The organism is Prauserella endophytica, from assembly GCF_005146945.1.
In the GTDB taxonomy this organism is placed as follows: domain Bacteria; phylum Actinomycetota; class Actinomycetes; order Mycobacteriales; family Pseudonocardiaceae; genus Prauserella_A; species Prauserella_A endophytica.
On record NZ_SWMS01000004.1, the window covers coordinates 1 to 178,271 of the forward strand.

The following is a 178,271-nucleotide window of genomic DNA, read 5'->3' on the forward strand; positions in this document are numbered from 1 at the left end:
TGCCCGTACCCATCCCGCCGGATTTCACCCCGGCGTGTCGGGCCAGAAACACCGCTCACGACACAGTCCCCGCCCAGCACCGCGCCATCCGTGAGCTGCGCCGACACCTGACAGGCCACACCGAGTAGGCAGTAGATCGGCGCGTGGTCCGCAGCCAGCGGGGGTGGCTGAAGGTGATCGTCGTGCCCGGTGTCCCGGCTAGTTGCTGCGGTAGGGCTTGTAGGGCAGGACGCGTGGTTCGCGGGGCGGGGAGACGAGGTTGTCGCCTGGCCAGAAGGGTCCTTCCGCGGCGAACCGCCGTACGTGACCGGTCAGCTCGTCCAGGTGCTGTTGCCGCTCGACCGGGCCTGTCTGGGAGCGGGAGCCGTCCGGTTGGTACAGCTCGTGCACGGTGTTCGGGCCACCACCCACCAGAACAGCCGCGACCTGCGGCAGACCCATCGGCATCGCGTCGCAGCCCTGGTGGCGGGCGATGTGCACCACCGCATCGACGACCCGTTCCCAGTCGGCGACCAGCGGCCACAACTGTCCGCCGTCCAGCTCGAAGGTCAACGTGGACAGCGGCACCACCTCGCCCGGTGTGCGGCCGGGGAACTCGGTCAGGCACCGGTACATCCGCCCGCCATCCGGCTGCGGCACCGCCGGGTGCAGCAAGGTCAGGGCGTGCACGATCGTGGCGTTGATCGGCACCGGATGCTGCGGGGACTGGTACGGCTCGTGCAGGGCGAGCAGATACACGTCCTGGATCGTCACATGGTCCCTTTCCGTCGCGGCTGAGGTTGGGCGGACCATCAGGCGTACGGCTCGACGGAGATGCTGTAGACATGCCCGCGCCAGGACCGATCCACCGGCAAGGCACGGACGGCGTACTGGTAGGTGGGCAGGCCCAGCTTGTCGGCGCGGGCGATCAGCGCGCGGATATCGCCCAAGGTCAGCACATGTGCCGACAGTCGACGGCCCCAACGGCGCCATTCCACCTCGGGGCCGGTGGGCTTCTGTGTGACGCTCGTGTGTTTCTCCGCGTCGCTGCGGTCGGCTCCGTGTGCGTTCGCAGGTGGTGACGCTGGCGGACCGTCGCTGTCGGTGTCGCGGGCGTCTTCGACCACGGTCTCCAGGCGTTTCACCTTGCCGTCCCAGCCGGCGAAGCACCGGACGGGCGTCGCGTCGGGGAAGTTCAACGCCGTGGCGCTGTCCACGAACTCGCGCAGCTCATGGAAGTGGAAGATGGTCCGGTCAGGGCGCCTGGCCTGCGTCACGTTGTGCGTCACGACCACCACGATAGGCATTCGCCCCGACACGGCACGTGGCCCCTCTGTGGATCACCCGACTGGCCGAGCGGGGGGTGCCGACAAAGGACACGTAGGTGGCCAAGCTCGATTGGTGATGCACGCTGTGGCGGTCTGCCAGCGCGGTGCCCTGCTGGGGTTGCCGGGGCAGGATAGGGCCATGAGTGGCGAGGTCTTGCGTGACGGTTGGTGCGGCGAGCCTATTGCGTGGGCAAGAGTCGGTGATCCCGTTATCGGGCGGGAGTGGACTGAGCATGGCTGGGTGGCCGTGACTGACCGGTTGTCTCCGGCTGAGGCGGTTCGTAAGTACGGTCCCATCACTGAGTTGGTGGTTGGCCGCCACGGCGGTTTTGAGTCCGTCACCTACGGTGAGACCCAATTCGTCTCTCGGTTCGTGGACCCGCGCGGCACGGGTTTGTATGACGACACCGTTGTCGTCGTGCACGACCCTGCCCGGGACGATTACGAGTGCCCGGTCTGCCAGGCCGCGCCCGGCGAGCAGTGTGTGAACGAGAAGCAGCAGCCGTGCGGAACGCACGGCAAGCGGTCTCAGGGGCGCTCGCGTTGGGAGATCGAGCGGGCTGATGCGGCGGCCCGAAAGGCGCGCGAGGAAGCGGAGGCTGCGCAACAGTGGCAGCGCGAGATGGCCACGCCGCCGGCTCTCGGCGCGGTGCTGGAAGTCAAGCGTTGGATGCCTGCTGATGACACGGCGTCCGATGGTGTCGACCGCTACATCGTCGAGCGCACCTACGCCAACCGGACGGTCCAGGCCAGTGCGGACAGCGGGGAACGGGTGTTCCTGGCCCGCAACGAGTACACCGGCGGTTGGCAGGTCATCTGTGGGCAGCCGACGTCGATGTGCCTGCCATGCCGGGGCGGCGGTGTCGGCGTGCTGTGCAGGGTGCGACACAAGCCAGGGTTGCACTTGCGCGAGGACTCGTCGTGGACCTGACGCGACAAAGGTTTGCCAGCCGAGTTGGTGCCTCCACTCCGTCCGATCTCGCCCGTGAATGCGCTGGTCAGCGACTCGCGGACTGTCTGGGCCGTGATCGGTGAGTCACGTCGGGTCACACCACAACCCTCTCCGAGGCGGCGTAGGCCGGCTCCCGCCGCGCGGGTCGCTCGCCACGCGGACCGCCGAGGGCGGGCGGCAGGTGCCCGGACTGCCGCCACCTGCGCAGCACCTTGCGGCCGTAGTTGTTCGTGCCCGCGATCCGGTCCAGCTCCGCGCCGGTCGGCGTGCGGCCCTTGGTCCGCTCGGTCACGTAGTACGCGCACATGCGCTGCTCGGCGGACGGCTCGGCCGGCGGGCGAGCCCCGTTCGGGACCACCGCGAGACGCACCGTCGCCCCCGCAGGTCTGATTTCGGGGCGAACGGGCAGGAGACGCGGCTCGTTGCTGGTCACGTGGGGCGTAGGCTGGGTGTTACCGAAGGCGAAGCAGTACCCACGGTTTGTCGGTGCCGCCTTGGGCGCACGAACGATCCCTGGCTCCTGTGATGGGGCTGGAGGCGGGAGCGCCGAGATGATGATCTCGGGTCAGCTGAATCCCACGACCACTTCCGATGACCGTCAACAACAGTCGCCGCTGCCGCCTGTGGTGCGGTTGCGGATGAAGCCGGACGGCGCCGCGCGTGGTCATGTCGATGGCGGTTGGTGGCCGCGGTCGAGGGATCTGGCGGCGGAGTTGCCGTCGCTGGTGTCCGCACTCGGGGTGTGGCTGGGGCAGGTCGCCCGCGTGTCCTACCACCTGGACAGGTGGGGCCTGGTCGCCCGCAAGGTCCTCGTCGAGGGCCGGGTCGTGCGGGCGGAGGGTTTCCGCTCGACGGACCGGCACACGATCATGGTGATCGGTTCGGATTCGCGGCGGGTGAGCCTGCTGGTCGTGCCGCCGGGTGTTCCCGGCGGTGTGGCCCGCGCGGTGCTTCGCTCGGCCGCCGGCAGCGACTCGACCGCCAGCGTGGCCGACATCCTGGCCAGCAACGGTGTCCACCCGGACCGGGACAGCAACCCGCACGTGGCCGTGCCTGGCCCGCGGGCAGCCGGCCCGTCCGCGGCGGAGCCGGAGGAGGAGCGGTGGGAAGCTGAGGGCGGCCGTGCCCTGCCCGCCTGAGCAGGCCGCGCGTTCCGTGGGTGCTCCCGGCGGCACGGGGTAGGTGGTCGGGGTGGTGGGTCATCGGAACCCGGCCAACCAGCGCCGGTATGACCAGCGGACGACCGGTGAGCGGCTGGCCGATCAGGTCACCGCCCGGTTCGGGTCCTGGGCGTTCATCTGCGCGCAGAGCGCGGTCGTGGTGGCGTGGATCGCGGTGAACCTCGCCGCGTTCCTCTACCGGTGGGACCCGTATCCGTTCATCCTGCTCAACCTGCTGTTCTCCACCCAGGCCGCCTACGCCGCGCCGTTGCTGCTGCTCTCGCAGAACCGGCAGGCCGAACGCGACCGGATCAAGGCCGAACACGACTACCGGATCAACCAGCTCGCGCTGCAATTCCTCATCGCCTGGCACCGCGACGCGCATCCACCCGGCTGCGACTGCGTCCGCGAACTCGGCCCGGCCGCCGATGACGCGCTGGCCGCGCTGGCCCGTGACCTGGACCCACTGGTGTCGCCGCCGGTCGCGGTGGCTCAACCGGCCGCGACACCCGATCGCGGCTAGACTGGGAACCAGGTTCCGGCCCCCTTTCTGGCCGTGATCAACGCAATCAGGCGCGTTCTGTCCGCCGAGATCCGAGGTCTTCCCTCACCGTGACCACCACCGATGTTCGTCCGCGCCCGAAACCGATCCTGTCCGGACGCCGTTCCCCGCTGGAGCACCTGACCGTCAAGGTGTTCCTGCTCGTGCCGTTCCTCGCGTTGCTCGCCGCCGTGCCGCTGGCGTGGGGCTGGGGCCTGGGCTGGACCGACCTCGGGATCGCGGCCGGCTTCTACGTGGTGTCCTGCCTGGGCGTGACCGTGGGGTATCACCGCTACTTCACCCACCGCGCGTTCAAGGCCCGCCGCGCGCTGCGGGTCGGGCTGGCCATCGCGGGCAGCCTGGCCGCCCAGGGACCGGTCATCGACTGGGTCGCCGACCATCGCCGCCACCACGCCTACTCCGACCGCCCCGGCGACCCGCACTCCCCGTGGCTGTACGGCACCAGCCCGATCGCCCTGGCCAAGGGGTTCTGGCACGCCCACATGGGGTGGCTGTTCGGCCGGGACCGCACCAACGCCGAACGTTTCGCCCCCGACCTGCTCGCCGACCGCGACATCCGCGCCGTCGACCGGCTGTTCTGGCTGTGGACCACCCTCACCCTGCTCGCCCCGGCCGCTTTGGGCGGGGTCATCACGCTGTCCTGGTGGGGCGCGCTGACCGGGTTCTTCTGGGCCGGGCTGGTGCGGATCTCGTTCCTGCACCACGTCACCTGGTCGGTCAACTCGATCTGCCACATGATCGGCACCCGCCCGTTCACCGCGCGCGACAAGTCCGCCAATTTCTGGCCGCTGGCGATCCTGTCGATGGGCGAGTCCTGGCACAACTCCCACCACGCCGACCCCACCTGCGCCCGCCACGGCGTGCTCCCCGGCCAGATCGACATCTCCGCCCGCGTCATCTGGATCTTCCAGCGACTCGGCTGGGCCTACCAGGTCCGCTGGCCCGCCCCGCAGCGACTCGCCCACAGCCGCGCCGACCACTGACCACCCGCGACGCCACGCCGCACGGGGTACCCGGCCGAACCAGCAGAGAATCACGCGCCAGCACGGCGGCGCACCCGTGTTCGGCGTAGCGTGGACCTTAAGCCCCTCAATCTGAGAGAGGGGGCACACCCATGACCGATACGTCGGCCACCAGGCCCGTACCGTCAACCACCCCACCGACTGACTCCGCCGGCCCACCCGCCCCGGCAGCCACCCCCGACACCCCACCCGCAGCGCCGCCAGCCCGTAATCCGTTGCGGCGCACCCGGACCGGTGTCACCTGGGTCGGCGTCATCGTCTTCGCCGCCGTGCTGGTCCTCCTGCTGATCTTCATCCTGCAGAACACCCAGGCGGTGCAGATCTCCTACCTCGGCGCCAGCGGGCACGTCTCGCTGGTCGTGGCGATGCTGCTGGCCGCGGTAGCCGGCGTGCTGCTGACCGCGATCGCCGGATCGCTGCGGATCTGGCAACTCCGCCGCCACCTCCGCCGATCAACCCGCCGAGGAACGTGACACCTCCGCCAATCTGGCTTTGCCCGCGCTAACGGCCCCGAGTTGGAGTTGGCCCCCCCTGGCCGGAAAGCCCTAACGCAAAGCCTGATCAAGCGGCGACACGACCAAGCCCGCGCCGCCGACACTCGCCAGGCTGCTGTCGGCGACCCGCCCGGCGTTCTTCCATCGCCGCAGCACCCGGCGGCCGTAGTTGTTGGTCCCCGCGATCCGGTCCAGCTCCGCGCCGGTCGGCGTGCGGCCCTTGGTCCGCTCGGTCACGTAGTACGCCCACATGCGCTGCTCGGCGGTCGGTTCGGCCGGCGGGCGAGCCTCGTTCGGGGCCACCGCGAGACGCACCACCGGGGCCGTCTCGGCGCCGGTGGTGCCCGTCTCGGCGGTCTCGGTGCCGGTCTCGTTCGCGGTCTCGGCGCGGTGCCGCTTGAGCGCGCGGTTGAGCAACTCGACCGCCAGCAGCAGCGCCAGCGGCGGGCACGCCGCCACCGCCACGGCGAACACGCTCAGCTCCGGGGCCGCCGCCACGTTCGCGCACAGCGACAGCACGATGCCGAACACGAAGGCCAGCCACGCCGCCCACCGGCCACCGGCACGGCGGCCGTGGCCGGTGGTCTTCCACAACTCGACCGTCGCAGTGGTCAGGATGCCGTCCACGATCAACGGCCAGATCGCCGCCGTGGCCTCGTCGGCACCGAACCGCAAGGCGAACTCGCGGCCGTGTCGGTAGGAGGCGTAGGCCGCACCCAGCGCCACCAGCGCGGTGCAGGCGCACTGGACCCACAGCGCCCGGTCCCGCCGAGTCGGGGGTGCCGTGGCGCTCACCGCAGCACACCTCCCGACACGCGCCGCGCGTCGTCCGGGCAGCAGCCGACGCAGGCGAACACCTGCGAGCCAGTCACCGACCGGCCCACCGGAAGATGCGGAACCCGGACGCGAAGGTAGTCCGCTCCGCACACCACGCAGGCCAACCCGTCGGCCTGCAACGCCGTCGGTCCGGCGATGATCGTGTCGTGGTTCATCGGGCGCCACCTGCCGACAGGCAACGAGTACCGACCGGGCGGATCGTGATTTCAGGACCTTCGACCAAGATCGTTTGGTTCGTATGCTGAAGCGTTAGGCCCACATTTCGGAAGGCTCGTGGATCTGGATGTAATGCCAGGTCAGCGGGCCTTTTTCGTCGCGCCGTAAATTCGTCCATTGTGGATCACCCTTCAGTTACTGTTCAGTAGGTGGAGCAAAGCTGGAGCAGTGTGGGGCCGGGCGCGAAGTCGGGGCACGGATTCTGTTCCAGGTATGTCGCCCGTGCGGGTGGATGTGTGGAGTGATGTGGGCGCGCTTCGCCGATGCGTTGGGGGTGGCTCAGGCGGTATCGCGCCAGGTTGTGTTGGTGGGGTCGGTGGTGTTGTCGGCGATGGCTTTGTCCCAGCGGGCTTGGAGTCCGTCGAGGAGGCGTTGTTCGACGGCGGCGGCAACGTGGGAGTAGGTCTGCTCGACTTTGTCGGCGAGGACGTGGCCGAGGCGGAGGGCTTGGGCGATTTCGGGGACGCCGTCGTCGATGAGCCAGGTTTTGTGGCTGTGGAGTAGGGCTTCGGTGATCTCTACCCGTGGTGGCTCTGGGGCGCGGGTGGCTGGGGTGGCGCTCTCACGGCCACGCAGTGGGTCACGCAGCGGACGGCCAAGCGGCGCATCGACAACCAGCCCGAACTCTAACCTTCTCCTCGGCCGGAAGAAGGGTCGCGGATCTTACGGTCTGCTGCCGCTTCACCCGTGCCAGCGGCACCGGCAACGTCGGTCAGGAGATCGTTGAAGCTATTCACCGACTGCTCGCTGGAGACCGTCGCCGACTGATACCGGCGGCGGCGTCCGCGGCGGCGGTCGCCGGCCAGGCCCGACCGGTGGCCGACGATACCCGCCTCCGCGATGTCTCCACCGAAGAATCTTCGCCGGTGGGGGCGGCGGCAATGATCGCGGCGAGCAGCTCGGCGGAGGTGGTCAGGTCATCGATGCGGGCGAGCATGCGTGCGCGTGCTGCGGAGAGCTGCGTGACCATTTCCGCACACGTCGGGGTGGGGACGTGACCGGCGCCGTCGTCGTCGAAGCAGTGCAGGACCTGTGCGATGAGCTCGGTGTTCAGTCCGGCCGAGATGAGGGTCTGGATGCGCGCAACAACGGCGACGTCGTTAGCGGTGAACTCGCGATAGCCGCTGGGGCGGCGTTGTGGTTGCAGCAGCCCTTGTTCGTCGTAGTAGCGCAGTGCCCGCACGCTCACGCCCGTACGCCGCGACAACTCGCCGATTTTCACCGCGTTCCGTCCTTCGCCGTTGACTCTCACGCAGACGTCAGAGTTTAGCGTGACCGACGCGGCGTCTGCGGACGCGTTGTCGTTGCGATGGTGGGGAGATGTCGGTGCACGGAACATCTGGGCGACGTGCCGGTCGGCGGGAATGGCTGGCGTTAGGCGTGCTGGCCTTGCCGACGATGGTCCTGTCCATGGACTTGACCGTGTTGCATCTCGCAGTACCGAGATTGAGCGCGGACTTGGCGCCCTCTGGTGCTCAGCTGCTGTGGATCCTCGACATCTACGGCTTCATGGTGGCGGGGTTTCTGTTGCTGATGGGCGCGCTCGGTGACCGGGTGGGTCGGCGACGACTGCTGATGATCGGCGCGTGCTGCTTCGCCGTGGTCTCCGTGCTCGCCGCGTTCGCGCCTACCGCGGAAACGCTCATCATCGCGCGTGCGCTGCTCGGTGTCGCGGGCGCCACGCTGATGCCCTCGACGCTGGCTGTGCTGACGGAGCTGTTCCAGGTTCCCGCGCAGCGGACGTTCGCCGTCGCGGTGTGGATGACGGCGTTCATCGCCGGCGAGGCGATCGGCCCGCTCGTCGGTGGCGTCGTGCTGGAGTTTTTCTGGTGGGGCGCCGTGTTCCTGATCGGCGTTCCGGTGATGGCGTTGCTGGTTCTGGCAGGTCCGGTGGTGCTTCCCGAGACCACGGAGCGGTTGGCCGGGCGCGTCGATCTGACCAGCGCCGCGATGCTCCTTGGCGCCGTGCTGCCGTTGGTCTTCGGGATCAAGAGCCTTGCCATGGAAGGCTTCGGTGGACAGACGGTGGTGTGGGTTGTCTCCGGCGTCCTGCTCGGTGTCCTCTTTGTCCGGCGCCAGCTCCGCCTCGACGACCCTCTGATGGATCCGCGGTTGCTCCGGCGCCCGGCGTTCCGCGCCGGTCTCGGCACCCAGATACTCGCCGTGGCGGCGATGGCGGGCAGTCAACTACTGGTCCTCCAGTACGTGCAGACCGTGCTCGGGCTCACCCCCCTGCAGGCTGGCCTGGCCACGCTACCGTCGGTCGTCTTGGGCATCGGTGCGAACCTTCTCGCGCCGACGGTGACCCGGCACGTGAATGCAGCCCACGCCATTGCGGCCGCGCTGTGCGTCGCGGCAGTGGGTGCCGGCATCCTGGCCGCCGTCACCCCACTGGAGAGCTTGGTCTGGACGATGACCGGGTTCACCGTGCTCTACATCGGGGTGACCCCGACGCTCGCCTTGCTCACCGACCTGATCGTCAGCTCGGCGCCGAGCAAACGCGCGGGCATGGCATCCGGAGTCGCGGAAAGCGGCGCGGAGTTCGGCCTCGCGGCGGGGATGGCGTTCATCGGAACCGCGGCGATGGCGACCTACGCCTCGCGGCTGGTCGACATGGCACCACCCGGTATCGATCACGCCGACCTGCGCGATGCGGCCGAAACCGTCGGCAACGGGCTCGCCATCGCGGCAGGGCTGCCTCACGAGACCGGCGGGCCGCTGCTCGAGGCGATCAGCTCCGCATTCACGTCGGGTCTGCAAGTCGCGGCGATCGTGAGCGCCGTCGTGCTGATCGTCGCGGCGGCGCTGACGCTGCGGTTTCCACGAGCGAGCCCAACCACGACTGAACCCACGGGACTGCGCTGACATGACACCGTTGCCTTGCCCGGCCAGAGGCGAAGGAGCCGATTCGCATGCGCCGGCTGCACTCGATCCGAACAGCGACAACGCGCCTGGCGGCTCACGCGCCCAGCCGCGATGTGAGCCCGGCCTGGGCTCGTACCCACCTCAAGACGCGTCCTTGTAGACGCAGGGTGTGGGCCGATGGCATGCGATCGGCGGCGGGTTGAGCCAGCGCTCCTCCCCGCCCGTGCACGTGGAACAGGACGTCGCGAACACCGTCAACGGGACATCGGTTCCGAGCCCCGGGCAACCGTCTGGAGGACCTCCAGGTTGCGATCGAGATTCTCTCGGAAGTGTTGCGTCGGCGCAGAGACCGCCGCAACGAGAGGAGCGCTGCTGGCGTCGAGTGGAATGGCGACACAGGACAGGCCGACGGCGAACTCTTCTTCGTCGAGACTGAAACCTTGGCGCTTGATCTGTTCGAACTCGGCCGTGAGGTCTTCGACGGATGTCTTCGTATGAGGCGTGCAGGGATCGAGATCGTGGGTCCGGAAGTACTCCTCACGCAACTCGGGCCGCGCCACGGCCAACAGCAGTTTTCCCGAGGCACGGGCGTGGGCATGCCCGACGTATCCAAGTGGCGTTTCTGCGGCGCGAACCGGTCCTGTTCCACTGGCGACGGCCAGCACATGAACCTCACCGTTGCGCCAACCCGCAGCGTATGCGGTCTCACCGGTCATGGACGCGATCTTGCGAACCAGCGGATCGAGGTGCTCACTCGGCGACAGCTGGCGCTCGAGACCTCGGGCGATCGTCACCATGCCGAGGCCGAGGACGATGCGGTTCGCGCTCGTCCGGGTCAGCGCACCGCTCGCGGTCAAAGTGTGCAACAGGTGATACAGGGCCTGGCGACCGATACCGAGCTGGTCGCTGAGCTCTCGCGTCGTCAGCCCGTTCTCGCTCTCGGCCACCGCGGTGAGTATGCGGATCACCCGAGAAGCTGTCTGCACGCGAGGCCGAGCCCGGGAGTCAGTATGTGCGTCATCTGTCACATAGTCATGGTAGTTCATGCTCTCGGGCCATGCTCCCGGCTGGTCCATCTGTTGACAGGCCAACAGGGGCACCTTAAGGTCGCATCACATTACGCCAACTCTATCAGATAGTGATACTTATGACGGCTTCTGGGGCTCCACTCGAACGCAAGCTCACCTGGCGCGACTCGTTCGCACTCTCCCTGCTCGTTCCCGTCTCGATCTTCGCCGCGATCGCGCCATCGATGGGCGCGGTCGGGACTTGGACCCTGATGCTGTTGTTCGCCGTCGTGTGCACGGTCGGCATCCTCCAAGGCTTCATCTACACCGAGCTCGCCGCGATGTTCCCGGACAAGTCGGGCGGAGTTGCGGTCTACGCCCACGAAGGCTGGCGCAAGTACTGCACGCCCCTTGGCGCGATCGTCGCGTTCGGCTACTGGGCGGGATGGTCCTTCGGCGTGGCCGTGATGGCACTCGGCTTCGGCTCCGTGCTGCACGCGGAGTTCTTCCCCAGCGTCACATGGTCGATCGACCTCGGCGCGGTGGACGCGACTCTTACGCACGTCCTGGCGGTGTTCGCACTCGTCCTGGTGTCGTGGCTCAACCTGCGCGGCATTGAGGTGACGGCCATGCTGGCGAAGATCCTCGGTGTCTTCGCCGTCGCCCTCATCCTGCTGTTCGCCGTGGGCCCGATCGTCACGGGGAACTTCGACCTATCAGGCCTGACCTGGCAGCTGCCCGGCGGCTGGGAAGGGTGGCACACGGCCCTTGCCTTCCTCTTTCTCCTGGCCTGGTCCTCCTATGCCTTGGAGATGTGCGCGATCTTCACGCCGGAGTACAAAGACCCTTTGCGAGACACTCGCATCTCCCTGCGCGCGGCCGGTCTCGTGACATTAGCCGCCTCGGTCCTGGCTCCGATGGGGATCGCCGGCGTCCTCGGCGACGAGACCGTCGCCGCCGATCCGGACAACGTCTACGCCGCCGCGTTCGGCGAGCTGGTAGGGCAGGCTTCGTCGTTCGTCGCGGCCATGCTGGCGCTGTCGTTTCTCCTGGTGATGAATGGTGCGACCGCGGACTCCGGACGTGCCCTCTACGGGGTGGCCCGCGCGGGGATGACCCTGCGGCAGCTCGAGGGTCTCAACTCTGGCAAAGAACCCGCGCCGGCGATCCTGGTCGCCATGGTTGCCAACATCGCGCTCGTGCTCTTCGTCGGCAACCCCCTCGGCATCATCTTCGCCGGCAACGTGGGCTACATCCTCACCCACCTGCTGGCCATCGCGGCGTTCCTTCTCCTGAGGCGTGATCGCCCTGAGTTGCCCCGACCAGTGCGGCTCGGCCGCGTATGGGTGCTCGTGGCCTGGCTGCTCATCGCCTTCAACGCGACGATTCTCGTCGTCGGCGTCCTCTCTCCGGGCGCCACGGGCTACGGCGGGACCGCGGAACAGCTCATCGGCGCGGGAATCTTGCTGGTCGGCCTGCTCTTCCTCGGCGTACGGCGCAGGCAAGACGCCCGACAACGGCTGCCCTCAGCAACGACTATCCACGAACCGGAATCGACTCGATAGGAAAGTGAGCATGACGACTGGACGACGCGCATTGATCACGGGAGCCGCCTCCGGCATCGGACTGGAAACGGCACGAAGACTGTCGACCGACGGCGCTACCGTGGTCGGCTTGGACCTGCCCTCAGCCGATGGTTCCGCGTTCTCAGCCATCGGCGGGACGATCCTGAGGGGAGACATCAGAGACACGGCCGAGACCAGGGCGCTCGTGGACGAAGCGGCCCGGCTCATGGGCGGGATCGACACCGTGGTGCTCAGCGCGGGCATCATCAACATCGCCGCGCTGGCCGACGTCGACATCGAGACCTGGAACAACGTGCTCGCGGTGAACCTCACCGGAGCCTTCTTCTGCATCCAGAGCGCCGCGCCGCACCTGATCGAATCGCGGCGCGGGCGGGTGGTCGCGATCAGCTCGGATGTCGCCGCCCGTGGGACGCCCCTCCTCCATGCGTACACCGCTTCGAAGGCAGGCCTTGACGGCGTCGTGCAATCGCTCGCCGGCGAGCTGGCACCCTATGTCACCGTCAACGCGGTGCGGCCGGTGAGCACGCCTGGAACGGGAATGGGCCGACTCGTCACGCAGTGGAAGGCGAACGCCACTCGGCGCCCGGAGCACGAGGTGTTGCGGGACATAGCGGAGACCTACCCGCTCGGCCGCGTCGGAACCCCGGACGACATCGCCGGCGCCGTGGCGTTCCTGTGCTCCGACGACGCCGCGTTCATCACCGGCGTGTCCATCGACGTCGACGGCGGCGCCGCTCTCAACACGATGCCGGGGTCCGGATCATGACAGTGCCTTTCGCCGATAGCCATGTACATTTCTTCGACCTCACGCACCCCGAGCTCGCGTACACGTGGTTGCGGCGGGGCGGCGATCCCGACGAGACCGCGATCGTGGGTGAATACGGGGCCATCCGTTCCGAGCGGTACCACGCGTATGACTTCCAGGGAGAGACTCGATTCGCCGACGTCCGATACGTGGTGCACGTCCAGGCCGCGCTGGGGACGGCCGACCCCGTGGCTGAGACGGCGTGGCTCGATCAGCAGCACCACGAGACGGGACTTCCCCACGCTATGGTCGCGGCGGCCGACCTGGCCTCAGACCAGCTTGTGGACACGCTCGACCGCCACGGGCGCTGGAACCGGTTCGCCGGTATCCGCGACCTGCGTGAGGACGACTATCTTTATCAGGACGCGTGGCTCGAGGGTCTGCGTGAGCTCGAGCGCCGCGCGCTCGTGTGCTGCGACGCGCCCCGCATCGATGATGTCCGGCAACTGCTGAAAGTCCTGGCCGAAGTGCCGGATCTCACGTATTGCTTGGACCACGCGCTGATGCCTGATGGCAGCGACGAGGGGTTCCCGACGTGGCGTCAGGCGATCGGCGCCTTGGCCGAGGCACCGGGAACGATCCTGAAGATCTCCGGCCTGGGAATGATGGATCACCGGTGGACGCCAGAATCACTCCGCCGATGGGTTCATACGGGGATCGAGGTCTTCGGCCCGGATCGCGTGATCTTCGGGACGAACTGGCCCTTGGACCGCCTCTACAGCTCATACGGAGACGTCGTCGACTTCTATCGCACGGCCACGGCGTCATTCGGACCCGACGCGCAGCGCCGACTGCTCTTCGACAACACGGTGCGAATCTTCGGAGGTGGCAGCTGATGCGGGCGACATCGCAGCGATGGCATATTCGTGCCGGACTCGAGCAGGAGTACATGACTCGCCACGCCTCGGTCTGGCCTGAGCTCGAACGGCTCTTCCACGAGCTGGGGGTGACCGAGTATCGGCTCTATCGATTCGGGAGAGACGTCTTCGCGCACATGCGTGTGGACGACTACGACCACTTCATCAGGGGTTACGCCGAATCCGAGGTGGCGCAACGCTGGGAGGACGAGTTCGCCTCGCTCATCGAGCTTCCCAATGCTGACCCGGAGACCGGGTGGCCCGAGAGCGGGGAGTTGGTCTGGGCGCTGCCAGCGCCGCATCCCCGATGACGTCAACGTCGTCGCGCGCACGCGAGCGGGTTGTGTCCGGCAGAGTGGTGTACCAGCTCCGCCAGCGATCGGCTGAGCATGTCGTAGCCGGTTAGAGGGTGGTCACCGCGTGATCCTTCAAGACGACCAAGCCTTTGAAGGAGATCTCATGCGGTGACCAGTGTTCAGCGTATCGGCCCGGGCAAGCCGTTCACCGATCAACTCGTCGCAGCCGGTCCGGATCTGCTGCGCGAGATGCTCGCCTCGTTCGTCCAGACGATCATGGGAGCCAAGGCCGATGCGAGCTGCGGCGCGGGCTATGGCGAGCGCAGTGCCGAGCGCGTCAACTCCCGCAACGGCTACCGGCACCGCGACTTCGACACCCGGGTCGGCACCATCGACCTGGCGATCCCGAAGCTGCGGTCGGGCAGCTACCTCCCGGACTGGCTGCTCGAGCGCCGCAGACGCGCTGAACGGGCGCTGACCAGCGTGGTAGCGACCACTTATCTGCTCGGCGTGTCCGCACGGCGGATGGAGAAACTGACCGAGTCCCTTGGGATCACCAGCCTGTCCAAGTCGCAGGTGTCGATGATGGCGAGCGATCTGGACGCTCAGGTCGAAGCGTTCCGCACCCGGCCACCGGACCAAAGCCCGTACGCGTTCGTCGCCGCCGACGCGCTGGTTTTGAAGGTGCGCGAGAACGGTCGCGTGATCGACGTGCACTGTCTTGTGGCGACCGGTGTCAATGCCGACGGGTACCGCGAGATCCTCGGCGTCCAGGTCACCTCCGGCGAGGACGGCGCCGGCTGGCTGGCCTTCTTCCAAGACCTGACCTTCCGCGGGCTCTCGGGGCGTGCAGCTGGTCACCAGCGACGCACACGCCGGGCTGGTGGCCGCGATCGGCGCCATCCTGCCCGCAGCGCTGCCGAACCCCCTACACCGTGAACCTGATGTCGGTATGCCCCAAACACCCTGGCCCTGGGTGCGGACCCTGCTGCACTCGCTCTTCGACCAAGCCGACGCCGAATCCGTTGCCATGCAATATGATCGCATGCTCGACACGCTAGGCAAGAAACTGCCTACAGTGGCCGAACACCTCGATCAAGCGCGGATCTGCTGGCATTCACCGCCTTCCCCCGCAGGTTTGGAGCAACAACCCCAGCAACGGCTGAACAAGGAGATCCGGCGCCGAACCGATGTGGCCGACATGTTCCCCGACCGCGGCTCCATCGTCCGCCTGGTCGGCGCCGCGCTCGCCGAGCAACACGTCTAATGGATCGAGGAGGACACCACCCCGCAGCACTCACCGCCTGACCCGAACCGGATCAGCGGTGACCGGCCTCACTTACACCACCAGGACTTGACCCGCGAGCGGCCACCAACCACCGCGCGGGCACCTCATGCTCGCACGGCGTTCAGGTCGAAGGCGATCGTCGAGGTCATGCCTCCGTCCACGGTGAGGAACGTCCCAGACACGCCGCCCGCGGCATCACTGGCCAGGAATTCGATACACGCGGCGACTTCGTCCGCGCTGATCAGCTTTCCCGTCGGCGTGGCCGACTCGATGTCGGCGACGCCCGCTGCCAAATCTCCGGTGCTCTCTAGGTGCTGACGCAGCAAGGGTGTGTCGACGGCCCCTGGACAGACCCCGTTGATGCGCACCCCTTGATGGGCATGCTCCAATGCCGCAGCGCGAACGAGCTGGACCAGGCCTCCCTTGGAGACGCAGTAGGCGCCCATCTGTGGCTCGACCAACGTGGCATCGACGCTCGCCACGACCACGATGCTGCCACCACCGCGGCGCACCATCCGGGGGATGCAGAGCTGTATTCCTCGGAGTACGCCGACGACGTTGACGTCGAACAGCTCGCGGAGGTCGTCAGCAGTGGTGTCGAGAATCGGCTTGACCTTGATCTGCCCCGCTGCCCCGACCAGTGCGTCGACCGGGGAGTCACCCAGGACTCGAGCCACCTCGTCCCACGTAGCCGCGTTCGCGACATCGCCCCGGACCGCTACGACCCCCTCGATCGACACCTCCTGGAGATCCACCCCCACGACATTCCAGCCGCGCGCAACGTATCTCCGAGTGACCGCCTCACCCACACCCGAGGCGCAGCCGGTCACCAGTGCGGTTCCAGGCCCGGTCGTCGTCATTGTCGTTCCCTTCTCTCGCTGGTCCAAAATCCGGGCTCGTCAAACCCCACCGCTGACAAGGAGAGGCATCAGCGCCCGGTCCTCTGACTCTCGCTGATTCCTGGCGGACTGGGCTATGGGATCCCGAGGGCGGCGGACTCGCTCGCCGACAGGGCGGCTTCCATGTACTGGTCGAAGTTCCTGTCGAACCTGTCGCTCGGGGCCGAGACCGTGAGCGCCGCGACGACCACCGACTGTGAACGGATCGGGACAGCGAGGCAACTCACCCCTGGTGCGAACTCCTCGCGGTCGACGGCGAATCCCTGCTGGAGGATGCGTTCGAACTCCGCCTCGAGCTCGATGCGTGCGGTCGTCGTGTGCTCGGTCAACGGCGCGAAGGGATCCGCGCCAAGGACCTCGTCCCTGATCTCCGATCGAGCATGCGCCAGCAGCAGCTTTCCGGTGGCCCGGGCGTGCTCGTTGCCTACGGCCCCGGCGGCGAGCCCGACTACCGAGACGGCCTGAGATCCTTCCACGATGGCCAGGATCTGCACCTTCGAACGCCGCCATGCGCTGAGGTACGCGGTCTCCGACGTCTGGGCTGCCAGGCGTTGCAACGGGCCCTTGTAGTAGTCGGGGATCGCTAGGTTGCGGTTCACGGCATCGGCGATGAACTCGGCTGCAGGGCCCAGCACGTACCGTCGACCGGAGTCCTTGTAAAGCAGTCCTTCTGTCGCCAAGGTAGTGAGGAGGTGATAGGTCGTCGGCAGGGACAAATCCATCGCCTGCGCGACTTCGCTCGCCGTGAGGCCGTCGTCCTGGGCGGCGACCCGAGCCAGGATCTGACTCGCGCGCGCGACGGACTGGATGATCGTCGGGTGGGACGACCGCGAGGATGCGCCGTTACTCATGGGGACATTCTTCCTGCGCCTCCGGCACTACCCAGGAGGCGCCAACCTGCCACGACATCCAGGCCGTGTCACCCGGGCGTAGTCGGGAAGTCTTCGAGCCGGGCTCGCGCACGATGCCACTGGCGCCGTCTGGCAGGGTCACCTTCGTACGACGGGTGGGCCCGAGCGACTCTACGTTCTCGATCCTGACCTCGAGGACGTTCGTGCTCCGGAGTGGTTTGTCCTCGCTGAGCTCGATCTGCTCGGGGCGCAGCAGCAATGTGCCCGATCCGGTGACGTCGTGACCGTCGACGGGGACCCGCGTGTCCCGGTAGTGGAAGATCGACTGCCCGCCCACGGCGTGCACCGTCCCACGCAACATCGTCGACTCGCCGAGGAAGGTGGCGACAAATGTGGTCCTGGGCCGGCTGTACAGCTCGTGCGGCGTGCCGACCTGCTCGACTCGGCCGCCGTTCATCACGGCGATCCGATCCGACATCACCATCGCCTCCTCTTGGTCGTGCGTGACGAACACGACCGTGCTGCCGACCTCCTCGTGCAGTTGCCTCAGCTCGGACTGCATCTCGTCCCTGAGCCGCTTGTCCAGCGCCCCGAGCGGTTCGTCCATGAGGAGGATCTGCGGTCGGAACACGATCGCTCGGGCCACGGCGACGCGCTGCTGCTGGCCGCCCGAGAGCTGGCTCGGCCGTCGATCGGCGAATCCGTGCAGGTCGACCATCGCCAGTGCCGCGCGGACGAGGGCTGCCCGATCCGACTTGGACATCTTTCGGCGCTTGAGCGGGTACGCGATGTTGTCGGCGATCGTCATATGTGGGAAGAGGGCGTAGTTCTGGTAGACCATGCCCATGTCTCTCCGGTTCGGGGGGAGGTGGTCGATCTGCGCACCGTTCACGCGCACCTCTCCCGCGTTGGCCCGGGCGAAGCCTCCCATGAGATTGAGCAGCGTCGACTTTCCCGAGCCCGACGGACCGAGAAGGGTCATGAACTCGCCGCCCTTGATTCGCAGGTCGATGTCGCGGAGGACGGCTGTGTCACCGTATGACAGGTGCACGCCATCGAGATCGATCGAGGCCCCTCGCTGGGCTAGATCCTGCATGCGTTCAGTCCTTCCTGGTGAGGTGACGTCGACGCCACGACATGGCGGCGAGGGCGAAGGCTGCCGTGATGACGGTGAGAGCCGCGACGAACGTGGCGGCCGCGGCGACGGTGGGGTCAGTGCTTCGGGTCATGCTGGAGTACATCTCGATGGGCAGTGTCCGAAGGTACGGCGAGCCGAGAAAACCGGCTATCACCACCTCGTTGAACGACACGACAAACGCGAACAGCGCGCCAGCGATGACGCCCGGCGCCACGAGGGGCAAGACGATGAGCCGCATTGTGGTCACGGGTCCCGCGCCCAACCCACGGGAGGCCTGCTCCAGGTTGTCGTCCAGTGCGTCGAGGCTGGCGGACACTGTGATGAACGCGAGAGGCAGCCCTAGGAGCGCATGGGCGAGGACGAAACCCGCCGTCGTTCCCACCAGTTGGGTGCGGATCAACATCGCGTAGAGACCCACGGCGAGCACCACGAGCGGGATGAGCAGGGGCAGCGTGACCAAGGCGCGGGCCACCACGCGGTGGGTCCGCCGTACTCGTCGCAGGCCGAGCGCCGCCATGGTGCCCGCGACGGTCGCCACCAATGCCGCGAGGAGGGCGATCCGCAGTGAGCTGACCAACGAGTCCAGCCATACGGGGTTCGTCAGCAGCTCTCGATACCAGCGCGGCGACCACGACTCCGGGGAGCTGATGGCAAAGGACGACGTCGGGGTGAAGCTTACGGGGATCACGGCGAGAATCGGCAGCACGATCGTCACGGCGAGAAGGACGGCGAACACCGGGAGAACGTGGCGTCGGTGCGGCATCATGACCTTCCTCCGCGTCGGTTCGCACCGACGATCCTGACGACGCCAGTGAGCAGCGCGAAGACCGCGGCTGTCCCGAGGATGAGGACGACGGCCAGCGCGCCGGCGCGTCCCCACGCGAGGAGGTCGTTGACCTGCGTGTGGATGGTCTGCCCGATCAGCGCTTGGCGTGGCGATCCGAGAAGTTGCGGCAGGACGTAGAAGCCGAGGCTGAAGACGAAGACGAACACCACCCCGCTGGCGATGCCGGGAATGGTCAGCGGTACGAAGACCGTCCAAAAGGCTCTCGTGCGGGTGGCGCCCAGACCCATGGCGGCCGGAACGAGCTTCGGGTCGACCGACCTCATCGTCGTGTACAACGGGAGGATCATGTAGGGGATGAGGATATGGGTTAGCCCGAGGACCACGGCAGGGAGCGTTCCGAGCAGGCCGTCGCCCAACCCGAGCGGAAATAGCTTGGATGCCAAGCCGCCGGGCTGGAGGATCACCAGCCACGCGAACGCGATGACAAGGACGCTGATCATCAAGGGCAGGACCACACAGCCGAGCAGGAAGACTCGCATCTTCGGACCGGCCGTGAGCATCGCGTACGCGTACGGATAGCCCAGGGCGAGGCAGACCAGTGCGGTCAATGCCGCCGTCGAGAATGTCCTCAACGTGATCTCGAGGTACACCGGATTCGAGAAGAGCCATACGTATCCGTTGACCCCGCCGGTTGTATCGACCACCGACAGCCAGACGCTGAGCCCCAGTGGAATGGCGAGGCCAACGGCAAGAAGCAGCGCTGCGGGTGCCAGGAGCGCCAGCTCGCCCTGGATGCGCCGAGGCCGTCGGCGCTGCGCACCGCTGAGAACGGCGCTACCCATTGGTCCAGTCGATCCAGCGGTCGGTCAGCGTGCCGAGGTTCGCCGCCCAGAAGTCCTCGTCGATCCAGACCTGGTCGGAGTAGTCGCTCGACGTGACTTGGACGTCGCGGGCGAAGGCATCGAGGTCGGGATCGGCGTTGCGGTTCCCGGTCTCGTACGACGTGAGCTCCGCATACTCCGCCCCTTGCTCGGCGCCGAGCCAGTAGTTGATCAGCGCCATCGCCGCGGCCGGGTCACGTGCTCCTTTCGGCACGACGAACCACGATGTCGCATTGATGGGCTGGGTCTTGACAGTCCCCCAATCGCTCCCCGCTTTGTTGCTGAACCCGACCCGACCGCTCCAGAAGATCCCCATGGCGGCCTGCCCGCTGCCCATGATCTGCTCTTGTTCCGCTCCCGAGGACCAGAACACCAGGTCGTCGCGGATCGTGTCGAGCTTGTCGAGTGCGCGCTCGACATCCAGCGGATACAGGTCGTCTGGCTTGACTCCGTCGGCCAAGAGCGCCGCCTCCAGGGTTCCGGTGGGATTCGTCGCGCTCACTGCCCTCTTGCCCGGGAACGCCTGCGTATCGAAGAAGTCGGCCCAACGCGTCGGCGCTTCCGCGAAGGCCCCGCGGTCGAAGGCGAGCACGTTCCCGTAGATGTCTGCCGGGACGCCGCAGTCGCCGAGGGTGAGCCCATCCGTGAACTCCGAACCGTCGATGATCGACTCGTCTGGCGCTAGTAGCAGGTCGCAGTGGCCGGCCGCCCATACCGAGTCGACCGTGACGACGTCCCACGTGACTTGGTTGTTCTCGACCTGTGCCTGCAGCTTGGCGTAATTGGTCGGACCGTCCTCGACGATCGTCGCGCCCGACGCCTCCGTGAAGCCCTCGAGCACCTTCATCTGGGCCTGTTGCGACTCGCCGCCCCAACTCGTGAACGTCAAGGTGACTCCGTCGAGCGCCCCAGGCTTCACCGAGCCTGCCCTGGCGGTGTCTCCGAGCTTGCTCGCGGAGTCTTGTCCGGCGCCCGGACCAGGTGGGCTGCAGGCGCCCAACAATATGGGAAGTACGAACGCGCACACGGTCAGCGCGACTGATGTCCTCATGCCGATCCCCCGAGGTGTCGATCACTTCTCGCGGGCTCTTGGAACAGCTCGACGGTGATTCCGTCGGGATCGCGGAGGTAGACGATCTTGCCTCCTGCGTTCGGCCCCCACGTCACGTCAACCGGAGTTTTCGACCTGAACTCCGCGATCGCGGAGAGGCGCTCGAACTCGGCGTCGAGATCGTCCACGGTCAGGCACAGGTGCGCGTTCCCGACCGTAAACGTCTCCATCGAGACCGTCGTGGGCTCGGGGTGTAGATACTGGAGAAGTTCCAGGTGTATCCCGCCGGGGAGCTCGAAGAGCGCGCAGTCCAACCTGCAATCGTCGTAGCCGACCACGTCCGAGAGGTATCGAGCGTCCCAGATTCTCCGCCAGAGGGGTTCCCTCCGCAGCAGCACGCTGTACCACTCCACCGAGCGATCGAGGTCTGCGACCGAGAAGCCCATGTGGTCGACGCGTTGACGCGGAGTCCGGCCATCCGCGTCGTCGCGTTCGACCGCCCACGATGACGGATGAATGAGAGCGTCGGTGTCGTCGCGGCGCATCATCGGACCACCGCCTCACCAGCGCCACGGGCGGACCGCGCGCCAGTGATGTCCGGCGACAGCAGGCCTCGACAAGTCTCGACGAGCTGGCGCACACCCGGCAGCACGGCCTTCTGCAGCGACGGCGCGGCCGGCACGCGAATGTCAGGCGCCGCGACTCTCTCGACCGGGGCGGCGAGCGAAGCGAAATGTTCCGCCTGGACTCGCGCCACGATCTCGGCGCCGAAACCACCGGTCAGGTTCGCCTCGTGCGCAACGACCACCCTGCCGCCGGCGGCTCGCACGGCGCTGTGAAGCGCCTCTTCATCCAGCGGTCGCAACCACCGCAGGTCCAGGACGGACACCTCGATCCCGGCCTCGGACAACTGGTCCGCTGCCTGGAGAGCCGGAGCGACCATCGTCCCCCACGTGACGATGAGTGCGTCCCTTCCTTGTCTGCGAAGGACCGCGCCGCGCCCGAGAGCTGGATTCGCGGCGATGTCGACCTCACCCTTCACCTGGTACAGCGACCGTGCTTCGATGACGATGCAAGGATCGTCGTCGGCGATGGCCGCGCGCAGCATCGTGTAGGCGTCCTGTGGCGTGGCAGGCAGACAGACCTTCAAGCCCGGCACGTGAGCCAGCAATGCCTCGAGGCTCTGTGAGTGCTGTGCGCACGACCCGGGAGTCGCGCCCTGCTGGGTCCGTACGACGAGCGGGACGCTGAGGTCTCCTCGCGTGACGTAGTGGGCATTGGCGGCCTGATTCACCAGCTGGTCGAGGGCCACGAGCAGGAAGTCCGCCCACATGATCTCGACGACCGGTCGCATCCCGCGCATGGCCGCGCCCACCGCGGAGCCCAGGATGGCGCTCTCCGCGATCGGCGTGTCGAAGACGGAATCCCTTCCATGCTTCTTCTGGAGGCGCCGAGTCACGCCGAAGATTCCGCCGGCATTGCCGACGTCCTCGCCATAGACGAGAAGCTCTGGCCGTGCGCTGAGTTCAATGTCGAGGGCCCGATTCAGCGCCATCTGAAAGGTCAGCTCGGTCGGCGCGGCGGCTTCGACTTCGATGGGCGTTGGGGTGCTGCGGTGATTGAACGCATGCCCGCTCGACCGGCTAGGGTCCGCGTCAGGCATGTCCGCGACGAGCTCGGCCGCATACCTTACCTCCTCGTTGACCTCGGCATGAATCTGCTCCAGCAGCGCATCGGCGACTCCTTCGTCACGTAGCCGTGCGGCGAGGCGGACGAGTGGATCACCGGCGCGGGCGGTCTCCTTGTCGTCTGCCGACCGGTAGTGCTCGATGTCCCGGTTGTAGTGCCCACGGAGTCGGACCGTCTGGCAGTCGAGAAAGATCGGTCCGGCCCCGGCGCGCGCGGTCGCCAGGGCGTCTTCGACCGCTCGCTCCACTGTTTCGGGATCCCCTCCGTCGACGGTCAGGGCGCGGATCCCGTAGCCGCTGACACGATCGACGAGAGATCCCCGAATCATCTGCGATGTCGGCGTCATCTCCGACCACCCGTTGTTCTCACAGATCACGACCAAGGGAAGGCTCTCGGCTGCTGCGAACACGAGGCCCTCGTGGAGAGCACCCTGACTGAGAGCGCCGTCCCCGACCGACACGACGGTGACCCCGCCGTCGGCTCGGCGAGTCGAGGCGACGGCAGAGCCGGCACCAATCGGAACCCCGGCGCCGACGATGGAGTTCTCCCCCAGGAAATGGTGCTCGGGCGAGCTCAGGAGCGCGGACCCGGCGCGTCCACCGTTGAGTCCGCCCTCCTTGTGGCAGATCTCCGCCAGAACTCCCACGATCGGCGCACCCTTGACGATCGCCCAGCCGTGGCCCCTATACGTCGCGACCACCCAGTCGTCTGGTCGCAGTGCGCGAGCGGCTCCGACCGGGATGGCCTCCTGACCCTCACATACGTGGATAGAGCCCTTGATGATCCCGGCGGCGGACAGTTCGAGGCACTTCTCCTCGAACGCTCGGATGCGCGCCATGGACCGGTACGACTCAACAAGCGACATGTCAGAGCCACCGCACTTTCATCATTTGTAAGTTGATTTACTCATCTGCAAGTTAATCCGCCGACCGCACGGCGTGTCAAGGCCGCAACGGGAACGACACGGCACACAATCGCGGCATGGAGTTCTTGGTCCGATTGACAATCGATGTGCCGCGAGATCTCTCGCACGACGAGTTTCGCGATCTGATGGCGAGCGAGCAGAAACGTGGCGAGGAACTGATCTCGCAAGGCCTCCTGCGGTCGATCTGGCGCGTCCCCGGAGCCAGGGCGAACATCTCGCTCTATGACGTCAAGGACGCCACGGCGCTGCACGAGACGTTGACGTCGCTGCCAATGTGGCCGTGGATGACCGCGGAAGTCCAACCCCTGGCCACACACCCGTTGACCGTCGAGACGAGTGACCGGCCAGCGTGACTCCCCGATTCGGGACTGACACGCGCACTTCGCCGTGAGGCGTGCACATCCCCAGGCTGGTAGCGGTTTCTCGGGGTGCTCGCAACACCTGATGGCCTATGTGGTTGTCAGTAGATCACGCAGGCACTCGGCTGGATTTTCCAGCCGAGTGTTTTGCGTGGTCGGCCGCTGGGTTGCTGGGCGACGTGCTGGAGCTCGGCAGCGCTGTGCACGGACAGGTCGGTCCCCTTGGGCGCCTCTGTGTTTGTCAAGTCGCTAATTCTGGCGTTGCAGGCTTGGTCTCGGCGGACCTGGGAAGTGACTTCTCCGAAGAGCTGGCGGTAGGGGTTGAGTCAGCCGCGCTGGATGTCAGAGTCGCCCCTGGTGCCCTCCCAGGCTCGCTGTTCACGTGCGGCGCCGTTCGTCGGCGATCATTGTTCGCCAGACGTGGTCGGCGAGGCGGCGTTCCAAGCAGCGTTGCGCTTCACGAGGTGTTTTGCCCTTGTCGACGACGCTCGAAAACGAGGCCGTAGCGACGGTCGAAAACGAGGCCACCCAGACAGATTGGATGGGTGATCTCGGTGGAGGGCTGGGCGTTGATCCGGCCCCTCTCCGACCGCCAACCGGTCGATGACGTGGTCCGCGGCGCCCAGCCTGCCGTGGCGATTGCCATATGTACCAACAGTGTCGGCGGTGCTTCCGATCAGGTAGCACGCGGTGTCTGTGACCGCCTGTATGAGGCTCGTCTCGCGGACATGGCGCGTTGTTGGCTGGGCCGGATGCCGTATTCGCGCCTGAACGCTGTGCTGAGGGCGTAGGCGTTGGTGTATCCCACCTGCCGGGCGATCGAGTCGACGGTGTCGTCGCTGCGCTGCAGCAGGTCGGCCGCCAGGCACAGGCGCCATTTGGTGAGGTAAGTGATGGGCGGCTCATCCATCAGGTCGGTGAATCTGCGGGCGAACGTCGCCCGCGACACCTTCGCCTGGCGCGCCAGGGTCTCGATGGTCCAGGGCCGAGCTGGTTGGTCGTGGATCGCTCTGAGGGCGGCGCCTACGATCGGGTCCGCCGTGGCCCGATACCACTGGGGTGCGCACACTTCGGGGAGGGCGAACCAGTCACGCAGGGTTCCGATCAGCATGAGGTCCAGGAGTCGGTCGAGGACGGCCTGCTGTCCTGGCTCGTCCCGCGTGATCTCGGCCTCGAGAAGTTCGAGCGGCACCGACTGCTGCCGCTGGCGGGGAACCACAAGGACACGAGGCAGGGCGTTCAGGAGACGGTCGGCGATCCGGCCTGCAGTGGTGTAGGAGCCGGTGAGCAGCGCGTGCTCGGCATCGAGGTGCGTGCCGCAGGTTCGTACGCCTAGGGAGATGCTTTCCTCGGAAATGACGTTACCCGCCGCGTCGGTGCAGGTGCCGGCTTCGGTGAGGACGTAGAAGGGTTCAGACCCCGCATCGGGGTCGCTGGTGACGCTGAACGGCGTCGGCCCGGTGACGATGGCGAGGTCGCGGTTCCGCAGGCGGACAGGCGAGGTGTCGTCGGGAACGATCCACCCCTCTCCGCGCAGCATGGTCACGAGGGTCATCGAGGCGCGGTCGGTGAAGCTGATCGACCAAGGCGGGGTGATCAGATTCTGGCCGAGCAACGCTCCCGCAGAACGGATGTGGTCGAGCACGTCGGTGAGGGTGTCCACGCCGCGAGCTTAGACGATCAGGTATCGAATTGAGATTCTTAGCGATTCTGCGTCTCACTGTCCGGGGCTGGAATGGAAGCAGGACCGCGCCCGCTGGCCTTCACGGCGCTTGGTGCCACCCGTGCCATGACGGCGATCTCGAACTACGCCCCAGAAGGTGACGCATGACCATCACCCACCCGCCAAAGCCTGGCAATGCCCTGTGGATCTACGCACACCCACGCCGTGGATCGCTCAACGACCACCTTTTTCAGGCAGGGACCGAGGCGCTGTCGCAACGATATGAAGTTGCGACCTCGGATCTGTACGCCCAGAGTTTCGACCCAGTGCTGACCGAGCGTGACCTGGGGGATCTAGCCAGACGGCCGGGGAACCTCGTCGAGTTGACCGGCGAAGCCTACGCCCGTGGGGACATCCCCTCCGATGTACGCCACGAGCAGGCCAAGCTCGCAGCGGCGGAGCTGCTCGTCCTACAGTTCCCGCTCTGGTGGTACGGCCCGCCGGCAATCCTCAAGGGCTGGTTCGACCGGGTGCTGATGAACGGATTCGCCCACGGTGACCTCGACCCCGAGCTCGGCGTACCTCGCCGCTATGGTGACGGCGGTTTGGGCGGACGCAAGGCCCTGATTGTCGTGACCGCTGGTGAAGACGAGCGCTCCATCGGGCCACGCGGGATCAGTGGCGATATTGATTCCCTGCTCTTCCCCCTCACCCACGGCACCCTGTGGTACGTCGGGATCGAGGTGCTGGATCTGCAGGTGATTCATGACGCCGACGCGTTGGACACCGCAGGCGCCGATCGCCAGACCAAACGCCTGCTGGACAGACTGAACAACATCGACACCGAGCCCGCCCGACGGTTCCGACGCCTGCGCGACGGCGACTACTGCGGCACACGCGCGCTGCGGGAAGACCTGCTGCCTGGCCGCACAGACCTGGGTATCCATCTCGCTCATGACGGCTGAACCAGCGACTCGAAGGGGAACCGACAGCGCGGGAGCTTGCCGCTCTGATCACCCCGAACAGACCGACACGCCTGCGCCGGCGCGATCCATAATCCACTGTGGACCAACTGGTGGCAGACACCAGTGCCGGTGACAAGCTGCCAAAGGCGGTCGAGACAGCCGCGGGAGACGATCTCGATTGTGATCAACGCCAGGACGAGGATAGTCCCTCATCAGAAGGCCCGACCTCCTTGCCCCGGCGATCGCCGTACTGGCGATGGGGCCGCTCGTGATGATCTGTATGCGACCGGCGACCTGTGACTATGCGGACACCCGCCGTCGATGCGACGAGGCGAACGAGGGCATCAACGCCGCCGTGGTCGGGTTCGTCCAAGGTATGCCGGTGGTCCGCACCTTCGACGACGGCACGACCTCGTTTCCGTCGCTTCGCCGAACGGGTGCAGGAGTTCACGGCCGCGACCTCTGCGTGGCAGGACAGCAGCCGCGGGGCGATGATCCTGTCCCGGCTGGCTATGGGTCCGATGCCGACACTTGTGCTCGTGCTGGCTGCCGGGACCTGGCTCACGGCGGCGGGTGCCATGTCCCCGGCGCAGCTGCTCGGTGCACTGATCCTGGGCACGCTCCCGGTCGAACGATCCTGCCGCTGATGCATTTGTCGCACCACATCAACGAGTCCAAGGCGGGCGCCGCGCGGATCGTCGAGCTACTGGACATCCCGGCGCTCACCGAACTGGTGCGCCCGGGCGGCCACGCGACGGCGGGTCTGGTTGAGCCGGGACACGCCGCATCAGCGTGTCCCGGCTACCAGTGGGGCCCACACACCTCCGACTGTCTACAATGGACGAACGTCACATCGTGCTGTACGGTGGGTGCTGGCAACTTTGCTGGTGGAACGTTCCCAGGCGCGAGTGCGGGCGTCGGTTGTCGGATATTGGCCCTACTTGAACGCGTCGGGGTAAAGACGGGCCGCGATGGTTTCCACGGCGTCGATGTTTCCGAGCGTTCCGGGGTACAGGTCGCTTTGCGGCACGGCGATGAGGAGGTCGTTCTTCACCGCTGGGATGTCGGGAAACGTGGTGCGCAGGTAGGTGCGGGTTTGTTCTTCCTGCTGGGGGCTCGCGGTGCCGAACACGATGGCTTCTGGGTTGCGGCTGATGATCTCCTCAGGGTTGATCTCGGCCGCGAAGAAGTCGGCGAATTCGGGGGCGTTCGGGTCGAATACGTTCTCCCCGCCGGCCTTGCTGATGATGTCCGCTTCGACGCCGGCTCCGATGGCGCCGAGGGAGTTTCCCTCGACGTAGACCTGTGCGACGGTCAGGCGTGGGTGGTCGGCGATTGCGGTCTCCACGGCCGCAAGCCGATCTTGGGCGTCTCGTGCGAGGTCTGCGGCGGCGTCGGGGACGCGGAGAATGTCGCCGAGGTTGGTGACGTCGGTGAGGACGTCGGTGACCTCGGCGGTGTTGCGCCGGTCAGCGCAGCCACCGGTGGCGACATACGCTTGAGCACCGTTCTGGGCCAGTTGGTCCATGCTTGCGAAGCCCTGCTCGGCGGTGAACTCGTACTCCGTGGGCGAGACCACGAGGTCGGGCTCGGCGGCGAGCAGGGCTTCGCGTGCTGGTGGCGCGTCGGTGCTGAGCACGGGGATGTCGGCTGCCTGCCCCGCGACATCGTCGGGAAGGGGCGAGGTGTCGGTCTGGGCTTGCCCGACGAGGGAATCCTGGACACCGAGGCGCAGGAGCAGCTCGGTCTGTGACGGCATCATGCCCACGACACGGGCCGGTGCGGTGTCGAAGGACAGCTCCCGTCCGCAGTTCGTGATCGTCACCGTCTCGCCTGAGCCGCCGGTGGAGGCGGTGTCGCTGGTGACACCGGTTCCGCACGCAGTCAGGGCCAGTGGCGCCACGGCGAGCAGCGAGAGTGTCGTCGTCAGCGTCCGGCGGCGCGAACGCCGCGACGAGGGGGGCCGGTGAGTGGTCATCGGGTAGTTGTCCCTTCCTGAACGGAGTCCAATGGGTGGACCTGGGCGCGCCCGGCGGGCTGCGGGCTGCGGGAGTCGAAGAGGAAATGCGGCTGCCGGGTGTCCGGATGACTGACGACGGTGGATTCGACCCGGAAGACCGAGCGGATGAGGTCGGTGTCGAGGATGTGCTCGGGCGTGCCGTGGGCGACGAGGTGTCCGTCGTGGAGCACGCCGATGGCGTCGCAGGAGCGTGCCGCGAGGTTCAGATCGTGCAGGGCGATCAGCACGGTACGGTCGGAAGCCCGGATCAGGTCGAGCAGTTCGAGCTGGTGGGCGATGTCGAGATGGTTCGTTGGTTCGTCGAGGACAAGTACCGGCGTGTCCTGGGCGAGTGCCCTGGCGAAGAGCACGCGCTGGCGTTCCCCGCCCGACAGCGCGGAGAAGGACCGGTTGACCAGGTGGCCGGCGCCGACACGGGCGAGGGCGTCGCAGGCGAGGGCGATGTCGGACTCGGAGTCCCGGCCGAAGCCTCGCCCGTGCGGGATGCGTCCGAGGAGCACGAGTTCGAGAACGGGGATCTCGAATTCCTCGCTGTGTTCTTGCGCCATCACCGCGACACGTTGCGCGAGCTGCCGACGGGTGAGGGCGGTCATGGGGGTCTCGTCGTAGCGGACCGTTCCTGCGGAGGGCGCGTCGATGCCCGAGACGGCACGAAGCAGCGTGGACTTGCCGCTGCCGTTGGGGCCGAGCAGCCCGAGGACGGTACCGGAGGGCACCGCGATGCTCACGTCGGTGACGATGCGGCGCCCGCCGCGGTGGGCATCGAGGTTCTCGATGGTGACTCTCATCGGCCCACCCCCACGCTGTCGGCGCGGTCACGCCGCAGCAGCCACAGGAAGAAGGGGGCACCGACCAGTGCGGTGAGTACCCCGAGCGGGATCTCGGAAGGGGCGGAGAGGGTGCGGGCAAGCAGGTCGCAGGTGGTCAGGAAGACCGCCCCGGCGAGGAGGGCGACGGGCAGCATCTTGCGGTGATCGGAACCGACGATGATGCGCGCGATGTGCGGGATGATGAGCCCGACGAATCCGATGCCGCCGGACACGGCGACCACGGAGCCGGTCAGCAGCGCAGCGGCGACGAGGATGCCGCTGCGCAGCCGCTTGACGTTGATACCCAGCGAGCTGGCGGCCTCATCGCCGACCAGGAGCGCGTTGAGCGCCCTGGCGCGCAGCGCGGTGAAGAGCCCCACGGCGAACAGGGCGATGGCGGGCAGGATCAGGTGGTGCATCGTCGCCGCCGAGACCGATCCCAGCAGGAAGAACATGATGCTGTAGACGTTCTGCGCATCGGTCGAGATGGTCAGGTAGCTGGTGATCGCGCTGAACAGAGAGCCGAGGGCGACACCGGCAAGGATCAACCGTTGCGGTGCGATCCGACCGCCTTTGCGCGCCAGGACGTAGACGGCCGCGGTGGCGATCACCGCGCCGATGAACGCCGATGCCCCGATCCCCAGTGAGCTGAGCCCGATTCCGAGCACGATGAAGGACACGGCTCCGACTCCGGCTCCCGCGGAGACGCCGAGGATGTAGGGCTCGGCCAGCGAGTTGTGGACCACCGCCTGCATTAGGGCGCCCGCCAGCGCCAGCGCGGCCCCGGTCAGCGCGGCGAGCACGCTGCGCGGTAGCCGGAACTGCCACACCGCATTGTCCTGCACGCTGCTCAGTGAGCCATCGGACATCCACGGCATACCGGGAACGAGATGCCCGACGATGATCTTGAGACTGTCGACGAGCGGCACGCCGATGGTGCCGATGCTCGCCGAGACCACGATCACGGCCAGGAGCGACAACGTCAGCGTGGGTACGAGGATCCGCACGGCGAGGGCTCCACGGCGACGCAGCCGCCGCGGCGGTTCGGGCGGGTTCGGGCCCGTCTCGGCGGGGTTCCCTTCGGTGCCTGGTCGGGAACGCGTCGGGTCCGGCCGGAGAGAGCCCGGGTCCGGGCTCCGGTGGTTGACCGATGTCATGTGCGGTGTGCTCTCTCTTCGGTCGGCGACGTCGTCGGCCGTGCTGGCCCGGTGGTGATGGCGGCGAAGCTGAGCACCGTCGCGCCGAGGCGATGGAGGCTGTCGAGATGGTTGCTGCCGTGGCCGGTTCGGTCGGCACGCCACACGGCGGCGTCGCCGCCCCTGTCCCGCAGGGCGTCGACGACCGCTTGGGTGGCATCGGCGTTGACGCGGGAGTCGTCCGCGAGCACTACGCCGAGGAATCTCGGAAGCCGGATCCCGGCAGGCAGAGTTTGGGCGCGGTGCAACGGTGAGATGCGGCGCAGTTCGTCGATGCCTCCGGGGCTGTCCGGATCGCCGAACTCGTTGATCCAGTGGTGCCCGAGCGGATGGGCGTCGAGGTTGAGCAGGTCGAGCGGTGCCGCGGTGCTGACGACCCCGGCGCACAGGTCCGGGAAGCCGAGTGCGCAACTGGATACCAGCACTCCGCCGTGGGAAGCGCCGACCAGTACGAGCTGGTCGGGGCGGGTGTAGCCGGCCTCGACGAGGCCGCGGGCGACGCAGGCAAGGTCGTCGATACCGCGGTGTTTGTTCCTCCCGCGGCCGGCATCGCGCCAGGCCCTGCCGCGCTCGCCGCCGCCCCGAACGTGTGCGATGGCGTACCGGCCACCGTGTTCGATCCAGGCGGGGATGGTCGGTTCGAACACCGGGAGGCTCGGCACCCCGAATCCGCCGTAGCAGGTCAGGATCAGCGGAGTCGGCCCGTCGATGTCGACGGGAGAGGTGATCGCCACCGATATGTTCTCGCCGTCGTCGGCGGTGACCGTGTGCCATTGGGTGCGGGCGACCGTGGCGTTCTCGCGGCTGCTGGTCTCGGCGGTGTCCGCGAGCAGCTCGAGGGCTGGGACGACGCGTGGGGGCAGGGCCGGCGCTTCGATGAGAACGTGAACCCGGCCGTCGTCGGCACTCACCCCGCTCGCCACGGCCGGAGCTCCTCGGTAGCTGACGAGGCGCTCGTCGATGACGTGTCCGTCGGCGAGCCGGAAGAGGACGCTGTGGCCGTCCCGGACGGCGCCAATGTGCACGTGCCGGCCTGCGACCGCGAGGGACGTGATCTGCAGGGCAGGATCCTGCCAGGACCATTTCTCGGTCCCGCCGCGAGGGTCGAGGACATGAAGCGTGGTGCCGTCGTCGATGAGGACGTCGTCGCCGATGCCGACGACCCGGACGACTGCCGGGAACGAGGCGAAGTGTCTGCCGGTGGCACGGTCGACCATGCGGGTGGGTGTGCCCGGTCGGCTTTCGCAGAGGAGCCCGCGCGGGCCTGCCGGGAACAACCGCACGCGCGCCTCAGCGGTCAGTTCCGTGGTCGTGACCCGCTGGGCGGTCACATCGACGCTGACGAGGCGTTGGGGTTCTCGGGCGACGAGGTCGACCGTGCGCGAGTGCGCGTCCCACACCATGGGCTCGTAGCGACAGCGGATACCCGGATACGGGTGGACCTGACCGGATGCGACGTCCACGATCGCCAGGTCCGCGTTCTCGTCGGCGTGCTCGGCGAGCTGGATCGCGATGTGGCGGCGATCCGGGGCCGCGGCCATGCGCAGAATGTGCCCGTCCGGTTCGATGACGGCCTCACCGGTGTCGGCGCGATAGATGCCGCGACGCTGCCGCCCGGGTAGGCGGCTGAGTGTGAAACCGCTGTCGGGCAGGCCAGGCCGGCCGTGCCGCTCCCAGCGGGACAAGGCGGCATCCAGCGCAGGGTCGATCGGGACGATCACCTCAGTCACGGTTCATCGACCGACCGGGTCGACGGCGCCGCCGTGCCAGTACAGGTGCCCGCCCTCGTCGAGTGGTGTGGGCACGCTGAGGGTGTCGATTCCGTCGTCGCCGATCAGGTGCAGCTGACTGTCTCCGCCGCGGGTGACGGCCACCATCGAACCGGTGGGGTCGAGGGCGATCGCCCTGCGCTGGGCCGGGGAGTCGCCGACCGGATCCCACGGGAGGTGTCCGGCGGCCGGTGGACGGGACAGTGCTGGCAGTGAAACCGTGCGGAGGCGGTGCAGATCCGTGCCGGAGCGGTCGACGATCGTCACTTCGTCGCCGTCGGGATGGATCGTGGCCACCGCTGCCCGCCCTCCGCCGAGCGCGAACCGGAACGCCAGCCCCGGGGGGAGTTCCGTACTGCGCGTGTGGCCGGTGGAGAGATCGACGTCCACGAGATGGTTCGTCCAGGCGGTCCACTGACCAGGGGAGGTGGGACCGCCGCGGACGACGCCGACCGCTCGGCCCGTGGCTGGATCGAAGCGCAGGTAGAACGCTCGCCCCGGAACCGGCCACGGGGTGCGGCCGATCATGCGGGGCACACCCTGATCGATGACGAACCGTTCCAGGCCTCGGCTGGTTGCCGTCGCCGCGATCCCCGTCCGGTGATCGACGGCATCACCATGCCCGTCAGCGGCGAGGTCCGTTGTGGCCCGCCCACTCAGTTCTGGCACGTGCGAACCTACGCCGAGGCCGTCGCGGAGCGGGATCGCTTCGATGGCTCCGGGTTCTCGGTGCCGTAGCACGATCGCCGGTTCGCCGTCGCGCTGGTCGGGCACGACAAGGACGCCGGGTTCGCCGACACGGGTACGAAAGCGCACCGACTCGTCCTGATCGACATCGACGATGGTGACGACATCGCTCCACACGTCCGCGTTCGCGCCCATCCCTGTCGTGATCACGACGTACCGGCCGGTGACATCGCAGGCGAGATGTTCGCCGGGGATCGCGACCGGGATCCGCCTGCGCTCGTCGCCCGTGTGCACCACGAGCGCGCCGCCGCGGTCGTCGACGAAAGCCCACCCGCGAGACCGGCCCGCCCGTTCGGGCAACGACAACACACCCGCGTGTTCGGCCAGCACGCCGCAGCCGAGCGGGTTCACGGCAGCGCCGCGAACGGCGTACACGCGCCCTGCCCGGTAGTCGGCGACCACGAGCCGCGGAGTATCCATGCTCCCAAACCTATTAGATATGAAAATCGTTATCAACTAGGGTCGACGGTGTTCGCCTCGCGAACTCGTGTCGGCCTTCCCGCCGGCACGGCCCATCCATCGAGAGGAGTCCGCAATGGACACGCAGATCGTTGCTGAGATCGAGGAGCCCGAGCAGCTGGCGCACCTGTCGGCCACGCACTCGAACGCTCTCGTCGAGAACCCGTTCGACTGACCACGTCGCCAGCGAGTACACACTCCCGGTCGGGCAGCCCTTCGGGGTTGCCCGACCGGGCCCTTCGAAAGGCCGCCGATGCCCACCGAATCTCGTGTCGCTCACGTGCCCGCCACCGGCGCGCACGTGCTGATCGACTCCGACGGCGCCGCGATGGTGCGCACGTCCGCGGGCCGGTTCCTGCGCCTGCAGGCGCCGCCGCCGGGGCTGTGGGACGTCCTCGCCGGGGACTCGGCCGGTGACGAGGCGACCGCGGCCTACCTCGCCGCGCTCCAGGAGGAGATGGCCTCACGTGAAGCCGCCGACGCTCAGCACCGGTGGCCGGCCTCCAAGCGCACGGTGGGACTGCTCGGATCCGGTGCCGTCATCGACGAGTTGGCCCAGGCACTGGGTGAATGGGAGGTGAGCACACAGCGGTACGCCACGAGCGCGCAATTGCTGGCGACTGGGCACCCGGGGCCGGACGGTGAACCGGTGAACGGTGGGGGCGGGCCCGTAGCGTGCGATCTGGTGATCGCCTATGCGGACTCTGGTGCGGAGCGGGCCGACTGGGGCCGGCTGGATGTCCTGCCGGGCGAGGGGGTGGCGTGGCTGCGCGCCTATCGGGAAGGCGAGAACTGTTTCGTCGATCCGATCGGCGTGACCGCTGAGGACCCGGGAAGCGAGCAGGTGCGGCGCCGGCGTTTGGCGGCCAGCCTCGTGCCCGGACAGTTGGCCGCCTGGCAGCGGGCGGCCCCCGCCGACGGCAGGCCGATACCGTCCAGCGCGCGCACCTTCCTGGTCGGCCGCATCCTCGCCGTTGCCTTGGCGTGGGCGCAGGAGACCGCGCTGCTGGAGGAGTACCGGCAGACGCTGTGGACGTTCGTACCGGCGACCGGCACGGTCAGCGAACACCCTGTCCTGGGCTACGCCCCGCCGTATGTGCCCGATGAGCCGGTGATCCGACGGTGATGACACCCGTGCAGCCACGCGAGCATGTGTGCCGCATGCGCGACGGCACCGAGCTTCGAGGGCAGTTCTGGGAGTGCACGGCCCCGGCCGGCTTGGTCGTGATCCGAACCCCCTACGACGCGCGGCAGCACGCGGCGACGGCGAGATCCTGGTCGGCGCGCGGCTACCACTGCCTGATCCAGGACGTCCGCGGACGGTACCGGTCCGGCGGCGACTGGGCCCCCTACCAGCACGAGGAGGACGATGGGGGCCAGGTGCTCGCCCAGCTGGGCCGCGAGCACCCTCGACTGCCGATCGTGCTGTTCGGCGCGTCCTATGCCGCGCACGCGGCCCTGGAAGCCGCTCGCGGCGCGGCACACGCCGGCAGCGGCACCGTCGCGGCGGTGATCGTGCTCGTCCCGGCGCTGGGACTCGCCGAGACCGCGTGGGACAGCTCAGGTACTCCGCAGATCTGGCATCGAATCGGATGGTGGCACGAACACGGCCGCACCCGCTACGCCCAGAACCCGCTGTCCACGGCCGAACTCGCCAGGCGCACAGCGCAAGCCGGCAACGCCGGTGTTGTCGATGCCGCGAAGAACTGGGGCTGGACACCACACGCGCTAGCACAATGGCAGCGGCTTTGGCAGGCCGAACGGATCGACCTGGCCGCACGCTACCCCCTCGATGTCCCGCTGCTGGTGATCAGCGGCGAGGACGACTTCTTCGACAACGACGCCCGTCGCCTAGCGCGCACCTGGACCGCGGCGAGTCACTTCGTCACCGGGCCCTGGGGACACGGGCTGGCCGGAGACATCGCCGACCCCGAGCTGCGGAGCCGTTTCCGCGCCGCCGGCGGCCTGGGCGGCATCATCGAGGCGTGGCTGGCGGCCCACGACCTGCCCGGCACCGCGGCGGCGTGGACCGAGCCCCTGCGGTGCGTGCCTCACTCTCGCTCGACGCTCGATCCCGCCGAGATGGCGTGGCGTCACGAAAGGACCGCACCATGACCCCCGTCGACATCGGCCGACCGCGTGAGCACGCCGCGGGTGAGTTCCCGACGCCAGCACCGCACCGCCAGCGCGTGCTGCCCGTCGAGGCGCTGGTAGACCCGGTGTGCGGCGTCATCCGCTCTGTCCGCCAGGTGCCACACCCCGCCGGTGCGCCCACCGCCTACCTCGCCTTGACCGCGGCCGTCTCGGACGCCCGCCGGCTGGGCGAATGGCCGGCTGACCGCGTGTCCTTGGGCACCTCCTTCGGCGACGTGGAACAGGCCCGCATCGCGGCAGTCGCCGAAGGCGTCGAACGGTACTGCGGCAACTGGCTCCCCGCCGAGCTTCCCGCCGGGGAACTACGCATCGCGACCAGGGCCCAGCTGCTCGACGATGCGCTCACTCCCATCCCACTGAGTGCGCTGCCGGTGTTCGCCCCGTGGCAATACGACCGGGAGAACTTCCCCTACGAGCGACTCACCGAGCACACGCCCACACTGTGGGCCCGCTGCACCGACGAGCACGACGCAGACGTGTGGGTCCCTGCCTCACTGGTCTACCTGAACTGGCGGCAATCCCGATTCCGGCAGCTGCCCCGCATCCATCACCTCAACTACGCGGGCATCGCCACCGGACAAGGCACGCAGGACGCCCGCGACCGCGGCGTACTGGAGATCATCGAACGCGACGCGCTCGAAGTGTGGTGGCACCTCGATGGACCCACGATCGGCATCGACCCCGCCAGTGTGCCCGGCCTCGCGGACGATCTCGACGGCAGCAGCCTGACCGTGTCGCTGGTGGCCATGCCCTCGGAGTTCGCTCCCGCCGTAGCCGCTCTCGTGCACGATCGGGACCGTGGCTTGTACGCGGCGGGATTCTCCGCCGCCCTCGACCCGGCACAAGCCGCCCGCAAAGCCGTCCTGGAAGCCGTGCACACCTGGATCTACACCCAAGGCTGCACGAGCGCCGACGGGTGGGTGTTCCGTGCCGTCGAACAGGGTCTGCTGGCCCGGGGCCTGTACCTCGATTTCCGCGAGGACGCACGTTATCTCGACGCCGCGGGTCAGCACTGCGAGCACATCATCGACCTCGGCGCGCATGTCCAACTCTGGCTCGATCCCCGCGTCCACGCCGAGGCGCGCCGGTTTGCCGCTCCGGCCGGCGGGATACGCCCGATCACCGACCTGCCGGCGGTGACCATGGACGAGGTCTACCAACGTCTGCGCGCACGCGGACATGGCATCCTCACCCGAGACCTGACCACCAGCGACATCCGCCGCACCTCGTTGCGCGTCGTCCGGACCATCATCACCGGTCTTGTCCCCAACGCGCCGGCAGCCTTCGCCTACCTCGGCATGTCCCGCTTCGAGCAGGCCGCCCTCGACCGGGGATGGCGCACCTCATGGGATGGCAGCCCGGCAGACCTCACCTTCATTCCGCCCCCGCATATGTAGGCCCCGCCAATGACCCCCGTGACCACAGGCACCCCCACAGACAGCACCCAGCGGCATGCGGCACCGGCGATGTGGAGTCTCCCGGCGCCCCTGGCACGCGCCCTCACTCCGGAGAGTCCCGGGCCACCGGTGGCACCCGGACCCCGGGTCAACCCATGGCAGGGGGCCGGAGCGGTGCCCGTCGCCATCCCTGAGCGTCTGCGGAGCCTGTTCGATGGTTTGTGGCGCAGCCCCGGTTACCACCACCTGCCCGACGGTACCGTCACCAGCATCCGGCAACGGCCGGTGCCGTCGGCCGGAGCCGCCTACCCGGTGCACACCCATCTCGTCGTCGGCAGCGCGGGCCTCGACGGTCTGGACCCAGGCCGCTACCTCTACGACCACGAGAACGGGCATCTCCTGCGCCGGGTCGCGGCCCGCGAACCTGCCACCGGATGGGACATCGAGCGCGCCCGGCCCGCCACCGCGCAGACCACACTGGTGCTGACCGTACAGCCCGGCCGCAGTTTCGGACGGTATCGCCACCGCGCGTGGCCGCTCTGGATCGCCGATGTCGCCTATGCGCAGACGGCGGTGGAGTTTCTCATCACCCAGCACCTGAAGACCTCGACCGGTCCTGGGCCGCTGCTGCGGGCACTGCTCGGTGTTCCGCGCGCGGCCTGCGCTCAGCCGTGGCTGAGCCGAGGGCTCGTTCCCGAGATCCCGCTGGCGGCGGTCGAACTTCCTCCATCGTGGACAGTCGACGCCGACCGCAGCCATGCGTTGGCCACCCGGCGCTCTCCGGCGCTCAGCGAGTTCGAACAGGCCACCGGCCGTCGCCCTGAGCCGCGTGCCGTGGAGGTCGCGCGCCTGTCCGGGCAGGGCTGGGTTCTCGGGGCGGACCGGGTCGAGACGTGGTCGGTGCCCGCGCAGGCCCCGGCTCAGGACATCGCCGGGGCCGTGTGGCAGGCGCATCGTCGCGCCGCGTCACTGTGCTACGACGGAACGCTGTCGGGCCGGTGGCGGAGCCGGCCGATCTCCGGAATCGCCGCCGGCCATGGGCGCTGGATCACACATGCCCTCGCGATGCTGCCGGCGTCCGGGCACCGTCACACGAACGATGCCCAGGAGGCCTGCGCATGATGATCGTGCGCGAGCTGTGGCGCGAAGCGGCCCGGTTCCCTGCCGCACTGGCGTGGAGCATCGCCCTACTGGTGCTCGTCTTCGCCACCCATGTCGGCCAGGCTGTGGCGATCGCGTGGTCCATGTCGGCGGTCCTGGACGGGCAGGCGCAGGACGTGCTCGTGGCGCTGGGAGCCATCGTCGGGATCGCGCTGGCCCGCCTGGTGCTCTCGCTGGTTCAAACCTCGGCGGCGGCGCGGCTGGGCGGACAGGTGCGGAAAACGATCCGCCGCCGGGCGATGCGGGCCGCGCTGGTTCCCGACCGCCTGCACGACACGACCGTCCGGGACGGATCGATGCGGGCAAGCCTCGGCGATGGGATCGATGGCACCGACGCGTACGTATCGAAGTACATCCCGGTCATCGCTCAGCTCTTCGTCACCTGTCCACTGGTGATCATCGCCGTGATGGTGCTGTCACCATGGGCGGGCCTGTGCGTGGCTGCCGGGGTCGTGCTCGCCCTGGCCGGGCCGATGGCGTGGAAGCGGATGATGGCCCGGCGCGGACTCGATCATTGGGGCAGCTACGAAGCTGTCAGCGCCGACCTGCTCGAATCCCTGCGGGGCATGTCCACACTACGCACGCTTGGGGACGTCTCCGGCACCCGACGGCGCTTGCACGCACGCTCCGAAGCATTGCGACGAGCCACCGAACGAGTCATGCGGGTGTCGCTGGCCGAGACGGGGGTGACGGACTTCGCGATCCAAGCCGGAGTCGTCGCCGCAGCGGGCGCCGCGATCGTCCACGCCGTCACCGGGCAACCGCCTGCCGTCGAGGTCTACCTGATCTTGTTGCTCGTCTCCGAAGCGTTCCGTCCGATCCGGGAGCTCTCCCGCCACTGGCATGCGGGGTTCCTCGGGCTGACCGCGATCCCCGGCCTGGCCAGGATCGGTGCCTTCGCCGGGGCGGCAGACACGGCACAGCCCACCCCGGCGGCGGGTGCGGGCGGCGCGGTCTCACCCGAGCAGGCCAGGCAGTTGCGGGTGAGGGCGCTGAGCTTCCGTTACGCCGACTCGGACGGCCCGGTACTCGACGGTCTCGATCTGACCGCGCGCAGGGGCACGCTGAGCGCCATCGTCGGCCCCTCGGGGGCAGGTAAATCGACCCTGTTCGACCTCCTACTCGGGTTTCTCACCCCGGATGCCGGAACGATCGACCTGGACGGGCGGCCACTGCGGGGCGATGACATCGCGGTGGTTTCCCAACGGCCGGTGCTCTTCGCCGGGACCATCCGCGACAACCTCGCCGTCACCGGGACCGTAGCGGAATCCGAGCTCATCGCTGCCTGCCGTGCCGCCGGCATCCTCGAGGAGATCCAGGCGTTTCCCCGCGGCTTCGACACCGAGGTCACCGAAGCAGGGTCGAGCCTGTCCGGCGGGCAACGCCAACGACTCGCCCTGGCCCGCGCGCTGCTGGCGCACCGGCCGGTTTTGCTCGTGGACGAACCGACGAGCGCCCTGGATCCCGTCCGCGCCGCCGACGTGATCGAGACACTGCACCGGGTCGCCGCCGAGCGCATCGTGATCATGATCAGCCACCGACCCGAAACACTCACCGGGGTGGACAACGTGCTGCGGCTGAACTCCGGTCAGCTGGACAGGAGCACCCGGTGACCACGATCCCTTCACCGCGCACCTTCCGTGCGCTGCTGCCGGTGCTCCGCCCCGAATGGCGGGGCATGCTCGGGAGCTATCTCATCGGCACCGCCAGTGCCATGGCGCTGGCGGCCTTGTCGGTCCTGACCGCGTGGGCCGTAGGTCACGCGGTCGTCGAGCGCGCCCTGCCCGGGTTGGGATGGTGGATCGTACTGACCGGCCTCGTCGTGGTGCGGACAGTGCTGACCTGGCGGGAAATGGATGTCTCCCACGCCCTGGCCTACCGCGTGCTGGCACGACTGCGGATGGCGCTCTTCGACGCCTACGCACGCAGTGTCCCAGGCCGGCGCCGTGAGCATTCCGGACATGCCGCGAGTGTGGCGATGGACGACATCGAGAAGCTGGAGTTCTTCTACGCCCACACGATCGCCCAACTCGGGGCCTCCATCACCGTGTTCCTCACCTGCCTGGCCACCGCGTTCGCACTACTGCCCGAAGCGGGCATCGTCCTGCTCGCGGGTAGCGTCCTCGTCGCCACCAGCGCGTTCTACGGAGCCGGAGCCATCCGGCGGCTGGGCGCGGCCGAACAACACGAACGCTCCTCATTGTCAGTACGGATCGTCGACGCGCTCGGCGCCCTGCGTGAAGTTCTGGCCTACGGTCTCACCTCGCGCATCATCGCCGACACCATCGACGCCACCACCCGGATCACCACGATCGCCCGGCGACGCGAACTGCTGACGCAACTGGTCACCGCCATTCGCGAGTTCATCGTCACCGCTGTCGTCATCGGCGTGATCGCTACCAGCGCTTTCGCCGCCGGGGTGCTCTCCGGCACTGCCGAGCCGCGACTGTCCCCGGCGCTGCTGCCAGCCCTGGTCGCGCTCGCCCTCGCGGGAGTCCTCGCCACCACCGACGCGACGACCACCCTCACCCAGCTGCACCCACTGGTGGCCAGTGCCCAGCGTGTCGCTGACGGCATCAACCGGCCCCCGGTCGTCACCGCGCCGACCTCGCCGCGGCCGCTCCCCGACGGGCCGCTGGGCCTGCGGTTCCGTGACGTGTCCTTCTCCTACGACGACCGGCCACCAACACTGTCGTCCTGGTCAGCGGACATCGCTGCCGGCGAGCACGTGGGCTTGACCGGACCCTCGGGTTCCGGCAAGAGCACCCTCATCGCCCTCGCCGCACGACTGTGGGACCCGTCGTCGGGCAGCATCGAACTCGTCGACCGCGACGGCGCGACCCTGCCGATCAACCAGATCGACGACACAGCCCTCCGAGGGGCGGTCGCCCTGGTTGATCAGGACGCAACCTTGTTCCACGGCACCGTCCGCGACAATCTCCTCCGCGGCACCACGCCGTTACCCGACGACGAGCTGACAGTGATACTCCGCCGGGTAGGTACCGCCGAGTCGATAGGTCTCGACGACGACCTCGGCCAAAGCGGGCTCCGGCTCTCCGGCGGACAGCAAGCCCGCCTCTGCCTCGCCCGCGCCCTCGTCCGCCAGCCCCGGATCCTGCTCGTGGACGAGGTCACTGCCAGCCTCGACCCCGACACCGAACACGCGATCTCAAACGTCATCGCCGACTTCACCGGCACCGCCCTCATCGCCTCGCACCGTGCCGAGACCCTCAGCAGACTCGACCGCAGCATCGACATCGGCGCCGGACACACCCACCACGCCACCACTGATGCCGCAGCCACCAGGGACCATGACCCACCGGATCCCAAGAAGCCAGGACCCGAAAGGTCCCCGGGGCCGTCACCGTCGGCCATGCCGCACTGAGTGGGTCGATGGCCGCGGGCCGCGCGGCCGTTGCCCGGCTACGGTGCCCTCATCGTGTTGGTGAGTTCCGGCATGTCGGCGGTCTTCTCCGGACAACGACGCGAGGACGGCTTCTTGCGCCGTCTCCGGCAGCGTATGGAGCAGCTGCATGACGCGGTCCAGTCGTCTGCGGCCACCAGCACGGTCGGGCAGGCCCGGAGTGGGTCGCATCTGTGGTGGTACACCGGTGACCTCCTCGACACCACCCGAGCCGTGACCGGCTTCGAACAGCGCCTTCTCGGCGGCCAGGGTCGCACTGTCCTTTTCCTCGGACATGCCGATCGGCCCGTCCATCCGTCCGTTGAGGAACTGCCTCACCACCGGCTCCTCGGATGTCAGGAGCAGTTCCCTCGGCCCGAACATGACCAGCTCCTTGCGGAAGAGCATGCCGATGTTGTCCGGCACCGTCCGGGCGAGGTTGATGTTGTGCGTGACGATCAGGAAGGTCGCGTCGATCTGTGCGTTCACGTCGAGGAACAGTTGTGAGATGTAGGTGGTGCGTACCGGGTCGAGGCCGGAGTCGGGCTCGTCCACGAGAATGATCTGCGGGTCGAGCACCAGCGCGCGCGCCAGGCCGGCGCGCTTGCGCATCCCACCGGAGATCTCGCCGGGCAGCTTGCGGTCCGCGCCGGTGAGGCCGGTCATGTCCAGCTTCTCCAGCACAATCCGCCGTATCTCGGTCTCGGACTTGCGAGTGTGTTCACGCAGAGGAAAGGCCACGTTGTCGAACAGGTTCATGGAACCGAACAGCGCGCCGTCCTGGAACAGCACACCGAACAGCTTGCGCGCCTCGTACAGCTGGCGTTCCGAGCAGGTCACGATGTCGACGCCGTTGACGATGCATCGGCCTCGCTCTGGTTTGAGCAGCCCGATCATCGACTTGAGGAACACGGACTTGCCCGTGCCGGATGGCCCGAGCAGGGCCGACACCTCGCCGGCGGGCAAGGTCAGCGTCACATCACGCCAGATGTTCTGGTTTCCGAAGGACTTCGTCAGTCCTTCGACGACCACTTCGGCTCCCACACGAATCTCCTGATGTGCTCGGCAATGGGCGGCTGGGTGACTGCCGGGCCTCGGCCTGCCCGGCTGCTTGCTGTCGTGGGCGGGGCGCTACAACGGGGCGAGCTCCGCGATCAGCCAACGGCCGTCTACGTCGCGCATCTCGACGCGCGCGACCGCGCTGGTGATGACCGGGGTTTCCTGCCCGGCTTGCTCGCTCTCCTGCGCGAGTAGCACGAGCACGACCACCGCGTCCTGGTCGCCCTCCATGACAGACGCGCTCGTGACGGTCGTGGTCACGCTGGCTCGTTTGTCACGCACCACCGAGCCGAGCACGTCGTCCATCAGTGCGTCGAAGTCGTCGGCGAAGCTCCCGGTCACCAGCGCCGCCGCCTCCCGGCGATCGGCGTCAAGGCTGCGATGGTCGTACGACAGCACATCCGCGACCGCCGCCTTGGCGGCCTGCCGCGCCTGTGTCCGGCTTTCGTCGAGCGCGGCCAGGGAGTTAGTTCGCGACGCCAGAACGCCGCCTGCCACGGTGAGCCCGGTTGCCAGCAGGACAAGGACGGCGACGGCGACGCGCTTCCAGCTCAGCGTGGTTCGCTGGACGAGTCCGGCCATCGAGCCGAGCAGTTTCGGTGTGATCACGGCACGAACTCCAACCCTCGCACCAACCACCGTCCATCGTGCTGGGTCATACCGAATCGGAGCCGGTACTGGCGACGGTCCTCCTGTTCGGACGCGTTGTTGTTCACCGACGCCTCGGCTATCACGACGACGGTGGCGCCGCCCTCGCTGCGCTCCTCGATGCCGGCGGCGAGGACCCGGCCCCGCGATTCGACTCGGTGGGTGGTCAGTGTCGTGGCGAAAGCACCGGACTGGTCGTCGATCTGCTGCCGGAACTCCCCGGTGGCGAGGTCGCGCAGGCGGGCCAGGCTCTCCTCGTGCCGACGGTAACTCAGCCCCGTCAATGCCGTTGCCGCCTCGCTCGCCGCCGCGATCGCGTCACGGGCCGACGACTCGCGGCCGGCGGCGGCACGCTCCTCCGACCACAGCCGGCCGGCGACCGCCGCGGCCGCGATGGTCACGAGGACCAGCAGGATCAGTGCCGCGTATCGCACGGCCGAGGGGAGTCCCCGCGCGGGGCGCGGCGACTCCGCTTCCGGCTCGGTGGGATCGGTGCTGTCAGCCGTGGGTTCAGCGGCAACGGCGGCGTCGGACACCGCCTTCTCGTCCGCATCGGGTAGGGCCACGTTGCCCCTTCCTGGTGTCGTTCGGCTTTCGCCAGGATCACTGACGCAGAGGCATCAGCGGTACGACATTCGGACCGCCGCGTCGAGCCGGATGCATTCGGCGTTGAGATAGCCGTTGCCGATGATGCTGTGCACGAGGTCGGCGAACTCCTCCGGCCGCCCGAGCCGTCTCGGCTCGGGGATCTCGGCTGTCAAGCCGTCCCGCACAGCCTTGGGCAGACTGGCCGACATCGGCGTGTCGAACAGACCGGGCGCGATGGTGTTGATCCGGATGCCCTTACCGGCGACCTCTCTCGCCACCGGCAGAGCGAGCCCGATCAACCCGGCTTTGCTCGCGCTGTAGGCGGCCTGCCCCGGTTGCCCCTCGAACGCGGCACCCGACGAGGTGTTGATCACCACGCCGCGCTCGCCGTTCTCCGGCTCGTTGCGCAGCATCGCGGCGATCGCGACACGCATGACGTTGAAGGTGCCGCACAGGTTGATGTCGACGACACGCTGGAATTCCTCCAGGGAGGCGGGTTTGCCTTTCGAGACCACCTTGGCGGCATCGACGACACCAGCGGTGTTGACGTTGATGTGCACCGCGCCGAACTCCGCGCACACCCGTTCGACGGCCTCCTCCACCGCCGTCGCGTCGGTGATGTCGGCTGGGACGGCCAGACCGCGGGGCAGGGCCTCCGCGACCGCCCGGACTCCGGGCTCGTCGCGGTCCATGACGGCGACCATCGCGCCGGCTTTGGCCAGGTCGGCGCACACCGCGCGGCCCAGACCTGACGCGGCCCCCGCGACGAGGGCGACCTTGTTCGTAAGCTCCACGTTGGTGCCTTTCGATAGCTTTTGACAGCTTTGACGCTGGTGAGCAGACGGGCCGGGTCACCGCAGGAAACTGGGCTCTCGCCGTTCGCTGAAGGCACGCAGGCCCTCGGAGAAGTCGGGACAGCGGGCGGCGTAGTCGCGGCAGGCGTCGAGCTCCAGCTGCAATGCCGCAGCCATGGGCAGATCGGCCCCGTGCTCCATGACCCGCTTCATTTCCGCGAGGCCCTGGCCGCTGTGCCTGCCGATCCGCTCGGTGAGCGCGGCGACCGCCGGTTCCAGTTGGCCGGTGGGCACGACCTGGTTGACGAGCCCGGCTTCCCGAAGCTTCTCTGCGGACCACGGCTCGGCGGTGAACAGCAACTGCTTGGCGCGATTCATGCCGATCTTGCGGACGAGCCGGACCGCGCCACCGGCGGCGGGGAACAGGCCGTACCGTGCATGGCCGTCGCAGAATGTCGCGTCCTCGGTGGCCACCACGAGGTCACAGGCCTGTACCAGCTCGAACCCGCCGGCGATCACACCGCCCTGGACAGCGGCGATGACGGGCTTCGGGTGCCGTGCGATCTCCATGCACACTTCGCCGACCGAGACGAGGAAAGCACTGAGCGCTCCGTCCTCGTCCAGCCGGCCGAGCACCATCTTCAGGTCCGCGCCGGCGCACAACATCGGGCCCTCGCCCGCGAGCACGACCGACCGCGCCGCGGGATCGTGCTCGGCCCGTGCGAGCGATTCCCGTAACCCTTCGACGACCTCGGTCGACAGCGCGTTGCGGGCCTCGGGCCGGTTCAGCACGATCCATGCTGCGGACTCGCGCAGCTCGTAGCGAACGACGTGGTGCCCGTCTCCGGCATGGGACATCGAGGTGCTCTCGCTTTCTGCTGAATCGAATGGCCTGGCGGCCGCGTTGGTCACGACGACTCGCCGCTGGGCCGCACACCGGGCGACCGGACCGCTCGGCTGCGGACCTCCTCGCGGACCATGGGGATGCCGGCGGGGTCGACGAGACCGCCGTGCAGCTCACGGTTGTGCGAGTGCGCGAGGTGATGAAGCCCGAACGCCGCCTCCACGGCCGAGCGCTGCCCTTGGAGGTCGAGCGCGTAGTTCACCGCACGCTTGGCCAACCGGATCCCGAAAGTGGGCCGTTCGGCGATCCGTTCGGCCAGCGAGAGCGTCTCCACTGCGAGTTCCTCGCGCGGGACGACCCGGTTGACCATGCCGAGGGCATGCGCGTCGAGGGCATCGATGGATTCGCCGGTGAACAGCATCTCCTTGGCACGCCGGTGCCCCATTTCCCACGGCTGCACGAAGTATTCGCCGATCCCGCAACCGAAGGCGCTCACCGGGTCGGTGAAGATGGTGTCGTCGGCGGCCACCACCAGATCGCACGGCCACATCAACAGCAGGCCGCCGCCCACAACCCGGCCGTGTACCTGCGCGATCGTCGGCCGGGGAATGTCACGCCACCGCAAGCACAAACCGAGGAAGAGCTCTTCTTCGGTCGCGTACCAGCCCTCCGCGCCCGTGCGGCAAGCCGTATCCGCCGTACAGGGTCAGCATCGTGGACGAGTACGACCAGCCCGTTCCCCCAGGGGTCACCGGGGAGATCGTGGTGTCGGCCGACGAGCCGTGGTCGACGTTCTCCGGGTACTGGAACCAGCCGGAGATGTCGTTGGAGGTCATGCGCAACTTCCGATTCCACACCGGCGACGCCGGGTACTTCGACGAGGACGGCTATCTGTGGTTCTCCGACCGGATCAAGGACATGATCCGGCGCCGTGGCGAGAACGTCGCGGCACAGACCGTGGAGGACGTCGTCAACGCCATCGACGAGGTGGCGGAATCGGCGGCCTATCCGGTGCCGTCCGAGTTCGGGGACGACGAGATCGCCATCTCGGTGGTCCTTCGGGCGGGCCGCGAGATCTCGGCCGCGGCCATCGTCGCCCACTGCAGGGAGCAACTACCCCGGTTCGCGGTGCCTCGCTATGTCCGGATCGCCGAGTCCCTGCCCAAGACGGAGACAGGAAAGATCCAGAAGTACAAGCTCAAGAAACTCGGTACCAACGGCGCCGACGATTTCCCGGAGGAACGCCGATGAAGTTCATGGTCCGGCAGAAGCTCGGTCCGGATGAGGACGTCACCGAGGGGCACCTCCAGCCACTGGCTCGCCTCGTCGCCGACTCGATGCTGGACGAGCCGAAGGGGCCGGTGGTCTGGCTCGGTGGCTGCGGCACGGTGGACACCAAGCAGTACTACATGCTCTTCGAGGCGCCCGACTACGCAACTCTCGAGGCGGTCGTCAAGGTGCTGCCCGGCCTGCAGAGCGTCGAGCGGGTCATGGCGGTGGACAAGCACACGCTCGCGCGTGGCCTGCTGCTCGGCATGGCCAAGGACTACGACGAGCGAATCAAGGACGCGTAGCACCCGGACGACGGAGGCGCGAGCCTGCTTGTCCGGTGCTCGTCGACTCGTGCCTCGGCAACTGAGTTCGCGATCGTCCTTGGTCAGGGCGTCGTCGACGGACCCGTCGACGGCGCCCTGGCATTGTCGCCCGGCTTCTCACCAGTTTCGGTGGAGCAAACTGGAGCACGGGTGCGTGTCCGACTGCGTCAAACGGCGACCTGGACACTTTGTACGGTAGCGCTTGTCTAGCGGTTCTCTGTTTCCGCAGGTACAGGCATTGCCGGGTTGTCACTGGCAGTGAGGGGGACAGGGGTTCGAGTCCCCTTGGCTCCGACGTCGCCGCCGTCGAACAACGACTTCCTCGGAAACGTCGGGAGTAGGTCTGCTGGACACGGAGCCGGCCGCGACAATGACTCGTCGCGGTCAGCGTTGATTGGAGCCGACTCATTCTGCGGGTCAACCGTCGTGACGTGCTGACTGCCAGCTGACAAGCCGGAGTCCCCTGTTTTCGTCCGTTGCCAGACGCTGGTGAATCGGCTGGGGACGGCTCTGCGTACGAAGCCGATCTGTGCGTCCATGTCGATGTGGCCGGTCATGAAGCCTATGTCGTCGAATAGCCGGACCAGGATGTCCTCGCGAGTCGCGATCGCGCGAGGCGTGGAACCACAGGAGATCCGCGGAGAAAAGGGTTTCCATCGCCGGGACGTCCGAGCTGATCATGGCTGAGACGCGCGCGGCATCCGCGCGTAGGACGTCGTCACGGTCAGGGCATGGGGCATCAGTGCGTCTCCTGCTTGATCGGTGGCAGCACCTCGGCGGCGCCGTTGGCGCAACAAGACCACAGAACCGCCGTGCTCATGGCCGTGCCAGTACCTTTCCGGGGTTGAGCAGGTAGTGCGGGTCGAACGCCTCTTTGACGCGGCGTTGCAGTTCCGCCGCGACGGGGTCGAGCTCCTGTTCCAGCAGGCCCACCTTGAGCAGCCCGACACCGTGCTCGCCGGTCACCGTGCCGCCGAGGCCGAGCGCGTGGGTGGCGATCTCCTCGAAGGCGTGGTGGGCCGAGGCGAGCGTGGTGGGGTCGTTCGGGTCGACGATGACCGTGGGGTGCAGGTTCCCGTCACCGGCGTGTCCGACGACGCCGATGGTCAGGCCGCGCGCGGCCGCGACCGACTCGACGTGGTCGATCACCCGCGCCAGCGCGGACAGGGGCACGGCTACGTCGTCGACCAGTGGGGAGCCGAGCGCTTCGAGCGCGGGGTAGGCCAGCCGCCGGGCCTGCACGAGCTGCTCGGACTCGGCCTCGTCTTCGGCGGCGACGACGTCGATCGCTCCGGCCGCGTGGCACGCGCCGGCGATCGTCCGGAGTTCGGCCGTGGCGTGCGGGCCCGTGTCGGACTGGGCGATCAGCAGGGCACCGGCGTCGCCGAGACCCATGCGCGCGTGCTTGTCGATGGCCCGCAGTACCGTGCGGTCGAGTAGCTCGAACAGGCTCGGCACGACTCCTGCCGCCCGCACGGCGGTGACGGCACGGCCCGCGGACGCGGCGTCGGGGAACGTCGCGGCCAGGGTGAGTGGGGTGTCGGTCTCCGGCTCCAGCGCGACCGTGGCCTCGGTGATCACCCCGAGGGTTCCCTCCGAGCCGATGAACAGCTCGGCGAGGCTCAGCCCGGCCACCCCCTTGATCGTCTTCCGGCCGACGGCGGCGGCCCGGCCGTCGGCCAGCACCACCCGCAGTGCGCGGACGAAGCGGCGGGTCACGCCGTACTTCACGCAGCACAGCCCGCCGGCGTCGGTAGCGATGTTGCCACCGATGGTGGAGGACTCCCAGCTCGACGGGTCGGGCCGGTAGGTAAGCCCGTACTCGGCCGCGGCCAGGCGCAGCTCCTGGTTCGTGACCCCGGGCTGGACGACGGCGAGGCGGTCGGTGGGCTCAATCGAGAGCACCCGGTTCATCCGCCGGGTGTTGACCACGATGCCGCCCGCCACCGCGTTCGCCGCCCCGGAAAGCCCGGTGAGCGCTCCCTGTGGCACGAGCGGCACCCGGTGCTCGGCCGCGATCCGGACCGTGGTCCGCACCTGGTCCTCGTCGACGGGCAGGACGGCCGCGAGCGGGAGGTGTGACTCGCACAGCGCGGCGGAGTCGCGGCGGTAGCCCGCCAGCAGGTCCGGATCGGTGACCACTGCATTGGGAGGCAACGCACGGGAAAGGGCGTCGATGATCGGGACGGTCACGACCTGCCGACCCCCTCGTGGGAGCGCTCGTGGGCCGTCACCGTGCGGCCGGCGCGGCGGCGCAGGTAGACCAGGCTGCCCAGCGTCAGCGCCGAGCCGAGCGACAGGTACAGCGACACGCTCCAGTACGCACCACCGGATGCCTCCATCAGCAGGCTCGCGACGAACGGAGCCAACCCGCCGCCCAGCACGGCACCGAGCGAGTAGCCGAGGGAGACACCGCTGTAGGCGACCTTGGTCGGGAACAGCTCGGCGAGGAACGCGGCCATCGGGCCGAACAGGGCCGACGCTCCGGCGAAACCGACGACCATCGCGACGGTGACGGTGGTCGGGTCGCGAGTGTCCAGCAGCGCGAACAACGGGAACGGGTAGAGCACACAGAACGCGGCGCCCGCGAGCATCACCGGCAGCCTGCCGAGGGAGTCGGACAGCCGGGCGAAGACGAGGATCCCGAGGATCATCGCGCCGGAGCCGAGCAGCGTGCTGGTGAGCATCACCTGACGGTCGAGCCCCAGGTATCGAGTGCCGTAGGAGAGGCTGTAGGTCAGCAGCACCCAGATGAAGGCGTTGAAGCCGAGGTTGACGCCGACCGCGGACAGCACGAGGCGCCAGTTCTCGCGGAGCACATCCGCCATGGGCGAGCGCGACTTCTCGCCGGTGTCCTTGAGCTTCTGGAACTCGGGGGACTCCGCGACCGTGCTGCGGATGACCATGCCGATGCCCAGCAAGACAAAGCTGATGAGGAATGGGATGCGCCAGCCCCAGTCCAGGAACGAGTCGCCGGTCAGGGCCATCGTGGCGGAAAGGGCACCGGCGGCCAGGAGCGCGCCCCCCGGGCTGCCCAGGAAGGCCCACGAGCCGTACCAGCCCCTGCGGTTCGGCGGTGCGTGCTCGACGGCCATCAGGACCGCGCCGCCCTGCTCACCGCCGTGGAAGAGACCCTGCAGCAGCCGCAGCAGCACCAGCAGCACCGGCGCCCAGATCCCGGCCGAGGCGTGGGAGGGTAGCGCGCCGATCAGCGTCGTGCAGCCGCCCGCGCCCATCAGTGCGATGACGAGCAGCTTCTTACGGCCAAGCTTGTCGCCGAAGTGGCCGAATACGATCGCGCCGAGGGGGCGGGCCAGGAATCCGACGGCGAGGGTGGCGAACGAGAAGACCGTGCCGAGCGACGCGGGCACCCCGGCGAAGAACACGCTGCTGAAGACCAGCGCGGAGGCGACGCCGTAGATCTGGAAGTCGTAGGCCTCGACGGTCGTGCCGACCGCGCTTCCCAAGGCGGCCTTGCGGACCATGCGCCGGGTGCCCGGCGCGGGGTCGTGCGCGAGAGTCATGAGAACACCTTTGTTCGTCGGGCTGAGGGTAGGTCAGGCTCCGGTGGGGGAGTGGGTCATGAGGGGTTTGGCGAGTACGGCCTCGATGCCGCCGTACTCGGCGATCCGGCGCCGCTGGTCGGCGCGGACCTCGGCGTCGACGGCGACGGGGTCGCAGATGGCGAGCAGTTCCTTGCGGCCCCGCTCCAGCGCGTCCGCGGCGGCCGGGTCGGCGGCGCGGTCGTGCAGCTCGTCGGGGTCGGCGGCGAGGTCGAAGAGCCGCTCGGGGAACCCGACGTGGTACTCGTACTTCCAGCTCCCGTAACGGACCATGAAACCGCCGCTCGCGGAGTTGGCCGAGTGGAACTCGGAGAACACGGTCCGCCTGGGGTCGGTGCCGCGGCGGGCGAGTTCGAGCAGGGAGCGCCCGGGCAGGTCGGCGTCGGCCTTGGCGGAGGCGATACCGAGGGCGTCGAGCACGGTGGGGAAGACGTCCACAAGGGACACCGGTGTCCCGCACCGCTCGCCCTCGGCCACGCCGGGGCCGGCGAGGATCATCGGGATCCGGACGGACCGCTCGTTCATCGTGCCCTTGAACCACGTCCCGTCGGTGCCCATCAGCTCGCCGTGGTCGGAGACATAGAGCACGATCGTGTTCTCCGCCTGGCCGGTCGCCACCAGCGCACGGAGCACCATGCCGAGCTGGGCGTCCATGAAGCTCACCAGCCCGAAGTAGTGCCGCAGCGAGCGCCGGGTCTCCTCGGCCGTGAGCGGGAGGTCGAGCCCGCAGCTGCGCCGGTAGAAGTCGACCGCGGGATGCCGGTCCCAGTCTGCCGGGTCGCTGCGGAGCGGCTCTGGCGGCTCGATGTCGGCGTAGAGGTCGAGGTACTCGCCGGGCACCGTGAACGGGTAGTGCGGGGTGACCAGCGAGACCTTCGCCGCCCACGCGCGGTCGCGGGGGGCCTCGTCGGTCAGCCACGCCACGGCGGCCTCGGCCACGGAGCGGTCCTGGCGGGTGTAGTCGGACTCGCCGCGCGCGGTCCCCACGACGGCGCCGCGAAGTTGCGGGGCAGGCGGTTGCGCGTCGCGCAGGCAATGGAAGAGGTCGCCGGTGCCGCCACGGACGTGTAGCGGCAGCCGCTGGTCGGAGAACCCGGTGTCGTCGGCGACGCCGCGGTAGTGCAGCTTGCCGATCGTGACGAGCGGGATCCCGGCCGCCTCGACGCGATGCCCCCAGCTCGCGGCCTCGGTACCGGTGTACGGGGAGGCGTTGTCGTAGTTGCCGGTCTGGTGTACGTACCGTCCGGTCGCCATCGCGGCACGGGACGGCACACAGATCGGCGAGTTGCAGTAGGCCGCGTCGAAGGTCGTCCCACGGGCCGCGAGCGAGTCGAGCGTCGGCGTGCGCACCACCGTGTCGCCGTAGGCACCGGAGGCGTGCGGGACGTGCTGGTCCGACATCACTATCAGCAGGTTCGGCTTCACCACGCAGCGAACGGTACGAACGCGGACCCATAGAGTCCAATTGTTCGTTTCTGTCGAACCCATAGCTTTTGTCGATGTTCGCTGCTTACCATCATTGCCGTGGAGAGACGGCAGCTCGAGTACTTCCTCGCGGTCGTGGAGCACGGCGGCGCGACCCGGGCTTCGGCCCACCTCCACGTCTCGCAGCCGACGATCTCGGCGGCCCTGCGCAAGCTGGAGAAGGAGCTGGGCGGGGCATTGTTCGAACGGGCCGCGGGCGGGCTGGTGCTCACTGGCGCCGGAAAGGCACTGCTGGAACCGGCGGGACAGGTGATCCGCGACTTCGCGGTCGCGGCCGACAGCGTCCGCGACGTCCTGGGGTTGCAGGGAGGCTCGCTGGACCTCGTCGCGGTCCCGGCGGTCAGCGCGGGATGGCTGCCGCCCGTGGTGGCGGCTTTCCGCAGGGCTCATCCGAAGGTGGCGATCACCGTGCGTTCCGAACTGGACAACACCCGGATCGCCGACGACGTCCGGCGCGGCCGGTTCGACCTCGGCCTCGCAGTCTCCGCGGTCGCGGACCCGGGACTGGTCACACACGAGGTGGGCCACCAGGACCTGCAGGCGATCTTCCCGCCCGGCGCCGGGGGAGCGGGCGAGCCCGTTGGGCTCGACGAGCTGCTCACCTTCGACATGGTCACCGTGCCGCCGGAGCGGTCCGCCGCCCGCCAGTGGTTCGAGGCCGAGCTCCGCAGGCGTGGGCGCAGGACGCCGAGACCGGTCGAGGTCGCCTCGATCGACGGTGTCCTGCCGATGGTCCGCGAGGGTGTCGGCTACGCGCTCTGGTGGTCGCCGATCTCCCCGTCGCTGGTCGGCCCCTGCGTTCTGCGGCCGGTCCGGCCGAGGTACCGCAGGCCAATCCTGGTCGTGTTGCGCGGCGGCCCCCTGCCACCCGCGACGCAGGCGTTCGTGCGCGCGGCCGGCCTCGAGCAGGCGCGGGCGTAGCGTCAGGCACGCTCCCCGGCGGGCGGGTCGGCGTCATCGTCTTCGCCGCGGTGCTGGTGCTCCTGCTGATCGTCATCCTGCAGAACACCCAAACGGTGCAGATCTCCTACTTCGGTGCAAGCGGAAACGTCTCGCTCGCCGTGGCGGTGCTGCTGGCCGCAGTGGCCGGCGTGCTGCTGACCGCGATCGCGGGATCGCTGCGGATCTGGCAACTTCGCCGCCACCTACACCGATCAGCCCGCCGAACGTAGTACTTCAGCCGAGCCAGCACCGTTCTACCGCGGCACAACAGCTTGGTCAGCTCAGCTCACCGATTACCGGGCCACGGCGGCAAAACTCGGCTCCGGCGCGCAGCTCCAAAGGGGCGCGCGTCTACTGGGAATCGAACTGTGGGCGTACGTCCAGCGGTGGCAAGGCGGAGTCGATGCCGCGAAGGCCTTCCCATCGGACATGGTCCGGTGGGAAGGCCTTCGCGCACAGGAGAAGAACGTCGTTCGGTCTCCGAGTTTCCCGGTCAGTCCGCCTTGAAGGCGGGGGCAATCTGGGCAGAGGCGGCCGCCCGGTCGAGATCGGCCGACCGGAGGAGGAAGACCTGTAGTGCGAGATTGAAGTATTTGCCGGTCTCGCCGACCCACTGCATGCCGTTGCGGCGGACGGTGGCGGCGGCGCGCGTGTTTCCGGCCGGACCACGGCGAAGATCTCGTCGACGTCGTGCCGGAAGGCCCAGTCGGCCAAGGCATAGGTGGTCTCGCACGCGTAGCCCTGACCCCAGGTGTCCGGGTGGAGCTGCCAGCCGATCTCGAGATCCTCCCGACCCGGCGGCAGGGGCAGCAGAATCGCTCCGCCGATGACCCGCCCGTCGCTACGTTGCTGAATCGCCCAGCGCCCCCGGGCAACGCCGACCGGGCGGTCGGCGATCCATTGCTGCAACAGCAACCGCATGGCCGCCAGATCGGGCACGGTGTCCATGGCCGGGGTCAGCCAGCGGGCCACGGCTGCGTGCCCGTAGACGGCCAGGGCCGCTGACGCGTCCTCGATCTGCCAGCCCAGCAGGATCAGTCGCGTGGTGACCAAGGGAGGGCGCGGTGTCGTCGTGATGGATTCGCTAGTGGTCATCGCCAGACCTCTTCCGGTCGTGGTGATCATCCCGAGGTCCAAACCCCGCCCGGCGCAGTCAAGGGAGTCGGCTGCCCCCGTCGTTCTCCCAGCTTTCGGTGGCCGCAGGCATGGGCTCCGGCACGGCAGCATCCGCGCCGAGGTCAAGAGCGTGAAGCACGTCGGTGCTGTCGACGTTGTCTCGCCGCGACGCCGTCATGAGGGCGTGGTGCCCGGCCGACGGGGTGGCTTCGGGTGGCACCACGAGCAGGGTCAGGCGCCGCCTGCCCCTGCCGGCCACGGTCACGGTGCCGGGATGCTGCGAACGGAAGCCCTCCAACCGGACCACCCGGCCGTCCACCGTCAGTCGGCGGGTGCCCGGCTGCCACCTGGTCAGGTTGTACGTCACCCGTTCGATCGAGCCCTGCCGAGCCGCGAGCACGGCGAGCAGCTCCGGCAGCTCGGTGGCCAGGTCCCAGGATCGTGGCCACCACGCGCCGTCGACGTACCCCGAGGCCGACCCGTCCGGCTTCATGCGCAAGCGCAACGAGCGCCGAGATGGTGCGACGACCATCGGCATCGTGGAAGTGGCAACAAGTGTTTGTGAGCTCGACGTCACGTCGGCGCTCCCGCCTCGGCCGCGACAGCGGCCGGCGTTGGCTATCGTCGAGGACGACGCAGGCTTGGCCGCTCACGTACGAGATGCTCCCGACACCTCCAATACTACGCCTCGCGCAGCCATGCAGCGCCGGCGATCTCCCTACCTGGTCGGCCAGGCGTCGATGGCCTGCCGCAGCGTGGAGGCCACCTGCCGGAACGGCTCACCGCTGTCGTACTGCTCCACGAGGGTTTCCGCGATTCCGGCCAGCGCTCGCGTTCCTCGTTCGGATGCCTTGACCAGGGCCACGGCGACGTTGCCGGGCAGCTGGGCCGACGCCTGGGTTCCCGATGTGGCCGATTGCGTGGCCTGCCAAGCCACGTCAACCCGGTCGAGGGCCGCCAGGAGGTCCCTCCACACGGCAAGCTGACTGGTGCTCTTCTCCGGTGTGTCGCTGGGCATGCAGTCGTCCTCCAGCGGGAGTGGGTGGGGTTGTCGCGCGGCGGGAGCACGGGCTCCACAGCGCCGATTCCGTTGCCGTTTCAGGCTAGGACAGATCGCCCACGGCCGCTGATGGGCGCCGTCGACGCACCCTAGATGTACCGGGCGAGCTCGTTGGCGAGCTGATCGCGGGCGGCCGTGGTCGGGAAGTCCGGTCTCCGGGCGGCGGTTCGGCGACCCGCGAGCACGTCCGTGACAAAGCGGGCGACGACGGCCGGGTCGGGGGCTACCTGGTCACTGGCCAGATAGCCGACCACGGTGGTCGGCTCGCCGGGTTCCGTCTCGACCGCCAGCGCCCAGCCGTGTCGCTCGTTCCATACCAGCATCAGGTCGTGCCGCGGCCGCTGGCCCCACCTTCGGGACAGACCGAGGTAGGCGGACACCGTGTCGCTGATCTCGAACGACGTTGCCTCGGCAGGCACCGCCAGCGCATCGGCCACCGCGCGCAGGTAACCCGCGAGGCCCCGGCGTAGCGACGCCGTCGTGGCGTCATCACTCATGCGCACAGCGTACGTGGCGGGAGGCCTCATTGTCGTCGGCACGCCGGTCACCGGCGGCCCCCTCGCGCCTTCGGCCGCGTCGTCACCAGTGTTACCGCACCTTCTCCGGGATCGTGTCAAGAGTGTGCAGCAGTTGGACCGCGATCTCGCGGCATTCCGCGTCGGTCAGCTTCGTGTGTTGCTTCAACACCTCCTGCGCGCGCGTCACGCGGCGGTCGTAGCGGGAGATGAAAGCCGTGCTCGAGGTCATCGTTGTCTCCTGGTTCGTGCGCATAAGGACCCGCCTTGCCGGGATCGGCGGCGGATTGGAGCGATCCGGTGTCTCTCAGCGTGGCCGGGCCGCGCCCGCACCGGTGCGGGCGACCGGCACTGTCACCTCGGCGAAGCCGGAATCGGCCCCACTGCGGAACAGGATCTGCGTGGCCTGTTCAGTGTTTCCCGGGTCGGCCGCCCGTTCCAACGCTGCCGCGGCAGCACGTTCGCTCGTCTCCGGTGGAATCACCAGCAACACCATGCGATGCCAGCCGTGCCCCGAAACCAGCACGGTGTGCTCGTCCAGCGAGCGGAAGCCCTCCAGCTCGACCGGCTGTCCGTCGACGACCAGGCGACGCGGCGCCTCGGCCCAGGCGTCCGCGTTGAACGCGATCCTCGCCGCACGTCCGAGCCGCCACTCGATGCCCGCGATCATCGCGGGAAACTCGGCCACCGGTTCCCATGATCGGGGCCACCAGGCGCCGTCGACCATTCCCATCGCCGCGGCCCTCGGTTTCAGGGCCAACCGCAAAGGCTGCCGTCCGGCACCGGCCCCGCCGGTTCGGCGTGCGCGGTGATCGTGCGAGCCCAACGGCATGTCGGCGCTCCCGTCTCCAGCCGGCGAACCGGCCGACGCTGTTGTCACCGGCAACGGCATCGACGAAGCTGACGATGCGCGAGAAACTCCCGGCGCCACCAACACTACGCCGTTCCACCGGCATGAGCCGATCTTCGGCGTCGCGCCGGCCGCGAACACGGTCCGAACGCCCTTCGGTCCGAGCTCGTCTGGGGGCCGGACCGATCGCGGGCCGGTCCTGTTGTTCACCCGGGACCAGCGTCCGGGGCCGGACCGGATGCCGCACCGACCGGTGGCAGCGCCAGAAAGTCCACAAGCCACAGTCGGCTCAACCGAAGCCACCCGGACTGGTCCCTGTCGCGACCGGCGTGACTAACCCGCGGAAGGCGTCCGTGGTTCGTTCGCGGCGCCGCCGACGCAGACGCATCCCCGGCTCAGCCCCTGCTCAGCTGTCGCGGAACAGAACCTGAGTCCGATCGCATCGTGCGCGTCCCATCGGTGCGAGCACGCCGCACAAGTGACACCGGCAACCGGTTCGGTCATGATGACATTCGCCTCTGTCGTCGGCATGGACGTTGACTCCTTCTCCTGCGCCGGTCGTTGCGTGACTGGGGCGCGCTCGTAGCTTCGACGGCACCGCGGGCAGACCAGGCGACGACTCGACCAACACTACGCTCCGCGGCAACGATGCCCGCGCACCGCACGGCACCAGCTACCCAATGTGGACTGTTTCGCTCCCCGCCAAGGACGTGCTGGACGAACTCGGGTCGCTCAGCGGGGGACAGTCCCTTCAGCGGACGTCCCGCGGCCTGCGCCTGGCCAAAGGCGCTGTCGAGGTCGGCGCTGGCCGGCGGGATCCAGCCGTAGCTGCCCTGGCCGTCCTCAGGGCGATGGTGCGGCACTCACCCCGGATACGCTGCGAGGCGGGCAGACCGGTTTCTGACCGGCCTTGTCACCTGTTTCGCCACGCATGACGGCATCCCCGGGGTGGCGGGCGTCGTCCGGCGCCGGTAGGTGCTGGGCGGCACACCGACCAGTTCCGTGAAGCGAGTGCTGAACGTGCCCAGCGACGAGCAGCCGACCGCGAAGCAGACCTCGGTTGCGCTGAGATCACCACGGCGGAGCAGCGCCGCCGCCCGCTCGGCACGCCGGGTCAGCAGATAGGCGTACGGAGACTCCCCGTAGGCGAGCCGGAACTGGCGGCTGAGCTGCCCGGCCGACAGGTGTTCACCGCGGGCCAGCGCCTCGACATCCAGTGGCTGCGCGTATTCCCGGTCGATCCGGTCCCGGACGCGGCGCAGGCGCGTGAGGTCGCTCAGGCGCCGCGCCGCGGTGAGTGCGTGCGCCAACGAGGGGTGACACATCCGAGGCTCCTGTGGTCGATGTCCGCGGGCACGTGGCTCTGCTGTCCGTCTTCGTCGGCTGTGGACAGCAACTCAGGACAGGGATGCCATGGAGGCTGGTTCCCACGCGAAGCCGTCCGGGTCGGTGAACGGCTCGGCCGCGCCGCCGACCGCGATCCGGTGCGACCCGGTGCCCTCGGGGTCGACGCCGGCGTCCTTGGCGAGGGCGCGGCGGCGGTAGAGTCCCAGCTTCACGGAGCCGGACCCGGCGGCGAACTCGACGTACATGCGGCCGAAGCTCTTGGCCACGGTGAAGCCCCGGTCCCGGTAGAACCGCTTGCTCGCGGCGACGTCGGCGACTCCCAGCAGGAGCACGATGTCGTCGATCCGCCGGGTGGCCGGGCCGGTGTCCTTCTTCGCCGGGGTGGCGATCTTCCAGATCGTCCCGTCCGGGGCTTGTACCACTCCGCCGTATCCCCACATCGATTTCGCGGCGGGCTTGAGCGTCGTGGCACCGGCGTCGAGCGCGGCACCGATCAGGACGTCGACATCGGCGGGCTGGGAAACGATCAGGGAAAGCGTGAACCCGCGGAAGCCGGTTGTCGGCTCCTGAGCGGCCCGCAGGTTCAGGCGGTGGCCCAGCCCGAACGCGGCGGCGTAGAAACGTTCGGCGGCCGCGACGTCGGCCACCTCGAGGGTGATGGTGTCGATGGAAGTCATGCCGGTAACGCTAGGCGCGGCCCGGTCACCGGGCTTCTTGATTCCTGACCACTCCCGACGTGCCCGCCGCGCACGGGTCGGGGGCCGCCACCGTGCGGTGACGGCCCCGGACCGGCGACGACGCGGTTATCGCTGTTCGACGACCTGGAAGTCGAGGACGTCGGTGAACTGGCGGCCGTAGGAGTCGGTGGCGGTGACCACGGCGCGGTGCGCGCCCGGCGCGAGGTCCGTGGGCAGCTGGAACCGCCACAGGTGCATGGTGCGGTCTGCCAGGCTGCCGCCGTTGACGAGTTGCTGTGCGGCAGCGTGCGGGTCCGACCACTCGGGGCCGACGAGCTGGTCTTCACCTCGGAGTTGCTGGGTGCGGACCGCGTGCTGGGCACGGGCTCCGTCGATGCTGACCTTGACCGTGGAGCCGGTCGAGCCCATCCAGAAGTTCGTGGTGATCCAGGTCCGCCCGTTCAGGTCGGCCCGGGTCACCACGTGGGGGTCTGCCAGTTGCGGCGCGGCCCCGTCGCGGGTGCGGTTCCAGGCCTGCCGTGCGACGTACCACTCGCGGTAGGTCGGGCTGTTGATGCCCAGCTGTGTCTGGACCTGGTCGCTCTGACCGGTGACCGTGTAGCGCTCCTTGAAGGAGTTGCCCTTGATGTCGAGCGTGAGCACCCCGGGCCGGCCACCGTCGCGGCCGACGGCGACGGGATAGCCGTCTTCCGTGAGCGAGCCGGAGTACCAGTCACCGGAGATCGCACCCGCCGTGATGTGAGGGAATGGGAGGCCCTTGATGCCGAAGAGATCGCGCCAGCCTTTGACGAGATCGCCGGTCTTCATGTTCTCGATCGAATGGCTGTGCCCGGCGACCGCGACGGCCTTGCGGCCCTTCACCAGTTCGTGCACTTCACGGACCTGGTCGACCTGGTGGATCGGGCTTCCTTCGTCCGCGAAGTTGAGCAGGCCGACGTGACTGGCGATGACCACGAGCTTGTTGTCGTCGACCTTGGCGAGATCGCGCTCCAGCCAGGCGAGCTGGTTCTCGTCGAGGCGGCCGTTGTACCGCGGCTGGTTCACCGGATCGTCGCAGGTGGGGCGCAGGCCGTCGGCGTTGTCGAGATCAGGCGTGCAGGGGTAGCGAACCGTGTTGAGTGCCACGACGTGCACGTTGCCGATGTCGTAGGAGTAGTACGCGGGCGCGAGCTGGGCTCGGAAGGTGTCGAACGAGTGCTCAGGCGTGGTGGCGTCGAAGTCGAGATCGTGGTTGCCGGGCAGGAACCGCGCCGGTCCGTTGGTCAGGCTGGTGAGCTCCTTCACGTCGGGGTAGAGCGAAAGGTCGTCGCCGACCACGTCGCCGATGAACAGGGTGCCGCAGCCCTGGTAGTCGGTGCGCCCGGCGAGGTCGTTGATCGCTCCCTTGCGGGCGTAGCCGACCTCCTCCTTGTCGTAGGTCTGCAGGTCGCCCGCGATCACGCAGTGCTGCTCCTGAGACTGCGTGAGCCGGCTCTTCACCACCGGGAAGTTCACCTCGGCGGGGAGGGGGCCGGTAGGCGCGATGCCGCCATAGCGCAGGTCCGGCGAACCCTCTGGCAGGTGGTTGTAGTGGAACTGCGCGACGTTGGACTCGTCCACCGGCACCTGGTAGCCCGACGGCTGGGTGATGAACACCGTCATGTTGTCGAAGGCGGGCAGCCGGTAGCGCCCGTGGGAGTCGGTGGTCACGACGTCTCGGCCGTTGGACACCAGTACCCCGCCAAGGCCGCGTTCCTGTGGATCGCTGACGCTGTCGCGGTTGCGGTCCACGAAGACCTTGCCGGTCAGTACGGAACGATCGGCCTGGCGACCCTTGTCTCGGATCACCTCGACGTGGCCGCGGTAGGCGGTCTCATTCCACGTGGCCGGCTTCGGGGCAGCCGCGAGCGCGCCGGGAGCGACGACGATCGCGGCAGTGGACCCCGCGACCGCGACGGTCGCGACGGCTGCCACGGCGATGCGGAGCATGCTGCGCTCTCGTGATGGGGACCTCAACTCTGCTGACCTCCGGTGAGTTTGCCGGGGAGATGCCGGCCTCGGTGGCCGGCAGGAAGCGACTTTTCCGGACAAACCTGAACAAAGAGAGGCCCCGAAGGAGAACGGTGGGCGTCCGTGATCCGGACCGCGGGTGACTCCCATCGAGTGCGGCGACCAGCCGCCACCATCCAGAGGCGTAGGCCGCGCGCGGCCGCTCGGTGAAGGACCAGCACGGCCATCAACCGGCGCGCCGTGAGCGGCCGGGGCACTAGATCGCCAGCACCCCGGCCAACACCGCGAGCGCGCCGACCGCGGGCCCCCAGTACTGCATCGGCACGAAGAACAACTTGTGCCGGCCGCCCAGCATCACCCGTTCACCCGTCCGCTCGTCGAAACCCGGTTTGGGACGGTTCAGCCGCCGGCCAACGAACCAGATCGCCACCGCGGCCGCGGCGAGTCCCAATGCCGTACCGAAGTTGGTGGGCTCCGCGACGACACCGACGGCCAATCCGGCGAGAGTGCCCACCATCGCGCCGAGCATGGCGAACACCAGCGCAAGGATTCCCCATCCAGACCAGACGATCACCGCTTCGATTCCTCCTGCAGTCCCGTTCACCGGAGAGCCTTCGCCGAACGCGAAGGCAACCTGAAGTTCGAGTGACGATTCGCGGACGGCCCCGACCGCCGGCACCACAGCCGGCGCAGGGGCCGGACATCGTCCCTCGGGGGATCAGCATTGCCGAGAGGGCTTGCCGGCAGCGGCGTCGTCCCGGCCGAGCTGACGGCGCTGAACCGGCAGCTCAGGGGCACCGTCGGTCGACGAGCTCCCCAGTACTACTGTTCTCGTACTGTGCTCCGGCGAGGCGGGCGCAACGGCTCGGCACCACCGGATGGAAGGCACTGCCGCTGACGGGGCCGGGTGGTCAGGGGAGCGGCGCGTGAGAAACCGGCGCGTAGGCGTAGGGGCCCAGACCGTCCACGATGGCCTGTGCTTCGACCTCGCACTCCTTGACGCCGACCTCGTCGCCGATCTCGCGTAGTGCCGCCGCCAGCGTCGCCAGCGCCTCCAGCAGGAACGCGGTGCAGTTCTCCTGGCGGTAGATCGCGCACGCTCTCCGCAGCACCGCGATCGCCTCGTCGTGCTCGCCCGCGCTCAGCAACGCCTGGCCGAATCCGCCCAACGTCTGCGCGACGCCGACCGGATCGGCCGAGCAGTCGCGTCCCAGCGCGAGGGTCGCCCGGTACGTCCCGATCGCCTCCTCGTGCATGCCCGCCAGGGCCTGCGCGTGCGCCAGGTTGTTGAGCAGCCAGGCCTCGTTGTAGACGTCACCGACCTTGCGCGCCAGTGGCAGCACCTCACGCATGTGCCGGATGGCCCGGTGGAGGTCACCGGACATGGCCACCGCGACAGCGAGGTTCAGCAACGGGCCCAGCCGCCGACGTTCGTCACCCAGCGCGGCACGCAGGTCGCACGCCCTGGTGAGCATGTCGACGGCCTCTTCCAGGTTGCCGATCTGGCTCAGCGCGCAGCCGAGGTCGTTGAGTGTTCTCGCCTCCGCGGTGCGGTCCCCGGCGAGCCGGGCCGCGGCGAGCGCGACCCTGGCCCCGCCGATCCAGTGATCCCACTCGCTGGCCCGCTCCCAGTAGTTCCGCAGTACCGCCGGCAGCTGCGACGCCGCTTCGAGCAGCCCGTACTCCCACGCCAGTGCGGTCGTGGCGGTGAGGGCGCCCTGCTCGGCGCGGAACCAGTCGAACGCCGAGGCGCTGTCGGGGAAAACGGGTAGCCCTGGCGGCTCGCCCGCACCGGACGGCAGGACCTCCTCCTCGTTGGGCTTCCTCAGCGGCTTGTTGGCGGCGTCCGCCGCGTGGAGGTACCAGTACACGACTCTCCGGACCGCCTCCCGGCACGCTCGCTCACCGTCTCGCTCGGCGAGGTCGCGTGCGTAGTCCCGGAGAAGGTCGTGCAGCCGGTACCGGCCGGCCGGGGCGGACGTGACGAGGTGCTCGTCGGCGAGCTGATCGAGGATTCTTTCGCCTACCGCGGGGCTCACGCCGGCGAGCGCCGCGGCCGACGCGGCGGCGAAGTCCTCGCCAGGGTGCAGACCCAACAGGCGGAACATTCGTCGCGCCTCCGGGTCGAGGGCTCGGTACGACAGGTCGAACACGGCTCGGACGCGCCTGCTGCCCGCTGCCAGCTCTCCCAGCCGGTCCCCGGCCGCACGCAGCCGGGCCGCGGCGTCGGCGAACCGCCACGCCGGCCTCGCCTGGAGCCTGCGGGCCGCGAGGGTCAGCGCCAACGGCAGCCGGCCACACAACTCCACCACCATCCTGGTGGCCGCCGGGTCGTCGGCAACCCGCTGCCCGACGATCCGCCTGAGCAGAGCCTCGGCATCGGGGAGGGGAAAGCCTTCCAGCGTCACGGTACGAGAGCCATCCAGCGCGAGCGTGCGCCTGCTCGTGACCATCGCCAGGTTGGTGGGTCCGGCCGGAAGCAGCGGAAGCACCTGTTCCTCGCTCGCGGCGTTGTCCAGCAACACCACGGCATGCCTGCCGTGCAGCAGACTGCGGTAGAGCGCGGAGCGCTCGTCGAGCGTGCGTGGCACGGACTCACCGGCCACCCCGAGCAGCCGAAGGAACGAGTCCAGAACGGTCGACGGGTCCGCCGGGGGCTGGTCAGAATGCCCACGCAGGTCGACATAGAGCTGTACGTCGGCGTAGCGGCCTTCGGCGAGCAGTTGCCGGGCGAGGTGCACCGCCAGCCGCGTCTTGCCGACACCACCCATGCCCTGCAGCACGAGGATGCCCGCGGCGGTGTCGCCTCGTGTCGGAGCCGGCAGGCCGGCACGCAACTCCGACAACTCGGCCTCCCGTCCGGTGAACTCCAGGATGTCCGGCGGCAGCTGGCGGTGCGCCGTCACCGGGTCGGCGCCGGTCGGGTCGGCCCTGACCACGTCCTGCCGCAGCACGCGCTGGTGTGCCTCGGTCAGCTCGGGACCGGGGTCGGCGCCGAGCTCCTCCCGCAGCCGGCGCCGGACCTCGTCGAACGCGTTCAGCGCGGCCGCCTGTTGCCCGCTACCGGCCAGCGCGATCATGAGCCGCGCGGTGGCCACCTCGTGCAGCGGGTCGTCCCCGACGAGCCGCCGGAGCTCCGGCAGGACCTCGTCGTAGCAGCCGATCTGGGTCGCGGTCTCGGCGTAGTCCACGACCAGCGTCTTCCACTCCTCCACCAGTGCCGTCACCAGCGGCTGCACGCGAGTGGTCTCCAGGTTCGCCAGCGGTTCGCCCCGCCACAGACTCAGTGCCTTGCGGAACAGGACACACGCGCGAGCCGCGTCGCCCGCCTTGCGCGCCTGCCTCGCCTCAGCCGCCCGGTGCCGGAACTCGAGCAGGTCGAGCTGCTCGCGCGTGACGGTGAGCCGGTAGCGACCACGGCTAGCGGTCAGCACCTTCGCCCTGTCGCTTCCCGGCTGCTTCGGCACCAGCCGCTGCCGCAGCCGCGACATACTCGTCTGCACGAGGCTGACCGTGTTGCCGTGCCTCCGCTCGCCCCAGGCGGCCTCGATCAAGGCGTCGCGGCTGACCGGCACGTTGGGAGTCAACGCGAGCAGCCCCAGCAGCGCCTGTTGCCGAGCCGGGCCAGGGTCCACCTCGACGCCGTTCACGGTGACCGCGAGCGGGCCGAGCACCCGGATCCGGAAGTGCTGTTCGGCGGGCTGCCCTCGGCGGCTCAGCTCGACGAGATCCTCGGCTTCGTCGTGGGAGAGCCCCAAGGCAGCCGCCAGCCGGCGCAGGTTGGCCGGACGGGGTGTCACCACTCTGCCCTGCTCCACATCTCGCAGACCGGCGAGGCTCAAGCCCGCGAGATCAGCAAGCTGGCGCTGGGTGAGACCGGCACGAACGCGAAGTCCGGCGACGACCTCACCCAGGCGCCGGGGCGGGCCGTCGGTATCAGTCATCTCGCCTGTCATCGTCCTGTCCGTTCTGCCCGTGCAGTGGCGTCCCGCGACTGTGGACGCGCCGCACGGCGTTCTGGTTCCGCCACCTCGGCTGCGCGCTCGTCTGCGCCGCGATGGGGATCGCCGGCTCCGGGTTCGGCCTGGGCCGAGTCATTACACTTGCACCATGACCTCGCGGGCTCGCATCGAGCACATGGACGACCACACCGGGTACCTGATCATCAAGGTGGCCGGGATGGCCGTTCCCGCCTTCGAACGCGCGCTGGTTCCGTTGGGGCTCAACACCCGGCAGGTGCGCGTTCTCGGCTTCCTGCACGGCGAGTCGTTGTCCCAGGCCGAGCTGTGTGCGCGCACCGGCCTGGACCGCACCACCATGGTCGCTGTGCTGGACGAGCTCGAGCAGCTCGGCCACGCCACCCGTGAGCGTAGTAAGTCCGATCGGCGCAAGCACGTCGTACGGATAACCAGGAACGGCAAGGCCGCGTACGCCAAGGCGACGAAGAAGCTCTTGCGGGCACAGGAAGAGCTGCTCCAGCCGCTTGCTCCAGCCGAGCGAGCGCAGCTCCACACCTTGCTCAGCCGCTTGTTCGACGCCAGCCAAGCCTGTGCGCCGGAACCTGCCGCCGAAGCGGTGTCGTGATTACTGGACACAGTGGACATCCGTGATCGCCGATTCCGTTATCGTCCACTGTGGCCCGGATCCGCGATCCATCGGATGGGCTGGCCGACCAGTGAGCCGAGCAACCACCCCTGCTGGTAGGGAACGATGTTGGTAGGGGCCGGGTGGATCCCCGTGACCTGGCTCAGCACGCGACCGTCCTCGGAGAGCACCAGCACGCATCCGGACAGCGGTTCCTCGCCGACCAGCACGGAGGTCGGCATCCGCACCACCGCCTGTCGCATCAACCGGCTGGGCAGCACGTAACGGTCGAGCGACGGGATGCGCTCGTACATCGGCAACAGCAACCTGCCGTCGCCGGTGCTGGTGAAGCCGTCCGATATGCCCGGCAGCCCATCGACGAGAACGTCCGCCGCTCCCGCGCGCGAACCGGAGAGCCAGTATCTGGAGATGCGGTAACGCGTGGACTCCGCCACCAGCACGGCACGCCCGTCACCGGTGAGCACGACGCCGTTCGGGAAGTACAGGTCCGTAAGCAGTTCCGTCGTTAGCCTGCTCTGCGGGTCGTATTTCAGCAGCCTCCCGAGCGGACGGCCCTCGAGGAAGTCGTACAGGGAATACGAGGGCAGGCCACCCAGAGTGGCACTGTTGTACTTGGAGTTCGAATCCGAGAAGTAGACGATCCCGGCAGAGTCGATGACCAGGTCGTTGGCCGCCAGAATGGGTTCGCCGTTGGCGCGATCGGCCAGCAGGGTGACGTTCCCGCTTGGCGAGACGGATTGGAGGCCGACACCGTGGTTGGCCACCAGCAGCCGGCCATGGTGATCGAAGGCGAGCCCGAGCGGCCTGCCACCTACCTTCGCGAAGACCTCGGCGCGGTCTCGGCCCGGTTCCGTTCGCATGATCAGGCCGTCGCGCGTGCCCGTATAGACCCGCTGGCTGCCGTCGACGGCGATGTCCTCCGGACCGTTGAACGACTGCCGTCCCAGAGGACGCAGTGTCCCGGCTGTGGCGCTGTCGATCCGGCCGGAGTCGACGGAGAAGCCGTCCGGCGGATCCCACGCCACTGGTTCGAAGGGTTCCACGGGGGGATTACGCACGAGGAAGAACGCGCCGATGGCGACCGCGAGGAGCAACACCACCGAACCGAGCGCGATCCCGGTCCGGCGCAGCACTGTGCCACGCCGGCCGCTCCACCAGTTCATGAGGCCGCGCCGCGCCAGGCCGGGAGCCGAGAGCGGCGCGCGAGCAGCGTCGCCATGACCACACACGCACACGCGACGACCACAGTGGGCAGACCTTCGTCGAGCGCCCCCCTGGCCACATAGGAGAACACCGCGGTGGTGATCACGCCCGCAGCGAAGCCGAACCCGAAGGTGAGCACCGGCTGCGCCGTGCGCGTCGGCAGCACAGCGCCGACCAGCAGGAGCGCGCACAGCACCAGATCCGGCACGAGGAAGAGGTTGTCCGCGCGAAAGCCGTCGTTGAGGAACAGAACGCCGAACGTCGGCACGCTGACGGCGACGGCAACGATCCTCGCCGAGGTGAGCAGTCCCATCACGCCGCCTCCTGGTGCGAGCCGAGGACGGGGCGGGCCCGCGACGTGGTGAACTGCCATACGCAGAGCGCGGCGAGCAACACGATGCACGCCAGGTCGAACACCGTGCTGAACGTGGCGAGGTCGGCACGCAAGCCCGGATCCGGGAGGATCAGTGACAGGAACGTCACCTTGCCCGCGATGGCACCGATCGCCGCGGGGATCCGGGCAGGCCGGAAGAAGGCCGCCCACACCAGCGCGCCACCCAGCAGCAACTGGAGCATGCCGCGATGCTGCAGCAGAGCCTGTGTCATCGCGTCCGGATCGGTGATTCCGTATGTCCATTCGAGGGTGTACGTGTCCAGCAGGGCCAACGCGGGGCTCGCGGTGATCACACCCATCGCCACGAGGCCCACGCGGACGGATGCTTCCGCACCCGAAGGAAGTTTCATCGGTTCCCCTAATCGTCAGTCTGGCTGACAATCTACAAAGCTGATGGATTTCGTTCGAGGTTAGCACTACCGCGCAGGAACGTGCACGTCTCGCCGGGGACCGCGCGCTTGCCGCTATGAGGACCAGCGCTCGGCAAGTACGTCGCGTGGCGTCCTTCCGTCGGCGTCGAAGTCGAGGACTCCCAGTACGAAAGTGATGACCGAGTCGGCGAAGAGGCTGATCTTGTCGTAACTGCTGGTGCGTGCGTACTCGAAGTCGTCCGGCTGCACCCGCTGGTGGATGACGAATCCGGTGATCATGGCCTGCAGCGTCAGCGTGACCCGCTCGGGTGTCCAGCCGGCACGGAGCGGCACTCCCGTCAGCTCCATGAGCTGGGCGTAGGCGTCGGTCCAGTGCCGCTGTTCCGCACGCAACCCTTCCGCGACGGTACCCCCGCCCTCCGGGTGATCCTTCAGGAGCGGGGCGAGATGTGCGATCAGGTAAGAGCGCGGATCGGCCACCAACTCGCCGAGCAGGGTGTCGGCGGTCCTGATCGCGGCGTCCACCGGACGCCTCGGGTCAACGCCGTCGGTCAGGCCGGTCGCCAGCCGGACGGGCAGTGGCTCGGAGGGCCGGTCGTTCCTTGCCAGTGCCCACACGGCGGCATCCGCGCGGAACGCGTCGATCGATCCCCACCGGCTTGTGATCATCCGGTTGTCGGGCGAGTAGCCCGCCTTCACCAGAATGGCGTTGGGGTCCAGGTGCCCGAGCACCTTCGGCAGCGGGGGCGCTCCTCCGGGATTCTCCCCGGCGAGGAACGCGTCGATCTCCCTGGTCGCGATGTTCAGCAGCAGGACGGCGACCTTGTCACGCCGGTCCGCCGCCGGCCGTCCCCGACGTCCAACCAACTCGACTCCCGTATTTTCTCGCGCCGACGACGGGAGAAAACCCGTACCGTTCGGCGGCTGAGCGCTAGATCCTGAAATCAGGTAAGGGGACATCACGAGGTTACGAAGGAGCAGCGATGTCGTGGACATGGGTCTTCGCCGCCCGAGAGGAGCCCGTCGGCGATCCGGAGGTGGCTCCGGTGGCAGCGCCCTGATCGACACGCCTGGGCGGGGTCGCCACGGGGAGCAGCCGCGGCCATACCCAGCCGGCCCAGGCCGCCAAGCGCCGCTGCGCCGACGACGCCGACGACTCCGGTCCGGGAACGGCCGAACCCGTGACCCAGGCCCGGGCGACCGTGATCCTCCTGTGCCGCCCTCTCCCTCTACTTTGGAGCTTGTGGATCGCCGTTCCACCTTCTGGTCCGTGCGCTCGCGATCATCAGCCGATCGCCGCCCGGAAACGCTCGGCCAGATCGGCCAGGCGGTCGGTCGGTTCGTTGGCGAACACGAGCCGCAGGTAGTGATCCCCGCTGGGGCCCCATCCGGTCATGGGCGTGGCGGCCACCTTGCCGTACCGCAGCAGCCGCTCCGACAGCTGCCCCGGCGTGATTCCCAGCGGCCTGGTGTCCACCAGCAGCGACCACCCGCCGTGCGGTCGCACCACCGGATAACCGGCCAGCTGGTCCACGATCTTCACCGCGCGGCGCCGCCATTCCGCGGTGGCCGCGGCGACATCGGCGTCCGCGTCCGGAGCGCTCAGCGCGGCCGCGACGGCCTGCTGCGCCAGGCCCACCTGGCACACCACGTTGGTCAACCCCACCAGGCGGATGTCGGCGAGGATGTCGGCAGGGCCGACCACCCAGCCCACCCGCCAGCCGATCATCCGCAGCTCCTTGGAGGCGGAGCCGATGGTGATCACCCGGTGGGCAAGCCCGTCGTGCGCTGCGGGGTGGTCGGGTGGCCGCCCGTCGAAACGGATGCGCTCCATGGCGGCGTCGTAGATCAACCACGCGTCATGCCGCTCACACGCCGTGGCGAGCGCGGACCAGTGGCGGTCGTCGAGCACCAGGCCAGTGGGCATGGCCGGCCCCATCATGAGCGCCGCCGCGGTGTTGGGGCCGACGGCGGCGGCCAGGCGGTCCGGGTCGACCACCCAGCCGTCGGCGGAGGGCTCGGCGGGAACGAACCGCGGTATGCCGCCGGCCAGGCGAACGCGGTTGACCAGTCCCGCGTACACGGGGTCGCACAGCACGACCTCCTGGCCCGGCTCCACGGTGGCCAGAAGGGTGTTCAGCACACCGTTGAGCCCACCGGCCACGCTCACGCACTCGGTGTCCGGATCGTAGGCGCGGCCGGCGAGCCGCCCGACGTGCGCGGCGGCGGCCTCTCGCAGACCACGATGCCCCTGGAAGGGGAGGTAGCTGTTGGCGTCGTCATCGTCGACCGCGGTCCGGGTCGCCGCGACCGCGAGCCGCGGCGGCCGGATGTCGGTGTCCAGGTTCTCCAGCCGTAGCAGCTCCGGATCGGCCAGCGCGTCGGCCGCGTCACCGATGACGTCCACCCCGATGCCGGGGATCTCGCGCAGCCGGGTCACGGTCATGACGACACTCCTCACTGGTTCAGTTCACTGGTACGTGCTACCCACTATGCTGGTACGCATGGAACTGGCGCAAGCGGTGGGCGCGAACGTGCGCAGACTGCGTATACAGGCGGGGATCTCCCTTGCCGACCTGGCATCGGCCGCCGGCATGAGCAAGACCACTCTGCACGGCATCGAACTGGGCCAGGCCAACCCGACCCTGAGCACACTGTGGGCATTGGCCACCGCGCTGCGGGTGTCGCTCGGGGAGCTCTTGGACACCGGATCGCCCACTGTCGAGGTGGTCCGTGCCGACGACGACCGCCCGCACGTCCGAGGAGACGCGGTCAGCGCGCGGCTACTGCACCGCATCCGGCTGCGCGGCACCGTCGAGGTCTACGACATCGAGATCGACCAAGCGGTGCAGAACTCGGACGCCCACCTGGCCGGAGTGCACGAGTGCCTCGTGCTGTCCAGGGGACGGGTCACCACCGGCCCGGCCGAGTCCCCGATCGAACTGGCCGCGGGCGACTCAGTCCACTTCGACGCCGCCCACCCGCATACCTATCAGGGGCACCACCGGAACAACCGCGCCGTGCTGTTGATGCTGCACCCGGAGCAGTGACGCGAAGCCGCCCTGCGGGGATCAGCGAACGCTCACCAACCTGCGGTGGGGACCACGGGACCTCGGCCGTCTCCTGTCTCGGTGACCAGACGCTTTCCGGTCTCGGACCGGGTCCCAGCGGACACGGTTCCGGGTACAAACCGGGCATGGCTTTGGACACGACGACGCGGGATGTGGTGCTCGACGGCCGGTCGCTGACCGGTGACCAGGTGATCCAGGTGGCCAGGGGGCACGCCAGGGTGTTGATCGCCGACGCGGGAAGGCACGCGGCCGAGGTGGCGTGGTCCGCCGCCGAGCGGCTGGTCACTCGCGGGCCCGTCTACGGCCGCACCACGGGCGTCGGCGCCAACCGCGTGGAAGCCGTTGGGGCCGACGCCAAGAAGGGCCACGGTGTCCGGCTGCTGCGCAGCCACGCGGGCGGGGTCGGTGACCTGCTCGCCGAGGAGGAGGTGCGGGCGATGCTCGTCGTGCGCCTCAACCAGGTGCTCGCGGGCGGAGCCGGACTGCGTCCCGGTGTCGCCGACGCGCTCGCGGACGCGCTCAACTCGGGCAGCTATCCCGCGGTGCACGAGTTCGGCGCGATCGGCACGGGCGATCTCACCGCGCTCTCCGAGACCGGACTGGCACTGCTCGGCGAGCTGCCGTGGCTCGGGACGTCAGCAGGGCCGGAGCCGATCGCACTCGACTCCGGTGACGCGCTGGCGCTCATCAGCAGCAACGCCTTGACGATCGGGATCGCCGCGCTCGCCTGGCACGAGGCGCGGCGGCTGCTGGACGCAACCCACGCGGTGGCGGCACTGTCGTTCCTCGCTGTCGACGGCTCACGCGAGGCCTACGCCGAACGCGTGCACGCGAGCAGGCCACACGCGGGGCAGGTCGAGGCCGCGGCGCGAATGCGAGCCCTGCTCGGTGCACCGGCGCGCCCACCCGCGCGCCTGCAGGACCCGTTCGGTTTCCGGTGCTTCCCACAGATCCACGGACCCGCTCTCGACGCCGCCGCACAACTGTCCACAGTGATCGGCGTCGAGATCAACGCGGCGGCGGAGAACCCGCTCATCTCCGCCGAAGACGACACCGCGTACCACCACGGCGGGTTCCACTGCGCGTACCTGCGGCACACGCTCGACGGCCTTCGCCTGGCGCTGCTGGACACCGCGCACCTGTCGACGGCCCGGCTGTCGGCGCTGCTGGACCCGCGGTTCACCGGGCTGCGGCCGTTCCTCGCTCACGGCGAGAGCGGCAGCTCCGGCGTGATGATCCTGGAGTACAGCGCCAACTCCGCGCTCGCGGAGGTGCGGGCGCTCGCCGCGCCCGCCGGGCTCGGCAACGCCGTGGTGTCGCGCGGACTCGAGGAGCACTCCAGCTTCGCGTTCCAGTCGGCGAGGCAGTCCCTGCGCTCACTGACGGCACTGCGACTCGTGCTCGCCTGCGAGCTGGTGACCGCGGTGCGGGCGCTACGTCAGCGCGACGTCGTCCCGTCGGCGGCGACTCCGCTGCGCACCGCCTACGACCTCGCCGCGGGGAAGCTGAGCGCCGAGATGAGCGATCGCAGGCTGAGCGCGGACGTGGAGCTCGCCGCGACGCTGCTGGAAGACCTCGCCGGGCTCTGAGGTGGGAACCGGTGTGGCTCGCGGGCACCGAACCCGTTCGGCCGTTCAGCAGGCCGGGTCCGCGAGCCAGCCCCGGTCGGCGGCCTTGGCGCCCGCCTGGAACCGGCTGCGCGCGCCGAGCCGGCTCATCAGGCCGGACACCAGGCGGCGCACCGTCCGTACCGAGACGCCGAGGCTCGCCGCGGCGGCCTCGTCGGTGTAGCCGGCCGAGAGCAGCGTCAGCATCGCCCGCTCGCGCTCGGTCAGCTCCGCCTCTTCCGGAAGGCCGCCGGGCACGAACGGGACCGCCGAGGGCCAGACCCGTTCGAATAGGGCGACGATCGTGTTCACCACGCTCGGCAGCCGGAACAGCGCGAGATCCGAGGGCTCACCGGGCAGCACGGCCAGCTCGCCGTCGATCACCACCGCGTCGGCGGGCGCGTCGGCCACCGTGCGCACGTCGGCCCCGGCCAGCGCGAGGGACCCCAGCCGCATGGCCATCGCGGGGATCGTGCGCGCCTCGTCAGGGACGAGCACTCGGTAGCGCACCCCCGGCCTCGGGCTGCCCTTGCCCAGCAGGGGAAGCCGGCCGCGAACGGTGTCGGTGAGGCTGGAGACGACCAGCACCTCGCGCTTCGCCGAGGCCAGCGTCGCCTCGACCCTGGCGCGGGTGGACAGCGGCGCCGAGTGGCGGTGCAGCACGGCGACCCTGGTCGGCTGGGTTGCGATCATGGCGGTTCCTCCCCGTCTGTGGCTCGCCTCCCACCTTCTCGCCACCCGCATGAGGATTCGATGACAAGCAAGTCTCGTGGCTCGGGCTTGGCCGCAGTGTTGGATTCGGCCGCAGTGAAGGCCACCTTGCCTGCGTTGAACGCAGTGAAGGTGGCCTTCACTGCGGTCTCAAGAGGACTGGATCGCGTTCAGGACGTCGTCGGCGCGCAGCTCCCTGAGCTCGGTCGCGTCCGGGATGCGGCCCAGCCTGCGCAGACGGCCCGACTGGGCTTTGCGCATCACCTCGAACAGCCGCCGCGCGTCGCGGGCGTTGCCGAATCCGGGATCTGCCGAGATCCGCCGGAAGTGCTCGGCGAGGGCGGGACCGGACTGCGGGTCCAGCTCGTAGTCGCCCGCCGTCACCATCCGGCCGATGATGCCCACCAGCTCCTCCGGCGTGTAGTTCTCGAACTCGATCGTCTTGGCGAACCGCGACGACAGGCCGGGGTTCGCGGCGAGAAACTGCCGCATCTCCGCGGTGTAGCCCGCGACGATCACCGCGATCTCCTCGCGGTGGTCCTCCATCAGCTTCACCAGGGTGTCGATGGCCTCCTGGCCGAAGTCGCCGCCGCTGCCCGACTGCCGGGACAGCGTGTAGGCCTCGTCGATGAACAGCACGCCGCCGAGGGACTCCTCGAACACCACCGCCGTCTTCTCAGCGGTGTGGCCGATGTACTGGCCGACCAGATCCCTTCGCGACACCTCGCGGAACCCGCCCTTCGGCAGCACACCGAGCTCGCGCAGGAGCTTGCCGTAGGTCCGCGCGACCGTGGTCTTACCGGTGCCCGGCGCGCCCGCGAAGATCAGATGATGGCTCAGCGCGCCGGTGGAAAGGCCCGCCCGCGAACGCCACGAGTTCACCTGGATCTCGTCGACCAGTGAACGCACCTCGGCCTTGACGCCGGGCAGCCCCACCATGCCGTCGAGGTCCGTGAGCAGGGCGTCCAGCGGGCTCGATCCACTGAGGACGCTCGTGGGCTCGGCCACGACCTCCGCGGTCGCCGCGGCGTCGAGCCGGATCGCGGGCTCGGCCGTGTTGTCGACGTCGCACGCCTCGATCAGGCCGCCGCAGTTCGGTCCCACGTCGATGCCCACGCCATGCGCGTCACGCACGGACGTCCGGCGCAGCACGGGTTCGCTGCGGTGGGCCACCACGATGCCGGCCTGGCCCGTGCGCGAGATCCGGCAGTTCTCCACGGTCGGCCGCGCGTGCTGGTAGACGTAGAGCCCGCGCTGCCCGCACCCGCTCACCGTGCACGAGCGCAGCACGGGGTCGGCGCCGAGCCCGACGATCAGCCCATCGGCGGCGACGTTGTCGATGGTGACGTTCTCCACCACGCCGGACGTGCCCTCCAGCACCAGCCCGTGCTCGGCCCCCGTGATGGTGACGTCCCTGATCGTCAGCGGGCCGGGGCCGCGCACCGTCACGGCGGGGCCCCGCTCCGCCGTCACGGTGGAGCCGGTCAGTGACAGCTCGGCGTTCTCGGCCTGCACGGCCGCCGTGTCCCCGGCGCGCACCGTGAGCCCGTGCACGGCGAGCCCGCCGCCGCGCGCGAGCAGCACCGGCACGTCGGCGCCGGTGCCGTCGAGCACCACCTCGGCGTCGTCGGCCGCGCGGAGGGTGAGCTCGCGGCCGACGAGCTCCAGCGTCTCCGCGTAGGTGCCGGCGGTGATCGAGACGCACGAGCCGTCGGGAGCGTCGAGCACGGCATCGCCGATGGTGGCGTAGGCGCCGTGCCTGCCCGGAGCCACGAGAACGGTGCGCCCGGTCGTGGTAGTCATCGGCTCGCCCCCTCGCTCAGCCAGCCGCGGTCGGCGGCCTTGACGCCCGCCTGGAACCGGCTGCGCGCGCCCAGGCGGTTCATGAGGCTCGACACCATGCGGCGCACGGTCCGCACGGACACGCCGAGCGCGGCCGCGGCCGACTCGTCGGTGCGGCCGTCGGCGAGCAGCGTGAGGAGCTCGCGGTCGCGGGCGGCCGGTCCGCCAGCCTGCGGTGGGTCGCCGGGGATCACCGGCACCGCCGAGGGCCAGAGGCGTTCGACCAGCTCCGTGACCGTCTCGACCACGCTCGGCAGCTGGAGCACGGCGAGGTCGTCGCCGCTCGGCAGTACGGCGACCGCGCGGTCCACCACCAGCGCCTCGATGGGCACCGCGGGCATCGTGCGGACCTCCGCGCCCGCCCGTGCGAGGTGTCCGAGCCGCCGCGCGGGTTCGGCCAGTGTGCGCGCGTGGTCGGGGAACAACACGCGGTAGCGCACCCCGCGCCGCAGGTTGGCGTGGTCGATCCGGCGGAACGTCGCGACCGGGTCGCCGGGCGTGCCGGACAGCGGGCTGACGACCAGCACCTCTCGCTGTGCCGAGGCCAGCTTCGCGGCCACCCGCGCGTGCCGCGACGCCAGCGGGCACGCCGACTGTCCACGGAGGACCGGAAGCCGGGGCGGCGCCTCGCGACGGTCGAGCGGGGACTGGGTGATCATGGGTTCCCTCCGATCGGCAACGACGCGGCCACGGCCGGTGCGTGCTGGTTGTCCATTCGTTCGAGCCGCAGTCCTGGCAGGTGCATCCGCAGCAGCCGCTCGGCGGCCGCGTCGGCCGCGGCGTCGGTGGTGGCCGCGATCCGCAGCACGGCGGCGTGCTCGGGCGCGGTGATCGCGATCGTGCAGGCGGTGCCGGGCACTGCGGCCAGCAACCGGTGCAGCGCCTGGATCCTGGCCTGCACCGGGCGTGCTCCGAGGCCGGTCAGCCGGATGCCGACCTGTGTGATCGGCCCTGCCCGCCAGTGCCGCCGCTCCTCGCGGATCGTGCCCCTTCCCGGGCCGGTGTGGGTGAGCGCGACCAGCGTCGAGAGCAGCTCGGGCTCGGTCAGCGCGGTCGCGCCGAGCCCGGCCCTGCGGAGCTTGCGGTGCAGCCTGCGCACGGTGTTGTTGAGCGCGACGAGCAGCTCGGCGTCGTCGGCGAAGTTCGGTTCGCGCAGTGCCCGCACGGCCAGCCACGCGCGGGTGTGGTCGGTCTGTTGCGGACCGCGGTGCAGCACGAGCTGCAGGCGGATCGCGGGCAGCGCGGGGGAGGGCTCACCGGTGTCCGCGAGCAGTGCCCCGGACAGCGCGAGCTGGGCGAGCACGGCCGGACCGGTGTCGACTGGGCGCAGCACGGCGACGAGCTCCTCGGTGCGGCTCACCACGCCCGAGGACGTCCCGGCGAGCTCGACGGTTCGCGCGGCCGAGCCGGGCGCGAGTGCCCGCAGCAGCAGGTGACCGGCCTCGGCGTCGGGCAGGTCGCGCTGACGCCGCCGGAGCAGCAACCGCGCCCGCTCGGTCAGCTCCTCGGAGAGCCAGCGGCCCCGGTACCGCAGCGCGGTCCACGACAGCAGTGTCGCCGAGGCCAGCAGCAGTGCCGTCACCACCGGCCATGGCCTGCCGATCGCGAGGAACGCCAGCACGAGCGCGAGCTGCCAGCACACGATGCGCAGCACGGGCAGGTCGAGGGACTCCCGCTGCCGAGGCCGCTCCCGCGGTGGTTCGGCGGGAAGTCCGGTGTGGACGGTCTCCGGTGCCGGGGAGTCGTTCCGGGTCTGGGGCCGCCGCTCGGTCTTCGGCTGTGGTGTGGAGGGGCGCGGTCGCGCCGCGACGGTCCGCGTGGCCGCCGCGACGGTCGCGACGGGCCGCGCGGCGGCACCCGGAGCGGCCACCGGCCGGGCCTCCGCGGCGACGGACTGCTGTTGCTGCTGCGCGGTCATGGCCGGTTCCCTCACGCCACCCGCACCGCGGGGGTGCCGAGACCGGCCGGTGCGCAGGTCCGGCAGCGTGCGTAGTGGCGAACGAGCCGGTGACCGCGGTAGCGCTCACCCGGCAGCGCGTCGAGCAGGCTCACGTCCACGAGTGCCTCCAGGGTGGGTCGCACGGCTTCTGCCGTGCTGCCGAGCGCGCGGGCCGCGGTGGTCAGGCCGAACTCGTCGGGCAGCTCGCCGAGCGCGGACAGCGCCGCGCGCACGGCCGAGGGCAGCGCCGCGAGGACACTCGCCAGCGCGCGCCGGTAACCGCAGGCCAGCACCCGGCACGCGCCGCCGCGGAACTCGTGGGCGAGCGAGCTCGGTGTCCACTCGGGACGCGTGTGCAGCTTTGCCGCCACGTCCCGCAACGCCGCCGGTATCCCACCGCACTGGCGGACGATCGACCCGACGGACCCGGTCACGTCGTCGCGGGCGAACCCCTCCGGTGCCGCCGCGTGGAAGAACGCCGCCGCGTCCTGCTCTCCGAACGGGCGCAGGCCGATCCGGACGGCGCCGTCGACGTGCCAGTCCCGGTGGCGGGTGGTGACGAGCGTCAGGCTGGAGCTGCCCGAGGGCAGCAGCGGTTCGACCTGGCCGCCGCCCTCGGCGTCGTCGAGCACCAGCAGCACCCGGCGTCCCGCCAGCTCCGAGCGCCACAGCGCGGCCAGCTCGCCCGGAGCGGCCCCGGTGCCGGGGGTGCCGATGCCGCGCAGCAGCCGGGCGAGCACGTCGGCCGGGTCCCGATACGCGCGCAGGTCCACGAAGAACTGACCGTCGGGAAACGCGTCGGCAAGGCCGTGTGCCGCGTGCACCGCGAGGGCGGTCTTGCCGACACCGGCAAGGCCGTCCACCAGCACCACACCGTCGCGTGCCCGGCGGATCGTGGCGAGTTCGGCCGCGCGGCCGGTGAAGTGTGCCGGGTCGCGGGGCATCTCCCGGCGCGGCCCGCAGGTCTCGCCGCTCGCGTCCCGGTACGCCGAGGCGAGCGCCCGGCCTGGACGCACCCCGAGCTCGGTGGCCAGCACGTGCCTCGCCCTGCCGTACGCGCGCAACGCCTCCGCGCCTGCCCAGCGCGTGCAGTGCGCGCACCAGGCTCGCCCATGGCCCTTCGCGCAACGGATCGTCCTCGGTGAGCGCCTTGAGGGTGTGCACGGCCTCGGCGGTGCGGCCGAGCGCGAGCTGCGCCTCGGCGAGCTCCTCACGCAGCTGGTGCCGCAGCTCGACGAGCCTGCCCACCTCGCAGTCGGCACCCGCGACGCCCTCGAAGGGCTGTCCTCGCCACAACGCGAGCGCCGCCTCGAACGCGCCGACCGCGGCCGTCAGCTCACCGGTCTCGGCCGCCGCCCTTGCCGCGGCGGCGTGCTCGGCGGCCCGGTGCGCGTCCACCTCTCCCTGCCGCAGGCGCAGCCGGTACCGGCCCGGCGCGCTCTCGATCCTCGGCTCGCCTTCGTCGGGGACGAGCACGGGCAGCAGCCGCCGCAGCCGCCACACGTATGTCTTCAGGTTCGCCTCGGCGGAGGCGGGCGGCGCGGCCGCTTCGTGCCATGTCGCGTCGATCAGCTCGGCGCTGCTGACCCACGCGTTAGGGTGCAGCAACAGCGTCGCCAGCACGGTCGCGGCCTTGCCGTGGCCGAGCCGGTGTACCTCGCCGTCGCGGCCGTGCACCTCCAACGGCCCCAGAACACGGAAGAGCATGGCAGCAACGATCGCGGCACGAACATGAGGTTCCGATGACAGCGACAGCACGAGTGCTGGTGGTCGAGGACAACGAGGACCTGCGCGTGGCGGTGACCACCGAGCTCGCGGCCCATGGCTTCCTGGTCGACGAGGCTGAGGACCTGGCGACGGCCGACGCCGTGCTCACCGGTGCCGACCACGACTGCGTGGTGTTCGACCGGATGCTGCCGGACGGTGACGCCGCCACGTACGTCTACCAGCGCAGGCAGCGGGGCTGGGCGGTGCCCGTGCTGTTCCTGACCGCGCGCGACACCGTCGCCGACCGCGTCGCGGGCTTCGAGCACGGCGGCGACGACTACCTGGTGAAACCGTTTGCGGTCGCCGAGATGACCGCCAGGGTCTCCGCGCTGTGCCGCCGTTCCGCGGACCGGCGGCCGCCGGTGCTGCACCACGCCGATCTCGAGCTCGACAGCGCACGCAGGCAGGTCCGCAGGGCGGGTGTCCTGCTCACGTTGAGCGACAAGGAGTTCGCCGTCCTTGAGTACCTGATGGCGCGCCCCGAACAGGCCGTCACCCGCACCGAGCTGATCGAGCACTGCTGGGACACCAGCGCCGACCCGATGTCCAACGTGGTCGACGTCGTGGTGCGCAGGCTCAGGGCGAAGCTACGGGAACCGGAGCTGATCCACACGGTGCGCGGCGTCGGGTACCGCCTCGACGGTGGGCGGAGTGGTTCATGAACGGCTCGGCCGCGGCTCGGCTGCGCCGGTTGCGCTGGCTGCTCACCGTCCTGTTCACGGTGCTCAACGCCGCCGGACTGATCGTGCTGGCGTGGCTGCTCGTCGACCAGGACAGGGAGCAGGGCGAGCTGCGCATGGACGCCTCCCTGAAGGAGGTCACCGCGGCGGTGTCCCGGCTGGTCCAGTCCAGCGGGGACGGCACCGTCGTCACGGCGTTCATCGGCCAGGACCAGATCGACACGAGCTGCCCCGAGTTCGCCGTGCTTCCGGCGGGGGCCGGTGAGTTCGACCCGCACTTCAGCAGGCGGGACTGCGCCCCGGTGGACCGCGGCTACCTGCACGGCCTGGCGGAGGACTCGACCGCGAGCGGGAGGGAGATCCAGGGGTACGTGCCCAGCACCGAGGACGGCCTCGTGCGCGTGGTCACCAAGCCGTTCCTCAACGCCGCGGGCCAGTACGCGGGCGCGATCGTCGCCGTGAGCGACCCGACGGCGGAGCTCGACCGGCACAGCGCCTTCGTGTGGTGGGTGATCGGCGGCTGCGCGCTGGCGGTGGCCGTGGTCGGTGTGGCAGGCCACCTGCTGTCCGGCCGCGCGATCCGGCCAGCCGCCGCGGCACTCGAACAGCAGGAGGTGCTGCTCGCCGAGACGGCGCACGACCTGCGCACGCCCGTCGCGGCACTGCGCGCGTTGGCGGAGACGGCGATGCGCAACCCGGCGGACCGGCCGGACCTGCTGCCGCGCACGGTGCGCCTCGCCGCGCGGATGGGCTCGATCATCGACGACCTGCTCGTGCGCGCCCGGCTCGCGGCAGGCGTGGAGACGCTCGCGATCCAGCCCGTGTGGCTGGACCAGCTCGTCACCGGTGTGGTGCAGGAGACCCCCGCAAACGGAGCGCAGGTCACCGTCACCACGGCCCCGTCCGCCGTGTACGCCGACCCGAACCTCGTGCAACGCGCGGTCGGCAACCTTCTCGACAACGCGCTGCGCTACGGCCGCCAGCCGGGCTCACCGGCGATCGTGCACATCACCGTCGCGGGCGGCCGGGTGACGGTGGCCGACCACGGCCCCGGAATCGACGCCTCGGTGGCGGAGGAGAGCTTCGACCGGTTCACCAGCGGGGCCGGGTCCAGTGGGCTGGGCCTTTCGATCGTGCGCTGGACGGCGCAGGCACACGGCGGTTACCTGCGGGTTTACAACGCCGAGGAGGGCGGCGCGATCTTCGAACTGTCCTTCCCGCTCGCCCAGTAGCGGGGGCTGCGCCGTCCGGGTCCGTTGTACCTGATGTTGACCCGGCGTGTACCGGCGTGTCCTATGCTCCCCTCTGTGACTGGGAGGAAGCTGTGGCATCGCCTGCCGATGGCACTGCTGGTCGCCGCCTGCGCCGCCACCGTGACGATCGCGATCTCCGGGGCGGCCCAGTCACCGCGCGGTCTGGACTTCGCGCCCGCGGGGCACTGGGTCGTGAACCCCGAGCTGGACGTCGTCTTCCACGTCAACGGCGCGGCCAAGTCCGTGGACGCGCAGGCGAACATGCCGCTAGACCCCGGCGACCTCGTCTACCAGGGGGACACCAGCGCGTACGTCGTCGGGCAGGCGCGGATCAGGGAGTTCGGCAAGTCCACCCTGGAGGTCGAGCGCACCATCAACGCCCCGACGGGTGAGCAGCCGGTCGGCGTGGAGGCGCCCGGCGGTCCCTACCTCGTCTACCGCGAGGCGGGCACCGTGGTGCGGCTCGGCGAGCGGCCGGCCACGATCCGCGCGGGTGAGGGTCTCGGCGACCCTGTCGTGACGCCCGACGGCACGCTCTGGCTGCACCGGCAGGCCTCCGGGGTGCTGTGCAAGCTGCCCAGGGACGCCGACCAGGTGTCGTGCCCCACCGTGACGCCGCCGGGCCACAGCGGAGAGCTGACCGTCGTGGGCGAGCAGGTCGCGTTCGTGGACACCACCCAGGACACCGTGCGGGCGGTTTCGGACGGACGGCTCGGCGACCCCGTGAACGTCGGCGTTGACCTCCCCGGCACGGCCCAGGTCGCCACGGCGGACGCCGGCGGGCGCATTCCCATCCTCGACCCCGCCGAGGACAAGCTGCACCTCATGGACGGCCGCGGCCTCACCACGCCGGGGGCGGACACGAGGCCCGTGACGGTCGAGCTGCCCGACGGCGAGTACGCCGCCCCGGAGTCGAGCGGTTCCTCTGTGGTGCTGCTCGACCTCGAGGGCAACACCGTGCGGACCTACGGCAACGACGGCAGGCCGCAGGAGGTCACGCCCGTCGCGCCCGAGACGGGGGAGCCGAGGCTGACCCGGGGGCAGGACGCCCGTGTGTACGTCGACGGCGACAAGGGCGGGCACGTCATGGTCGTCGACGACGGCGGCTCGGTGAGCCAGGTGCCGCTGGTCGGGGAGGAGGACCGGGGCGACCGGCCGCCGCAGGGCCCGCCACCCGAGCGGACCCCCGAACCCCCACCCTCGCGGCCGGACCGGCCGAGCCCGCCGCCGTCCCAGCCAGCGACACCGGACCCGGGCCCGGTGCTGGCCGAGCCCGCTGACACCGTCGACCCGGTGCCGCAGGGCCGGCAGGTGGAACCGCCGCCCGCGCAGCCGCCGGCCCAGCCGCCACCCCCTCCACCGCCTCCGCCACCACCGCCGCCTCCGGCCCCGGCAACCCCGCCGGGCATCGCGCCGAACGTGGCGGCGACCCTGCAGGGCGACGCCGTGCAGGTCACGTGGGGAGCGGCCGCCGACAACGGCGCCCCCGTGACGGCGTACCACGTGTCATGGCAGCCTGGCGCAGGCGCCCAGACGGTGCCGGGCGGTGCGCGCTCGACCGTCCTCACCGGACTGCAGAAGGGCACGAGCTACACGATCACGGTCGCGGCCGAGAACAGCGCCGGGCGCGGACCAGGGGCCAGCACGACGATCGCCATCCCCGGGCCGTCGATCACGATCTCGCGGGGCGAGGCCAGTGAGTACGACGGCTGCGGCCCGCCGTGCTACAAGATCCGGGTCGAGGCGACCGGGCTGGAGCCCAACACGTTCTACGACTTCGAGGTCGACTCCAACCATCCAACGTGGAACAACCCCGGCTCCGGCTGGGAAACCGACGAGAACGGCAACGCTGTGTTCGAAAACATCGACTTCGGTGAGCCCGGCTACGAGGTCTGGGTGTTCATCTCGGAGCTGAACGTCGTGTCCAACCGCCTGCTCTGGCCCGAAGGATGAGCGCACGGGCGGGAGAGGTCGCCAGGCTGATCACCGACAACGTGCAGCAGGTGATCCGCGGCAAGCCGGAGCTGGTGCGCCTGGCCGTGGCCGCGCTGCTGGCCGAGGGGCACCTGCTGATCGAGGACGTGCCCGGCCTCGGCAAGACCACGCTGGCTCGCTGCCTCGCCCGCAGCATCGGCGGTGAGTGGAACCGCATCCAGTTCACCCCCGACCTGCTGCCGGGCGACATCACCGGCGTCACGGTGTACCACCAGAAGGAAGAACAGTTCACGTTCCACCGCGGTGCGGTGTTCGCCAACATCGTGGTGGCGGACGAGGTCAACCGCGGTACGCCGAAGACGCAGTCGGCGCTGCTCGAGGTGATGTCGGAGCGGCAGGTGACCGTCGACGCCGTCACGCACGAGGTGCCGCGTCCGTTCCTGGTGGTCGCCACACAGAACCCGATCGAGATGGAAGGCACCTACCGCCTGCCCGAGGCGCAGCTCGACCGGTTCCTGATGCGCCTGTCGGTGGGCTACCCGGACGTCGCGTCCGAGGTGCTGGTCGTGATGAGCGACTGCGCCGGCGTCAGGGCCGAGGACCTGCCCACGGTGGTCGACATGGCGACCCTGCGCACGGCCATCGAGGAGGTCCGCCGTTCGTACATCGACCGCGCGGTCGTCGAGTACGCGGCCCGGCTCGCCGCGGCGACGCGCGACCACGCGGCCGTGCGGTTCGGCGCGAGCCCCCGTGGCAGCATCGCGCTGGTCCGCACCGGGCAGGCGCTCGCCGCGATGGCCGGGCGCGGGTTCGTCACCCCGGACGACATCAAGGACGTCGCCAAGCCGGTGCTCGCCCACCGCCTGATCCTGACCGCGGAGGCCGAGCTCAACCAGCGCGGCGCCGACGAGATCATCGACGAGGTGCTGGCGGCCACCCCCGCGCCCGCGATCAACGTGGCCGCCAGGTAGCAGCCCGTGCGTCCCACCCGGCGCGGAAGCGTGGTGTTCGTCCTCGCGGTGCTGCTGGTCGCGTTCGGACAGTGGGCCGGGCAGCCGCTGCTGCGCGCGCTTGGCGGGATCCTGCTGGCCGCGGTGCTCGCCGCCGTCGCCGTGACCGCGCGACCCGTGCGGGTGGTGGTGACGCGATCGGTCTATCCGGACCGGGTGGAGCGAGGCAGGCCCGTGCTGGCGCGGCTGCGCGTGCGCAACCCGGCGACGAGGCGGCAGTCGCCGTTCCTCGCCACGGACCGGGCTGGCGGCACGGCGCAGACCGTGCGGATCCGCGCGCTGCCGCCGTCGGCGGAGGCGACCTACCACTACGAGCTGACGATCTCCACGCGCGGCAAGGCCACCGTCGGACCGCTGCTGCTGCACCGGGCCGACCCGTTCGGGCTCGCCACCAACCGGCTGCCCACCGGGGAGACCGCGACGTTGTGGGTGCACCCCCGGCAGTACCCGTCGAGGGCGCTCGTGGGGGCGCACCCCAGGCACCACCACGAGGGCGCCATCACCGACGACCCGCTGCGCGGCTCGATGGACCTGCGCGACGTGCGCGAGTACGTACCAGGCGACGAGGTGCGGCACCTGCACTGGAAGGCCACCGCCCGCACGGGGCGGCTCATGGTGCGCGATCTGGCCGACCCGCAACAGCCGAGGTTCACGGTGCTGCTGGACACACGGGCGGGCTCGATGCCCCCGCCCGCGTTCGAGGAGGCCGTCGACCTCGCGGCGTCCCTGCTCGGTGCCTCTGCGAGGGAAGGCCAGCACAGCAGGCTCGTCACCTCCTCAGGGCTCGACGTGCCGACCCCCGGCGGCAGCCAGGCGGCCCGCACACTGCTCGACGAGCTGTGCCTGGTGCACCCACACGGCGGCGACGAGTCGCTGGTGCCCGCCGCGCTCGCCGCGAGCCGCGGGTTCGGCGGCTGCCTCGTGGTGGTCACGGCGGCGGATGCGGAGGTGACGTCGCTGGCGTGGCTGCGCAGCAGATACTCCACGATCTTCGTGTTCGCGATCGGCGCCGGAGGCGGGGCGGGGGCGGTCGCCGGGGCGCGCGTGCTCGTCGCCGAGGGCGCCGAGCACGCGGTGCGGCGGTGGAACGAGGTGATCGGATGACGGGGGAGCGGGTGCTGCCGACGGCCTGCGCGGTGTTGGCCGCAGTGGTCGCCGGGCTGTTGTTCGCGCCCGTCTTCGGTGTGCCCGCGCTGCTGTTGCCGCTGCTGGCCCCCGCCGCGGTGGTGCTCGCGGTCGCCGTGCTCGCCTCGCGCCGGGAGGGGCTGGTGCCGTGGCGGCCGGTGCTGACGCTGCTCGCGGGCCTGCTCGCGATCGTGGAGATCCTGTTGTTCCCCACCACGGCGGCGGGCATCCCGACCGGCGAGACGATCCGGGCGCTGTCCTCGGGGGCGACGGACTCGTGGCGGCTCGCGCTGCAGTCGACGTGGCCCGCGCAGCCCGATCCCGCGCTCCTGCTGTTCGTGCCGCTGCTGACGCTGATCGCGTGCGTGCTCGGGGTCGAACTGCTGCACCGGTGGGGCGCGCTGCCCGCGCTGGTGCCGAGCTTCGCGGTGGTGGTGCTGAGCCAGTTCTACAGCGCGCTCGGCGGGATCGCGGCCACGGTCGCCGCGCTCACCTACGCCGCGGCGGCCGGGGCGCTGCTCGCCGCCACGCGGGCCGACCGCGTCGCCGAGGACCGGCGCGGGCCCTCCGCGGTGCTGCTCGCCGCTCCGGCGGTGACGCTCGCGATCGTCGGTGCGCTCGTCGGCGGCATGCTGCTGCCCTCGGGCGAGCCGAGGTACACGTTCCAGGACGAGGAGTTCGCCCCGCTCGCCGAGAGCAGCCTCACCAACCCGCTGGACGAGCTGTCCGACCGGCTGTCGCATCCGGACACCCCGGTGTTCACTGTGGACGGTGACGCGGGCGTGGACCGGTGGCCGGTGGTGGTGCTGTCCGAGTTCGACGGCGTCAACTGGACCCCTGGCAACCGGTACCGCAGGCTCGGCGAGACCCTCCCACCCGGCGACGAGATCACCGTGGACGTCGAGCGCAGGAGCGCCGAGATCCGCGACGTCCGGCTCGAAGGGCCGTGGCTGCCGAGCCAGTCGCTTCCCGCCGGGGTCGACGGCGTCGACCCGCTCGTGGAGGAGCGGCAGGGCTCGCTGCTGGTGCCGCGGACCGGGACGCCGGGGGAGTACTCGCTCAGCTGGTGGGAGCCGCGGGTCGCGCGGGACGCCTTCCGGGGCGCAGCCGTCGACCGGTCGCTGGCCGCCGAGCTCGGCGGGGTCGGGCAGGTGCCGCCGGGCATCGTCGAGCTGGCCGACCGGGCCGCCCCGGCGCGGCCGACGTTCCAGACCGCGCTGGCGCTGGAACGGTTCCTGCGCGAGGAGTACCGGCTGGCCACGGGGCAGAACCTGCCCACCGGTCACTCGTGGCCGCAGCTTGAGGAGTTCCTGCTGGAGACCCGGCGCGGCACCAGCGAGCAGTTCGCGGCCGCCTACGTCGCGCTGGCCCGCATCAAGGGCATTCCCGCACGGCTTGTCGTCGGTTTCCGGGCCCCCGCCGAGCGCGAGGCCGACGGGAGCTACACGGTGCGCAACGGTGACGCGCTGGCGTGGCCGGAGGTCGCCGTCGAGGGCGTGGGCTGGGTGCGGCTTGACCCGAGCGGCACGGCCGCCGCGCAGGGTGCCGGACCCAGCCGGGGAGTGGCGGCCGCCGCCGAGGAGGCGCGCGAGGAACTGCCGCCGTCGGACGAGCTGCGGGACGCACCGGTCGCGCCGGAACCGGCCGCGCTGGAGACCGGCACGGCGAGCGGCTGGTCGTCCTTCCCGTTCTGGACCCTGCTCGCGGTGCCCGCCCTCGCGGCGCTGCTGTGGGCGGTGGGCGTGCCGCTCGCGAAGGCGCTGCGCGCGCGGCGGCGCAGACGGCGGCCCGGCGCGGGTGCCGTGGTCGGCGCATGGGAGGAGGCGCGCGACCGGCTGCGTGCCTACGGCGTTCCCGTGTCCGCGGGGATGACGGTGCGCGATCTGACGAGCGCGGTCGCTGTCACCGACGGCGCGACGGTGGACGGCCTGCGCGCGCTGGGCGCCACGGTGGACTTCGCGCTGTGGTCGGGATCCGGCCCCGGCCCGGACAGCGGGCGGCACGCGTGGGCCGCGGTCAGGACCGTGCGCAAGGGGCTCGCCCGGCGTGGCCTGCGCGCACGCATCCGGGCGGCGCTGAACCCGCGCCCGTTACGGGCACCCCGTTAACCGGTGCAGGTGGCTTCCCGGATCGGTTTGGCCTGGGTCTCGTAGAAGCCGGCGCTGTTCGCGCCCTGGACCCGGAAGCAGTACTTGAGCACTGGGTCGATCTTCAGGCGGTACTCGGTCTGCCGCTGCACGAAGATCGTCTCGTTCGGCTGCCCCTCGGCGGCGACCACCACGGCGAAGTCGAGTGGCTCGCTGCTGCGCCAGGACAGCTCCACGTAGTCGCCCTTGTCCACGGGATCGTGGAGCTCGATGCGCACGGGCGGGGCGCTGGGCGCGGCGGGGGTGGTTCCCTCCGCGCGAGGGGGCGTTTCGGGCACGTCGAGCTTCGCCGGCTGGTTCAGCAGCAGGACCACCACGGCGACGGCGAGCACGGACAGCGCGCCCACGGCGGCGACGATCAGGCCCGCGCGCGGCTTGCCCTTCGGCCGGTCCTGCGGGCCGTACTGCACCAGCAGCTCACCCCTCGGCAACGGCGGAGGCGGCACGGGCGGCCGCGCGGGGGCGTAGGGCTGGGGCTCGGGGTACGGCTGGGGCTGCGGGGCGGGATTGGCCGGCACGGCGCCGCCGAAGTCGTCGAACACCGGCTGCGCCTGCGCGGGGCCGATCATGCCGCCGATGCGGGCTGCCACGGTCGCCGCGTCGAGGGGGCGGGCGTCGGGGTTCTTCGCCAGCAGCGCCGAGACGAGCTGCGCGAGCCCCGGCGGGAGGTCACCGCGTTCCAGCGGCGGCACCTCGCTGCTGAGCGCGCGCAGCAGCCGCTCGTCAACCTGCTCGCCGGGGCGCCCCTCGTGCGGCGACGAGCCCGACAGCGCGAAGTACAGCACCGCGCCGAGCCCGTACAGGTCGGTCCGCTCGTCCCTGGTGCCGTCCCGGACGGTCTCCGGCGCAAGGAAGCCGACTCCCGCGGTGACGTCGCCGGGGAACGCACGACGCAACGTCAGGCCGAAATCGGCGAGCACCGGTTCCCCCGAGGGCCGGAAAAGCACGTTGCCGGGAGTGACGCCGCCGTGCACGAGCCCTGCCGCGTGCGCCACCGCGAGCGCGTTGGCGAGCGCGCCCCCGAGCGCGAGCGCGTCGGGGATGGTGAGTGGTCCGAACGAGGAGACGAGCTCGGGCAGCGACTGGGCGCACAGCTCCATCCGCAGCGCGGCGCGGCCGTCGGGCAGCTCCTCGACGCCGTCGGCGACGAGCACGTTCGCACTGGCGCGCAGCTCCCGCAGCTTGCGCAGCTCGGTGTCCAGCTCGCCGCGGGTGCGCCGGTCGATGGGTCCGGGGTAGGCCTTCAGCGCGAACCCGGCGCTGCCCTCCGGGTCGACCCCGGCCAGCACCGTGGCGACCGGACCCTCGCCGAGAGGAACCAGCTCGTCGTGTCCGGAAAGTGTCGTCATCGCGGTAGTCATTCTGACGCCATCCCGTCGTGTCCGGTAGTTGCCGGGTCCGTTCCCCTGTCTCGCTCGGGCGCTCATCGTAGGTAGCGACAGATCGGGAACGGGGCGCGACGGCCGCATGCTGCCGTCCACCGGGCAGGGCCGAAGGGACACGCGGATGACGACGACGAACCTCGTGCGGGTGACCATCGACGCACCGGCTCGCCGCATCGACCTCGCGCTGCCGGAGCGCTCATCGGTCGCCGAGATCCTGCCGGGGCTGCTGCGGCGCGCGGGCGAGAGCCTGCCCGACGACGGCGTCACCGAGGGCGGCTGGCTGCTGCGCCGCGCCGACGGCACGGCACTGGAGCTGGGGCGCTCGCTGGGCACGTACGGGATCAGGGACGGCGAGGTGCTGCACCTCGTGTCGCGCCGCCTGCACTGGCCCGAGCTGGAGTACGACGACCTCGCCGACACCATCGCGAAGGGCGCCGGGCGCACGGGCCGCCCGTGGGGTCCCGCGCACACGCGCGCCGCGGGGCTGCTGACCGGCGCGTTCGCCGCCCTGCTCGCGTTGCTGGCCGTGGTGCGGGCCGGTCCGCCGTGGACCACGCCGGCGTTGGCCGCTCTGGGGTTCTGCGCGCTGCTGCTCGCGGCAGGCACGGTGCTGGCCCGTGCGCTGGGCGACGCGGGCGCGGGGGCGGTGGTCGCGGCGCTGGCGCTGCCGTTCGGCTTCGCCGGTGGTGCGCTGCTGCTCGCGGACGGGCCGCCGCTCGCGGGGTTCGGCGCGCCGCACGTGCTCGCGGGCTCCTCGGCGCTGCTCGTGGCCTCGGCCCTCGGCTACCTCGGCGTCGTCGAGCGCGCCGAGGTGTTCATCGGCGGAGTCACCGCCGGCCTGCTGGGCACGCTCGCGTCGTGGCTCGCGACCATGGACTCGCTGGACGGCGTGGACGGCGCCGCGGTGGCGGTCGTGGTGGTGCTGCTGTTCTCGCCGCTGCTCGGCCCGCTGACGATCCGGCTCGGCCGGGTGCCGATGCCGGTGCTGCCGCGCAGCACCGCCGATCTCGTGCGCGACGACCCGCAGCCGCCACGGCACGCGGTCTACGCCGCCGTGCTGCGCGCGGACCAGTTGCTGACCGGCATGATCGGCGGCGCGACGACGGTCGCCGTGCTCTGCCTCTTCCTCGTGGCGAGCGAGGCGAGCACGTCGGTGATCGTGCTGCTGTGCGTGCTGGCGGCCGGTTTCTGCCTGCGGGCCCGGATCTACCCGGCGCTGCGGCACCGGGCGCCGTTGCTGCTCACCGGGGTGGCCAGCGCGGGCGCACTCGCCGTCGGCCCCGTGATGGCGAACGCGGGCGTGCTGCTCGCGATCACGGCACCCGCGCTGCTCGCCGTCGGCGGCCTGGCCGTGCTCGCCGGACTCGGTCACAGCAGGCGATCGCCCAGCCCGTTCTTCGGCCGGGCCGCCGAGCTGCTGGAGGTGGCGATCGTGCTGGCGTGCGTGCCGGTGCTGTGCGCGGTGCTGGGTTTGTACGGGCTCGTGCGCGGACTCGGGGGCTGAGGCCGTGGCGTCCAAACGCGACCTGCTGCAGGCACACCAGTTCCTCGCCCAGCGGGCGATCTCGGCGCTGGTCACGAGGGAACCCGACCCCGAGCAGCCGCCGTTTCGCCGTCCCGGCGGAGCCGCGATCGGCAGCATCGTGGTGGCCGTGCTGGTGCTGGCCGGGTTCTGGGTGTACGGGCTGATCAACCCGGGCGGCAACACGTCGTGGCGGGACCGGCCCTCGGTGATCGTGGCGAAGGAGACCGGCACGCAGTACGTCTATCTGGACGGGGTGCTGCACCCGGTCGAGAACTACACCTCCGCGCTGCTCGCACTCGGCGAGCATGCCGAGACCGTGTCGGTGTCGAGCGACTCGCTGGCGGGCGTCCCCCGTGGACCACGTATCGGCATCGACGACGCGCCGGACACCCTCGTGGCGCGGGACAAGCTGCTCGCCGGAGGCTGGAGCCTGTGCTCCCGGCCCGTGCCCGACGCAGCCGGGTCCACTGTGGACGAGTCGGTGCTGCTGGTCGGCACGGGCGCGCGGGGCGGTACCCCGCTCACCGGTTCCGCTCTGCTCGTGGAGGTGCCTGCCAGCGGCGACCAGTACCTGATCGCGGACGGCCACCGGCACCTGATCCGGCAGTCGGACACGGTCGCCGTGGGCCTCGCGCTGCAGTCGGAGCCCAAGGCCAGGACGGGAATGCCGCTGGTGGACGTGCTGCCCTCGGGGGAGCCGATCGCGCCGATCCGGCTCGGTGACGTGGGCGCGCCGTCGTCCGCTGTGCCGGGGCGCGGCGACATCCGGGTGGGTCAGCTGCTCGTCATGGAGACCTCCGGGAGCAGCGAGCACTACCTCGCCGAGGCCGACCGGCTCCGGCCGATCTCCCCGCTGCAGTACGACATCCAGCGCGCCGACCCCGAGAGCAGGCGGGCGTACGGGGGCGAGCAGCCGGTCGGGGTCGCGCTCGGCCCGGCCGAGGTCGCCGAGGCCCGTGTGGCGCCGGCCGAGGAGCCCGGACCTGGTGCGGCGCCCGGCGAGCGGCCGCGCTTCGCCGAGGGGGGCACGATCTGCGCCATGTACGAACCGGGCGCGGCCGTGCCGGTGGTGCACGTGGATCCCCGGATCCCCGACCTGCCGACCGTGGCCACGCCTCGGCGCTCGGAGGCCGGGATGCCGCTGGCCGACCGCGTGCACGTCGAACCGGGCCGGGCGGCGCTGGTGGAGGTGATGCCGAGCGCCGAGGCGTACGCGGGCACGCTCGTGCTGGTGACCGACCAGGGCAGGGCGTACCCGCTCGCCGGTGCGGCGGTGCTGGACGTGCTGGGCTACGGCGGCGCGCAGCCCGTGCGGCTGCCCGCGGGGATCGTCAGCCGGGTGCCGATGGGCAGTGGTCTGGACCCGGCGACCGCGCTCAGCGGCTGACCGCCGATCGGAGCCGTTCGAGGTGCGCGCGGTGTGCGACCATCAGCTCGTCGAGCTTGTCCCGGGTCTCCATGAGCTCGGCGATGTGCGCGGAGAGCCGGTCGCGTTCCCTGGCCATGCGCTCCAGCGCGGCGTCGGAGTTCGTCTCACTCGGCGAATCGAGCTGGCCCGCTTGGACCTGGCCTACGTCCACCTCGAGGCCACCACGGACGAGGACGTGCTGCTGGGCCTGCGCCGGGCGTGGCCGGGAACCCTCGTCATGAGCCCGTCGCCGCCGATGGGTCCGAAGCAGACCGGACGGGCCGACGCGGACCATTGCTCGGGCTGGGCGCCGAGCTGATCAGCTTCGGCCGCGCGTTCCTCGCCAATCCGGACCTCGTCGAGCGGCTGCGCAACGCGCTCCCGCTCGCTCCCGTCGACGAGGCCACGTACTGCGTGGGCGGCGACGCGGGCTACCTGACCTACCCCGCCTACCAGTACAACAGTGCCCTAGTCGAGGTGCCGGTTGAGGACATCGGCCTCGGCGCGGAGCCGGTGCGCGTGGTCCGCGCGGCCGAGTTGCTCGTACTCGGCCGCGGCCGCCAGGCGTTCGCGCACCTCCCGCTCCAGGATCGCGCGCAGGTCGGCGGCGGTCAGCTCGCGGCGTCGCGCCTCGGCGGAGCCCAGCCCCGCGGTCGCTCCGGCGACGTGCTCGCTGCCGGCGACCGATGCGGAGGTCTCCCCGACGGGGAGCGCCTCGGCGTTGTCGATCGCCGCGAGTGCGGAGCGGAGCGCCGTGATGGCCGCCTTGTCCCTGGATTTGAGCGCTGCCTTGAGATCGGCACGCAAGCCTGCCCGCATGGGCGGGAAGCCTAGGCGGGGGCGGTGACGTGCGGCAACGGAGTTTCCCGTCAGGTTTCGGCAGGTGGGGGCGGCACCAGGAACATCTCGTCGGGCAGGTCGTCGCGGACGGGCTCGGCGGGCGGGAGCGCCGCGCGACGCGGCCGCCAGCGCGTGCGGCGGCCACGAACCAGCACCACCGCCGCCAGCGCGCCCAGCACCGCGGTCGTCACGGTGAGGATCGCGACCAGGCGCGCGTTGGAGGTGCTGTCCTCCCACCATGTGGCGAGCCGCACCTCGTCGGGGTCCGGCACGGGCCGCTCCACGGCAGGCAGGGCGGCGGGCTCCTCAGTGGACAGTCCGTCGGTCAGCGCCCGGTACGGGTTGACCATCCCGGCTCCGTAGGCGGCGCTGTCCCGGCCGCCCGGCGCCGGGGTCGCGGTGGCGAGGACGCGCCGCACGACCTCCTCGGCGGACAGGCCCGGCCACTTCGAGCGCACCAGCGCCGCGGTCGCCGACACGAACGGTGCCGCGTAGCTCGTGCCGTCCCGGTACCCGTGCCCGCCCGCTCGCATCGTGGAGAGCACGCCGCCGCCCGGCGCCACCAGGTCCACCTGCGGCCCGATCTGCGAGCTGGGCAGCCGGTTGCCCGCCATGTCCACGGCGCCGACGCCGAGCACCCCGTCGTAGCCCGCGGGGTAGGTGGGCCCGCCCGGCGCCGCGCCCTCCTGCGCGTTCCCGGCGGCGGCCACCACGACCACGTCCTTGTTCACGGCGTGCCGGATCGCGTCACGCACGTAGTGGTTGTCGAGTCCGCCCGCGACGGACAGGTTGATCACGTCTGCGCCGTGGTCGGCCGCGTACCAGATGCCCCTGGCGAGCACCTCGGGGTCGATGGCCTGCGCGGCGCCGTCGGTGGTGTCGCTCTCGCTGACGCGCACCGGCAGGATCGTCGCGTCCGGGGCGAGCCCGGCGAACCCGATGCCGGGAGTGGGCGCGGCGGCGATGATTCCGGCGACCCCCGTGCCGTGTGAGACGCAGTCGAAGCTGCCCGGCAGGTCGCCGACGAGGAAGAAGTCCTGGCCGCGCTGGACCTTCCCCGGCTGCCGCAGCTGCGGGTGGTCGGAGTCCACCCCGGAGTCGATCACGGCGACCACCACCCCGGCGCCGGTGCCGTGCCGCCGCACCGCCTGCGCGTCGAGCGTCCGCTGGGCCCACGGCAGCTCGGTGACCACGGGGCTCGCGGGCTCCGTCCTGCCGCACGCCCCCGGTGGTGGCGCGGCCGTGGCCATCCCGGGGTTCCCGCCGACGGCCGCCGCCGCGAGCGCGACGACCGCCGCGACCAACCTGGCTTTCATGGTGCTACGCGGAGGTTTCCCGGTGATCGGTACCGGTCAGCCGGTTCACCGAGGTGGTGCCCTGACTCTCCGCGGCGACATAGTCGTTGACGCAGCCCATCGCGTCGTCGCACAGCCCGCCGTAAGCGCCGGGGATGGCGTCGGCCCTGGCGGTCAGCTGCTCCGCGAGCGGCAGGTAACGCTCCAGGAACGCCTGCGCCAGCGAGTCACCGCCGATCCCGGCCTGCCCCGCCTGGATGGCCCGCTTGTGGTTCTCCCACGCGCTGCCGAAGTCCTCGCCCGCTGCGCGTAGCCGGTTGATGCCCCGTGTCACGGCGTCCGGGTCCATGTCGTAGTCGGCCATCACAACTCTCCCTTGATCTTCCTGTCGAGCTGGTGCAAGAAGGGTCCGGTGTGGACGTCCGTCTCCTGGAACTTCGCGTTCGGTGGGAGGTACTGCTTCGTGATCTCGAACAGCTGTTCCTGCGACTGCGTCACCGCTTCCCTGATCGTGTCCACGATGGACGCGGCGAGCGCCTTCGAGTCGGTGGTCCGGTAGATCCTCGGGTCCAGGTACAGCTCGCTCAGCTCGCCGCGGCCCACCACCGTGGCGCTGATGAGCCCGTCAGGCGAGTCGGCGGTCGCCTCGATGTCCGCAATCCGCTGCCTGATCCGGAGCAGGTCGTCGCGCAGCCGTTCGTAGTCAGCCTTGCGCGCGGCTGGGTCGATCGTCGGCCGTACCATGTGGCCTCCTTGGTCTTTTCCGTGGTGACTCAGGTGTTCTCGCCGGGCGCCACCGCCCGGGTGTGCCGGGGGACCGGCCGCTCCTCCGGGCGCGGGGCGGGCTGCGCGGCCTCGCCGGTCGCCAGCCGGACCGTGCCGAGGAACCGCTGGAAGTCGCCCACCAGAGCCTCTACGTGGTCCCTGCTCGTGGTGAGCACGATCCGCAGTACCGCGCGCTTCCGGCTGTCCTCGACGTCGACCATCGCGAGGAACGCCTGGCACTGCACGGTTTCCGGCCCGACGAGCAGGATCTGTGCGAGCCCAGGTGAGTCCGGCGTGCCGACCTCCGTCCGGCTCAGCACCTCGACGCGGGCGCCGGACCGCCGCAGCATCGCGATGGCGTGGTCGGCGATCTCGGGCAGCCCGGTCTCGCCGGCCATCAGCTCGCCCGCGGCCGTGATGGTCGCGGCTTGCTCGGGGTGCACCGCGGCGACCACGCCGTCGGGCGTCTCGGCCTCCCGTGCACTCGGGGCCCGCCAGCCATCCGGTATCACGAACTCGATGGGAAAGGGCATTGTCGTGGTCATGACCGGTCTCCGTCAGAAGTAGTTGGCGTAGGGCGACACGGGGCCGGGGTTGCGGAAGCCCTCGGCGATGGCCGAACCGACGTCCTTCAGGGTCTGGGTGGCCTTCTGCGGGTCGATCACGATCTGTCCCTCCAGCTTCCCGCCGATCCCGAGCGCGGCGCCGACCTTGCCGCCGATCACCCATTTGTCGCCCTGCTTGCCCGCGGTGAAGCCGCCGTCGAGCCCGATCCCGACCCGCGCCTCGGCCTTGCCGCCTGCGCCGATGCCGCCGTAGTCGGCGAACCCGCTCACGTTCGCCTTGGCTCCGGCGAAGGCGCCCGCCTCGGCACCGAAGAACCGCCCGCCGACGTCGAGTGACGCTTCGGCCTCGCCTCCTGCCAGCGCCTCCGCCCTGACTCGCGCCGAGGCGTCCCCGACATCGGTGCGCGTGGCCACCGAACCCCCGGCGCCCCAGGCCGCCTTGCCTTCGAACCGGCCTGCCTGCGGGGTCGGCGTGTCCAGCCACTCGGTGTACAGCGACCCGTCCTGCGGCAACCCCGTGCTGTGCCAGCCCGTGACCTCGGCCTCGAACTTGGCGGGCACGTCCTTGCCCGCGATCTCGAGCTCGCGCATCCCGGAGTCGACCTTGAACGACGCGTCCCGCACGGCGTCGTAGTTTCGCTCCAGTTGCCCGTCGCTCAGCCTGCTGCGGTCGATCTGGTCGCCCGTCTTGTTGGCGCCGAACAGTTTCTCGCCTGCCGGGCCGCGCAGCTGGCCCTTCTTGTCGCCCAGCTCGATGTCGAGCCGGTGGGGTATCTCCTGCGGCGGCTTCTCGTGCTGGACCGGGCTGACGTTCCAGCCCTCGAAAGCGCCGCGGACCTGTTCCTTCGCCTGCTCCGTCATCGCCTGGCCGCGGGCGACGAGGTCCCGCACCACCCGCTCCTCGGCGAAGGCGGCTTCACCGGGCGGCATCGTCCGGCTCAGGTCGAAGATCGGGCGGCCGTCCTCGATCTCGGCCAGCCGGCCATCCCTGAGCGCGTCCACGGTGTCGGCGCCCTTTGCGAGACCGTCACCGAGCTTGGTCATCTCCTCCCCGACGGCTCTGGTCCGCTCGGCCTCGGCGGTCGCCTGCTCGCCGAACTGCTGCCCCGGACGGCCACGCCAGTCGGGACCGGCGGCGTGGGCGACCTTCAGCGCCTCGTCGGCGGCCTGCTGTCCCTGGGCTCCGGTCTGCTTCAGCCCGTCGGCCGCGGCGCGGAGCGCCGTCGGGTCCGTCTCGGGTAGTGGGGCTTCGGCGAGCACACGGTCCTTGAGCTCGTCACCACTGGCCTGGTTCCCGTCCTGCGGCGCGGGCCGGCCCTGCTCGCCGGGCGCGGGTTGCTGACCGGGCGCCGCCGGTGGGCCGGGGTCCGTCTCTCCGGGTGCCTCGCCCGGTGCGGCGTCGGCCTCGCCGCCGTCCGGTGCGGGCTCCCCGGGTTCGGCGTCCGCCGGTGCGGTCTCGGCGGGAGGCTGCTCGGCGGACGGCTCCTCCGCCGGTGGCTGTTCGGCGGGCGGTTGTTCCGCGGGAGGCTGCTCTGCCGGTGGCTGTTCGGCGGGCGGTTGTTCCGCGGGAGGCTGCTCTGCCGGTGGCTGCTCCGCGGGAGCCGGTTCGGCGGGCGGCTCCTCCGCCGGTGGGGCCGGGGCGCCACCGGTGCCCCCTGCTTCCTCGGCCATCTCGGTACTCCCTGGGACAGTCGATCACCTGAGCCGAACCCCAGTGTTGTGGTGGCACGCGCGATGCGGCGGCCGGTGGCCTGTTCTGGCCAGCCGATCTCGGCCTTCACGTCATCGCGGGCAATCCGCCGAGGGTGCGGTGAACCGTCATCGCGGCACCGGGAAGTCCTCGGCGCCTCCACTGGGCACGAGCCGGGTGTAGTCCCCGTTGAACACCACGAGCTTCCCCTCGCGCACGGCCCGCTCGATGGCCCCGCGAAGCACGTCGTCCGGGGCATCGGGGCCCAGGCTTTCGGCGATCTGCCTGCCGATCTGGTTGTTGTACAGATCCATCGCCTCCGCCCGTGCCTCGAACATCGGGTCCTGCTCGGGGTCGTCGGGGCGCCGCTCGTGGCCGGTGCCGACCCTCGCGGCCGACGACTCGCCGAACGCGTTGGTCATCAGCGCGTTCCAGTAGGCGTGCCGGAACGCGTCGCGGTGGTTGTTGCCGGTGCCGCTCCGGCCTCCCAGCGGGCCCTCGTCGCCGTCCGGGTCGGGGAACACCCGCAGGGGAGCGTTGGAGGCCGTGTCCTCCATCAGCAGGTGCCGTGCCGGATCGCCGCCCTCCAGGCTCGCCAGCGCTTCGCTCCACGTGAACGTGTGGCCTCCGGCCTGGATCGGCGGAAGCCAGTCGTCCTCGACCTGGTAGTCGCGTAGCAGGTCCTCATCGGACGGTGGGGCCGGGAGGTTCGCGACGGGGTCGTCCTGCCCGGCCTTTTCCAAGGCGTTCTGGGCCTCGGTCAGGTTCCGCGCCGCCTGCTGAACGGTTCCGGAGGCCGCCTCGTAGAGGTCGGGCTTGCCGGGTTCGGCGGGCCCGTCCGGCTCGGTGACCCCTTCCCACGCCTGTCGGATACTCGCCTGCGCGGCGGTGTGGTTCTGCCGGGTCGCCTCCGCGGTCGAGGCGGTGACCTGCGTTTCGGCGACCTCTCTTTCGCCGTTGGGCAACAACGTGCGCGCGAGCTGCCAGTCGCCCTCGCCCCGCGTGAGCAGGTCCTCGTCAGTGAGCCTTGCCTGGTCGGCGTGGTCCGCGCTCACCCTCGCCGCGTTGGCCACCGACTTGGCAAGCTCGCCCGTCGCCCTGCCGTTCGCGGTCAGCTCGGCCGCGCGGCGTCCCGCCTCGTCGGCCGGTGCGCCTCTCCAGCCCTGCTCGGTGGCCGCCCACGCGCGTGTGCCCTCCTCGGTGGCGGTGGTCACGCGCTCGCCCGCCTTGTCCAGCTCGTCGGCCACCGCGCGCATCCCATCGCCCGACGCGACGGGCGGCTCCTGCGCGTGGACCGCCTCGCGGAACTCGCTGGGCGCCTCATCGGCTTGCGGTCCCGTGTGCTGCTCGGTGGGTTCCCCTTCGGTCCGTTCTTCGCCGGGTCGCCCGGCTTCGGCGGGTGGTGTCGCGGACCCGGCGGAACCTTCCCGCTCGGCCGATGCTTCCTGCTCTGCCGGAGTCTGTCCGGCTGGCGCGTCCTGCTCCGCGGGCGCCTCGGGCGCGGGCTGTTCGGCGGATGCGGGCCGCTCGGCGGGCGCCTCGGGTGCGGGCTGCTCGGCGGGTGCGGACTCGGGCGCCGGTGCCTCGCCGCCGGGTGCGGACTCGGGCGCCGGTGCCTCGCCGCCGGGTGCGGACTCGGGCGCCGGTGCCTCGCCGCCGGGTGCTTCCTCGGCCATCTCGGTGCTCCTCGGGGACTCAACCGGTGGTGAACGAGATCGGCGTGCCGTCGGGCAGCTCGTGGAGCTGCCGGGCGATGGCTCCGCGGCTCCGCATGGCGGTCACCGCGTCGCGCGCGACGAGGTTGTCGAGCCCGTACGCGCCACCCAGCACGAACGGCGTGAGCGGCAGCAACCGCTCGTCGTGACCGAGCGCGCCGTGGGTGTCCTGCCACAACCTGGCGAGCGGACCGGCGCCACGCGGGCCGGGATCCTCCAGCAACCACGTGGCCCAGTCACCGAGCCCGGCGCCGATGGCGGTGCGCTCGCCGGTCTCGGGATCGAACGACACGACTCGCCGATCGTCCTCGATGGCGAACTGCACGCCGAGGAGGTCCTGCGCGAAGCACAGCAGCCCGTCGGCGACATCGCCGTAGGTGTCCTTCCAGGTGTCCTCGGCGTTCCACGCCGCGAGTTCCGGGCCGAGCCCGGACGGTCCGGCGTGGAAGACCTGGACGCCGTAGTCGAACAACGCGAACCCGTTCAACGTCGACAGCAGCTCGGCGAGCTGACGCGAAGGCCCGGCGCCGAGTTCGACGTCCACGGGTGAGCCGAGCGGGCCCCTGGCGCGCTCGAGGAGTTCTGTCAGCGCAGTGTTCATCGGAAGGTCCTCAGTTCGATCAGGTCGCCGTTGTCGACGCGACCGTCACCGAAGAACGGCAACCCGGTCCCGTCAAGCTGACGCTGGATGGACGCGTCGCGTCCGTTGATCTGGTTGCCCATCGACGAGCCCGCGCCGCGGTTGTCGGAGAACGGGACGTACTTGACGCTCTTGTCACCGGTCGTCTTCGCGACGGCGGGTGGGTACTCGTCGCGATCGAGTGTCGAACTCGGCGGAACCGCGCCGATGGCAGCCGCACGACGGCCCGCCGCCCCTTCGCGATCGACCTCGAACACCCGTCCCATCGGGGGGCCTGTCTCGCGTTGGTGCCCTTGCCAGATGGTTCCGCTCTGTGCTTCGTCGATGTGCAGCGCGGAATGCTCGTGGAGCTTGTGGGAGATGTAGACGGTCCGTGCCCGGTCGGTTCCGTCCAGGCCCTGTGCGGCGTCGTAGACGGAGTTCCGGATCCCCGCGCCGGTCGCCAGCGCCTCCTGGCCGACGACATCGCCTGCCGCATCGGCGGCGCCTGCCACGGCGAGGCCCGCCTCCGCCTGTCCCAGAGCCGCGAGGCCGGCTCCGACGGCGGAGCCTGCGGCGCCGAGGACGTCGTCGGCGGCCTCGCCGAGGTGCAGTGCGGAATCCACGACGACGTCGCCCGCGTCGCGCAGCTGGTCCGTCGCGCTGTCGAGCTCACCGAACGCCTCGCCGATCTCGGCCCCGGCCTCGGCGAGATTCTCGGCGTCTTCGCCGACGCCTTCGCCGATCGCCGCGCCGATGTCGTTGCCGGTCTCCACCCAGTGTTCGACGTTCTCGGCGACACCTTCCCCGATCTCGGCCCCTACGTCTCCGGGTATCTGCCAGAGGTCTCCCTCGCGGATGCCGTCGCCGATCTCGTCGGACACCTCGCCGAGTGTCTCCATGCCGTTGCCAACGGTGCCGACGACGCCGTCCACGTACTCGCCGAGGAGTTCCCCGCCCGTCTCCAGTTCGCCGCCGATCGCGTCACCGACTCCCTCGCCGACCGCCCGCCCGACCGGCCCGCCGACCAGCTCACCCGCTGACTCGGCCACGTCGCTCACGAAGCTCCCCGCGTGCTCGCCTGCCTCGCTGATCACCTCGTCCGCCTTGTTGCCGAAGTCCTCGACCGCGTCCGAGGCGCTGCTCAAGAGGTCACCGGCGCCGTCGTAGATCTCCTCCCAGGTGCTCCGGATGCCCGCCTCCGCGGCGGCGTGACGTTGCCGGGTCTCCGCCACGGTCGACGAGACGGTCTGCGCCTCGGCGACCTGTCGCTCGCCCTCCGGCAGCAACGCGCGGGCGGTCATCCAGTCGCCCTCGCCGGTCGCGAGCGACTGCTCGTCGGCCCGCCTGGTCTCGGTGACCAGCTCCGCGCTCTTACCGGCCGCTTCGGACACCGAGTTCGCCAGCTCGCCCGTCGCCCGGTTGCTCTCGGCCAGCTCGGCCGCCCGTTTTCCGGCCTCCGCGGCAGCCGGGTCGTTCCACCCGCCCTCGGTCTCGGCCCAGGCGCGTTCGGCCTTGTCGGCGGCGGTGGAGGCCGTGTCTCGGACCTTGCTCGCCTCGTCGGCCACCGTTCGCATCCCGTCGGGCGGACCGACCGGCGGTTCCTGTTCGTGTACCGCGTCCCGGAACTCGTTCGGGGCCTCCTCGCCGTCCGGTTCCCGCTGGGCGGGTTCGGCGGGCCGCTGCGCCTCCTCGCCTCCGGGCTCCGGCTCGCTCGGCGGGGACTCGTCGGAGGGAGGCGCGTCCTCCGGCTGCGCCGACTGATCCTCGGCGGGCGCCTTCTCCGCCGCGGCCCCGGCTTCGGACGCCTTCTCGGCTTCGGGCGCCGGTTCGGGTGCGGACTCCTCGGCGGGTGCGGGGTCCGCGGGTGCCGACTCCTCGGCGGGTGCGGGATCTGCGGCGGGCTCGGCCGCCCCAGGATCGGCCATGACGGTCTCCTTCGCGCGTCACGCGAATCGCATGTGGACACCCACTGTGCCGGAGAGAACGGGCTCACCTTCGCCGTTGTCCCTTTCCGGCCAAGAAAAATGTCCCGGCACGCTCACGCGCACCGGGACATCTGGCGACCGCGGTCGTCACATGCTCGAACCGAGCCGCCCGCAGGATCGCTGCACCGCGGCCATGTTCTCGTGGTTGCAGGTCTGCACGCCCTGGTTCATGGCCTGCATCAGTTCCTGCCCCGCGGCCATCACCTGCTGGCACGCCCTGCTGATCTCGGCGAACTGGCCGCCGGCCTGGTCGAGCCAGTCGGCCTGGGTCATGCCCGATGCCTGACCCCAGTTGTCGATCGACTGCTGAACGCCGTTGACGCAGCCGTTCATGTTCATCGAAAGGCCGTCCAGCGCACCGAACATCGCGAGTTTACGCATGGTTCAACTCCTTTCCGTCATCTCAGGAAGTGCGAAGCACCCCGGCGAACGCGTACGTCGAACCCGAGGACGAGCCACCCTCGGACGAGCCGCCGTCGTCGTCGCAGTGCTCGCCTGCCTCGCCGCCGCCCTTGCCGGACGCGCCGCCACCACCGGAGTCGCCGGAGTCGCCGTCGCCGGAGTCTCCGCCGTCGCCGCCTCCGGAGTCACCGCCGCCGAGGCCACCGCCGAGGTCGCCTGCGAGGCCGAGGTCACCCCCGAGCGCACCGCCGAAGCCGCCACCGCCACCGAAGCCGCCGCCGAACCCGGTGTCGCCACCACCGAATCCGCCGCCGAACCCGAAGCCACCGCCGAACCCGGAGGCACCACCGCCCTGTGCGCCGTTGAAGCACGCGGCGCCCTGCTGGTCGGTGTTGATGTAGTCGTTCATGGCGAACTGGGTGTCGCCGCCCAGCTTCTCCAGCTTCTGCAGGAGGTTGCGGATCGCCATGTCCCACTTCTTGTGCGCGACGAGCAGCGCCTGTGACTGCTCCATGTTCCACTGCGCGGGGATGACGGTGTTGACCTCACCCTCGAGCTTGCTGCGGTGACCCTCGATCTCCTGCACCACCACAGCCGCCATCTGGACCACTCGCGCGAGTGTGTCCGTGTTGGCGTCCATCAGACCGCTACCGGTCACAGGATTCTCCTTCCGTCCTTCCGGCTCGCGCCGGTTGAGCGTCCCCGCGAGCCGCCTCACGGATCGACGTCGAACGGCACACGGGCACGAGCGGACGCTAGCCCGGCAGCGGCACTCGCCAGTGGCGCGCGGCACGTTCCTGCCAGGTCAGCCCACCGGGTACCAGACCGCGGCGAGAATCGCCGACATCAGTGCTCGGCCGGGAAGGGGATCGTGATGGCCACCGTCGTGGTGCGCAGGCCGGTTCGCAGGCCAGCGCCGGAGCAACCGTCCGGGGAGCTGATCCTGGATCCTCCGCCCGAGATCCCACAGCCGGGCGGTCGACAGTGGACACAGGTGCTCATGGTGATCCCGATGATCGCCATGATGGCCGCGATGATGCTGCTGTTCTCCAGCGGCTTCGGTCAGGGTTCCGGCGTGCTGCGGCTCGTGGTCTTCGGCCTGTTCGGCGTGGGCATGTTGGGAATGCTCGTGGTCTCGCTGATCAACTCCTCGGGACCGGGCAAGCGGGAGATGGGCCAGGAACGCCGCGGCTACCTCCGGCACCTCGGCAGGCACCGCCTTCGGCTCATCCGCGCGATCCACAAGCAGCGCGACGCCATGGTGTACCTGCATCCGGAGCCGGCCGCGCTGCTCTCCCTCGTCGCGAGCCACCGGCTGTGGGAACGCCGTCCCCTCGACGCCGACTTCGGTGTCGCCCGCATCGGAACGGGGCCGCAGCGTCCGGCGATGACGCTCGTCCCGCCGGAGGCGAAGCCGCTGGAACAGCTGGAGCCGCTGTCCGCGCTGGCGCTGCGCCGGTTCCTCACCACGTACACGGCGATTCCCGGGCTGCCGCTCGCCATGGCGGTCAACGGGTTCAGCCGCGTCTACGTGCGCGGCGACCGCGACCGGTCGGCCGCGCTGGTGCGGGCCGTGCTCGTTCAGCTCGCGTCGTTGCAGTCGCCCGACGACCTGCGCATCGCCGCCTGTCCCATGCGCGAGACCCAGGGAGAATGGGAATGGCTCAAGTGGCTGCCGCACGCCCTGCACCCGGAGCGGACCGACGCCGTGGGGCCGCTGCGGCTCGTGGCGGGCTCGATCGTCTCGATCGAGGCGATGATCGACGACCTCCTGGGTGAGCGCCGCAGGTTCGACCCAGCCGTGGACCACCGGGACTCCCTGCCGCACGTCGTCGTGGTGCTGGACGGCGGCTCCACCGCCGGTTCGGACACGCTCATGGTGGACGGCGGGCTCGAGGGCGTCACCGTGATCGACCTCCGCACCCCGCCGCCGCGCGCGCTCGACCCCGCGACGATCGTGCTCGACGTCGGCCCGGACGGCGCGCTCACCAGCGAGACCATCGAGGGCGCGGTGGAGCTGGGCTGGGCCGACGAGCTGGACGTGCCCTCGGCGGAAGGCATCGCCAGGCAGCTCGCACCGCTGCGGGCGACCGCGGGCAGGCGCGGCGAGCAACCGCTGAGCACCGATCTCGACCTCGCCGAGCTACTGGAGATCGGCGACCCGCGCACGTTCGACCCCGCCGAGACCTGGGTGCAGCGGCCGACGAAGGACCGGCTGCGGATCCGGTTCGGGATGCGGACCGACGGCACGCCCGCCGAGCTGGACCTCAAGGAGTCCGCGCAGGACGGAATGGGCCCGCACGGACTGCTGATCGGCGCCACCGGGTCCGGCAAGAGCGAGCTGCTGCGGACCATCGTGCTGGCACTGGCCGTCTCCCACCCGCCGAGCTCGCTGAACTTCGCGCTCGTCGACTTCAAGGGTGGCGCCACGTTCGCCACCCTCGACAAGCTCCCGCACACCAGCGCCGTCATCACCAACCTCGCCGACGAGCTGCCTCTGGTGGACCGCATGACCGACGCGATCAACGGTGAACTGTTGCGCAGGCAGGAACTGCTGCGCGCGGCGGGCAACTTCGCGTCGCTGCGCGAGTACGACCGGGCGCGCGCGACCGGTGCCCCGCTGCCCGAGGTGCCCACGCTCCTGGTGATCTGCGACGAGTTCAGCGAGCTGCTCTCGGCCAAACCCGACTTCATCGACATGTTCGTGCAGATCGGCCGCGTCGGCAGGTCGCTGGGCGTGCACCTGCTGCTGGCGAGCCAGCGCCTGGAGGAGGGCAGGCTGCGCGGGCTGGAGACCCACCTGTCGTACCGCATCGGCCTGCGCACGTTCTCGGAGATGGAGAGCCGGACCGTGCTCGGCGTCGGCGACGCGTTCAAGCTCCCGCGCGCACCGGGCCACGGGTTCCTCAAGACCGACAACGAGTCCATGCTCCGGTTCCGGTCGGCCTACGTCTCCGGCACCTACCACCTGCCCGACGTGCGCGGGGCCGAGCAGAGCGGTGACAGCGCCGTGGAGCTGCTGGAGTACTCGACGCGGTACGAGGCGCCCGCCGTCGAGGAGGACGGGGCGGTCACGGAGAAACCCGCCGACGAGGACACGGTGGGGGAGAGCCTGCTGGACATCATCGTCGACCGGATGAAGGGCCGTGGCACCCCGGCCCATCAGGTGTGGCTGCCTCCGCTGGCGGAGTCGCCAACGCTCGACTCGCTGTTGCCCGGCCTCACCCGCGACGACGAGCGCGGGTACGGCTGCACGGACGAACGGCTCGCCGGGGCGTTGCGCGCCGTGATCGGCGTCCTCGACCGGCCGCTGGACCAGCGCCGTGACCCGCTCGTGCTGGACCTGTCCGGCGGGGCGGGCCACGTGCTCGTGATCGGCGGCCCGCGCTCGGGCAAGAGCACCGCGCTGCGGTCGATCATCACCAGCCTCGCCCTGACCCACACGCCGAGGGAGGCGCAGTTCTACTGCCTCGACTTCGGCGGTGGCGCGCTCAGTTGCCTCCGGGGACTGCCGCACGTCGGTGGTGTCGCGGGAAGGCAGAACGTCGGCGCGGTGCGCCGGACCATCGCCGAGCTGCGCACCCTGATCGCCAAGCGGGAAAGGGCGTTCGCGGAGCAGGAGGTCGACGGCATGCAGTCATACCGGCGGCTGCGGCGCGAGCAGCCGGACGGCGACCCGTGGGGCGACGTGTTCCTCGTGATCGACGGCTGGAGCACCCTGCGCAACGAGTTCGAGGACCTGGAGGCGGTGGTCGCCGACATCGCCGCGCGCGGGCTCGCCTACGGCGTGCACGTGGTCGCGTCCGCGTCGCGCATGTTCGACCTGCGCATGAACATCAGGGACCTCTTCGGCAGCAAGCTGGAGCTGCGCATCGGTGATCCGATCGACAGCATGGTCGACCGCGCGTCGGCGATCAAGGTGCCCGAGGGCGCACCGGGCCGCGGCGTGACGATGAGCAAGCACCAGCTGCTCATCGCGCTGCCCCGGATCGACGGTGTCGACGACCCGGCCGACCTCGGGCGCGGGGTGCGCGAGCTGGTGGAAACGGTGTCCTCGGCGTGGGAGGGACAGCCCGCGCCCGCCGTGCGGCTGCTGCCGGCGAAGCTGCCGTACGCACAGCTGGCGCGCGCGCACGACTCCGCGTCGCACAAGCTGGCGGTGGGCATCGCCGAGCAGGACTTCGGCCCAGTGCGCCTGGACTTCGCCTCGGACGCCCACCTCGTGCTGCTCGGCGACACCGAGGCGGGCAAGACGACGTTCCTCCGCACGGTCGCGCGCGGCATCACCGACAGCTACGAACCCCGGCAAGCGCGGCTGATCATCATCGACCACCGGCGTGGCCTGCTCGGCGACGTCCGGTCGGAGCACCTCATCGGGTACGGCACCGACCGCGAATCGACGACCCGGCTGATGCGGCAGGTGGCCGAGGAGATGAGGGCGCGCCTGCCGGGTCCGGACGTGACACCGGAACAGCTCGGCGAGCGCAGCTGGTGGCGCGGGCCCGAGCTGTTCATCCTCATCGACGACTACGACCTCGTGGTGAGCCAGATGGACAACCCGTTCCTGCCGATCCTCGACTTCCTGCCGCAGGGGCGCGACATCGGCATGCACGTGGTGCTGGCACGCCGGACCGGAGGCGCGAGCCGGGCGCTGTTCGAACCGTTCATCTCGCGGCTGCGCGACATCGGCTCGCCCGGCCTGCTGATGTCCGGCGACAAGGACGAGGGCCCCCTGCTCGGCGGGCTGAAACCGGAGCTGCTGCCACCGGGCAGGGCGTGGCTGGTCGGCAGGCGCAACGCTCCCCGGCTCGTCCAGCTCGCGTGGCTGCCGAAGGACGACAACGCGTGAACGGAGAAGCCATGTGCGAGGCACGCCAGGAGATGCACGGTGACCCGGATGCGATGCGGCGCTTCGCCGAACGGCTGCACGCGCCCGGGGTGGACGTCGAAGTCGTCGACGTACCCGCCTGCCAGGGCGGCACGCAGGCGTGCGCGGCGTTCACGACCGCAGACGCACTGTCCACTGTGGCGCTCGCCGATTTCCTCCGCGACACCACGCAGGCCATCGCGACCCTGAAGGCGGCGGCCTTCACCGCGGCCGACGACTACGAGGCGACCGACCGGGCGGGTGCGCAGGCCGTGACGGGCACGGTGTTCGGCATCGTGCTCAGGGAGGTGTGAGCGTGGAGTACGGGAACCTGCCCGGCATGGTGCAGTTCGCGGTCGCGGACGTGGAGGCGCACGCCCACCTGCCGAGGGTCGAGCAGGCCGGCCGGATGTGGCGCGCGGTCGCCGACGAGCTGCGGCAGCTGTCCGACACGTTGCACCACGAGCTGGACTGCCTACGTCCACAGTGGAAGGACGCTACGGGCGCCGATTTCCTCCGGGAGGCCACGCGCCTCAAGGCCGAGGTCGACGAGCTGCTCACGCGGATCACCGAGCACAAGCCGTGGCAGGCCCTCGACGACCTCGCCAGGCAGCTGCTGCTCACCCGCGCCAGGGTGACGGACACGGTGGAGCGGGCGACCGACGAGAGCCCGCGGGAGGCGGCGGTCCACCTCACCGAGCTCGACCGGTACTTCCACGCCGCCGCCGAGGCGGTGCTCCTCGCGGCGGGCGGTGACTCGTCACCGGCCGCGGCGGGGGACTGTTGTGCGGGAGAAGGCGCTCCCGTGCTGGCGGGCGGGCCTGCCCTGGCGTCGGCGCCCGTCGTGGGCGGCGGTTCGGCGTTGCCGCCCGGCAGCGTCTCGATCCCGGGTCTCGTCGCCGTGCCGCCCGGCGCCGGGTACGTCCCGGGCGGGTTGCCGTCGCGAGGATCGCGCTCGCCGGGCGGCCGCTCGCTCGACCCGAGCGACATCGCCGGTGGTTCCCCCGGCGACGGCGGCGCGCGCCCCGCCGGATCCCTTCCGGAGTCCGGTGGCCCCGACACACCGTCCCGGATCGACCAGGCCGCGAACCCCGTGCCCATGACGGAGGACCGCGGAGTCCCCCAGCCGCCGCAGCCACCGGAGTCGCCCCGTGGCGCGGGGCCGGCGTCGCAGGGCACGGCTGGGCGCATGGTCCCGCCCATGATGATGATGCCGCCGATGATGCCCGGCGCCGGCCGTTCGACGTCGGGCAGACGCTCGGCGCGGTCGCTCGACGACGGCGAACGGCGCACGCGGACGCCGCAGGCCACGCCCGGTGTCCCGCCCCGGCTACGTGGACGCTCGGCGCTCGGCGACCCGGCAGGCAGCGGGTTCCGTCCGGTCGCGATGTCGGGGCGGACGGCGGCCAGACCGGAGCCCTCGGTGCCCGAGGCGCTGGACCACGAGGTGTGGCAGGTGCCGGACCCGGGCGCGGCGTCGCCGTTGAAGCCGGAGCCGGTCGAGGAACCGAAGCGGGTGCGCCGCCCCCGGCTTTGACGGCGGGCGTTTGCGGTGTGTCCGAGCGGGAATCCGGTCATGGTCGTCGAAGGAGCCGACAATGAAGCACCGTCAGAACGACTACGAAGGTACTGCGGCCGGTGTGCCTGAGCCCGATCCGCCCGAGGGCGGCCCGAACAAGGACGAGAGCACCATCGACCCGGCAGACGTCGCACCGGGGCTGGGAGGCACCGGGAAAACCAGGCCGACGAGCACCGACGAGGAGGAGCCTGACCGCTGAGGTCCGGCGCGCTCGGATGGCCGGCTGCCTGCGCGGCTGCGGTGTGGCGGTCGCGCAGGATCGTGTGCCCTTCGATCAGGTCACCGTCGGCTGCCGTGGGCGGCGCGCGTACCGGTAGGCCAGGTCAGTCTCGTCGGCACGGTCGAACGAACCTCGCGGCCAGGCCACGGTCCGGTCGCCGGCTCCCGGCAGCTCCCGGCCCGCCTGAGCATGGCGGGCCATCGGTTCAGGCCGCCGGTTCGGGCTCCGGCAGCGCTTCACCAGTCTCCAGCAGGGTCTTGAGGCTCGCCAGCAGCGCGGGCCAGCCCTCGCTGATGCTCTCCAGTAGTGTGCTGCCCTGATCGAAACCGTCGTGCACGACCGTCAGCTTCACCAGCGGGCCCTGCTGTTCGAGCTCGAAGGTCACCTTCGACCGGCGTTCGGCCGCCAGCGCGGCGACCTTCTCCTCGGACATGCCGACCGCCCCGGCGAACTCGGGCGTGAAGGTGTGCCACGCGTACGACAGTCGCTCGTATGGCTTCGCCTCGAGCACCACCTGGGCGGCGTCGTCGCTGCGCCAGCCGTTCTGCTCCCACGCCATGGTGGAGCCCTCGCGCCAGTCGGTCTCGAAGGTGACTCCCCAGTAGCGGCGGGTGAAGGCAGGCTCGGTCAAGGCCTGCCACAGGCGTTCCGGCGTGGTGTTGATGTAGGTCGTGTAGACGAACTCCGGTTTGCTCATGGGTTCCGACTCCAATGCGGTCTTGAGGTCCGCGAGGGCCTGCACGCGCTCGCGGTCGAACCGGTTGATCCAGCGGTCGGCGATGGCGTTGATCGGCGCGGCGTTGAGGTAGTGGCACTTCTCGCGGCCGCGCCAGACCGTGGTGATCAGGTTGGCCGCCTCCAGGACGGCCAGGTGCTTGCTGACGGACTGGCGCGCCATCTCCAGCCCCGCGCACAGCTCGCGCAGGGTCTGCCCGTTGCGGGCGTTCAGGCTGTCCAGTAGCAGGCGGCGGCTGGGGTCGGCCAGTGCCTTGAATACCTCGTCCATCGCCGTCCTCGAATATGCAGCCGTTTGGCTGCCTGAATATAGGCAGCCAAACGGCTGCATGTCAACCGGGTCCGTCAGCGGGCGCCGACGCGCGTGCGCCGCGTCTGCGCCCGTGGCCGGTTCGGTATGCACGGCGCACGGCCCGCGAGTCCCCCGCTCCGGCCCGCGAGTCCCCCGCTCCGGTCCGCGAGTTGCCCGCTCCGGCCCGCGAGTTGCCCGGTCCGGCCTGCGAGTCGTGCGTTCCCGGCTCGGGTCAGCGGCAGCGTTCGCCCAGGGTGGCGAGTCCCCCGCTCTGGTCCGCGAGTCCCCCGCTCTGGTCCGCGAGTTGCCCGTTCGCGCAGCGGCGAGTGCGCAACTCGCCGTCCGGAACGCGGAACTCGCGCGCCGGAGCGGGGGACTCGCGCGCCGGAAGGGGGGACTCGCGCGCCGGAAGGGGGGACTCGCGCGCCGGAGCGGGGGACTCGCGCGCGGGCCTGTCCGGGTGGAGGGGGCGGGTGCCCTCCACCCGGCCGGACACCGGTTCCGGGCGAGGGGTTTCCGCTCGCGACCCTTGGAGCGCCGTGACGCCGGTCATACCTTCGGCTCCAGTACGTGCCATCACGGAAAGGGTCAGCCAATGCAGGTCGACGAACTACTCAAGCCGTTTCCCCTCAAGGAGTTCCACCCGATCCCGCGCGCGCTGCTCGGCCCGGGCTCCCACGAGATGATCGGCCCCGAGGCACTGAAGATCGGCATGCGACGTCCGCTGGTGATGACCTCGGGGCTGCGGGGCACCGAGATCGTGCACAAGATCGTCGAGTCGCTGAAGTACCACGGCCTCGAGCCCACCGTGTACGACAAGGTGGAGTCCAATCCGAAGGACTACAACGTCATGGACTCCGTCGCGCTCTACCAGGAGTCGGGCTGCGACGGCTTCGTCTCGATCGGCGGCGGTTCCTCGCACGACGCCTGCAAGGGCGCCCGCATCTCGGTGGCCCACGACGGGCGCAACGTCAACGAGTTCGAGGGCTTCAACAAGTCGGAGAACCCGAAGAACCCGCCGCACATCGCGGTTTCCACCACGGCGGGCACGGGTTCGGAGACGTCGTGGGCCTACGTCATCACCGACACCACCACCGACCCCGCCAACCCGCACAAGTACGTCGCGTTCGACGACCACTCGGTGGTGACGCTCGCGATCGACGACCCGGTGCTGTACTACGACTGCCCCTCGCATTTCACCGCCCAGTGCGGGTTCGACGTGCTCGCGCACGCCTCCGAGCCGTATGTGTCCAGGTTGGACTTCGCCCCTTCGCTCGGCAGCGCCCTGTACTCGGCGGAGCTGGTGGGCGAGCACCTGCGCACCGCGACGTGGCACGGCGACAACCTGCGCGCCCGCGAAGGCATGATGTACGCGCAGTACACGGCGGCGCAGGCGTTCAACTCCGGCGGGCTCGGAGTGATCCACTCGATCTCGCACGCCGTGAGCGCGTTCTACGACACCCATCACGGCCTCAACAACGCGATCGCGCTGCCACGCGTGTGGGCGTGGAACCTGCCCGTGGCCTACAAGCGCTACGCGAAGCTCGCCGAGGCGCTGGGCGTGGACACCACCGGCATGACCGAGGTGCGCGCCGCCGACGCCGCCGTGGCCGCGGCGATCCGGCTGCTCCGCGACGTGGGCATCCCGGAGCGGTTCGTCGACGTCACCCAGGACACGCACCCGAAGAACCGGCTCGGCACGGGACCCACCGAGTTCTACGCCAGGGCCAAGACCATCAAGGGCGACAAGGCCGATGTCGACCGCGTGTCGAACCACGTGCTCGGCGACGCCTGCACGCCGGGCAACCCCAAGGAGACGACGTTCGAAACGGTGCGGCCGGTGGTGGACCACTGCTTCAACGGCGACCTCGACGACCTCATCTCCTGATTTCCCCCAGCCCGTGGGTGTTCCGCGGCGGGTCCGGCCGCCGCGGAACACCCACGTCCCACGACCGAAGGGATTGCCGCGCGTGAGCTCTCGAAACGGGCACCGCCCCCAGTCGTTCGCCTCCGTGGAGGAGGTCACGTCCCGGCTCGGCGACGTCGGCTATCTCGCCGACCGCGCGCTGGCCACCACGGTCTTCCTGCAGGCCCGGCTGGGCAAGCCGCTGCTGCTGGAGGGGCCCGCGGGGGTCGGCAAGACCGAGCTCGCCAAGGCGCTCGCCGCCGCGACGGGCAGGCCGCTGCTGCGCCTGCAGTGCTACGAGGGCCAGGACGAGACCAAGGCCCTCTACGAGTGGGACTACGGCAAGCAGATGCTCTACACGCAGATCCTGCGGGAGAAGATCGCCCAGATCGTGGCCGACGCGGACGACCTCGCCGGTGCGGTTGAGGCGATCGGCGCGCACGATTCGGTGTTCTTCTCCGAGCGCTTCCTCGCCGAGCGACCGCTGCTGCGCGCCATCCGCTCGCCGGAGCCCGTGGTGCTGCTCGTGGACGAGGTGGACCGCGCCGACGAAGCGCTGGAGGCGGTGTTGCTGGAGATGCTCGCCGAGTACCAGGTGTCGGTGCCCGAGCTCGGGACGTTCACGGCCCGGCACGTGCCGCTGGTAGTGCTGACGTCCAACAACACCAGGGATCTCTCGGCCGCACTCAAACGCCGCTGCCTGCACCTGTTCCTCGGCTACCCGTCGGCGGAACGGGAACTGGAGATCATCCGCTCCAAGAGCACCGGGCTGCCCGAGGCCGTCGCCGGGCACCTCGTCGACGTGGTGCGTGGCCTGCGGGAGCAGGGGCTGCGCAAGCCTCCCGGCATCTCAGAGGCGATCGACTGGGCTCGCACGCTCGCGCTGCTCGGCGCCACCGAGCCCGACACCGCGCTGCTGGAGGACACGATCTCGGTGGTGGCCAAGTACGAGCGCGACGTGGAGCGCGCCCTGCGTGTGCTGCCCGTGCTCGTGGAGGGGGAGCGGCCGGTGCCCGTACCGGAAACCGGTGGTGCCGACGACCCCGGAACGGGCGCGGCGCTGCGGGCCGCGCGGGACACGCCCGGCAGGCACGGCTCCGGCTACTACGGCGAGCGCACCGGCACGCAGGCGGCGCCGCGCCGGGTGAGCGGCAGCCAGGGGGAGCGCTCGTTCGTCGCCAACCACGGCCGTCGCACGCGGTAGGGGCGGCGATGCTGAGGAGCCTGCACCGGTTCGCGCGGTTGCTGCGGCACGCCGGGCTGCGGGTGTCGTCGCCCGAGGTGGTCGACGCCGCCCGGTGTGTCGCGGCGAAGGGGATCGTCGCCGACCGCGAGCTGTTTCGCGAGGGCCTGCGCTGCTCACTCGTGAAGGACCACCGCGACGGCGGGATCTTCGACGAGCTGTTCGCCGCCTTCTTCGCACTGGTGCGCTTCGACAACGAGCAGTGGGAGGACTCGGAGGCGAGCGGCCCCGGCGGGAAGTTGCTGGAGGACTTCACGCTCGCCGAGGAGGTGGGCCAGCGCCCGCCGAGGGCCGACATGGAGAGCCCCGACGCGGAGCTGGGCGAGGCGTTCGAGAAGGAAAACCTCGTCGAGCGCTACAGCCCGCACCCCGAGCTGAACCCGATCGTGCTCGACAACGAGACCGAGGACGAGGTGGTGTTCTCGCAGCAGGACGTGTCCACGATGGACGGTTCCAACGAGGTGCTGCTCGAGATCGACCGCAGCCACGGCGTCGCGCCGGGGCAGCTGGGCAAGGCGCGCGGAACCCCGGTCGACGCGTCGCTGAGCCTCGCCGAGCAGGACGCGCTGCTGAGCTGGCTGGAGGGCTCGGGCGAGGACGACGGCGACGCGGGGGACGAGCGGGACGCACTCGCACTGGGCGGGAAGCTCGACGAGCGGCTGCTGGAACGGCTGCCCGAAGCGTTGCGCAAACACCTCGAACACCTGCTGTGGCTGGAGAACTCGGTCGAGCAGGGCGAGTGGCGGGGCGACGAGGCGGGGCACGAGGAGCTGGAGGAGGCGCTGCACCGCATCGTGGCCACGCTGCGCGGAGCGGTGACCCACCGCAAGCGGCCTGCCCCTCGCGGGCGCATCGACTCGGCGAGGACCATGCGCCGCAACCTGCGCTACGACGGCGTGCCCTTCCGCCCCGTCACGATCAGCCAGACCGAGGACAAGCCGAGGCTCGTGGTGCTCGCGGACGTGAGCCTGTCGGTGCGGGCGACGGCCGGGTTCACGTTGCGGCTGCTGTACGGGCTGCACGACCTGTTCGCCAAGGTCCGTTCCTACGCGTTCGTCGCCGAGATCGCCGAGATCAGTGGCCTGTTCGCGGGGCAGCGGATCGAGGACGCGCTCGGTGCGCTCTTCCGTGGTGAGGTGATCGACGTCGACGCCAACTCCGACTACGGCGCCGCGTTCGGCACGTTCCTCGCCGAGCACGCGGGCGCCGTGAACCGCAGGACCACCGTGCTGGTGCTCGGCGACGGGCGCGGCAACGGCAACGACCCGAACCTCGGCGCGTTCGCCGAGATCGCGCGCAGGGCCCGGGACGTGCTGTGGCTGACGCCGGAGCCGAGGCACTCGTGGGGTCTCGGCGCGTGTGACCTGCCCGCCTACTCCGCGCACTGCGGCCGCGTGCGCGTGGTGCGTGACCTGGCCGGTCTGGAGCGGGCCGCGCGGGATCTGCCGTTGGGGGCGCGATGACGAGTGTGCTGCCGGTGCTCGACCCGCTGGCACCGGGCGAGCCGGGGGAGTACCGCGACGAGCGGGTGCGTGTGGTGCGGCTCGGCGGGGGTGCGCCGCGGACGTCGCTGGGCCCGGTGCTCGCGGGTACCCGGCATTTCCGGTTGCACAAGGGGGGCTCGCGCGTGGAGGTGAGCCATGTGCTGCGCCGTGCCGACCTGGGCAACGACCTCACCGAGCTGCTCGCCGGCGAGCTGTTCCGGCCGGGCCTGCTCGCCGGGTCCGAGCTGTTCGAACGGATCTTCGTCGGCGTGGTGCGCTCGACCGTCCCCGGCGCGTTGCCGGCGTGGCGGGCGTTCTACGGCAACACCCTCGCCCGGCTGCGCGCACGGCCGCGCGGGCGCTCGTGGACCGCCGACCTCGCACCTGTCTACGACCGAGCGGCTGCGCTCGTGCCCCCGGGACGTGTGCTCGATCTGGGCTCGTGCTTCGGGTTCTTCCCCCTGCTGCTGGCCCGTCGCGACGGCTACGAGGTGACCGCGTCGGACCTCGTTGCCGGGAGCATGCGGCTGTTGTCGGCGGTCGCCGCGAGCGAGGGCGTGCCGCTGCGCACGATCACGTGCGACGCCGCCGCCGTGCCGCTGCCCGACGGCGCGGCCGACACGGTGACCGTGCTGCACCTGCTGGAGCATCTCGCGCCCGCCGACGGCGCGCTGGTGCTCGCCGAGGCGTTGCGGCTCGCCGCGCGGCGGGTGGTGGTGGCGGTGCCGTTCGAGGACGAGCCGAGCACGTGTTACGGCCACGTCCGCCGGTTCGGTCTCGCGGAGCTCACCGCGCTGGGCGCGAGCACCGGGCTGCCGTTCACGGTGAGCGAGCACCACGGCGGCTGGCTCACCGTCCACACCGGCTAGATCAGCCCCATCTTGCTGGCCTCGTACACGGCCTCGGCGCGGGTAGCGGCGCCGAGCTTGCGCATGATGTTGCGGACGTGGAACTTCACCGTGGTCTCGGAGATGAACAGCCGCTCGCCCACGATGCGGTTGCTCAGGCCCGTCGCCAGCAACTCGAGCACGCCCTGCTCCCGTTCGGTGAGCGCAGGCTCCTCGGGCGCGGTGCGGATCGAGCGTGCCATCACCGACGCCGAGCGGGAGTCGAACGCGCTCTCGTCGCGCGCGACCGTGCGGATCGCCGACACGAGCGCGCTCGTGTCCACGTCCTTGATCACGTAGCCCTTCGCGCCGCGATGCACGGCCTCCAGCACGTAGGCGTCGTCGAGGAACGTCGTCAGCACGAGCACGCCGATCTCCGGATGGTTCGCCGTGATCTCCGAGCACAGCTCGAGGCCCTCGGTGTCGGATCCGGTGCCCAGCTTCAGGTCCAGCAGCACGATGTCGGGCCGTAGCCGGTCGAGCACCGCCCTCGCCTCGGTCGCCGTGGTGGCCTCGCCGACCACGCGCATGTCGTCCTCGCGGTCGAGGATGGACCGCAGGCCCTGCCGCACGATCGCGTGGTCGTCCACCAGCACGATGCTCAGCTGCCCCTGCTCCGCGCGGGGGCGCGTCGCCTGTCGGTTCATGGTGCCGCCTTTCCGTTCCGCCGCAAGGGAAGGGGGATGTCGAGCAGGAGCATGATCCCGCCCAGCTCGGAGCGCCGGATCGACATCGTGCCGCCCAGCTCCTTTGCTCTGGCCTGCATGTTCGCCAGCCCCCGGTGCACGCCTGCCAGATCGGTGGAGGCGGTGAGCTTGAGCGTCTTGCGCAGCTGGGCCGGGTCGCCGTCGCCGTCGTCGGAGATCGCGAGCACGATCCGCTCCGGCCGGTAGCGCAGCCGCACGAGCGCCTGCTCCGCGGTGGTGTGCATGACCGTGTTGAACAGTGCCTCCCCGGCCAGCCGCAGCAACGAGTGCTCGACCTCGCCCGGCAGCGGCACCGGCGTGCCGACGACACGCACCCGCACCTTGAGGTCGCTCGGCAGGTGCACCGACGAGAGCCGTTCCAGCAGCACCGGCAGCGAACCCGGCGGCTCCTCCGACCCGTTGTGCAGCGCGTAGATCGCGGCCCGCAGCCGCTCGACCGCGTGCCTGGTGAGGTCCTTCGCCGCCGTCAGCTGGCCGACCACCTGGTCGTGCCCGCCCTCGGCGGCCAGCTCGGCCCGGCACACCTCCACCGTCATGCCCGCCGAGAGCACGTCCTGCGTGACGCTGTCGTGCAGCTCGCGCGCGATGCGGTGCCGCTCGTCGTCGAGCGCCTGCCGCTGCATGGCCTCGATCAGCCGCTGCTGGGTCTCGGCCAGCTCCCTCGCCTGCCGCTGTGCGGCCTCGGAAAGCATCTCGGTCTTGCCGCGCAGCTTCGTCGCCGCGTGCAGCAGGAACGAGTTGTGCAGCGCCACCGCGGCCTGGTTGGCGAGCACCCGCAGGATCGCCAGGTCGGTGTCGGCCACGTCCACGCCGAAGCCCGGCAGCCCGGCGATGCCGCCCACCGGCTCTCCGTCCAGCGTCATCGACACTCGCACGATCGGGCCGATCGGGCCGCCGCCCGCGTCCTCGGCCTCCCACGGCCGCGACCGCAGGACGTGCAGGTGGGGCAGGGCCTCTGCGGGCAGCAGCCGCTCGTCGTCGATCAGCTCGGCACCGCGCAGCAGCAGGAACCTCGGCCGCGCGGCCTGCAGCGCGCCGTCGGCGACGGCGACCAGCAGCCAGTCGGCGTGCAGGTGCTCGGCGGCGGCGTGCACCACGGCCTCGACGAGCCCGCGAGGGCCCTCGGCCGTGCGCACGAGCGCGCGCGAGATCCGGTCCAGCGCGCGCACGGCGTTCTCCAGCCGCTCCGCCGAGCGCACGTACTCCGGGTAGAACGAGCGCTTGCCGGAGCGCACGCCGGTGAGCGCACCGAGATCGGCCTCGTCGCGGCCGAAGCCGGTGTGCGGTGAGGATGTCATGGGTTCCTCACAGTGCCTGCCGGAACAGCGCGGTCACGTCCTCGGCGTCGACCTCGCGCGGGTTGGTGGCCAGGCAGGCGTCGTCGAGCGTGGTGCGCGCGAGCGTGGGAATGTCGGCCTCGGTGACGCCGAGGTCCGACAGGCCACTCGGCACACCCACGTCGTCGGCGAGCGTGCGGATGAACGAGGCCAGCTCGTCGGCCACCTCGTCGGCGGGACGGCCCGTCACGTCGATGCCGACGGCCGCCGCGAGCGGCACGTAGCGGTTCGGGTCCGCGGCGGCGTTGAACCGGATCGCGTGCGGCAGCAGCACCCCGTTGAGCACGCCGTGCGGCGCGTCGAGCAGGCCGCCGACCTGGTGGCTCATCGCGTGCGTGATGCCGAGGATGGCGTTGGTGAAGGCCATCCCCGCCTCGAGCGCGCCCTGTGCCATGCCGATCCTCGGCTCGGCCCGTCTCGGCTGCACGGTCGTGCTGCGCAGATTGCTGGTGATGAGGTGGGCCGCGTGCAGCGCGTGGTGGTCGGTGAGCCGGTTGTGCGCGCGGGAGACGTAGGCCTCTACGGCGTGGGTCAGCGCGTCGAGCCCGGTGGCCGCGTTCAGCTCCTCCGGCATGGTGGTGAGCAGGCGGGGGTCGATCACGGAGATGTCGGGCACGAGCGTGCGGCTGATGATGGTGATCTTGGTGTGCCGCGTGGTGTCGGTGATGACGGCGAACTGGGAGACGTCGGCGCCCGTTCCCGACGTCGAGGGCGCCATGACCAGGGGCGGGATGGGCTGCACGACCTTGTCGACGCCGGCGAAGCCGAGGATGGTGCCGCCGTTGCCGGACAGGATCGCGACGCCCTTGGCCGCGTCGATGCACGAGCCGCCGCCGACGGCGAGGATCACGTCGCCGCCGCTCTCGGCGTAGTGCTCGTAGGCCGCCGTGATCTCGTGGTCCTTGGGGTTGGGCGTGAGGTCGGAGAACACCACGGGCCGCAGCCCGGCGAGCCGTAGGTGACCCACCGCCTCGGCGGTCCAGCCCGCCTCGACGATCCCGGGGTCGGTGACCAGGAAGGGCCTGCGCGCGCCCACGCGCAGCGCGCAGTGCCCCAGCTCGGCCAGCGCGTGCGGGCCGAACACGATCTCGGGGACGTGGAACTTCGCGAGCCGGCCCGCGGTGTTCGAAGGGGCGGGTGCCGCGCCGGGGCCTTCCAGCTCGGCGCCGGTGTTCGGTCCCGTGTCCGGCAGCGCCGCCGCCTGCTGTGGCAGCCGGGCCCACTGCCCGAGGTCGTCAGCCAGCTCCGGTGCGGGTCGGGTCAGGTGCACGTGAACGCCTCCTCGCATCCAGCCACGCTGCTGAACGCAGACCAGGTTAGTGCCGTTCAGAGGGCGGGCACACCCTCCGACCGCGGTAGGGGTACCTGCCCGATCGGACAGGTACCGCGGGAGGGAACCTCCCCGGGGCGAGGGGCGTCGTAACGGGCCGAGATCAACTCCAGAAAGGCTTCTCCGATGACGTACCCACCGCAACCGGGTCAGCCCTACGGTCAGCAGCCGGGTCCCTACGGGCAGGGCGGCTACCCGCAGCAACAGGGCTTCCCGCCGGGTGGAGGCTTCCCACCGCAGCAGCCGTTCCCGCCGCAGGGCCCTCGGCCGCCGAAGCGGAAGACCGGGCTGTGGGTGGGCCTTTCGGCCGCGGTGGTCGTGGTCGCCGCGTTCGTGATCACGGCGTTCGTGGCGCCGGGCTTCCTCGTCGGCGACGACGGCGAGGAGAGTGCCGGTGGCGGCGTCGACGCCGGTTCCAGCCCGGCCGCCAACCTGGTCGAGCAGATCGCGCAGGGCTTCCAGAACAAGGACGAGGACGCGCTCAACCAGCTCGTCTGCTCCGGTTCGGAGGCCGCGATCGAGGGCTACACCCGCGAGGCGTCGATGGTCACGCGGTTCGACCTCACGGGCGCCGTCCAGGAGTCGGGCTCCAGCGCCACCGCGAAGGCGCACGTGGTGCTGGAGCACCAGGGCGAGCGCGTGGAGGGCGATGTGTCGCTCGAGGTCGCGCAGGTGAGCGGGTCGTGGTGCTGGCGGGGCATCGAGGAGCTCTAGCTAGGCTCGAATTCGTGACCGACACCTGGGAGCCCGAGACCGCGGGTGTGCTGCGGCTGCCCTCCGGCAGGCTGGTGCGGGGCCGGGGACTGCGCAAGCCGCTGCCCGCCGGGCCCCGTCCCGAGTACGGCGTGTACCTGCTCGGCAAGCCTCCGCCCGACCTCACGTGGGAGAGCCGCTGGCTGCGCTGGCCCGACTTCCGGCTGCCCAGCGACCGGGCGGCGGCCCGCGAGGTGCTGCGGGACGCGTGGGAGCGTGCCGCCACGGAGCGCGTCGAGCTGGCGTGTGCGGGCGGCAAGGGCCGCACCGGCACCGCGCTGGCGTGCCTCGCGGTGCTCGACGGCGTACCGGCCGCCGAGGCCGTCGCCTACGTGCGGGCGCACTACGACTCGCACGCCGTCGAGACCCCGTGGCAGAAGCGCTACGTGGCCCGCTTCACCCCCTGACCCCGACTGCAGTGAAGGCCACCATCACTGCGTTCAACGCAGTGATGGTGGCCTTCACTGCGTGGGGGCTGCCGGCGATGACTTCGCCGGGCGCCTGTGGTCTACCCGGCTACGGATCCACCACCTCGGAGGTAGGCACATGGCCAAGCTGCTGTACTCGGTGTCGATGTCGCTCGACGGGTTCATCGCCGGGCCCAAGGGGGACATGTCGTGGCTGACCGGGCACCTCGGCCCGAACCCGGAGATCGACGCGCTCGTCGGCGACATCGGCGCGCTGCTCGTGGGCAACCGGACGTTCGGCGGCGACGACCCGCACCGGGGCGACGCCGAGAAGGAGGGCAAGGCGTTCGGCGGCGGCTGGGACGGCCCCCAGTTCGTGCTCACCCACAACCCGCCCGCCGCCCCGGTGCCGGGCGTGACGTTCGTCGGCGACCTCGACAGCGCCGTGGCACAGGCGAAGGAGGCCGCGGGCGAGAAGTACGTGAACGTGCTCGGCGCGGACGTCGCCAGGCAGTGCCTCGACGCGGGCGTGCTCGACGAGATCCTCACGATCATCGTGCCGGTGCTTCTCGGTGACGGCGTGCGCCTGTTCGACCGGCCGGGCGGCGACAACGTGCGGCTGGAGCGGATCCACCTCAGCGAGGTGCCGCACGCGACGAACCTGTGGCTACGCGTAGTGCACTGAGCCACTCCTTCCGCGACCGACGCCGCGTCGGCCAACTGCCCCCCAAGGCCACCTTTGTTGCGTTCAACGCACCAAAGGTGGCCTTGGGGAGCGTCGACTCAGCTGGCTTGGCTGTCGATCGCCCACTGGCCGTTCTGGTCGACGAGGGTGTAGGTGTGCCGCTCGGTCGTGGTGCCGCCGTCCGCGTAGGTGTAGGTGATCGTCGCGGTGACGGCGTTACCACCTGCCGGGCTCAGGTTCGTGGCCTGCACGGAGCTCATCTGGTTCCAGAACGACGCGTAGTCGGCGAAGCTCGGCGAGCGCGTGCTCTTGAACCGGTCCGAGAGGCGGGCGTAGGCGGCCTCCAGGTTGCCCGGCAGCAGCGCGTAGTAGTCGCGCACGGCGGCCATCCGCTGCTCGTCGGGGTTGCCCTGAGGGGTGGGCGTCGGCGTGGGGGAGCTGGTGCTCGGCGGGGGCGACGCGGGGGTGGTCGTGGCCTCGGCCGACGTCGTGGGTCCCCGAGGCGCGGACGACGCCGGGGCCGAGGGGCCCGGCTGCGGGGTGTCGCCGCCGGCCTGCTGGTCGTCACCGCCGCCGAGCAGTAACCAGAGTCCGGCCCCGAGCACCGCGACCACGATCAGCGCGGCAAGGCCGACCACGGCGAGGCGTCGTCGCCCCGGCTCGGGAGCCGTCGCCGGGGTGGCCGGACTCGCCGTGGCGACCGCTGCCAGCGCCTGCCCGGCCTCGGTCATGCCGGGCCTGGCGTCGGGGTCGGGGTCCAGCAGCCGCAGCAGCACCGGCGTGAGCGGGCCCGCGTGCCGGGGCGGGTCGATCTCGCCCTGGGACACCCGGTGCAGCAGCGCGATCGCGTTGTCGTGCCTGCCGAACGGCGGATTGCCCTCCACCGCGTGGTAGAGCGTGGAGCCGAGGGAGAACACGTCGGAGCGCTCGTCGGCGTCGCTGCCCCTGGCCACCTCGGGCGCGAAGTAGGCGGGCGTGCCCGCGACGAGACCGGTCGCCGTGAGCGTCACGTCCCCGGCCGCGCGCGAGATGCCGAAGTCGGAGATCTTGGCGACGCCGTTGTCGGCGAGCAGCACGTTCGCGGGCTTGACGTCGCGGTGGATGATCCCGGAGCGGTGCGCGGCCGCCAGCGCCTCCGCGACCTGCCTGCCGATCTCGGCGACCTCGGCGGGCGGGAGGCTGCCGCGCGCGGCGAGCAGGTCGGCGAGGCTGGTGGAGGGCAGGTACTCCATCACCAGCCACGGGTAGCCCTCCTCCTCGACCACGTCGAAGATCGCGATCGCGTTGGGGTGCATGAGCCGCGCGGCGATGCGGCCCTCGCGCATCGCGCGGGCCCGCAGGTCCCCGGCGCCCGCCGCGTCGAGCGCCGTGCGCAGATGCAGCTGTTTGAGCGCGACCGTGCGGTTCAGGCGTTCGTCCTCGCCCTTCCACACCTCACCCATCGCGCCCGCACCGAGGCGTTCCGCCAACCGGTAACGGCCTGCGACCAGTCTTCTGTCGTCGTCACTCAAGGGGCTGCTCCACGCCTGTCTTCACCGGAGGGGGACGAGACCGCCCATCGTATGGCGCTAGATCGTCCCCGCTCCCTGCGGCCCATTCAGCCCAGCACGACTCCTCCGTCCACGAACAGCGTGTGCCCGGTGACCATCTTCGCGGCTGGGGAGGCGAGGAACGCGACGCCGTCGGCCCACTCCAGCGCTCGCGGCGTAGCCCGCGCGGCCGGGCAGCGCCACCTGTCCCTCGGTGCAGGTCAGGTTCGCGATGCTCGGCTCCGACGCCGCCGTAAGCAGCGGATAGGCGGCCTGGCGCACCCGGAAGGTGCCGCAGAGGTTGACGTCGACCGGGTCGCTCCAGTCCTGTTCGGACAGTTCAGCCGTCACCTGAGTGGCCAGCGGCCAGCTGTCGTGGTAGCCGGAACGTGCACCTCCAAGTCCGTCGTAGCCCGCGCGCGACACCCGCGCCGCCGCCGCGGGCGTGTGCGCCGGTCGCCCACGGCAGCGCAGCGGCCGACCACGCCGCGTGCGCGTCGCGTCGCCGCTTGCCGACATTGCCGTGATCCGGCCACGGGCGGCCCGCGCCGAAGCTACGGTCGCCCGTATGACCGAGCCCTCCTATCTCGACGAGACCAGGATCTTCTACGACACCCTCGCGGTCGACTACGCCGCGATGTTCAAGGACGAGCTGGCGGCCAAGCCCTTCCTCAGGGCCATGCTGGGCGCGTTCGCCGAACTGGTGCTCGCCGGTGGTGGGGGACGGGTCGCCGACGTCGGGTGCGGGCCCGGCCTCATCACCGCGCACCTGCACGGACTCGGGCTCGACGTGTTCGGTCTCGACCTCTCCCCCGAGATGGTCGCCGTCGCCAGGGCCGAGAACCCGGGTCTGCGCTACGACGTCGGCTCGATGACCGCGCTGGACCTCGCCGACGGCTCCCTCTCAGGCATCGTCGCCATGTACTCGCTCATCCACACGCCGCTGGAGCGGCTGCCGTCGGTCTTCGCGGAGTTCCGACGCGTGCTCGCGCCAGGGGGACAGCTGCTGCTCGCGTTCCAGGTCGGCGACGATGTCCGGCTGCTGGAACGCCCGCTGGGCCATCCGGTGTCGCTGGGCTTCCAGCGCCTGCGTCCCGAGCGCCTCGCCGAGCTACTCGGCGAGGCCGGGTTCGAAGTGCGCGCGCGTTTCCTGCGGGAGCCGGACGACGACGAGAAGAGCCCGCACGCTCACCTGCTCGCCCGTCGCGGGTGAGGCTTTGGCCGGGCGGTCTCGGCCGCGACCCCGGCGAGGATCAGGGCGGCACCCAGCAGCGTCACCGGCTCGAACGGCTCGCCGAGCATTAGCACGCCGACCGCGTACGCGACCACCGGCACCATGTACGCGTAGGTGCTGACCAAGGCGACCGGCGCGGTACGCAGGAGGCGGTTGTAGAGCGCGAACCCGGCGAGGGAGTCGACCAGAACGAGGTAGCCGAGCGCGCCCAACGACGCGGGTTCGACGGCGCCCGGTGTCAGCCCGGCGAGCTCGCCCGTGAGCGCTCCGGTGGTCAGCAGCACCAGTCCTCCGGCTAGCAGTTGCACGACCGTCGCCGGGAGCGGGCCCGGCAACGACGCCGACCGCGACGCCCACAGGGTGGCCGCAGCCCAGCTCACCGTGGCCGCGACCACGAGCAGCGCCCAACTCGACCACCCGAACGGCGCGCCGGAGCCGGGCCCGAGAACCACCACGATCCCGCCGAGCCCGCAGAAGAGCCCCAGCAGTCCCTTCCGGTCGGGACGATCGCCGAGCGTCGCGCGGAAACCGGCCACCCACAACGGGATCGCCGCCGCGAGTAGTGCCGCGACCCCCGCGAAGACGTGCCGCTCCGCGACCGCGACGAGCCCCTGCGAACCGAGCAGGCCCACGCCGACGCCCGCGGCCGTGGCCACCTCTCGTCGTCGTAGTCCCCGCAGTGCGTGCGGCCGGGTCACCGCGAGTGCCAGACCCGCGACGAGGAAGACGGCACCCATCGCCGACAGCGGCGGCAAAGTCGCCACCAGCACCCGGATGGCGGGGAAGGACGTGCCCCAGCACAGCCACAACGCCGCCAGCGCACCCAGCGTGGACGGTCGGACAGCGGATTCCGGCACGCCGTTCAGCCAAGTCGATCTGTGCTCATGCGTCTAACGACTACTGGTCATGACCGCCATGCGCTGCGATCATGGCTGGCGTGGATGTCACCTTCGGCCAGCTGCGGGCGCTGCTCGCGATCGCCGAGCACGGCAGCTTCACCGGCGCCGCGCCCGCGCTCGGGCTCACCCAGTCGGCGGTCAGCCGCACCGTCGCCGCCCTCGAACGGCAACTCGGTGGTGTGCTCGTGGTGCGGCGCCGAGACGGCGCCTCCCTCACGCCGTTCGGCCGCGAGGTTGCCGGACACGCCAGCGGGGCGCTGGACCACCTGCGGGCCATGGAGGAGCTGTCCCGGCGCGAGGCCGTATCGGGCCTGCGGGTCGGCACGATCGGCAGCGCGGCCGTCCGGCTGGTGCCCGCCGCGGTGACGGCCTTGCGCGCCGAGTGGCCCGCTGCGGAGGTCCTCGTCGTCAGGGGTGAGGACGACGAGCTCGCCGCCTGGCTGCGCGACGACACGATCGACCTCGCCGTCACGAGCGCGCCGGTCAGCGGGGCACAGGCGGAGTTCGCCGACGAGTTCCTGGCGGTGCTGCCCGGTAACCACCCCCTGACTCACGCGGGCGCCGTGCCGCTCGCCGCGCTCGTCGCCGCCGGGGTCGCCGATCCCGGCGGCACCTGCGGGCCCCGCCTGGCGGAGGGCTTCGCGGCGCACGGCGTCGACTGGGCGCCCGCCCACGTCGTGCGCGACCCCGAGACGGTGCTGGCGATGGCGGCTGCGGGGATCACGGCTGGTGTGGTGCCCTCGGCGTCGGTGGGAACGCCGCCGCGCGGAGCCGTTTTGCTGCCTCTCGACCCGCCGCTGCGGCGCACCCTCTACGTCCGGCACGCGCCGGGGCACCGGCTCGCGGCCAGGCTCACCGAGCTGCTCGCCGCGCCCGAGCTCGTCCGTCGCGGGTGAGGCGGCGCGGCCCCTGACCGGGCAGGGTTCGGTCACGGGCGGTGGCGAGGAGGCGAGCGGCGATGCGCGATGCTCGGCGGCCGTCCTGGAGGAGGCGGATCGCGGCGGCGGTCGCCCTGCTCGCCCTCGTCGCCGTCGTGGTGCTCCCGGTCGTCGCGCTGCTGGACCAGCCGTGGCAGCTCGTGGCCGCGGTCGCCCTGTTCGCGCTCACCGTCATGGCCGCCTGGGCCGCGCTCGTGCGCAGGGGAGTGGGCCGGGTGCTGGCCGCCTGCGTAGCCGTGCTCGCGCTGGTCGCCGCGGTGCTATTGCCGGACGCGTGGTCGTTCGTGCTGCTGGTGGTCGTCGCCGGGCTCGCGGTGCTCTCGACGGCCGCCGCGCGGGTCGCGATCGAGCCCGCCGGCGTGCGCGGCCTGCTCGTGCCCCCGGCCCGGCACGGGGTGCTGCTGATGAACCCGTGGTCCGGGGGCGGCAAAGTCGCGCGGTTCGCCCTCGAAGCCGAGGCGCGGCGACGCGGGGTCGTGCCCGTGCTCCTGCGGCGCAGCGACGACCTGAGGGAACTCGCCGAGCAGGCGGTTCGTGACGGCGCCGACGTGCTCGGCATGGCGGGTGGCGACGGGTCGCAGGCCCTCGTCGCCGACGTCGCGCGGCGGCACGGCCTGCCGTTCGTGTGCGTCCCCGCGGGCACCCGCAACCATTTCGCGCTCGACCTCGGGCTCGACCGCGACGACGTGGCGGGTGCGCTCGACGCCTTCGGCGCCGCCGTCGAGCGGCGGATCGATCTGGCGCTGATCGGCGACCGCGTGTTCGTCAACAACGCCTCGCTCGGCGTGTACGCGGGCGTGGTGCGCTCCGGTGAGTACCGCTCCGCCAAGCTCGGCACCGCGGCGCGGTTGTTGCCCGACCTGCTGGGACCCGGAAAGGAGCCGCCCGACCTGCGGTTCACGATGCCGGACGGGCGGCGGGCCCCGGCCGCGGACGTCGTGCTGGTGTCCAACGGTGCCTACCGCCTCGACCGGCTGGACGGCTTCGGCACCAGGGTCGGGCTCGACGGGGGCGTGCTCGGCGTCGTGACGCTGTCCGTCGACCGCGCGCGTGACCTTCCGGCGCTGTTCGCGGCCGAGGCCGCGGGGCGCCTCGGCGGCTTCCGCGGCTACCGGGCGTGGACGGTGCCCCGGTTCGACGTCGGCTCCGCTGAGCCGCTCGTCGACGTCGGCATCGACGGCGAGGCGGTGCGCCTGGCCCCGCCGCTGGTGTTCCGTTCGCTGCCGGGGGCACTGCGCGTCCGGGTTCCGCGCACCGCACACGGGACCGCCTCCGCGTCGTTGCCGGAGGGCTGGGGCTTCGTCACCGTGCTGGCGCGGATCCTGCTGGCCCGCTGAGCGGCTCTCACGTGCTCGCCAGTGCGGCCCTCTTGGCCCTGCCGCGAGCCGGTTTGTGCTCGGGCTCGGGGGAGGTGGACCACTTGAGCTCCACCTCCAGCTCCACCTCGTCGCCGTCGACCTCCACCTCCATCTCGCAGCGGATCTCGTCGGGGACGTGGATCTTGAGCTTGCTCACGCCGAGCGCAAGCTCGACGTGGCCGCCGCCGTTCTCCATCGCCTCAGCCAGCGCGGCGAGCCTGCGCGCGGCTTCCTGGCGCGTGAGCGATTCGGTGCGCTTGACTTTGACGTCCGACACTGGAGGCTCCGTTCGCCGGTGACTCGATCCGCCCAGTCTCGCCGTGCCCGCGCCGCGGCGCACCGCCCGCGAAGGGTGAGGCGTGCGCGCTCGCCAGGGGCGACCATGCCGGGATGACGACCACGACCACTTCCGCGCCGCAGGCGCCCACCCGGGCCGACCGGGCCGCCGAGGGCAAGGCCGCCCGCGCCGCGGCGCCGAGGTCGAGCCACGCCGAGTTCACCCGCGACCCGGTGCGCGTCGACCCGCTCGCCCTGCTGGCGCGCCAGGACGCCACGCGGGTGCCCGAGCTGGTGCCGATCCGGTACGGGCGCATGGCCGTGTCGCCGTTCACCTACTTCCGGGGGGCCGCGCTGCCGATGGCCGCCGACCTCGCCACGACCCCGCGCACCGGGCTGACCGTGCAGGCGTGCGGTGACGCGCACCTGCTCAACTTCGGCATGTTCGGCTCGCCGGAGCGGCGCATGGTGTTCGACATCAACGACTTCGACGAGACGCTGCCGGGGCCGTGGGAGTGGGACGTCAAACGCCTCGCCGCGAGCCTGGAGATCGCCGCGCGCGACAACGGTCACCCGCCGCGCAACCGCCGCGCCGTCGTGCTCGCCTGCGTCGCCGAGTACCGGCGGGCGACGCGCGAGTTCGCCGCGTCGACCGCCCTCGACGTCTGGTACGCCCACGCCGACGTCGAGTCCGTGCGCGCGGCGTACGCGGGCCGGCTCGGTGCCGCGCGTCGCCGCAAGCTCGCCCACAACGTCGCCAAGGCGCGCACAAGGACCAACCTCGGTGCGCTGCGGCGGTTCGCCGAAGCGCGGGACGGCGGGCTGCGTATCGTCCCGGACCCGCCGCTGATCGTCCCGATCGACGACGTGGCGGGCGAAGGGCAGCACCGCGAGGAGGTGCGCGGGCGGCTCGCCAGCGTGGTCAAGGCGTACCGGGCCACGCTCGAACCGGAACGGCGCGCCCTGCTCGACCGCTACCGCATGGTCGACATCGCCCGCAAGGTCGTCGGCGTCGGCAGCGTCGGCACCCGGTGCTGGATGGTGCTGCTGCTCGGCAACGACGAGCACGACCCGCTGTTCCTCCAGGCGAAGGAGGCGGGTGCGTCGGTGCTCGCGGAGTTCACCGCGCCGAGCAGGTTCGGCAACGAGGGACGCAGGGTCGTGGTCGGGCAACGCCTGATGCAGACCGTGAGCGACATCTTCCTCGGCTGGGTCAGGGTCGAGGGTTTCGACGGCAGGACGCGGGATTTCTACCTCCGGCAGCTGCGGGACTGGAAGGGCTCGGCCGAGACGGAGTCGATGAATCCCGCCGTGCTGCGGGTCTACGGCAGGCTGTGCGCGTGGACGCTGGCGAGGGCGCACGCGCGCACCGGCGACGCCATCGCCATCGGCGCCTACCTCGGTTCGGGTGCCACGTTCGACGAGGCCGTCGCCGACTTCGCCGCCGCCTACGCCGACCAGAACGAGCGGGATCACGCGGCGCTCGTGGCCGCGATCGCCAAAGGGAGGGTGGACGCAGTCGCCGGGCAGTGACCTCATCCCGCGCGGGTGGTGCGCCGCACGCGCGCGGCGCGCATGCTGGAGGGCGTGACCACGCGCGACACCGGCAGGGCCCACGAGCCGGGTCGCGTCGTGCCGCGACAGCGCAGGCGCCGCCGGCCGTTGCACGCCGCCGATCTGCGCATCGAGGCATGGGCCCCGACGATGCACGCCTGTTTCGCGGGAGCCGTGGGCGCGCTGGCGGAGAGCGTCCTCGGCCCCGGCCGTCGCGCGGTGTCGGCCAGGGTTCGGTTCGACGTGCGCGGCGACAATCCGAGTGTGCTGCTCGACCTCGTGCTGCAGCGGGTCATCTCGTTCGTTCCCAAGTACAACGCGATCGCCACGACAGCCGACGTGGCGCGCACCGACACCGGGCTGCGCGTGCGCTGCGAGCTGGTCGACGCCGGGGCCGTGGTGCTGCCCGGTCCGATCCCGAAGGGCGTGACCCGGGGCAGCGTGCTCTGCGAGCGGACCGAGCACGGCTGGTGGTGCGCGGCGGGGATCGACATCTGAGGCGGGGTAACGGAAAACCGGTTGCCGTCGGTGTTTGGATGGTCGGATGGATATCTGGTTGCTGCTGGCCTTCGTCGCGGCCGCCGCGGTGGTCAGTCTGGTCCCCGGCCCGGACATGATGTTCATCGTCGCCCACGGGGTGGCGCGAGGGCCGCGTGCGGGCGTGGTGGCGGCGCTCGGGATGTCCACGGGGCTCGCGGTGCACACCGTGGCCGCGGCGGCGGGGCTGGGCGCGCTCCTGCAGGCGGCGCCCGCCGTCCTCGACGCCGTGCGCCTCGTGGGCGCGGCGTTCCTGCTGTACCTGGCGTGGTCGGCGATCCGCTCGTCCAGGCAGCCGCTGACCGAGACGACCGACGCGGTGGCCAACGGCCGCCCGCTGCGCAAGACCTACGTGATGGCGGTGCTGACCAACCTCGCCAACCCCAAGGTGATCCTGTTCTACCTCGCGTTCTTCCCGCAGTTCGTGGTGGCGGACGGCGGGTGGCCGGTGTGGGCGCAGTTCCTCGTGCTGGGCGCGGTGTTCATCGTCGTCGGGTTCGCCATCGACGGGTCCGTGGGGCTGGCGACGGGTACGCTCTCGGCGCTGCTGCTGCGGCGCCCCGCCGTGCGCCGATGGCTGGACCGGCTCTCGGCGGCCATTTTCGGCGGGCTCGCGGTGCGCCTGGTCACCGATCAGAGTCGCTAGCCGAGCAGGACCCGGAGGCCGACCGCGACCATCACCACGGCGATGAACGCGTCGAGGAAACGCCACGCCGTCGGCCGGGAGAACACCGGTGCGAGCAGGCGGGCGCCGAAGCCGAGCGCGAGGAACCACAGGACGCTGCCGAGCGCCGCGCCCACGCCGAACCACCAGGGGTAAGCGGACTGGGTGTTGGCGACAGAGCCGAGCAGGATCACGGTGTCCAGGTAGACGCCGGGGTTGAGCCACGTGAACGCGAGGCACGTGCTCACGACGGCGGTGCGGGACGCCGGTGGCGCGTCGGGACCGGCGCGCAGTGCGTTCGGCCGCATCGCGCGCAGCGCGGCGAGCAGGCCGTAGCCGAACAGGAACGCTGCTCCGCCGATGCGCACGAGCTGGATGAGCCAAGCGCGGTCCTCCAGCAGGAAGCCCGCGCCTGCCACCCCGGCGCCGATGAGAAGGACGTCGGAAAGGGCGCAGATCAACACGACCGTGAGCACGTGTTCGCGGCGAAGGCCCTGCTGGAGGACGAAGGTGTTCTGCGCCCCGATCACGACGATCAGGGACAAACTGAAGACGAGGCCCGTGACGGCGGTGGTCACGGCGGCGGAGACGAGCACACCTCGAAGCTAGGTCGCCCGCGAGCTGTCTTCCAGCTAATGATTCTTCAGTAGCATTAGAATTGCTGATGATGCATCTGGATCCCGCCCAGCTGAGGGCACTCGCGGCGGCTGTTTCGGAGGGCACGTTCGACGCGGCGGCGCGCACGCTGCACGTCACGCCGTCCGCGGTGAGCCAGCGCGTGAAGGCGCTGGAGACCGCGGTGGGCCGCGTGCTGCTCACCCGCACGAAGCCGGTGCGGCCCACGCCCTCGGGGGAGACGCTGCTGCGCCTGGCCCGCCAGATCCAGGCGGTGACCGACGACGTCGCGCGCGAACTCGGTGACGACGACGTGCCGTCGGGGCCGCAGGTGATCCCGCTGGCGGTGAACGCCGACAGCATGGCGACATGGTTCCTGCCCGCGCTCGCCTCGCTCGGTGGGTCGCTGGTCTTCGACCTGCACCGCAGCGACCAGGACCGCACGGCGGATCTGTTGCGGCAGGGTGCGGTGATGGCGGCCGTCACGGCATCGGCGGAGCCGGTGCCGGGGTGCGTGATCGAGCGGCTGGGCAGCATGCGCTACCGGCCGATGGCCTCGCCCGCGTTCGCGCGGCGGTGGTTTCCCGGCGGCACGACGCCGGCCGAGCTGGCACACGCACCCGTGGTGGTCTTCGACCGCGACGACGACCTGCAGCACGAGTACCTGCGCCGCCGCACGCGCAGGCGGCTCGACCCGCCGAGGCACTTCGTGCCCGGCTCCACCGACTTCTACGAGGCGGTGCGGCTCGGCCTTGGCTGGGGCATGCTGCCGGACCTGCAGACCGCGCACGCGGCCGATGGCGAGTTCACCGACCTGGACCCGCGTGGCCACATCGACGTCCGCCTCTACTGGCAGCAGTGGCGGCTCCGTTCGGCGAGCCTCGACGCGGTCACCGACGCCGTTCGCGCCGCCGCGGCGACCGCCCTGCGCTGACTGCCCCCAAGGCCACCTTCGGTGCGCCCACCGTTCTCCCGCCACCACCCGAACGGAGGCGCTGACGAGCTGCCGCGTTGAATCCACGCAACAAAGGTGGCCTTGGGGGCAGGCGAGCGACCGCGAGTGCGGTGGTGACGGGGCTGCCGAGTTCTAACTGGTCCGCAGTGGACGGTCGCCAGGCCGGGTGGCCGACGCCGCAAGGCGCGCCGGCGACCCGACTGACGGGGCCCCGGCTGCCAGGCCCGCGAACGTCACCCGCGATACCCCTGTCGGGGAGCCCGAGCCCTGGCCGCGAACGCGGTGTCAGCTGAGGCTGCCTCAGTGGCCGGAAAAGCCGTTGGGGTGGCGATGGTCGCGCGTGGACCCGACGTCGTGGTAGGCGCCCGTCCCGGCCGAACAACGGCCGACTGGTTACCTCGGGGAACGAGGTGACTTCACCCGCCGGGTGAGAAAACGTCCCCGATACCGGAAACACTACGCGCTCCGCTTCGAAAGCGCTGCCGGTTCCGGCAAGTATTTTCCCAACACGATCACGAGCGGTCTCGACGAGGGCCACGTGCCGCCGTCGCCGGTCGCCTGCGACCGTTGTCGCGGTGGCGGTCAGGCCGCCGAGGCGGGCTCGCAGGGCGCGCCGGCTCGTCGTCCTGCTCGCTGCGCGCGCTCACTGGCGGGGCGCGGAAGAGGGAGCGCCGTTCGCCGTCCCCGTTCGGCCTGACGGGCGTGAGCTCGGGGTAGTCGACGGGCCGCTCCTGCGGCGTGTGGCTGAACACCACGGGATGGATGGGGTTTCCGTGCGGCAGCGATGCTGAGCTCACGGGAAGCCTCCTCAGGGTCTGGTCGCGGCACGCAGTGGCGCCCCGACGGCATGGAGATGCCGGAGTACATCGGCGTAGGAGCCGATGACGCTGGTCTGGCTGTAGGGAAGGCCGCGCTGTGCGCAGAACCGCTGCACCAGGGGTTGTGCGTGGCGCAGGTTGGCGCGCGGCATTCCGGGAAAGAGGTGGTGCTCGATCTGGTAGTTCAGCCCACCGAGAGCGAAGTCGACGATGCGCCCGCCGCGGACGTTGCGGGAAGTGAGGACCTGCTTGCGCAGGTGGTCCAGCCGCTCGCCCTCCGGCAGCAGCGGCATGCCCTTGTGGTTGGGGGCGAAGGAACAGCCGAGGTAGACGCCCCACAAACCCTGGTGGACGGCGAGGAAAGCCAGTGCCTGCAAGGGAGAGAGAACCAGGAACACCGCGGTCAGGTAGCCCACGACGTGTGCTGCGAGCAGTACCGCTTCCAGCCGGTGGGCCTTGACCTCGCGGCGCAGAACCGCTTGCACGCTCGACACGTGCAGGCTCATTCCCTCCAAAGTGAGCAAAGGGAGGAACAGGAAGGCCTGGTACTTGGTGGTCCAGCGCGTGAGGCCACGTTTGGCCTGCGCCTGCGTGCTGGAGAAGGAGAGCAGCGGGATGTCGAGGTCGGGGTCGTCGTCCTCGTGGTTGGGATTGGCGTGATGCCGGTTGTGCTTGCTGACCCACCACGCGAAGCTGAGTCCCACCAGTGCGCCGTGCACGTGGCCGACGACGTTGTTGGCGCGCCGGCTCCGGAAGATCTGCCGGTGGCCCGCGTCGTGGCCGACGAAGGAGAGCTGGGCGAACACGACGGCGAGGAACACCGCGGTCAGCAACTGCCACCAGGACGAACCCAGCAGGGCGAACGCGGTCCAGCCGCCGGCCAGTAGCAGTGCGTTGACCACGAACCTCACCACGTACCGGTGGGAGCGCCGCGTCAGCAACCCGCGCTGCTTGATGATCTCGGAAAGCTCTGCGAAGTCGCTGGGTGCACGCGCGGATCGCGGTGCCGTTTCGGCGAATGTCATCTGAACCAGCGGTTTCTGTCGTCGTGGTGGCCGCGGTTCTCGCCACGGGGGGCGAAGCCCGCCGCCGGGAAGCAACCCGGCGGCGGGCTCGCTACAGGTGCGCTCAGAGCGCGCGAACGCCGGTGGCCTGCGGGCCCTTGGCGCCCTGACCGACCTCGAAGGCCACGCGCTGGCCTTCCTGGAGCTCGCGGAAGCCGCGGCCGTCGATCTCGGAGTAGTGCACGAAGACGTCAGCGCCTCCGCCGTCCACCGCGATGAAGCCGAAGCCCTTTTCGCCGTTGAACCACTTCACGGTTCCCTCTGCCATGGGGTGTCTCCTTCCAGGAGCTGTTACACCCGGCGCTCGCACCGTGCGAGGCCGGAAGCCGCAGGCGGTAGACGGCCACCGCTCTAGCTCATGGCAAGACACGCGACACGCCCGCACCGAAATTCCGCGGAGCGTGGGAAAACACGAACAACGCAAAACTCGCGACTATGTAGTCAACACCGAACCCGGCCGAAATGTTCCGGACGGTGTCGACGTCGTTGCCAACTCTACGCTATCCGAAGTGTTCCGGGTAGACGGCCCGGCTTGGACCTGGCGCGCGCCCTGCTCGCAGGCCGTAGGCTGGTCTCGAGCCGCGTTCCGGTATCGCTGTCCGGTGCGCACGACGACCGATGGAGGCACACCCGCATGAACCAGCCGAGATCGGGAGGGCGCAGGGTGCCCGGCGAGTTCGACCGCGCACGGGCCGCCGCGGCCCACGCGGACATCGAGTCGCAGGTCCAGGCCGCACGCACGGTGGCGGGGCACGCGGTCGACGTCGAGGACTGCCGGGAGCTGCTCGCCATGCTGGGCCTGCGGGATCTCGACGGTGTCCGGCCTCGCCGGCCGGCCGTCGCTCAGACCGCTGCCGACGGCGCGACCGCACTCGGGAGCGGACTCGCGGGCTATCTCGGCGCGGTGGCGCGGGCGCTCGGCGTGTCGGCGGGAGACGCTTCGTTCGAGGTCAGCGACACGGCCACCGCCCACCTGGCGCTCGCGCGCAAGAGCGCCCGCGGGCCGGACCGGGACCTGATGCTGCTCTGGAGCGAGCAGCGCGGGTGGAGCGTCTCCATCGCGGCGCGCCCCGCGGACCCCGCTGTGCTCGCCCGTCTCGGCGGCGACCTCGTGCCTGCCCCGCACATGGTGGCGAGCTTCGTCCGTGCCGTGCTGGCCGGGCACGGCGCTCCGACCGTACGGACCATCGTGCCGATGCCGAGGGACCGGCACGAGCTGGCCGCCCGCATGCGTGCGCACGTCGCCGACTGAACCGCTCACTCAGCCCGTCGTCGCAGGAGGACCGTCGTAGCGGCGCATCATGGCCGCGAGCGCCTCGCCGCCCGGCGCGGTCTCGCTGACGTCGGCCCGCACGCGTTGCCGCACGTCGGCCGGCATGTCCTGGCTCAGCTTGAACACGCTGCGCGCCGTCCTCACCCGCACCCGGAAGGCCACGACGTGCTCGACGAGCGAGGCGAACTTCTCCCGCGACGACGTCAGGTCCCAGCTCGGGTCGCGCTGCGACTCCAGCGCCAGCACCGTCTGCTCCACCACGTCCAGCGTCCCTGCGGGGCCATCGACCAGCTCCACCGTGCCCGTGAGGTGCACGGCCGCGTAGTTCCACGTCGGCACCGCCGGGGTGTAGCCGTATGCGGTGGGGGAGACGTAGCCGTCCGGGCCCGAGAACACGAGCAGCACCTCCCGCCCGGCGAGGTCCCGCCACTGCGGGTTCGCCCTCGCCAGGTGGCCGAGCAGCGTTGCACCCTCCCAGCTTCCGGGCAGGGGCTGCCCCTGCGGGAAGACCACCGGCAGGTGCGTGGCGACCGGTGCCCCGGCAGTGGGGGCGCTCACCAGCAGCGCGAAGGGATGCCGCCGCACCAGCTCGATCTCGTCCGCAGTGGACGGTGCGGCGTACCGCGCGAACTCGTGCACGTCAGGCTCCATCGCCGTGGCAGTGACTCTCACAGTGGGAGCCGCCCGGCGCGGGCACGTCGAGCGTCGGGTTGCGGTCGAAGAACCCCGCCGGCCTGAGCGTGAAGCCGCAGCGGTCCACCGGCATCACCGGCCAGTCCTCCAGCCTCGGGAAGTGCGTCAGGCCGAACGTGTGCCACACCACCAGGTCGGCGCCGTCGAGGTCGCGATCGTCCTTCGTGTACTCGGGCAGGCCGAGGCCGGCCGGGCTCTGGTTCACGAGGTCGCCCGCGGGAAAGCGCTCGGCCTCGTCGTAGCGGGTCACCCACAGGTGCTTGGCCGCGAACGCCGCCCTGCCGTGGATCGCCGAGTCCTCCGCGGCCAGCAGCGTCGGCAGGCCCTGCGGGGTGAGCACGTAGCCGGTCTCCCCGCCGAGCCGGTTGCGGCGCCGCGGGTTCACGATGTGCCACACGCGCCCGCGCTCCGGCGCCGCCATGCGCTGTGCCTCCCGTTCGCTGGTGAGCCTGCGCGCGGAGCGGGTGAACGCGTTGCCGAACGGGTTGCCCTCGCCCATCGGCACCCGCGCGACCTCCACCTCCTCGACGGCGTTGACGTCGCCGTCGACGGACATGTCGAGCCGGACGTTGAACAGGTGCTGGTGGTACGGCGCCGCGAGACCGGGCGCGACCTGCGAGGCGTACGGCGCGATCCGCTCGTCGTAGTGGGCGGTGAACACGATGCCGGTGGCCTTGCACTCCAGCTCGATCGTGCCGTCGAGGTAGAGGTACCAGTAGAAGCCGTAGTCGTAGTTGCCGACGGTGACGAAGAACGACACCACGAGCCTGCGCTGGCGGCGGGTCTGCCTGCTGCCGTTGGACGGGTCGGTGTGCTTCCACAGCACGCCGGCGTCCTCCTCGTGGATACAGATCGCGTTGGTGATGGTCGTCGGCTCGCCGCCGCCGTCGGCCACCACGGCGTCGACGTAGGTGATCTCGCCGAGGCAGTCGCAGCCCAGCTCCAGCGAGTTGGCGAGCCTGCCGAGCTGGTACTCACCGGTGTCGAAGTAGTTCTGCCAGAACCGGATCGGGCCGGGGTCGGCGTAGGGCACCACCATCTCGGCCACCGAGGCGCGGTAGACGATGGGCCGCAGCTCGCCGCCGTCGGTGAAGCCGAGCTGGTGCAGCACGAGGCCCTCGCGCATGTCGTAGCCGAGCCGCACGGACCAGTTCTCCCAGCGCAGCACGCCGTCCTCCAGCGTGAAGCTCGGGCCCTCCGGCTGCGTGATCTCGATGGGACGCTGGGTGGTCCTCGGCGGTCCGGCCACGGCGGGGTCGTCGTAGTCGCCGGACTCCTCCGGGATCGGCACCGCCCCGGTGTCGACGATCTCCACCACCTTCCGTGCGATCAGGTCCACGTAGGCGACGAGCCCGTCGACGGGGTGTGCCCAGACCATTGTGGACGGATCGGGCCGCCAGTGGGCGAGCACCCGGACGAGCCGCCTGCCCTGGTCAGGAATGGACTCGAAGCGGCCCGCGGAGAGCGCGGCGAGGTACACGTGCGAAGGGTCCTCGATGCCGCGCTTGCGCAGCGCGGCATGCCAGCCCTCGTCGGCGGCCATGATCTCGCGGACCACGTCGTGCTCCTCGGCGAGCACCGGCACCTGGCCGTGCTCACCGCGGATGGGCGTGCGGGCCCGTACGGTGCGGTCGGTCAGGCACACGCGCACGTCCTCGGCCGCGCCGTCGGCGACGTCCAGCAGTAACACCCTGGCAACACGCTCGACTTCCGCGCCGTCGCGTTCGTACCGGGCGACGGCGGCCTTGGCGGGCTCGGCGAGTCCGACGTAGGAGAACCGCGTCGTCTCCCGCAGCACGTCGCCTGCTTCGAGGATCTTGCGCACGTCCGTGATCTCGTCCGCGGTCAACGGCGCGAGCGGGTGTGGTTCCGTCACGTGACTCTCCTGGGATCTCAGCGAGTGCCGGAACGTTCCGGCATCGGATCGGAAGGCTAGCCGCCGCACTCCCGCTGGTCAATGATCGGCAAACAGGGGTTGACGGGGAAGGGCTACCGCCGTTTAATCTCTGCCCATGTCGGAACGTTCCGGCATCCACAGGGCGGCACTGTACCGCGATCACGCCACGTCACCGCCGGAAAGCAGAGGTCCAATGCGGATCCCCCGAATCTTGTGCGCCGTCGCGGCGACCGCCGTGCTCGCGAGCTGTTCAGCGGCGCCTGTCAGCGACAACGCCCCGACGTCCGAAGTGCCCGGCTACCTCGCGGTCGCCGACGAGGCCGTCACCTCGGGTGGCACGCTCGACCTGCAGATGACCGTCGACAACGGCGCCCCGACCGGGCTCGACCCGCAGCTCGCGGACGTCGCGACGTCGTGGCAGCTGATGTCACTCGTCTACGAGACGCTCGTGACGGTCGGCCCCGACTTCTCCATCGAGCCCGCGCTCGCGGAGAGCTGGGACAACCCGAGCCCCACCGAGTACGTCTTCAACCTGCGCGAGGGCGTCACGTTCTCCAACGGCAGGGCGATGACCGCCGACGACGTCGTTGGCAGCTTCGAGCGCCTGCTCGCCGGCCAGGGCGTATGGAAGACGCAGATCGGTCCCGTGGAGAAGGTGTCCAAAGTCGACGACCGCACCGTCTCGGTGACACTGTCGAGCCCGTATCAGCCGTTCCTCGCGTCGCTCGCGAACGTCCCCGCCGCCGTGCTGCCCATGCAGGAGATCGAGGACGGCTCCGTGGACATCACCAAGGAGATGCTCGGCACCGGGCCGTTCGTGGTGAAGTCCCACCGGCAGGACGTCTCGTGGCAGTTCACGCGCCGCGACGGCTACTGGGCGGAGGGCAAGCCGTCGGCCGACACCGTCAACATCACCATCGCCGGGCAGGAACAGGCCAGGATGGCCGCACTGCAGAACGGCAGCGCCGACCTGGTGATGCTCGGCAACGTCGACGCGCCAGAACTGCTGAACGGCGTGCGCGGCACGGCCGTGGGCACCCAGGCCACCACCGACTTCTACTACCTGATGCTCAACAGCAACGCGCCCGGCGGGAAGTTCGACGACCCCCGCGTGCGCCAGGCGATCAACATCGCCATGGACCGCGACGCGATCGCCGACTCCGCGCTCGGCGGGCTCGGTAAACCCACCGGCGTCACGCCTGCCGGACTGCCCGGCTCGTGCGACCCCGCGCTGCTGCCCTCTGCGCGGGCCGACCTGGACCGCGCGCGGCAGCTGCTGAAGGAGGCCGGGGCCGAGAACCTCACCTTCGAGCTGGCGGCCTACTCCACCGCACCCGCGCCGGCGGTCGCGCAGGTGATCCAGCAGAACCTGCAACGCATCGGCATCACTGTGAACATCGAGCAGCTCGACGAGGGCAGCTGGTCGGGCAAGGTATACGGCGAGGTGCCCGCGACGTTCGACGCCGCGCTGTCGTGGTTCGCCGGATACGCCGACGCCGCCATGGTCGGCAAGTGGTGGAACCCCGAGCAGGCGGGGTTCAACCTCGGCTTCATGGAGCCGAACGCGGAGCTCAACACCGCGATCGACAAGGCCATCGCGACGCCTGCCGGGCCGGAACGCGACACCGCGCTGCAACAGCTGTGCGACGCCGTGGACACGGACGCCCAGATGATTCCTCTGGTGACCAGGCCCGCGCTGATCGGCTACCGGTCCGACGCGCTGAGTCCCACGCTGTACGCCACCGAGGGATACGGCAACGTCTTCCGTGGCATCGCCGACTTCCGGCTGCTCACCAAGTAGCGGGGGAGGGCAAGGGCCGTGCGACTGTTCTCGTGGTGGCTGCGCCGGGCACTGAGTGCGGTCGTCACCCTGTTCCTCGTCTCGATCCTGATCTTCGCCGCGTCCCGGCTGATGCCCGGCGGGTTCGCCGAGGTGGTGCTGGGGCCGTTCGCGACCCCCGAGCAGAAGGCCGAGGTGGCGGCGAAGTACGGGCTGGACGAGAGCATCGTCGTCCAGTACTGGTTGTGGCTCACCACGGCGCTCACCGGTGACTTCGGGATCTCGATGATCAGCGGCGAGCCGGTGACCACGGAGTTCGGCCTGCGGTTGCCGGTCACCGCCGAACTGGCCCTGTTCGGCGTGGCGGCGGCGCTCCTGATCGGCGTCCCGCTGGGCGTCTGGACCGCGGTGCGCGCGGGCGGGCGCCGGGGCAGGGCGGCGCTGGGCAGGCTCGCCAGCGGGCTCGGGGTGAGCGTGCCCGAGTTCGTGCTCGGCAGCATCGTGGTGTTCCTGTTCTCGCGCTACGCGCTCGGTCTCACCGTCGGCGGCTACGTGCCGGTCGGCGAGGACCCCGTGGGGAACCTCCAGTCCATGCTGTTGCCCGCCGCGGTGCTTTCGGTGTTCGTGATCGCGGTGACCGCGCGGACCACACGGGACGCGGTGCTGGGTGTGCTGGTGGAGCCCTACATCACGGCGGCGATCGCGCGCGGCGAGAGCCCCGGGTTCATCGTCGTGCGGCACGTCCTGCGCAACGCCTCGATCCCCGTCGTCACGGTGCTCACCACGGTGACCGCCTACCTGCTGGGCGGCGCGGTGATCATCGAGTACCTGTTCAACCTGCCCGGCGTGGGCACCTACATCGTGCAGGCGGTCGGCAGGCGCGACTACGCGGTGGTGCAGGCGGGCGTGCTGCTGGCGGCCGTGGTGTTCATCGTGATGAACACGCTGACCGACGCCGCGGCCGGTGTGCTCGACCCGAGGTTCGGCTCGGCGGCGAAGGGGCGGAAACGATGACCTGGTGGCGGGAATCCGACTGGCTGACGCGCTCGGGCCTGGTGTGCCTGGCCGTGCTGGTGCTCGTCACGGTCGTGGGCACCGTCTTCGGCATCGGCGGCGACCCCGGCGCGATGGTGGGGCCCCGGCTCGCCCCGCCCGGTGGTGAGTACCTGCTCGGGACGGACCAACTCGGCCGCTCGATGCTGCCGAGACTGTTCGAGGGCATCGGCACCACCCTGCTGTTGTCGACCCTCGCCGTGCTGGTGACCGCCGTGCTGGCGACGCTGCTCGGCATCGCGGCCGGTTACTACGGCGGCTGGCTCGGCGAGGTGGTGATGCGCCTGGTGGAGGTGCTGTACTCGTTTCCGACGATCGTGCTGGCGATCCTCGTCGCCGCCGTGGCCGGGCCGGGCCAGGCGGCCACGATGTGCAGCATCATCCTCATCACCATCCCGCTGATGACGCGGGTCGTGCGGGCGTCGGCCGTGACCGTGGCCGAGCGCGACTACGTGACCTCGGCCGTGATCAGCGGGGCGGGCTGGCCGCGCATCCTGATGCGGCACCTGGTGCCCAACCTGTCCGGCACCATCGCCGTGCAGGGCACCTACGCGCTCTCGGTGGGGATTCTCGTGGAGGGCGGGCTCAGCTTCCTCGGCTTCGGCGTGCAGCCGCCGCAGTCGTCGCTGGGCGCGCTGATCCAGCAGGGCAGCACGTACCTGCTCACGGCGCCGTGGCTGGTCATCGTTCCCGGGATCGTGCTCATCGTGGCGATCCTGGCCATCAACGTGTTCGGCGATGGTCTGCGGGACGGTCTCGAACCGAGGGAGGCTCGGTCGCTGGTATGACACACCTTCTGCAGATCGACGACCTCGTCGTCGACTACGCCTCCGGTGGGCGCACCGTGCGTGCGCTCGACGGCGCGGCGCTCACCGTGGAGGCGGGCGAGACCGTCGGCATCGTCGGCGAGTCGGGTTCGGGCAAGTCCACACTGGGCTCGGCGATCGGCGGCCTGCTGCCCGGCGCGGCGAAGGTCGTGAACGGTGCCGTGCGGGTGGACGGCGACGACGTGAACGCGTTGGGGCCGAAGCGGTTGCGGGCGCTGCGCCGCGAGCGGCTCGGCTACGTCTTCCAGGAACCCATCGGCTCGCTCGACCCCACCATGCGGGTCGGCAAACAGGTCGAGCTCGCGCTGCGCGGCCGCGGCACCAAGGCCGACGTGCTGCCCCACCTCGACCGCGTGCGGCTCAAGGACCCCGAGCGGGTGGCGAGGTCCTACCCGCACCAGCTCTCGGGCGGCATGGCGCAGCGCGTCGCCATCGCGATGGCTATGGCGGGCGGGCCGGAGATCCTGATCGCCGACGAGCCGACGGCCGCGCTGGACAGCCAGATCCGCGAGGAGGTGCTGGGGGTCATCTTCTCGCTCGCGGCCGAGTCCGGGACCACGATCCTGTGGCTCAGTCACGACCTGCCGGCCGTGGCCAAGCGCTGCTCGAGGGTCGTGGTGATGTACGGCGGTCGGGTGGTGGAGTCGGGGTCGGCGAGCGAGGTGCTCGCCGCACCCCGGCACCCCTACACCGCCGCGCTCGTGCGGGCCGTGCCCGGCGAGCTCGCCGAGGGCGAGCGGCTGGTGCCGATCCCAGGCCAGCCGCCGGTGCTCGACGGCCCCTCACGGGGCTGCGCGTTCGCGCCCCGTTGTCCGGACGCCCACGAGGCGTGCTCGGCGGACAGGCCACCGCTGGTGTCGGTGGCCGAGCGCGACGTACTGTGCCATCTGGCGGAGGAAACGGTGGGTGCGGGGCGATGATCCTGGAACTCGAAGACGTGGGCGTCACGTTCACCTCGGGGCCGCCCTGGGCTCGCAGGCGGGTGCACGCGATGAAGGGCGTGACACTGAGCCTGGCCGAGGGCGAGATCCTCGGCCTGGTGGGCGAGTCCGGGTCAGGCAAGACCACCACGAGCATGGTCGCGCTCGGACTGCGCAAGCCCACGTCCGGCACGGCGCTGTTCGAGGGCAAACCGTTTCCCAAGCGGCGCAAGGCGCTCGCGGGCCGGATGCAGGCCGTGCTGCAGCATCCACAGTGGTCGCTCAACCCGCGCATGCGCGTCGGGCAGTGCGTGGCCGAGCCGCTGGTGGTGCTCGGCGGCGCGACGAAGGACGAGGTCACCGAACGGGTTCTGGAGACCCTCGGCCAGGTGGGCCTCGACGAGTCGTTCGCGCGCCGCTACCCGCACCAGCTCTCCGGAGGGCAGCGCCAGCGCGTGTCGATCGCGCGGGCGCTGGTCACGCGGCCGCCGTTCGTCGTCTTCGACGAGGCGGTGAGCGCGCTGGACGTGTCGGTGCAGGCCCAGATCCTCAACCTCATCAAGGACCTGCGCGCGGAGTTCGCCTTCGCCGCGCTGTTCATCAGTCATGACGTCGGCGCGGTGCGCTACGTCGCCGACCGGGTCGCGGTGATGCGCTACGGCGAGGTGGTGGAGACCGCGCCCGCCGCCGTCTTCTTCGGCACCCCCGAACACGAGTATTCGAGGCAACTAGTGGAGGCTTTGTGAGCACGACCAACGGCGTCGCCAACCGGCTGGCCAAGCCGTCGGCGTACGCGGCGGGCGCGGTGACCAACGATGACCTGGCGCTGACCCCGCAGCCGAGCCCCGGCAGCGCGACGGTGTCGTTCGACCTGCCGGGCGTGTTCGTCGGCACCGCCGAGTACGCGGAGGGGCCAACGGGCTGCACGGTGATCCACGTGCCCCGGGGCGCACGCACCGCCGTCGACGCGCGCGGCGGCGCGGTCGGCATGTCCGGCGGGTACGACTTCCACCACGCGATCGTGCTCGCGGGAGGATCGGTGTACGGGCTGGAGGCCGCGGCGGGCGTGAGCACGGAGTTGCTGCATCGCGCGGAGAACCGCACGCACTGGGCCGCACTTCAGCACGTCTCCGGTGCCGTGATCTACGACTTCTCGACACGCGACACGGCGATCGCGCCCGACACCGCGCTGGGCCGGGCCGCGCTGAACAACGCCGTGGAAGGCGAGTTCCCGGTCGGGCGCTGCGGCGCGGGGCGGTCCGCCTCCGTCGGCAAGATCGACTTCTCGCGGGCCGAGTTCGCGGGTCAGGGCGCGGCGTTCGGGCAGTACGGCGAGGCGAAGGTGCTCGTGGCGACAGTGGTCAACGCGGTGGGCGTGGTGGTCGACCGCGACGGCACCGTGGTGCGCGGCAACTACCACCCCGAGACCGGCGAACGCCACGTGCCCGCGGTCGACTACGCGGCCGCGACGGAGGGCGTTGGCGAGGCCCGCACGGCCTCGGGCAACACGACGTTGACCGTGGTGGTCACCAATGCCAAGCTCACCGACGTGGCGCTGAAGCAGTTCGCGACCCAGGTGCACAGCTCGATGCACCGGGCCATCCACCCGTTCCACACCGAGCTCGACGGCGACACCCTCTTCGCGCTCACCACCGACGAGGTGGAGCTGCGGGGCGTCAACCCGACCGGGTTCGGCGCGCTGGCCTCCGAGGTCGCGTGGGACGCCGTCCTGTCGAGCGTCCGATGAGCAAACCGCTCCCGCTGGTTCCGCACCACGTCAGCACCGAGACCGGTGCCCGCGCACGCGGCCGCGCACTCGGCGAGGCGTGCCGCGACGGGATCCACGAGACCTTCGCCGGGTACGCGAGCCTGTTCGCCGCGCACGGTCTGCACCCGCACCACGTCCGCGACCACGGTCGCAAGGCGCTCGCCGAGGTCGGCGCCTGGGCGCCGTACCTCGCCGACGAGATCGCGGGCATCGCGGAGGGCAGCGGCCTTTCGGCGTGGAAGGTCGGCGCGCTCAACGCCCGCACCGAGATCCTCGCCGCCGCCGACGTCACCGGCGAGGGCGAGTGCTCCACGTCGGTTGTGCTGCCCGGCGACGGCACGCCGCCACGCACGGTGCAGACGTGGGACTGGCACGACGTCCTGCGCGACGCGATGCTCGCGTGGACGCTCGAACCCGCGCCGGGGCGCAGGGTCGCGACGTTCACGGAGCACGGCGTGGTCGGCAAGATCGGCGTCAACGACGCGGGGCTGGGGGTGCACTTCAACGTGCTGCGCCACCGGTCCGACAGCGCCGACATCGGCGTTCCGGTGCACGTCGTGGCCAGGCGGGTGCTCGACGAGGCGACCACGGTGGCCGACGCGGTGCGCATCGCCCGCTCGGCCAGGCTGTCGGCGTCGACCGTGCTCACCGTGGTCACGCACGACGACGCGCGCTGCCTCGAACTGTCCCCGGCCGGCGTCGCCGAGGTCTACCCGGAGGACGGTTTCCTCACGCACGCCAACCATTTCCTCGACCCCGAGCTGTCCAGGGGAGAGCGCACGACGGCGGACGTGTCGAGCACGTTCGAGCGCGGCACGTGGCTGCGCGAACGCGCTGCCGCGCTGCGGGCCGACGACCTCACGGAGCGTGCGCACGCGTTGCGCGCCCACGGTGAGGACGGCGCGCCGGTGTGCGCGCACGCCGAGGAGACGTTGCCCGCGCATCAGCGCTGGGAGAGCCTGGCGACGATCAGTATCGACGTCACCGACCGGCGCCTGCACGTCCACCGCGGCGGGCCGTGCCAGGTCGGCGAGGAGTCGTGGCTCACCTGCTCCGCCGGGTTGACCGCCGTTCGTTGAGCTCGATGGGCTGCGCGCGCACCGTGCCGCGCGGCGCCTCACCGGTGAGGATGTCGAACAGCAGCCGCGCGCACGCCGCGCCGGCCTCGCGCGGGCGCAGGTCGATCGCCGTGATCGGCGGGTCGGTGTGGTTGAGCGCGGCACTGTCCACACAGGACGCCAGGAGCAGGTCGTCGCCGATGCGGCGGCCCGCGGCGCGGAGCACCGGCAGCACCGCCGACGCCGCGCCGTCGGGCGCGCACACCAGCGCGTCCACGGCCTCCTCGGCGTTGAGTAACGCGCGCACGTTCTCCTGCATCACGGCGGTGGGCGACCCGAACGCCATCTCCCGCAGCCGTGCGCGCAGGCCGGCCCGCTCGCACCAGGCCAGGTATGCCCGTTGCAGGGTCCGGCCCCAGTCGGTGACCGTGCTCGACGCGAGGAACGCGATGTCGCGCGCGCCCTGCGCGTGGAGGTGGTCGAGCAGCTCGTCGAGCATCGTGGCGTGGTCGGAGAGCACCACTCCGGCCGGTTCCGCGTCGCCGGTGAACCGCTCGCACGTGACGACGGGAACCGAAGAATCGAGCAGCCCGCGCACCACCGTGTCGGTTTCCAGGGGGTCGCCGAGCACGACGCCGTCGACACGGTGGAACCGGCGGGACGGCAGGTGCTGTGCGGTGAGCAGCGTGACGTCGTAGTCCATCCGCGCGGCCTGGTCGACCACGCCGAAGACGAAGGACATGTAGTACTCGGAGCGCGTCAGCACCTCCGGCAGGTGCAGACCGATCGTGCCGGTGCTCGCCATGCGCAGCGAGCGGGCGACCGGGTTGGGCGAGTAGCCGAGCCGGTTGGCGACGGCGACCACGTGCTCGCGCGTCTTCTCCGAGACCCGGCCGGAGTTGCGCAACGCGTCCGATGCCGTCGTCTTCGACACGCCTGCGGCCTTCGCCACCGCGATGAGGTTCACCGGCTCCTGCTCGCGCACACTGGGAACGATAGCCGCTGAACGGCCTTCCAGCCTGGTCGGGGCGCGGATTCCGAACCCCCGTCCACAGTGGAAGCTCCACTCGCGCCACCCCTGACGCCCCCCAAGGCCACCTTTGTTGCGTTCAACGCAACAAAGGTGGCCTTGGGGGGCGCTTGGGTGCGCTACTTTGACGGGCATGGGCAGGGTGGACGAAGGCGAGGCGGGGGAGCGGGACACGGGCTGGAACCGGTGGCGGCGGCCCAGGCCCGAGCCCGCCATCCAGCGTTCCGACGTCCTCATCGGGCTCGCCGTGCTGGCCGGGTCGAGCGTCATGACCGTGCTCGTCAACAGCATGGGCATGCTGGTCTTCGGGGCCCCGCCGTCGCTCGGCGAGCAGCTTGCGTGGGGCGCGGCACTGTCGCTGCCGCTCGTCGCGCGCCGCCGGTACCCGGCGGCCGTGCTGGTCGTGGTGGGTGTGCTGTTCATCGCCGCGCAGGCGCGCCAGACCGGCGACAGCCTCATGGCCTCCGTCGCGCTGTTCCTCGCGGTCTACAGCACGGGCGCGTGGGAGCGGAACCGCACGGTGGCGCGCTGGTCGCGCATCGGTGTGATCGTGGCGATGTTCGCGTGGCTCGGTGTCGGGCTCGTGAAGTCCATCGCGCAGCCGGACTACGACTTCTCCGCCGCCGCGGGCCCGCTGGATCCGATGCTCGCCTCGGTGCTCTACAACATCGGCTTCAACCTCATGTTCTTCCTCTCCGCCTACTTCTTCGGCAACCTCGCCTGGCTGTCCGCCCGCAGGCAGGCCGAGCTGGAGGAGCGGGCCGAGCAGCTGCGGCTGTCGCAGCGGCAGAACACGCGCAACGCCATCGTCGCCGAGCGCGTGCGGATCGCCCGCGACCTGCACGACGTGGTCGCCCACCACGTGTCCGTGATGGGCATCCAGGCCGGAGCCGCGCGGCGCGTGCTCGACAAGGATCCCGAGCTGGCCCGCGAGGCGTTGCGGACCGTCGAGCAGACCGCCCGCACCGCCATCGGTGAGCTGCGCGGCCTGCTGGGCGTGCTGCGCTCCGAGCCGGAGAACGGCCAGGAGAGCGGGGAGCGCGAGGCGCACCCCTCCTCTCCCGGTCTCGACCAGCTGGCCGAGCTGGTGTCGACGGCGGAGTCGGCCGGGCTCCAGGTCGCCCACGGCGTCTACGGTGAGCCGAGGCCGGTGCCCGACGGCGTCGCGCTGTCGGCGTACCGGGTGGTGCAGGAGGCGCTCACCAACGTTGTCAAGCACGCGAGCGCCCGCAGGGCCGACGTCCGAGTGCGGTACCTGGAGCGCACGCTGGAGGTCGAGGTGTCCGACGACGGCGTCGGCCGCGCCGGTGCCTCTTCGGCGCAGAGCGGCGGATTCGGCCTGCTCGGCATGCGGGAGCGGGTGGCCGTGCACGGCGGGCACCTGGAGGCGGGCCGCCGCGAGGGCGGGGGCTACCGCGTGCGGGCCAGCCTGCCGACCGAACCCAGTGAGTCCATAGAGGATAGTGAGGAGCCACCGGCATCGTGACCGAGGAAAACAGGGCCGCCGACCGTCCGCTGCGGGTGGTGCTCGCCGACGACCAGGACCTCGTGCGAGCCGGCTTCAGGGTCATTCTCGGGGCGGAGGACGGCATCGAGGTGGTCGGCGAGGCGGGTGACGGGCTGAGGGCCGTGGTGCTCGCGGAGGAGCTGCGCCCCGACGTGGTGCTCATGGACGTGCAGATGCCTGCGGTCGACGGCCTGGAGGCCACGCGCCGTATCCTCGGCTCGGCGGCGGGCGAGTCGCCGGTGAAGGTCGTGATCCTCACGACGTTCGACCGCGAGGACTACCTCTTCGAGGCGTTGCGGGCGGGCGCGAGCGGCTTTCTGCTGAAGAACGCCTCGCCGGAGGACCTCGTGGAGTCGGTCCGCATCGTCGCCAGGGGCGACGCGCTCCTGTCGCCCGAGGTCACGCGCCGTGTGATCGCTCGCTTCTCCGCCCCGGCCGCCCCCGCGCCGGTGCACCGGCCCACCGAGCTGACCGACCGCGAGTTCGAGGTGCTGGTGCTGCTCGCGCGCGGGGCCAGCAACGCCGAGATCGCCGCCGAGCTGTTTCTCGGCGAGGCGACCGTGAAGACGCACGTGTCGCGCGTGCTCGCCAAGCTCGGCCTGCGCGACCGCACGCACGCAGTGGTCTACGCCTACGAGAACGGGATCGTGGCACCGGGGAGCGCGTAGGTCACCCGTCCGCAGTGAAGGCCACCATGCCTGCGCCCACCCGTCTCCCGCCACCGCCCAGACGGAGGCGCTCCGCGCCGCTGTGCCCGATTCCACGCAGTGAAGGTGGCCTTCACTGCGGGCAGCCCGGTCGTGGCGGGAGCGGTTGGGTCACCCACCGGGTGGACCACGAGGTCGGCCGCGCGCCGGACGCGAAAGGTCAACACCCCTCCCTAGGCTGCTGAGCATGTTGACGGTGACCACGATCAGTAGGAGCTTCGGCGACCACCGCGTGCTCGACGACGTGTCGTTCGACGTGCGACCCGGGCGGATGACCGGGTTCCTCGGCGCCAACGGCGCCGGCAAGACCACCACGATGCGGATCATCCTCGGCGTGCTCGCCGCGCAGGGTGGCACCGTGACCTGGCACGGCAAGCCGGTGACCCAGCCGCTGCGGCAGCGCTTCGGTTACATGCCGGAGGAGCGCGGGCTGTACCCGAAGATGAAGGTCGGCGAGCAGATCGCCTGGTTCGGCAGGCTGCACGGGCTGAGCCAGGCCAAGGCCAAGCGCAACACGGAGCGCCTGCTGGAGCAGCTCGACCTCGCGCAGCGCGCGAACGACAACCTCGAGGAGCTGTCGCTGGGCAACCAGCAGCGCGCGCAGGTCGCCGCCGCGCTCGTGCACGACCCGGCGTTGCTGATCCTCGACGAGCCGTTCTCCGGGCTCGACCCGATCGCCGTCGACACCGTGCTGCGGGTGCTGCGCGAACGTGCCGCCGACGGCGTGCCGGTGCTGTTCTCCAGCCACCAGCTCGCGCTCGTCGAGCGCCTGTGCGACGACCTCGTGATCATCTCCGGCGGCAGGATCGCCGCGAGCGGTGGTCGGGAGGAGCTGCGGGAGCGGTACGGGTCCAAGCGCTGGGAGCTGGTGGTCGACTCCGACGCGGGCTGGCTGCGCGACATTCCCGGCATTCGCGTGGTCAGTCTGGACGGCCCGAAGGCCGTCTTCGAGCTGGCCGAGCACACCGGGTCCGCCGACGGCGAGCGCACGGACCAGCGCGTTCTGCGTGCCGCGCTGGAACGCGGCGAGGTCCGCGGCTTCACCCCCGTCGTCCCGTCGCTGGACGAGATCTTCAAGGAGGCGATCTGATGACCGCGACCATCGAGCCGCGTTCGGCGGAGGTCGACGACACCGATGCCGACGGCGGCACGTCGTTCATGGCGGCGACCCGGCTCGTCGCCGAGCGGGAGGTCAAGACCTTCCTGCGATCGAAGGGTTTCTGGATCGGCCTCGGGGTGATCGTGGCCGGCCTGTTCGCGGCCGCGATTCTGCCCTCGGTGTTCGGGGGAGGGCAGCCCAGCGTCGCGGCGGTCGGCCCCGAGGTCACCCGCGCGCTCGCGGGTTCGGAGCTGGAGGTGCGGGAGGTCGCCGACCGCGCCGCGGCCGAGGAGCTCCTCCGCGAGGAGGAGGTGGAGGCCGCGGTCGTGGCCGACACCACCGGCCAGTCGCCAACCGGTGTGCGGGTGCTCGCGCTGTCCGACCCGCCGACCGATGTCATGGCCCAGCTGGGCACGTCGCCGCCGGTGGACCTCCTCGACGCGGCCGACGTCAGTCAGGGCGAGCGGCAGCTCGTCATCATGGTGTTCTCGCTGATGTTCCTCATCTTCGCCATGGGCGGCGCGGCGATCGCGCAGAGCACGGTGACGGAGAAGCAGACGCGGATCGTGGAGATCCTCGTGTCGACGGTGCCCGTGCGGGCGCTGCTGACGGGAAAGATCGTCGGACACACGCTCCTGACGCTCGGACAGGTTGTCGTGCTGGCGGTGGCGGCGCCGATCGCGCTGTCGGTCGGCGGGCAGACGGAGCTGCTGAGGGTGATCGCGCCCGCGCTCGGCTGGTTCGTGCCGTTCCTGGTGCTCGGGTTCGTGCTGCTGGCCGCGATGTGGGCGGTCGCGGGCTCGCTGGTGAGCAGGCAGGAGGACCTCGGTTCGAGCATGAGCCTGGTGATGATTCTGGCGCTCGGCCCGTACTTCGCGGTGATGTTCTTCTCGGACAACGCCACGGTGATGAACGTGCTCTCCTACGTGCCGTTCTCGTCGGCGATCGCGATGCCGGTGCGGATGTTCTCCCAGGAGGCTGAGCCTTGGGAGGCCCTGCTGTCCATGGGCCTGCTCGCGGGTTCCCTGGCGCTGATCGTGCTGCTGGCCAGCAGGCTCTACGCGGGCTCCCTGCTCCAGACCGGCGGCAAGGTGGCCCTGTCGAAGGCGTGGACGGCCGCCGACTGACCCCGAAGCCGGGCCAGCCCACGACTCGCGGGTCGAATGCAGTGAAGGCCACCATGCCTGCGTTCAACGCAGGCATGGTGGCCTTCACTGCGGCTGGGCGGCTCAGATCGGCAGGGCGCCGAGGCCGAGGCCCTTGACGATGCCGAGCAGCGCGTCCGGGGTGACCGGCAGGCCGTTGGTGAGGCCGCCGAGCTGGCCTTCGCCGTTCGCGCCGCCGAGGAGGCCTCCGACCTGGTCGGTCCTGGCCTCGGCCACGGCGGGCTGGTCGGCCGTGGCGTCGGCGGCCACGGCGGAGCCGGCGGTGCCCGCGAGGCTCAGGCCGGCGAAGGCGCCGACGACGAGGGCCCTGCGCAGCGAACGGGAGTTGCTCATGATCTTCCTCCTGTGGGTTCGGAAAAGGGGACGGCCGGACGCTAGGGGAGCCGCCGGTGACGAGCCGGGTGAGTTCATCCGCGCGCGGGACCCACGACCGGGTCCCGTTCCGCGTTTTCATATCCATGAACTATGTTCGATGGTGCGAAAACCGACGGGAGACGACCGAGTTCATGTCCGACGCGCTCTCCGGGGCCACCGCCGACAAGGCAGGCGAGGCCCAGTCCGTGGTCAAGTCGGCCGACCGCGCGCTCGCCATCCTCGAGCTGCTGGCGACGGGGCGCAGGCGGCTGACCGACGTCGCCGAGCTGCTGCGGTTTCCGCTCTCCAGCGTCCACGGGCTCATGGCGACGCTCGTCCACCGCGGCTTCGCCGAGTACGACCCGGCCTCGCGCACCTACGGGCTGGGCCTCAAGGCATGGACCGTCGGCCAGGGCTACCACGGCCATCGCGACATCGCGGGCCTCGCGCTGCCGCTCATGGAACAGCTTGCGCAGGACACCGGCGAGACCGTGCAGCTCGCCCAGCTCGACGGCCTGGAGAACGTCTACATCGCGATCGCCGAGTCGCCGCAGCCGATGAAGCTCGTGTCCGCCGTCGGCGTGCGCCTTCCTGCCTATGCCACGGGGATCGGCAAGGCGCTGCTCGCCGGTCTCGCCGACGACGAGCTTGGCGACCGCCTCGAGGGCGTCACGCTGCGACGATTCACTGACCACACGGTCGCGGGCGTCGAAGAGTTGCTCGCGGAGATCGAGCAAATCCGCCGTGTCGGCTACGCCACCGACGACCAGGAGTACGTCATCGGCTGCCGCTGCGTCGCCACCACCATCCGCAACCACGCCGGCCAGATCGTGGCCGCGATGTCGGTCTCGGCGCCGACCCCCCGCTGCGGCCCCGACTGGACCGAGACGACGTTCGCCCAGCTCTCGGCCGTGATCGAGAAGCTGGAAGCCCAGCTGCGCCGTTAGCGCGGAACCCCACGTCTTGACAGGCCGAGCCCTGTCCATCGAAACTTCACGTCGTTGAAGCTACTTCTTGTATGTGAAGTTTGGAGCACATCGTGGTGCCATCCACCGGCCTCGCGGACAGGGCGGTCCGGCGCGTCGCCCGTCGCCTCGTGCCGTTCCTGCTGCTCATGTACGTGCTGGCGTTCCTCGACCGGGTCAACATCGGCTTCGCGAAGGAGGCGTTCCAGGCGGACACCGGGCTTTCCGACGCCGCCTACGCCTTCGGCGCCGGGGTCTTCTTCATCGGCTACGCGCTCGTTGAGGTGCCGAGCAACCTGGCGCTGCACCGCTTCGGCGCCCGGCGCTGGCTCGCCCGGATCATGATCACGTGGGGGCTCATCTCAGCGGCGATGGCGTTCGCCCACACCGAAACCGTCTTCTACCTGCTGCGGTTCCTGCTTGGCGTCGCCGAGGCCGGGTTCTTCCCCGGCGTGATCCTGTACCTGACCTACTGGGTGCCGGAGCGGCACCGGGCGCGGGTCAACGGCCTGTTCTACTTCGGCGCGCCGCTCGCGTTCATCTTCGGCGGGCCGGTGTCGGGGGCGCTGCTCGAACTCGACGGCGTCGCCGGGATCATCGGCTGGCAGTGGATGTTCCTGGTCGAGGGGCTCGCCGCGTCGGTCGTCGGAGTATGGGCGCTGCGTTACCTCGACGACCGCCCGCGCGACGCACGCTGGCTGCCCGCCGACCAGCGGGACGCGCTGGAGACCGAGCTCGCCGCCGAGGAACGCGGGTCGCGGGCGCACGGGCCGTCCGGTGTGCTCGCGACGTTGCGCAGCCCGAGGGTGCTGTACCTCGCCCTGATCTACCTGCTGATCCAGATGAGCGTCTACGGCGTGTCGTTCTACCTCCCGACGCAGGTCGCGGAGCTGCTCGGCACCGAGGTCGGCGTCGCGGTGGGCGTGGTGACCGCGATCCCGTGGCTGTGCGCGATCGCGGCGTCGTTCGGCATCGGCAGGCTGTCCGACCGCACCGGCGACAGGCGCCGCATCGCCGCGGTGACGCTCGCGGTGGCCGGGCTCGGCATCGCGGGCTCGGTCGTCGCGGGTACACCGGCGCTGGCGATGGTGGGGCTTTGCTTCGCCGCGGCCGGGTTCATCGCGGTGCAGCCGGTGTTCTGGACCCTGCCCGCGGGCATCCTCGTCGGCACCGCGGCCGCCACGGGCATCGGAATGGTCAACGCGCTGGGCTCGCTCGGCGGCTTCATCGCGCCGAACATCAAACAGGCGGCGGACACCGGGTTCGGCTCTGGCCAGGCCGGGCTCTACGTCCTCGCGGTGACCACCCTCGTCGGCGCCGTGCTGATCTGGACCACGAAATGGCTGCGACCGGCCACACCCGCCCCGGCCGCGGGTACTCCGGTGGCGCGCACGAACAAGGAGAACGCATGAGAGCACTGGTCTTCCACGGTCCCGGATCGATCGCGGTGGAGGAGCGACCCGATCCGGTCCCCGAGGCGGGAGAGGTGTTGCTGCGCGTGCTCGCGACCGGCATCTGCGGTTCGGACGTCCACGGCTACACGGGCGAGAACGGGCGGCGCCATCCCGGGCAGGTCATGGGGCACGAGACGGTGGGCACGGTCGCGGCCGGCGATGCCGCGACGCTCGCCGGGGCGGGCCTCGCGATCGGCGACACCGTGACCGTCAACCCCGTTCTGGGCTGCGGCGGCTGCGAGGCCTGCGCGGAGGGGGAGGAACAGGCGTGCCCGAGGCGGAGGGTCATCGGCGTGGATCCGACGATCGTCTCCGCGTTCGCCGACCTGCTCGTGGCGCCCGCGCGCAATGTCGTGCCGTTGCCGCAGGACATGCCGAGCGAGCACGGCGCGCTGGTCGAACCGCTTTCCGTCGGCTACCACGCCGCCCGGCGGGGACGCTGCAGCGAGCGTGACCGGGTGCTCGTGCTCGGCGGCGGACCCATCGGCCAGGCGTGCGTGCTGGCCGCGACGCGGCTCGGCGCCCGCGGCGTGGTGGTGAGCGAGCCCAATCCCGCCAGGGCCGCGCTAGTGAGCGGGCTCGGCGCGACCGCGCTCGACCCTCGGGACGGCGAGCTCGCGAGCGCGGCGGCGGACGCACTGGGCGGGCCGGCGACGCTCGTGCTCGACGCGGTGGGCTCCACGGCCTCGCTCGCCGATGCCTTCGCGGCCTCGGCTCGTGGCGGGCGGGTGGTGCTGGTGGGGATGAACCAGCCCGAGGTGACGTTGCCCGCGTACGCGATCAGCACCGCGGAGCGGGAGCTGATCGGCGCGTTCTGTTACAACCGGGACGATTTCGCGTCCACCGCCCGGTGGGCCGCGACGGTGCCGGACGCACTGGAGTCGCTTGTGGACGGATCGGTCGGCTGGTCCGGCGCGCCCGGCGCGTTCGCCGACCTCGCTTCCGGCACGTCGTCCGCCAGCAAGATCCTCGTCCGCCCCGATCAGGAGGAGCAGCAGTGACCACGGCCAGCACGATCCGCTCTGTCCGCGCTTTCACGGTGCGCGGCGGCGGCGCCGACTACCACGACCAGGGCGACGACCACTGGATCGACGACCACATCGCGACCCCCATGGCGAAGTACCCGGAGTACCGGCAGAGCCGCCAGTCGTTCGGCATCAACGTGCTCGGCACGCTCGTGGTGGAAGTCGAGGCCGACGACGGCACGACCGGTTTCGCCGTCACCACCGCGGGCGAGCCCGGTGCCTACATCGTGGAGCGGCACCTCGCGCGGTTCGTGGAGGGCGCACCGGTCACCGCGATCGAGCGCATCTGGGACCAGATGTACTCGGCGAGTCTCTTCTACGGCCGCAAGGGCTTGGTGCTCAACGTCATCAGCGCCATCGACCTCGCGCTGTGGGACCTGCTCGGCAAGTTGCGGCAGGAGCCCGTGTACGCCCTGATCGGCGGCGCGGTCCGCGACGAGCAGGTCTTCTACGCCACCGGGTCCAGGCCCGACCTGGCGCGGAAGATGGGCTTCATCGGCGGGAAGATGCCGGTGCGGCACGGCCCGGCCGAGGGTGCCGAGGGCCTCACCGCCACCGTCGAGCGGTTCGCCGCCATGCGTGAGGAGGTCGGACCGGATTTCTGGCTCATGGCCGACTGCTGGATGTCGCTCGACCTCGACTACGCCACCCGCCTCGGGCTCGCCCTGCGGGAGCACGGGCTGCGCTGGATCGAGGAGGCGCTGCCGCCCGACGACTACTGGGGCTACTCCGAGCTACGCAAACGGTTGCCGCCCGACGTGCTCGTAACCACGGGTGAGCACGAGGCGACGCGCTGGGGTTTCCGGCTGCTGCTGGAGATGGGCTGCTGTGACCTCATCCAGCCCGACGTCAACTGGTGCGGCGGGCTCACCGAGCTGCTGAAGATCTCAGCGCTCGCCGACAGCAGGGGCGTGCTCGTGGTGCCGCACGGGTCGAGCGTGTACTCCTACCACTTCGCGATCACCAGGCACAACAGTCCGTTCAGTGAGTTCCTGATGATGCACCCGCAGGCCAGCGAGGTGGTGCCGATGTTCAGCCCGCTGTTGCTCGACGAGCCGGTGCCGGTGAACGGGCGGCTGCGCGTGCCGGACACCCCCGGCTTCGGTGTTCGGCTCAACCCCGAGTGCGTGCTGGCCCGTCCCTACGAACACTGAGGAGAACCATGAGGTTGCTGAGGCTGGGCCCGGTCGGCGCGGAGCGGCCGTGCGTCGCCGCCGACGACGGCACGGTGTACGACCTGAGCCCCGTCACCGCCGACATCGACGGCGCTTTCCTGGCAGGGGACGGCATCCAGCGGGCGCGGGCGGCGCTGGCCGATGGTTCGCTGTCCGCTGTGGACGATCCGGGCGACGGCACCGGGCTGCGCGTCGGCGCGCCGATCGCCCGGCCGGGAGCGGTGGTCTGCATCGGGCAGAACTACGCCGCGCACGCCGCCGAGTCCGGTTCCGCGCCGCCCGAGGTGCCGATCATCTTCTTCAAGCACCCGAACACGGTCGTCGGTCCCTATGACGACGTGCTCGTGCCGAGGGGGAGCGAGAAGACCGACTGGGAGGTCGAGCTCGGCGTCGTGCTCGGCAGGCCGGCTCGCTACCTCGACACGGTCGAGGAGGCGCTCGCGTGCGTCGCCGGGTACGTGGTGTCCAACGACGTCTCCGAGCGGGCGTTCCAGCTGGAGGACTCGGGTGGGCAGTGGTCGAAGGGCAAGTGCTGCGAGACCTTCAACCCGCTGGGCCCGTGGCTGGTGCCCGCCGCCGACGTGGGCGACCCGCAGGCGCTGCGGTTGCGCTCGTGGGTCAACGGCCGGCCGCGGCAGGACTCGTCGACGGCGGACATGGTGTTCGGGGTGGGCGAGCTGATCCTGCACCTGTCGCGGTATCTGACGCTCGACCCCGGGGACCTGGTGAACACCGGCACCCCCGAGGGTGTCGCGCTGTCCGGGCGGTTCCCGTACCTGCGGGCCGGTGACGAGCTGGAGCTGGAGATCGAGCGGCTCGGCAGGCAGCGCCAGCGGTTGAAATAGGGGTGCCGCCGGAAGACGACCGGATAGGGACCAAGTGCCGTAGTCGGGGGCCGCCGATATTGCGACGATGGCTCCTTCCGCAGGAGCAAGGAGGATCCCATGGCGTCTCGGCTCAATCCGTACCTCAGTTTCGACGGCACGGCGAAGCAGGCGATGGAGTTCTACCGCGGCGTGTTCGGCGGCGAGCTGGTGTCGCACACGTTCGGCGAGTACGGCGACACCAGCGCGCCGGAGGCCGACCGGATCATGCACAGCCAGCTCGAGACCCCGAGCGGCTTCACCCTGATGGGCGCGGACACCCCGCCCGGCATGGAGTTCAGCTCCGGCAACAACATTACCGTGAGCCTCAGCGGCGACGACGCGGGTGAGCTGCGCGGCTACTGGGAGAAGCTCGCCGATGGCGGCACCGTCACGGTCCCGCTGGAGAAGCAGATGTGGGGCGACGAGTTCGGCATGTGCCTCGACAAGTACGGCGTCCCGTGGATGGTCAACATCGGCTCACCGCAGGGCTAGACGCCGACCGCAGTGAAGGCCACCATGCCTGCGCCCGCCCGTCTCCCACCACCGCCCAAACGGAGGCGCTGCGCGCCGCTGTGTTGATCCAACGCAGTGAAGGTGGCCTTCACTGCGGTCGGCGTGAGCAGGGCGGTCCAGCCCTTCGCCGACATCGTCAGCATGCCCGCCGCCCGGTTCTTCGAGTCTCTCAGCGCGGCGCCGCACGGGGTGAGGGCGACCTCGACGCAGTCGTTGCCGCGGCCGCGTCCGGAGTCAACCGTCGCGGCGCACCCTCGCGAGCCACGCGGCCATGTCCGCGGGTTCGCCCGCGGCCAGTCCGAGCCGCCCGGCGTCCTCGGCGCCGACGACGACGCGGTACCGGTCGGGCCGCAGGTCCTCCAGCACCCAACCGTCGGTGAACGCGTCGCGGATCAGCGAGTCGGGGATGCGGGGCCCGAGACCGGGCTCGGCGTCGGAAAGGGCGAGCACGTGCACGCGGGCGCCCGGTGCGCAGGCGGCGTGCAGACTGCGCACGTAGGCGGCCCGGTCGTCGTCGCCGAACACGTGGAACAGCGCGCTGTCCACCACGGTGTCGTAGCGAGGCTCGGTGCCGAGGTCGAGCACGTCGGCGACCGCGAACCTCGCGGCCACGCCCTTCGCCTCGGCGTTCGCGCGCGCCTGCTCCACCGCGGGCCACGAGAAATCGACACCGAGCACGTCGTAACCCAGCCGGGTGAGGTGGATGGTGTGCTCGCCGGTGCCGCAGCCGGGGTCCAGCACCCTGCCCGTGATCCAGCCGTCGCGTTCGAGCGCGACGATCGCGGGCTGGGGTTCACCGATGATCCACGGCGCCCACTTGTCCACGTAGGCGGAGTCGAAGTCGGTGCGGGGTACCGATCGCCGCGGTTCTTCCATGCCGGTGGTCATACCCACAAGCTAGTGCCGTCGGCCACTCGCTCACAGATCCGCAGCAGACCCTGCTGTCACCACCAGCGGAAGTCGCGCGCCTCGTCGCCGTGGGCGACGATCGCCCAGATGATCACCACGTCGAGCGCGATGACGAGGACTCCCCACAGCGGCGCGACGGGCAGGAACGCGAGCTGCGCGATCGCGTTGAGCCCGAGCAGCACGACGGCGATGACCCCGGCCCACGCCTTGCCGGTGAACAGCGCGAGCCCGGTCACCAGCACCAGCGCGCCGGCGGCGAGGTGGATCCAGCCCCACGCGGTCAGGTCGAAGACAAGCAGGCCCTGGGGACCGACCGCGTAGTAGTCCTCGTTGAGCAGGGCGACCAGCCCGGCGATGACGTTGAACGCGCCGGTCACGATCATCAGCACGGCGGCGAAGCCGATCCAGTTCGTCCACACCGTCCGCACCGCGGTCTCGGTCCCGCCGATGGTGTCGCGCGGCCGCTCGGCAGGCCGGGGCTCCGTCGCGGTGCCGGTGCCCGCGTGCGCGTGCTCGCTCATGATCCACTCCAGGTCTCGGGTGCCCTGCACGGCACCGTCGAACGCGGGAGCCCTCCGGCGCTTCGCCCGTCGCGGGTGAGATGTCCCGGCCGGTTCCTGGCTTACCGTGGTGGGAGGCGGTCCCTGGAGGTGCGGATGCCGCAGGCGCGGAACGGCGACGGCAGGCGGCGGGTGCCGCGGGTGAAGATCAGCGCGCCCGCCCCACCTCCCGGCCTCGTGTCCCGGCCCCGGTTGCTCGCGCTGCTCGACCATGCCCGTGACACGGTGGCGACGCTGGTGTGCGCGCCCGCGGGCTTCGGCAAGACGTGCCTGCTCGCCGACTGGGCGCGCCGGACCGGACCCGCCTGGGTGTCGCTCGACACCGACGACAACAACGACGGACGGTTCTGGACGGCCGTGCTGGAGGCGCTCGGCCGCAGTCCCGCCGTGCCGGAGCACAGCGCGCTCCGCTCGCTGGCGGTACCGGAGCTGCCCAGCGCCGACCCCGGTTTCCTCGCCGAGGTGGGCAACGCGCTCGACGAGCTGCCCGCGCCAGTGTGGCTCGTCCTCGACGACGTGCAGGAGATCACCGATCCGCGACCGCAGCGCGGGCTCGCGAGCCTGCTGCGGCACCAGCCGTCCGGACTCCGCCTGGTGCTGTCGAGCCGGTACGACCCGCCGCTGCCGCTGGCCCGGCTGCGCCTGCAGGACCAGCTCACGGAGGTGCGGACACACGACCTGAGGTTCTCGCCCGAGGAGGCGGGGGCGTTGCTGGCGGCGGAGGACGTACATCTCGACGCCGGGCAGCGGCGGCGGCTCGTCGAGCAGACCGAGGGCTGGCCCGCGGGGCTGCGGCTGGCCGTGATGTCGCTGCACGGCGCCGAGGACCCCGACCGGTTCCTCGCCGGTTTCGCCGAGAACGACCGCGCGATGGCCGAGTACCTCGTGACCGAGGTGCTGTCCCGGCTGCCGGGGCCGCTGCGCGACTTCGCACGCATGATCAGCGTCTGTGAGGAGGTCACGGCCGGGCTGGCGAACGCGCTGTCGGGCGGAACCGAGGCCGGGCTACGGCTCGACCTGCTCGATCGCCGCTACTCGCTCGCCGTCAGGGCCGGGCAGGGAAGGCACACCTACCGCCTGCACACGCTCGTGCGCGCGCACCTGCTGGCCGACCTGCGCAGGCGGACGCCGGACGAGGCGAGACGCCTGCACGGTGCGGCGTCGGACTGGTTCGCTGCCAACGGCGGACCGGTGCAAGCGCTCGTGCACGCCACCAGGGCGCACAGCGTCGAGCGGCTGACCACGCTGCTGCGCGACCACGCCGTCGAGCTGGTGCTGACCGGCGAGCACGAGCCGCTGCGCCGGGCGCTGGGGGTGCTCGGGGACGAGCGGATCGAACGCAGCGACCTGCTGGTCCTCGTCACGGCACTGCTGTGGCTGGAACACGGCGACCTCGTCTCGGCGGAGCGGTATCTCGCCTCCGTCGACGGGTCACGCGGGCTGGAGGCGCTGCGCGGGCTCGTCCGGTCGAGGCAGGCCCAGTTGCGGGGCGACCCGGGCGGCATCCTGCGGGCGAGCGAGCAGCTGGCCCGCCCGCGTGGTCCGGGGCTCGACGCGCTCGCGCTGCTGCACCGGGGCACCGCGCTGCTCGTCGTGGGGCAGGCGAAGACGGCGGAGGCGCAGGTGCGGGCCGCGCTCGGCACGGCGACGGACAACGGCCAGCTCTACGTCGTGACGCAGTGCCTGACTGTGCTTGCGTCGGTGGCCGCCGCGAAGGGTGACCACCGCGAGCTGGGCAGACTCGCCGAGGACGCGGACGAGCGCAACGTGGCGCACGGCTGGGAGGACACCGTTACCGGTGTGACCGCGTGCGTGCTCAGGGCCTACGACGCGCTGCTGCGGGCCGAACCGCGCGACTGCGTGTACCACGCGGGTCGCGCCGAACGACTCGTGCGGGCCCGCGCCGCGGGCGGGGAGTCGGGCCTGTGCGTGCTCGCGGCGGCACTGGCGGGCGCGGGCGCGTTCGAGCTGGGTGAGCGCGCGGAAGGCCTGCGCCGGATGGGGGAGGCCCGCATCGCGTCATCGGATGAGGGACTGCCTGCCGCACAGGTCGCACTGTGCGCGGTGCTGGAGCAGCGGGCCGCACTGCAGCTCGGCTGGACCGAGGCCGCGAGGGACGTGCTGCTGTGGTGCGAGGGCCCGCTGTCCGGACACGGGGAGCTGGCGTTGCTACGGGCTCGTGCGCAGCTCGCGCTCGGCCGGTACGACTCGGCCGACCAGGCGTTGCGGCCGCTGCTGAACGGCTATCTGGCACCGGCCGTGCCGTGGTCGGCCGTCGAGGCGCGCCTGGTGGAGACCGCTCTCGCCTTGCGCGCGGGCGACCGCGGCCGCGCGCGCAGGGCACTGGTCAGGGCACTGGCACTCGCCGAGTCGATGGCCGTGCCGTTCCCGCTCGTGTCGGCGGATCCCGCGGTGGTGGAGCTGCTCACCGCGCAGCTGGGCAGGCTTGGTGCGGCGGAACGGTTCGCCGCGCGCGTGCTCGCCACCCGTGCGGCGCTGCTGAGCCCTGTTCCGGCGTCGGCGCTGCTGACCGAGCGCGAGCGTGGGGTGCTGCGGCTGCTGCCTACCCTGCGTTCGTTCGAGGAGATCGCCGAGGACCTCACCGTCTCTCCCAACACGGTGAAGACCCACGTGCGCGCCATCTACGCGAAGCTCGGAGTGCGCAGGCGGCGCGACGCCGTCGAGGCCGCCGCGGAACGCGGGTTGCTGGATCCACAGTGGAGGGTCCACGCGGACGGCGGCTAACGGGTTGGCCTTTCGCTTGCCGTGGAGGCATTCGGCCCTACCGGATAGGGCCCGATGCCACTGGAGATCGGGCGCACGCCGAATAGTCTGGTCGGCGTGGGACCGGACGGTCACAACGGGCGGCCGCGGCCCCGGTATCTTTCCCGGGCGAAAACCGCTGTGCCGCAACTACCCGCCGGCTTCGTCGCCAGGCCCGCGTTGCGTGAACTGCTCGGTCGCGCAGCGGTCACCAGCGTGTGCGCACCGGCGGGTTACGGCAAGACACTGCTGCTCGCCGACTGGGCGCGCGCGGGCAACGAGCGCAGGACGGCGTGGGTCCGGCTCGACTCCGACGACAACGACCCGGACCGATTCTGGTCCTCTGTGCTGACCGCCCTCGCACGATGCGCGGCCGTGCCCTCGGACAGCGCCCTGTGCGGGCCCGTTCCTCCGGGAGGCGACACCGCGAGCTCTGTCGCCGAGGTCGTGAACGCCCTTGACGAGCTGGCCGAACCCGTGTGGCTCGTGCTCGACGACGTGCAAGAGCTCACGGCCGTGTCGACCCTGCACACGCTCGCGACGCTCGTGCGGCACCAGCCGCCGACCCTGAACCTGGTGTTCGCGGGCCGGTCGGAGCTGCCGCTGCCGTTGCCACGGCTACGCGTCGAGGGCAGGCTCACCGATCTCACGGCGGCCGAGCTGCGGTTCTCCGCCGAGGAGGCCGACACGCTCCTGCGCTCGGCCGGGGTCACGCTCGACGCCGGGGAACTGGCCGCGCTCGTCGAGCAGACGGGCGGCTGGGTGGCCGGACTGCGGCTCGCCGCGCGGTCGCTGCCCGCCGCGCCCGACCGGGAGGCGTTCCTGGCCGGGTTCGCGGGTGAGGACACGGCCGTCGCGGACTACCTTGGCGACGAGGTGCTCGGCAGGCTCACCGACGACGTGCGGGAGTTCCTGAGCGCCATCAGCGTGTGCGAAACCGTGACGCCGCCGCTGGCCGGGGTGCTGTCCGGGAGGGCCGACGCCGGGGTGCTGCTCGACGAGCTCTCCGGCAGGCGCGCACTCGTCACGGTCGCGCTGGCGCGCCAGGCCGGGTACCGCGTGCATCCGATGCTGCGTGAGCACCTGCGGGCCGGGCTGCGGCGGCAGCGTCCGCAGCAGGCCGCCGCTCTGCACACAGCCGCCGCTCACTGGTTTGCCTCACACGCGCGCCCGCACGAGGCGATCGACCACGCCGGGCGAACCGAGGACGCCGCGGTGGTGGCGGATCTGCTGCGGGGGGAGGCCGTCGGGCTGCTGCTGCGCGGCGACCTGCGCGCCGTGCGGGACGGTCTCGCCGTGGCCGGTGCGCAACGTGTGCGCGCCGACGCCTCGCTGAGCCTGGTGGCGGCGCTCGCCGACGTGGAGGCGGGAGAACCGGCCTCGGCGGAGTCGGCGCTCGCCGACAGCGAGGCGGCGTGGCCCGAACACCCCGGCGCGGAGCTGGAGTCCCTGCGAAGCCTGGTGCTCGCCACCTACGCGCTCCTGTGCGGCCGCGCGCCGGGCGAGGTGAAGCCGGGCGGGGCACCGGCGACACGGCCGTGGGCGGCGCTGCTGTCCGGCTGCGGCCTGCTCCACGCCGGGGACCTCGCGGGCGCGCGGCGTGGGCTGGCGGAGGCCCTGCGGTCCGCGCGGGAGCGGGACCTCGGTTACCTCGCGATGCACTGCCACACCGCACTCGGCGCCGTGTCGGCGCTGGAGGGTGACTACGCGGAGATGGCGGGCTCGTGCACGGCAGCCGTCGCGATCGCGGCCGAGCACGGCCTGGGTGGCTCCCCGCTGCTCGCGCCCGCGCGGTTGATGCTCGGGTTCGCCGCTCTCCTCCGCGCCGATGCCCGTGCCGCCCTGCGGCATGCCGCAGAGGCTGCGGGTGCCGCGGGGGAGTTGCCGCAGGCGAGGCTGCGGTTCCTCATCGACGCACTCACCGGTGCCGCCGTCGCCGACCGGGGTCGGCACGCCGACGGGCTGCGGCGGCTGCACGACGCCCGCACCGAGCTGGGCGCGGTGACCTTGCTCCCGCAGCCCGCCGCGCTGGCCGCGCTGGTGGAGTACCGAACCGCGCTGCGGCTCGGGCGGCAGGCACACGCTCGCGACGCGCGCACGTGGCTGCTCGCGCGCATTTCCGGGCCCACCGAACGGGCGCTGCTCACCGCGTGGTGGCAGGCCGCGCACGGCGAGTTCGCCGTGGCGCGCCGCACGGCGGAGGCCGTAGCCGAGGGGGACCGTGGCGTGCTCGGTGACCTCACGAGGGTCGAGGCGCGGCTGCTGGAGACCGCGCTGGCGCTCGGGACCGGGGAGCGCACGCGGGCGCGGCGGTGCCTCGCCTCGGCGCTCACCCTCGCGGAGCCCGCAGGTCTGATCCTGCCCTTCGCGCAGGCGGAGCCGACGGTGCGGCAGCTGCTCGCCGACCAGCTCGGCGGGTTCGGTACGGCCGGACCGTTCGCTGAACGGGTGCACCGCGCGCTGGCCGAACGGGAGGGCGCGCACGCCGAAGGGCTGCTCACCGGGCGGGAGCACGTAGTGCTGGCCCGGCTCGGCACGCACCAGTCGCTGTCGGAGGTCGCCAGTGCGCTGTCGGTGTCGGTGAACACGGTCAAGACCCACGTCCGCGCCATCTACGGCAAGCTCGGCGTCAACAACCGGCGGGCCGCGGTGGTCGCCGCCCGCGAGCTGGGTCTCACGTGACCCCGGCCGCGAGCCGGAAGCCGATGTTGCCCGCGCTCGTGGCGGGCGAGCAGGAGCTGCGTGCGGCGCAGCGGAAGCGCCAGCAGTAGGAGCCGTGGCAGAGGTAGGAGCCGCCGCGCATCGCGCGGTGCCCCGGCCGGGTGGAGCCGAAGCGGTTGACGCACCACTCCCAGACGTTGCCCGTCATGTTGTGCAGGCCGAGGCCGTTGGGCGGGAACGCCGTGACCGGAGCGGTGCCGACGAAGCCGTCCTCGCCCGAGTCGTGGCGCGGGAAGCGGCCCTGGAAGACGTTCATGCGGTGCTCGCCGTGGGGGGTCAGCTCGTCGCCCCACGGGTAACGCGCGCCGTCGAGCCCTCCGCGTGCGGCGTACTCCCACTCCGTCTCCGTGGGCAGCCTGCCGCCCGCCCATCGGCAGTACGCGCGGGCGTCGGCCCACGATACGTGCACGACCGGGTGCGAGCCCCTGCCCGCGAGCCCGGAGCCGGGACCCTCCGGCCGACGCCACGCCGCGCCGGGAACCCGTCTCCACCACGGCGCGCGCGGGAACGGCAACGTCGGCGGGTGGTCCGGCGGCAGCAGGCCGGCGAACACGAACGACCAGCCCTCCCGTTCGGCCGTGGTCAGGTAGCCGGTCTCCGCGACGAACGCGGCGAAGTCGTCGTTGCTGACGGCGTGGGCGGCGATCCGGAAACCGGCGATACGGCGCACGCGTGGCGGGCCCTCCCGGTCGCCCGGGTAGCGGTCCTCGTCGGAACCCATCGTGAAGGCGCCCCCCGGCACGGGCACGAGTCCGTCCACGGCCATTGTCGGCACCGGCTCGCTCATGCCGCGATCGTCGGGCGCGACCGGCCCGTCACCCTCACCCACCACGGATGGGCTCGTCGTCGTGCTCGTTGGTCCTGCGCTGCACGGCGACCCGCACGGCGCTCACCACGAGCCTGGCGACCACGCCGACGGCGACGAGCCCCACCACCATCTGCGCCGTGGTGAGCAGCCGAGCGAGCTTGCTGACCGGGGCGATGTCGCCGAAGCCGACCGTGGCGAAGACGGTGACCGTGAAGTACAGCGCGTCGCTGTGGTCGAGCCGTTCGGTGAAGCTGGCGGGCCACTCGGTGGAGATCACCACATAGACCGACGCGAACACCACCAGCAGCAACGGCAGGCTGACCGCGATCGTCTGCACGCCGCGCACCACGGGCATGGGCGCGGTGAGGATGCCGCGGATCTGCCAGGTGACCAGCACGCCGAAGGCCCCGAGCCCGAGCGCGAACCACAACCAGGTGGTGACGTCCGGTGTCGTGTCGAGCGGGGCGAGGTAGTAGACCGTGACGAGTGCGACCACGACGCACGTCGACCGGAACAGCGCCAGCGTGGCCTGGCGCCTGCGCTCCGACCGCGCTCGGCTCATGGCGGCTCCGTGACTTCCGGGGCAAGGGCACGTACCGGGTGCGGCGCCCGACCGCACGCACCCGGTACCCCTCCCCGCTGTGCCACCCGGCCCTCCACCTGTGCCGGGAGACGTTGCCACCGAGCCATTCCCGGTTCTCCGCTGTCGTCACCCGCTGCGGGTGAACCGGTCTCAGCTCGGGACGTTGTCGCGTTGCAGCTCCCGTCCGTGCACGACGATCGCGTAGATCACCAGCACGTTGACGGCGATGACGACGAGCGACCACACCGGGTAGGCCGCGATGAAGGCGAGGTTGATGATCGCGCTGAGCCCGGCGAGGATCACGCCGACGATGCGGGCGACCTTGTTGCCGGTCATGAGCCCGAGCGCGGTGAGCACGGCGACAACGCCGAAGCCGAGGTGCAACCAGCCCCACACGTCGTAGTCGACGTTCACGACGAGCCCGTCGGCGCCGACGAGGTAGTAGCCGTCGTCGAAGATCGCGACGAGGCCCTCGATCGCCTGGAAGAACCCCACCAGCAGCAACATCACCCCGGCGAAGATGATCCAGCCGGTCCAGCCGCTCCAGCTGCCGGCATAGTCGCCGCGAGTGGCTCCCCTTGTGGTGTGTGTGTATTCGGCCATGACCTTCTCCCGTCTGCGAGCGGCCCTCTTGGCTCCCATCGTCACGCCGGGGTCCGCCCGTGCCTCATCCGCGAAGGATGAACATGCTCGCCCGTCGCGGGTGATGCCGGGCGCGTCCGGATCGGCGGACAGTGCGGGTTCCGGCCCGTGTCGCGGCCGGTGGACCTCGAGGAGGCAGGGAGATGGGCACCTTCACGGTGTGGAAGTTCGACTCGGCCGACGGCGCCGCCGACGCGCTCGCGCTGCTGGAGCGGATGCAGAAGGAGCAGCTGATCCAGATCAACGACGCGGCCTACGTCTACTGGCCCGAGGACGCGAAGAAGCCGAAGACCAAGCAGCTGCACCACCTCGCGGGCAAGGGCGCGCTCGGGGGAAGCTTCTGGGGCCTGCTGTTCGGCCTGATCTTCTTCGTGCCGCTGCTGGGACTCGCCGTCGGTGCCGCGGTCGGCGCGCTGAGCGGGGCGATGACCGATGTGGGCATCGACGATGACTTCATCCGCAAGGTCCGCGAGGACGTCACTCCGGGTACGTCGGCGCTGTTCGTGATGTCGTCGCACGCGGTGGTCGACAAGGTGCTGGAGGAGTTCCGCAACACCGGCGCCACGCTGATCTCCACGAACCTGTCCACCGACCAGGAGACCCGCCTGCGCGCGGCGTTCGCCGAGAGCGAGCTCGTCTAGCCCGGGGCGCCGCACAGGGCCGGAAAGGCCCTGTGCGGCAACGACTTTTCCGAAGGCGCTGCGGTCCGGTCCCACGGGGTGACCCGCGCCTCTCCGGTTGTCCGCCTGATCGAGTGATCGCGGAGGGTCCCGGTTTCGATACCCTCGGTGATGCCCTTGCTCGCTCTGTGTGGAGGTTCACCGGTGAGGTTTTCCCTTCGTTCCGCCGTTTTCGTCGCCTGCGCCCTGCTGGCCGGCCTGTTCGTGTCGGCCCCGGCCGCGAGCGCGGCGGTACCGGATCCGAGTCCCGCGCTCGTGCACGCCTCGACGCAGAACGCCTGCAAGCTCAACGTCAGAGCCGGGACCGATGTCGGCTCACCGGCACTGACCACGCTGACGTGCGCCAACTACACGACGTGCGTCAACGCCGCGTCCGCCGAGCAGCCCTGCGGGCCGTACATCCAGGGCGGGGGCTACACGTGCGTCGGGGCCAACGGCTCGCAGGTGACCGACAACCGCTGGGCCGAGGTCGCCTGGCGTGCGCCGGAGCGTTCGTACGTGGCGGTGGCGTGCGCCGCTTTCCGGTTGTAGCGCCGATTCCGCGTGCTAGCGTGGTGGCCGGTCGTGTTCTTCACGGCCCCGGACGAGCGCGTCGTACCCGGTCATGCGAAGACGGCGCAGTGATGTAGTCGGTATCGCATTACTGCGGAGGGATCGTCATGGCGTGGATCGCGCTCATCGTGTCCGGTCTGTTCGAGACGGTGTGGGCAGCGGCGCTGAGCGCGTCGCGCGGCCTGTCCAAGCCAGTGCCCAGCATCGTGTTCGGCGTCGCGCTCGTGATCAGCATGGCCGGCCTCGGCTACGCGCTGCGGACGCTGCCGGTGGGCACCGGGTACGCGGTGTGGGTCGGCGTCGGCGCGATCGGCACCGCGGTGTACGGCATGGTCGCGATGGGCGATCCCGTCTCAGCGGGCCGGATCACCTGCCTGGTGCTGATCGTCGCGGGCGTCGCCGGGTTGAAGATCCTCCACTGAGGACGGTTTCAGATCCCCAGGTGCAGCCGCAGCGCGTCGTCGATGGCCCGCACGAGTTGCGGGCTGAGGCGGCCGAGCTTCGCGCCCAGCCGTTGCACGGCGATCGAGCGCACCTGCTCGGCCTGTGCCTTCGAGTCGCGTTCGAGCCCGGCCTCGCCGGCGCTCAGCAGAACCTGGAACGGGTAGACGCGGTGGGTGCTGGAGGTGAGCGGCACGACGGTGACCACGCCGCGGCGGAGCCGCTCGGCGGTCGAGTTGGCGCCGTCGTTGCTGACGATCACCACGGGGCGGCGCTTGTTGGTCTCCGCGCCGCGGGCCGGGTCCAGGTCGGCGAGGTAGAGGTCGCCCCTGCGCATCAGCGGGGCAGGCCGTCGGCGGTGGCAGGCTCCCAGGCCGCCGCCTCGCCGGCCTCCTCCCACTCGGCCCACGCGTCGGCGTAGGCGTCGCCGAGCTGGGTGGCGCGCAGCAGCTCGACGGCCCGGTGCAGCGCCGCGGAGCGTGAGCCGATGTCGTGCTCACGGGCGTAGCTGTCGAGGAACTCGACGTCCTCGGCAGGCAGGCTTACGCTCATTTTCATACTTCGATGCTACTCCGGGTGGGAAAGAGGTAGCAAGCGCGGCCGGTTAGTGCCGAGGGCGTGTGGGGTAACCGCGATCATGTCCCGCGACGACCAACCCCTTGACCTCGGCGAGACGGAGCTGTCGGCTCAGGACGAGCGGCGCGTCCGCCGTGAGCACGACCTCGACCGCCCCGGCGTCTTCGACGAGCGCAACGCCGTCGACGAGCGCGCCGCCGAGCGTGCCGAACTGTGGCCGGAGGAGGCAGCGGTCGGCAGCGCCGACCCAGAGGCACAGGCCCGCGAGGTGCTGCGTGACTCGGACCTGCGCACCGAGGTTCCCGAATCGGCCCCCGACAGCTTCATCGAGCGCCGCAAACCCGACGAGACGACGTAGCCCTCGCCGTCTGCAGTGAAGGCCACCTTCACTGCGTTGAACGCAGTGAAGGTGGCCTTCACTGCGGATGGGACCCCGCGGGCTAGGCGGCCGCGTTGGCGTCGTAGTCGTCGTTCACCGACACGACCCTTCGGCCTGCCGCGTCGAGGAGCGACGCGGCGATCGCCGCGCGGTAGCCGGACTTGCAGTGCACCCACACCTCGCCGTCGGGTACGTCGTCCATACGCTCCAGCAGCTCGTGCAGCGGGATGTGGACGGCGCCCTCCAGGTGTCCCTCGTCCCACTCCTGTTGACGCCGCACGTCGAGCACCACCACTGGGCGGTGGTGCCGCACCTGCGCGAGGTCGGCGAAGCAGCCGGTGGGGAACGAGCGCAGCTCGTCGTCACCCGCCCACTTGCGGACATCGCCCGTGGCCGCCGCCTCGAGCCGGTCGATGCCGATGCGCGCCAGCTCGCGCTGCGCGTCGGCCACCTGCTCACTCGTCTCCCCGAGCAGCGTCACCGGGCTACCCCACGGAAGCAGCCAGCCGAGGTAGGTCGCGAAGCCGCCGTCGATGCCGAAGTTCAGCGTGCCCGCGACGTGCCCGGCCGCGAACGCCGTCCGGTGCCGCAGGTCGACGACCCACTCGCCCGCGTCGATCCGCGAGCGCAGCTCGGCGGCGTCGGCCCGCTGCGGCGGCGTCAGGTCCGCGGCATCAGGGCCTGCGATGTTGACCGGTCCCATGTGCGCGTAGTACGCGGGGTAGACGTCCAGCCCCGCGAGCAGGGTGCGCACATAGGATTCCTGGTCTTCGGTCAGGGCGGGGTTGATCCGCTTCTCCCTGCCGATCGTGGACGCCTCGCCGGAGGTGGGCGTGGACGAGCAGAAGCTGCCGAAGCCGTGCGTGGGGTACACGCGGGTCTCGTCGGGCAGCTCGGCCGCGAGGCGCCGCGCGGAGGTGTACTGCGCGTGCACCAGCTCGCCGGTGTGGGCGGGGCCGAGCAGGTCGGGCCTTCCGGTGGAGCCGAACAGCAGCGAACCGCCGGTGAACACGGCGGGCACCTCGCCGGGCGAGGTGAGCGCGTACGCGAGGTGGGTGAACGTGTGCCCTGGCGTCGCCAGCGCCCGCACGCGCAGTGCCGGGCCCACCTCCACCACGTCGCCGTCGCTGATCGGCTCCCGCTCGAAGGTCACCGGGTCGTCGGCGTTGACGTGGTAGGCGGCGCCGGTGAGGCGCGCGAGCGCGAAGCCACCCGTCACGTAGTCGTTGTGGATGTGGGTCTCGAACACGTGGGTCAGGCGAACGCCCCGGTCTTCGAGCAGCGCGAGCATCCGGTCGATGTCGCGCTGCGGGTCCACGGCGAAAGCCACCTCGCCGTCGTGCACCAGGTAGCTGCGGTCACCCAGTGTGGGCGTGTCGACAGCGATGATCTCCATCTCGTGCTCCCTCCTCACCCGTCTTTCTAGCCTGAGTGGCGCCGCTGTGCCAGGGCCGGAGGTCTCCGGTTTCCTGTCGCCCGGAAGCGGGTACCAGGACGAGATGTCTCTCGGTCGGGTCGCCTCCGTGAGGCCGTCGCCATGGCCCTGACCGTCGTGCTGGCGGTACTCGCCGCGCTCGCCAACGCCACCGCCTCCGTCCTGCAGCGCAAGGGCGCGCGACGGCAGGCCGACGGCCGGTCGATGTCGGTCGGCACGCTGTGGCACCTCGCTCATGACGCGTTCTGGCTGGCCGGGGTCGCCACGATCCTCACCGGTTTCGTGCTGCAGGCGGCCGCGCTGGCCACGGGTCCGATCACCCTCATCCAGCCGCTGCTGGTCACGGAGCTGGGCCTGACGCTCGTGCTGTCGAGCTTCCTGCTGCACACCCGCCTGCGCGCGAGGGAGTGGTCCGCGGTGGCGGGTATGAGCGCGGGTATCGCGTTGCTGCTGGTCTCCCTGCGGCCGAGTAGCGGGAAGGTCAACGACGTCCCCATTACGTCGTGGCTGCTGGGGGCCGCAGTGACACTCGCCGTAATCGGGACGCTCGTGGCGATCGGCTACCGGTACCGCGGCACGCACAGAGCGGCCTACCTCGGCGTCGCGAGCGGGATGTACTTCGGGTTCCTCGCGGCGCTGGTCTCCGGGATGACGGCGGCCTTCGCCGACGGCATCGGCGGGGTGTTCGGCGCGTGGCAGACCTACGCGGTCCTCGTCGTGGGGCCAACGGGGTTCCTGTTGCTGCAGAACACGTTGCGCGCCGGCAGTCTCGTTGCCTCGCAACCGGGGCTGACGCTCGCGAACCCGCTCGTGTCCATCGGCTGGGGCGTGGCGGTGTTCGGTGAGCACGTGCAGGGCGGCGGCTGGATCGCGGGCCAGGTGATCGGCGCCGCGCTCATCGCCGCGTGCACGTTGCTGCTCGTGCGCTCGCCGCTGCTCCAGGGCGAGTCAGGGGAGCCGGGCGAGTCCGAAGTGGATGAACCTGCTGAGCCGCCCGGCCTGCCCGCCTAGCCCGCCTTGCTCGCGACGCACAGCACCGACTGCCCGAACGGCACCCGTACCCGCTTCTCGATGGCCTTGGTGACGGGCACCACGAACCGGTCGTACGCGGCCACGAGCCTGCGGTCCGGGGCGCCGGCGCCACCCTTGCGCACCGCCGCCCACCACGCGAACGCGCCGAGGAAGTTCACCGGTCGTGCCACCCGCACGGTGAGGCCGGCGGCCCGCGCCGCGGCCGAGACGGTGTCGGGCGTGTACCGGCGGAAGTGGCCGACCTTGCGGTCGAAGTCGCCGTACAGCTGCTGGTAGCCCGGTACGAAAAGGATGATGTTGCCGTCGTCGGTCACCGACTTCGCCAGGCACCGCAAGGCATCCACGTCGGCCTCGATGTGCTCCAGCACGTTGATCGCCACCAGCGACTCCACGGGCTCGGGCAGCACTGAGGCGCCGTCGATGTCGAACTGCTGCACCTCGACCTCACTCCGGTGGGCGAACCGCTGCTTCATCTGCTGCACCGCTTCGGGGTCGACGTCGGTCACGACGTAGCGGTCCAGACCGGTGAAGCCGTCGGCGAACTCACCCAGCCCGGCGCCGACCTCCAGCACCGAGCGGCCACAGTGCGGGCGGATGAGCTCTCGCTGGTAGGCCAGGTACCTCGGCTTGCCGTTGTCGCTTTCGAGACTGCGGCCCGTCGCCGCGTTGAATGCGCCCTGTCCCTGCTCGTCGTCTGTCACGCGACCTCCGTCTTGTGCGAGCCCTCGCAAGAGGCGGGAAGCGGGTGACTGGGACGCAACCGTTCCGGCAACGACGACAACCTGCCCCGCAAGCAGGGCGATTTGTGGGTTTTGTTCAGATTTCTTGCCAGCGTAGACGACGTTGCGGACCGGCGAAAGCCGCCCAATCGTAACCGGCGTGTCGCCAGAGTGATCGACCCGGTGCACACTGTACTCGTGACGCGGCCGACGATCGTTCTCGTACACAGCCCGCTGGTCGGACCGTCCACGTGGACGGGGTCCGCAGGGCCATTGCGGGACAAGGGGTTCGGCGTCGTGGTCCCGGCGCTCGCCGCCGTTGTGGACGGTGAGCCGCCCTTCTACCACCGGATCGCCGAGACGGTCGCAGGGCAGGTGGAGAATCGGCCGGTGGTGCTCGTCGGCCACAGTGGCGCGGGCGCGCTGCTGCCCGCGATCGCCGACGCGGTGCCGGGTGAGGTACGTGCGGCCGTGTTCGTCGACGCGATCCTGCCGCACCCGGGCGAGGACTGGTTCACGACCGCGCCGCCGGAGCTGGGCAGACGACTGGAGAGCCTCGCCGTGGAAGGGCGGCTTCCGCCGTGGCACGAATGGTTCCCGCCCGGAGCGCTGACGGCCATGTTCCCCGACCCCGAGACGCACCGGCGCTTCGTGGCGGAACTGCCGAGGGTGCCGCTGGCCTACTTCGCCGAGCGCGCGCCCGAGGCGGAGCGCTGGCCGCCACCCGCGTGCGGGTACGTGCGGCTCAGTGAGGCGTACGACGCCGTGGCCGACGAGTGCGAACGCCTCGGCTGGCCGGTGCACCGGGTGGACGCCAACCACCTGGCGATGCTCACGCGGCCCGGGTTCGTGGCAGGGCTGGTCGCGAGGGCCGTCACCGAACTCACCGGCGAATGACGCACGACAACGGCTCCCCTCGCGCGAATGCGAGGGGAGCCGTTGCCGGAGGAATGCGGCCGATGCGCACGGTCGCCTCTCGGCGAAAGGCACGACGCGGCTCCAGCCGAACGGTATTCCGCGAAGGCAACAGGGGTGAGGCCCGGGGGACACTGTGCGCATCGACCAGCTTTTCCAACGTCGGCGACATCGCCGATGTTCCCTTTTTCCGGTGAGCTGACTCACCGGAGAATCACGCCGCGCGTGGCTGGCCTGCCGCGCGGTTCCGGCGCACGAGAGCGCGACGCTCGCGCTCGGTCGTGCCACCGAAGATCCCGTAGTCCAGACCACTCTCCAGTGCGTAACGCAGGCACTCCGCCCGCACCGGGCAGCGCGCGCAGATCGCCTTCGCCTGCGCCGTCTGCTGCGCACCCGGACCCATGTCGGAAACCGGGAAGAACAGCTCGGGATCCTCGTCACGGCAGGCGGCACGCTCCGACCACTCGAAGATGTCCATGGTTGTGCCGCCCTCCTTTCCAGCGGGGATTCACCTGCCCCGAAAACGGGCAAGCATGTCTTGAACGCCGACCGGTGGAAAGCTATTCCGTTCTCATCGGCGCTTCGGCACGGCGACCCGGGTGAGGTCCTCCGCCACCACGATCTTGCCGTCGAATACCTCGGCCGCTTCGTCGTGAAACCTGTTCGGCTCGGTATAGCGCTGCGAGAAATGGGTGAGCACCAGCGTGCGCACCCCGCACTCGGCGGCCACGCGCCCGGCCTGCGCCGCCGTGAGGTGCCCGTACTCGCTCGCCAGCGCGGAGTCCTCGGCGAGGAACGTCGACTCGATCACGAGCAGATCGGCACCCTCTGCGAGCGCGAACACGCCATCGCAGAGCCGGGTGTCCATCACGAAGGCGAACCGCTGGCCAGGCCGGTGGACGCTGACCTCGGCGAGCGAGACCCCGCGCAGGTTCCCGGTGCGTTGCAGCTCACCCACGTCCGGTCCGCTGACTCCGTGGCGCGCCAGCAGCTCGGGCACCATGCGCCTGCCGTCCGCCTCGACCAGCTGGTAGCCGAACGCCTCGACGGGGTGGTCGAGTCTGCGGACCCGCAGCTGCCCGAACGGCCCGGTCGCCAGCGTGCCCTCGGCCTCGATGGGCTCCTCCAAGACCTCGGCGACCTCGTGGAACGCGCTCGCGTAGCGCAGCCGCGCGAAGAAGTCGCTCCCGGAGGCGGGGTAGTGGGCGCGCACCGGCCTGCGGACACCGTCGAGCGAGAGCCGCTGCACGATGCCGGGCACGCCGAGGCAGTGGTCGCCATGGAAATGCGTGAGGCAGATCCGGGTGATCGCGCTCGCCGGAACGCCGGCGAACAGCAGCTGACGCTGGGTCCCCTCGCCGGGGTCGAACAGCAACCCCTCGGAGTCCCAGCGCAGCAGGTAGCCGTTGTGGTTGCGGGTACGGGACGGCGCCTGGCTGCCCGTGCCCAGCACCACGAGTTCGCGGACCGACACGAGCAGACCCTATGCCGGTCCCGTGATCCGGTCAGGTGTTTGCCGGGGCGGCGCTGATGGTGCCGAGCGCGGAGTCAGGGTCACGTTCCACCGCCGCGTCACCGATCGACAGCATGCCGACGGGCCTGCCGTCCTCCAGCACCGCGATGCGGCGCACGGCGTGCTCGCGCATCCTGGCGATGGCGTTGCCCGCCTCCTCGTTCGGCGAGGCCGTCACCAGCCGCTCACTGCACACCGACCGCAGCGTGCAGTTGGAGAGATCCGCGCGATCGGCGAGCCCGCGCACCACGATGTCGCGGTCCGTCACGATCCCGCACACGTCGTCGCCGTCGAGCACCAGCACGCTGCCGATGTCCTGGTCCCGCATCATCCTGGAGGCCTCGTGCACCGGGGTGTCACCGGAGAGCGTCACGGGACGGTCGGTCATGAGCTCGCGAACCAGCTGAGCCATGGGCTCCTCCTCACTCGTGTTCTCTCGTGCCTGCATCCACCGCCTACCCGCCGCCTCCCGGTCCCTATGCATCTCACTGGCCAGGAATTCGCCGAGGGCACATACTGGACACCGTGACCACGCCGTCTACTTCGGACTGGGTGCTGCACGTCGACCTCGACCAGTTCATCGCGGCGGTGGAGATCGCGCGGCATCCGGAGCTGAAGGGCAGGCCGGTCGTCGTCGGGGGTCAGGGCGACCCCACCCAGCGCGCCGTGGTGGCCACCGCCTCCTACGAGGCCCGCGAGTTCGGGGTGCACTCGGGCATGCCGTTGCGCACGGCGGCCAAGCGCTGTCCCGACGCGGTGTTCCTGCCGTCGGACCCGCCCGCCTACGAGGCCGTCTCCGAGCGGGTCATGGCCGCGCTGCGCGAGCTGCCGGTGGTGGTCGAGGTGATGGGCTGGGACGAGGCGTTCCTCGGCCTCTCGACGGACGACCCCGAGGCGTTCGCCGCCGAGGTCCAGCGAGCCGTACGCGACGAGACCGGCCTGTCGTGCTCGGTGGGCATCGGGGACAACAAGGCCCGCGCCAAGATCGCCACCGGGTTCGCAAAGCCGGCCGGGATCTACCGGCTCACCAGCGAGAACTGGGTGCCTGTGATGGCCAACCGGCCCCCGGACGCGCTGTGGGGCATCGGAGGCAGGACCACGAAGAAGCTCGCTGAGGTGGGCATCACCACGGTCGGCGAGCTCGCCGCGGCCGACCCGGAGCAGCTGGCGGCCCGGTTCGGGCCCACGATGGGCCCGTACTTCCGGATCCTCGCGCACGGCGCCGGCGACCGGGAGGTCACGGCCACGCCGTACATCGCCCGCTCGCGCAGCAGGGAGACGACGTTCCAGGAGAACCTCACCGACCGGGCCGAGATCGAGCAGAAGGTTCGTGAGCTGGCTCGCAGGGTCGCCGAGGACGTGCTGGCCGAGGGCAGGCCCGCGGCGCGGGTGGGGGTCAAGGTGCGGTTCGCGCCGTTCATCACCCAGATGCGAAGCGTTACCCTGGAGCACCGGACCAGCGATGCCGCCGAGCTCGAACGGGCCGCGCTGACCGTGCTGAACCGTTTCGAGCTGAGCAGGCCCGTCCGGCTGCTCGGCGTCCGCGCCGACTTCGATCGCACGTGAACCTGATCACATCGGCCGTCGTCCCTGGCCGGGCCGACGGCGAGGCTCGTGCGGAAATGTCGGGTGGGACGGATACCGTGCACTACGGTGGTTCGCTGGTCGGGCCGCACTTCCGGCACGATCCGGCGTTTCGAGATCTGGGAGAGAGCACCCTGTGACTGCTTCTGCTGAGACCCTCTACGGGGCCGACGACCTGACCCACCTCGAGGGGCTGGAAGCGGTTCGGAAGCGGCCCGGCATGTACATCGGGTCCACCGACAGCCGCGGCGTCAACCATCTCTTCACCGAGATCGTCGACAACTCCACCGACGAGGGCGTGGCGGGGCACGCGACCAAGGTCGTGGTCACGCTGCACGCCGACGGCAGCGTCGAGGTGGAGGACGACGGCCGGGGCATCCCCACCGGCGTGCACGCCAAGTCGGGGCTATCCGGCGTCGAACTGGTGCTCACGCGCCTGCACGCGGGCGGCAAGTTCGGCGGCTCGGGCTACAAGACGTCGGGCGGCCTGCACGGTGTGGGGGCCTCCGCCGTCAACGCGCTCTCGTTGCGGCTCGACGTCACCGTCAAGCGCGCGGGCAAGGTCCACGAGGTGTCCTTCGCGCGCGGCGTCGCCGGAGTCTTCGACGGCAACGGCCCGAAGGCGAAGTTCACGCCGCAGTCCGGGCTGCGCCTCGTGCGGAAGATGAAGCGCGGCGAGTCCACCGGCACCACCATCCGGTACTGGCACGACGCCCGCTACTTCGAGACCGGTGCCGCGCTCGACGTCGAGTCCGTGCGCATGAAGCTGCGCAACACCGCCTTCCTCGTGCCCGGCGTCACCTACGTGCTGCGCACCGCGACCGACGGCGCCATCAACGAGGAGACGTTCCACTACCCCAACGGCCTCACCGACATGGTCGAGTTCCTCGCCCCCGCCGGGGACAAGGCCGTGTGCGGCACACTCGTGATCAACGGCGACGGCACGTACAAGGAGAACGCCGCCGACGAGAACGGTGTGATGAAGTCCAATGTGGAACGCCACGCCGAGGTGGAGATCGCGCTGCGCTGGGGAACCGGCTACGAGCGCACCGTCGAGTGCTTCACCAACACCATCCGCAACGTCCACGGCGGCACCCACCGCAAGGGCTTCGACCGCGCGATGGTGAAGGCACTGCAGGAGGCCATCTCCAAGACGCGCGGCCTGCTCAAGCCCAAGGAGGAGATGCCGACGCTGGACGACGTCGGAGAGGGCATGACCGCCGTGATCCACGTGCGCATCCCCGAGCCGCAGTTCACGTCGCAGACCAAGGACGAGCTGTCCACCGCCGGCATCACCAGGGTGCTGCAGGGCATCGTGGAGAAGCACGTCAAGGCGTGGACCGAGAACCGAAAGACCAAGGCCGAGGCCAAGGTCGTGCTCCAGAAGATCGTCGACGCCTCGCGGGTGCGGCTGGCGCAGAAGCAGCAGAAGGACGCGGCCAGGCGCAAGACCGCGCTCGAGGGCGCCGCCATGCCGCCGAAGCTCGTCGACTGCCGCACCACCGGCGTCGCCCGCAGCGAGCTGTTCCTCGTCGAGGGGGACAGCGCGCTCGGCTCCGCCCGGCAGGCCCGCGTCTCCGAGTACCAGGCGCTGCTTCCGCTGCGCGGCAAGATCCTCAACGTGCAGAAGGCCGGTCTCGGCGACGCGCTCAAGAACGCCGAGATCTCGTCCATCGTGCAGGTGCTCGGCGCCGGCACGGGGCGCACGTTCGACCTCTCCACCATGCGTTACGGCCGCGTGATCCTGATGGCCGACGCCGACGTGGACGGCTCCCACATCCGAACGCTGCTGATCACGCTCTTCGCGCGGTACATGCGGCCGGTGATCGAGGACGGCAGGCTCTACGCCGCGATGCCGCCGCTGCACAAGGTGGTCACCAAGGGGCGCAAGGAAGAGACGCACTACACGTTCACCGAACGGGAGATGCAGACGAAGGTCGCCGAGCTGGAGAAGGCCGGCCGGACCGTCAAGAAGCCCGTGCCCCGGTTCAAGGGCCTCGGCGAGATGGACGCCGACGAGCTCTGGGAGACCACGATGAACCCCGCGACGCGTTCCGTTCGCCGCATCACGCTCGACGACGTGGAGGCCGCGGAGGCCGCGCTCGAGCTGCTGATGGGGGAGAAGGTGGAGCCCCGGCGCAACTGGCTCATCTCGTCGGCCGCCCGCGTGGACCAGGCCGCGATCGACATCTGAGGATAGGTAGAAACCGATGGCACGCCGCAAAGGCACGATCACCCGGGTCGATCCGGCAGCGTTCGACCAGGCCGGTGCGAACGTCTACGACAACTCCGTGAAGACCGAGATCGAGGACTCCTACCTGGAGTACGCGTACTCGGTCATCCACTCGCGCGCGCTGCCCGACGCGCGCGACGGCCTCAAGCCCGTGCACCGCCGGATCCTGTTCTCCATGAACGAGAACGGCTACCGGCCCACCCACGCGTACGTGAAGAGCTCGCGCGTGGTCGGCGACGTGATGGGCCGCTACCACCCGCACGGCGACACCGCGATCTACGACGCGATGGTGCGGCTGGCGCAGGACTTCTCGATGAACGTGCCGCTCATCGACGGGCACGGCAACTTCGGCTCTCCCGACGACGGGCCCGCCGCCTCGCGATACACCGAGGCCCGGATGTCGCCGGAGGCGATGCTGCTAACCGGCGAGCTCGGCGAGGACACCGTCGACTTCCGGCTCAACTACGACGGCTCGCTGGAGGAGCCGTCCGTGCTGCCGGCCGCGTTCCCGAACCTGCTCGTCAACGGCACCTCGGGCATCGCGGTCGGTATGGCGACCAACATGATCCCGCACAACCTGAGCGAGGTCATCGCCGCGGCGCGCTGGCTGATCAATCACCCGAACGCGTCGCTCGACAAGCTCATGGAGTTCGTCCCCGGTCCCGACCTGCCGACCGGCGGGATGCTGCTGGGGCTCGACGAGGTGCGCAAGGCGTACGAGACCGGCCGCGGCGTGGTCCGCATGCGCGCGAAGGTCGAGACGGGCCCGATCCAGGGCAGCAGGCGCCAGGGCATCACGGTCACCGAGCTGCCGTACGGCGTCGGGCCGGAGAAGGTGATCGAGAAGATCACCGAGGAGATCAACAAGTCGAAGCGTCTCACCGGCATCGCCGACGTGAAGGACCTCACCGACCGCGAGAACGGCACGCGGCTCGTGATCGAGTGCAAGGTGGGCGTGAACCCGCAGGCGCTGCTGGCCGATCTGTACCGGCTGACGCCGCTGGAGCAGTCGTTCGGCATCAACAACCTCGTGCTCGTGGACGGCCAGCCGCGGACGCTCGGGCTCAAGCAGTTGCTGGAGGTTTTCCTCTCGCACCGGTACGAGGTCGTCACCCGGCGCACGCGATACCGCAAGCGCAAGCGGGAGGAGCGGCTGCACCTGGTCGAGGGTCTGCTCAAGGCCCTGCTCGACATCGACAAGGTCATCCGGCTGATCCGGCAGAGCGACAACGCGCAGGCCGCCAAGGAAGGCCTGATGAAGCGGTTCAAGCTGTCCGAGATCCAGGCCACCTACATCCTCGACACGCCCCTGCGCAGGCTCACCAAGTACGACAAGATCGAGCTGGAGGAGGAGCAGGACAGGCTGCGCGCGGAGATCGCCGAGCTGTCCCGGATCCTCGAAGACGAGTCGGTGCTCAGGAAGGTCGTCTCGCAGGAGCTCGCCAAGATCGCCAAGGACTTCCCGACCGAGCGGCGGACGGCCCTGATCGACGGTGACCTCAAGGAGGTGCTCGCCGCCTCGAAGCCGGCCGGGCCGCTGGAGGTCGCCGACGACCCGTGCCAGGTGATCCTCTCGGCGACCGGCCTCGTGGCCAGGACCGCCGCCGAGTCGGAGGAGGCCATCGAGAGCAGGCGACGCAGCGGGCGCGTGAAGCACGACGCCGTGTCCGCGGTCGTGCACACCACCGCGAGGGGCCAGGTGCTGCTGGTGACCAGCGCGGGGCGGGCGTTCAAGGTCGACGTGCTGCCGCTGCCCGTACTGCCGGAGCAGGTCGGCACCGTGTCGCTGCGCGGCGGGATGGCCGCGCGCGAGCTGGTGCCGCTGGAGAAGGGCGAGCGTGTGGTCGGCATCGCGCCGCTGGGGGAGAAGGCGGCCGGTTCGCCGGGGCTCGCGCTCGGTACGCGGCGTGGTGTCGTGAAGGTGTGCGCGCCGGAGTGGCCGGTGCGGTCCGACGAGTTCGACGTCATCGGGCTCAAGGACGGTGACGAGGTGGTCGGCGCCGCGTGGCTCACCGATGGTGAGGAGACGCTGGCGTTCCTGTCGTCGACGGCGTCGCTGCTGCGGTTCTCGGCGTCGCTCGTGCGGCCGCAGGGCCTCAAGGGCAGTGGCATGGCGGGCATCAACCTCGGTGCCGACGCCGAGGTGGTGTTCTTCGGCGCGATCCGGACCGACGACGAGGAGCACGGCGAGCCCATGGTGGTGACGGCGACCGGGCAGACCGTGAAGATGACCCCGTTCGCGGAGTACCCCGCGAAGGGCAGGGCGACGGCAGGCGTGCGGGCGCACCGGTTCCTGAAGGGTGAGCAGGGGCTCACGGTGGCGTGGATCGGTCCGCGCCCGGCGGGAGCCATGAAGAACGGCGACCCGGTGGAGCTGCCCGAGGTGGACCCGCGCCGAGACGGCTCCGGTGCCGCCCACCCGGGCCCCGACGTGGTCGGCCACCTGGTGGAACGCGGCTGACGCCGCGCGAGTCCCCCGCCCCGGCGCGCGAGTCCCGCGCTCAGGCCCGCGAGTTGCCCGCTGGGGCCGGCGAGTCCCCCGCTCCGGCGCGCGAGTCGCCCGCTGGAGTCGGCGAGTCCCCCGCTCAGGCCCGCGAGTTGCCCGTTCGGACCGGCGAGTTGCCCGTTGGGGCCGGCGAGTTGCCCGTTGGGGCCGGCGAGTTGCCCGTTGGGGCCGGCGAGTTGCCCGTTGGGG

177 protein-coding genes, 8 pseudogenes and 1 riboswitch are annotated in these 178,271 nt (G+C 70.7%); of the genes and pseudogenes, 87 read left to right on the forward strand and 98 right to left on the reverse strand.

Features of this window, described 5'->3' with window-relative positions:
- Nucleotides 1–198 precede the first annotated feature (198 nt).
- Entirely contained in the window at nucleotides 199–753 is a 555-nt protein-coding gene (locus tag FCN18_RS09140) for a hypothetical protein (protein ID WP_228713804.1), read from the reverse strand.
- 38 nt (nucleotides 754–791) lie between these two features.
- Complete coding sequence (locus FCN18_RS09145; RefSeq protein ID WP_132880650.1) at nucleotides 792–1,268, reverse strand: hypothetical protein; 477 nt, start codon at nucleotides 1,266–1,268, stop codon at nucleotides 792–794.
- A gap of 280 nt (nucleotides 1,269–1,548) precedes the next feature.
- Between FCN18_RS09145 and FCN18_RS09150 the strand changes: the two genes are divergently transcribed.
- Nucleotides 1,549–2,238 carry a hypothetical protein gene (locus FCN18_RS09150; protein WP_137094439.1) on the forward strand — a complete coding sequence of 230 codons (690 nt, stop codon included), beginning with the start codon at nucleotides 1,549–1,551 and terminating at the stop codon, nucleotides 2,236–2,238.
- Between the two features lie 115 nt (nucleotides 2,239–2,353).
- On the opposite strand, the gene FCN18_RS09155 is transcribed toward FCN18_RS09150, so the two are convergent.
- The gene (locus FCN18_RS09155; protein ID WP_137094441.1) at nucleotides 2,354–2,617 is read right to left on the reverse strand and encodes a hypothetical protein; all 264 of its coding nucleotides are present in this window, start codon (nucleotides 2,615–2,617) and stop codon (nucleotides 2,354–2,356) included.
- A gap of 280 nt (nucleotides 2,618–2,897) precedes the next feature.
- Here FCN18_RS09155 and FCN18_RS39710 point away from each other — a divergent pair, with 280 nt between their 5' ends.
- The 4 genes from FCN18_RS39710 (at nucleotide 2,898) to FCN18_RS09175 (ending at nucleotide 5,476) form a co-directional block, all read left to right on the forward strand.
- Nucleotides 2,898–3,398: a DUF5994 family protein gene (locus FCN18_RS39710; RefSeq protein ID WP_228713806.1), complete on the forward strand. Its 501-nt coding sequence runs from the start codon at nucleotides 2,898–2,900 to the stop codon at nucleotides 3,396–3,398.
- A gap of 52 nt (nucleotides 3,399–3,450) precedes the next feature.
- Complete coding sequence (locus FCN18_RS09165; protein ID WP_228713808.1) at nucleotides 3,451–3,942, forward strand: DUF1003 domain-containing protein; 492 nt, start codon at nucleotides 3,451–3,453, stop codon at nucleotides 3,940–3,942.
- Between the two features lie 89 nt (nucleotides 3,943–4,031).
- Complete coding sequence (locus FCN18_RS09170) at nucleotides 4,032–4,964, forward strand: acyl-CoA desaturase (protein WP_132880657.1); 933 nt, start codon at nucleotides 4,032–4,034, stop codon at nucleotides 4,962–4,964.
- A 254-nt stretch (nucleotides 4,965–5,218) separates the two neighbouring features.
- Nucleotides 5,219–5,476 (forward strand): lipopolysaccharide assembly protein LapA domain-containing protein, encoded by a 258-nt coding sequence (locus FCN18_RS09175; RefSeq protein WP_158303073.1) that lies wholly within the window; start codon nucleotides 5,219–5,221, stop codon nucleotides 5,474–5,476.
- A 72-nt stretch (nucleotides 5,477–5,548) separates the two neighbouring features.
- Here FCN18_RS09175 and FCN18_RS09180 read toward each other — a convergent pair whose 3' ends face one another.
- Nucleotides 5,549–6,292 (reverse strand): DUF2637 domain-containing protein, encoded by a 744-nt coding sequence (locus tag FCN18_RS09180; RefSeq protein ID WP_137094446.1) that lies wholly within the window; start codon nucleotides 6,290–6,292, stop codon nucleotides 5,549–5,551.
- On the reverse strand, nucleotides 6,289–6,489 hold the full coding sequence (locus tag FCN18_RS09185; protein ID WP_132880662.1) for a hypothetical protein: 201 nt from the start codon (nucleotides 6,487–6,489) through the stop codon (nucleotides 6,289–6,291). Before FCN18_RS09185 ends, FCN18_RS09180 begins: the two co-directional genes overlap by 4 nt.
- Nucleotides 6,490–6,901: 412 nt before the next feature.
- Here FCN18_RS09185 and FCN18_RS39025 point away from each other — a divergent pair, with 412 nt between their 5' ends.
- On the forward strand, nucleotides 6,902–7,054 hold the full coding sequence (locus FCN18_RS39025; RefSeq protein ID WP_158303074.1) for a hypothetical protein: 153 nt from the start codon (nucleotides 6,902–6,904) through the stop codon (nucleotides 7,052–7,054).
- 229 nt (nucleotides 7,055–7,283) lie between these two features.
- Here FCN18_RS39025 and FCN18_RS09200 read toward each other — a convergent pair whose 3' ends face one another.
- Complete coding sequence (locus FCN18_RS09200; RefSeq protein ID WP_137094451.1) at nucleotides 7,284–7,772, reverse strand: MerR family transcriptional regulator; 489 nt, start codon at nucleotides 7,770–7,772, stop codon at nucleotides 7,284–7,286.
- Nucleotides 7,773–7,870: 98 nt separating this feature from the next.
- On the opposite strand from FCN18_RS09200, the gene FCN18_RS09205 reads away from it, so the two are divergent.
- Nucleotides 7,871–9,415 carry an MFS transporter gene (locus tag FCN18_RS09205; protein ID WP_137094453.1) on the forward strand — a complete coding sequence of 515 codons (1,545 nt, stop codon included), beginning with the start codon at nucleotides 7,871–7,873 and terminating at the stop codon, nucleotides 9,413–9,415.
- A gap of 254 nt (nucleotides 9,416–9,669) precedes the next feature.
- Here the strand turns inward: FCN18_RS09205 and FCN18_RS09210 are convergent, their stop codons facing one another.
- Entirely contained in the window at nucleotides 9,670–10,491 is an 822-nt protein-coding gene (locus FCN18_RS09210; protein WP_323808350.1) for an IclR family transcriptional regulator, read from the reverse strand.
- Between the two features lie 71 nt (nucleotides 10,492–10,562).
- On the opposite strand from FCN18_RS09210, the gene FCN18_RS09215 reads away from it, so the two are divergent.
- From FCN18_RS09215 to FCN18_RS40505, 6 genes are all read left to right on the forward strand, one after another.
- Nucleotides 10,563–11,987, forward strand: a complete 1,425-nt coding sequence (locus FCN18_RS09215) for an APC family permease (protein ID WP_137094457.1) — start codon at nucleotides 10,563–10,565, stop codon at nucleotides 11,985–11,987.
- Nucleotides 11,988–11,997: 10 nt separating this feature from the next.
- The gene (locus FCN18_RS09220) at nucleotides 11,998–12,774 is read left to right on the forward strand and encodes an SDR family NAD(P)-dependent oxidoreductase (protein ID WP_137094459.1); all 777 of its coding nucleotides are present in this window, start codon (nucleotides 11,998–12,000) and stop codon (nucleotides 12,772–12,774) included.
- The gene (locus FCN18_RS09225; RefSeq protein ID WP_137094461.1) at nucleotides 12,771–13,649 is read left to right on the forward strand and encodes an amidohydrolase family protein; all 879 of its coding nucleotides are present in this window, start codon (nucleotides 12,771–12,773) and stop codon (nucleotides 13,647–13,649) included. Before FCN18_RS09220 ends, FCN18_RS09225 begins: the two co-directional genes overlap by 4 nt.
- On the forward strand, nucleotides 13,649–13,981 hold the full coding sequence (locus FCN18_RS09230; protein ID WP_137094463.1) for an L-rhamnose mutarotase: 333 nt from the start codon (nucleotides 13,649–13,651) through the stop codon (nucleotides 13,979–13,981). Before FCN18_RS09225 ends, FCN18_RS09230 begins: the two co-directional genes overlap by 1 nt.
- A 153-nt stretch (nucleotides 13,982–14,134) precedes the next feature.
- The gene (locus FCN18_RS09235; RefSeq protein WP_267285356.1) at nucleotides 14,135–14,905 is read left to right on the forward strand and encodes an IS256 family transposase; all 771 of its coding nucleotides are present in this window, start codon (nucleotides 14,135–14,137) and stop codon (nucleotides 14,903–14,905) included.
- Nucleotides 14,850–15,233, forward strand: a complete 384-nt coding sequence (locus tag FCN18_RS40505) for a transposase (RefSeq protein ID WP_267285357.1) — start codon at nucleotides 14,850–14,852, stop codon at nucleotides 15,231–15,233. Before FCN18_RS09235 ends, FCN18_RS40505 begins: the two co-directional genes overlap by 56 nt.
- A 125-nt stretch (nucleotides 15,234–15,358) precedes the next feature.
- On the opposite strand, the gene FCN18_RS09240 is transcribed toward FCN18_RS40505, so the two are convergent.
- The 8 genes from FCN18_RS09240 to FCN18_RS09275 all read right to left on the reverse strand — a co-directional run bounded on the left by FCN18_RS09240 (nucleotide 15,359) and on the right by FCN18_RS09275 (nucleotide 23,415).
- Complete coding sequence (locus FCN18_RS09240; RefSeq protein ID WP_137094465.1) at nucleotides 15,359–16,114, reverse strand: SDR family NAD(P)-dependent oxidoreductase; 756 nt, start codon at nucleotides 16,112–16,114, stop codon at nucleotides 15,359–15,361.
- Between the two features lie 113 nt (nucleotides 16,115–16,227).
- Entirely contained in the window at nucleotides 16,228–17,004 is a 777-nt protein-coding gene (locus tag FCN18_RS09245) for an IclR family transcriptional regulator (RefSeq protein WP_137094467.1), read from the reverse strand.
- Entirely contained in the window at nucleotides 16,997–18,100 is a 1,104-nt protein-coding gene (locus tag FCN18_RS09250; protein WP_137094469.1) for an ABC transporter ATP-binding protein, read from the reverse strand. The genes FCN18_RS09245 and FCN18_RS09250 overlap by 8 nt, the downstream gene beginning before the upstream one ends.
- Before the next feature lie 4 nt (nucleotides 18,101–18,104).
- Complete coding sequence (locus FCN18_RS09255; protein ID WP_137094472.1) at nucleotides 18,105–18,908, reverse strand: ABC transporter permease; 804 nt, start codon at nucleotides 18,906–18,908, stop codon at nucleotides 18,105–18,107.
- Nucleotides 18,905–19,771, reverse strand: coding sequence for an ABC transporter permease (locus FCN18_RS09260; protein WP_137094474.1), 867 nt, complete (start codon nucleotides 19,769–19,771; stop codon nucleotides 18,905–18,907). The genes FCN18_RS09255 and FCN18_RS09260 overlap by 4 nt, the downstream gene beginning before the upstream one ends.
- Nucleotides 19,764–20,699, reverse strand: coding sequence for an extracellular solute-binding protein (locus tag FCN18_RS09265; RefSeq protein ID WP_158303076.1), 936 nt, complete (start codon nucleotides 20,697–20,699; stop codon nucleotides 19,764–19,766). Before FCN18_RS09265 ends, FCN18_RS09260 begins: the two co-directional genes overlap by 8 nt.
- A 158-nt stretch (nucleotides 20,700–20,857) precedes the next feature.
- Nucleotides 20,858–21,409 (reverse strand): VOC family protein, encoded by a 552-nt coding sequence (locus tag FCN18_RS09270; RefSeq protein WP_137094478.1) that lies wholly within the window; start codon nucleotides 21,407–21,409, stop codon nucleotides 20,858–20,860.
- On the reverse strand, nucleotides 21,406–23,415 hold the full coding sequence (locus FCN18_RS09275) for an alpha-ketoacid dehydrogenase subunit alpha/beta (RefSeq protein ID WP_137094481.1): 2,010 nt from the start codon (nucleotides 23,413–23,415) through the stop codon (nucleotides 21,406–21,408). The genes FCN18_RS09270 and FCN18_RS09275 overlap by 4 nt, the downstream gene beginning before the upstream one ends.
- Nucleotides 23,416–23,531: 116 nt before the next feature.
- On the opposite strand from FCN18_RS09275, the gene FCN18_RS09280 reads away from it, so the two are divergent.
- Nucleotides 23,532–23,828, forward strand: coding sequence for a muconolactone Delta-isomerase (locus tag FCN18_RS09280; protein ID WP_137094484.1), 297 nt, complete (start codon nucleotides 23,532–23,534; stop codon nucleotides 23,826–23,828).
- A gap of 96 nt (nucleotides 23,829–23,924) precedes the next feature.
- On the opposite strand, the pseudogene FCN18_RS09285 reads toward FCN18_RS09280, so the two are convergent.
- Both FCN18_RS09285 and FCN18_RS09295 read right to left on the reverse strand, forming a co-directional pair.
- Nucleotides 23,925–24,064: pseudogene (locus tag FCN18_RS09285) on the reverse strand (IS30 family transposase); the annotation flags it as partial.
- A gap of 446 nt (nucleotides 24,065–24,510) precedes the next feature.
- A complete protein-coding gene (locus tag FCN18_RS09295) occupies nucleotides 24,511–25,497 on the reverse strand; it encodes an AraC family transcriptional regulator (protein WP_112271398.1) in 987 nt (328 codons plus the stop codon).
- A 164-nt stretch (nucleotides 25,498–25,661) separates the two neighbouring features.
- Between FCN18_RS09295 and FCN18_RS09300 the strand changes: the two genes are divergently transcribed.
- Both FCN18_RS09300 and FCN18_RS40510 read left to right on the forward strand, forming a co-directional pair.
- Nucleotides 25,662–26,462 (forward strand): NAD(P)H-dependent oxidoreductase, encoded by an 801-nt coding sequence (locus tag FCN18_RS09300; RefSeq protein WP_137094485.1) that lies wholly within the window; start codon nucleotides 25,662–25,664, stop codon nucleotides 26,460–26,462.
- A gap of 521 nt (nucleotides 26,463–26,983) precedes the next feature.
- Nucleotides 26,984–27,109 (forward strand): hypothetical protein, encoded by a 126-nt coding sequence (locus tag FCN18_RS40510; RefSeq protein ID WP_267285358.1) that lies wholly within the window; start codon nucleotides 26,984–26,986, stop codon nucleotides 27,107–27,109.
- Between the two features lie 290 nt (nucleotides 27,110–27,399).
- Here FCN18_RS40510 and FCN18_RS09305 read toward each other — a convergent pair whose 3' ends face one another.
- The 5 genes from FCN18_RS09305 to FCN18_RS09325 form a co-directional block, all read right to left on the reverse strand.
- The gene (locus tag FCN18_RS09305) at nucleotides 27,400–28,440 is read right to left on the reverse strand and encodes an ABC transporter substrate-binding protein (protein WP_137094487.1); all 1,041 of its coding nucleotides are present in this window, start codon (nucleotides 28,438–28,440) and stop codon (nucleotides 27,400–27,402) included.
- On the reverse strand, nucleotides 28,437–29,270 hold the full coding sequence (locus FCN18_RS09310) for an ABC transporter ATP-binding protein (RefSeq protein ID WP_113641624.1): 834 nt from the start codon (nucleotides 29,268–29,270) through the stop codon (nucleotides 28,437–28,439). Before FCN18_RS09310 ends, FCN18_RS09305 begins: the two co-directional genes overlap by 4 nt.
- The gene (locus tag FCN18_RS09315; protein ID WP_228713810.1) at nucleotides 29,267–30,298 is read right to left on the reverse strand and encodes a FecCD family ABC transporter permease; all 1,032 of its coding nucleotides are present in this window, start codon (nucleotides 30,296–30,298) and stop codon (nucleotides 29,267–29,269) included. Before FCN18_RS09315 ends, FCN18_RS09310 begins: the two co-directional genes overlap by 4 nt.
- Before the next feature lie 146 nt (nucleotides 30,299–30,444).
- Nucleotides 30,445–32,217 carry a prolyl oligopeptidase family serine peptidase gene (locus FCN18_RS09320; protein WP_137094489.1) on the reverse strand — a complete coding sequence of 591 codons (1,773 nt, stop codon included), beginning with the start codon at nucleotides 32,215–32,217 and terminating at the stop codon, nucleotides 30,445–30,447.
- 3 nt (nucleotides 32,218–32,220) lie between these two features.
- A complete protein-coding gene (locus FCN18_RS09325) occupies nucleotides 32,221–33,459 on the reverse strand; it encodes a hypothetical protein (RefSeq protein WP_206077848.1) in 1,239 nt (412 codons plus the stop codon).
- A gap of 79 nt (nucleotides 33,460–33,538) precedes the next feature.
- On the opposite strand from FCN18_RS09325, the gene amiA reads away from it, so the two are divergent.
- The 7 genes from amiA (at nucleotide 33,539) to FCN18_RS09355 (ending at nucleotide 41,559) form a co-directional block, all read left to right on the forward strand.
- On the forward strand, nucleotides 33,539–33,637 hold the full coding sequence (amiA, locus tag FCN18_RS40515; protein ID WP_245960170.1) for a streptamidine family RiPP: 99 nt from the start codon (nucleotides 33,539–33,541) through the stop codon (nucleotides 33,635–33,637).
- 78 nt (nucleotides 33,638–33,715) lie between these two features.
- Nucleotides 33,716–34,588 carry a hypothetical protein gene (locus FCN18_RS09330; RefSeq protein ID WP_137094494.1) on the forward strand — a complete coding sequence of 291 codons (873 nt, stop codon included), beginning with the start codon at nucleotides 33,716–33,718 and terminating at the stop codon, nucleotides 34,586–34,588.
- A gap of 35 nt (nucleotides 34,589–34,623) precedes the next feature.
- Nucleotides 34,624–35,577, forward strand: a complete 954-nt coding sequence (locus FCN18_RS09335; RefSeq protein WP_199542597.1) for a CocE/NonD family hydrolase — start codon at nucleotides 34,624–34,626, stop codon at nucleotides 35,575–35,577.
- Nucleotides 35,574–37,013 (forward strand): YcaO-like family protein, encoded by a 1,440-nt coding sequence (locus tag FCN18_RS09340; RefSeq protein ID WP_113641619.1) that lies wholly within the window; start codon nucleotides 35,574–35,576, stop codon nucleotides 37,011–37,013. Before FCN18_RS09335 ends, FCN18_RS09340 begins: the two co-directional genes overlap by 4 nt.
- 174 nt (nucleotides 37,014–37,187) lie before the next feature.
- Nucleotides 37,188–38,135: a nitroreductase family protein gene (locus tag FCN18_RS09345; protein ID WP_113641618.1), complete on the forward strand. Its 948-nt coding sequence runs from the start codon at nucleotides 37,188–37,190 to the stop codon at nucleotides 38,133–38,135.
- Nucleotides 38,132–39,787 carry an ABC transporter ATP-binding protein/permease gene (locus FCN18_RS09350; RefSeq protein WP_113641617.1) on the forward strand — a complete coding sequence of 552 codons (1,656 nt, stop codon included), beginning with the start codon at nucleotides 38,132–38,134 and terminating at the stop codon, nucleotides 39,785–39,787. The genes FCN18_RS09345 and FCN18_RS09350 overlap by 4 nt, the downstream gene beginning before the upstream one ends.
- Nucleotides 39,784–41,559: an ABC transporter ATP-binding protein gene (locus tag FCN18_RS09355; RefSeq protein WP_113641616.1), complete on the forward strand. Its 1,776-nt coding sequence runs from the start codon at nucleotides 39,784–39,786 to the stop codon at nucleotides 41,557–41,559. Before FCN18_RS09350 ends, FCN18_RS09355 begins: the two co-directional genes overlap by 4 nt.
- Here the strand turns inward: FCN18_RS09355 and FCN18_RS09360 are convergent.
- The 6 genes and pseudogenes from FCN18_RS09360 to FCN18_RS09385 all read right to left on the reverse strand — a co-directional run.
- A complete protein-coding gene (locus FCN18_RS09360; RefSeq protein ID WP_112271415.1) occupies nucleotides 41,536–42,621 on the reverse strand; it encodes an ABC transporter ATP-binding protein in 1,086 nt (361 codons plus the stop codon). The two genes, FCN18_RS09355 and FCN18_RS09360, sit on opposite strands and share 24 nt — an antisense overlap.
- Before the next feature lie 87 nt (nucleotides 42,622–42,708).
- On the reverse strand, nucleotides 42,709–43,245 hold the full coding sequence (locus tag FCN18_RS09365) for a hypothetical protein (protein WP_137094496.1): 537 nt from the start codon (nucleotides 43,243–43,245) through the stop codon (nucleotides 42,709–42,711).
- Nucleotides 43,242–43,850 (reverse strand): hypothetical protein, encoded by a 609-nt coding sequence (locus FCN18_RS09370; RefSeq protein ID WP_137094498.1) that lies wholly within the window; start codon nucleotides 43,848–43,850, stop codon nucleotides 43,242–43,244. The genes FCN18_RS09365 and FCN18_RS09370 overlap by 4 nt, the downstream gene beginning before the upstream one ends.
- Nucleotides 43,851–43,904: 54 nt before the next feature.
- A complete protein-coding gene (locus FCN18_RS09375; RefSeq protein WP_112271421.1) occupies nucleotides 43,905–44,666 on the reverse strand; it encodes an SDR family NAD(P)-dependent oxidoreductase in 762 nt (253 codons plus the stop codon).
- A 57-nt stretch (nucleotides 44,667–44,723) separates the two neighbouring features.
- A complete protein-coding gene (locus FCN18_RS09380; RefSeq protein ID WP_112271422.1) occupies nucleotides 44,724–45,524 on the reverse strand; it encodes an enoyl-CoA hydratase/isomerase family protein in 801 nt (266 codons plus the stop codon).
- A gap of 50 nt (nucleotides 45,525–45,574) precedes the next feature.
- A pseudogene (locus FCN18_RS09385) lies at nucleotides 45,575–46,159 on the reverse strand (enoyl-CoA hydratase-related protein); the annotation flags it as partial.
- 2 nt (nucleotides 46,160–46,161) lie between these two features.
- Between FCN18_RS09385 and FCN18_RS40685 the strand changes: the two are divergent.
- The 3 genes and pseudogenes from FCN18_RS40685 to FCN18_RS09395 all read left to right on the forward strand — a co-directional run.
- Nucleotides 46,162–46,305 (forward strand): annotated as a pseudogene (locus tag FCN18_RS40685) (hypothetical protein); the annotation flags it as partial.
- A gap of 24 nt (nucleotides 46,306–46,329) precedes the next feature.
- Nucleotides 46,330–46,761: an AMP-binding enzyme gene (locus FCN18_RS40070; protein ID WP_369973564.1), complete on the forward strand. Its 432-nt coding sequence runs from the start codon at nucleotides 46,330–46,332 to the stop codon at nucleotides 46,759–46,761.
- Nucleotides 46,758–47,084 (forward strand): hypothetical protein, encoded by a 327-nt coding sequence (locus tag FCN18_RS09395; RefSeq protein ID WP_112271428.1) that lies wholly within the window; start codon nucleotides 46,758–46,760, stop codon nucleotides 47,082–47,084. The genes FCN18_RS40070 and FCN18_RS09395 overlap by 4 nt, the downstream gene beginning before the upstream one ends.
- A gap of 837 nt (nucleotides 47,085–47,921) precedes the next feature.
- Here FCN18_RS09395 and FCN18_RS09400 read toward each other — a convergent pair.
- From FCN18_RS09400 to FCN18_RS09410, 3 genes are read right to left on the reverse strand one after another with little or no spacing between them, the layout of a single operon-like run.
- Nucleotides 47,922–49,298, reverse strand: coding sequence for an FAD-binding oxidoreductase (locus FCN18_RS09400; protein ID WP_112271430.1), 1,377 nt, complete (start codon nucleotides 49,296–49,298; stop codon nucleotides 47,922–47,924).
- Complete coding sequence (locus tag FCN18_RS09405; protein WP_228713811.1) at nucleotides 49,295–50,629, reverse strand: MFS transporter; 1,335 nt, start codon at nucleotides 50,627–50,629, stop codon at nucleotides 49,295–49,297. The genes FCN18_RS09400 and FCN18_RS09405 overlap by 4 nt, the downstream gene beginning before the upstream one ends.
- Nucleotides 50,630–50,662: 33 nt before the next feature.
- The gene (locus tag FCN18_RS09410) at nucleotides 50,663–52,096 is read right to left on the reverse strand and encodes a sulfatase-like hydrolase/transferase (protein WP_158303078.1); all 1,434 of its coding nucleotides are present in this window, start codon (nucleotides 52,094–52,096) and stop codon (nucleotides 50,663–50,665) included.
- A 96-nt stretch (nucleotides 52,097–52,192) separates the two neighbouring features.
- Here FCN18_RS09410 and FCN18_RS09415 point away from each other — a divergent pair, with 96 nt between their 5' ends.
- Nucleotides 52,193–53,074, forward strand: a complete 882-nt coding sequence (locus FCN18_RS09415; RefSeq protein WP_112271433.1) for a LysR family transcriptional regulator — start codon at nucleotides 52,193–52,195, stop codon at nucleotides 53,072–53,074.
- A gap of 50 nt (nucleotides 53,075–53,124) precedes the next feature.
- A complete protein-coding gene (locus FCN18_RS09420) occupies nucleotides 53,125–53,325 on the forward strand; it encodes a lipopolysaccharide assembly protein LapA domain-containing protein (RefSeq protein WP_228713813.1) in 201 nt (66 codons plus the stop codon).
- 263 nt (nucleotides 53,326–53,588) lie between these two features.
- On the opposite strand, the pseudogene FCN18_RS09425 reads toward FCN18_RS09420, so the two are convergent.
- From FCN18_RS09425 to FCN18_RS09470, 12 genes and pseudogenes are all read right to left on the reverse strand, one after another.
- Nucleotides 53,589–54,190, reverse strand: a pseudogene (locus FCN18_RS09425) (GNAT family N-acetyltransferase).
- 58 nt (nucleotides 54,191–54,248) lie between these two features.
- Entirely contained in the window at nucleotides 54,249–54,704 is a 456-nt protein-coding gene (locus FCN18_RS09430) for a DUF5994 family protein (RefSeq protein WP_206077849.1), read from the reverse strand.
- A gap of 225 nt (nucleotides 54,705–54,929) precedes the next feature.
- Entirely contained in the window at nucleotides 54,930–55,229 is a 300-nt protein-coding gene (locus FCN18_RS09435; protein ID WP_137094500.1) for a hypothetical protein, read from the reverse strand.
- A 131-nt stretch (nucleotides 55,230–55,360) separates the two neighbouring features.
- A complete protein-coding gene (locus FCN18_RS09440; RefSeq protein WP_113641606.1) occupies nucleotides 55,361–55,768 on the reverse strand; it encodes a DUF6292 family protein in 408 nt (135 codons plus the stop codon).
- Between the two features lie 91 nt (nucleotides 55,769–55,859).
- Nucleotides 55,860–56,018, reverse strand: a complete 159-nt coding sequence (locus tag FCN18_RS39470) for a DUF6307 family protein (protein ID WP_170200527.1) — start codon at nucleotides 56,016–56,018, stop codon at nucleotides 55,860–55,862.
- A gap of 75 nt (nucleotides 56,019–56,093) precedes the next feature.
- The gene (locus FCN18_RS09445; RefSeq protein WP_206077850.1) at nucleotides 56,094–56,546 is read right to left on the reverse strand and encodes a DUF5994 family protein; all 453 of its coding nucleotides are present in this window, start codon (nucleotides 56,544–56,546) and stop codon (nucleotides 56,094–56,096) included.
- A 423-nt stretch (nucleotides 56,547–56,969) separates the two neighbouring features.
- Nucleotides 56,970–57,167, reverse strand: a complete 198-nt coding sequence (locus tag FCN18_RS40825) for an RGCVC family protein (protein WP_199542594.1) — start codon at nucleotides 57,165–57,167, stop codon at nucleotides 56,970–56,972.
- Nucleotides 57,168–57,499: 332 nt separating this feature from the next.
- Entirely contained in the window at nucleotides 57,500–57,961 is a 462-nt protein-coding gene (locus FCN18_RS09450; RefSeq protein ID WP_137094502.1) for a helix-turn-helix transcriptional regulator, read from the reverse strand.
- 72 nt (nucleotides 57,962–58,033) lie between these two features.
- Nucleotides 58,034–58,660 carry a VOC family protein gene (locus FCN18_RS09455; RefSeq protein WP_113641604.1) on the reverse strand — a complete coding sequence of 209 codons (627 nt, stop codon included), beginning with the start codon at nucleotides 58,658–58,660 and terminating at the stop codon, nucleotides 58,034–58,036.
- A gap of 126 nt (nucleotides 58,661–58,786) precedes the next feature.
- Entirely contained in the window at nucleotides 58,787–60,649 is a 1,863-nt protein-coding gene (locus tag FCN18_RS09460; RefSeq protein ID WP_206077851.1) for a calcineurin-like phosphoesterase C-terminal domain-containing protein, read from the reverse strand.
- A gap of 277 nt (nucleotides 60,650–60,926) precedes the next feature.
- Nucleotides 60,927–61,349, reverse strand: a complete 423-nt coding sequence (locus FCN18_RS09465) for a hypothetical protein (protein WP_199542592.1) — start codon at nucleotides 61,347–61,349, stop codon at nucleotides 60,927–60,929.
- Nucleotides 61,350–61,581: 232 nt separating this feature from the next.
- Nucleotides 61,582–64,614, reverse strand: a complete 3,033-nt coding sequence (locus tag FCN18_RS09470; protein ID WP_158303079.1) for a BTAD domain-containing putative transcriptional regulator — start codon at nucleotides 64,612–64,614, stop codon at nucleotides 61,582–61,584.
- 166 nt (nucleotides 64,615–64,780) lie between these two features.
- On the opposite strand from FCN18_RS09470, the gene FCN18_RS09475 reads away from it, so the two are divergent.
- Nucleotides 64,781–65,254: a MarR family winged helix-turn-helix transcriptional regulator gene (locus FCN18_RS09475; RefSeq protein WP_137094506.1), complete on the forward strand. Its 474-nt coding sequence runs from the start codon at nucleotides 64,781–64,783 to the stop codon at nucleotides 65,252–65,254.
- A 38-nt stretch (nucleotides 65,255–65,292) separates the two neighbouring features.
- On the opposite strand, the gene FCN18_RS09480 is transcribed toward FCN18_RS09475, so the two are convergent.
- From FCN18_RS09480 to FCN18_RS09500, 5 genes are all read right to left on the reverse strand, one after another.
- The gene (locus tag FCN18_RS09480) at nucleotides 65,293–66,438 is read right to left on the reverse strand and encodes an SMP-30/gluconolactonase/LRE family protein (protein ID WP_113641601.1); all 1,146 of its coding nucleotides are present in this window, start codon (nucleotides 66,436–66,438) and stop codon (nucleotides 65,293–65,295) included.
- Nucleotides 66,435–66,794: a hypothetical protein gene (locus tag FCN18_RS09485; protein WP_137094508.1), complete on the reverse strand. Its 360-nt coding sequence runs from the start codon at nucleotides 66,792–66,794 to the stop codon at nucleotides 66,435–66,437. Before FCN18_RS09485 ends, FCN18_RS09480 begins: the two co-directional genes overlap by 4 nt.
- Nucleotides 66,791–67,222: a hypothetical protein gene (locus tag FCN18_RS09490; RefSeq protein WP_112271451.1), complete on the reverse strand. Its 432-nt coding sequence runs from the start codon at nucleotides 67,220–67,222 to the stop codon at nucleotides 66,791–66,793. The genes FCN18_RS09485 and FCN18_RS09490 overlap by 4 nt, the downstream gene beginning before the upstream one ends.
- A gap of 114 nt (nucleotides 67,223–67,336) precedes the next feature.
- Nucleotides 67,337–68,110, reverse strand: a complete 774-nt coding sequence (locus FCN18_RS09495; protein WP_112271453.1) for a hypothetical protein — start codon at nucleotides 68,108–68,110, stop codon at nucleotides 67,337–67,339.
- A gap of 418 nt (nucleotides 68,111–68,528) precedes the next feature.
- Nucleotides 68,529–69,689, reverse strand: coding sequence for a pyridoxal phosphate-dependent aminotransferase (locus FCN18_RS09500; protein ID WP_137094510.1), 1,161 nt, complete (start codon nucleotides 69,687–69,689; stop codon nucleotides 68,529–68,531).
- 58 nt (nucleotides 69,690–69,747) lie between these two features.
- On the opposite strand from FCN18_RS09500, the gene FCN18_RS09505 reads away from it, so the two are divergent.
- Nucleotides 69,748–70,293, forward strand: a complete 546-nt coding sequence (locus tag FCN18_RS09505) for a helix-turn-helix domain-containing protein (protein WP_113641629.1) — start codon at nucleotides 69,748–69,750, stop codon at nucleotides 70,291–70,293.
- 146 nt (nucleotides 70,294–70,439) lie between these two features.
- A complete protein-coding gene (locus tag FCN18_RS09510) occupies nucleotides 70,440–71,903 on the forward strand; it encodes an aromatic amino acid ammonia-lyase (RefSeq protein ID WP_112271459.1) in 1,464 nt (487 codons plus the stop codon).
- 45 nt (nucleotides 71,904–71,948) lie between these two features.
- Here the strand turns inward: FCN18_RS09510 and FCN18_RS09515 are convergent, their stop codons facing one another.
- From FCN18_RS09515 to FCN18_RS40830, 6 genes and pseudogenes are all read right to left on the reverse strand, one after another.
- The gene (locus FCN18_RS09515; RefSeq protein WP_112271461.1) at nucleotides 71,949–72,614 is read right to left on the reverse strand and encodes a helix-turn-helix transcriptional regulator; all 666 of its coding nucleotides are present in this window, start codon (nucleotides 72,612–72,614) and stop codon (nucleotides 71,949–71,951) included.
- 168 nt (nucleotides 72,615–72,782) lie between these two features.
- The gene (locus FCN18_RS09520) at nucleotides 72,783–74,435 is read right to left on the reverse strand and encodes a right-handed parallel beta-helix repeat-containing protein (protein WP_137094512.1); all 1,653 of its coding nucleotides are present in this window, start codon (nucleotides 74,433–74,435) and stop codon (nucleotides 72,783–72,785) included.
- Nucleotides 74,432–75,133, reverse strand: a complete 702-nt coding sequence (locus FCN18_RS09525) for a helix-turn-helix transcriptional regulator (RefSeq protein ID WP_112271465.1) — start codon at nucleotides 75,131–75,133, stop codon at nucleotides 74,432–74,434. The genes FCN18_RS09520 and FCN18_RS09525 overlap by 4 nt, the downstream gene beginning before the upstream one ends.
- On the reverse strand, nucleotides 75,130–76,392 hold the full coding sequence (locus FCN18_RS09530; RefSeq protein WP_206077852.1) for a type VII secretion protein EccE: 1,263 nt from the start codon (nucleotides 76,390–76,392) through the stop codon (nucleotides 75,130–75,132). The genes FCN18_RS09525 and FCN18_RS09530 overlap by 4 nt, the downstream gene beginning before the upstream one ends.
- A gap of 11 nt (nucleotides 76,393–76,403) precedes the next feature.
- Nucleotides 76,404–77,450 (reverse strand): AAA family ATPase, encoded by a 1,047-nt coding sequence (locus FCN18_RS09535; RefSeq protein WP_158303080.1) that lies wholly within the window; start codon nucleotides 77,448–77,450, stop codon nucleotides 76,404–76,406.
- A 3-nt stretch (nucleotides 77,451–77,453) separates the two neighbouring features.
- Nucleotides 77,454–78,120 (reverse strand): annotated as a pseudogene (locus FCN18_RS40830) (AfsR/SARP family transcriptional regulator); the annotation flags it as partial.
- Nucleotides 78,121–78,155: 35 nt separating this feature from the next.
- Here FCN18_RS40830 and FCN18_RS09545 point away from each other — a divergent pair.
- From FCN18_RS09545 to FCN18_RS09570, 6 genes are all read left to right on the forward strand, one after another.
- On the forward strand, nucleotides 78,156–78,842 hold the full coding sequence (locus tag FCN18_RS09545) for a response regulator transcription factor (protein ID WP_206077853.1): 687 nt from the start codon (nucleotides 78,156–78,158) through the stop codon (nucleotides 78,840–78,842).
- Nucleotides 78,839–80,092, forward strand: coding sequence for a sensor histidine kinase (locus FCN18_RS09550; protein ID WP_112271469.1), 1,254 nt, complete (start codon nucleotides 78,839–78,841; stop codon nucleotides 80,090–80,092). Before FCN18_RS09545 ends, FCN18_RS09550 begins: the two co-directional genes overlap by 4 nt.
- Before the next feature lie 75 nt (nucleotides 80,093–80,167).
- Nucleotides 80,168–82,066 (forward strand): fibronectin type III domain-containing protein, encoded by a 1,899-nt coding sequence (locus FCN18_RS40525; protein ID WP_267285359.1) that lies wholly within the window; start codon nucleotides 80,168–80,170, stop codon nucleotides 82,064–82,066.
- Nucleotides 82,063–83,019 (forward strand): AAA family ATPase, encoded by a 957-nt coding sequence (locus tag FCN18_RS09560; RefSeq protein ID WP_112271473.1) that lies wholly within the window; start codon nucleotides 82,063–82,065, stop codon nucleotides 83,017–83,019. Before FCN18_RS40525 ends, FCN18_RS09560 begins: the two co-directional genes overlap by 4 nt.
- 6 nt (nucleotides 83,020–83,025) lie before the next feature.
- Complete coding sequence (locus tag FCN18_RS09565) at nucleotides 83,026–84,162, forward strand: DUF58 domain-containing protein (RefSeq protein WP_137094519.1); 1,137 nt, start codon at nucleotides 83,026–83,028, stop codon at nucleotides 84,160–84,162.
- Complete coding sequence (locus FCN18_RS09570) at nucleotides 84,159–86,291, forward strand: transglutaminase domain-containing protein (RefSeq protein WP_137094521.1); 2,133 nt, start codon at nucleotides 84,159–84,161, stop codon at nucleotides 86,289–86,291. The genes FCN18_RS09565 and FCN18_RS09570 overlap by 4 nt, the downstream gene beginning before the upstream one ends.
- On the opposite strand, the gene FCN18_RS09575 is transcribed toward FCN18_RS09570, so the two are convergent.
- Nucleotides 86,288–87,679 (reverse strand): protein kinase domain-containing protein, encoded by a 1,392-nt coding sequence (locus FCN18_RS09575; RefSeq protein ID WP_137094523.1) that lies wholly within the window; start codon nucleotides 87,677–87,679, stop codon nucleotides 86,288–86,290. The two genes, FCN18_RS09570 and FCN18_RS09575, sit on opposite strands and share 4 nt — an antisense overlap.
- Before the next feature lie 157 nt (nucleotides 87,680–87,836).
- Between FCN18_RS09575 and eccD the strand changes: the two genes are divergently transcribed.
- The gene (gene eccD, locus FCN18_RS09580; RefSeq protein ID WP_137094525.1) at nucleotides 87,837–89,219 is read left to right on the forward strand and encodes a type VII secretion integral membrane protein EccD; all 1,383 of its coding nucleotides are present in this window, start codon (nucleotides 87,837–87,839) and stop codon (nucleotides 89,217–89,219) included.
- A gap of 4 nt (nucleotides 89,220–89,223) precedes the next feature.
- Nucleotides 89,224–90,627, forward strand: coding sequence for a type VII secretion protein EccB (eccB, locus tag FCN18_RS09585; RefSeq protein WP_113641590.1), 1,404 nt, complete (start codon nucleotides 89,224–89,226; stop codon nucleotides 90,625–90,627).
- Here the strand turns inward: eccB and FCN18_RS09590 are convergent.
- The gene (locus FCN18_RS09590) at nucleotides 90,617–90,820 is read right to left on the reverse strand and encodes a hypothetical protein (RefSeq protein ID WP_199542574.1); all 204 of its coding nucleotides are present in this window, start codon (nucleotides 90,818–90,820) and stop codon (nucleotides 90,617–90,619) included. The genes eccB and FCN18_RS09590 overlap by 11 nt on opposite strands.
- Here FCN18_RS09590 and FCN18_RS39720 point away from each other — a divergent pair.
- On the forward strand, nucleotides 90,800–90,967 hold the full coding sequence (locus FCN18_RS39720; RefSeq protein ID WP_199542572.1) for a hypothetical protein: 168 nt from the start codon (nucleotides 90,800–90,802) through the stop codon (nucleotides 90,965–90,967). The two genes, FCN18_RS09590 and FCN18_RS39720, sit on opposite strands and share 21 nt — an antisense overlap.
- 149 nt (nucleotides 90,968–91,116) lie before the next feature.
- Here the strand turns inward: FCN18_RS39720 and FCN18_RS09600 are convergent, their stop codons facing one another.
- From FCN18_RS09600 to FCN18_RS40085, 11 genes are all read right to left on the reverse strand, one after another.
- The gene (locus FCN18_RS09600; RefSeq protein WP_112271485.1) at nucleotides 91,117–91,467 is read right to left on the reverse strand and encodes a GatB/YqeY domain-containing protein; all 351 of its coding nucleotides are present in this window, start codon (nucleotides 91,465–91,467) and stop codon (nucleotides 91,117–91,119) included.
- 50 nt (nucleotides 91,468–91,517) lie between these two features.
- On the reverse strand, nucleotides 91,518–92,804 hold the full coding sequence (mycP, locus tag FCN18_RS09605; RefSeq protein WP_137094528.1) for a type VII secretion-associated serine protease mycosin: 1,287 nt from the start codon (nucleotides 92,802–92,804) through the stop codon (nucleotides 91,518–91,520).
- 4 nt (nucleotides 92,805–92,808) lie between these two features.
- Complete coding sequence (locus FCN18_RS09610) at nucleotides 92,809–93,147, reverse strand: hypothetical protein (protein ID WP_112271489.1); 339 nt, start codon at nucleotides 93,145–93,147, stop codon at nucleotides 92,809–92,811.
- Nucleotides 93,147–93,527 carry a YbaB/EbfC family nucleoid-associated protein gene (locus FCN18_RS09615; protein ID WP_112271491.1) on the reverse strand — a complete coding sequence of 127 codons (381 nt, stop codon included), beginning with the start codon at nucleotides 93,525–93,527 and terminating at the stop codon, nucleotides 93,147–93,149. The genes FCN18_RS09610 and FCN18_RS09615 overlap by 1 nt, the downstream gene beginning before the upstream one ends.
- Nucleotides 93,528–93,556: 29 nt before the next feature.
- Nucleotides 93,557–94,093 (reverse strand): hypothetical protein, encoded by a 537-nt coding sequence (locus FCN18_RS09620; RefSeq protein WP_137094530.1) that lies wholly within the window; start codon nucleotides 94,091–94,093, stop codon nucleotides 93,557–93,559.
- A gap of 12 nt (nucleotides 94,094–94,105) precedes the next feature.
- A complete protein-coding gene (locus FCN18_RS39725; protein ID WP_206077854.1) occupies nucleotides 94,106–95,785 on the reverse strand; it encodes a WXG100-like domain-containing protein in 1,680 nt (559 codons plus the stop codon).
- 147 nt (nucleotides 95,786–95,932) lie between these two features.
- Nucleotides 95,933–97,480, reverse strand: a complete 1,548-nt coding sequence (locus FCN18_RS09630) for a DUF6973 domain-containing protein (protein WP_137094532.1) — start codon at nucleotides 97,478–97,480, stop codon at nucleotides 95,933–95,935.
- Nucleotides 97,481–97,499: 19 nt separating this feature from the next.
- Nucleotides 97,500–98,120 carry an SMI1/KNR4 family protein gene (locus FCN18_RS09635; RefSeq protein ID WP_112271498.1) on the reverse strand — a complete coding sequence of 207 codons (621 nt, stop codon included), beginning with the start codon at nucleotides 98,118–98,120 and terminating at the stop codon, nucleotides 97,500–97,502.
- Nucleotides 98,117–100,066: a hypothetical protein gene (locus tag FCN18_RS09640; protein ID WP_137094534.1), complete on the reverse strand. Its 1,950-nt coding sequence runs from the start codon at nucleotides 100,064–100,066 to the stop codon at nucleotides 98,117–98,119. The genes FCN18_RS09635 and FCN18_RS09640 overlap by 4 nt, the downstream gene beginning before the upstream one ends.
- 147 nt (nucleotides 100,067–100,213) lie before the next feature.
- Nucleotides 100,214–100,507, reverse strand: coding sequence for a hypothetical protein (locus FCN18_RS09645; RefSeq protein ID WP_110341746.1), 294 nt, complete (start codon nucleotides 100,505–100,507; stop codon nucleotides 100,214–100,216).
- Between the two features lie 22 nt (nucleotides 100,508–100,529).
- The gene (locus tag FCN18_RS40085; RefSeq protein ID WP_228713815.1) at nucleotides 100,530–101,186 is read right to left on the reverse strand and encodes a hypothetical protein; all 657 of its coding nucleotides are present in this window, start codon (nucleotides 101,184–101,186) and stop codon (nucleotides 100,530–100,532) included.
- A 216-nt stretch (nucleotides 101,187–101,402) separates the two neighbouring features.
- Between FCN18_RS40085 and eccCa the strand changes: the two genes are divergently transcribed.
- From eccCa to FCN18_RS09670, 4 genes are all read left to right on the forward strand, one after another.
- Nucleotides 101,403–105,377 carry a type VII secretion protein EccCa gene (eccCa, locus tag FCN18_RS09655; RefSeq protein ID WP_137094536.1) on the forward strand — a complete coding sequence of 1,325 codons (3,975 nt, stop codon included), beginning with the start codon at nucleotides 101,403–101,405 and terminating at the stop codon, nucleotides 105,375–105,377.
- On the forward strand, nucleotides 105,374–105,709 hold the full coding sequence (locus tag FCN18_RS09660) for a hypothetical protein (RefSeq protein WP_228713816.1): 336 nt from the start codon (nucleotides 105,374–105,376) through the stop codon (nucleotides 105,707–105,709). The genes eccCa and FCN18_RS09660 overlap by 4 nt, the downstream gene beginning before the upstream one ends.
- A gap of 2 nt (nucleotides 105,710–105,711) precedes the next feature.
- On the forward strand, nucleotides 105,712–106,932 hold the full coding sequence (locus FCN18_RS09665) for a hypothetical protein (protein ID WP_137094538.1): 1,221 nt from the start codon (nucleotides 105,712–105,714) through the stop codon (nucleotides 106,930–106,932).
- A gap of 61 nt (nucleotides 106,933–106,993) precedes the next feature.
- Nucleotides 106,994–107,173 carry a hypothetical protein gene (locus tag FCN18_RS09670; RefSeq protein WP_113641582.1) on the forward strand — a complete coding sequence of 60 codons (180 nt, stop codon included), beginning with the start codon at nucleotides 106,994–106,996 and terminating at the stop codon, nucleotides 107,171–107,173.
- A gap of 75 nt (nucleotides 107,174–107,248) precedes the next feature.
- Here the strand turns inward: FCN18_RS09670 and FCN18_RS39035 are convergent, their stop codons facing one another.
- Together FCN18_RS39035 and FCN18_RS09675 are read right to left on the reverse strand one after the other, a co-directional pair.
- Nucleotides 107,249–107,395, reverse strand: a complete 147-nt coding sequence (locus FCN18_RS39035) for a hypothetical protein (RefSeq protein WP_158303082.1) — start codon at nucleotides 107,393–107,395, stop codon at nucleotides 107,249–107,251.
- A gap of 4 nt (nucleotides 107,396–107,399) precedes the next feature.
- On the reverse strand, nucleotides 107,400–108,200 hold the full coding sequence (locus FCN18_RS09675; RefSeq protein WP_112272057.1) for an ArsR/SmtB family transcription factor: 801 nt from the start codon (nucleotides 108,198–108,200) through the stop codon (nucleotides 107,400–107,402).
- Nucleotides 108,201–108,816: 616 nt separating this feature from the next.
- On the opposite strand from FCN18_RS09675, the gene mdo reads away from it, so the two are divergent.
- The 4 genes from mdo to mftM all read left to right on the forward strand — a co-directional run bounded on the left by mdo (nucleotide 108,817) and on the right by mftM (nucleotide 113,723).
- The gene (mdo, locus tag FCN18_RS09685) at nucleotides 108,817–110,109 is read left to right on the forward strand and encodes an NDMA-dependent methanol dehydrogenase (protein WP_112271509.1); all 1,293 of its coding nucleotides are present in this window, start codon (nucleotides 108,817–108,819) and stop codon (nucleotides 110,107–110,109) included.
- An 82-nt stretch (nucleotides 110,110–110,191) separates the two neighbouring features.
- Complete coding sequence (locus tag FCN18_RS09690; RefSeq protein WP_206077855.1) at nucleotides 110,192–111,331, forward strand: AAA family ATPase; 1,140 nt, start codon at nucleotides 110,192–110,194, stop codon at nucleotides 111,329–111,331.
- An 8-nt stretch (nucleotides 111,332–111,339) separates the two neighbouring features.
- Nucleotides 111,340–112,833, forward strand: coding sequence for a VWA domain-containing protein (locus FCN18_RS09695; RefSeq protein ID WP_137094543.1), 1,494 nt, complete (start codon nucleotides 111,340–111,342; stop codon nucleotides 112,831–112,833).
- Entirely contained in the window at nucleotides 112,830–113,723 is an 894-nt protein-coding gene (gene mftM / locus FCN18_RS09700) for a mycofactocin oligosaccharide methyltransferase MftM (protein ID WP_113641577.1), read from the forward strand. The genes FCN18_RS09695 and mftM overlap by 4 nt, the downstream gene beginning before the upstream one ends.
- Here mftM and FCN18_RS09705 read toward each other — a convergent pair.
- Genes FCN18_RS09705 through FCN18_RS09715 form a run of 3 tightly spaced genes read right to left on the reverse strand, consistent with a single transcriptional unit; the run spans nucleotide 113,720 to nucleotide 116,944 of the window.
- The gene (locus FCN18_RS09705) at nucleotides 113,720–114,388 is read right to left on the reverse strand and encodes a MadR family response regulator transcription factor (RefSeq protein ID WP_137094545.1); all 669 of its coding nucleotides are present in this window, start codon (nucleotides 114,386–114,388) and stop codon (nucleotides 113,720–113,722) included. The two genes, mftM and FCN18_RS09705, sit on opposite strands and share 4 nt — an antisense overlap.
- On the reverse strand, nucleotides 114,385–115,746 hold the full coding sequence (locus FCN18_RS09710; RefSeq protein WP_112271518.1) for a MadS family sensor histidine kinase: 1,362 nt from the start codon (nucleotides 115,744–115,746) through the stop codon (nucleotides 114,385–114,387). Before FCN18_RS09710 ends, FCN18_RS09705 begins: the two co-directional genes overlap by 4 nt.
- A gap of 7 nt (nucleotides 115,747–115,753) precedes the next feature.
- Nucleotides 115,754–116,944: an iron-containing alcohol dehydrogenase gene (locus FCN18_RS09715; protein ID WP_228713861.1), complete on the reverse strand. Its 1,191-nt coding sequence runs from the start codon at nucleotides 116,942–116,944 to the stop codon at nucleotides 115,754–115,756.
- Between the two features lie 297 nt (nucleotides 116,945–117,241).
- On the opposite strand from FCN18_RS09715, the gene FCN18_RS09720 reads away from it, so the two are divergent.
- The 3 genes from FCN18_RS09720 (at nucleotide 117,242) to FCN18_RS09730 (ending at nucleotide 118,960) form a co-directional block, all read left to right on the forward strand.
- A complete protein-coding gene (locus FCN18_RS09720) occupies nucleotides 117,242–117,829 on the forward strand; it encodes a hypothetical protein (RefSeq protein WP_112271521.1) in 588 nt (195 codons plus the stop codon).
- A 14-nt stretch (nucleotides 117,830–117,843) separates the two neighbouring features.
- A complete protein-coding gene (locus FCN18_RS09725) occupies nucleotides 117,844–118,275 on the forward strand; it encodes a protein-tyrosine phosphatase family protein (RefSeq protein WP_112271522.1) in 432 nt (143 codons plus the stop codon).
- Between the two features lie 139 nt (nucleotides 118,276–118,414).
- The gene (locus tag FCN18_RS09730) at nucleotides 118,415–118,960 is read left to right on the forward strand and encodes a dihydrofolate reductase family protein (RefSeq protein ID WP_112271524.1); all 546 of its coding nucleotides are present in this window, start codon (nucleotides 118,415–118,417) and stop codon (nucleotides 118,958–118,960) included.
- Nucleotides 118,961–119,058: 98 nt separating this feature from the next.
- Here the strand turns inward: FCN18_RS09730 and FCN18_RS09735 are convergent, their stop codons facing one another.
- The 3 genes and pseudogenes from FCN18_RS09735 to FCN18_RS40840 all read right to left on the reverse strand — a co-directional run.
- Nucleotides 119,059–120,471, reverse strand: coding sequence for a serine/threonine-protein kinase (locus tag FCN18_RS09735; RefSeq protein WP_137094548.1), 1,413 nt, complete (start codon nucleotides 120,469–120,471; stop codon nucleotides 119,059–119,061).
- 86 nt (nucleotides 120,472–120,557) lie between these two features.
- Nucleotides 120,558–120,668 (reverse strand): annotated as a pseudogene (locus FCN18_RS40835) (SDR family oxidoreductase); the annotation flags it as partial.
- Between the two features lie 49 nt (nucleotides 120,669–120,717).
- Nucleotides 120,718–121,008: pseudogene (locus tag FCN18_RS40840) on the reverse strand (hypothetical protein); the annotation flags it as partial.
- Between the two features lie 49 nt (nucleotides 121,009–121,057).
- Between FCN18_RS40840 and FCN18_RS09745 the strand changes: the two are divergent.
- Nucleotides 121,058–121,702, forward strand: a complete 645-nt coding sequence (locus FCN18_RS09745; RefSeq protein WP_137094553.1) for a class I SAM-dependent DNA methyltransferase — start codon at nucleotides 121,058–121,060, stop codon at nucleotides 121,700–121,702.
- On the opposite strand, the gene FCN18_RS09750 is transcribed toward FCN18_RS09745, so the two are convergent.
- Nucleotides 121,678–122,580, reverse strand: coding sequence for an EamA family transporter (locus tag FCN18_RS09750; RefSeq protein ID WP_228713818.1), 903 nt, complete (start codon nucleotides 122,578–122,580; stop codon nucleotides 121,678–121,680). The genes FCN18_RS09745 and FCN18_RS09750 overlap by 25 nt on opposite strands.
- Nucleotides 122,581–122,651: 71 nt before the next feature.
- Here FCN18_RS09750 and FCN18_RS09755 point away from each other — a divergent pair, with 71 nt between their 5' ends.
- Both FCN18_RS09755 and FCN18_RS09760 read left to right on the forward strand, forming a co-directional pair.
- On the forward strand, nucleotides 122,652–123,518 hold the full coding sequence (locus tag FCN18_RS09755) for a LysR family transcriptional regulator (protein ID WP_228713820.1): 867 nt from the start codon (nucleotides 122,652–122,654) through the stop codon (nucleotides 123,516–123,518).
- 62 nt (nucleotides 123,519–123,580) lie between these two features.
- Entirely contained in the window at nucleotides 123,581–124,897 is a 1,317-nt protein-coding gene (locus FCN18_RS09760; RefSeq protein WP_137094555.1) for a diacylglycerol/lipid kinase family protein, read from the forward strand.
- A 7-nt stretch (nucleotides 124,898–124,904) separates the two neighbouring features.
- On the opposite strand, the gene FCN18_RS09765 is transcribed toward FCN18_RS09760, so the two are convergent.
- Complete coding sequence (locus tag FCN18_RS09765; protein ID WP_158303083.1) at nucleotides 124,905–125,195, reverse strand: amphi-Trp domain-containing protein; 291 nt, start codon at nucleotides 125,193–125,195, stop codon at nucleotides 124,905–124,907.
- Between the two features lie 113 nt (nucleotides 125,196–125,308).
- Between FCN18_RS09765 and FCN18_RS09770 the strand changes: the two genes are divergently transcribed.
- From FCN18_RS09770 to FCN18_RS09780, 3 genes are read left to right on the forward strand one after another with little or no spacing between them, the layout of a single operon-like run.
- Nucleotides 125,309–126,727 carry a DUF2252 domain-containing protein gene (locus tag FCN18_RS09770; RefSeq protein WP_137094560.1) on the forward strand — a complete coding sequence of 473 codons (1,419 nt, stop codon included), beginning with the start codon at nucleotides 125,309–125,311 and terminating at the stop codon, nucleotides 126,725–126,727.
- Between the two features lie 54 nt (nucleotides 126,728–126,781).
- Nucleotides 126,782–127,246 carry an archease gene (locus FCN18_RS09775; RefSeq protein WP_158303084.1) on the forward strand — a complete coding sequence of 155 codons (465 nt, stop codon included), beginning with the start codon at nucleotides 126,782–126,784 and terminating at the stop codon, nucleotides 127,244–127,246.
- 46 nt (nucleotides 127,247–127,292) lie between these two features.
- A complete protein-coding gene (locus FCN18_RS09780) occupies nucleotides 127,293–127,931 on the forward strand; it encodes a LysE family translocator (protein WP_137094564.1) in 639 nt (212 codons plus the stop codon).
- Here the strand turns inward: FCN18_RS09780 and FCN18_RS09785 are convergent.
- Nucleotides 127,928–128,545, reverse strand: a complete 618-nt coding sequence (locus FCN18_RS09785) for a LysE/ArgO family amino acid transporter (RefSeq protein ID WP_228713822.1) — start codon at nucleotides 128,543–128,545, stop codon at nucleotides 127,928–127,930. The two genes, FCN18_RS09780 and FCN18_RS09785, sit on opposite strands and share 4 nt — an antisense overlap.
- A gap of 71 nt (nucleotides 128,546–128,616) precedes the next feature.
- Between FCN18_RS09785 and FCN18_RS09790 the strand changes: the two genes are divergently transcribed.
- Nucleotides 128,617–129,498, forward strand: a complete 882-nt coding sequence (locus FCN18_RS09790) for a LysR family transcriptional regulator ArgP (RefSeq protein ID WP_137094566.1) — start codon at nucleotides 128,617–128,619, stop codon at nucleotides 129,496–129,498.
- A 533-nt stretch (nucleotides 129,499–130,031) separates the two neighbouring features.
- On the opposite strand, the gene FCN18_RS09795 is transcribed toward FCN18_RS09790, so the two are convergent.
- The 3 genes from FCN18_RS09795 to FCN18_RS09805 all read right to left on the reverse strand — a co-directional run bounded on the left by FCN18_RS09795 (nucleotide 130,032) and on the right by FCN18_RS09805 (nucleotide 131,669).
- A complete protein-coding gene (locus FCN18_RS09795; protein WP_137094568.1) occupies nucleotides 130,032–130,316 on the reverse strand; it encodes a hypothetical protein in 285 nt (94 codons plus the stop codon).
- 11 nt (nucleotides 130,317–130,327) lie between these two features.
- Nucleotides 130,328–131,362: a fatty acid desaturase family protein gene (locus FCN18_RS09800; protein WP_112271555.1), complete on the reverse strand. Its 1,035-nt coding sequence runs from the start codon at nucleotides 131,360–131,362 to the stop codon at nucleotides 130,328–130,330.
- Between the two features lie 103 nt (nucleotides 131,363–131,465).
- On the reverse strand, nucleotides 131,466–131,669 hold the full coding sequence (locus FCN18_RS09805; RefSeq protein WP_110341819.1) for a cold-shock protein: 204 nt from the start codon (nucleotides 131,667–131,669) through the stop codon (nucleotides 131,466–131,468).
- A gap of 366 nt (nucleotides 131,670–132,035) precedes the next feature.
- On the opposite strand from FCN18_RS09805, the gene FCN18_RS09810 reads away from it, so the two are divergent.
- Nucleotides 132,036–132,653, forward strand: a complete 618-nt coding sequence (locus FCN18_RS09810; protein WP_112271557.1) for a DUF6292 family protein — start codon at nucleotides 132,036–132,038, stop codon at nucleotides 132,651–132,653.
- A 9-nt stretch (nucleotides 132,654–132,662) separates the two neighbouring features.
- Here FCN18_RS09810 and FCN18_RS09815 read toward each other — a convergent pair whose 3' ends face one another.
- On the reverse strand, nucleotides 132,663–133,313 hold the full coding sequence (locus FCN18_RS09815; RefSeq protein ID WP_158303085.1) for an FMN-binding negative transcriptional regulator: 651 nt from the start codon (nucleotides 133,311–133,313) through the stop codon (nucleotides 132,663–132,665).
- Between the two features lies 1 nt (nucleotide 133,314).
- Nucleotides 133,315–135,243 carry a primary-amine oxidase gene (locus FCN18_RS09820; protein WP_137094570.1) on the reverse strand — a complete coding sequence of 643 codons (1,929 nt, stop codon included), beginning with the start codon at nucleotides 135,241–135,243 and terminating at the stop codon, nucleotides 133,315–133,317.
- Nucleotides 135,244–135,457: 214 nt separating this feature from the next.
- On the opposite strand from FCN18_RS09820, the gene FCN18_RS09825 reads away from it, so the two are divergent.
- The 7 genes from FCN18_RS09825 to FCN18_RS09855 are packed head-to-tail and all read left to right on the forward strand — an operon-like array spanning nucleotide 135,458 to nucleotide 142,691.
- Nucleotides 135,458–137,065 (forward strand): ABC transporter substrate-binding protein, encoded by a 1,608-nt coding sequence (locus FCN18_RS09825; protein WP_158303086.1) that lies wholly within the window; start codon nucleotides 135,458–135,460, stop codon nucleotides 137,063–137,065.
- A gap of 18 nt (nucleotides 137,066–137,083) precedes the next feature.
- On the forward strand, nucleotides 137,084–138,058 hold the full coding sequence (locus FCN18_RS09830; RefSeq protein WP_113641561.1) for an ABC transporter permease: 975 nt from the start codon (nucleotides 137,084–137,086) through the stop codon (nucleotides 138,056–138,058).
- Nucleotides 138,055–138,885, forward strand: coding sequence for an ABC transporter permease (locus FCN18_RS09835; RefSeq protein ID WP_112271567.1), 831 nt, complete (start codon nucleotides 138,055–138,057; stop codon nucleotides 138,883–138,885). The genes FCN18_RS09830 and FCN18_RS09835 overlap by 4 nt, the downstream gene beginning before the upstream one ends.
- Nucleotides 138,882–139,844, forward strand: coding sequence for an ABC transporter ATP-binding protein (locus tag FCN18_RS09840; RefSeq protein WP_112271569.1), 963 nt, complete (start codon nucleotides 138,882–138,884; stop codon nucleotides 139,842–139,844). The genes FCN18_RS09835 and FCN18_RS09840 overlap by 4 nt, the downstream gene beginning before the upstream one ends.
- On the forward strand, nucleotides 139,841–140,590 hold the full coding sequence (locus FCN18_RS09845; protein ID WP_112271570.1) for an ABC transporter ATP-binding protein: 750 nt from the start codon (nucleotides 139,841–139,843) through the stop codon (nucleotides 140,588–140,590). Before FCN18_RS09840 ends, FCN18_RS09845 begins: the two co-directional genes overlap by 4 nt.
- Nucleotides 140,587–141,591 (forward strand): P1 family peptidase, encoded by a 1,005-nt coding sequence (locus FCN18_RS09850; RefSeq protein WP_112271571.1) that lies wholly within the window; start codon nucleotides 140,587–140,589, stop codon nucleotides 141,589–141,591. The genes FCN18_RS09845 and FCN18_RS09850 overlap by 4 nt, the downstream gene beginning before the upstream one ends.
- Complete coding sequence (locus FCN18_RS09855; RefSeq protein ID WP_137094573.1) at nucleotides 141,588–142,691, forward strand: C45 family autoproteolytic acyltransferase/hydolase; 1,104 nt, start codon at nucleotides 141,588–141,590, stop codon at nucleotides 142,689–142,691. The genes FCN18_RS09850 and FCN18_RS09855 overlap by 4 nt, the downstream gene beginning before the upstream one ends.
- On the opposite strand, the gene FCN18_RS09860 is transcribed toward FCN18_RS09855, so the two are convergent.
- Nucleotides 142,657–143,655, reverse strand: a complete 999-nt coding sequence (locus FCN18_RS09860; protein WP_112271573.1) for a LacI family DNA-binding transcriptional regulator — start codon at nucleotides 143,653–143,655, stop codon at nucleotides 142,657–142,659. The two genes, FCN18_RS09855 and FCN18_RS09860, sit on opposite strands and share 35 nt — an antisense overlap.
- A gap of 178 nt (nucleotides 143,656–143,833) precedes the next feature.
- Between FCN18_RS09860 and FCN18_RS09865 the strand changes: the two genes are divergently transcribed.
- From FCN18_RS09865 to FCN18_RS09880, 4 genes are all read left to right on the forward strand, one after another.
- Nucleotides 143,834–145,186, forward strand: coding sequence for a sensor histidine kinase (locus tag FCN18_RS09865; protein WP_112272060.1), 1,353 nt, complete (start codon nucleotides 143,834–143,836; stop codon nucleotides 145,184–145,186).
- Nucleotides 145,183–145,875: a response regulator gene (locus FCN18_RS09870; protein ID WP_228713824.1), complete on the forward strand. Its 693-nt coding sequence runs from the start codon at nucleotides 145,183–145,185 to the stop codon at nucleotides 145,873–145,875. Before FCN18_RS09865 ends, FCN18_RS09870 begins: the two co-directional genes overlap by 4 nt.
- Nucleotides 145,876–146,101: 226 nt before the next feature.
- On the forward strand, nucleotides 146,102–147,004 hold the full coding sequence (locus FCN18_RS09875; RefSeq protein ID WP_137094577.1) for an ABC transporter ATP-binding protein: 903 nt from the start codon (nucleotides 146,102–146,104) through the stop codon (nucleotides 147,002–147,004).
- Nucleotides 147,004–148,140, forward strand: coding sequence for an ABC transporter permease (locus FCN18_RS09880; protein WP_113641022.1), 1,137 nt, complete (start codon nucleotides 147,004–147,006; stop codon nucleotides 148,138–148,140). The genes FCN18_RS09875 and FCN18_RS09880 overlap by 1 nt, the downstream gene beginning before the upstream one ends.
- A gap of 102 nt (nucleotides 148,141–148,242) precedes the next feature.
- Here the strand turns inward: FCN18_RS09880 and FCN18_RS09885 are convergent, their stop codons facing one another.
- Nucleotides 148,243–148,512 carry a hypothetical protein gene (locus FCN18_RS09885; protein ID WP_112271577.1) on the reverse strand — a complete coding sequence of 90 codons (270 nt, stop codon included), beginning with the start codon at nucleotides 148,510–148,512 and terminating at the stop codon, nucleotides 148,243–148,245.
- Between the two features lie 173 nt (nucleotides 148,513–148,685).
- Here FCN18_RS09885 and FCN18_RS09890 point away from each other — a divergent pair, with 173 nt between their 5' ends.
- The 6 genes from FCN18_RS09890 (at nucleotide 148,686) to FCN18_RS09915 (ending at nucleotide 154,510) form a co-directional block, all read left to right on the forward strand.
- Nucleotides 148,686–149,480, forward strand: a complete 795-nt coding sequence (locus FCN18_RS09890; protein WP_112271578.1) for an IclR family transcriptional regulator — start codon at nucleotides 148,686–148,688, stop codon at nucleotides 149,478–149,480.
- 92 nt (nucleotides 149,481–149,572) lie between these two features.
- Nucleotides 149,573–150,910 carry an MFS transporter gene (locus FCN18_RS09895; RefSeq protein WP_228713826.1) on the forward strand — a complete coding sequence of 446 codons (1,338 nt, stop codon included), beginning with the start codon at nucleotides 149,573–149,575 and terminating at the stop codon, nucleotides 150,908–150,910.
- The gene (locus FCN18_RS09900) at nucleotides 150,907–151,953 is read left to right on the forward strand and encodes a zinc-dependent alcohol dehydrogenase (protein WP_113641020.1); all 1,047 of its coding nucleotides are present in this window, start codon (nucleotides 150,907–150,909) and stop codon (nucleotides 151,951–151,953) included. Before FCN18_RS09895 ends, FCN18_RS09900 begins: the two co-directional genes overlap by 4 nt.
- Entirely contained in the window at nucleotides 151,950–153,131 is a 1,182-nt protein-coding gene (rhmD, locus tag FCN18_RS09905; protein ID WP_137094579.1) for an L-rhamnonate dehydratase, read from the forward strand. Before FCN18_RS09900 ends, rhmD begins: the two co-directional genes overlap by 4 nt.
- 8 nt (nucleotides 153,132–153,139) lie before the next feature.
- Nucleotides 153,140–153,997 carry a fumarylacetoacetate hydrolase family protein gene (locus tag FCN18_RS09910; RefSeq protein ID WP_112271582.1) on the forward strand — a complete coding sequence of 286 codons (858 nt, stop codon included), beginning with the start codon at nucleotides 153,140–153,142 and terminating at the stop codon, nucleotides 153,995–153,997.
- 99 nt (nucleotides 153,998–154,096) lie between these two features.
- Complete coding sequence (locus FCN18_RS09915) at nucleotides 154,097–154,510, forward strand: VOC family protein (protein WP_112271584.1); 414 nt, start codon at nucleotides 154,097–154,099, stop codon at nucleotides 154,508–154,510.
- Here FCN18_RS09915 and FCN18_RS40845 read toward each other — a convergent pair.
- From FCN18_RS40845 to FCN18_RS09930, 3 genes and pseudogenes are all read right to left on the reverse strand, one after another.
- Nucleotides 154,507–154,752, reverse strand: a pseudogene (locus FCN18_RS40845) (DUF397 domain-containing protein); the annotation flags it as partial. The gene FCN18_RS09915 and the pseudogene FCN18_RS40845 sit on opposite strands and share 4 nt — an antisense overlap.
- A gap of 13 nt (nucleotides 154,753–154,765) precedes the next feature.
- Nucleotides 154,766–155,419 carry a class I SAM-dependent methyltransferase gene (locus tag FCN18_RS09925; RefSeq protein WP_228713828.1) on the reverse strand — a complete coding sequence of 218 codons (654 nt, stop codon included), beginning with the start codon at nucleotides 155,417–155,419 and terminating at the stop codon, nucleotides 154,766–154,768.
- A gap of 56 nt (nucleotides 155,420–155,475) precedes the next feature.
- On the reverse strand, nucleotides 155,476–155,961 hold the full coding sequence (locus tag FCN18_RS09930) for a DUF7144 family membrane protein (protein ID WP_112272063.1): 486 nt from the start codon (nucleotides 155,959–155,961) through the stop codon (nucleotides 155,476–155,478).
- A gap of 135 nt (nucleotides 155,962–156,096) precedes the next feature.
- Here FCN18_RS09930 and FCN18_RS09935 point away from each other — a divergent pair, with 135 nt between their 5' ends.
- Nucleotides 156,097–158,745 carry a LuxR C-terminal-related transcriptional regulator gene (locus tag FCN18_RS09935; protein ID WP_113641017.1) on the forward strand — a complete coding sequence of 883 codons (2,649 nt, stop codon included), beginning with the start codon at nucleotides 156,097–156,099 and terminating at the stop codon, nucleotides 158,743–158,745.
- Between the two features lie 159 nt (nucleotides 158,746–158,904).
- Nucleotides 158,905–161,445, forward strand: a complete 2,541-nt coding sequence (locus FCN18_RS09940; RefSeq protein ID WP_137094582.1) for a LuxR C-terminal-related transcriptional regulator — start codon at nucleotides 158,905–158,907, stop codon at nucleotides 161,443–161,445.
- Here the strand turns inward: FCN18_RS09940 and FCN18_RS09945 are convergent.
- The 3 genes from FCN18_RS09945 to FCN18_RS09955 form a co-directional block, all read right to left on the reverse strand.
- Entirely contained in the window at nucleotides 161,438–162,271 is an 834-nt protein-coding gene (locus tag FCN18_RS09945; protein WP_137094584.1) for a formylglycine-generating enzyme family protein, read from the reverse strand. The two genes, FCN18_RS09940 and FCN18_RS09945, sit on opposite strands and share 8 nt — an antisense overlap.
- A gap of 34 nt (nucleotides 162,272–162,305) precedes the next feature.
- Nucleotides 162,306–162,854: a potassium channel family protein gene (locus FCN18_RS09950; RefSeq protein ID WP_112271590.1), complete on the reverse strand. Its 549-nt coding sequence runs from the start codon at nucleotides 162,852–162,854 to the stop codon at nucleotides 162,306–162,308.
- Nucleotides 162,855–163,025: 171 nt separating this feature from the next.
- Nucleotides 163,026–163,478, reverse strand: coding sequence for a DUF7144 family membrane protein (locus FCN18_RS09955; protein WP_112271592.1), 453 nt, complete (start codon nucleotides 163,476–163,478; stop codon nucleotides 163,026–163,028).
- Nucleotides 163,479–163,660: 182 nt separating this feature from the next.
- On the opposite strand from FCN18_RS09955, the gene FCN18_RS09960 reads away from it, so the two are divergent.
- From FCN18_RS09960 to FCN18_RS09970, 3 genes are all read left to right on the forward strand, one after another.
- Entirely contained in the window at nucleotides 163,661–164,158 is a 498-nt protein-coding gene (locus tag FCN18_RS09960) for a DUF1269 domain-containing protein (protein ID WP_112271594.1), read from the forward strand.
- 183 nt (nucleotides 164,159–164,341) lie between these two features.
- Nucleotides 164,342–164,728: a hypothetical protein gene (locus FCN18_RS09965; RefSeq protein ID WP_228713830.1), complete on the forward strand. Its 387-nt coding sequence runs from the start codon at nucleotides 164,342–164,344 to the stop codon at nucleotides 164,726–164,728.
- 26 nt (nucleotides 164,729–164,754) lie between these two features.
- Nucleotides 164,755–164,819, forward strand: a riboswitch (guanidine-III (ykkC-III) riboswitch).
- Between the two features lie 37 nt (nucleotides 164,820–164,856).
- Nucleotides 164,857–165,171 (forward strand): DMT family transporter, encoded by a 315-nt coding sequence (locus tag FCN18_RS09970; RefSeq protein WP_112271596.1) that lies wholly within the window; start codon nucleotides 164,857–164,859, stop codon nucleotides 165,169–165,171.
- Between the two features lie 8 nt (nucleotides 165,172–165,179).
- Here the strand turns inward: FCN18_RS09970 and FCN18_RS09975 are convergent, their stop codons facing one another.
- Both FCN18_RS09975 and FCN18_RS09980 read right to left on the reverse strand, forming a co-directional pair.
- Nucleotides 165,180–165,527: a type II toxin-antitoxin system PemK/MazF family toxin gene (locus FCN18_RS09975; protein WP_137094586.1), complete on the reverse strand. Its 348-nt coding sequence runs from the start codon at nucleotides 165,525–165,527 to the stop codon at nucleotides 165,180–165,182.
- Complete coding sequence (locus FCN18_RS09980) at nucleotides 165,527–165,748, reverse strand: ribbon-helix-helix domain-containing protein (protein ID WP_137094588.1); 222 nt, start codon at nucleotides 165,746–165,748, stop codon at nucleotides 165,527–165,529. The genes FCN18_RS09975 and FCN18_RS09980 overlap by 1 nt, the downstream gene beginning before the upstream one ends.
- 79 nt (nucleotides 165,749–165,827) lie before the next feature.
- Between FCN18_RS09980 and FCN18_RS09985 the strand changes: the two genes are divergently transcribed.
- Complete coding sequence (locus FCN18_RS09985) at nucleotides 165,828–166,124, forward strand: hypothetical protein (RefSeq protein WP_112271602.1); 297 nt, start codon at nucleotides 165,828–165,830, stop codon at nucleotides 166,122–166,124.
- Nucleotides 166,125–166,206: 82 nt separating this feature from the next.
- Here FCN18_RS09985 and FCN18_RS09990 read toward each other — a convergent pair whose 3' ends face one another.
- Entirely contained in the window at nucleotides 166,207–167,541 is a 1,335-nt protein-coding gene (locus FCN18_RS09990) for an MBL fold metallo-hydrolase (RefSeq protein WP_112271603.1), read from the reverse strand.
- Nucleotides 167,542–167,682: 141 nt separating this feature from the next.
- On the opposite strand from FCN18_RS09990, the gene FCN18_RS09995 reads away from it, so the two are divergent.
- A complete protein-coding gene (locus FCN18_RS09995; RefSeq protein WP_137094591.1) occupies nucleotides 167,683–168,591 on the forward strand; it encodes a DMT family transporter in 909 nt (302 codons plus the stop codon).
- Here FCN18_RS09995 and FCN18_RS10000 read toward each other — a convergent pair.
- A complete protein-coding gene (locus tag FCN18_RS10000; protein WP_112271607.1) occupies nucleotides 168,588–169,313 on the reverse strand; it encodes a class I SAM-dependent methyltransferase in 726 nt (241 codons plus the stop codon). The genes FCN18_RS09995 and FCN18_RS10000 overlap by 4 nt on opposite strands.
- A 216-nt stretch (nucleotides 169,314–169,529) precedes the next feature.
- Here FCN18_RS10000 and FCN18_RS10005 point away from each other — a divergent pair, with 216 nt between their 5' ends.
- The gene (locus tag FCN18_RS10005) at nucleotides 169,530–170,228 is read left to right on the forward strand and encodes an alpha/beta fold hydrolase (RefSeq protein WP_228713832.1); all 699 of its coding nucleotides are present in this window, start codon (nucleotides 169,530–169,532) and stop codon (nucleotides 170,226–170,228) included.
- 232 nt (nucleotides 170,229–170,460) lie between these two features.
- Here FCN18_RS10005 and FCN18_RS10010 read toward each other — a convergent pair whose 3' ends face one another.
- From FCN18_RS10010 to FCN18_RS10020, 3 genes are all read right to left on the reverse strand, one after another.
- Nucleotides 170,461–170,724: a WhiB family transcriptional regulator gene (locus FCN18_RS10010; RefSeq protein ID WP_112271609.1), complete on the reverse strand. Its 264-nt coding sequence runs from the start codon at nucleotides 170,722–170,724 to the stop codon at nucleotides 170,461–170,463.
- Nucleotides 170,725–170,817: 93 nt separating this feature from the next.
- Nucleotides 170,818–171,720 (reverse strand): ribonuclease Z, encoded by a 903-nt coding sequence (locus FCN18_RS10015; RefSeq protein ID WP_137094596.1) that lies wholly within the window; start codon nucleotides 171,718–171,720, stop codon nucleotides 170,818–170,820.
- Between the two features lie 31 nt (nucleotides 171,721–171,751).
- Nucleotides 171,752–172,171: a CBS domain-containing protein gene (locus FCN18_RS10020; protein WP_112271613.1), complete on the reverse strand. Its 420-nt coding sequence runs from the start codon at nucleotides 172,169–172,171 to the stop codon at nucleotides 171,752–171,754.
- Between the two features lie 113 nt (nucleotides 172,172–172,284).
- Here FCN18_RS10020 and FCN18_RS10025 point away from each other — a divergent pair, with 113 nt between their 5' ends.
- The 3 genes from FCN18_RS10025 (at nucleotide 172,285) to FCN18_RS10035 (ending at nucleotide 178,037) form a co-directional block, all read left to right on the forward strand.
- A complete protein-coding gene (locus tag FCN18_RS10025; protein ID WP_206077857.1) occupies nucleotides 172,285–173,325 on the forward strand; it encodes a DNA polymerase IV in 1,041 nt (346 codons plus the stop codon).
- A gap of 154 nt (nucleotides 173,326–173,479) precedes the next feature.
- On the forward strand, nucleotides 173,480–175,537 hold the full coding sequence (locus FCN18_RS10030; protein WP_137094600.1) for a DNA gyrase/topoisomerase IV subunit B: 2,058 nt from the start codon (nucleotides 173,480–173,482) through the stop codon (nucleotides 175,535–175,537).
- Nucleotides 175,538–175,553: 16 nt separating this feature from the next.
- Nucleotides 175,554–178,037, forward strand: a complete 2,484-nt coding sequence (locus FCN18_RS10035; RefSeq protein ID WP_137094602.1) for a DNA gyrase/topoisomerase IV subunit A — start codon at nucleotides 175,554–175,556, stop codon at nucleotides 178,035–178,037.
- Nucleotides 178,038–178,271 lie beyond the last annotated feature (234 nt).

Excerpts from the sequence above, each read along its gene's own strand:
- FCN18_RS39710 (WP_228713806.1), top strand. The coding sequence starts at position 2,898 with ATGAAGCCGGACGGCGCCGCGCGTGGTCATGTCGATGGCGGTTGGTGG.
- FCN18_RS09185 (WP_132880662.1), bottom strand. The coding sequence starts at position 6,489 with ATGAACCACGACACGATCATCGCCGGACCGACGGCGTTGCAGGCCGAC.
- FCN18_RS09205 (WP_137094453.1), top strand. The coding sequence starts at position 7,871 with ATGTCGGTGCACGGAACATCTGGGCGACGTGCCGGTCGGCGGGAATGG.
- FCN18_RS09210 (WP_323808350.1), bottom strand. The coding sequence starts at position 10,491 with ATGGACCAGCCGGGAGCATGGCCCGAGAGCATGAACTACCATGACTAT.
- FCN18_RS09215 (WP_137094457.1), top strand. The coding sequence starts at position 10,563 with ATGACGGCTTCTGGGGCTCCACTCGAACGCAAGCTCACCTGGCGCGAC.
- FCN18_RS09220 (WP_137094459.1), top strand. The coding sequence starts at position 11,998 with ATGACGACTGGACGACGCGCATTGATCACGGGAGCCGCCTCCGGCATC.
- FCN18_RS09225 (WP_137094461.1), top strand. The coding sequence starts at position 12,771 with ATGACAGTGCCTTTCGCCGATAGCCATGTACATTTCTTCGACCTCACG.
- FCN18_RS09230 (WP_137094463.1), top strand. The coding sequence starts at position 13,649 with ATGCGGGCGACATCGCAGCGATGGCATATTCGTGCCGGACTCGAGCAG.
- FCN18_RS09240 (WP_137094465.1), bottom strand. The coding sequence starts at position 16,114 with ATGACGACGACCGGGCCTGGAACCGCACTGGTGACCGGCTGCGCCTCG.
- FCN18_RS09245 (WP_137094467.1), bottom strand. The coding sequence starts at position 17,004 with ATGAGTAACGGCGCATCCTCGCGGTCGTCCCACCCGACGATCATCCAG.
- FCN18_RS09250 (WP_137094469.1), bottom strand. The coding sequence starts at position 18,100 with ATGCAGGATCTAGCCCAGCGAGGGGCCTCGATCGATCTCGATGGCGTG.
- FCN18_RS09255 (WP_137094472.1), bottom strand. The coding sequence starts at position 18,908 with ATGATGCCGCACCGACGCCACGTTCTCCCGGTGTTCGCCGTCCTTCTC.
- FCN18_RS09260 (WP_137094474.1), bottom strand. The coding sequence starts at position 19,771 with ATGGGTAGCGCCGTTCTCAGCGGTGCGCAGCGCCGACGGCCTCGGCGC.
- FCN18_RS09270 (WP_137094478.1), bottom strand. The coding sequence starts at position 21,409 with ATGATGCGCCGCGACGACACCGACGCTCTCATTCATCCGTCATCGTGG.
- FCN18_RS09275 (WP_137094481.1), bottom strand. The coding sequence starts at position 23,415 with ATGTCGCTTGTTGAGTCGTACCGGTCCATGGCGCGCATCCGAGCGTTC.
- FCN18_RS09280 (WP_137094484.1), top strand. The coding sequence starts at position 23,532 with ATGGAGTTCTTGGTCCGATTGACAATCGATGTGCCGCGAGATCTCTCG.
- FCN18_RS09300 (WP_137094485.1), top strand. The coding sequence starts at position 25,662 with ATGACCATCACCCACCCGCCAAAGCCTGGCAATGCCCTGTGGATCTAC.
- FCN18_RS40510 (WP_267285358.1), top strand. The coding sequence starts at position 26,984 with ATGCCGACACTTGTGCTCGTGCTGGCTGCCGGGACCTGGCTCACGGCG.
- FCN18_RS09305 (WP_137094487.1), bottom strand. The coding sequence starts at position 28,440 with ATGACCACTCACCGGCCCCCCTCGTCGCGGCGTTCGCGCCGCCGGACG.
- FCN18_RS09310 (WP_113641624.1), bottom strand. The coding sequence starts at position 29,270 with ATGAGAGTCACCATCGAGAACCTCGATGCCCACCGCGGCGGGCGCCGC.
- amiA (WP_245960170.1), top strand. The coding sequence starts at position 33,539 with ATGGACACGCAGATCGTTGCTGAGATCGAGGAGCCCGAGCAGCTGGCG.
- FCN18_RS09330 (WP_137094494.1), top strand. The coding sequence starts at position 33,716 with ATGCCCACCGAATCTCGTGTCGCTCACGTGCCCGCCACCGGCGCGCAC.
- FCN18_RS09335 (WP_199542597.1), top strand. The coding sequence starts at position 34,624 with ATGCGCGACGGCACCGAGCTTCGAGGGCAGTTCTGGGAGTGCACGGCC.
- FCN18_RS09340 (WP_113641619.1), top strand. The coding sequence starts at position 35,574 with ATGACCCCCGTCGACATCGGCCGACCGCGTGAGCACGCCGCGGGTGAG.
- FCN18_RS09350 (WP_113641617.1), top strand. The coding sequence starts at position 38,132 with ATGATGATCGTGCGCGAGCTGTGGCGCGAAGCGGCCCGGTTCCCTGCC.
- FCN18_RS09380 (WP_112271422.1), bottom strand. The coding sequence starts at position 45,524 with ATGTCCCATGCCGGAGACGGGCACCACGTCGTTCGCTACGAGCTGCGC.
- FCN18_RS40070 (WP_369973564.1), top strand. The coding sequence starts at position 46,330 with ATGTCGTTGGAGGTCATGCGCAACTTCCGATTCCACACCGGCGACGCC.
- FCN18_RS09395 (WP_112271428.1), top strand. The coding sequence starts at position 46,758 with ATGAAGTTCATGGTCCGGCAGAAGCTCGGTCCGGATGAGGACGTCACC.
- FCN18_RS09405 (WP_228713811.1), bottom strand. The coding sequence starts at position 50,629 with ATGACTCTCGCGCACGACCCCGCGCCGGGCACCCGGCGCATGGTCCGC.
- FCN18_RS09430 (WP_206077849.1), bottom strand. The coding sequence starts at position 54,704 with ATGAAGCCGGACGGGTCGGCCTCGGGGTACGTCGACGGCGCGTGGTGG.
- FCN18_RS09435 (WP_137094500.1), bottom strand. The coding sequence starts at position 55,229 with ATGCCCAGCGACACACCGGAGAAGAGCACCAGTCAGCTTGCCGTGTGG.
- FCN18_RS09440 (WP_113641606.1), bottom strand. The coding sequence starts at position 55,768 with ATGAGTGATGACGCCACGACGGCGTCGCTACGCCGGGGCCTCGCGGGT.
- FCN18_RS39470 (WP_170200527.1), bottom strand. The coding sequence starts at position 56,018 with ATGACCTCGAGCACGGCTTTCATCTCCCGCTACGACCGCCGCGTGACG.
- FCN18_RS40825 (WP_199542594.1), bottom strand. The coding sequence starts at position 57,167 with ATGCCGACGACAGAGGCGAATGTCATCATGACCGAACCGGTTGCCGGT.
- FCN18_RS09450 (WP_137094502.1), bottom strand. The coding sequence starts at position 57,961 with ATGTGTCACCCCTCGTTGGCGCACGCACTCACCGCGGCGCGGCGCCTG.
- FCN18_RS09455 (WP_113641604.1), bottom strand. The coding sequence starts at position 58,660 with ATGACTTCCATCGACACCATCACCCTCGAGGTGGCCGACGTCGCGGCC.
- FCN18_RS09460 (WP_206077851.1), bottom strand. The coding sequence starts at position 60,649 with ATGCTCCGCATCGCCGTGGCAGCCGTCGCGACCGTCGCGGTCGCGGGG.
- FCN18_RS09470 (WP_158303079.1), bottom strand. The coding sequence starts at position 64,614 with ATGACTGATACCGACGGCCCGCCCCGGCGCCTGGGTGAGGTCGTCGCC.
- FCN18_RS09475 (WP_137094506.1), top strand. The coding sequence starts at position 64,781 with ATGACCTCGCGGGCTCGCATCGAGCACATGGACGACCACACCGGGTAC.
- FCN18_RS09480 (WP_113641601.1), bottom strand. The coding sequence starts at position 66,438 with ATGAACTGGTGGAGCGGCCGGCGTGGCACAGTGCTGCGCCGGACCGGG.
- FCN18_RS09490 (WP_112271451.1), bottom strand. The coding sequence starts at position 67,222 with ATGAAACTTCCTTCGGGTGCGGAAGCATCCGTCCGCGTGGGCCTCGTG.
- FCN18_RS09500 (WP_137094510.1), bottom strand. The coding sequence starts at position 69,689 with ATGACCGTGACCCGGCTGCGCGAGATCCCCGGCATCGGGGTGGACGTC.
- FCN18_RS09505 (WP_113641629.1), top strand. The coding sequence starts at position 69,748 with ATGGAACTGGCGCAAGCGGTGGGCGCGAACGTGCGCAGACTGCGTATA.
- FCN18_RS09510 (WP_112271459.1), top strand. The coding sequence starts at position 70,440 with ATGGCTTTGGACACGACGACGCGGGATGTGGTGCTCGACGGCCGGTCG.
- FCN18_RS09515 (WP_112271461.1), bottom strand. The coding sequence starts at position 72,614 with ATGATCGCAACCCAGCCGACCAGGGTCGCCGTGCTGCACCGCCACTCG.
- FCN18_RS09520 (WP_137094512.1), bottom strand. The coding sequence starts at position 74,435 with ATGACTACCACGACCGGGCGCACCGTTCTCGTGGCTCCGGGCAGGCAC.
- FCN18_RS09525 (WP_112271465.1), bottom strand. The coding sequence starts at position 75,133 with ATGATCACCCAGTCCCCGCTCGACCGTCGCGAGGCGCCGCCCCGGCTT.
- FCN18_RS09530 (WP_206077852.1), bottom strand. The coding sequence starts at position 76,392 with ATGACCGCGCAGCAGCAACAGCAGTCCGTCGCCGCGGAGGCCCGGCCG.
- FCN18_RS09545 (WP_206077853.1), top strand. The coding sequence starts at position 78,156 with ATGACAGCGACAGCACGAGTGCTGGTGGTCGAGGACAACGAGGACCTG.
- FCN18_RS09550 (WP_112271469.1), top strand. The coding sequence starts at position 78,839 with ATGAACGGCTCGGCCGCGGCTCGGCTGCGCCGGTTGCGCTGGCTGCTC.
- FCN18_RS09560 (WP_112271473.1), top strand. The coding sequence starts at position 82,063 with ATGAGCGCACGGGCGGGAGAGGTCGCCAGGCTGATCACCGACAACGTG.
- FCN18_RS09570 (WP_137094521.1), top strand. The coding sequence starts at position 84,159 with ATGACGGGGGAGCGGGTGCTGCCGACGGCCTGCGCGGTGTTGGCCGCA.
- FCN18_RS09575 (WP_137094523.1), bottom strand. The coding sequence starts at position 87,679 with ATGACGACACTTTCCGGACACGACGAGCTGGTTCCTCTCGGCGAGGGT.
- eccD (WP_137094525.1), top strand. The coding sequence starts at position 87,837 with ATGACGACGACGAACCTCGTGCGGGTGACCATCGACGCACCGGCTCGC.
- FCN18_RS09600 (WP_112271485.1), bottom strand. The coding sequence starts at position 91,467 with ATGCGGGCAGGCTTGCGTGCCGATCTCAAGGCAGCGCTCAAATCCAGG.
- mycP (WP_137094528.1), bottom strand. The coding sequence starts at position 92,804 with ATGAAAGCCAGGTTGGTCGCGGCGGTCGTCGCGCTCGCGGCGGCGGCC.
- FCN18_RS09610 (WP_112271489.1), bottom strand. The coding sequence starts at position 93,147 with ATGGCCGACTACGACATGGACCCGGACGCCGTGACACGGGGCATCAAC.
- FCN18_RS09615 (WP_112271491.1), bottom strand. The coding sequence starts at position 93,527 with ATGGTACGGCCGACGATCGACCCAGCCGCGCGCAAGGCTGACTACGAA.
- FCN18_RS09620 (WP_137094530.1), bottom strand. The coding sequence starts at position 94,093 with ATGACCACGACAATGCCCTTTCCCATCGAGTTCGTGATACCGGATGGC.
- FCN18_RS39725 (WP_206077854.1), bottom strand. The coding sequence starts at position 95,785 with ATGGCCGAGGAAGCAGGGGGCACCGGTGGCGCCCCGGCCCCACCGGCG.
- FCN18_RS09630 (WP_137094532.1), bottom strand. The coding sequence starts at position 97,480 with ATGGCCGAGGAAGCACCCGGCGGCGAGGCACCGGCGCCCGAGTCCGCA.
- FCN18_RS09635 (WP_112271498.1), bottom strand. The coding sequence starts at position 98,120 with ATGAACACTGCGCTGACAGAACTCCTCGAGCGCGCCAGGGGCCCGCTC.
- FCN18_RS09640 (WP_137094534.1), bottom strand. The coding sequence starts at position 100,066 with ATGGCCGATCCTGGGGCGGCCGAGCCCGCCGCAGATCCCGCACCCGCC.
- FCN18_RS09645 (WP_110341746.1), bottom strand. The coding sequence starts at position 100,507 with ATGCGTAAACTCGCGATGTTCGGTGCGCTGGACGGCCTTTCGATGAAC.
- eccCa (WP_137094536.1), top strand. The coding sequence starts at position 101,403 with ATGGCCACCGTCGTGGTGCGCAGGCCGGTTCGCAGGCCAGCGCCGGAG.
- FCN18_RS09670 (WP_113641582.1), top strand. The coding sequence starts at position 106,994 with ATGAAGCACCGTCAGAACGACTACGAAGGTACTGCGGCCGGTGTGCCT.
- FCN18_RS39035 (WP_158303082.1), bottom strand. The coding sequence starts at position 107,395 with ATGGCCCGCCATGCTCAGGCGGGCCGGGAGCTGCCGGGAGCCGGCGAC.
- FCN18_RS09675 (WP_112272057.1), bottom strand. The coding sequence starts at position 108,200 with ATGGACGAGGTATTCAAGGCACTGGCCGACCCCAGCCGCCGCCTGCTA.
- mdo (WP_112271509.1), top strand. The coding sequence starts at position 108,817 with ATGCAGGTCGACGAACTACTCAAGCCGTTTCCCCTCAAGGAGTTCCAC.
- FCN18_RS09695 (WP_137094543.1), top strand. The coding sequence starts at position 111,340 with ATGCTGAGGAGCCTGCACCGGTTCGCGCGGTTGCTGCGGCACGCCGGG.
- mftM (WP_113641577.1), top strand. The coding sequence starts at position 112,830 with ATGACGAGTGTGCTGCCGGTGCTCGACCCGCTGGCACCGGGCGAGCCG.
- FCN18_RS09705 (WP_137094545.1), bottom strand. The coding sequence starts at position 114,388 with ATGAACCGACAGGCGACGCGCCCCCGCGCGGAGCAGGGGCAGCTGAGC.
- FCN18_RS09710 (WP_112271518.1), bottom strand. The coding sequence starts at position 115,746 with ATGACATCCTCACCGCACACCGGCTTCGGCCGCGACGAGGCCGATCTC.
- FCN18_RS09720 (WP_112271521.1), top strand. The coding sequence starts at position 117,242 with ATGACGTACCCACCGCAACCGGGTCAGCCCTACGGTCAGCAGCCGGGT.
- FCN18_RS09730 (WP_112271524.1), top strand. The coding sequence starts at position 118,415 with ATGGCCAAGCTGCTGTACTCGGTGTCGATGTCGCTCGACGGGTTCATC.
- FCN18_RS09745 (WP_137094553.1), top strand. The coding sequence starts at position 121,058 with ATGACCGAGCCCTCCTATCTCGACGAGACCAGGATCTTCTACGACACC.
- FCN18_RS09755 (WP_228713820.1), top strand. The coding sequence starts at position 122,652 with ATGGCTGGCGTGGATGTCACCTTCGGCCAGCTGCGGGCGCTGCTCGCG.
- FCN18_RS09760 (WP_137094555.1), top strand. The coding sequence starts at position 123,581 with ATGCGCGATGCTCGGCGGCCGTCCTGGAGGAGGCGGATCGCGGCGGCG.
- FCN18_RS09770 (WP_137094560.1), top strand. The coding sequence starts at position 125,309 with ATGACGACCACGACCACTTCCGCGCCGCAGGCGCCCACCCGGGCCGAC.
- FCN18_RS09780 (WP_137094564.1), top strand. The coding sequence starts at position 127,293 with ATGGATATCTGGTTGCTGCTGGCCTTCGTCGCGGCCGCCGCGGTGGTC.
- FCN18_RS09790 (WP_137094566.1), top strand. The coding sequence starts at position 128,617 with ATGCATCTGGATCCCGCCCAGCTGAGGGCACTCGCGGCGGCTGTTTCG.
- FCN18_RS09800 (WP_112271555.1), bottom strand. The coding sequence starts at position 131,362 with ATGACATTCGCCGAAACGGCACCGCGATCCGCGCGTGCACCCAGCGAC.
- FCN18_RS09805 (WP_110341819.1), bottom strand. The coding sequence starts at position 131,669 with ATGGCAGAGGGAACCGTGAAGTGGTTCAACGGCGAAAAGGGCTTCGGC.
- FCN18_RS09810 (WP_112271557.1), top strand. The coding sequence starts at position 132,036 with ATGAACCAGCCGAGATCGGGAGGGCGCAGGGTGCCCGGCGAGTTCGAC.
- FCN18_RS09825 (WP_158303086.1), top strand. The coding sequence starts at position 135,458 with ATGCGGATCCCCCGAATCTTGTGCGCCGTCGCGGCGACCGCCGTGCTC.
- FCN18_RS09835 (WP_112271567.1), top strand. The coding sequence starts at position 138,055 with ATGACCTGGTGGCGGGAATCCGACTGGCTGACGCGCTCGGGCCTGGTG.
- FCN18_RS09840 (WP_112271569.1), top strand. The coding sequence starts at position 138,882 with ATGACACACCTTCTGCAGATCGACGACCTCGTCGTCGACTACGCCTCC.
- FCN18_RS09845 (WP_112271570.1), top strand. The coding sequence starts at position 139,841 with ATGATCCTGGAACTCGAAGACGTGGGCGTCACGTTCACCTCGGGGCCG.
- FCN18_RS09855 (WP_137094573.1), top strand. The coding sequence starts at position 141,588 with ATGAGCAAACCGCTCCCGCTGGTTCCGCACCACGTCAGCACCGAGACC.
- FCN18_RS09865 (WP_112272060.1), top strand. The coding sequence starts at position 143,834 with ATGGGCAGGGTGGACGAAGGCGAGGCGGGGGAGCGGGACACGGGCTGG.
- FCN18_RS09875 (WP_137094577.1), top strand. The coding sequence starts at position 146,102 with ATGTTGACGGTGACCACGATCAGTAGGAGCTTCGGCGACCACCGCGTG.
- FCN18_RS09880 (WP_113641022.1), top strand. The coding sequence starts at position 147,004 with ATGACCGCGACCATCGAGCCGCGTTCGGCGGAGGTCGACGACACCGAT.
- FCN18_RS09885 (WP_112271577.1), bottom strand. The coding sequence starts at position 148,512 with ATGAGCAACTCCCGTTCGCTGCGCAGGGCCCTCGTCGTCGGCGCCTTC.
- FCN18_RS09890 (WP_112271578.1), top strand. The coding sequence starts at position 148,686 with ATGTCCGACGCGCTCTCCGGGGCCACCGCCGACAAGGCAGGCGAGGCC.
- FCN18_RS09900 (WP_113641020.1), top strand. The coding sequence starts at position 150,907 with ATGAGAGCACTGGTCTTCCACGGTCCCGGATCGATCGCGGTGGAGGAG.
- FCN18_RS09910 (WP_112271582.1), top strand. The coding sequence starts at position 153,140 with ATGAGGTTGCTGAGGCTGGGCCCGGTCGGCGCGGAGCGGCCGTGCGTC.
- FCN18_RS09915 (WP_112271584.1), top strand. The coding sequence starts at position 154,097 with ATGGCGTCTCGGCTCAATCCGTACCTCAGTTTCGACGGCACGGCGAAG.
- FCN18_RS09925 (WP_228713828.1), bottom strand. The coding sequence starts at position 155,419 with ATGACCACCGGCATGGAAGAACCGCGGCGATCGGTACCCCGCACCGAC.
- FCN18_RS09930 (WP_112272063.1), bottom strand. The coding sequence starts at position 155,961 with ATGAGCGAGCACGCGCACGCGGGCACCGGCACCGCGACGGAGCCCCGG.
- FCN18_RS09935 (WP_113641017.1), top strand. The coding sequence starts at position 156,097 with ATGCCGCAGGCGCGGAACGGCGACGGCAGGCGGCGGGTGCCGCGGGTG.
- FCN18_RS09945 (WP_137094584.1), bottom strand. The coding sequence starts at position 162,271 with ATGAGCGAGCCGGTGCCGACAATGGCCGTGGACGGACTCGTGCCCGTG.
- FCN18_RS09950 (WP_112271590.1), bottom strand. The coding sequence starts at position 162,854 with ATGAGCCGAGCGCGGTCGGAGCGCAGGCGCCAGGCCACGCTGGCGCTG.
- FCN18_RS09955 (WP_112271592.1), bottom strand. The coding sequence starts at position 163,478 with ATGGCCGAATACACACACACCACAAGGGGAGCCACTCGCGGCGACTAT.
- FCN18_RS09960 (WP_112271594.1), top strand. The coding sequence starts at position 163,661 with ATGGGCACCTTCACGGTGTGGAAGTTCGACTCGGCCGACGGCGCCGCC.
- FCN18_RS09970 (WP_112271596.1), top strand. The coding sequence starts at position 164,857 with ATGGCGTGGATCGCGCTCATCGTGTCCGGTCTGTTCGAGACGGTGTGG.
- FCN18_RS09975 (WP_137094586.1), bottom strand. The coding sequence starts at position 165,527 with ATGCGCAGGGGCGACCTCTACCTCGCCGACCTGGACCCGGCCCGCGGC.
- FCN18_RS09980 (WP_137094588.1), bottom strand. The coding sequence starts at position 165,748 with ATGAAAATGAGCGTAAGCCTGCCTGCCGAGGACGTCGAGTTCCTCGAC.
- FCN18_RS09985 (WP_112271602.1), top strand. The coding sequence starts at position 165,828 with ATGTCCCGCGACGACCAACCCCTTGACCTCGGCGAGACGGAGCTGTCG.
- FCN18_RS09990 (WP_112271603.1), bottom strand. The coding sequence starts at position 167,541 with ATGGAGATCATCGCTGTCGACACGCCCACACTGGGTGACCGCAGCTAC.
- FCN18_RS09995 (WP_137094591.1), top strand. The coding sequence starts at position 167,683 with ATGGCCCTGACCGTCGTGCTGGCGGTACTCGCCGCGCTCGCCAACGCC.
- FCN18_RS10010 (WP_112271609.1), bottom strand. The coding sequence starts at position 170,724 with ATGGACATCTTCGAGTGGTCGGAGCGTGCCGCCTGCCGTGACGAGGAT.
- FCN18_RS10020 (WP_112271613.1), bottom strand. The coding sequence starts at position 172,171 with ATGGCTCAGCTGGTTCGCGAGCTCATGACCGACCGTCCCGTGACGCTC.
- FCN18_RS10035 (WP_137094602.1), top strand. The coding sequence starts at position 175,554 with ATGGCACGCCGCAAAGGCACGATCACCCGGGTCGATCCGGCAGCGTTC.